Source organism: Quisquiliibacterium transsilvanicum (assembly GCF_014202215.1).
GTDB lineage: Bacteria > Pseudomonadota > Gammaproteobacteria > Burkholderiales > Burkholderiaceae_E > Quisquiliibacterium > Quisquiliibacterium transsilvanicum.
This window is the reverse complement of record NZ_JACHGB010000005.1, coordinates 274,234-498,998: the sequence shown is the minus strand read 5'-3', so window position 1 is coordinate 498,998 and position 224,765 is coordinate 274,234. Positions and strand designations below refer to the sequence as shown.

The window sequence follows — 224,765 nt, the reverse complement described above, 5'->3', positions numbered from 1 at the left end:
CAACGGCCACGACGGCATGCTCTACTCGTTGCCCTCGCGCGACCTGATCGCCGATTCGGTCGAGTACATGGTGAACGCGCACTGCGCCGACGCCATGGTCTGCATCTCCAACTGCGACAAGATCACTCCGGGGATGCTGATGGCCGCGATGCGGCTGGACATCCCGGTGGTGTTCGTCTCGGGCGGGCCGATGGAGGCCGGCAAGATCCTCAAGGGCGATGCCATCGAGAAGGTGGATGTCGTCACGATGGCGGTGGCCTGGGGCAACCCGAACTCCACCGCACAGGAAGTGGCAGAACTGGAGCGCTCCGCCTGTCCGACCTGCGGATCGTGCTCGGGGATGTTCACCGCCAACTCGATGAACTGCCTGACCGAGGCGCTCGGCCTCGCGCTGCCCGGCAACGGAACCGTGGTGGCCACGCACGCCGACCGACGCCAACTCTTCCTGGATGCTGCACGGCTGATCGTCGAGCTCTGCCAGCGCCACTACGTCGAGGGCCAGGCAGGCGTGCTGCCGCGAGCGATCGCCTCGCGGCGCGCCTTCGAGAACGCGATGCGCATGGACGTGGCGATGGGCGGCTCCACCAACACGGTGCTGCACCTGCTGGCGGCCGCCCACGAGGGCGGCGTGAACTTCACGCTGGACGACATCGACCGGATCTCGCGCAGCACGCCCAACCTGTGCAAGCTGTCCCCGTCGACCCCGCTGTGGCACGTGGAAGACGTGCACCGCGCCGGCGGCGTGATGGGCATCCTCGGCGAGCTGGCTCGGCTGGACCTGCTCGACCTGGAGGTGCCGAGCGTGCATTCGCCGAGCCTGCGCGAAGCCCTCGCGCAATGGGACGTGCGCGGCGCGCCCTCGGCGGCGGTGGTGCATTTCTTCCGGGCGGCGCCCGGCGGCGTGCCGAGCCTGTCTGCGTTCTCGCAGGCCGAGCGCTATCCTGACCTCGACCTGGACCGCGCCGAGGGCTGCATCCGCGACGGCGCGCATGCGTACTCGCAGGACGGCGGGCTGGCGGTGCTGCGCGGCAACCTCTCTCCCGACGGCTGCGTGGTCAAGACGGCCGGGGTGCACGAGAGCATCCTGAAGTTCAACGGCAAGGCCATCGTGTTCGACAGCGAGAACGACGGCGCCGAGGCCATCGTCTCCGGCGCGGTGAAGCCGGGCCACGTGATGGTGATCCGCTACGAGGGCCCTCGCGGAGGGCCGGGGATGCAGGAAATGGTGAAGCTGACCATCCTGCTCAAGGCGCACGGCCTGGACAAGGTCTGCGCGCTGATCACCGACGGCCGATTCTCGGGCGCCACCTCGGGTCTGTCCGTGGGCCACATGTCCCCCGAGGCGGCTTCTGGAGGAGCCATTGCGCTGGTGCGCGACGGCGACGCGATCGAGATCGACATCCCCGGCCGTCGCATACACCTGCGCATCGACGACACCGAACTCGACGAGCGCAGGCAGGCCGAGATGCGCCGCGGCCATGCTGCATGGAAACCGAAGCCGCGCGAGCGCAGGGTGTCGACCGCGCTGAAGGCCTACGCGCTGCTGGCCACCTCCGCCGACCGCGGCGCGGTGCGCGACCTGTCGGCCTACGAGCGCTGAGCGCACAGTCGCAAGGAATCAACTCGTGAAACTTCTCCTACGGTTTTCGAGGATCATCGATCGGCTGAACGCCGCGATCGGCGAGTCCGTGTCCTGGCTCGTCCTGGTCGTGGTGCTGGTCAGCTCCGCGAACGCAGTGCTGCGCAAGACCATGAGCATGGGCTCCAACGCGGCGCTGGAACTCCAGCTCTACCTGTTCGCAGCCATCTTCCTGCTCAACGGCGGCTACACGCTGCTGCGCAACGAGCATGTCCGCATCGACGTGCTGTTCGTGCGGCTGTCAGAGCGCAAGCGGATGTGGATCGACATCTTCGGAATCCTGGTGTTCCTGATGCCCGTCACCCTGATCACCGCATGGCTGACGCTGCCGGTGCTGATTCGCACCTACGTCGGCTCGGAGCATTCGGCGAGCGCCGGCGGGCTGCTGCTGTGGCCGGCCTGGCTGCTGGTTCCGGTGGGCTTCGCGCTGCTCTTCCTGCAGGGCCTGTCCGAGCTCGTCAAGCGCGTTGCCCGGCTCCGGGGCATCGATCTGCCCCCGCCTCCGGGCGCCGCAGCGGCCGCGCCACCCGATCCGCTGGAGGTGCTGGCAGAAGCCCGCCTGCCGGGAGAGCGCGCATGATCGCCTTCATTTCCGCCAACCTCGCACCGATCATGTTCGCGGCGATGGTCGCCTTCATGCTGATCGGCTTCCCGGTGGCCTTCGCGCTCGCGGCCTGCGGCCTGCTGTTCGGACTGATCGGCATCGAACTCGGCCTGCTGTCGCCGGCCCTGTTCCAGGCGCTCCCGGACCGCCTGTTCGGGCTGATGATGAACGACACGCTGCTGGCGATCCCGTTCTTCACCTTCATGGGGCTCATCCTGGAGCGAAGCGGGATGGCCGAGGACCTGCTCGACACGATCGGCCAGCTGTTCGGCTCGGTGCGCGGCGGCATCGCCTACGCGGTGATCCTGGTGGGCGCGCTGCTCGCGGCCACCACCGGCGTCGTGGCGGCGTCGGTGATCTCGATGGGCCTGATCTCGCTGCCGATCATGCTCCGCTATGGCTACGATCCGCGGCTGGCCACCGGCGTGATCGCGGCCTCGGGAACCCTCGCACAGATCATTCCTCCGTCGCTGGTGCTCATCGTGCTGGCCGACGCGCTGGGCCGCTCGGTCGGCGAGATGTACCGCGGCGCCTTCCTGCCCGGCCTCATCCTGGTTGGCCTGTACGCGTTCTTCGTGTTCCTGTGCACCGTGTTCCGGCCTGCGACCGCGCCAAGCGTGCCGCTGGAGGCGCGCACCCTGGTCGGTCCGAAAGGCGCGACCGGCCTGCCGTCGCTGCTCGTGCTTGGCGCGATCTTCTGCGCGGTGATCGCCATCGCCCAGGCCATGCGCCCCGCGGGGGCGCCGCCCGACGAGACCGTCGTTGTCGTCGTCGCCTGGGGCGGAGCCATCGTGTTCGCGCTGACGGCCCTGAACCGCCTGCTGGGGCTGAAGCTCCTCTCGTCGGTGGCCGAGAAGACGGTCTTCTCGCTTGTGCCGCCGCTCGCGCTGATCTTCCTCGTCCTGGGCAGCATCTTCATCGGCCTGGCCACCCCCACCGAGGGCGGCGCGATGGGCGCCACCGGAGCGATCGCCCTGGCAATCGTCAAGCGCCGGCTGAACGTCGGGCTGCTGCGCCAGGCGATGAACACGACGGCACGGCTGACGGCGTTCGTGCTGTTCATCGTGATGGGTGCGCGGATCTTCAGCCTGACCTTCTACGCGGTCGACGGCCACCTGTGGGTGGAGCACCTGTTCGACCGGATGCCCGGCGGGACACTCGGCTTCCTGCTGATCGTGAACCTGATGGTCTTCCTGCTGGCCTTCTTCCTCGACTTCTTCGAGCTGGCCTTCATCGTGGTGCCGCTGCTGGCCCCGGTCGCGGACAAGCTGGGAATCGACCTGGTCTGGTTCGGAATCCTGCTGAGCATCAACATGCAGACCTCGTTCATGCATCCGCCCTTCGGTGCGGCGCTGTTCTTCCTGCGCAGCGTCTCGCCCAAGGAAGACTACGTCGACCCGGTGACCTCGAGGCGGATCAGGGGGATCACCTGGGGCCAGCTCTATGTCGGCGCTATCCCCTTCGTGGTGATCCAGCTGGTGATGGTGGGCCTGGTGATCGCGTTTCCTGGAATCGTCTCCTCAGGGCTGGCGAAGCCAGAGACGATGGCGCCCGCGCAGGTCGAGAAGTCGCTGCGCACGCTGGACGTCCCGCTTGCGCCAACCCAGCAGGACGATCCGCTGCAGGGGCTCGGCAGCAAGTGATCTCGCGCCGGCGATTCGGTGCGGCAGCGGGCTCCCCGGATCAGCGCCCGGGACGCAGGCCCCGCTGCGCCGGTCTGTCCGGACTGCCCTCGTACACCTCCATCGCCGAGATCCGCCCGAGCCCGAGGTGATCGAGGATCCGCACGCGTCCGTAGCCGCGCGCCACCAGACCGGCTGCTTCCCAATCGTGGAGCAGCCTGCTGATGGTCTGCCGCGTCACCCCGACCATCGCGGCGAGTTCGTCCTGCGTGACGCGCGGAGCGGCGTCTGCGCCGCCGACGGCCACCTCGTGATCCGAGATCGCCAGCAGCGTCTGCGCGACCCGCGCCGGATACGGCAGAGAACGCAGCTCCGACAGCAGGCCGAGCGCGCCGCGGAACAGCACCACGACGCACCGCGCCATCGCGAAGCAGTGGCGCCAGTCGCGCGAGACGATCTCGCGGAAAGCCGCGCTGGACAGGTGCAGCAGCCGGGTGGGCTCCACCGTCACGGCATTGTGCGGACGCGGCAGCCCGTCGAATTCGGAGATCACGCCGAACCAGGCACCCGGGCTGAAAGTGGAGAAGAGGATGTGTTTTCCCGAGGCCGTGTACTGCGACAGCCGCACGCCGCCGCTGAGCACGCCGTAGATGCCCGACGGCGCATCGTTCGCGCTGTAGACGATCTCGTTGGCGCGGAACTTCCGCTCCACGGCGAGCGAGAGCATCAGTTCGGCGAGCTCCGGCTCGAGGCTGGCGAACCAGGGGTCGCGCTCGAGCACACGAATCCAGTCCCTCCTGTCCAAGTCCTCCCCCTTCCCCGATGTCGCGCTTGCGGAATCCCGACGCAGGGAATTGTACGTTCTCTTACATTCCGCGCGTTTCCCGGCGTGTAGGGTGGACCGATCTGCGCAGGAGCCGTAATGCCCACACTCGCCCCCGTCGCACTCGACGACAAGTACACGCTCGCATCCGGCCGCATCTACCTGTCGGGGATCCAGGCGCTGGTCCGCCTGCCGATCATGCAGGTCCAGCGCGACCGCGCCGCCGGGCTGAACACCGGCGGCTTCATCTCCGGCTACCGGGGCTCGCCGGTCGGCGGCTACGACGAAGCCCTGTGGGCGGCCGGCCGGCACCTCGCCGAGCATCAGGTGCGCTTCCAGCCCGGGCTGAACGAAGACCTGGCGGCCACCGCGGTCTGGGGCAGCCAGCAGGTAAACCTGTACCCGGGCGCCAAGGTCGACGGCGTCTGCGGCATCTGGTACGGCAAGGGTCCGGGCGTCGACCGCAGCATGGACGTGATCAAGCACGCCAACGCCGCGGGCAGCTCGCGCCATGGCGGCGTGCTGCTGGTGGCCGGCGACGACCATGCCGCGCAGTCCTCGACGCTGCCGCACCAGAGCGACCAGCTGCTGGCCGGCGCGATGCTCCCCATCCTGAACCCGGCCAACGTCCAGGACTACCTCGACATGGGGCTGTACGGGTTCGCGCTGTCGCGCTTCTCCGGCTGCTGGGTGGGCTTCAAGGCGATCTCCGAGACCATCGAGAGCTCCGCCTCTGTGTACGTGGACCCGGCGCGGGTGCGGATCGTCACCCCGGAGTTCGCGATGCCGCCCGGCGGTCTGAACATCCGCTGGCCGGATCCGGGCGTCGACGCCGAGCGGCGGCTGCACGGACCGAGGATGGCCGCGGTCGCAGCGTTCGCGCGGGCCAATCCGGTCGACCACACGGTGATCGATGCGCCGCAGGCGCGCTTCGGCATCTTCGCCACCGGCAAGGCCTACCTGGATGCGCGCCAGGCGCTCTCCGACCTGGGCATCGACGAGGCGCGCGCGCGCCAGCTCGGCATCCGGGTGCGCAAGGTGGGGCTGACCTGGCCGCTGGAGGAGGACGGCGCGCGCCGCTTCGCCCAGGGTCTGCAGGACGTGCTGGTGGTCGAGGAGAAGGCCGCTTTCGTCGAGGCGCAGCTGGTGCGCCTGCTCTACAACCTGCCCGCCGGCAGCCGGCCCTCGGTGGTCGGCAAGCTCGACGAAGAGCGCCGCGTGCTGCTCAAGAGCGAGGGCGACCTTGCGCCGCTGCTGGTGGCGCGCGCGATCGTCGCGCGGCTGGCGCGCCTGGGCCTGGCCGACGACGCGCTGCGCGAGCGCATGGACCGGCTGGAAGGCTTCGAGCGCCACACCCAGGCGCTGGCGCTGCCGGCGGTGCAGCGCACGCCCTTCTTCTGCTCGGGCTGCCCGCACAACACCTCGACCAAGCTGCCCGAAGGCAGCCGCGGCATGGCCGGCATCGGCTGCCACATCATGGTGATGTGGCAGCCCGCGCGGCGCACCGCCACCTACAGCGCGATGGGCGGTGAAGGCGCCGCCTGGATCGGCCAGGCGCCGTTCTCGGCGGACACCCACGTCTTCCAGAACCTGGGCGACGGCACCTACGCGCACAGCGGTCTGCTGGCGATCCGCGCCGCGGCGGCGGCCGGCGTCAACATCACCTACAAGATCCTCTACAACGACGCGGTCGCGATGACCGGCGGCCAGCCGGCCGAAGGCAGCTTCACTGTGCCGCAGATCGCGCGCCAGGTGCATGACGAGGGCGCGAAGCGGGTCACCATCGTCACCGACGAGCCCGAGAAGTACGCGCAGGTGACCGACCTGCCGCCGGGCGCCGTCGTCCACCACCGCCGCCAGCTCGACCAGGTGCAGCGCGAGCTGCGCGAGGTGCCCGGGCTCACGGTGCTGATCTACGACCAGACCTGCGCGGCCGAGAAACGCCGGCGGCGCAAGCGCGGCGAGTTCCCCGATCCGCCGCGCCGGGTGTTCATCAACGACGCGGTCTGCGAAGGCTGCGGCGACTGTTCGGTGAAGTCGAACTGCATCTCGGTCAAGCCGCTGGACACCGAGCTTGGCCGCAAGCGCTTCATCGACCAGTCCAGCTGCAACAAGGATTTCTCCTGCCTCGAGGGCTTCTGCCCCAGCTTCGTCACCGTCGAGGGCGGCAGCGTACGGCGGGCTGCGCGCGCCGGAGCGAGCGCGCAGCAGCTCGCGCAGGGCGCATTGCCCGAGCCCGCGCCGGCCGCGCTCACGCAGCCCTACAGCATCCTGGTCACGGGCATCGGCGGCACCGGTGTGCTGACCGTCGGCGCGCTGCTCGGCATGGCGGCCCACCTCGAAGGCAAGGGCTGTTCGGTGCTCGACAACACCGGCGCCGCGCAGAAGAACGGCGCGGTGACCAGCCACGTGCGGCTCGCGCCGACGCCGGAGCAGCTGGTCGGCCAGCGCATCGCCGCGGGTGGCACCGACCTGGTGCTGGGCTGCGACATGGTGGTGGCGGCCAGCGGGCCGGTGCTCGCAACGGTCGACGAAGGACGCACCCGCGCAGTGATCAACACCCGGCTCGAGCCGACCGCCGCCTCGGTGATCGACCCCGACCTGGTGGTCGGCGCAGCGTCGATGACCGAACCCCTGGTCGCGGCGGTCGGCGCCGAGCGGGTCGACTTCGTCGAGGCCACCCGGCTGGCCACCGCGCTGATGGGCGACAGCATCGCGACCAACCTGTTCATGGTCGGCTATGCGTGGCAGAAGGGGCTCATCCCCCTGGGCCTCGCCGCGATCGAACGGGCGATCGCGCTCAATGGCGTCGCGGTGGACGCGAACAAGGCCACGCTTCTCTGGGGCCGGCTCGCCGCGCATGACGCCGCGGCGGTCGCGCAGGCCGCCGGCACCGGCGCTGCATCCAGCGAGCCGGCGCCGCCGCAGACGCTCGAGGAGCTCGTCGAGCGCCGCGCCGCGCTGCTCTCCGACTACCAGGACCAGGCCTGGGCGGCGCGCTACCGCGCGCTGGTCGACGCCACCGTGCAGGCCGAGCGGCGCGTGACCCGGGGCTCGACGCAGCTCGCCGACGCGGTCGCGCGCAACTTCCACAAGCTGATGGCCTACAAGGACGAGTACGAGGTGGCGCGCCTGTACACCGACGGCCGCTTCCTGCAGAAGGTGCGCGCCAGCTTCGACGGGGACTTCCAGCTGAACTTCCATCTCGCGCCGCCGCTGCTGGCCCGCCGCGACCCTGCCAGCGGCGAGCTGGTCAAGCGCAGCTACGGGCCCTGGATGCTCGGCGCGATGCGCCTGCTCGCGCGGATGCGCCGGCTGCGCGGCACCGCGCTCGACCCCTTCGGCCGCAGCGCGGAGCGCCGCGCCGAGCGCGCGCTGATCGACGAGTACGAGCGCACGATCGGCGAACTGCTCGGCCGGCTGGACATCGGCAACCTGCCAGTCGCCGTGCAGCTGGCGCGGCTGCCGGAGAAGATCCGCGGCTTCGGCCACGTGAAGGACCGCAACCTGGAGCAGGCGCGCAGCGAGCGCGAGCTGCTGCTGCGGCGCTTTGGCGAGGCCAAGTAGACCGTGCGGGCGATTCGCATCCAACAGGAGACGGACAGATGAAATTCGTGATCGTGGGCGCGGGTGCGCTCGGCTCGATCGTTGCAGCCCACCTGGCGCGCGCCGGCTCCCCCGTGGCCCTGGTGGCCCGCGGACGCCGTGCCGACCACATCGAGGCTCATGGCGTGCGCCTGACCGGCCTGGCCGACTTCACTGCGCAGGTGCCGGTGATCCGGCCGGGGGAGCGCGAGATCGACGCCGACGTGGCGATCCTTTGCGTGAAGACCTACGACACCGAGGCGGCGCTCGCACCGCTGCGCTTCACCGGCCGGCCGGTGGCGTTGTCACTGCAGAACGGCGTGCTCAAGAACGAGGAGCTGGCGCGGCACTTCGGCGCGGACCGCGTGCTGGGCGCCGCCGCCAGCGTCTCGGGCGAGCTGCTGGCCGACGGCAGCACCAGTTTCACGATGAACCAGCGGCTGCCGGTCGGCGAGCCTTCCGGCCCTCGAAGCGCCCGCGCCGAAGAGGTTGCCGGCACGCTCAAGGGCGCCGGCATCGCCGCCGAGGCGGTCGACAACATCGCCACGGTCGAGTGGACCAAGTACTCCGGCTTCGTGCCGCTGTTCGCCGCGGCGCTGCTGACCCGGCAGGAGACCTGGCGCAACCTCTCGGATCCGCAGGGCTCGGTGGCCATTGCACAGCTGGTGCGCGAGACGGTCGCGCTGGCCACCGCCAGCGGCGTTGCCGTCGAGGACCAGGGCGGCTTCCCGGTCGCCAGCATCGCCGCCGCGCCTGCCAAACAGGCCGCGGCCACGATCCGCGGCTTCGGCGAAGGCATGCGCAAGCGCGCACCGCAGCACCGGGTCTCCGCGCTGCAGGACCTGCTGCGCGGCGGCCGGCTGGAGGTGGACGCCATCCTCGGCCACGCGGTTCGCCTCGGCGGCCGCCTCGGCGTTCCCGTTCCGACCATCGAGACCTGCCACCGCTTCTGCGCAGTGCTCGACCGCATCACCCAGGAGTGACCATGAAACCGAACACCCCGGCACGCATCGACGCGAGCCTCGACGACAAGTACACGGTCGGCGAAGGAATCGTCTTCATGACCGGCATCCAGGCACTGGTGCGCCTGGGCCTCGAACAGATCCGCCGCGACCGCGCCGCCGGCCACAACACCGGCGGCTACATTTCCGGCTACCAGGGCTCGCCGCTGGCCGCCTACGACGGCGCGCTGCGCAAGGTGCCCGGCCTGCTGGCCGAGCACGGCATCGTCTACCGCCCCGGCGTCAACGAGGAGCTCGCCGCCACTGCGGTCTGGGGCTCGCAGTATGTGGGCATGTTTCCGGGCGCCAAGGTGGACGGCGTGTTCGGCATCTGGTTCGGCAAGGGCCCCGGCGTGGACCGCTCGGTGGACGCGCTGCGCCACGCCAACTGGGCCGGCACCAGCCCGCTGGGCGGCACGCTGGCGCTGGCCGGCGACGACCACGGCGCAAAGTCCTCCACCGTGGCCTGCTACTCCGACATCCTGTTCGAGTCGATGGCGATTCCGGTGCTCTACCCGAGCAACGTCCAGGAGATCCTGGAGTTCGGCCTGCACGGTATCGCGATGAGCCGCTTCTCCGGCGCCTGGACCGGCATGAAGCTGGTCGGCGAGATCGTCGAGAGCGCGGGCACGGTGCAGCTGAGCCCCGACCGTCCGCAGATCGTGCTTCCCGAGTTCGACTTCCCGCCCGACGGCCTGTCGATCCGGCCGGCCGAGATGGTGCTGATGCCGGTCGAGGAACGCGTCTTCCACAAGCGTCTCTACGCTGCGCTGGCCTACGCGAAGGCCAACGGTCTGAACCGCATCACGATGGACCCGGAGCAGGCGACGATCGGCGTCGTCTCCGCCGGCAAGGCTTGGCAGGACGTGCGCAAGGCGCTGTTCGACCTCGGCATCGACGAGGCGGCCGCTGAGCGCCTCGGGGTGCGGGTCCTGCAACTGGGCATGGTCTGGCCGGTGGAGCCCGACATCGTTCGCCGCTTCGCGCGCGGGCTCGAGACCGTGGTGGTGGTCGAGGAGAAGCGCCCGCTGATCGAGAACCAGCTGCGCTCCATCCTCTACGGCACGCCGGACGCGCCGAAGGTGATCGGCAAGGTGCGCGATGGCTACCTCTACGACAGCACGCGCGAATGGGTGTTCCCCAACTTCGGCGAAACCAAGCCCGGCATGGTGCGCCAGGTGCTGGCGGAACTGCTCGTGCAGGTCGATCCGTCCTTCGAGAAGTTCATCGAGCGCAGCTCGCCGGTGGCGCCCGCGGCGGCGCAGGTTGCTGCCGTGGTGCGCACGCCGAGCTTCTGCTCCGGCTGTCCGCACAACCGCTCCACCAAGCTGCCCGCCGGCAGCCGGGTGCTCGCCGGCATCGGCTGCCACGGCATGCAGGTGTTCCTCGATCCCGAGAACTGCAAGACGGTCGCGCAGATGGGCGGCGAGGGCATGCACTGGCTCGGCCAGCAGCCGTTCACCGACGAGAAGCACGTCTTCGCAAACCTCGGCGACGGCACCTACGCGCATTCGGGCTCGCTGGCGATCCGCCAGGCGGTGGCCGCAGGCGTTCCGATCACCTACAAGCTGCTGGCCAACGGGTTCGTGTCGATGACCGGCGGCCAGCCGATCGCCGGCGGCCAGACCATCGCGCAGATGGTGGACGCGCTGCGCGCCGACGGCGTGCAGAAGATCGTCGTCGTCACCGACGACCTCTCCAAGTACGAGACCGTGAAGTTCCCCGACGGCGTTCCGCTCAAGCACCGCGCCGAGATGGAGGCGGTGCAGAAGGAACTGCGCGAGTATCCGGGCGTGTCGGTGATCGTCTACGAGCAGCCCTGCGCCACCGAGCGGCGCCGCCTGCGCAAGCAGGGCAAGTGGGAGGACCCGGCCAAGCGCAGCTTCATCAACAGCGCGGTCTGCGAGGGCTGCGGCGACTGCGGCAAGGTTTCCACCTGCCTGTCGATCGAGCCGCTGGACACCGAGTTCGGCCGCAAGCGGCGCATCAACCAGTCCTCGTGCAACAAGGACTTCAGCTGCGTGGATGGCTTCTGCCCAAGCTTCGTCACGGTGCATGGCGGCAAGCTGCGCAAGCCCGAGAAGAGCAGCCGCGCGCTCGAGCCTTTCGAGCTCCCCGAGCCCGCACTGCCGCAGCTCGCTGGCCGCGCCCATCCCTTCAACGTGCTGGTCGGCGGCATCGGCGGCACCGGTGTCATCACCATCGGCCAGGTGCTCGGCGTTGCGGCACACCTCGACGGCACCCACGTCGCCTCGCTCGACATGATGGGAATGGCGCAGAAGTACGGCGCGGTGTTCTCGCACCTGCACTTCGCCGCGGACCCCGGCCAGTTGACCGCGCCGCGGGTGAGCGCCGGCGAGGCCGACACGATGATCGGCTGCGACCTGATCGTGGTTTCCGGCGACGAGCCGGTCGCCACCTTGTCGCCCGGGCGCAGCCACGCAGTGGTCTGCAGCGACCTCATCGCCACCGCCGAGTTCGCGCGCAACGCGGACTGGCAGGCCGACGCGCAGGGGCTGATGCAGCGCATCCGCGCCCGCACCGGCGAGGCGCTCACGATCGTCGACGGACAGCGGCTCGCAGTGGCGCTGATGGGCGACGCGATCGCCAGCAACATGCTGATGGTGGGCGTGGCCTGGCAGCTCGGTCGCATCCCGCTGTCGCGCGCAGCGATCGAGCGGGCCATCGAGCTCAACGGCGTGTCGATCGAGATGAACCGCCAGGCCTTCGCCTGGGGCCGCTGCATCGCGGTGGATCCCGAGCGGGTCGAGCGCATGCTGTCGGGCGGCCAGGTGATCCGCTTCCAGCGCAAGGCGGCGCCGAGCACGCTGGAGGAGACCATTGCGCGGCGAGTCGAGTACCTGGAGGCCTACCAGGGCAAGGCGCTGGCGCGCCGCTACACCGCGCTGGTCGACGAGGTGGTCCGCGTCGACAGCAAGGGCGGCGGCAAGCAGGCGCTGGCCCGCGCGGTCGCGACGTACTGGTTCAAGCTGCTGGCGCCGAAGGACGAATGGGAAGTGGCCCGGCTCTACGCGAGCGAGGACTTCCACCGCGAGCTGGAGCAGACTTTCGAAGGCGACTACACGCTGCACTTCCACGTCGGCGGCGGCCCCTTCGCCAGGACGCATCCGACCACGGGCAAGCCGATCAAGCGCGAGGTGGGACCCTGGCTGATGAGCGCCTTCAAGGTCATGGCGAAACTGCGCGGGCTGCGCGGCACCCTCCTGGATCCCTTCCGCAACGGCGCCGAGCGCGCGCTGGACAAGGCGCTGGCCCGGCAGTACGAGGAGGACGTCCGCATGCTGGTGGCCGGCCTCGACGAGTCCAACTACGCCAGCGCAGTGGCGATCGCAGCGCTGCCGGAGAAGATCCGCGGCTACGGGCACGTGCGCCAGGCCAGCGCCGACGCGGCCGCGGTGGAGCGCGAGCGGCTGATGCAGCAGTACCGGAACCCGGCCAGAGAACTCAGGAGAGCCAGCTGAAATGACCATCCTCGCGGAACCGACCCGCCTGCGTCCCTTCGTCATCGACATCTTCAGGGCCGCGGGCAGCAGCGAGCAGGAGGCGGAGGAGATCGCCGACCACCTGATCGACGCCAACCTCGCCGGCCACGACAGCCACGGCATCGGGATGATCCCGGCCTACATGCACCACCTGCGTTCCGGCTGGGTGAAGCCCAACCAGACGCCGGAGCGCGTCGGCGGCACCGATCCCTTTGCCGTGTTCGACGCGCGGATGGGCTACGGCCAGCCTGCGGTCACCCGGGTCATGGAGGAAGCCGCCCGGATCGCCGCGGCGCACGGCGTGGCGATCACCACGCTGCGCAACTCGCAGCACATCGGCCGCGTCGGCGCCTACGCCGAGCAGCTGCTCGCGAAGGGACTGATGTCGGTCCACTTCGTGAACGCGGTCTACGAAGTGCCGACGGTGGCGCCGTTCCGCGGCAGCGACGCCCGCGTGATGACCAACCCGGTGTGCGTCGCGGTCCCCGGCGCGAAGCCGCTGCTGCTCGACTACGCCACCTCGACGATCGCGCTCGGCAAGGTGCGCGTCGCCTACAACAAGGGCGAACAGGTGGCGCCCGGGCGGCTGATCGATCACAAGGGCCAGCCCACCACCGACCCGAAGGTGATGTTCGAGGAGCCCAAGGGGGCGCAGACCGCCTTCGGCGACCACAAGGGCTGGGCGCTGGCCTTCATGGCCGAAGTGCTCGGCGGCGCAATGACTGGCGGCCCGCGCAGCGGCGACGGCTTCCAGGGCGGACGCGGCCTGGTCAACGGGATCATGTCGATCGTGATCGAGCCCGGCCGCCTGGTCGACGGCGGCTGGTTCGACGGTGCGGTCGCAACGCTGACCGACTACGTGAAGGCCTCACCCGCCGCCGACCCCGACGCCCCGGTGCTGGTGCCCGGCGAAACCGAGCAGGCCTCGCGCGCGCAGCGCAGCCGCGACGGCATCCCGGTGGACCCGACCACCTGGAAGCAGATCGTGAGCTGCGCGAACGCGTTCAGCCTCGAAGTGCCGGAGTTCCCGGCGGCCTGACCGGCACACGATCCGGGCAGTGGCAGGCAGGCAGGCAGGCGCAGCATCACCCAGGAGTCCGACATGAGCACCACCGCCCACACCCTCCGGCCGCAGGCCCGCGGCCTGCCCGCGCAGATGCTCACCGAGCTCGCCGCGCGTTTCGGCGCGAACTTCTCCGCGGCGATGGCGGTGCGCGAGCATCACGGCCGCGACGAGTCACCGTTCCCGGTGACCCCGCCAGAGGCCGTCGTGTTCGCCGAGTCCAACGAGGACGTGGTCGACGCAGTCAGGCTGTGCAGGCGCCACCGCGTGCCGCTGATCCCCTTCGGCGCCGGATCATCGGTCGAGGGCCAGCTGCTCGCGGTGCAGGGCGGCCTTTCGCTGGACGTCTCACGGATGAACCGCATCCTCGAGGTCCGCGTGGAGGACCTCACCGCCACCGTGCAGGCGGGCGTCACCCGCAAGCAGCTCAACGAGGCGCTGAAGGACAGCGGCCTGTTCTTCCCGATCGACCCCGGCGCGGACGCAAGCCTGGGCGGCATGTCCGCGACACGCGCCTCCGGCACCAACGCAGTCCGCTACGGCACGATGCGCGAGAACGTCGTCGGCCTGGCCGTGGTCGACGCCGACGGCGACCTGCTGCGGCCCTTCAACCGCGCCAAGAAGAGCTCTGCAGGCTACGACCTCACGCGGCTGTTCGTGGGCTCCGAGGGCACGCTGGGAGTGATCACCGAAGTCACGGTGCGGCTGTACCCGGTGCCCGAGGCGATGTCTGCCGCGGTCTGCTGCTTCGACAGCCTTCAGGACGCGGTCGACACGGTGATCCGCACCATCCAGCTGGGCGTGCCGGTGGCGCGCTGCGAGTACCTGTGCCCGCAGACCATTCGCACGATCAACGCGTACAGCAAGACCACGCTGCGCGAAGCCCACTCGCTGTTCTTCGAGTTCCACGGCACCGAGTCGGGTGCGCGCGAGCAGGCGCAGACGGTGGAGGCGATCGCCGCCGAGCACCGCGGCCAGGGCTTCGAATGGGCCAGCCGCCCCGAGGACCGCACCCGGCTGTGGAACGCGCGGCACACCGCGCTGTTCGCCGGGCTGGCCAGCCGTCCCGGCGCCCGGGCCATCATCACCGACACCTGCGTGCCGATCTCCCGGCTCGCCGAGTGCATCACCGGGGCGCGGACAATCCTCGACAAGACCTCGTCGCCGACCAGCATCGCCGGCCACGTGGGCGACGGCAACTTCCACTGCGGCATCCTGGTCGACCCCGGCGACCCCGACGAGATCGCGCTGGCTGAGCGGCTCAACGAGGAGATCGTCCGGCTCGCGCTGTCGATGGAAGGCACCTGCAGCGGCGAGCACGGCATCGGCCTGCACAAGATCGCCTTCCTGCGCGAGGAGGCCGGCGACAAGGGCGTGGAGCTGATGCGACGCGTCAAGCGGGCGCTCGACCCGGACGGGATCTTCAACCCGGGGAAGATCTTCGCGGCCTGATGGCGGGCGAGCGGCCGCGGGCGCCGCCCGGCTCGCTGCAGTCGAGGCCGAGGCGCACTGCGCGCGGTCATTCCGACACGAAGGGCATGCGCGGCAGGCGAAACGCCGTGGCAGGATGCGCCGATGACGACGCTTCACCTGAGCTCAGAACGCACCGGCGAGCCGGCCTTGACCCCGCACCACCCCTACCTGCGCGCCGACGTGCCGGTCCCCGACGACATTCCGGCCGGCTTCGTACCGATCCAGGGCGGCGGCCCGTGGGCGCAGGGGCTCGGGCAGGTCTGGTTCAGGCGCGATGACGCCGGCAATCCGGTGTTCGCGGTGCGTGTCCTCGACAACCACCTGAACTACCAGGGCATCACCCATGGCGGCATGCTGGCCACGCTCGCCGACGGCGTGCTCGGCATGTCGATGTCGATGGCGGCCGGCCACCGGGGCGCTTCGGTGACTGCGTCGATGACCGCGGACTTCCTGTCAAGCGGGCGCCTGGGCGACTGGCTCGAGGCGCACGTGACGATCACCAAGAAGGGCAGGCGACTCGCCTACGCGAACTGCGACCTTCGGATCGGCACGCGCCACGTGATGCGCGCGAGCGGCGTATTCGCGCTCCACGAACGGACAGTCAAGCCCGCTGCCGCCGGTGAGCCGCCTCGGATCGAAGACTGATCCGCGGGGCGGACCCAAGCGCCGGGCGACCGGTCCGCAGGCGACCGGTCCGCAGGCGACCGGTCCGCAGGCACCCGTCCGCGGTTCAGCCGGTCACCCGGCGGATTCCGGTCAGGTCGCGCACCGCTCCCTTGTCGGCCGAGCTGGCCAGCAACCCGTAGGCGCGCAATGCGGTCGACACCTTGCGCGGGCGCGGCTGGGCCGGCTGCCAGGCCGCCTCGCCGCGCGCGGCCATCGCCGCGCGGCGCCTGGCAAGGAGTTCCTGCGGCACCTCCAGCGTGACCGCCCGCGCCGGGATGTCGAAGGCGATCGGGTCGCCGTCCTCCACCAGGCCGATGGTCCCGCCGGCGGCGGCCTCCGGCGAGACATGGCCGACCGACAGGCCGGAGGTGGCGCCCGAGAAGCGGCCATCGGTGATCAGCGCACAGACCTTGTCCAGCTCGCGCGACTTGAGCAGGCTGGTCACCTTGAGCATCTCCTGCATGCCCGGCCCTCCGCTCGGCCCTTCGTAGCGGATCACCACGACGTGCCCTGCCCGCACCGCGCCCGCCGCGATTCCCGAGGCCGCCGCATTCTCGCTTTCGAACACGATCGCCTGGCCCCTGAATTTCAGGATGCTCTCGTGCACGCCCGCGGTCTTGACCACGCAGCCATCGGGCGAAAGGTTGCCCTTCAGGATGGCGAGCCCACCGTCCTGCGAATACGCATGCGCGCCGTCGCGGATGCAGCCATTGGCACGGTCGAGGTCGAGCGACGGGTAGAGCTCCGCCTGCGAGAACGCCGACTGGCTGGGCACGCCGCCTGGCGCGGCACGATAGAAGCGCTCGACCTCGGCGCGGCCCTCGGCCTGCGGCGCGACGATGTCGGAGCCGGCAACCGCCGATCCGGCCAGCGCCTCGGCGCCCACGTCCCATCTGATCAGCGCCTCGCGCAGGCTGTCGGCATGGACCATCGGCGCGTCGAGGTCCAGGAGGTCGAGCCGCGCGAGCTCGCCCAGGATGGCCATCACCCCGCCCGCCCGGTGCACGTCTTCGACGTGCCACAGCAGCGTCGACGGCGAGACCTTGCACAGATGGGGCGTGCTGCGCGAGATCCGGTCGATGTCGTCCAGCGAGAAATCGACGCCGCCCTCGTGGGCGGCCGCCAGCAGGTGAAGCACCGTGTTGGTCGAGCCGCCCATCGCGACGTCGAGCCGCATTGCGTTCTCGAAGGCCCGCCGATTGGCGATCGCCCGCGGCAGCACCGTCTGGTCGCCTTCGCCGTAGTGCCGCCGGCAGAGATCGACCACCAGCCGCGCCGCGCCCAGGTAGAGGCCGCGCCGATCCTCGTGCGTGGCGACCACGGTTCCGTTGCCGGGCAGCGAGAGTCCCAGCGCCTCGGTGAGGCAGTTCATCGAGTTGGCGGTGAACATCCCGGAGCAGGAGCCGCAGGTCGGGCACGCAGCGCGCTCGAGCTCGGTCATCTCCGCCTCGGGCGTGGCCGGGTTTCCGGACGCCACCAGCGCGACCACGCCATCGATCTTCTGCGCCTTCCCCTCCCGGACGACCTTGCCCGCCTCCATCGGCCCGCCGGAGACGAACACCGCCGGGATGTTCAGCCGCATCGCAGCCATCAGCATGCCGGGCGTGATCTTGTCGCAGTTGGAGATGCACACCAGCGCGTCGGCGCAGTGCGCATTGACCATGTACTCGATCGAATCCGCGATCAGGTCGCGCGAGGGCAGCGAGTAGAGCATGCCGTCATGCCCCATCGCGATGCCGTCGTCGACCGCGATGGTGTTGAACTCCTTGGCCACGCCGCCGGCCGCCTCGATCTCGCGCGCCACCAGCTGGCCCATGTCCTTCAGGTGGACGTGGCCCGGCACGAACTGAGTGAACGAGTTGGCGACCGCGACGATCGGCTTGCCGAAGTCGCCATCCTTCATCCCGGTGGCGCGCCAGAGCATGCGTGCGGTGGTGGCCTCGCGGCCCTGGGTGACCTTGCTGGAACGGTAGTCGGGCATGATTCGCCTCCTCTTCGTGTGGTCAGGTGCCCGCGGGCGCGGCCACCTGCGAAAGCACCCGTCCCGGGTTCAGGATGCAGTTCGGATCGAGCGTGCGCTTGAGCGCGCGCATCGCCTCGATCTCGGCCGCCGTCCGGGTGTGGCCGAGATACTCGAGCCGCGACACGCCGATGCCGTGCTCGGCGGATACCGACCCGCCGTAGCGCCGCACCAGGTCGTAGACGGCTGCTTCGAGTGCGCCCTTGGCCAGGCCGGAGCCCGGTGGCCGGCTGACCGCCAGATGCAGGTTGCCATCGCCGGCGTGGCCGAAAACCAGGGTTTCGCAGCCGGGATTCAGGCCGTGGGCGACGGCGTCGAGATCGCCTGCGAAGGCCTCCATCTCGGCGATCCGCAGGCTGACGTCGAAGGCGGAGTGCGGCCCCAGCGTACGCGCCACCTCGATCGCCAAGTCGCGCATGTGCCAGAGCGCGGCGGCCTCGCTGCCGGACTTCGCGATCACCGCGTCGTCGACGATGCCCTCGTCGATCGCGTCGGCAAGGGCGCGCTCGAACCGCTCCTGCAGGCCGTCGCCGCCGCTGCCGGAGGACTCGGTCAGCACGTAGAAGCGGTGGGCGTCGGGCATCGGCGCGCCCGTCGGATGCAGCCCGAGGTAACGCGTGTAATAGCCCTTCCAGAGCACCTCGAAGGCGGTTAGGTCGCCGCCGAGGCTGCGGCGCAGATGCCGCAGCATGGCTCGCACGCGGTCGAAGCCGGCCAGCCCGCAGAAGGCGACCGCGGTGTCCTCGGGCTTCGGCACCAGCCGCAGCACCGCACGAGTGACCACGCCCAGCACGCCCTCGCTGCCGATGAACAGCTGCTTGAGGTCGACGCCGGTGTTGTTCTTGATGAAGGGCTTCAGGCCGTCGAGCACCGTGCCGTCGGCGAGCACCGCCTCCAGGCCCAGCACCAGGTCGCGGGTCATCCCGTAGCGGATCACCCGGTTGCCGCCGGCATTGGTGGCGATGTTGCCGCCGATCGTGCAGCTGCCGCGGCCGCCGAGGTCGAGCGGGAAGCTCAGCCCGTCGGGCTCCAGGCGCTCCTGCAGCGTCTGCAGCACCACGCCGGCCTGCACGGTGGCGGTGCAGGCGTCGGCATCGATCGACTCGATTGCGGTCATCCGCTCGGTGGACAGCACCAGCTCGCCGGCGCGGGTGGTGCAGGACAGCACCAGGCCGCTGCGCCCGCCATGCGTCACCACCGGGATGCCCGCGGCGTTGCAGGCCGCCAGCACCTGCGAGACCTGCGCGGTGTCCCGTGGCCGCGCCACTGCGATCGGCGTCTCGCCGAGGTTGCCGTGGATGTCGCCGCGATGGCGGTCACCGATGTCGTCGCCAACCAGCAGCCCGCCGGGCCCGAGGGCGGCGCCAAGCGCCGCGAGTGTCTGCTCGATCGTCATCCCGGCTGCTCCCGTTTCAGGTGATCTGGACCTCGACGATACCCAACGGGCCGAAGTCGGCGCGAATGAGATCGCCCTGCTGCGCCATGTAGGGCTGGGTCCAGGTGCCCGTGCTGACGATTTCTCCGGCCTCGATCGCGCGCCCCGCGCGCCCGGCGTCGGCCACGTAGTCCGCGAGCGCGTCCAGCGGATTGCCGAGCACTGCCTCGCCCCTGCCTTCACGCACCGAAACGCCGTTGACGGTCAGCTGTACCGACGCGTCCGAAAGATCGTGCCGGCGCCAGTCGGCGCAGGGCGCGCCGGTGACGAGCGCCCCGGCGAAGCCGAGGTCGGCGATGATCGCCGCCGGCGGCAGCGCGGGGAAGCCGGCCAGCCGGCTGTCGGCGATCTCGATCGCGGGGCACAGCTCGGAGATCGCGCCGACCAGGGCTTCGCGCGACGGCGGGCCGCTGCGGCCGTCCACCGGTTTGCCGAAGCGAATCGCCACTTCAGCCTCGATCACGCACATCAGGAAACCGGCGCGCGGCAGCCTGGCCGGGCTGTCGAACAGGGCCGCGGAATTCACCGGCCCGACGAAGGGGCGCTCCAGGCCGAGCTTCTCCAGCGCCGCCCGGTTGGTGCCGCCGAGCTTGCTGCCCACGACCCGGCCGCCCGTGCGGGCGAGCAGTCCTCTGAGATGTCGAACGGCGAGTCTGCCGGCCGCTTCGGCATCGCATCGCTGCGCGAACTCCGGCGGCAGCGCCACTGCGACCCGCGTCTCGCGCGCCTCCACCAGCCGGCTGGCGAGATCCTCGATCTCCGCGTCAGAGAGCCTTGCGGCGTCTGCTCCGGTCGTCATGTCCGTCCCCTTGTCTCAAGAACCCGCACCCCGGGACTGCCCTGGACGCATTCAGACCACCGGGCAGCTGCCCCCGTCCACGTTGATCGCAGTCCCCGTCAGGTAGCTCGCGGCGTCGGAGCCCAGGAACAGCGCGGTGCTCGCGAACTCCTCGGCGCGCCCGATGCGCCCCATCGGAATCTTCCTCCCCATCTCCGCGGCGAACTCGTCGTAGGGCCGGTCCGCGCCGTGTGCCTGGTGGAAGCGGTGCGTCTGCTCGGACTCGATCAGGCCGACCAGCAGCGCGTTGACCAGGATGTTGTGCGGCGCGCCCTCGGTGCCAAGCACCTTGGTGAGCGCAAGGCCGGCAGCGCGCGTCACAGAGGTCGGCGCAGTGCCGGCGCCTGGCGCCTTGGAGAAGGTGTTGAGCACGTTGATGACGCGTCCCCAGCGCCGCGCCTTCATGCCGGGCCAGACCAGGCGGGTGAGCCGGATCGCTGCGAAAAGCTTGAGGTCGATGTCGGACTGCCAGACCTCGTCGGAAATTCCCTCGAAGGCGAACGCCTGCGCCTTGCCGGCGTTGTTGACCAGGATGTCGACTTCGCCGATCGCCTTCACCACCTCCGCATGGGCCCGCTCCAGGTCTGCTGCCGAAGCGACGTCGCAGGCCACGGCGGAGACCTTCCCGGACGAAACCGCCGCGATCTGCGCGCGCGCTTCCTCGAGCGGACCGGGGCGACGCGCCAGGATTGCGACGTTGGCGCCCGCTTTCGCGTACGCGACTGCGGTGGCGAGCCCGAGCCCCTGGCTGCCGCCGGTGACGATGACGTTGCGACCTTTCGCGGACAGTTCCATGCCGATCCCCTCCTTCGTTGGCCCGGCGCGCCCGGCCTCGTGCCGCGCACCGGCTGGCCGATGGCCATGTCGTTGACAGGGCGACCATACGGGCGAAGGGCGTCGGAAGAATGTAAATCCCCGTACATTTGATTCCGTGGCCGTCTCGAACCGATCGTCCTCGGCAATCGACGCACCGGGCGCCCGCCGATGGCCGGATCCACGCCCTGGTCATGAACGATCCTGCGGCCGGTGGTAACGTTCATCGTCCGTTCGCCTGGCTGACCATCGCCATCCCCTGGCCGTCCCTGGCGCCGGGCCTGCTCGTCGAAAGAGGAGGATGCGCGCATGAGCCGTTCCGGACTTCCCGACCGCCCCGACGGCGGAGCTCCCGCCGAGAGCGACCTCACGCTGCGCGCCAGGGCCGCTCGGGCGATCCCGGGCGGACTCTGGGGGCACATGCGCGCCCAGGGCCTGCCTCCCGGCTATCCGCAGTTCTTCTCGCGCGCCGACGGCTGCAAAATTTGGGACGCGGACGGCCGGGAGTACCTGGACTTCATGTGCAGCTGGGGACCGATCGTGCTCGGCCACCACGACCCGGACGTGGAAGCCGCGGCGGACGCGCAGCGGCGCGCAGGCGACGTGATGAACGGTCCCGCGCCGGTGCTGGTCGAGCTCGCCGAGCTGATGACCCGGCAGGTGGCGCACGCCGACTGGACGATGTTCGCCAAGAACGGCACCGACGCCACCACCGTCTGCGTGACCGTGGCCCGGGCGGCCGGCGGCCGGCGCAAGGTGCTCGTCGCCCGCGGCGCCTATCACGGCGCGGCGCCGTGGTGCACGCCCTCGCTGGTCGGCGTCACCGCCGAAGACCGGGCCCATCTGCTGCACTACCGCTACAACGACGTCGCAAGCCTGGAGGAGGCTGCCGCGCAGGCCGGCGAAGACCTGGCGGCGGTGCTGGTGTCACCCTTCAGGCACGACTACGGCGTGGACCAGGAACTGGCCGACCCCGGCTTCGCGCAGGCGGTGCGAAGGCTGTGCGACCGCACCGGCGCCGCGCTGATCCTCGACGAGGTGCGCGCCGGGATGCGCCTGGATCTCGCCGGCAGCTGGGAGCCGCTGGGCGTGCGCCCGGACCTGGCCGCGTGGAGCAAGGCGATCGCCAATGGCCACGCGCTCGCGGCAGTGACCGGTGCCGAGCGCCTGCGCGAGGCGGCCTCGTCGATCTACGCGACCGGTTCCTTCTGGTGCGGGGCGGCTTCGATGGCCGCCGCCGTGGCCACGCTGCGCAAGCTGCAGGCCGTCGACGGCGTCGCCCGGATGCGCGCGATGGGCGAGCGCCTGCGCGACGGCCTGGCCGGCCAGGCGCGGGCACACGGAATCGGAATCCGCCAGACCGGACCGGCGCAGATGCCGATGCTGCTGTTCGACGACGACCCGCAGGCCGAGCTCGGCGCGGCCTTCTGCGCCGAGGCGCTTCGACAGGGCGTCTACCTGCACCATCGGCACAACATGTTCCTCAGCGTGGCGCACCGGCCCGAGGACATCGACCGCGCGCTCGAGGCGACCGACCGGGCCTTCAGCGCGGTGGCTGCGCTGCGCGGCTGAGGACGGCGGCGCCGGTCGCTGGCGCGTCGCCGGCGCAGCTTCGGCCCCCGCCCGCGCTGCCCGCGCTGCCCGCGCTGCCCGCGTCACGCCGGGCGCGCCGGGCGCGGATCACGGCCTTCTCGATCTCGGCCACAGCGAAGACGAAAGCCCCCGCGAGCAGCGCGCGCCCCCACTCGGCAGCATCGAGGTGCGTCGACCCGAACACCGCCTGCAGCGGCGGCGCGTGCACGAAGCCCAGCTGCAGCGCCGCGCAGACCCCGATCGCCATCAGCACCTGCCGGTTGCCGGTGAGGCCCTCGAGCGACAGCGCGGAGCGCTCTATGTAGCGGCTGCTGACCAGGTAGAACATCTCGGCGGCCACCACCGCGGTGACCGCCATCGTGCGCGCGGTCTCCAGGCTGGCGCCGCGGCCCAGTTCCCAGAGGAAAAGACCCAGCGCGCCGGTCATCATGAGCACCGATACGAACAGCACCCGCCAGACGAAGAAGCCCGAGAGCAGCGGCTCGCGCGGGTCGCGCGGCGGGCGCAGCATCACGCCGGGCTCGGTGCGCTCGAAGGCCAGCGCGAGCCCCAGCGTGCTCGAGGTGGCGAGGTTGATCCACAGCACCTGCGCCGGCGTGAGCGGCAGAGCGATCCCCGTGAGGATCGCCGCCAGCACCACCAGGGCTTCGCCGCCGTTGGTGGGCAGCATGAACAGGATGAACTTGCGGATGTTGTCGTAGATGCCGCGGCCCTCGCGGACCGCATTGCCGATGGTCGCGAAGTTGTCGTCGGCCAGCACCACGTCGGCGGCCTCCTTCGCGGCTTCGGTGCCCTTGTGGCCCATCGCGATGCCGACGTCGGCGCGCTTGAGCGCCGGCGCGTCGTTGACACCGTCGCCGGTCATCGCCACCACCTCGCCCTGCGCCTGCAGCGCCTCCACCAGCCGCAGCTTGTGTTCCGGGCTGGCGCGGGCGAAGACGTCGATGTCGCCGACCACGCCGCGCAGCGTCGCGTCGTCCATCAGCTCGATCTCGGCGCCGGTGAGCGCCGGACGGCCGGCCCCGATCCCCAGGCTGGCGCCGATCGCGCGCGCAGTCTCGGCGTGGTCGCCGGTGATCATCTTGACCCGGATGCCAGCCGCCGCGCACTCGGCCACCGCCGCGATCGCCTCCTCGCGCGGCGGGTCCATGCTGCCCAGCATCGCGAGCATCGTGAAGCCCGAATCGGCGTCGGCGAAGTCCAGCGTCCGCTTGCCGGCATCGACCGGCCGGACCGCCACCGCCAGCACGCGCAGCGACCTGGCCGCGAAGTCGGTGGCGGCGCGCCGCCAGTAGTCCGGGTCGAGCGCGGCATCGGCGCCGCCGGCACGCTGCGCGGCGCACATGTCGAGCACCCGCTCCGGGGCGCCCTTGACGAACACGAAGGCGCGGCCCGCGTGGTCATGGTGCAGGGTGGCCATGAAGCGGTGCTCGGACTCGAAGGGGATCGCGTCGAGCCGGGGCCAGGCCGCGCGCTCGTGGGCGCCGTCCAGCCCCGCCTTCAGCCCCAGGGTCAGCAGTGCGCCCTCGGTGGGGTCGCCGTCGAGCAGCCATGCGTCGCCTTCGCGGCGCAGCGCCGCGTCGTTGCACAGGAGCGCGACCCGCGCCACCTCGGCCAGCGCCGGATGGTCTGCGGGATCCGCCGGCGCACCCTCCAGGTGGAAGCCGCCTTCGGGGGCATAGCCGGCGCCGCCGACCTCGAAGACGCGCTCGGCGGTCGCCACCCGCCGCACCGTCATCTCGTTGCAGGTGAGCGTGCCGGTCTTGTCGGAGCAGATGACGGTGACCGAGCCCAGGGTCTCCACCGCGGGCAGGTGCCGGACGATCGCGCTGCGGCGCGCCATGCGCCGCACCCCGAGCGCGAGCGTGATCGTCATGATCGCCGGCAGGCCTTCGGGGATGGCGGAGGCGGCCAGCGCCACCGCCATCATGAACATCTCGGACGGAGCCTGGCCGCGCCAGAGCACGCCTAGCGCGAAGGCGCCCGCCGAGAGCAGCACGATGGCCAGCGCCAGCCAGCGGCTGAAGCCGGCGATCTGGCGCAGCAGCGGCGTGGTGGTCTGGTGCACTTCCTCGAGCATCGTGCCGATGCGCCCCAGCTCGGTCCGCGCACCGGTCTCGACGACCAGCCCGACGGCGACCCCCGACGCCACCAGCGTGCCCGAGTACAGCATGCAGGTGCGGTCGCCCAGCTGCGCGTCCGCGGCCACCGGCGCGAGGTCCTTGCCGACCGCCACCGACTCGCCGGTGAGCGCCGCCTCCTCGGCGCGCACGCCCTTGGCACGGATCAGGCGCAGGTCGGCGGGCACCTTGTCGCCGGAGACCAGCGTGACGATGTCGCCCGGCACGAGCAGGTCCGCGTCCAACTGGAGGCGCTCGCCGCCGCGCAGCACGCTGGCGCGCAGCGAAAGCATCTGGCGGATCGCCGCCAGCGCGTCCTCGGCCTTGCCCTCCTGGATGAAGCCGATGAGCGCATTGACCACGACCGCGGCCAGCAGGACGCCGGTGTCGATCCAGTGGCCGAGCGCCGCCGTGACGGCTGCCGCGACCAGCATCACGTAGATCAGCACGTTGTGGAACTGGAGCAGCAGGCGCTTCCAGGCAGGGCGCACTGCGGCCGCCGCGAGCCGGTTCGGGCCGAAGCGCTCGAGCCGCGCCTGCGCCTCGGCGGGGTCGAGCCCGCGCCCGCCATCGACGCCAAGCTGCGCGAGGGCGGCCTCGGCGCTCGACGCATGCCACTCTCGGGTCGCGTGCGGGGAATGCTGCGCTTCAGTCATCGACGGTCTTCCTGTCATTTCTTCCCTGGCCGGCCGGCGGGAGGCCCGCAGGCTCGACGCCATGGGCGGTGGATCGCGGATGCACGGTCATTATCCCTGTCCGTGAAATGGACAATCCCTTACGCGCCGTGCCGAAAGCCGTCCCTGCGCGCCGGCGCGGGCGACGGGACGCCGATAGAATCGTCCGATGCCCAAGCCCCTGATCGCCCTCGACGCCGACGGCGTGCTGCTCGACTTCCACCTCGGCTATGCCGGGGCGTGGGAGCGCGCCTTCGGCGAGCGGCCGCGCGAGCGCGACCCCCTCGCCTACTGGCCGATGGACCGCTGGGAGGTCGATCGCCTGGACGAGGCCGGGCGGGCCCGGATGCGCGCCGTCCTGGACGAGCACTTCTGGTCGACGATGCCGCCGCTGCCCGGCGCCGTCGACGCCTGCCACCGCCTGCACGACGCGGGCTTCGAACTCGTCTGCGTATCCGCCCTCGAGTCGGCGTACGAAGCCGCCCGGCTGCGCAACCTGCGCGACCGCGGCTTCCCGATCGAGCGCGTCATCGCCACCGGCAACGCGAGCGAGACCCGCAGCCCGAAGGCCGACGCGATCGAGGCTCTGCGCCCCGTAGCCTTCGTCGACGACTACCTGCCCTACCTGCGGGGCGTTCCGGGGCAGGTGCACACCGCCCTGGTGCTGCGCGCGCCCAACGGCAGCCCCAACACCGGCGAGGAGGTGACGACGCTGGCGCGCTCGGTCCACCAGGACCTCGTCGAATTCGTCGACCACTGGCTCGCACAGGAGGTGCCATGAACCAGGCCGAGTTCGCCGCCCTGCTCGAACGCTTCACCCACGCCGCCGAAGCCGGCGATGGCGAGGCCTTCGCGGCCTGCTTCACCGAGGACGCCACCTATCACGATTACATCTACGGCCCGCACACCGGCCGGCCGGCGATCGCCCACATGATGCAGGAGGTGTTCCACCGCGACGCCGGGCCCGACTACCGCTGGGAGATGTTCGATCCGGTGTGCAACGGCGACATGGCCTATGCCTGGTCGCTGTCGAGCTTCACTTCGACGATCCCCGACTACGAGGGCCGCAAGGTGCTGATCGACGGCATGAGCCGCTTCCGCCTGCGCGACGGGCTGATCGCCGAGTACTGGGAGTCGGTCAACGGCTGCGTGGCGATGGCCCAGCTCGGCGTCGCTCCGGAGAAGATCGCCAAGGTGGCCAGGCGCTGGTCCGGCTGGCTGCACGAGACCCCCGGCGCAGTCGAATACCTTGGCCGCGCCAAGGGCACGCGCCGCGCCTGAGATCAACGACAACGGAGCACCGCATGACCGACCCCGTCCACATCCTCGTCGACACCCCCGCGCCCGGCGTGCGCCGGATCACGCTCAACCGCCCGGACAAGCGCAACGCGATGAACAATGCGCTGCGCACCGAGATCTTCGCGGCGCTGGAGGCCCATGACCTCGATCCCGAGGTCAGGGTCACGATCATCCGCGGTGCGGGCCCGGCCTTCTGCTCCGGCTACGACCTGTCGGCCAACAACCGCGAGGGCCAGCCGTACCACACCGCCGGCGGCCTGGGCCAGTGGTCGCGGCACGTGGTCGACGGCTGGTTCCGGGTCTGGGACCTGGCCAAGCCGGTGATCGCGCAGGTGCATGGCTACTGCCTGGCCGGCGGCACCGAGCTGGCCACCGCCTGCGACCTGGTCTACGTGGCCGAGGACGCGCAGATCGGCTATCCGCCGGTGCGGCTGATGAGTCCGCCGGACATGCAGTTCCACCCCTGGCTGATGGGGATGCGCCAGGCGATGGAGTCGATGCTCACCGGCGACTCCATCAGCGGCAGCGAAGCCGCGCAGCGCGGCTGGGCCAACCGCGCCCACCCCGCCGACCGGCTCGAGGCCGAGGTGCTGGCCGTGGCCGGTCGCGTGGCCAAGCTGCCCAGCGAGCTGGCAGCGATCAACAAGCGCAGCGTGCACCGGGCGATGGAGATCATGGGCATGCGCGCCGCGATCCGGGCGGGCACCGAGATCCAGGCGCTGGCCTTCCAGACCGAGGCAAGCAGCGCCTACATGAGCCGCTTCCGCCGCGACGGCGAATCCGTCGGCAAGCTGCTCAGCGAGCGCGATTCCGCCTTCGGGGACTACCGGGAGAGCGGCAAGCCGCAGTCCGATTGAGCTGTCGCAGGACTCCCCGCGCACGCGACGGCGACGCCCAGCACCGCCGTACAATCTTCGCCACCAGACCAGATCGTGCCGAAGCGGGCCTGGACCGCATCTGCCACCCATCCCCGGAGGAGACCCCGTGAACCCCCAGATCCGACGCCAGACGCTCGGCGACCTGCTGCGCCGCACCGCCGCCCGCAACCCGCACAAGACCGCGATCATCTGCGGCGACGTGTCCTGGACCTACGCCGAGTTCGACGCGATCTGCAACCGGCTGGCCAACGGAATGCTGGCCAGCGGCGTCAAGCCGGGCGACCGGGTGGCGATCCTGTCGCGCAACTCGCATGGCTTCGCCTCGGTGCGCTTCGCGCTGGCGAAAATGGGCGCGGTGCTGGTGCCGATCAACTTCATGCTCAACGCCGAGGAAGTGGCCTACATCCTGCGCCACTCCGGCGCGCAGCTGCTGTGGACCGGCCCGGACATGGTGGAACTAGGCCGTGCCGCCGCCGCGCTCGACACCTCGGTGCGGCGCCTGGCCTGGCTGCCCGGCGAGGACCCCGCGGCGCCGCCGGCAGGCATGGAGCACTTCGAGCAGCTGCTGTCGGCCGACGCCTCCGAACCGCAGGTGGCGATCGACCCGGGCTCGCTGCTGCAGATCATCTACACCAGTGGCACCGAATCGCTTCCGAAGGGCGCGATGCTGACCCACGAGGCGGTGCTCTGGGAGTACGTGAGCTGCATCGTCGAGGGCGAGGTCGCCGGCGTCGACCTGATCCTCCACGCCCTGCCGCTCTATCACTGCGCGCAGCTCGACGTCTTCCTCGGACCGGGCGTCTACACCGGCGCCACCAGCGTGATCACCGGCAAGCCGGTGCCGGACAACCTGCTCGCGCTGATCCAGAAGCACCGCATCACGTCCTTCTTCGCCCCGCCCTCGATCTGGATCGCGCTGCTGCGCTCGCCGAAGTTCGACACGACCGATCTCTCGTCGCTGGCCAAGGGCTACTACGGCGCGGCGATCATGCCGGTCGAGGTGCTCAAGGAAGTGGCAGCGCGCATCCCGCAGATCCGCCTGTGGAACTTCTACGGCCAGACCGAGATCGCACCGGTGGCCACGGTGCTGTACCCGCACGAGCAGGTGCGCAAGGCGGGCTCCGCGGGCCGGGCGGCGATCAACGTCGAGACCCGCGTGGTCGACGACCGGATGCAGGACGTGAAGCCCGGCGAGGTCGGCGAGATCGTGCACCGCTCGCCGCAACTGCTGCTGGGCTACTACAAGGACGAGGAACGCACCGCGCAGGCCTTCGAGGGCGACTGGTTCCACAGCGGCGACCTGGGCATCATCGACGAGGAGGGCTACATCACCGTCGTCGACCGCAAGAAGGACATGATCAAGACCGGCGGCGAGAACGTGGCCAGCCGCGAGGTGGAGGAAACCATTTACCGGATGCCCGGCGTCTCCGAGGTGGCCGTGATCGGCCTTGCCCACCCCTACTGGATCGAGGCCGTCACCGCGGTGATCGTGCCCAAGGACGGCCAGGCGCTCACCGAGAACGACGTGATCGCCTTCTGCAAGGAGCACATGGCCCACTTCAAGGTGCCCAAGGCCGTGGTGATCACCGACGCGCTGCCCAAGAACCCCAGCGGCAAGCTGCTCAAGCGGGAGCTGCGCACCCGCTACGAGAACATGCTCAAGGACGCGCCGAAGACCTGATGCGCGCCCGGGCGCGGGCCGGCGGCCCTCAGGCCACGGCCCGCCTGCCCAGCAGCGCCCACAGCAGGATCGCGCCGAAGGTCGCGGTGCCGATCCCGCCCACCGTGAAGCCGCCCAGGCTCAGCGTGAAGTCGCCCGCACCCAGCACCAGGGTGATCGCGGCGACGATCAGGTTGCGGTTGTCGGAGAAGTCGACCTTGTTGTCGACCCAGATCCGCGCGCCAGCCACGGCGATCAGGCCGAACACAACGATCGAAACGCCGCCCAGCACCGGGCCCGGGATGGTCTGGATCAGCGCGCCGAACTTCGGCGAGAAGCCGAGCACGATGGCGATCAGGGCCGCGATCACGAAGACCAGCGTCGAGTAGATGCGGGTCACCGCCATCACGCCGATGTTCTCAGCGTAGGTGGTGACGCCGGTGCCGCCCGCGCTGCCGGCCATCATCGTCGCCAGCCCATCGCCGACGAAGGCCCGGCCGATGTACGGATCCAGGTTGCGACCGGTCATCGCGCTCACCGCCTTGATGTGGCCGAGGTTCTCGGCGACCAGGATGATCGCCACCGGCGCGATCAGCGCCATCGCCCCCGGATCGAACACCGGCGCCGTCAACGCGGGCAGCCCGAACCAGGCGGCCGCGGCCAGGCCCGAGAAGTCGACCGGAGTGCCAAGGCCGGCGCCGTTGGCCAGCGCCAGGTAGAGCAGGTAGGCCATCACCAGGCCCACCAGGATCAGCAGGCGCTGGACCATGCCGCGCGTGAACACCGCGACGCCGCCCACGCAAAGGAAGGTGACCACGGCCATCCAGGCGTCGAAGCCCGAGGCGCCCATCGCGCCCTTGACCGCGATCGGCGCCAGGTTCAGCCCGATCACCGCCACCACGGCGCCGGTCACCACCGGCGGCATCAGGCGCTCGATCCAGCGGGTGCCGGTGGCCATCACCGCCAGGCCGATCAGCGTGTAGAGCGCGCCGCAGGCGATGATGCCGCCCAGCGCCACCGCCAGGTTAGCGTTCGGACCTGGGCCCGCGTAACCGGTGGCCGCGATCACCACGCCGATGAAGGCGAAGCTGGAGCCGAGGTAACTGGGGACCCGGCCGCCGACCACGAAGAAGAACAGCAGCGTGCCCAGGCCCGACATCAGGATCGCGACGTTGGGGTCGAAGCCCATCAAAAGCGGCGCGAGCACCGTGGCGCCGAACATCGCCACCACGTGCTGCGCGCCCATCGCGAACATCTGCGGCCAGGGCAGGCGCTCGTCGGGTGCGATCACGGTGCTCGGACCGACCTCGGCCTTCAGCCGCCAACGCGGCATTGCGGACTCGGACATGGTTTCCTCCCTGGCTGCGTTTCTCGTTGTTCGTTCTCTGGCGCGCCGCCGCGCCGCCGGATTCTATAGGCGCCCGCGCGGCGGTGATAGGCTCGCACAGTCATGGAAACCATCATCGAGCTCGACGACGTGGGCCTGCGCTACCCGAGCGGAACGGTGGCCCTGGCGGGCGCTTCCCTGCGGCTGCGCGCCGGCGAGTTCGTCACGCTGCTGGGCCCCTCGGGCTGCGGCAAGAGCACGGTGCTCAGGCTGGCCGCCGGGCTGGAGCGGGCCAGCTCCGGCACGGTGCGCGCGCCCGCGGACGGGCTCTCCTTCGTGTTCCAGGAGCCCACGCTGATGCCCTGGGCCAGCGTGTTCGACAACGTCTGGCTGCCGCTTCGGCTGGCCGGAAGCTCGCGCGAACAGGCGCGCCCGCAGGTGCTGGACATGCTCGCCACGGTGGGCCTGTCGGCCTTCGCCGACGCCTACCCCGCGGAACTCTCGGGCGGGATGCGGATGCGCGCCTCGATCGCCCGCGCGCTGCTCGCCCGGCCGCGGGTGCTGCTGATGGACGAGCCCTTCGCCGCGCTGGACGAGATCACGCGCGAGCGGCTCAACGACGACCTGCTCGGCTGGGCGCGCGACCTTGGGCTGAGCACGCTGTTCGTCACCCACAGCGTGTTCGAGGCGGCCTACCTGAGCCAGCGCGTGCTGGTGATGTCGGGGCGTCCCGGGCGGGTCTGCGCCGAGGTGATGATCGACGAGCCCTGGCCGCGCGAGGCTGGCTTGCGCGGCAGCGCGCGCTATGCCCGGCTCTGCGCGCAGCTATCGGGAGCGCTGCGCGAGGCCGCGGAGGCCGGGGCGTGAGGCAGCCTGTCTCCGGCGCTGTCCGCACCGGACTCGCCTCGCGCGCCCTGCCGCTGCGCGTACTGCTGCCGGCGGCGGTGCTCCTGGCGGCGGTGCTCGGCTGGGAAGCCGCAGTCCGGCTGGCCGGCATCCCGCACTACATCCTGCCGGCGCCCAGCCTGGTGCTGGCCACGCTGGCCGACAACTTCGACTCGCTCGCGCCGGCCTGGCTCTACACGGTCAAGATCACCTTCGGCGCGCTGCTGCTGTCCGCGGTGCTCGGCGCCGCGCTGGCGGCGCTGTTCGCGATGTCGCGCCTGGTGGAGCTGTCGCTCTTTCCCTTCGCCATCGTGCTGCAGGTGACTCCGATCGTGGCGATCGCGCCGCTGATCCTGATCTACGTCGACAGCACCACGGCCGCGCTGCTGCTGTGCGCCTGGATCGTCGCCTTCTTCCCGGTGCTGTCGAACACCGTGATCGGGCTGCGCTCGGCCGACCCTAACCTGCGCGACCTGTTCACGCTGTACGGCGCCAGCCGCTGGCAGCGGCTGCGGCTGCTGCTGGTGCCCTCGGCGCTGCCGCACTTCCTGGCCGGGCTGAAGATCGCCGGCGGACTGAGCCTGATCGGCGCGGTGGTCGCGGAGTTCACCGCGGGGGCCGCGGGCCGCGAAACCGGGCTGGCATCGCGGATCCTCGAGGCCAGCTTCCGCACCGAGATCCCGAAGATGTTCGCTGCGCTGCTGCTGGTTTCGCTGACCGGCGTGGCGATCTTCGCCGGCTTCAACCTGCTGTCGCGCCGGCTGCTCGGGCGCTGGCATGCGTCCGAGCGCGAACCCCGCGGCTGAGCCGGCGCGCGTCTTCTGTGAAACAATCGCCCGCCTCGACGCGGGCGCACCGCCCGGGCCCGGCGCCGGGCCCGGGCCTCCCGCCAGCCGGACAGACGCAATCGGAGCCTCCAACCATGAGCATCGAGACCCCATTCGCCGCGGGCACCGCCGTCGTGCGGCCCGAGTGGATCGACTACAACGGCCACATGAACGTGGGCTACTACCACGTCGCCTTCGACCAGGCCTCCGAGCCCTTCTTCGAGTGGCTGGGGCTCACGCCGGAGTTCCGCAAGCGCACCAACTGCTCCACCTTCGCGCTGGAGTCGCACCTGACCTTCGTGCGAGAGATCAAGGAAGGCGCGCCGCTGCGTTTCGAGGCCAGGCTGCTCGAGTTCGACCACAAGCGCATTCACTTCTACTCCGAGATGTTCCACGGCACCGAAGGCTGGCTGGCCGCCACCTTCGAGTCGCTGGGCGTCTACGTGGACATGAGCAAGCGGCGCACGACGACGATGCCACCCGAGCTGCTGCAGCGCCTCGAAGAGGTCTATCACGCCCACCTCTCGCTGCCCAAGCCCTGGCAGGTCGGCCACGTGATCTCGGCGCGCTCGGTGCCGCGCACCCCGGCCGCCCCGCCCGCAGCTTCGAACTGAGCACACCATCCGAACGAGGAATTTCCCGATGAGCAACGCCTATCCCCGCGACGTGGAGGCCTTCAGGGCCGTGGTCGCAGAGTTCCAGTCCTCCGGCCGCTACCAGGCGCCGGTGCTGTTCGCCGTGGGCCGCCGCGTCTACACGCGCAACGGCACGCTGGCCTCGGTGCGTTACCCGGTGGTCAACGGCCCGGGCCAGAACGCCGGCAGCGCCGCCATCCTGATGAAGGTGCTGGGCGTGGAGCCCGCCGGCGTGCAGAACGTGGCGATGAGCCGCGCGCAGGTCGAAGAGGTGCTGAAGCACTTCGCGCCTTTCGACGGCGACGGCAAGGTGCACGCCAACATCGACGTGCTCAAGGCCGCGCTCGCCGCGGGCCCCGCCGCCGGCGCGCCGGACGGCTCCACCGGCGTCGTCGCCAGCTTCACCTTCGAGGACATCGAGCCGCAGGGCGTCGAGGACAGCACGCTCAAGCTCTACGCGCTGAGCAACCGCATCTTCCGGCCGGGCGAGCAGAACCTCGCGAAGATCTTCACGAAGCTGCCCAACGTCGCCTGGGCCGGCGACACGCCGATGGACGCCGACCAGATCGACACCGCGCTGATGGACGCGGCCTTCGGCAGCGGCAGCTTCGCGCCGATCATGGTCGACAAGTTCCCGCTCTTCATCCACCGCGTGAACGCGGTGAAGCTGGGCGTGCGCATCACCGACCAGCACAAGGTGCGGCTGGGCGCCTACCTGGGCGAGGGCACGACGCTGATGCCGGGCGCGAGCTACGTCAACTTCAACGCCGGCACCGACGGCGCGATGGTCGAGGGCCGGATCAGCTCCTCGGCGTTCGTGGGCAAGGGCTCGGACGTCGGCGGCGGCGCATCCATCCTGGGCACGCTGTCCGGCGGCAACAACGTGCCGATCTCGATCGGCCGCAACTGCCTGCTCGAGGCGAACAGCGTGCTCGGCCTGCCAGTGGGCGACGCCGTGGTCATCGCGGCCGAGACCGCGGTGCTGGGCTCCTCTCGCGTGCGCGTGCTGGTCGACGGCCACCCGCTCGACGGAAAGACCGTGAAGGCCAGCGAGCTCGCCGGCATCAACGCGGTCACCTTTCGCCGCAACGACACCGACGGCGTGCTCGAAGTGGTGCGCACCCGCCGCAACGAGGAATACGCGCGCAAGCTGGAAGGCGGCGAGTCGATCCTCAACGCGGACCTGCACAAGCATTGAGCGGGGGCCGGCCGATGCGCACTCTCGTGGCGGCCTGCGCGCTGGCCGCGGCACTTCCCGCGGCCGCCCAGGACAAGGTGGTCTTCGCCACCAACTGGAAGGCGCAGGCTGCGCACGGCGGTTTCTACCAGGCGCTGGCCGACGGCAGCTACCGCAAGGCAGGCCTGGAGGTGAGCATCCGCCAGGGCGGCCCTCAGGTGAACAACCGCCCGCTGCTGCCGGCCGGCCGGATCGACTTCCTGATGACCGGCAACCTGCTGCATTCCTTCGACAACCTGAAGAACGGCCTGCCCACCGTGGTGGTCGCGGCGATCTTCCAGAAGGATCCGCAGGCGCTGGTCGCCCACCCGGGCCAGGGCTACGAGGACTTCGGCAAGCTGAGGACCGCGCCCACGGTGCTGGTGGCCAAGGACGCGCAGTTCACCTGGTGGCAGTGGCTCAAGAGCGCGCACGGCTTCCGCGACGCGCAGCTGCGTCCCTACAACTACAACCTCGGCCCCTTCCTCGCCAACCAGAAGGCGGTGCAGCAGGGCTATGCAGTGGCCGAGCCGATCTACGTCGAGAACCAGGGCAGGTTCCGGCCGGTGGTGCACCTGCTGGCCGACCATGGCTTCTCCACCTACTCGACGCTGATCGAGACCCGCACCGAGCTGGTCGAGAAGCGGCCGGAGCTGGTCCGGCGTTTCGTCGACGCGTCCATCCTCGGCTGGGTCAACTACCTGTACGGCGACCGCAAGGCCGCCAACGCGCTGATGCTGCGCGACAACCCCGAGATGAGCGAGGACGAGATCGAGCGCTCGGTGGCGCTGATGAAGTCGCTCGGCATCGTTGACTCCGGCGAGGCGCTGGCCAGAGGCATCGGCGCGATGAACCTCGAGCGGATCCGCGACTTTCATGCGCAGATGGTGAAGGCCGGGTTGTATCGGGACGGGGAGGTGAACCTTGCGAAGGTGGCGGACTTCGGGTTCGTGAATGCGGGCGTGGGGGTGGAGCTGAAACGGGCGCTGCAGGAGCGGGGCGGCAAGGAAGCGCGTTGAGCGTCGCAGCCGGAGCGTTTCGACACGGCCCCGGTGGACCGCGCTTCGGTTCCGTGGTTACCCTGCTCGGAACCGGCCCCTGGGCCGACCGGGAAGCTCGCCGACAAGCGGCGCAGCGCGGCCCTGCCCCGGCGCATCGCCCGCGCCCGACTTCGAGCTCGGCCTCATCATTCACGCCACCGGCGTCGATGCGCTGACCGGACCGGAATACCGGTCCGGGCGCGGCTCGGTGGCGGCGGGCGGCTACCGAAAGCTTGTACTGGGATGAACGCCATGGCTGAACTCCGATTCGACGCCCCCTCCACCCTGGCAGAAGCCTTGCGGCTGATGGCCGCGCAGGCTCCGGACGCGCCGGTGCATCCGCTGTCCGGCGGCAGCGACCTGATCGTGCAGATGCGCTCGGGTCGGCTGCGGTCCGCCCTCGTCGTCGACCTCAAGCGCATCCCCGAGCTCACCGGCATCCGGCGCGAGGGCGGCGGCTGGCTGATCGGCGCGGCAACGCCCTGCGCGGTGATCGGCGAGCACGCCGCGCTGCGCGCCGACTGGCCCGGCGTGGTGGAAGCCGCCTGCCTGATCGGCTCGCCGCAGGTGCAGGGGCGTGCCAGCCTGGGCGGCAACCTGTGCAATGCCTCGCCGGCGGCGGACAGCGTGCCCGCGCTGATCGCTGCCGGCGCCACTGCGATCATCGTCGGCACGGGCAGCGGCGGCGCCCCGCAGCGCCGAGAAATCCCGGTCGAGGCGCTGCCGCAGGGCCCGGGTCGCATCGCGCTCGCGCCGGGCGAGCTGCTCGAATCCATCCGCCTGCCGGCGCCCGCGGAGCGCAGCGCCGACGCCTACCTGCGGCTGATCCCGCGCAGCGAGATGGACATCGCCGTGGTCGGCTGCGGTGTTTGCCTGGTCCTGGACGCCGCGGGACGGATCGCCGGCGCCCGGGTGGCGCTGGGCGCGGTGGCGCCCACCGCGCTGCTGGCGCCGGCGGCGGCCGAGGCCATCGTCGGCAGCACGCTGGACGAGGTCGCCTGCCGCCGACTGGAGGAGGCGGTGCGCGCGGCCTGCCGCCCGATCGACGACAAGCGCGGCCCCGCGGCCTACCGCACCCGGGTGGCCGGCGTGCTGGCCCGTCGTGCCGCACTGCGGGCTTTCGAGCGCGCCGGCGCGGCGGGCCCGCGCACCCCAGAGGAGAACCAGTCATGAGCAGGCAGATGATCGAGGCCATCGTCAACGGCGAGCCGGTGAGCTTCCTGGCATCGCCCACCCAGACCCTGCTCGACGCCCTGCGCGACGAGCTCGGCCTCACCGGTACCAAGGAGGGCTGCGGCAGCGGCGACTGCGGCGCCTGCTCGGTGCAGCTCGATGGCCGGCTGGTCTGCAGCTGCCTGGTGCTGGCGCCCGAGGCCGAAGGCCGCCGCGTCGACACGATCGAGGGGCTGGCCGCCGGCGGCGTGCTCCACCCCCTGCAGCAGCAGTTCCTCGAGGAGGCTGCGCTGCAGTGCGGCTTCTGCACGCCGGGCTTCCTGGTCGCGGCCAAGGCCCTGCTCGAGCGCAACCCCGACCCCACCGAGACCGAGATCCGCTTCGCGCTGGCCGGCAACCTGTGCCGCTGCACCGGCTACGACAAGATCGTGCGCGCGGTGCAGGCGGCCGCGGCGCAGATGCGCAGCGCCGGCGCTCTCAGCGCCGCCCCTTCCAGCGGGGGAACGCGATGAACGACCGCGCGAACATTCCCGCGGCGGCGCAGGCCGCCGCCCTGCACGTCGTCGGCACCCGGCCGGTCCGCCCCGACGGCGCCGACAAGGTCACCGGGCGCGCCAACTTCGGCGCGGACCTGCGGCTGCCCGGCATGCTGACGGGCCGCGTCAAGCGCAGTCCGCACGCGCACGCGCGGATCCTCGGCATCGACATTGCCGCGGCAGCCGCACTGCCCGGCGTGAAGGCCGTGGTCACCGCGGCCGACTTCCCCGCGCTGGCTGCGGTCGCAGTGGAAGGCGGCGAGGGCGCGGCCACCTTGCGCGACGTCAGCAGCAACTGCATGGCGCGCGACAAGGTGCTCTACGTGGGCCATGCGGTGGCCGCCGTGGCCGCCACTTCGGCCGCGATCGCCGAGGCCGCGCTGGCGCTGATCGAGGTGCGCTACGAAGCCCTGCCGCACGTGATCGAGGTCGAGGCCGCGATGGCGCCGGGCGCCCCGCTGCTGCACGAGGACCTGCGCACCAAGGGCGTCACGCCGGCGCCCGAGGCCGCCTCCAACGTCGCCGAGAAGATCATGCTGGGCCGCGGCGACGTGGCCGCGGCCTTCGTCGACCCGGCGCAGGCCGAGGTGGTGGTCGAGGGCCGCTACGTCACCGCGGCGGTGCACCAGGGCTACATCGAGCCGCACGCCTGCGTGGCGTCGGCCGGTGCCGACGGACAGCATCAGGTCTGGGTGTCGACGCAGGGGCAGTTCATGGTGCGCACCTTGTGCGCGAAGCTGCTCGGCATCGCCCCCTCCGACATCCGCGTGACGCCGGCCGAGATCGGCGGCGGCTTCGGCGGCAAGACCACGGTCTACCTGGAACCGGTGGCGCTGGCTCTGTCGCGCAAGTGCGGCCGCCCGGTGCGCATGGTGATGACCCGCGCCGAAGTGTTCGAGGCCAGCGGCCCCACCTCCGGCGCAGTGGCCGAGGTGAAGCTGGCGGCGCGGCGCGACGGGCGCATCGTCGCGGCCGAGCTGGTGCTGAAATTCCAGGCCGGCGCCTTCCCCGGCTCGCCGGTGGGCCCCGCCTGCATGACGGCCTTCGCCTGCTACGACATCGAGCACGTGGCGGTCACCGGCTACGACGTGGTGAGCAACCGCCCGAAGGTGGCGGCTTACCGCGCGCCCGGCGCGCCGATCTCCGCCTTCGCCGTCGAGAGCGCGATGGACGAGCTGGCGCTCAAGCTGGGCATGGACCCGATCGACCTGCGCCTGGCCAACGCGGTGAAGCCCGGCATCAAGGCGGTGTACGGCGCCACCTTCCGCGAGATCGCCTTCATCGACACGCTGCGCGCCATCCAGTCCCATCCGCACTACCGCGCACCGCTGCCGGCGGGCCAGGGGCGCGGTGTGGCCTGCGGCTTCTGGTTCAACGCAGGCGGCGAGTCGTCCGCAGCGGTGCACGTCGACGACGACGGCGGCGCCACCGTGGTGTCGAGCAGCCCCGACATCGGCGGCTCGCGCGCGTCGCTGGCGATGATGGCGGCCGAGACCCTGGGCCTGCCCATCGAGCGGGTGCGCGCGGTGGTGGCCGACACCACCGCGATCGGCTTCTCGGGGCTCACCGGCGGCAGCCGGGTCACCTTCGCCACCGGCATGGCGGTGGTGCAGGCCGCGCAGAAGGTGGTGGACGACCTGAAGCGGCGCGCCGCGGCCACCTGGGACTGCAGCCTCGAGCACGTGGAGTGGCGCGACGGCCAGGCGCGCTGCGCCGATCCGGAGAAGCCGCAGCCGCCGCTGGGCCTGAAGGCGCTGGCCGCCCGCAGCGCCCGCACCGGCGGGCCGATCGGCGCCGAGGCGTCGATCAACGCGCAGGGCGCCGGCCCGGGCTTCGCGGTGCACCTGTGCGACGTGGCGCTCGACCCCGAGACCGGCCGCAGCACCGTGGTTCGATACACCGCCGCGCAGGACGTCGGCCGCGCCATCCACCCCTCGTACGTCGAAGGCCAGATCCAGGGCGGCGTGGCGCAGGGCATCGGGTGGGCGCTGAACGAGGAGTACGTCTACGACGCGCAGGGCGTGCAGCAGAACCCGGGCTTCCTCGACTACCGGATGCCGGTGACCAGCGACCTGCCGATGATCGACACCATCCTGGTCGAGACCGCGCCCAACTCGCGCCATCCCTACGGCGCCAAGGGCGTGGGCGAAGCGCCCATCGTGCCGCCGCTGGCCGCGGTCGCCAACGCGCTGAGCCATGCGGTGGGGCGGCGGCTCGCGGAGCTTCCGCTGTCGCCGCCGCGCGTGCTTGACGCGCTGGACGCCGCCCGAGGCTGACGGGCAATGACCGCAAGCGCCCGGAACTGGCCTGCGACGGCCGCAGTCGCCCGGAGCTGAGCTGCGATGGCCCGCGTGAGCTCGATCGCCCAGTCGGTGCGCGACCTGGCCGGCGGGCAGGACCGGTTCGAGGTGGAAGCGCGCAGCGTGCGACAGCTGCTCGCCGAGCTCGAACGCCGCCATCCGGGGCTCGGCACCCACGTGCGCGAGCACATGTCGATCGCGATCGACGGCGAGCTGCACCAGGACGCCTGGAACGAGCCGCTGGCGCCGGATGCGGAGGTGGTGCTGGTGCCGAGGATCGTCGGGGGGTAGGCGGCCGCGGAGCAGTCTGCAATGGCAGGCTTCGATCAGGATGCGGGGCTCGGGGAAAGCGCCTGCCCCGAGTCATCCGGGCAAGGCCTTGCCCGATCTCTTGCATTAGTCTAGTCTATGGACTTAGTCCGGAAAAGGAGTCAGACATGGCTCGGATTGTCAACGTCCACGAGGCGAAGACGCATTTCTCCCGCCTGCTCGAACAGGCGCATGCAGGTCAAGAGATCATCGTCGCCAAGGCAGGCAAGCCCTATGCTCGCCTGGTGCCGCTCGCCCCGGAAACAACCGGACGCCGCCCTGGTCGTCTTGCTGGCAAGAAGCTGGACGACGCGTTCTTCGACGCCCTCCCCGAGGAAGAACTCGAGGCCTGGGAGCGCTGATGCGGCTCCTGCTCGACACCCACGCGTTGCTGTGGTGGGTGCTCGACGACGTGCAGCTGTCGACAGCCGCCCGAAACGCGATCGGAAACGAAAGTTACGCCGTGTTCGTCAGCGCGGTCAGCGCGTGGGAGTTGGCAACCAAGCACCGTCTCGGGAAGCTTGGCCAGGCCGGCGAAGTGGTCGACCGCTATGACGAGCTCGTCGCCGCGGACGGGTTCTCGCACTTACCGATCACCCACGTGCACAGCCTCAAGGCCGGGCAGTACGCACTCGAGCACCGCGACCCCTTCGATCGGATGCTTGCAGCCCAGAGCGAACTGGAGGACCTGGTCCTGGTGACGCGGGATCCTGCCTTCAGGCTGTTCGGGAGCCGGACCCTCTGGTGAGGTTCAGCGCCGCATGCGCAACAGCCCCCGCGGCACCCCGCCCGACCCCCTCAGTTCACCCGCCGATCCCTACCCGCCCAGAACGGCTCGCGCAGCGTGCGGCGCAGGATCTTGCCGGACGCATTGCGCGGCAGCGCCTCGATGAACTCCACCGACTTGGGCGTCTTGAAGGCGGCGATGCGCTCGCGCGCCCAGGCGATGATCTGGTCCTCGGTCGCCTCCTGGCCCGGCTTGAGCGCCACGATCGCCTTGACCTCCTCGCCCCACTTGTCCGACGGGATGCCGATCACCGCCACTTCGGCCACCGCGGGGTGCCCGTAGATCGCGTTCTCCACCTCGGCCGGGTAGACGTTCTCGGCGCCGGTGATGATCATGTCCTTCATCCGGTCGTGGACGTACAGGTAGCCGTCCGCGTCCATGTAGCCGGCATCGCCAGACTTGAACCAGCCGCCGCCGGGCATCGCGCCCGCGGTGGCGTCGGGCAGGTTCCAGTAGCCCTTCATCACCGACGGGCCCCGGATCGCGATCTCGCCGATCTCGCCGGTGGGCACCGGCTTGCCCTCGGCGTCCAGGATGGCGATCTCGCAGCCCGGCAGCGCCTTGCCGGCGGCGCGCATGCGCGGCGAGCCGTTCGGGTCGTGGTCCTCCGGCGGCAGCGCCACCACGGTGCCGGTGGTTTCGGTGAGGCCGTACATCTGCACGAAACCGCACTTGAAGACGTCCATGCACTCGCGCAGCAGCGCCAGCGGGATGGGGCTTGCGCCGTAGGAGATGACGCGCAGGCGGCTGTAGTCGATCTCGCGGGCGCGCGGCTGGCGCACGATGAACTGCAGCGCGGCCGGCACCATGAAGAACTTGTTGACGCCCTCGCTCTGGATCATCTCCAGCACCTGCAGCGGATCGAACTCGCGGGTGACGATCGCCTTGATGCCGAAGTACAGCGCGCCGATGCCGGAGCCGGTGCCGCCGATGTGGCCGTTGGGCAGGCAGACCAGGCCGATGTCGTCCGGGAAGGTGTGCATCCAGTCGACCGGCGTCTCGTCCTGGCAGCGGCGCATCTCGATGACGTTCGAGTGCGTCAGCATCGCGCCCTTGGGCCGGCCGGTGGTGCCTGAGGTGTAGAGCTGCAGCATCACGTCGTCGGCGGCGACCTCCCGCTGCGGGTCGGTGTCCGGCTGCGCGTCGCGCCAGGCGACGAAATCGCTCAGATCGGGCGCGCCGCCTTCCATCGTGATGATCGCCTCGAGCTCCGGCGCGTCCTTGGCCACCGCGCGTCCGAGCTCGATGAACTCGGGGCCCACGAACAGCAGCTTCGACTTCGAGTCCTGGACGATATAGGCAATCTCGGGGACTGCCAGGCGCCAGACCGCGGGCACCAGCACCACGCCGGCCTTGTAGCAGCCGAACAGCAGCGCGAAGTAGTGATCGGTGTTCTTGCCGACGTGGGCGACGCGGTCGCCCTGCTGCAGGCCGGCGGCGATCAGCGCATTGGCGATGCGGCTGGTCTGGCGGTCGAATTCGGCATGCGTGGTCAGGCGGCCTTCGAAGGAGAGGGCGACCTGGTCGCCCTTCTCGCGGGCATGCACGCGGGGCGCGTCGGCCAGGGTCTTGAACTTGTCGTGATAGCGCAGATGCATCGGATGTCTCCTCTTGCGACCGGCGCCGGCTTGACGCACGGACCGGCCCGACGGGTCGCACACGCGCTGTTGCGTGGCGGCCCGCCTGTGTTTTCGAAAGCCGTCGGGATCATAGCGGCGCCAAGCAGGGGTCGGCCTGCGCAGGGGTCCGCATCCGGGAGGGCAGGCGTTCCGATTACCCGGCGGGAGCCCGCCGAGGCGCGGCTGGCCGCCCGCATGACCTCGCGAGCGGAACGCCGCAGGAATGCGGCGCCCGCGCAGCAACCGCCGCGCCTGCGATCAGGCTTTGCGGATCCGGAATCCGATCCGGGGAAAGTGCACCACCACCTCGCCCACGCGCGCGTCGCTGCGGCGCACAGAGACGGCATCGGGCTCTGCATTGGCCAGCGTGCCGAACACCGGGTCGACGCCGTAGTCGACCGCGCTGACGCTCACCGCGTCGCCCACCGCCACGCCGTCCACCTCGCGCAGGCTGCGGCCGGGCAGCATGCCGGGGGCCGCGTCGCGCGCGACATCGAGCGCCTCGGCCGCGGACATCGGCATCGACTTGCCGTGGCCGAAGGCCTCGACGCGCCCCATCCAGCCGCGCAGATGCGGGTAGGGCTCGAAGATCGAAGCCACCGCGCCGGCGCGGCGGATGAACCACAAGGGGTGGTAGCAGGAGAAGTCGGAGATCCGGGCGGCGTCGCCCGTGAGGAAGCGGCGACCGTCGGCAAGCTGGCCCTCGAGGCGCGCGAGCGTCACCAGCAGCACGCCCTGGGCCTCGGCCAGCGGCATCCGCAGCCCGCTGCCGCCCTCGCGCATCTTCTTGCGGTCTTCCCCGAAGGCCGCCATCTGCTCGGGCGTCATTCCGGCGAACATCGTCTTGAGCCCCTCGGGCTGCATCGCGTACGCCACCGCCGCCGAGAACAGCTGCTGGTCCGCGAAGTTCGCCAGCGCGAAGTCCGACAGCGCCGAGTGGTCCGAGGTCACCGGCGGCGCCGGATGCAGGCGTTCGATCACGCGCGCGATCAGCGCGGTGTCGCAGTAGACGTCGGCGCCCACCTGCAGCACCGGCGTGCGCCGGTAGCCGCCGGTCAGCGGCATCAGTTCCGGCTTGGGCATCACCACCGGGATCTCCACCGATCGCCAGGAAAGCGACTTGGCGCCCAACAGCAGGCGGATCTTCTCGGCGAAGGGGGAGGCGGGGTAGTGGTGAAGGATCAGCTCGGGCATCGGGGTCACCTCACTTCAACGGCTTGTAGCGCAGGCGCCTGGGCTTGGCACCCTCCTCGCCCAGCCGCCGCTTCTTGTCGGCCTCGTACTCCTGGTAGTTGCCGTCGAAGAAGGTCCACTGCGAGTCGCCTTCGGCGGCCAGGATGTGCGTGGCGATGCGGTCCAGGAACCAGCGGTCGTGCGAGATCACCAGCACGCTGCCGGCGAACTCCAGCAGCGCGTCCTCGAGCGCGCGCAGGGTCTCGACGTCGAGGTCGTTCGACGGCTCGTCGAGCAGCAGCACGTTGCCGCCGGCGATCAGCGTCTCGGCCAGGTGCAGGCGGCCGCGCTCGCCGCCGGACAGGTTGCCCACCTTCTTCTGCTGGTCGGCGCCCTTGAAGTTGAAGCGGCCGACGTAGGCGCGCGAGGACATCTCGAAGCGGCCCACGGTGAGGATGTCGTTGCCGCCCGAAACCGCCTCCCAGACGGTCTTGTCGTTCTGCAGGCTGTCGCGCGACTGGTCGACGTGCGCGATGTGCGCCGTCGGGCCGATGACGACTTCGCCTGCGTCGGGCTTCTCCTTGCCGGTGATCATCCGGAAGATGGTCGACTTGCCCGCGCCGTTGGGGCCGATGATGCCGACGATGGCGCCCGCCGGCACCTTGAAGCTGAGGTCGTCGATCAGCAGGCGCTCGCCGTAGGCCTTGCGCACGTTGCGGAACTCGATCACTTCGTTGCCCAGGCGCTCGGCCACCGGGATGAAGATTTCCTGGGTCTCGTTGCGCTTCTGGTAGTCGTGCGAGCTCAGTTCCTCGAAGCGCGCCAGGCGGGCCTTGCTCTTGGCCTGCCGCCCCTTGGGGTTCTGGCGCACCCACTCCAGCTCCTTCTTGATCGTCTTCTGGCGGGCGGACTCGGTGGCCTCCTCCTGCTTGAGGCGATCTTCCTTCTGCTCGAGCCAGGAGCTGTAGTTGCCCTTCCAGGGGATGCCGGAACCGCGGTCGAGCTCCAGGATCCACTCGGCGGCGTTGTCCAGGAAGTAGCGATCGTGGGTGACCGCCACCACGGTGCCGGGGAACTTCTGCAGGAACTGCTCCAGCCAGTCGACGCTCTCGGCGTCGAGGTGGTTGGTGGGCTCGTCCAGCAGCAGCATGTCGGGCTTGGACAGCAGCAGCCGGCACAGCGCCACGCGGCGCTTCTCGCCGCCGGACAGCGGACCGATCTTCGCGTCCCAGGGCGGCAGGCGCAGCGCGTCGGCGGCCACCTCGAGCTGGTGCTCGACGTTGTCGCCAGCGCCCGTGGCAATGATCGCCTCGTACTTCGCCTGCTCGGCGGCGAGCTGGTCGAAGTCGGCATCCGGCTCGGCGTAGGCGGCGTAGATCTCCTCGAGCTTCTTCTGCGCCTCCATCACCTCGCCCATGCCCTCCTCGACCGCCTCGCGCACGGTCTGCTCCGGATCGAGGCGCGGCTCCTGCGGCAGGAAGCCGACGCGGATTCCCGGCATCGGGATGGCTTCGCCTTCAATGTCCTTGTCCTCGCCGGCCATGATGCGCAGCAGGCTGGACTTGCCCGAGCCGTTCAGGCCGAGCACCCCGATCTTGGCGCCGGGGAAGAAGGACAGCGAGATGTCCTTGAGAATGGTGCGCTTCGGCGGGACGACCTTGCCGACGCGATTCATGGTGTAGACGTATTGGGCCATTGAGGAGGGAAGAGGGAAGGGAGAAGGGGGAAGGGTTGGGGGCTCCTTCGGGAGGTGAGAGCTTAACGGATGGCGGGGCGCGCCCGCAGCGCGAAACGCCAGGGGCCGTGCGGGCGCGCGCGCGGCGATCCGATCCGGGGCGGGCTTGCGTTCAGTCCAGCGTCACGCCGGCCGCCTGCACGATGCGGCCCCAGCGGGCATGGTCGTCGCGGATCGTCCGGGCGAAGGCCTCGGGCGTCGAAGCGGCGGTGTCGAGGCCCTGCCCGGCCAGGCGATCGCGCACCTCGGGCAGGAGCGCGATCCGGCCGAGCTCGTCGCTCAGGCGCCGGACGATCTCCTTCGGGGTCGCGGCCGGCACGACCAGTCCGAACCAGGAGCTCACCTCGAACCCGGCGAGTCCGGCCTCGGCGGCGGTCGGCACATCGGGCAGCAGCGGCGAGCGCTGCGGCGCCGTGATCGCAAGCGCCTTGAGACGCCCGCCTTTCACCTGCGGCGCAAGGACGGTCAGCGTGTCGAAGGCGACGTCCACCTCGCCGCCGATCAGCGCGACGATCGCCGGCGCGCTGCCCTTGTAGGCGACGTGGATCAGGTCGGTGCCGGTCTGGCTCTGGAACAGTTCTCCGCTCAGGTGGCACAGCGTGCCGATGCCGCACGACGAGTAGGTGAGCCGCCCGGGCGCGCGCTTCGCCGCCGACACCAGATCCTTGACGCTTGCGGTCGGCGCGCTCGCGCCCGCGCCGATCACGTAGGGCACGGTGGCCAGCAGCGCCACCGGAGCGAAGTCGCGCAGCGGGTCGTAGGGAATCGAGCGGTTCAGGTGCGGCAGGATCGCGAGCTGGCCGGTCGGGGCAAGCGACAGCGTGTATCCGTCGGGGGCCGCGCGCGCGGCGGCCTCGGCGGCGATCGCGGTGCCCGCTCCGGGCTTGTTCTCGACGACGATCCGCTGCTTGAGCGCCTCGGCGAGGCGGTCCGCGAACACCCGGCCGACGGCGTCGGCTGCGCCGCCCGGCGGGAACGGCACGACGATCACGTAGGGCACGGTGGCCAGCAGCGCCACCGGAGCGAAGTCGCGCAGCGGGTCGTAGGGAATCGAGCGGTTCAGGTGCGGCAGGATCGCGAGCTGGCCGGTCGGGGCAAGCGACAGCGTGTATCCGTCGGGGGCCGCGCGCGCGGCGGCCTCGGCGGCGATCGCGGTGCCCGCTCCGGGCTTGTTCTCGACGACGATCCGCTGCTTGAGCGCCTCGGCGAGGCGGTCCGCGAACACCCGGCCGACGGCGTCGGCTGCGCCGCCCGGCGGGAACGGCACGATCAGCTTCAGCGGCCGGTTCGGCCAGGGGTCGGCCGGGGCAGCGCCGGCAGCGCAGTGCAGGCCGAGGCCCGTGAACAGCGAGGCGAGGAGGAGGGAGAAGCGCATGTCGGGGTCCTGGGACGTGAATTCGCCGCCCGGGTCCTGGCCCGGGCGATCGGGAGTCGCAACGCGACCGATCGGAGGCTGACTCTAGGGACCGCTCGACCCGCGGAAAACGAAGGCTTTCGCATGTCCTCATGCGGAGCGTTCTTATGACTTTTCGTTATGTGAAAGTGAAAAGACCATCGTTCCAGCAACGATGCGACTGCCGTATGCTGCGCGTCTCATTTCCAGCCGCAGGTCGGCGGAGACGGCCGCCGCGCGGCCGCCCGACGGCCGCGGAACGCATCGTGATCCGCCTCGAAGACATCCACCAGACCTACCAGGGTTCGCAAGGCCCCGTGCACGCGCTGCGCGGCGTCGACCTCCACATCCGGCCCGGCGAGATCTTCGGCATCATCGGCCGCAGCGGCGCGGGCAAGAGCTCGCTGGTGCGCACCGTCAACCTGCTGAACCGGCCGTCCCAGGGGACGGTCACGGTCGCCGGCCGCTCGCTCACCGCGCTCGACTCGGCTGGGCTGCGCGCGGCGCGCCGCGAGATCGGCATGATCTTCCAGCACTTCAACCTGCTCTCCTCGCGCAGCGTGTTCGACAACGTGGCGCTGCCGCTGGAGCTGGCAGGGCTGTCGCGCGGCGAGATCCGCGAGCGCGTCGCGCCGCTGCTCGAGCTGGTGGGCCTGGGCACGCTCGCCGACCGCTATCCGTCGCAGATCAGCGGCGGCCAGAAGCAGCGCGTGGGCATCGCCCGCGCGCTGGCCAGCCGGCCGAAGGTGCTGCTGTCCGACGAGGCCACCTCCGCGCTCGACCCGGAGACCACGCGCGCGATCCTCGCGCTGCTGCAGCAGATCAACCGCGATCTCGGCCTCACCATCGTGCTGATCACGCACCAGATGCAGGTGATCAAGCAGGTCGCCGGCCGGCTCGCAGTGATGGAGGCCGGGCGCATCGTCGAGCAGGGCGACACGCTGCAGGTGTTCAGCGATCCGCAGCACGAAGTCACCCGCAGCCTGCTCGACGAGATCGTTCCGCAGGAGCTTCCGGTCAACGTGGTCGAGCGCGTGCGCACGCTGCTGGGGTCCGCCGGCCACGCGCCGGCCAGCCTGCTGCGGCTGACCTTCTCGGGGCCCGAGTCCGACCGGCCGCTGCTGTCGGACGTGGCGCGCCGCTTCGGGCTCGACCTGAACATCGTGCATGGCCAGATCGACGAGGTGCAGGGGCATCCCTTCGGCAATCTCGCGGTGGTGGCGACCGGCGCGCGCGCCGACCTCGATTCGGCCGTCGCGCTGCTGGCGGGCGCCGGCGTGCGGGTACAGGAGGTGGTCCATGCTTGAGCGGCTCTCCGAAATGTTCCCGCCGGCGCTGATCGACCTGTTCGTCACGTCGTTCTGGGAGACGCTGATCATGGTCGGCATTGCCGGCGCGGTGTCGGCACTGATCGGAATCCCGCTCGGCGTGCTGCTGCGGCTCACCGACCGCGGCGGCGTGCTCGAGAACCTGGCCTTCAACCGGAGCGCCGGCCTGGTGGTGAACGCGGTGCGCTCCACGCCCTTCATCATCCTGCTGGTGGCGATCATTCCGTTCACGCGCTTCATCACCGGCTCGTCGATCGGCACCGCGGCAGCGGTGGTGCCTCTGACGATCGCGGCCGCGCCCTTCATCGCGCGCCTGGTCGAGACCTCGCTGCGCGAAGTCGACGGCGGGCTGGTCGAGGCGGCGCAGGCGATGGGCGCCACCACCTCGCAGATCGTGTTCAAGGTGTTGCTGCCCGAGGCCGTGCCAGGCATCGTCGCCGGGCTGACGATCACGCTGGTGAGCCTGACCGGCTACTCGGCGATGGCCGGCGCGATCGGCGGCGGCGGCCTGGGCGACCTCGGCATCCGCTACGGCTACCAGCGCTTCCTGCCCGAGGTGATGCTGGCCGTGGTGCTGGTGCTGATCGTGTTCGTGCAGGCCGTGCAGAGCCTGGGCGACTGGCTGGTGCGCAGGCTCAGCCACAAGTGATTCCGGCGGGGGCCTCCTCGCGCTCCCGCCGCCTCCCCTCGTTGCCTCCCCTCTTTTCACAGGAAGACCGACATGCTCAAACGCAAGCTCCTCAAGTCCACCGTGGCGATCGCCCTTGGCGCCGCCTTCGCGCTGCCCGCGCTGGCCCAGGACAAGCCGTACAAGATCGGCGTCACTGCGGGCCCGCATGCGCAGATCATGGAGCAGGTCAAGAGGGTGGCCGAGAAGGACGGCGTGAAGATCCAGATCGTGGAGTTCAGCGACTACGTGCAGCCAAACGCCGCGCTGGCCGCCGGCGACCTCGACGCCAACAGCTACCAGCACAAGCCCTACCTCGACCAGCAGGTGAAGGACCGCGGCTACAAGCTCACGTCGGTCGCATTCACCGTCAACTTCCCGATCGGCCTCTACTCGAAGAAGGTCAAGAGCCTGGACGAGCTCAAGGAAGGCGCGCGCTTCGGCATCCCGAACGACCCCACCAACGGCGGCCGCGTGCTGCTGGTGCTGCAGGAAAAGGGCCTGATCAAGCTGCGCCCCGAGGCCGGCCTGAAGGCGACGCCGCTGGACGTGATCAGCAACCCGAAGAAACTGCGCTTCGTCGAGCTCGACGCCGCCCAGCTCGCGCGCGCGCTCGACGACCTCGACGCGGCGGCGATCAACACCAACTACGCGCTGTCGGCCGGCCTGCAGCCGGGCAAGGACTCGATCGCGCAGGAGGGCGCCAAGAGTCCCTACGTGAACATCCTGGTGGTGCGCGAGCAGGACAAGGACAAGCCCTGGGTGGCGAAGCTGGTGGCCGCGTATCACTCCGATGCGGTCAGGCAGTTCGTGAAGACCGAGTTCAAGGGCGCCGTGCTCACCAGCTGGTAACCTCGATACGAACCGAGCGCCCGCGTGCAGCCGGCAACGCCGCGCGCGGCCGCTCTCCTTGCCACGCCCCGGGAGGATCCACGATGAGCACCGCCAGCCCCGTCCTGAGCAACGCCAGCCCCGTCCTGAGCACCGCCAGCCCCGTCCTGAGCAACGCCAGCCCCGTCCTGAGCCGCCGTGACCGCGGCGCCGTCGCCTACGTGACGCTCGAGCGGCCGACCGCCGGCAACAGCCTGTCCGGCGAGCTGATCCGCGCGCTGCAGGCCGAATTCGACCGCCTGATGCAGGACCGCAGCAAGCGCGTGGTGGTGCTGTGCGGCAGCGGCAGCCGAATCTTCTGCGCCGGCCACGACCTCGCCGAGTTCCAGCAGCACGATGACCCGGCCTTCCACGAAGGGCTGTCGCGCGAGTGCAGCACGATGATGCAGACGATCCGCCGGCTGCCGCAGATCGTGATCGCGCGCGTCGACGGCATCGCCACCGCCGCCGGCTGCCAGCTGGTGGCGGCGGCCGACCTCGCGCTGGCCAGCGACCGCTCGCGCTTCGCCACACCGGGCGTCAACATCGGCTTCTGGTGCTGGACGCCGATGGTGCCCATTTCCCGCAGCATCGCACCCAAGCACGCGCTGCGCATGCTCGCCACCGGCGAGATGCTGAGCGCGCAGTCCGCCGTCGCCATCGGCCTGGTCAACGAGATCCACACGGCCGACACGCTCGACGCCGAGATCGACCGCCTCGCCGACCTGATCGCGTCGAAGTCCGGCCACTCGCTGGCCAGCGGCAAGGCAGGCTTCTGGACGCAGCTCGAAATGACCGAGCCGCAAGCCTACGACTATGTCTGCGACCAGGTGCGCGAGAACATCGCCCACCCGGACGCCAAGGAGGGCATCCAGGCCTTCCTCGAAAAGCGCCCCCCGGTCTGGTCGAACCCGGCATAGCCGGGACGGGCACGGGGCGCCGCGCGGCGCCCCTCGCTTCCCCCTTCCCCCTTCCCCCTTCCCTCCCCGAATGTCCCTCTCCCGCCTCTTCGACAACGCCGCCGCCCGCTTCGCCGACCGCATCGCGCTCGACGACGGCCAGCGCCAGCTCAGCTATCGCGCGCTCGCCGGGCGCACCAACCGCTTCGGGCAGGCGCTGCTCGGCCTGGGGCTCGCGCCGCAGCGCGACCACCTCGTCTCGCTGCAGAACAACGCGAGCACGCTGGTCGAGTTCGAGATCGCGAGCGCGCGCTTCGGCTTCGCGCGCTCGATGCTGAACGCTCGCGCGCCGGCCGAGGACCACGCGTACTGCACCCAGCTGGTGGATGCCGCGGTGTTCGTGTTCCAGGAGAAGTTCGCCGAGCAGGTCGAGCTGCTACGCGCGCAGCTGCCCACGGTCCGCCACTGGATCTGCATCGGCCGCGCGCCCGGCTGGGCGCTGTCCTACGAGGACCTGCTGGCCCGCGCGCAGGACCGCGCGCCGGCGGCGCATCCGCTGCCCACGGACGTGCACTCGATCTACTTCACCTCCGGCACCACCGGCCGCTCCAAGGGCGTGGTGCTGACCCAGCGCAACTGGACGCAGGTGGTGACCAACTTCATGATCGACGCGCTGCCCCGCATCGCCCGCGACGACGTGGCGCTGCTGTGCGCCCCGATATCGCACGCGACCGGCGGGCTGGTCTACCCGCACCTCGCGCGCGGCGCGCGCCTGCGCATCCTCGACCACTTCGATCCGGTCGAGGTCGCACGGCTGCTGCTCGACGGCGGCGTCACCTCGTCGTTCATGGCCCCGACCATGATCCAGCTGCTGCTGCAGGGCGACCTCGGCCTCGCCGCCGAGAAGCTGCGGCTCAAGGGCCTGGTCTATGGCGGCGCGTCGTTCCCGGTGGACCGGCTCGAGGATGCGCTGGCCGCCCTCGGTCCGGTGCTGGTGCAGGGCTACGGCCAGTGGGAGGCGCCGATCCTGTTCACCACGCTGCAGCCCGAGGAGCACCTGGCGGGGCTGGCCGGCGACGGGCGCATCCTGCACTCTGCAGGCCGCGCGGTGAGCTTCGCCCAGGTGGGCATCATGGACGACGACGGCCGCTTGCTCGCCCCGGGCGAGACCGGCGAGATCGTCACCGCCGGCGAGCACGTGATGCGCGAGTACCACCGCAACCCGGAAGCCACCGCCGAGATCCGCCACGGCCAGTGGCAGCGCACCGGTGACGTCGGCGAAATGGACGAGCAGGGCTTCGTCTACATCACCGACCGCAAGAAGGACATGATCATCACCGGCGGCAACAACGTCTACCCGCGCCAGGTGGAGGAAGTGCTCTACCGGCACGAGGGCGTGCTCGAGGCCTGCGTGGTGGGTCTCCAGAGCGAGCTGTGGGGCGAGACCATCCACGCGGTGGTGGTGCCGCGGCCGGGCTTCGAACTCGACGCGGCTTCCATCCTCGGCTGGGCGCACGAGCGCCTGCCCACCGACCGCCGTCCGCGCTCGGTGGACGTGTTGGAGGCGCTGCCGAAGAACCACTATGGCAAGATCCTGCGCCGCGAGATCCGCGACGAGGCGCGCGCGCGGCATCCGGCGCAGCGCGCGGACTGACGCCAGCATCCAGGGCGGCATCGGGTCATCGCCGCGCAGGCGAGGACAACGCTCGGGAGTCCGGTCGCACGCTGCTTACAATGGCCGAATGACCAGCGAACGAGACATCCCGACGGGCGCCGCCGCCCGCGAACCGGCACGCAGCCGCGTGCCCACCCTGATCCTCGGCGCCGCCGGCCGCGACTTCCACGACTTCAACATGCTGTTCCGCGACGACCCGGCCACCGAGGTGGTGGCCTTCACCGCGACGCAGATCCCGGACATCGCCGGCCGGCACTACCCCGCCTCGCTGGCCGGGTCGCTGTACCCGGACGGCATCCCGATCGAGCCCGAGGAGGCGCTGGAGCGTCTCGTCACCGAGCACGACGTGCGCCGCGTGCTGTTCTCCTACAGCGACCTGAGCCATGCGCAGGTGATGGCGCTGGCCTCGCGCTGCCTGGCGCTGGGCGCGGAGTTCGTGCTGCCGGGGCCGGCGCGCACGCAGCTGCGCTCGCGGCTGCCGGTGATCTCGGTGTGCGCGGTGCGCACCGGCTGCGGCAAGTCGGCGCTGGCGCGCTGGATTGGCACGCAGCTGCAGGCCCGGGGGCTGCGCGCGGGAATCCTGCGCCACCCGATGCCCTATGGCGACCTGGAGCGCCAGCGCGTGCAGCGCTTCGCGTCGCAGGAAGACCTGGATGTCGCGCGCTGCACCGTCGAGGAACGCGAGGAGTACGAGCCGCACCTGGAGGCGGGCCACGTGATCCACGCAGGCGTGGACTACGCGCAGGTGCTGGCGCAGGCCGAGCGCGAGTCGGACCTCATCCTCTGGGACGGCGGCAACAACGACTTCTCCTTCGTCGCGCCGGACCTGTCCATCGTGCTGGTGGACGCCTGGCGCCCGGAGCAGGCCAGCGGCTGGCATCCGGGCGAGGCGGTGCTGCGCAGCGCGGACCTGGTGGTGATCAGCAAGGTGGACTCGGCGCCCCCGGAGTCGGTGGCGCAGGCGGTGGCTAACGTGCGCGCGCTGAACCCGCACGCGCCCATCGTGCTGGGGCGCTCGGAGCCGAGGCTCGACGATTCCGCGCAAGTGCGCGGCAAGCGGGTGCTGGTGGTGGAGGACGGCCCGACGCTGACGCACGGCGGAATGAGCGTCGGCGCGGGTGCGATCGCGGCGCGCGCGGCGGGCGCCGCCGAACTGGTGGACCCGCGGCCCTGGGCGCCGCCAGCGCTGCGCGAGGCGCTGGCGTGCTACCCGCACCTGGGACCGGTGCTGCCGGCGCTCGGCTACTCGGAGGTGTGGCTGCACGCGCTGGCCGCCACCATCGACGCGTCGCCGGCGGAGGTCGTCGTCGCTGGCACGCCGATCGACCTCGCGCGACTGCTGGCCACCGCCCGCCCGGTGGTCCGCGCGCGCTATGCGTTCTCGGAGAACACGCCCGGCGAGCTCTCGGCGCATCTCGACGCCTTCCTGCGCCGGACGCTGTCGCGCACGCCCTGACCTCTCCTCTCCGGACGCGCTCCCGCACGACGTAGAATCGGAGCGATACCAGCAACGCGAGAACGCTGCCGCGCGGTGCATCCGAGCCCTGCCGCAGCATCGTCCTCCTTCGCCACAGGAGACTCCTTCGGATGCCGATCACGCCGCTCACGGCAGCGCAGGTGCGCCGCGCCTGCGACCCCGCGCAATTCGCGTTCGAGACCACCGCCGAGCTCGCTCCCAGCCAGGAGATCCTCGGCCAGCAGCGCGCCAGCGAGGCGGTTGAGTTCGGCGTCGGCATCCGCCAGCCCGGCTACAACCTCTTCGTGGTGGGCACGCCCGGCCTGGGCCGGCGCACCCTGGTCGAGCGCCTGCTCGACGACGCGAAGGCCGCGCACGGCCGGCCCGGCGACTGGTGCTACGTGAACAACTTCGCCGAGCCGCAGCGCCCGCTCGCGCTGGGCCTGCCGGCCGGCCGCGGCGCGAAGCTGCGCGAGGACGTGGCGCAGTGGATCAAGGAGCTGCGCGAGGCCATTCCGGCGGCGTTCGACACCGACGAGTACCGCGACCGGCTCGGCCGCATCGACACCGAGTTCAACGAGCGCCAGCAGAAGGCCTTCGAGTCGCTCGGCGAACGGTCCTCCGCGGACGGCATTGCGCTGCTGCGCACGCCCACCGGCTTTTCGTTCGCGCCGCTGTCCGAGCGCGAGATCATGAACCCGGAGCAGTTCGGCAAGCTCAGCGCCGAGGAGCAGCATGCCATCGGCGAGAAGATGCGCCGCTACGAGGCCGAGCTCGAGACCGTCGCGCGCCAGCTGATGCTGTGGCGCCGCGAGCGGGCCGAGGAGATCCGCAAGCTCAACGAAGAAGTGGTGGAGTACGCGGTGGGCCGCAGCACCACCGAGCTGCGCAGCAGCTACGAAGACCTGCCCGAAGTGGCGGCCTACCTGGATGCCGCGCGTGCCGACGTCATCGCCCACGTCGACGACTTCCGCAAGCCTGCCGAGGGCACCGCCGAGGTCGACGGAATGGTGGTCAAGACCGAGATCGACTTCAGCCGCTACAAGGTCAACGCCATCGTCGCCAACGAGCCCGACGGCGCCGCCCCGGTGGTCTTCGAGGACCACCCCACCTACGGCAACCTGGTCGGGCGGGTGGAGCACCTGTCGCAGTTCGGCGCGCTGGTCACGAACTTCGGGCTGATCCGCAACGGCGCGCTGCACCGGGCCAACGGCGGCTTCCTGCTGATCGACGCCGAGAAGCTGCTGCAGCAGCCCTATGCCTGGGACGGCCTCAAGCGCGCGCTGCGCACCCGCGAGATCCGCATCGATTCGCTCGCGCAGTTCTACAGCCTGGTCTCCACGCTCTCGCTCGAGCCGCAGCCCATCCCGCTGGACGTGAAGGTGGTGCTGTTCGGCCCGCCCTACCTGTACGCGATGCTCGAGGCCTACGACCCCGATTTCGCTGCGCTCTTCAAGGTGGCCGCCGAGTTCTCGGAAGATGTCCCATGGACCGACGAAAGCGCCGCCACGCTGGCGCGGCTGGTGAGCTGCATCGTCAAGGCCGACGGGCTACGTCCCTTCACCGCGGCCGCGGTGGCGCTGGTGATCGAGGAGACCTCGCGGCTGGCTGGCGACGCCACCAAGCTCACCGCGCACGTGCGCTCGGTGGAGGAGATGCTGCAGGAATCGGACTACTGGGCCGGCAAGGGCGGGCGCGAGCGGGTCGAGGCGGAGCACGTCGAGCATGCGGTGCACTCCCGCGTGGAGCGCAGCGCGCTGACCCGCGACCGGCTGCGCGAGGCGGTGCTGCGCAACCTGATCATGATCGACACCGAGGGCGCGGTGGCCGGGCAGGTCAACGGCCTCGCGGTCTACTCGATCGGCAAGGCCAGCTTCGGCATGCCGCAGCGGATCACCGCGACCACGCGCAACGGCCGCGGTGAGGTGGTCGACATCCACCGCGAGATCGCGCTGTCGGGAGCCATCCATTCCAAGGGCGTGCTCACGCTGGCCTCCTTCCTGGCGATGCGCTTCGGACGCCGCCGCGGGCTGTCGCTGTCGGCCACGCTGTCCTTCGAGCAGACCTACGGCATGATCGATGGCGACAGCGCCTCGGTGGCCGAGCTCTGCGCGCTGATGTCCTCGCTGTCGGGCGTGCCGCTGCGCCAGGACTGCGCGATCACCGGCTCGATCAACCAGCACGGCCAGGTGCAGGCGATCGGCGGCATCAACGAGAAGGTCGAGGGCTTCTTCGATCTATGCAGGGAGCGCGGGCTCACCGGGCGGCAGACCGTGATCATGCCCGCGGCCAACCGCGAGCACCTGATGCTGCGCCGAGACGTGGTGGATGCGGTGCGCGAAGGCCGCTTCCATGTCGTGACCGTCACCCACGTCGACGAGGCGCTCGAGCTGCTGGCGGGGATGCCAGCGGGCGCCGAGGACGCGGGCGGGAACTTCCCGCGCGACAGCGTCAACGCCCACGCCGCAGCGCGACTCGCCCAGTTCGAGGCCGATGCGGTGCCCAAGGGCGCCAGCCAACGAGGAAACCAGGGCCATGGTCGAAGAACGCACTGAGCAGCATCCGCGGTCGCCGGGCGCGCCACGCCGCGTGCGGCTGGCGATCGACACGCTGACCCCGCAGACCCGGCGTGCGATCGACACCGCGGTGCGGCTCGCGCTGGAGGCCGGCGACTCGATCGACTGCGTGTTCGTCGAGGAGCTGGAGCTCTTTCGCGCCGCCGAGCTGCCGTTCACCCGCGAGCTTGGCGTGTTCTCGCGCGCGCCGCGCCGGTTCGACACCAGCGACCTGATCCATGCGCTCAGGCGCCAGGCGGCCGAGGCCCGGCAGGCGCTGGCCCAGGCGGCGACGCGCTCGCGCCTGCAATGGTCTTTCGAGGTGGTGCGCGGCGTGCTGCTGCGCGAGGCGCTGCAGCGCGCAGGCGAAGACGACCTGATCGTGATCGGCGTGGCGGGCTTCGACGTCGACGGCGCGATCGAGCGCGCGATCGAGCGCGAGGCCCTGGCGGCGCTGGCCGCCGAGCCCGGCTGGGCGCTGCGCCGGCGCAGCGCCACCCTGGTGGCGTACCCGCGCCGGCCCCAGGTCTGAGTCGACGTGGCCGCGATGGCAGCAGACCCGCGCGAGGCGCCGGACAAGGGACGGCCCGAGGTGCGCAAGCACCCGTCGATGACGGTACGGGTGCTGCTGCTGATCGCCGGCACCCTGTGCCTGGCGCTCGCCGTGCTCGGCGTGTTCACGCCGGTGCTGCCCACCACGCCCTTCGTGCTGCTGGCTGCCGCCTGCTATGCCCGCGCATCCACCCGCTTCCACCGGATGCTGCTGGACAACCGCGTCTTCGGGCCGATCGTCCGCGAGTGGGAGCGGCATCGCAGCATTCCACGCCGGGTCAAGGCGCTTGCCATAGGGATGATGGCGACCACGCTGTCGATCTCGGTGATCTTCTTCGTCGAGCCCGCCTGGCTCAAGGGCGCGCTGGTGGCGCTGGGTTTCGTGCTGGGCTTCTGGATGTACCGGATCCCGTCGCGCGACGCGGTGGCGGGTACTTCGGCCTCGCGCGGAGGGCCCGGATGAGCCTCGCCCGGCAGCACGGCCCTGCGCCGGTCGACCGCGTCGAGGCGGCCGGTCGAATCGACGCGGTCTACCGCGTGCGTTGCGCGCCTGCGGCGATCGAGGCGCGCGCGCTGGCGATCGCCGCCGAGCAGAGCGTCGAGATGCCGATCGGGGCGATCCAGGACGACTGGATCCGCGACGAGATCGTGGCCCGGGTGGAGGACATCGAGGCCGAACCCGAAGCAAAGGCCGCCGAGGCCGTCGGGGCCGCCGGGGCTGCGCAGCAGGCCTGGCGCGTCACGCTCTCGCTCGATGCGCGCACCGTCGGCACGGAGCCCGGGCAGCTGATGAACATGCTGTTCGGCAACAGCTCGCTGCAGCCGGACGTCGAGCTGATCGACGCCCGCCTGCCGGCCGCGCTGCTGGACACGCTGCCCGGCCCGGCCTTCGGCGTCGACGGCCTTCGCGCGCTGGTCGGCGCGCCGCGCCGCGCGCTGACCTGCACCGCGCTCAAGCCCCAGGGGCTGCCCCCGGAGCGCCTGGCCGCGCTGGCCGGCAGCTTCGCGCGCGCCGGCATCGACTTCATCAAGGACGACCACGGCATCGCAGACCAGGCCTACGCGCCCTTCGCGCAGCGGGTGGCGCAGGTGCAGCGCGCAGTGACCCGCGCCAACGCCGAGACCGGCGGGCGCAGCGTCTACGCGCCCAGCCTGTCCGGCGGCGCGCGCAGCCTTGCGCAGCAACTGCGCATCGCCCGCGACGAGGGGGTGCGCTGCGTGCTGGCCTGCCCGCTGCTGATCGGCGTGGCCACTTTCGCCGAGCTGGTGCGCGAGCGCGGCGACCTGGCCATCCTGGCCCATCCAGCGCTCGCCGGCGCCGCACGCATCGCGCCGGCGCTGCTGCTCGGGCGCCTGGTGCGCCTGTTCGGCGCGGACGCCACCATCTTCCCCAACTTCGGCGGCCGCTTCAGCTACGGCGTCGACACCTGCCGCGCGATCGCGGATGCGGCGCGCGGCCCGCTTGGCCGGCACCGCGCCACGATGCCGGTGCCGGCCGGCGGCATGAGCGTGGCCCGCGTCGAGGAGATGCTCGACGAGTTCGGCGCGGACGTGATGCTGCTGATCGGCGGCAACCTGCTCGAGGCGGGCGCGGCGATGCCGGCGCGGGCGCGCGAGTTCGTCGAGCGCGTGCAGCGCGCGTCGGCCCGCTGAGCCGGACAGGAACGAGGACCCATGGACGACTACCGCAGCACCGATCCCGCAGGCGCGCCGCAGGGCGCCCCGCAGCACCCGATGCTGCGCCGCGCGCTGCCCGGCTTCCGCTGGGAAGCCGTGGACCTGCTGCGCTACAAGGACGAAGGCAGCGCGCCCTTCAGGGACGTCACCCGGCAGGTGCTGTTCGCCGACGCCGCCGGCGGAGCGGAGTGGCGCTACTTCGAAGTGGCCCCGGGCGGCTGGTCGACGCTGGAGCGGCACGAGCACACCCACGCGGTGATGATCCTGCGCGGCCGCGGCCGCTGCCTGCTCGGCGAGAGGGTGCGTGAGGTGGCCGAGCATGACCTGGTCGAGGTGCCGCCGATGACCTGGCACCAGTTCCGCGCTGCGCCCGACGCGCCGCTCGGCTTCCTTTGCCTGGTCAGCACCGTCCGCGATCGCCCGCAGCTGCCGCAGCCCGAGGATCTCGCCGCGCTGCGCGCTGTGCCGCAGGTGGCAGCCTTCCTCGACGGCGAGGCCTGAACAAGCCGTGCAGAAATCGAACGCTCCCGATCACCGGAACTCCAACGCATGACCCGACGCTTCGACCAGACCACTGCAACTCCCATCGCCGGCCATGACGGCGCCCCGCTGCTGCAGCGCGCCGACGGCTTCGCCCGCATCACGCTGAACCGCCCCGCCGAGCACAACCGGCTCGACCCGGCCGACGTGGACGCGCTGCTCGAGGTGTTCGCGCAGATGCGCGAGGCGCCGCCGCGCGCGCTGGTGATCGCCGGGCGCGGCGAGCGCACCTTCAGCTCGGGCTACACGCTGCATGCCATCGTCGACGAGCTCGACAGCCGCTTCGAGCGCATGCTGGACGCGCTGGAGACCCTGCCCTGCACCACCATCGCCGCGCTCGGCGGCAGCGTCTATGGCGGCGCCACCGACCTGGCACTGTGCTGCGACCTGCGGATCGGCGTGCCCGGCATCCGGATGTTCATGCCGGCCGCGCGCTTCGGGCTGCACTACTACCCGGGCGGGCTGCGGCGCTACGTGGCCAGGCTGGGCCTGTCCGCCGCCAGCAGGCTGATGCTGACCGCGATGACCATCGAGGCCGACGAGATGCTGCGCATCGGCTTCCTGGGCGAGCTGGTCGCCCGCGACCTGCTGGAGGAGCGGGTCGAAGCCTGCCTGGATGCGATTGCCCTGACCGAGCCGAAGGTGGTCGCGCAGATGAAGGCCCACCTGCTGGCGCTGGCGCGGCGGCGCGCCGACGAGCCAGAGGCGATCGAGCTCGAGGCGTCGATGGCCCGCGCCAGCGCCGCGAGCCTGCGCTCGCCGGAGCTGCAGGCGCGGCTCGAGGAACGGCTGCGGAAGTAGCGCTCAGCCCAGGGCCAGCCGCGTGGCCATCGCCAGCCAGGTGGCGCCCATGCACAGCGCCGCACCGGCAGTGAGCACGGTGCGCAGCATCAGGAACCAGCGCGGCACCGCGGCGCCCGCATAAAGCGCCAGGTCGGCGCCCCAGGCGACCAGCAGCGCGAAGAACAGGCCGGGCACCGCGACCCCCGGCGGATACATGCCGATCACCCACGCGAAGATCGCCGGGATCACGCTCCAGACGAGGCGCACGCCGTCACGGGAAGTGAAGGGCAGCGGCGAGGCCAGCGCGACGCCCCAGTGCAGCGCGCCCAGGAAGGAGAGGATGGCGGCGGCGTAGTGCGCCTGCGAGCGCAGCAGCCCGACCGCCTCGACACCCGGGGCCACCCAGGCGAACAGTGCGTGTCCGAAGAAGGGCAGCAGACCCGCCAGGCCAAGCACCCAGGCAAGCTGCCTGAAGGCGCTGCTGGCGGCGGGGGTTTCGTTGCTCATGTCGGCGGTCCTCGGGCTTCAGGCGCGCCTGAAGCGGTAGATGGCCTGCGTGGAGCGCTGGCTGGCCAGCCAGCGTACCGGCCGGCCGTCGGCCAGGAAGACCTTGCCGGTGATGCGCAGGCCGAGCTTGCCGAGCAGGTCCTCGAAGTCGAGCGCGGTGGCCAGGTGCAGGTTGGGCGTGTCGTACCAGTGGTAGGGCATCTCGCGCGAGACCGGCATGCGCCCGCGCAGGATGGACCAGGCGTGATACCAGTGGCCGAAATTGGGGAACGAGACGATGGCCTCGCGGCCCAGCGAGCTCATCTCGCGCAGCACGTGCTCGGTGCGGTGCGTGGCCTGGATCGCCATCGACAGCACCACCACGTCGAACTGGGTGGCGGCGAACATGTCGAGGCCCGCCTCGATGTCGCGCTGGATGACGTTGACGCCGCGCTGCACGCAGCGCAGCACCGCCGCGTCGTCGATCTCCACGCCGTAGCCGCGGCAGCGCTTGCGCGCCTGCAGGTGCGCCATCAGCGCGCCGTCGCCGCAGCCCAGGTCGAGCACCCGCGCGCCGTCCGGGATCCAGTCGGCGACCCACGCGAGGTCCGGGCGCAGCGCCGCGGGGGCTTCGGGCAGCACGCTCATCGGCGGCCTCCCAGGTCCAGCTGGCGGGCGATCCGGTCGTAGTAGGCGCGCACCAGCGAGTGGTACTGCGGGTCGGTCAGCAGGAAGGCATCGTGCCCGTGCGGCGCCTCGACCTCGGCATAGCTGACGTCACGCCCGTTCTGCAGCAGCGCAGCGACGATCTCGCGGCTGCGCTGCGGCGAGAAGCGCCAGTCGGTGCTGAACGAAGCGACGAAGAACTCCGCGCTGGCCGGCGCCAGCGCGGCAGCGAGGTCGCCGCCGTGGGCGAGCGCGGGGTCGAAGTAGTCGAGCGCGCGCGTGATCAGCAGGTAGGTATTGGCGTCGAAGTAGTCCGAGAACTTCTCGCCCTGGTAGCGCAGGTAGGACTCGATCTCGAACTCGACGTCGAAGGAGAAGCCGTAGTCGGCGTGCTTGAGCGCACGGCCGAAGCGCTCGGCCATCGCGTCGTCCGACAGGTAGGTGATGTGGCCGATCATGCGTGCCACCTGCAGCCCGCGGCGCGGCACCACGCCGTGGTCGTAGAAGCGCCCGCCGTGGAACTCGGGGTCGGTGATGATCGCGCGCCGCGCCACCTCGTTGAAGGCGATGTTCTGCGCCGACAGCTTGGGCGTCGACGCGATCACCAGGCAGTGCGCCACCCGCTGCGGATACAGGCAGGACCAGGCCATCGCCTGCATGCCGCCGAGGCTGCCGCCCATCACCGCCGCGAAGCGCTCGATGCCGAGCCCGTCGGCCAGCCGAGCCTGGGCGTGCACCCAGTCCTCGACGGTGACCACCGGGAAGTCGGGGCCGTAGCGCCGGCCGGTGGCGGGATTGATCGACATCGGCCCGGTCGAGCCGAAGCAGCTGCCGAGGTTGTTGACGCCGATGACGAAGAAGCGGTCGGTGTCCAGCGGCTTGCCGGGACCGACCATGTTGTCCCACCAGCCCACGTCCTTCGGGTCGTCGGCGCGCACGCCGGCGACATGGTGCGAGGCGTTGAGCGCATGGCACACCAGCACCGCGTTGGAGCGGTCGGCGTTCAGCTCGCCGTAGGTTTCGTAGACGAGCTCGTAGCCGGCGAGTTCCGCGCCGCTGCTCAGACGCAGGGGCGCCTCGAAACGCATGCGCTGCGTCTCGACCACCCCGACCGACTGCTGGGCAGACTGCGACACTTCCGACCGGACCCCGAAAAAGAAAAACCCGACCAGCCTGCTGCGGCTGTGTCGGGCATCACGGAGCAGGCGCTCCCGCCGCTTTAGCCGTACTTGTTACGCGCCCGCAAGCTGGGACTCAAATCGGCGCGGAGGCAAACCTTACTCAGGCGGGCAACGGGTGTCAAATCGAAAGGACCGCGCCGCCGGGGCATCGCGGTCAACACTGGCTCGACTAGAAGCTGCGCTGGAGCAACTTCCAGCGCAGCTTCTCGATCGCTCGCGAGGGCTCCAGCCCCTTCGGGCAGACCTCGGTGCAGTTCATGATGGTGCGGCAGCGGTAGAGCTTGAAGGGCCCTTCGAGGAAATCGAGGCGCGCGTCGCTGTCCTGGTCCCGGCTGTCGGCGACGAAGCGATACGCCTGCAGCAGTCCCGCGGGGCCGATGAACTTGTCGGGGTTCCACCAGTACGACGGGCAGGCAGTCGAGCAGCAGGCGCACAGGATGCATTCGTAGAGACCGTCGAGATCGGCGCGCTGCTCCGGGGTCTGCAGGCGCTCGCGCTCGGGCATCGGCCGCTCGTCGATCACCCAGGGGCGGATCGACGCGTAGTGCGCGAAGAACTGGGCCAGGTCGACGATCAGGTCGCGGATCACCGGCTGCCCGGGCAGCGGCCGCAGCACCACCGGCTCCTGGAGATCCTTCAGCGCGGTCACGCAGGCCAGCCGGTTGCGACCGTTGATGTTCATGCCGTCGGAGCCGCACACGCCTTCGCGGCAGGACCTGCGGAACGACAGCGTCTCGTCGCTCTCGTGGATCCGCATCAGCGCATCGAGCACCATGTGGTCGCCGGGACGCAGCTTGACCTCGTAGTCCTGCATGCGCGGGCTGCCGCCAGCCTCCGGATCGTAGCGGTAGATGGAAAAGCGCATCTGTGGGTTCTCCTCGCGATGCCGGCCTCAGCCGCCCACCCGGAGCAGCGCCGCGGCCAGCCGCAGCACCGTCAGGCCCAGGACGACTGCGATCGCCGCGAGCACCACCGGCCGGGCCATCGCCGGGCGGACATAGTCGAGCACCACGTCGCGCGCGCCCACCCAGGCGTGCGCCGCGAGCGCCGCCACCGCGAGCAGCGCGCCGCTGGCCATCCACGGACTGCGCCACAGCGCCACCCAGCGCGCATGGTCGTCGACCGGATCGGCGAGCAGCCGCAATGCCAGCACCAGCATGAAGCCGAGCAGGTAGAGCGCCGAGGCGCGCTGCAGCGTCCAGGCGCGCAGCCCGGTCATCAGTCGATCGGCGCCGGCGCTCATCGTGGCCACCAGGCGAAAAGCGCCGCGACTGCAGCAACGAGACCTGCGGCGGCGAGGCAGAAGGCGGCGCTGCGGCGGGCAGCCGGCAGCCGTGCGCCGACTCCAGAGTCCATCAGCAGGTGCCGGACGCCGGCGAGGACGTGATGCGCGAGCGCCCACGCGAGAAGCACAAGGGCGAAGCGTCCCGGCCAGGAGCCGAGCGCCGCGCGGGACGACTCGAAGGCCGCGGCGCTGGCCAGCGAGCGCTCGAACCAGAGCGCCGCGGGAGGCAGTGCCAGCACCAGCAGGATGCCCGACACCCGGTGCAGCAGCGAGGCAATCGCACCGATCGGCAGCCCGATCCGGCGCAGGTCGAGGAACACCGGCCGCGGCGTCATGCCGACTCCCCGGAGCCCGCGGCCCCAGAGAGGCCTGAACACCAGTCGGACAGGCAACTCTCGCCGCAGAAGTGCCGGAGATAGTCGGCGCCCTCGAAAGTCAGGGCGCTGCTTGCCGGAATTCCGCCGCCGCAGTTCCCGCAGCGCAGCGGCGTGTCGAGATCGATCGGCGCGGAGCCCGCTCCGCGTTCCAGCCTGCAATCGCTCATGGCAGGCCTCCGGTAGTCTGTGGATGCTCCGACTATGACGCGTGCGGGACGCGAGCTGCCGTACGACCATGCCCGCGCCCGGGTCATGGCGCTTCATGGCGGGGCCGGTACGCGCGCCCCGCAGCAAGCCGGTCAGCCCGCCCCCGGCTCCTCGCGCAGCCGCGCCAGCGCCGCGCGCACCCGCACCGGGTCGTCGCTGTTGAGCATGCGGCCCACCTTGATCGCAAGCTGCGAGACATCCGACAGCAGCACCTGCTGCTTGACCCGCAGCAGGCTGGCCGGGTGCATCGAGAAGGTGTCCAGCCCCATGCCCAGCAGCAGCCGGGTGGCTGTGTGGTCGCCGGCCATCTCGCCGCACACCGACACCGGCTTGCCCGCGCGACGGCCCGCGCGGATCGCCATCGAGATCAGGCGCAGCACCGCGGGATGGAAGGGGTCGTAGAGCGAGGCCACCGTGTGGTCGGCACGGTCGATCGCCAGCGTGTACTGGATCAGGTCGTTGGTGCCGATCGAGAGGAAGTCCAGGCGCCGCACGAACAGCCCTGCCGACAGCGCCGCGGCGGGCACCTCGATCATGCCGCCGACCGCCATGCGCTCGTCGAAGGCCTGGCCGCGCCCGCGAAGATGCGCGCGTGCGATGTCGAGCAGGCGCAGCGTCTGCTCGATCTCGTGGTGGTGCGCCAGCATCGGGATCAGCAGCCGGACGGTTCCGTGCGCGGAGGCGCGCAGGATGGCGCGCAACTGCACCGAGAACATCTCGGGCTCGGCCAGGCAGTAGCGGATTGCGCGCTGGCCCAGCGCCGGGTTCAGGGAAACCTGCCCTTCCGCCCCGTCCAGCGTCTTGTCGGCGCCGACGTCCAGGGTGCGGATCGTGACCGGCGCGCCGCGCATGCCCAGCACCGCGGTCCGGTAGGCCTCGTACTGCTCGTCCTCGCCGGGAAGATCGCGGCGCCCCATGAACAGGAACTCGGAGCGGAACAGCCCGACTCCCGCGGCGCCCGCAGCCAGGGCCGCCTCGGCCTCCTCGGGCAGCTCGATGTTCGCGTGCAAGGTGACCCCCACCCCGTCGAGCGTGCGCGCCGGCACGTGCAGCAGACGCTTGAGGCGCTCGCGCTCGAGCAGCGAGGCTGCCTGGCGATGCCGGTACTCGGCGAGCACCGTCTCGTCGGGCGCGACGATCATCAGCCCGGTCTCGCCGTCCAGGATCAGCCACTCATTGTCCGAAATGAGCTGGCTCGCGCAGCCCAGGCCCACCACGGCCGGGACGTTCATGCTGCGCGCGAGGATTGCGGTGTGCGAGGTGGTGCCGCCGAGGTCGATCGCAAACCCCAGCGCGCTGCGCAGCGAGATCATCTCGCCCGGCGCGATGTCGTGCGCGACGAAGATCGCGGGATCGCCGGCGCTCAGAGGCCGCGATCCCGCGCCGGTGCCGGACAGCGACTTCAGCACCCGGTCCGCCACCTGCTGCACGTCGCGGCCGCGCTCGCGCAGGTAGGCATCATCCAGCTCCTCGAACTGGCGCGCCAGCCCGTCGGCCTGCGAGGCCAGCGCCCATTCGGCATTCCAGCGCAGCGTGCGGATCTGCTCGCGGGCCGCCTCGGCGAGCATCGGGTCGTCGAGGATCATCGCGTGCACCTCGAGCAGCGCGCGCGCCTCGGCCGGCACGTCGTCGGGCAGCTGCTCGGAGAGCGTGTCGAGCTCGGTCTTGACATCAAGCAGCGCCGCGTCGAGCCTGGCGATCTCGCCCTCGCGCGCGTGCGGCGGGACCAGGTAGCGCGCAACGTCGAAACGCTGCGACTCGAGCACGCGGGCCCGGCCGATGACGATGCCGCCGCCGATCGCCGTGCCGTGGATGCTGAACATCGCCGCGCCCCGCCCCGTCAGATTTCTTCGCCGAAGCCGGAGGCGATCAGCCCGGCGAGGGCCTCGACCGCTTCCGCCTCGTCGGGTCCGTCCGCCTCGATGACCACGGCGGCCCCGCGCGCGGCCGCCAGCATCATCACGCCCATGATGCTCTTGGCGTTGATCCTGCGCGCGCCCTTGCTCATCCAGATCTCCGCGCGGAACTTCGAGGCCAGCTGGGTCAGCTTCGCCGACGGCCGGGCGTGCAGGCCCAGCTTGTTGACGATGGTGGTCTCAAGCCTTTGCATTGCCTTCCCCATCTTCCTCGCCCGTGCTTCCGTCCGCCGCGTCGCCCGGCGCCGCCTGCGGAACGATCTCCAGGATCGCATTGCGCGCGCTCTCCGAGAGCATGTCGGTCACCTCGTCCAGCGGCACCCGCCGGTTGTAGAGCGCCTTCACCAGCAGGGGGAGGTTCACGCCGGCAATCACCACCACGCGGTGCGGCTCGGCGAGCTTCGCTGCGATCCGCGAGGGCGTCGCGCCGTAGATGTCGGTAAGCACCAGCACCCCGCTGCCGTCGTTGATCCGCGACATCAGCTCGCGCGCGCCGGCCAGCGCAGCCGCGGGATCCTCGTCCGGGATCACGTCGAGCGCGGCCAGCTGCGGCGGCATCCGGCCGAAGATGTGCCTGGTGCAATGGATGAGCGCCGTGCCCAGCGGTTCGTGGGACACGACGAGGATTCCGATCATGATCCGGACGCAGCCCCGGTGGCGCGCTCGAGCGCCTCGACGAACAGCGTTGCCACGTCGAAGCCGGTCTGCTGGCGGATCTCCTGGAAGCAGGTCGGGCTGGTCACGTTGATCTCGGTGATGCACTCGCCGATCACGTCCAGGCCCACCAGCAGCAGGCCGCGCGCCGCGAGCACGGGCGCGAGCGCCTCGCCGATGGCGCGATCGCGGGCCGAGAGCTCGCGGGCCACGCCGGTGCCGCCGGCGGCCAGGTTGCCGCGCGCCTCGCCGGCCTTCGGGATGCGGGCGAGGCAGTAGGGCACGACCTGTCCGCCGATCAGCAGCACCCGCTTGTCCCCCTGAGCGATCTCCGGGAGGAAACCCTGCGCCATCACCGTTCGCTCGCCGAAGCGGTTGAGCGTCTCGATGATCACCGAGAGATTCGGGTCGTCCGAGCGCGCCCGGAAGATCGACGCGCCGCCCATGCCGTCGAGCAGCTTGAAGACCGCCTCGCCCTGCTCGACGACGAATTCGCGCAGCCGCACCGGATCGCGCGTGACGATCATCGGCGCGGTGAACTCCGGGAACTCGGAAATCGAGAACTTCTCGTTGTGGTCGCGGATCGCGCGCGGATCGTTGAACACCCGCGCGCCCTGGCGCTGCGCCAGCTCGAGCAGGTAGGTGGAGTAGACGTACTCCATGTCGAAGGGCGGATCCTTGCGCATCAGCACCGCGTCGAAGGCGGCGAGCGGCGCCACCGCCTCCGGATCGAGCCGGTACCAGTCGAGCGCACCGCCGGTGGCGTCGGTCAGGTGCAGTCTTCGCAGCCGCGCCACCACCCGGCCGCCGTCGAGCGCGATCTCGCGCTGCTCGCAGACGTGGATCTCGTGGCCACGCGCTTCGGCAGCCACCATCATCGAGTAGGTGGTGTCCTTGTAGGTCTTGATGCCGGCGAGCGGATCGAGGATGACTAGGATGCGCATCGGTGTCCCTGGGATCTGTGCGCCGCCCAGCGGCGGGCGCGTGTGGTCAACGGCGGTTCAGCCGTACAGCGACTGGTCCGGATCGGTCTTCTCGAGCTCGATCGACGCGGCGAGCAGCGCAAGCCGGCCAACCACCCCGTAGGCATAGAAGCGGTTGGCCGCCGCCTCGACGGAGGCGTTCGCGTCCGGAAGGTTGCAGCTCGCGGCGAAAGGCAGCGGCACGAACTGCATGCCGGGGGCGTTCAGGTTTTCGTCGCGACCGCGCCCGGCATGCACCCGGTAGAAGCCGCCGACGACGTGACGGTCGACCATGTACACGACCGGCTCGGCCCAGGCGTCGTCGATGCTCTCGAAGGTGGGCACGCCCTCCTGGAGAATCACCCGCGTCACCTCCAGGCCCTCCTTGGCCACCGTCAGGCCGCTGCGCTGCCTGACGCTGAGCTTGCGCACCTCGGACGCATCCTTGACCGACACGACACCCACGCCGTAGGTGCCCGCATCGGCCTTGACGATCACGAAGGGGGTCTCGGCGATGCCGTATTCGCGGTACTTGGAACGCATCTGGCGCAGCAGAGTCTCCACCCGGGCCTCGACGCACTCCTCGCCGGTGCGCTCGTTGAAGTTCACGTCGCTGCAGGACGCGAACAGCGGGTCGATCAGCCAGGGATCGATGTCGAAGGTCTTGCCGAAGCGCTTGGCGACGTCGCGGTAGGCGGCGAAGTGGTTGGACTTGCGGCGCACAGCCCAGCCGGCGTGCAGCGGCGGCAGCACCACCTGCTCGTGCAGGTCCTTCAGGATCTCCGGAAGACCGGACGAGAGGTCGTTGTTGAGCAGGATCGTGCAGGGATCGAAATCCTCGAGCCCGACCCGGCGGCCCCTGCGGACCAGCGGCTCGATCACCAGGCCCGGGTTGTCCGCCAGCACCAGCGGGGTCGGCCCGCGCACCTCGGGGTCGAGCGAGCCCAGGCGGACGTTCAGGCCGGTCTGGCGCAGGATGGCCGACAGCCGCGCCACGTTGCGCAGGTAGTTGGGGCTGAAGCCGCGGGACTCGGGGATCAGCAGCAGGTTGCGCGCATCCGGGCAGTACTTCTCGATGGCGGCCATCGCCGCCTGCACGGCAAGCGGCAGGGTGTCGGCGGCCAGGTTGTCGAAGCTGCCCGGGAACAGGTTGGTGTCGACCGGCGCGAGCTTGAAGCCCGCGTTGCGCAGGTCGGTGGAGCAGTAGAACGGCGGCGTGTGCTCCTGCCATTCGAGCCTGAACCAGCGTTCGATCTGCGGGGTGGCTTCCAGGAAGCGGCGTTCGAGCTCCAGCAGCGGGCCCTTCAGTGCGGTGACGAGGTGTGGAACCATCGACGGACGTGACCTGTACGGGAGCCTGGCGGGAGCCTGCGATTGTAGCGAAAGCGGCTGGCGCGACGGGACCCGGAAATGACGAGGCGAGCCGGATGGCTCGCCTCGGGTCGCCGTCGAGGGTCGGCGACCGGTGGGGATCCGGCCCTCGCGGAGGCTGGCGTCCCCTCGCTACCAGTGGCCGCCGCCGCCTTGGCGCGGCAGTGGCGGCCGTCGCGGACCGATCAGAGGCGGTAGGCCGACTCCCCGTGCTGGGTGATGTCCAGGCCCTCGCGCTCTTCCTCTTCGCTGACGCGCAGCCCGATCACCATGTCGACGATCTTGTAGGCGATGAACGCCACCACCGCGGACCAGACGATCGTGATGACCACGCCCTCGGCCTGCACGAAGAGCTGGTGGCCCATCGCGAAGTCCACCGCTCCGGCGCCGCCCAGGCCGGGCGCAGCGAACACGCCGGTCAGCAGCGCGCCGACGATGCCGCCGACACCGTGCACTCCGAACACGTCGAGCGAGTCGTCGGCGCCGAGCATGTGCTTGAGGCCGTTGACCCCCCACAGGCAGACGAAGCCGGAGATCGCGCCGATCACGATTCCGCCGATCGGCCCGACCACGCCGCAGGCCGGCGTGATCGCCACCAGACCCGCCACCGCGCCGGACGCCGCGCCGAGCATCGAGGCCTTGCCCTTCATGAACGCCTCGCCCAGGCACCAGGTCAGCATCGCCGCCGCGGTCGCGAAGATCGTGTTCATGAACGCGAGGGCCGCACCGGCGTTGGCCTCCAGGTTGGAGCCGGCGTTGAAGCCGAACCAGCCCACCCACAGCAGCGCCGCACCGATCATCGTCAGCGGCAGCGAGTGCGGCGGCATCGACTCCTTGCCGTATCCGATGCGCTTGCCCACCAGGTAGGAGCCCACCAGGCCAGCGACACCGGCATTGATGTGCACCACCGTGCCGCCTGCGAAGTCGAGCGCGCCCTTGTCCAGCAGGTAGCCGCCGGCGCCCCAGACCATGTGCGCGATCGGCAGGTAGCTGAAGGTGAACCAGATCACGGAGAAGAGCAGCACCGCGGAGAAGCGCATGCGCTCGGCGAAGGCGCCCACGATCAGCGCGCAGGTCAGGCCGGCGAAGGTGGCCTGGAACGCGACGAAGACGAACTCCGGCAGCTTCACGGTCTCGGTGAAGGTGTCCGCCAGGCTCGCGCCGGTGACGCCGCTCAGGAACAGCTTGTCGAATCCGCCGATGATCAGGCCCTCGCCGCCGAAGGCCAGGCTGTAGCCGTAGACGAACCACAGCACCACGATCAGCGCGAAGACCATCATCACCTGCATCAGCACCGACAGCATGTTCTTGGCGCGGACCATGCCGCCGTAGAACAGCGCCAGGCCGGGCACCATCAGGATCACGAGCATGGTCGAGGTCATCATCCAGGCGACGTCGCCCTTGTGGACGGCAGGCTCGGCCTTGGCCTCCTCGGCAGGGGCCGCGGCGGGCGCTGCCGCTGCGGGCGCTGGCGCCGCAGTTGCAGCAGCGTCGGCGGCCGGCGCAGCGGCATCCTGCGTCGCCTCGGCGGGCTTGTCCTGGGCCGCTGCCGCGCCCAGGGATGCGAGCGCAGGAGCGCTCGTCGATACGAATGCGGGTGCCAGTGCAAGTGCCAAGGCAAGTGCCAGCACCCTGAGCAGAGTCTTCATGATTGCCTCCAGTGTCAGGGGTGCGCGCTCAGAGCGCCTCGTTGCCGGTCTCGCCGGTACGGATGCGGATGACCTGCTCGATCTCGTTGACGAAGATCTTGCCGTCGCCGATCTTGCCGGTGCGGGCCGAGGCCTCGATGGCTTCGATGGCCTGCTCGACCAGGCTGTCGGCCACGGCCGCCTCGATCTTCACCTTGGGCAGGAAGTCGACGACGTACTCGGCGCCGCGATACAGCTCGGTATGGCCCTTCTGCCGCCCGAAGCCCTTGACCTCGGTGACGGTGATGCCCTGCACCCCGATGGCCGACAGGGCCTCGCGGACCTCGTCGAGCTTGAAGGGCTTGATGACTGCGGTGATCAGCTTCATCTCATGTTCTCCTTGGGACCGGCCCGGGGCCGGCCGGATCCGTGTAGTGGCGGCGCAGAACGCTCAGAACGTCTTGCCGACTGACAGGACCAGCGCTTCCTTGCCGAGGTTCTTGTTCCTGTAGTTCATGTAGCAGGCGTCCTTGGCATTGGTGTCCACGTAGGCGAGGCCCCAGTCGAGACCGACGAAGGACTTGGTCAGGCCAAGCTTCCAGTCGGTATAGGTGCAGGCGCTTGCGTTCTTGACCTTCTGGCGGCCGACGTGCGCGGCCAGGCCGAAGCCGGCGCCGACGTCGAAGGCGCCGTTCAGCTCGAGGTAGTTCGAGCCCTTGCTGTCGGGCGTGCCGAACAGGTCGCTGACCGCGTGCGAGTACTTCACCGTCAGCATCTGCCAGGAACCGGCAACGTAGGCCTCGAGGGTGTTCGGCTTCGGATTGCCGGCGCCGGTCCAGGCCGAGAAGTTGCCCGGGTAGTAGTACTGGAGCAGGCCGACGTCGTAGCCGAACTCGCCCACCTTGCCGCGGTAGCCGCCGTAGACGTCGAGCTCCAGGCTGCTGCCGCTGCCTGCGCCGGCATCAGAGAGCCAGCTGATGTTCGAGGCCCAGGTGCCCAGGTAGAAGCCGCTGGCGTGGCTGTAGTCGAAGCCGCCCTGCAGCGCGGGACGGAAGTCGGTCTGGGCCAGGCCGCGGAAGCGGTACTCGCTCACCAGGCTCATGTTGCCGGCGAAGGTATGGGGCGATTCCGCCGCCTTGTCCTGCGCGACCGCGACGGACGGCAGCGCCGCCAGGGTCGATACGGTGGCTGCGAAACCCGCGACTGCGATCAGCTTGTTCATTTCGGTCCTCTCCGGTTGAAGTCAGGTTTCTCGGGCCGGCGTCGACTCAACGCTGGCCGGTGGGAACAGCACTGCATTTCTCGTGCCAGGATGCTTTTCCGGCCTTGACGTGCCGCGGCGCACCTTGATCGATGCGCCCGACGACCCTGATGGCGCACCGATGGCGCATCCGATTGGTGCAGTCGCTTGCGATGCACCAGTCCGGTGCATGGAGGCCGGAACACGCGTGCTAGACTGCCTCGGCCTCCCGCCGGCCCCCGGCCCGGACCCCTCGGAACGGCAAGGAAGACACCCGCACCGACCGGAATCCAGCATGAGCACCGACAAGCAGAACATCCTCCAGGACCTGCAGGCCCGACTGAGCGAGCTGATGCGCACCAGCCCGGCAGGCGACGTCGAGCGCAACCTGAAGGCCGTGCTCGGCCAGGCCTTCCAGCGGCTCGAGCTGGTCACCCGCGAGGAGTTCGACGACTACGCCGCGCTGCTCGCGTCGCTGCGGGGACGCATCGCGCAACTCGAGGAAAGCGTCACCCGGCTCGAGGCGGAACGCAGCGCCCCTACCTCCGGGGTCATTGGCGCGGTGCGCGCCGACGCGCAGGATGGACGCTCCACGACACCCACCGGAGAGCAGCCATGACCAACGTCGCACTCGTCGCGATCGCCTGCGGACTGATCATCAGCCTGGGCGCGCTGGGCGCCTGCATCGGCATCGGAATGATGGGCGGCAAGTACATCGAGGCCTCGGCACGGCAGCCGGAGCTGATGGACAAGCTGCAGACCAAGATGTTCCTGCTCGCCGGCCTGATCGACGCGGCCTTTCTGATCGGCGTGGGCATCGCGATGATGTTCGCGTTCGCCAACCCCTTCCAGGGCTGAACCGGCCGCGGCGCTGCCGCGGGCGATGCGCCTGCGCCAGGCCGCCCGCGCCGCGAAGCGAAGCGAAGGCTCCGCGGCGGCGGGTTCCTCAGCCCTGCGGCTGCTCCACCTCGATCAGCTTGCGAAGTTCGGCCTTGGCGATCTTCTCCAGGGTCGAGCGCGGCAGCTCGTCGACCACCCGCACCTCCCGCGGCCGCTTGAAGTCGGCCAGCGCCGTCCGGCAGGCGTCCTCGACCGCCTTCGCCAGCGCCGCGCGCTGCGCGACCGGCACCTCGGGCGCGCGCACGAAGGCCACCGGCACCTCGTCCAGCATGCGGTCCTTGCGCGCCACCACTGCCGCCTCGAGCACGCCGGGCACGGTCAGGATGACCCGCTCGATCTCGGAGGCGGCGACGTTCTCGCCGCCGACCTTGAGCATGTCCTTCGAACGGTCGGCGAAGTAGAGCCAGCCGTCGGCGCCCACCGTGACCCGGTCGCCGGTCTGGAAGTAGCCGTCCGCGTCGAAGGCGTCGGCAGTCGCCTGCGGGTTGTTCAGGTACTCGGCGAACAGCGACAGGCCGCGCACGCCGAGGATCGACAGATCGCCGGTCTCGCCGGGCTGCGCCGGACGGCCGTCGACCGACACCCGGATGCCGTACTCCGGCGCCGCGCGGCCCATCGACAGCGAGGCATTGGGCAGGTGCACCGAGCCGATCGTGCCGTGGGTGATGGTTTCAGTCATGCCCCACCAGCCGAGGGTCTTGACCCTGAAGTGCGCATCGGTGGGGGGCTCGCAGACCCCGCTGCCCCACAGCCGGTAGTGATGCTGCGGCACCTCCTGGTCCATGATCGCGCGGGAGCAGAAGGGCACCATCGAGAACCAGGTGCAGCGATGCTCCAGCGAGATCTCCCAGAAGCGGCTCGCGGAGAAGCGCGGCAGGATCACCGCGGTGGCGCCCGCCCACAGGGTGGCCAGCACCGAGTAGGCCTGCGCATTGGTGTGGAACAGCGGCAGCGCCACCAGGTGGACGTCGTCGGCGCGCAGCGTCTGGTGATCGGCGTTGACCCGAGCGCCCCACAGCGCATTGGCGTGCGTCCACAGCACGCCCTTGGGCCGGGAGGTGGTGCCCGAGGTGTACTGGACGCTGAACGGCGCCATCGGGTCGCGCGGCCGCTCCGGCAGCGACCCGGGGTCGCCGTCGATGCGCTCGAAGGACTGCCCCGGCTCCGGACGGTTGGGGCCGGCATCGTCGCCGTTGTCGGTCTCGGTGATCGCCAGCCAGCGCAGCTCGCGGCAGGCGCCGGCGACCAGCTGCGCGAACTTCGGCTGGGTGATGCCGGCGATCGCGCCCGAATGGCCGGCGAAATAGGCGAGCTCGTCGGCGCTGGACTTGGCGTTGGTGGTCACCGCAACCGCGCCCATCCAGGCGCAGCCGAACCAGGCGATGATCGTCTCCGGGCAGTTGTCCAGGTGGACCAGGACGCGGTCGCCGGCGCGCACGCCCCTGCCGTGCAACCCCGCCGCGAAGCGCCGGACCCGCTCGAGGAACTGGCCGTAGGTCCAGCTGCGCGCCGGCCCGCTGAACGGGCGCCACACCAGGAAGGGATGGTCGCGGCGCAACTGCGCCTGGACCTCGAGCAGCGTGCGGATGTCCTGGGCCGCGAAGGGCTGGACGTGACGGTCCGCGAGGGCGGGCGGGATGTTCATGACGGGGGCTCCTGGGCTCTTGTCGTTCTGTTCCGGCTCAGACGCCGGCGATCGCGCGCTGGTCGTCGCTGAGGTCGCCCTCGAGGTGGATCGCGCAGTTCACCACGCTCGCCTCCCAGGGCGAATCGGGCGCGAAGATGGTCACCGAGGTGTTGGCCAGCCGCTCCGGGGCGGCAGTGCCCAGCGGCAGGCGCAGGTGCCGCTCCAGCAGCACCCGGATCACCAGGCCGTGCGAGACCACGACCAGCGGCCCGGCCAGCGACGCGCGCAGCGCGAGCATCCTGTCGAAGGCGGATGCGACCCGCGCGCGGAAGACCTCCATCGACTCGCCGCCCGGCGCGGCCTTCTCGTCGTGGATCGGGTCGTAGCCCAGGCTGTCGTAGGCCTTGCCGCGCAGCGCGCCGAAGTTGCGCTCATGCAGCAGCTCGGTCGGCTCCACCGGCAGGCCGGTGGCGGCGGCGATCGCGTCGGCGGTCTGCGCGGCGCGCGCCAGGTCGCTGCTCAGGATGGCGGCGGGCGCCAGGCCGGCGAGCCGGCGCGCAACCGCGTGCGCCTGGCCGAAGCCGCGTTCGCTCAGCGGGGTGTCGGGCGGCTGGATCACGCGGGACGCATTCAGCGCGGTCTCGCCGTGGCGGACAAGGATGATGGACACGGTTGGTCTGGCCTCCAAATGGATGCGCCGACTGTACCCGACCGAGGACCGGCATCGCGGTCGGCAGCGGGCGCCGGCGATGCGCCCGCGCGGATGTCGGAACGGCCCCGTCGGCGAGGCGCAAGGGGCCCGGCCAATCCGGGCGCAATGGCCACACATCCGGAACGGTGCAACCCCACCAGTCCGGACCACCGCTGACCATCGCGGGCGGCCCTGTGCTACGGTCGGCGGCGACCCGGGCGCTCTCGCGGGGCGCGCCCGCTGCGCCCCGGCGGCGCCCGCCGAACCCAGGAGGAGACCCGGATGAAATGGAAGATCGGCGACGTCACCGTGACCAAGATCGTCGAGCTGGAGGCCACCGGCGGCACGCGGTTCATCCTGCCACAGGCCACCGCCGAGGCGGTGCTCGGCATGGAGTGGATGAAGCCCCACTTCATGACCGACGAGGGCCGGCTCAAGATGAGCATCCACGCGCTGGTCATCGAGGCCGGCGGGCGGCGGATCATCGTCGACACCTGCCTGGGCAACGAGAAGCAGGGCCGCCACGTGCCCACCTGGAACGACCTGCAGGGCCCCTTCCTCGATGACCTGGCCGCGGCCGGCTTTCCGCGCGAGTCGATCGACACCGTCATGTGCACCCACCTGCACGTGGACCACGTCGGATGGAACACCATGCTGGTCGACGGCCGCTGGGTGCCCACCTTCCCGAACGCGCGCTACCTGATGGCCCGCACCGAGTTCGAGTACTGGCGCGACGAGCGTGACAACGACGAGCAGGCGGCGGTGTTCGCGGATTCGGTCCGGCCGGTGTTCGAGGCCGGCCTCGTCGACCTGGTGGAGACCGATCACCGGATCTGCGACGAAGTCCGCCTGGTGCCCACCGTGGGTCACACGCCCGGTCACGTCAGCGTGGCAATTTCGTCGAAGGGCGAAGAGGCGCTGATCACCGGCGACTTCATCCACCACCCCTGCCAGATGGCGCGGCCCGACTGGGCGGCCACCGTCGACTTCGATTCCGCGCAGTCCACCCGCACCCGCCACGAGGTGTTCGGCCGGCTGGCCGGCACCCGCACGCTGGTGATCGGCACCCACTTCGCCGGCTGCAGCGCCGGCCGGGTGGTGCGCTTTGGCGACGCGTACCGGCTGGAGACCTGAGGGACGCCGCGTCGCGCGCCTGGCCGATAGCGTCGCGAGCCGCACCCGCAGCATCGCGACGCGTCATTCGCTTCTGATGACGGGCACGAGGCCCAGGTGCTCGACGAAGAGCAGGAAGTCCTGGTCCTGAAACAGCAGCGGGCACTTGTTCTCGATGCAGTACGTGGCGATGAAGACGTCGATCGTCTTGCGGATAGTGACGCCACGTTTGCGCAAGGCCCTGAAGTTGTCGGCGCATCTGATCGCGTTGGCTTCGCCAAGCATGCCGACGACGATCAGCGAGCTCATGAGGCTCCTGGCGGTCCTGTAGTCCGCATCGCTCCGGAAGCCCTGGAGCACTTCGGCGAGGATCACGTCGCCCACGGCCAGAGGCTCGACCCCGAGCAGGGCGTCGAGCCGGTCGGTTGCGGGGCTCGCAACGCCGTTGAAGTAGTCGATCCAGACGCCGGAGTCGACCACGATCACCGGGCAGCCCTCAGCTCCGCGAGGTCACCCTGCCAGCTCAGCTTGCCCCGGAAGCCCTTGATTGCTGCCTGCTTCTTCAGCCTGATCAGGGTCTTGAGGCCAAGCTCGACGGCTTCCTTCTTGGTCTTGAGGCCCGTGGCCTTCAGGGCCTCGTCCATGAGGTCGTCGTCTGCGGCCTGAACTCGACGCTCAGGCTCGGCTCGTGCTGCGGGCCGGCCGCGCCGAAACCAGGATGCCGATCACGATCAGCAGGAAGGCCGCGCCGTGGAAGGGACGCGGCATCTCGCCGACCAGCAGCGCGGACAGGATCGCAGCGAACAGCGGCGTGAGGTTGCCGAACAGGCTGGCGACCGACGGCCCCACGGCGGCCACGCCAAGGCCCCAGCAGCGGTAGGCGATCAGCGACGGCCCGATCGCCACGTAGACCAGCGCGACCAGCACCCAGGGCGACCAGAGGATGGGCGCCGGCGCGACGGCCACCTCGATGCCCGCCCAGACGGCCGCCCAGGCGGCGCCGAACATCACCTGCACCAGCAGGAAGGCCGCCCAGTCCCAGTCCGGACGCGCGCCGATGGCCAGCGACGCCGGCGGGCGCGCCAGCAGCCAGCTGTAGCAGGCCCAGACGAAGGCGCCGGCCAGCATCAGCAGGTCGCCCGGCACGAAGCGCACCGACGCGAGCTGCGACAGGTCGCCGCGGGTGAGCACCACCGCGACGCCCGCCAGCGACAGCGCGGCACCCATCATCGCGCGCCGGCCAGGACGTTCGCGGTAGACCAGCGCGCCGATCAGCAGCATCCAGACCGGTGTGCTCGACAGGATCAGGGTGACGTTCAGCGCCGACGAGGTGGTCAGCGCCAGGTACTGCAGCGCGTTGTAGCTGCCGATTCCGAACAGCCCCAGCAGGGCCAGCGGGCGCCAGCGGGCCAGCACCTCGCGGCGCGCGCGCGGCGTGCCGACCGCGCTCCAGCCGATCGGCAGCAGGATCAGCAGCGCCAGCAGCCAGCGCAGCGCGTTGAGCGTCACTGGCGGCACCTGCCCGGCGGCCAGCCGGCCGACCACCGCGTTGCCCGCCCAGAGCAGCGGCGGCAGCACCAGCAGCAGCGCCAGCCGCGGCGTGAGCCGGGCGTTCACTGCGCGCGCTGCAAGGCGATGCGGGCCGCCGGGGCCACGGACGCCGGCGGCGGCGCAGACGTCCGCATCAGGGCGTGGGCCCCCAGGGCGCCGACATCATCAGCTTGTTCTGCTGCGCGGCGATCAGCGGGCGCAGCTTGCCGGCGAATGCCATGAACTCGGCGTCGGCGAACACGCCTGCCCAGAACGCGCGGCGGTCGGCGTCGTCGTCGAACTTCCAGAGGTGGACCAGCTGGTTGAGCGCGCCGATGTCACCGGTGAAGTAACCGACCAGCTTCTGCGGATGCTTCTGCAGCGCCGGCCAGCCTTCATTCTTGTAGAGCTGGGCCACCTCGCCCATCTTGCCGACGATGATGTCGTAGGTGCGCAGTTCGTAGATCGCCATGCGGACTCCCGTGGGGTCGATTCGACAGACGGGCGCCCGGGAGGCGTCCCGGTCCGCCGCCGCGGCGGACCGGTCGAAGATACCGCGTCGAAAGCGTCGGCGCACCCGCCGCAGCCGGACGCGCCCGACGAACCGGAACGCCGGCATGCGCCCGAGCAGCCAGACGCGTCCGACGAACCCGAACGCCCGACTGCGCCGGGGCACTCAGCGCGGCGCGGACTCCGTTTCCGGCACTTCCTCCAGCGCCGCCAGCCACGGCGCGGCAACCCCGTCGCTGGGCGCGCGCCAGTCGCTGCGCGGCGACAGCGAGCCGCCTGAGCCGACCTTGGGCCCGTTGGGCATCGCGCTGCGCTTGTACTGAGAGCGGCCGAAGAAACGCTCGAGGAAGACGCCGAGCCAGCGCCGGATCTCGCCGATCGGGTAGGCGTTGCGCGCATGCTCGGGGAAGTCGGGCCAGCTGCCGCGTGCGGCATCGCGCCAGGCGGTCCAGGCCAGGAAGGCGACCTTGGCCGGCGGAAAGCCGTAGCGCAGCGTGTAGTAGAGGTGGAAGTCCTGCAGCTCGTAGGGGCCCACGCTCGCTTCGCTGCGCTGCACCTGCCCGTCAGCGCCCTCGGGCACCAGCTCCGGGCTGATCTCGGTGGCCAGCACGTCCTCGAGCGCCCGGCTGGCCTGCGCCCCCAGTCCGCCCTCGCGCGCCTCGTGGCGGATGAGGAACTGGATCAGGGTCTTGGGAACGCTGGCGTTGACGTTGTAGTGCGACATCTGGTCGCCCACGCCGTAGGTGCACCAGCCGAGCGCAAGCTCGGAGAGGTCGCCGGTGCCGATCACCGGGGCGTCGTGCAGGTTGGCGAGCCGGAACAGGTGGCTGGTGCGCTCGCCGGCCTGCACGTTTTCGAAGGTGACGTCGTAGACCGGCTGGCCGTCGGCGAAGGGATGGCCGATGTCGCGCAGCATCTGCAGGCAGCTCGGCCGGATGTCGATTTCGCGGCCGGTGGCGCCCACCGCCTCCATCAGCCGATGGGCCTGGTCGCGGGTGCGGTCACCGGTGGCGAAGCCGGGCATCGTGTAGGCGAGGATGTTGGCGCGCGGCAGCCCCATCAGATCCATCGCCCGGGCGCAGACGATCAGCGCCTGCGTGGAGTCCAGGCCGCCGGAGACGCCGATGACGACCTTCTTCGCGCGCATCGAACGCAGCCGCGTGACCAGCCCCTGCACCTGGATGTCGTAGACCTCGCGGCAGCGCGCGTCGCGGGTCGCGGGGTCGGAGGGAACGTAGGGGAAGCGCTCGTAGCTGCGCTCGAGCAGCAGCTGCGCATCGAGCTTGAGCGCCGCGTCGAACTCCACGGTGCGGAAGCCCTCGAGCTGCGCCGCGTGCGCGCGCACCGAGGCGGCGAAGCTGTTCTGGCGCATCCGGTCCTGCGCGATCCGGTCGAGGTCGACGTCGGCGACGACCATCTGCGCGCCATCGTGGAAGCGCTCGGTCTCGGCGAGCAGCGAGCCGTTTTCGCAGACCAGCCCGTGGCCGTCCCAGGCCATGTCGGTGGTCGACTCCCCGGTGCCGGCCGCGCTGTAGGCGTAGGCCGCCAGGCAGCGCGCCGACTGGTTCGCGGCCAGCTGGCGCCGGTAGACGTCCTTGCCGACCAAAACGTTCGATGCCGACAGGTTGAGCAGTACGGTGGCGCCGGCCAGCGCCGCGTGTGACGAGGGCGGGATCGGCGTCCACAGGTCCTCGCAGATTTCCATGTGCAGCGTGAGCAGCGGCTGGCTCGCGCAACGGAACAGCAGGCGACTGCCGAAGGGCACGCCGCGCTGCCCGGCCAGGTCGATGCTGTCGCGCAGCGCGGTGTCCGCCGGCGCGAACTGCCGCAGCTCGTAGAACTCGCGGTAATTGGGCAGGTAGGTCTTGGGCGTGACGCCCAGGATGCGGCCGCGATGCAGCAGCGCAGCGCAGTTGTAGAGCAGCCCGTCGACCGCCACCGGCAGTCCCACCGCGACGACCAGCTCGAGCGCCCGGGTGTCCTCGAGCACCGTGGCGAGCGCCGCCTGCGCGGCGTCCAGCAGCGCCTGCTGGTGGAAGAGGTCGTCACAGGTGTAGGCGGTCAGGCCGAGCTCGGGGAACACCGCGACCAGCGCACCGCGCTCCGCTGCCTGGCGCGCCAGCGCCACCGTCTGGCCGGCGTTGTAGGCGGGATCGGCGACCCGGACCTGTGGGACGCAGACCGCGACCCGGACGAAGTTGTGACGGTAGAGGTTGAAGAAGGACACGGGCGCGGACGATCGGAATGTTCGGATCCGTCATTCTGCGGCATCGCGGACCCGCTCGGTTACATTGCCCGGGCAACCCGAACCGACACGGAGGAATCGAATGGACATCAAGGGCAAGGTCGCAGTCATCACCGGCGGCGCCAGCGGCATCGGCCGCGCCACGGCGCTGAAATTCGCCGCGGAAGGCGCAGCCGGCGTGGTCGTTGCCGACCTGAACGAGGCGGCGCTCAAGACTGTCGCCGACCAGGTGGGCGGGCTCGCGGTGCGCTGCGACGTCGGCCGCGAGGACGACCTCAAACGCCTGGTGGCCGAGGCCGAAAAACGCTACGGCCGGGTCGACGTGTTCTTCTCGAACGCCGGCATCCTCGGCCACGGCGGCCCCGAGGCGCCGGACGAACTCTGGGACGCGATGTGGCGGATCCACGTGATGGCCCACGTGTGGGCGGCGCGCGCGGTGGTCGAGCCGATGCTGGCGCGCGGCGAGGGTCAGTTCGTGATCACCGCCTCCGCGGCGGGCCTGCTGAACATCGTCGAATCGGCGCCCTACGGTGTCACCAAGCACGCCGCAGTGGCCTTCGCCGAGTGGCTGTCGATCGCCTATGGCCGCCGCGGACTGGACGTGTCCTGCCTGTGCCCGCAGGCGGTGCGCACCGGCATGGTCCCAGACGACGGCGGCTCGGCGGGCGTCGACGGAATCCTCAGCGCGGACACGGTCGCCGAAGAGGTGCTGAAGACGATGCGCGAGCGCCGCTTCCTGGTGCTGCCGCACCCGCAGGTGCTCGACTACATGCGCAACAAGACCGCCGACTACGACCGCTGGCTGGGCGGCATGCAGAAGCTGTACATGAAGTCGCAGGGCTGATGCCGGACGGAGGCCGGGGCGGAGCAAGGCAGTGTCCTGCCGCCCTGGAGCCTCCCGGAGCGGTGAAGCGCCGCCGTATTCCGAGCACCACGGCGACGTGAAATGAACTCCTTGGTCATTGTTTGACCATCTTGTTGTATTGGTGAACGATCCAGTGCAGAATCCGGCAGCGGCCGTCGTCAACGGCGTCGCGCCCAGCCGATTCCCCAACATCCGGAGACATCACCATGCTCAAGTGGTTCAAGGCCCTGGTCCTGGCCGGCACCGTCGGCGTTCTCGCCGCCTGCAGCAGTGGCAGCGACGACAAGGACAACATCGCCGAGATCGCCCAGAACGACCCCAGGTTCAGCATCCTCGCCGAGGCGGTCACGGCCGCCGGTCTGGCCGGCACGCTCTCGGATGACGGCCCGTTCACGGTCTTCGCGCCGACCAACGACGCCTTCGCCGCGCTGCTGGGCGAGCTCGGCGTCACCAAGGACCAGCTGCTGGCCGACAAGCCCCTGCTGACCCAGGTGCTCAGCTACCACGTGCTGCGCGGCGCAGTTCCCAAGGTGGCGGTGCCGGCCGGCAAGGCGCTCGCCACCGTTCAGGGCGGGATCTTCAAGGTGGACGCCGTGGGCGCCGACCTGGTGATCACCGACGGCCGCAACCGGACCTCGAAGATCATCGCCACCGACATCGAGGCGAGCAACGGCGTGGTCCATGCGATCGACCGGGTGCTCCTGCCGGCCGACAGGAACATCGTCGAGACCGCGCTGGGTCTGCCGGACTTCAGCATCCTGGTCGAGGCGGTGGTCGCCGCCGACCTGCAGGGCGCGCTGTCGGGCGCCGGTCCGTTCACGGTGTTCGCGCCGACCAACGCCGCCTTCGCCGCGCTGCTCGGCGAACTCGGCGTCACCAAAGATCAGTTGCTGGCCGACAAGCCTCTGCTGACCCAGGTGCTCACCTACCACGTGCTCGGCAGCCGGGTGCTGAAGGCCGAGGTGCCGGTGGGCACGCCGGTCGCAACGCTGCAGGGCCAGACCCTCACGGTGACCCCGACGCTGGCGATCCTGGACCAGCGCGGCCGCAGCGCGAACATCGTGGCCACCGACGTGCTGACCAGCAACGGCGTGATCCACGTGATCGACAGGGTGATCCTGCCGCAGTGATTGAGCGCGGCTGACCGGCGCCGGCGTGCAGTGCGTCGGCGATGCGGACGGGGACGTGCCTTGCGGCCGTCCCCGTCCGCATTCCCGGGCGGCATTCCCGGGCGGCCTTCCCGGGCGGCATGGCCCGGGGCGGCGTGGCTTCAGCTCCGGTCGACGCGCGCCGGGATCCGCACCGGCATCGACACGAACCCATGCACGAAGTTGGACCTGGTGCGCAGCGGCTGGCCGGTGATCTCGATGACCGGATAACGCTTCAGGATCTCTTCCCACAGCACGCGCAGCTGCAGCTCCGCCAGCCGGTTGCCCACGCAGTGGTGGATGCCGAAGCCGAAGGCGAGGTGATGCTTGGGGCGCGGGCGGTCGACGATGAACTCGTGCGGCCGCTCGATCGCCTGCTCGTCGCGGTTGGCCGACAGGTACCACATCACCACCTTGTCGCCGGCGCGGATCTGCTGGCCGCCGAGCAGGTAGTTCTGCGTGGCGGTGCGGCGCATGTGCGCCAGCGGCGTCTGCCAGCGGATGATCTCGGGCACCATTCCAGCCACCAGCTCCGGGTTGGCGCGCAGCTTCGCGTACTGGTCCGGGAAGCGGTTCAGCGCCAGCAGGCTGCCGCTGATCGAGTTGCGCGTGGTGTCGTTGCCGCCGACGATCAGCAGGATGACATTGCCCAGGTACTCGTCCGGATCCATGTTCCGCGTGGCCGGCGAGTGCGCGAGCATCGAGATCAGGTCGTTGCGCGGCGCGGCGTTGACCCGCTCGTTCCAGAGCTGCACGAAGCGGTCGCGGCAGGCTTTCAGCTCGCCGATGCGCATCTCCCACGAGGTGACCGCGCCGTTGCCGTCCGGGTCGCCGGTGGCCATGTCGGACCACCAGGTCAGCTTCGAGCGATCCTCGAAGGGGAAGTCGAACAGCATCGCGAGCATCCGCGTGGTGAGCTCGATCGACACCCGCTTCACCCAGTCGAACTCCTCGCCCACCGGCAGCCCGTCGAGGATCTCGGCCGCATGGCCGCGGATCGTGGACTCCATCGTGGCCAGATGCTGCGGCGTGAACATCGGGCTCACCGTGCTGCGCTGCTCGGTGTGACGCGGCGGATCCATGCCGATGAAACTCGGGAACATCTCCTCGGGCGGCCGCTCGGCCAGCGCGATGCCGCCGCGCTTCATCTCGGACGAGAACACCTGGTGATGCTGCTCCACCTCGACGATGTGCCGGTAGGACGTCACCGACCAGTAGGGGCCGTAGCGCTTGCTCTGGCACAGGTGCACCGGCGCCTCCTTGCGCAGGCGCTCGAAATACAGCTCGACGATGTCGTCCTGGAACAGGTAGCCCTTGCTGACGTCGAACCGGTCGAGCGGCATCGCCCAGACCTCGTCCCGCAGGGAACCGCTCGTCTGCGCTTCCATCCTTGTCTCCAATGTCGTTGTCCTGCGCCGGGCGGACCGGCGCGGCGCCCGCTGCAGGTGGCGGGCCTTTGCATCATAGAAGAATCGCGGCGCCGAAAGGCGCGCGGCCGGGGGTCCGGAATGAGGCCCGGGGCGCGGGGGAGAGAGGCCCCGCCTTGCTATGCTGGCCGACCCTTCAGGCCGGGGCGCTTGCGGCTGGCCCGCGCCTGCGGCGCCGGACGCGAACGGCAACGACCATGCAGCACCACGACAAGACACGACGAACAGAGGAGCACCCGATGAGCTGGCAGCCGGAACTGGACGAACTTGCAAGGCGCGAGGCGCTCGCCCACCAGATGGGCGGCGCCGACAAGGTGAAGCGCCAGCATGACGCCGGCCGGCTCACTGTGCGCGAACGCATCGGCCGGATGCTCGACGCCGGCAGCTTCCACGAGGTGGGCACGCTGTCGGGCATCGGCGATTACGACGAGCACGCGAAGCTCAAGACCGTCACCCCGGCCAACTGCGTGTTCGGCCGAGGCAAGGTGGATGGGCGTCCGGTGGTCGTGGTGGGCGACGACTTCACCGTGCGCGGCGGCTCCGCGGACGCGTCGATCAGCGCCAAGCCGCTGATGGCCGAGGAGATGGCCAGCGAGTTCCGGCTGCCGATCATCCGCATCATCGAGGGCTCGGGCGGCGGCGGATCGGTGAAGACCATCGAGACCAAGGGCGCCGCCAACCTGCCGGGCGGGGTGGGCGGTACCCGCGGCTTCTACTACATGACAGCCAACCTGGCGCAGGTTCCGGTGATCGGCCTGGGCCTGGGCTCGGTGGCCGGCCTGGGCGCGGCCCGGCTGGCCTCCAGCCACTTCTCTGTGATGACCCGCGATTCGGCGATGTTCGTCGCCGGCCCGCCGCTGGTGGCGCGGCTTGGCCAGCCGCTGAGCAAGCAGGAACTGGGCGGCGCCGACATCCAGACCCGCGCCGGCGCGATCGACCTGGCGGTCGACACCGAGGACGACGCCTTCGAGGCGGCGCGCCGCTTCCTGTCCTACCTGCCCTCGTCGGTGCACGCCCTGCCCCCAGTCACCGCCTGCGACGACGACCCCGAGCGCAGCGACGAGGCGCTGCTGTCGGTGATCCCGCGCGACCGGCGCAAGATTTACAAGATGCGCCCGCTCATCGAGTCGGTGGTCGACAAGGGCTCCTTCTTCGAGATGGGCCGCAACTTTGGCCGCTCGATCATCGCCGGGCTGGCGCGCCTGGGCGGCCACCCCGTGCTGATGCTGGCCAGCGACCCCTACCACTACGGCGGCTCCTGGAACTCCGAAACCTGCCAGAAGGTGATCCGCTACGTCGACCTCGCAGAGACCTTCCACCTGCCGGTGGTCTACCTGATGGACTGCCCCGGCTTCCTGATCGGCCTGGAGGCCGAGAAGACCGCGACCATCCGCCACGGAGTGCGCGCGATGGCCGCCATGAACCAGACCACCATCCCCTGGTGCACGATGATCGTTCGCAACGCCTTCGGCGTCGCGGGCGCCGCGCACCAGCCGGGCGGCCGGCTATCGCTGCGCTACGCCTGGCCGTCGGCCTATTGGGGCTCGCTGCCGCTGGAAGGCGGGATCGAGGCCGCCTACCGCGCCGAAATCGACGCCGCGGAAGACCCGCAGGCGAAGCTGGCCGAGATCGAGGAGCGGCTCAACGCGCTGCGCTCGCCCTACCGCACCGCCGAGAAGTTCTGGGTCGAGGAGATCGTCGACCCGCGCAAGACACGCTCGCTGCTGTGCGAATTCGCGCGGCTGGCCGAACCGGTGCGCACCCCGGGCCGGGCCAGTTTTTCGATCCGGCCCTGAGACGCGCCTTCGCGGCCGTCCGGCGCGTCAGCACGCCGGGCGCGGCCGTCCACGACCTGCACCACCGCCGGAAGAGCCGATGAACGAACCGAAACTCCACTCACTGCAGGTCAACGGCATCACGATGCGCGTGGCCGAACAGGGCAGCGGCCCGCTGGTCCTCTTCTGCCACGGCTGGCCCGAGTCCTGGTATTCCTGGAAGCACCAGATGGCCGCGGCCGCGAAGGCCGGCTGGCGCGCGGTGGCGCCGGACATGCGCGGCTACGGCGGCACCGATGCACCGGCCGACGTCGACCAGTACTCGCTGCTGCACCTGGTCGGCGACATGGTCGACCTGGTGCAGGCGCTGGGCGAGCGCGAGGCCGTGGTGGTCGGCCACGACTGGGGCGCGCCGGTCGCCTGGCACTGCGCGCTGCTGCGGCCGGACCTGTTCCGCGCGGTGGCGGGCATGAGCGTGCCCTACACGCCGCCGGCCCGCATCGACCTGCTGACAGCGATGGAGAAGATCGGCATCCACGACTTCTACATGCAGTACTTCCAGGCCCGTGGCGTGGCCGAGGCCGAGTTCGAGCGCGACATCGACGCCACGGTGCGGCGCATCCAGTTCAGCAGCTCGGGCGATGCGCCCGAGCGCGCCTCCTTCGGCCGCGTCGACTTCGACAAGGGCTTCCTGGCCGGCACCGTCGACCCCGAGGTGCTGCCGCCCTGGCTCACCGAGGCCGACCTCGCCTGGTATGCGGGCGAGTTCCGCCGCGCGGGCTTCCGCGGAGGGCTGAACTGGTACCGCAACCTGCGCCGCAACCGCGAGCTGCTGATGCCGTGGCGCGGCTGCCCGATACGCCAGCCCTCGATGTTCATCGCCGGCTCGCGCGATGGCGTGATGAAGTTCCCGGCCTCCAGGAAGCAGATCGACGCGTTCGCGACCACGCTGCCCGGGCTGCGCGGCTGCCACATCCTCGAGGGCGCCGGCCACTGGATCCAGCGCGAGCGCGCGCAGCAGGTGAACGAACTGCTGGTGGAATTCCTGAAAGGTCTTTGACGGGCCGGCTTGGCGGAACGCAGCAGGGGAAGTTACGGCGCGGGAGTTCCGGCCCGGGCGCGCGAGCCCGGGCCTTCAGGCCCGTGCATCCGCGCCTGCTTCGCCCGCGCCTGCTCGATGTCAGACACTGGCGCTCAGAGCGCGGCGGCCGCCTTGCCCGCCGCCAGCAGCACCGGATCCCAGACCGGTGAGAACGGCGGAGCATAGGACAGGTCCATGCCGCCGATTTCGTCGACGGTCATCCCGTTCCAGAGCGCCGTCGCGAGCACGTCGATGCGCTTGCCCGCCGCCTCCCCGCCCACGATCTGGGCGCCCAGCAGCCTGCCGCTGGCCCGCTCGGCAAGCACCTTGATCCGGATCGGCTGCGCGCCTGGGTAGTAATGGGCGCGCGTCAACGACTCGGTGACCACGCCCACCGCATCGAAGCCCGCTTTGGCCGCATCCCGCTCGGTGAGCCCGGTGACGCCGATCTCGAGGCTGCCGAAGCGGGTGACCGCGGTGCCGAGCACGCCGCCGAAGCTGTCGTCGCCTCCGGCGATGTTCGTTCCCGCGGCGCGCCCCTGCTTGTTGGCGTGAGTGCCCAGCGCCACGACCATCGAGGCGCCGCTGACGCGGTGTCTCGACTCGACGCAGTCGCCCGCCGCCCAGACGTGCGGGGTGCCGGTGCGCATGTGGTCGTCGACCAGGATGCCGCCGGCCTCGCCCACCGAGATGCCGGCCTCGCGGGCCAGCCCCGAGTTCGCGCGAACGCCGAGCCCGACCACCACCACGTCGGCAGCGATGGCCCCGCCGTCGGTTCGCACCGCGCTGACGCGGCCGTCCTTCGTGTCGAAGCCCTCCACCGAACTGCCCAGCCGCAGGTCCACGCCGGCCGAACGCATCGCCTCGGCAACCGCCCCGGCCATGTCCGCGTCCAGCACCGATCCCATCGGCGCGTCCAGCCGCTCGACCACGGTCACCTCGAGGCCGCGCTCGACCAGCGCCTCGGCCACCTCCAGGCCGATGTAGCCCGCGCCCACCACCACCGCGCGCCGCGCGCCGCCGTCGATCAGCCGCTGCAGTTCGGCCGCGTCGTCCAGCGTGCGCAGCTGCAGCACGCCCTTCGCGTCGGCGCCGGGCCAGGGCGGCATCACGCCCGAGGCGCCGGTCGCGATCAGCAGCTCGTCGTAGCGCTCGGCGCGCTCTGCTCCCGACTCCAGGTCGCGGACCGTGACGGTCCGCGCCTTCGGGTCGATGGCCAGCACCTCGTGGCGGATGCGCACGTCGATGCCGCGGGCGCGATGCTCCTCGGGGCTGCGCGCCACCAGCCGCTCCGGGCCCTCGACGAAGCCGCCGACCAGATAGGGCAGGCCGCAGGCGGCGTAGGAGGTGTGGCGGCCGCGCTCGAAGGCGAGGATGTCGAACTCGTCCGGCTTCGCGAGCCGGCGGACCTGCGCCGCGGCGGACATGCCAGCGGCATCGGCGCCGATGATCACCAGGCGTTTCGGCATTCAGCTCCCCTTCGGGTTCGGACCGTAAGCGTTGTCGCCGGCGTCGCCGTCACGCAAGGCGAAGACCAGCAGCACGATGGCGCCGATCAGCGGGATGAAGGACACCAGCAGCCACCAGCCCGAGCGGCCGATGTCGTGGAGGCGGCGCACGCTCACCGCCAGCGAGGGCAGGAGCATGGCCAGCACGAACAGGCCCGACAGCAGGGCGGCGAGGAACCAGGACATCCGCTTCTCCCGATGGGTGCGCGGGTCAGGCGCGGTTGGGCAGGATCAGGTACTTCTCGCCGGTGGCGCGCTTGCCATAGGCAGCGATCGCCTCCAGCGTCAGCGCCTCGGCCAGCGATACTTCCCGGGTGTACTTGCTGGCGAAGGTGGTCTTGAGCTCGGCGGCCACGCGCTCGCGCAGCCGCTGCGCTGCCTCCGGCCCCACGCGCTTGAGGAACGGAAACAGCAGCCAGCCGCCCATGCTCCAGGCCATGCCGAAGTTGCGCTCGACCACGGTGGCGGAGCGGTCCAGGCTGCCGTAGAGATAGACCTGCTTGTGGATGGACGAGCCGTAGCGGCTGTACTCGGCCGCGCTGCGGTTGATTGCCGTCTCCATGCAGCCGAGGATCTGGCCGGCAAGGCGGCCGCCGCCGATCGCGTCGAAGGCGATGGTGGCGCCGGTGGCCACGAGCGCCTCGGTGAGCGCCTCCCGGAAGTCCGGTGCGCTGGAATCGCAGACGTGCACCGCGCCCTGCGACTTCAGCAGCGCGGCCTGCGCCGGGCTGCGCACCACGTTGACCAGCCCCACTCCGTCCTTCAGACAGATGCGGTTGAGCATCTGGCCGAGGTTGGAGGCGGCAGCGGTGTGCACCAGCGCCTTGTGGCCTTCGAGCCGCATCGTCTCGACCATGCCGAGCGCGGTGAGCGGATTGACGAAGCAGGAGGCGCCCTCGACCGCAGTGGCGCCCTGCGGCAGCACCAGGCAGTCGGCGGCCTTCACGCAGCGGTATTCGCTGTACATCGCGCCGCCGATCACCGCGACGACCCTGCCCAGCAGCGCCTGCGCCGCGGGCGAGGCGCCAGCCTGCACCACCGTGCCCGCGCCCTCGTTGCCCACCGGCATCGACTCGTCGAGACGTCCGGCCATCGCGGGCATGGCCTGCGCCGCGATGGGCGCGGTGACCACCGGCCGCGCAGCCGTGCCGGACTGCACCGCCGCGGACATGTCGGCCGCGCCGAACAGCAGGCCCTGGTCGGACGGGTTGATCGGCGCGGCCTCGATGCGGATCAGGACCTCGTCGGCGTTCGGGACGGGGACGGGGATCTCGGCAAGCGAGAGCTCGAGCTCGCCGCTGCCGCGGACGAGGGAGCGGAGCTGGAGGGCGGTGGACGGCAGGGGCTGGTTCACTGGCTGTTGTCTCCGGATGGGGGTTCTGTTTCGGCCCAGTATAGAGAAGCCGCGGCGCACGGTGCGCCGGGGCGGCACGGTCGGGTGGGTCGGCCATCGCCCCGAGCCATCGGTCGGAGGCGATCGCGCCCCGGCGCGCTGGCAACGCCCCTAGACTGGCAGCACCCCATCCGCAGGCTGCACCATGTCCCTCGCCGTCGTCCGTTCCCGTGCCCTGCTCGGCCTGCACGCGCCGGAAGTGCTGGTCGAGGTGCACCTGGGCAACGGGCTGCCGGCATTCACCATCGTCGGCCTGCCGCAGGCGGCGGTGCGCGAGAGCCGCGACCGGGTGCGGGCCGCGCTGCTGCACTGCGGCTTCGAGTTCCCCAACCGGCGCCTCACGGTCAACCTGACGCCCGCAGACCTGCCCAAGGACTCCGGCCGCTTCGACCTGCCCATCGCGGTCGGCATTCTTGCCGCCAGCGGCCAGCTGCCGCCGGAGGCGCTCGCGGAGGTGGAGCTGGTCGGAGAGCTCTCTCTCACCGGCGAGGTGCGCCCCATCCGCGGCGTGCTCGCGATGGCGCTCGCGCTGCGCTGCTGCGTCCCGCGACGGCGCCTGGTGATTCCCGCGGGGTGCCGGGCGGAGGCTTCGCTGGCCCCGGAACGCTGCGCGCTCGCTGCAGCCACCCTGGTGGAGGTGTACGAGCACCTGCGCGGCGCGTCTGCGCTGGAATGCGTCGGCGGCGAAGCGCCCGAGCCCCCTGCCGGGGCACAGACGGATTTCAGCGACGTGCGCGGCCAGTGGTTCGCGCGCAGGGCGCTGGAGGTGGCGGCAGCCGGAGGCCACTCGCTGCTGATGGTCGGCTCGCCGGGAGCGGGCAAGAGCATGCTTGCGCAGCGCTTCGCCGGGCTGCTGCCCCCTATGGACGCCGAGGAGGCGCTGGAGTGCGCGCTCGTCCAGTCGGTCGCCGCCCGCTTCGACCCCGCCTGCTGGGGCCGGCGGCCTTTCCGCAGCCCGCACCACACCGCCTCACCGGTGGCGCTGGCCGGCGGCGGCAGCCCGCCGCGCCCCGGCGAGGTGAGCCTCTCCCACCGCGGCGTGCTGTTCCTGGACGAGCTCCCGGAGTTCCACTCCGCAGCGCTGGAAGCGCTGCGCGAGCCGCTGGAGTCCGGCGAAATCACCGTCTCGCGGGCCGCCCGCCAGGCCACCTTTCCGGCACGTTTCCAGCTGGTCGCTGCAATGAACCCCTGCCCCTGCGGCTACGCCGGCAGCCGGCTGCGCCCCTGCACCTGCCCGCCGGACCGCATCGCGCGCTACCAGCGCAGCGTGTCCGGCCCCTTGCTGGACCGCATCGACCTGCGCATCGAAGTGGAGCCGGTGCCGCCGGAGGAACTCGAGCGCGGGCCCTCGGGCGAGCCGACCGACGCGATTCGCGCGCGTGTGCGGGACGCAGCCGGGCGCCAGCGGGCGCGCCAGGGAATGCCCAATGCCCTGCTCGGCCCGGGCGACACCGACCGCCACTGCGTGCCCGGCGAGGCCGCGCGCGCTCTGCTGCGCGACGCGGCAGCCAGGCTGGGCTGGTCCGCCCGGTCCTGGCACCGGGTGCTTCGGGTGGCGCGCACCGTCGCCGACCTGGCCGCGGCGCCTGCCGTGGACGCCGCCCACGTCGCCGAGGCAATCCAGATGCGGCGCGCGCTGGGCGCCGGCTGAGCGTCCGCGCCAGGTCTCGTCTCGTTCGGCGGCGCCCCCGATTTGCCGATCGTCTCCCGCCCGGTCATCATTCCCGGTTCCACCCGCCGCCCTCGCCGGCGCACCCCGACAACCTCGAGCGAAGCCACCAAGATGTCCAATTCACAAGCCAATCTCCCTCTTTCCGGCGTCAAGATCGTCGAACTCCACGCGATCGGCCCGGTGCCTTTCGCCGGAATGCTGGCCCGCAACCTGGGCGCGAACGTCTACCGCGTCTCGCCGCCGGCCGACACCAAGCTGGGCGTGCCGATGGCCAACAAGGCCGATCTGCTGAACGCCGGCAAGACCGCGGTCTACACCGACCTGAAGACGGCCGCGGGCATGGCCGAGCTGGACAAGCTGCTGGCCGACGCCGACGTGCTGCTCGAGGGCTTCCGCCCCGGCGTGCTGGAGCGCCTGGGCCTGGCCCCGGACAAGCTGCTGGCGAAGTACCCGCGCCTGGTGATCGGCCGCCTGTCCGGCTGGGGAACCAAGGGCGAGCTGGCCGAGCGCGCCGGCCATGACATCAACTACCTGGCGCTGGCCGGGGCGCTGCAGTCCATCGGCCCGGCCGAAGCGCCGGTGCCCCCGCTGAATCTGGTCGCCGACTTCGGCGGCGGCGCAATGCACCTGCTGGTGGGCGTGCTCTCGAAGCTGGTGCAGCGCGCGGTCAGCGGCAAGGGCGGCGTGGTCGAGACCAGCATCCTGGCCGGCACCGTGGGCCTGACGCCGATCTTCTTCGGCATGATGTCCGCCGGCCTCTGGAAGATGGACCGCGAGACCAACATGCTCGACGGCGGCCGTCCCTACTACCGCGTCTACAAGACCAAGGACGGCAAGTTTTTCTCTGTCGGCGCGATCGAGGCCAAGTTCTACGTCCTGCTGCTCGACATGCTCGGCCTGAATGGTGAACTCGACCCCGCGAAGCAGAACGATCCGTCCACCTGGGCACACACCCAGAAGCGCTTCGGCGAGGTCTTCGCGACCAAGACCCGCGACGAGTGGGCCGTGCTGGCCGCGAAGGTCGACTGCTGCGGCGCGCCGGTGCTCACCTTCGAGGAAGCCGCGCGCGAGCCGCACAACCTGGCCAACAGCCTGTACCGCGCCGAGCCCTTCCCGCAGCCGAACCCCGTCATCAACTTCGATCCGCCCGCCAAGGGCTGATCCCGGACCACCCGCGGCGGGTATCCGCAGGCCTCGCCTGCGCACTGGCCGCGGGGCCGTCCCAAGGGGCGGTCTGCACCGCCCCTGCGCTCACGCAGCTGCCGCCGCCCTGGCGAGCGGCGCGCGCGCCTTCGAGAGCAGCAGCCAGCCGAGCGCCGCGACCTCGAACACCAGCCAGAGCCCCAGCGCCGTCCGGAAGGCCTCCGGACGCTGCCAGCCCAGCCCCTCCAGCGCATCGATCGCGACGCCGAACATCCACTGCGTGACGAAGATGCTGACGAACAGCACCATGTTCAGCGAGGTGTAGACCCGGCCGGTCAGCTCGGGCCGGAACGACAGGCTGACGTGCGTCTGCACGGCGGGGAAGCAGGTGGCCGACAGCGCCAGCGGCACCCACAGCATCCAGGCCCACGGCGCGCCGACCAGGGCGATCGACAGCTTCATCGTCATCAGCAGGACCATCCCGGTCGCCGCATAGCGGACCATCGGCCAGCCCTTGCGCTCGATGCGCGGCACCAGCCAGCTCTGCACGTAGAAGCCGATCACCGACGCCAGGCTGAACGCGAACAGCGCCTCGGCGGCGCGCGACGGCGCCATGCCCAGCACATCGACGAACCAGGGGCCCGCCCACAGGGTCTGCAGCGACACATAGGACGCCTGCGGCAGCACCGCCAGCACCCCGAAGCGCCAGAAATAGCCATCGCGGAACACTTCGCCGTAACTGCCGGGACGCGCCGACGCAGCAGCGCGCGCCGCACTGGCGGCAGTCGCATGCTCTTCGTCGCGCGGCACGAGGCGGAACAGCGCCACCGCCACCACCAGCAGCAGCAGCCCCACCAGCCAGAACACTCCGCGCCAGCCCAGCAGCGGCAGCATGCGCTGCACCGGAACCGTGGCCGACAGCGCCCCGGCGGTGCCCGCCATCAGCATCCACGCGGTGAGCTGCTGCAGGCGCCTCGGTGCGTACCAGAAGCGGTAGCCCTTGAGCGCCGCCATCAGCGCGCCCGCAACGCCCACGCCGATCAGGGCACGCCCCGCCCAGAGCGTGCCGACGTTGGGCGCCACCGCGAACAGCGCGCATCCCACCGCCGCCACGAGGAGAAGTCCCGCGTTCACGCGCCGCGACCCGTAGCGGTCGAGCCAGATGCCCAGCGGCAGCTGCAGCAGCGAGAAGCCGAGGAAATAGGCTGCAGAAAGCGAGCCGAGCTCCGCATTGGTCAGCCCGAACTCCCGGGTGAGCTCCGGCGCGATCACCGCGTTGACCGAGCGCAGCGCGAAGGACAGGAAGTAGCCCGCGGCGAAGCACGCGAAGACCACGACCGCCGGGCGGCCGCGCAGGGGATTCGGATTCGGGCTCAAGGAACGGCGGGCGTGAGCCGGAAGGAATCGAGGAAGGTGCGCGCCTGTTCCTCGTCGAGCGAAGCTCCGATCGCCACCCACTGGTAGGCCCGGTCGCCGCGGCTGGCGAAGCCTGCGCGCATCGACATCTTCTGCTCGCGCACGCGGCCTTCGGCGTCGACGCGCACACCGTGCTCGTCGCCCAGCGGCGCGCCGGCGCCGTCGACTACGGGCACACGCACCGCCACCGCCTCGCGTTCGGTTCCGCCGATGTTCTGCAACATGCCGGCGCGCATCGCCGCGACAGCGGCCGCCCGGGTGGCTGGATCGTCGCCGGGCAGCACGGCCACCGCGACCGTGAAGGAGGCCTCGCCGACCCGTGCGCCCTGCATGGTCATGGGCACCTCGAGCGCGTCCAGGCGGATGGTGCGGGTCATGGTGGCGGGCTTGCCGGGGAGCATCACCAGGTAGCCCTGTTCGGGGGAACGGACCTCGCGCCAGTTGTAGTCGGGCGAGCAGGCGGTGACCAGAAGCGCCGCGAGCGCGGCCAGCAGGAATCTCATCGGATAATGGTAGCAGCCGGCCTACACAGGAGACCCAGCCATGATCTACGAATTCAAATGCCGCGCCACCGGAACGGTGGTAATGACCCAGAAGGTGGCCGAGCGCATCCTCGCCATCATCGGCAAGGAACCCGGCTCGCAGGGAATCATCCTGCCCGACCGCATGCCGGACGCGATCCGGACGCTCGAGGCCGCAGTCGAGGCAGAGCGGGAAGCGGAGCGCCGCGCCAAGGAGAGCACGAAGGAGGCGGCCCCTGAAGACGAGGGCGAGGACGAGGGCGCCGAGAAGGACCGCACCCCGGTCGTCAGCCTTGGGCAACGCGCCTGGCCCTTCATCCAGATGCTCAAGGATGCCGCCGCCGCGGAGCGCGAGATCACCTGGGGCGTCTGAGTGAGGATTGCCACCGCGGCCGAGGCCGCGGCGCTGGTCCCCGACGGCGCCACCGTGGCGAGCGCCGGATTGGAGATCGCGCCGGGAATCGACCTCGAGCGCGAGGTGCTCGCGTACTGCCCCCGGGGCGTGGTGGTCTCGGAGGGACTTAAGACGATGGACGAGCGGACCTTCTACGAACGGGTGATGCGGGAGGTGTAGGCGGCGAGCTCGCGATGCCCCAGATCAACCTTCACGTAAGTGCGGAGTTCGAGGCCTCCCTGGAGGCGCTGATGCGCCACCGCGGCCTGCGCAGCAAGTCGGAGGCCATCCGGCTCGCCGTCCAGGAGGCCGCAGCCCCTTACCGCGCCGCCCTGCCGCGAGACTTCTCTCTGCTGGAGAACCTGTTGCCTCAAGCGGCGCCCGGCCGTCCACCCATGGCCAGCCTCGACGCCGTGCTCGACCGGGAGATGGACGGCGCCCTGGCCACCTCCCCTGCCTCCTCCGCCCCGGGCACGCCAGCTGCGCGCAAGCGGCAATGATCGTCGACACCTCGGTGGTGGTTGCGCTGGCCGCACACGAGCCCTCGTCCGCCTGGATCCGCCGGACACGGCGACTGCTTCGCCTACGCCCCCGCACGCCTGCGCGGCGAAGCCCTGATCACCCTCGACGACGATTTCCTGCGCACCGACCTGCCCCGGGTCCTGCATCCGGATGCGCCCGTGCCAGGGTGAACCCAGCGCCGAAACCCTTCGCGCATCGCTGTTGCCGCAGCGCAGCATCCAGAGTGCGCAGATAATCCCGGCTCGGGCGGCCGAGGCCGCCAGCCGGCACCAGCCGGCGGCGCGCCGCAGCACGCGCCGCCAACCGTCCCGGTTCACCCATACCGACCGATCGCGACCATGACCGAGCCCACGCCCCGCCTGTCCGTCCCCAAGGACAAGCTGAAGTTCGTCCTCCTCGAGGGAATCCACTCGACCGCCGTGCGCGCGCTCGCCGACGACGGCTACACCAACGTCGACACCTACCCCAAGGCGCTGTCCGGCGACGAACTGGTCGCCGCGATCGAGGGCGCGCACTTCATCGGCATCCGCTCGCGCACCCAGATCACCGAGGAGGTGCTGGCCCGGGCATCCAGACTCAGCGCCATCGGCTGCTTCTGCATCGGCACCAACCAGGTCGACCTTACCGCCGCCGCGCGCCGCGGCATCCCGGTGTTCAACGCCCCCTTCTCGAACACACGCAGCGTGGCGGAGCTGGTGCTGGGCGAGATCATCATGTTGATCCGGGACATCCCTGCCAAGAACGCCAAGCTGCACCGGGGCGAATGGGACAAGAGCGCCGCCGGCGCCTACGAGGTGCGGGGCAAGACGCTGGGCATCGTCGGCTATGGCCACATCGGCACCCAGGTTGGCATCCTGGCCGAGCAGCTCGGAATGACCGTGCTGTTCCACGACATCGAGAACAAGCTGCCGCTTGGAAACGCACGCCGCGCGGCCTCGCTGGGCACGCTGCTCGCGGTGTCCGACGTGGTCACCCTGCACGTTCCCGAGACCCCCGCCACCCAGGACATGATCGGCGCCGAGCAGCTGGCCGCGATGAAACCCGGCAGCCTGCTGATCAACGCCTCGCGCGGCACGGTGGTCGACATCGACGCGCTGGCCGCCGCGCTCGAGTCGGGCCACCTGCACGGCGCGGCGATCGACGTGTTCCCGGTGGAGCCGAAGGGCAACGACGCGGTGTTCAGCTCGCCGCTGACCCGCTTCGACAACGTCATCCTCACCCCGCACATCGGCGGCTCCACCGCCGAGGCCCAGGCCAACATCGGCGGCGAGGTGGCGGCCAAGCTGGTCCGCTACAGCAACAACGGATCCACGGTCTCCGCCGTCAACTTCCCCGAGGTGACGCTGCCCGCGCACACCGGCAAGTGCAGGCTGCTGCACATCCACCGCAACGTGCCCGGCATCATCGCCAACATCAACGACCGCTTCTCGAAGGCCGGCATCAACGTCGCGTCGCAGTTCCTGCAGACCGACGCCAACGTGGGCTACGTGGTGATCGACATCGACGCCAACGCCAGCCAGGTGGCGCTGGACGAGCTCAGCGCCATCGACGGCACGATCCGCTGCCGGATCCTGTACTGATACCGACGCCGCGCCCCGCACGGGCGCGTGCGGATCGCCCCGCGCGGGCGCGTTCGATTGATCGCCGGCCCGGGCCGAATGGCCCGCCCGCGCCGGGCGGGCCTTGCCCTCAGTCGTCGAAACCGCGAAACACCGCCGCCTCGTCCACCGACTTGCGGCGCGACACCACCGCGTTCGCGGGGAAGGTCTCGTCGGGCCAGCCCATCGCCACGCAAGTCTGGATGACCTGATCGTCGGGGATGCCCGCTTCCGCGCGCACGACCGGCGACTGCATGATTCCCTGGCTGTTGATGACGCAGCCCAGCCCGCGCGACCACGCCGCGTTGACCAGGCAGTTGACCACGCCGCCGCAGTCGAAGGGGGCGATGTCGCTGCCGTGGATCGAACGGTCGTAGGTGATGACGATCGACACCGGCGCGTCGAACTGGCGGAAGCCGCGCAGCACCCAGTCCTGGCGCTGTTCCTTGTTGTCGCGCTCGATGCCCATCGCGGCGAACAGCTGCTTGGCGATGTCGATCTGCCGCTCGCGGTGCACGCCCTCGTAGCCGGGCCCCATGCGGAACTCGCGCGAGTGCGGCACGCCGGCCAGGTTGCGCTCCACGTTGCCCTTGCGGATGCGATCGAGCACGTCGCCGGCCACCACGTAGAAGTTCCAGGGCTGCGTGTTGAGCGAGGTCGGCGCGCGCATCGCGAGCTCGAGGACCTCCCGGATCAGCGCCTTGGGCACCGGTTTGTCCAGGTAGCCCCGGATGCTCCGGCGCCCGCGGATGACTTCATCGAACTCCATCGTCTTCTCCCATGTCCTTGTGTGGATCGCCCGGCAGAATGCCCGATCCACGCCCTCCCGCGCGGGGCCGCCCCGGTTTCCGAAACGCGGTGGCCGTCCGCCCGCGCCCCGGCCGCCCCGCCGCCGGATCAGGCGCCCCCGCCGGCGGGCTGTGCTTCTAGAATCGACCCATGGCCGCACTCTCCCTCCCCAGCATCGAAGAGCGTCTTCGCGGACACCAGCCAGCAGTGCTCGACGCCGCCCAGTTCACACGCCGGGCCGCGGTGGCCGCCATCCTGCGCGAAGGCGAGGGCGGCACCGAAGTGCTCTTCATCAAGCGCGCCCAGCGCCCAGGCGACCTCTGGTCAGGCCACATGGCCTTCCCCGGCGGCCACTGGGAGCCCAGCGACTCCGACCTCGCCGCAACCGCGGTGCGCGAGACCCACGAGGAGATCGGCCTGGATCTGCAGCGCAACGCGCGCCTGCTAGGGCACCTCGACTTCATGCGGGTGAACCCGATCGGCGCCCGCTACGAGATGCTGATCGCGCCCTACGTGTTCGTGGTGGAGCGCGAGCTGCCCCGCCTGCAGCCCAACCACGAGGTGGCCGCAGTTCTGTGGGGCTCGGTGCCCAGCATGTTCCACGGCCGCACGCTCACTCGCCGCGAGATGCAGGTGCGCGGCGGCGCCATGCCCTTCCCCGGCTACGAGGTGGAGAACGAGCTGGTCTGGGGCCTGACCTACCGGATGCTGCACGGTTTCTTCTCGGTGCTCGACCCGGGCTGGCGCAGCACCGAGGACTGAGTACACCCGCGAACCGAACACCCCTACACGAACAGACGGCAGAAGCCGCACCCCACCGAGAACACGAGGAGACCACCGCCATGCCCCCCAACAACCGCCGCCGGATCCTGCTGGCCGGCGCAGCCGGCGCCGCCGCCGGCCTCGCCCCGCTGCGCCACGCGAGCGCCCAGGCCCCCCGCTTCCCCTCGCAGCAGATGACGCTGATCGTCGCCTCGCCGCCCGGCGGACTGATGGACAACTACGCGCGGATGCTCGCCGAGCACTTCACCGCGCGCTTCGGCCAGACCGCCGTGGTGGAGAACCGGCCCGGCGCCGGCGGCATCGTCGCCATCGAAGCGCTGGTCAAGGCGCCCGCCGACGGCCACACCATGCTGTTCGGCTCCACCGGCATGTACTTCCAGGCCCGCGTGCTCTACCGCAAGCTGCCTTACGACCTGGACCGCGACATCGCGCCGATCGCGATCTTTCCCACCGGACCGCTGGCGCTGGCGGCCACCGAGAAGAGCGGCATCCGCGACTACAAGGGAATGATCGAACGCGCCCGCCGCGAACGCACGCTGATGGGCAACTACGTCAAGGGCTCCTACCAGCAGATCCTTGCCGAGAACTGGAACCGCGAGCATGGCTGCAAGTTCGAGATGGTCAACTACAAGGGCGAGGTGCCGATGTGGATGGACATGGCCACCGGCCAGCTCGACGTCTCCATCGGCAGTTACCAGGCCTTCGCCAAGGTGCGCGACCAGGGCCTGCGTCCAATCGGCGTGACCGGCCCGGTGCGCTCGCCGCGAATGCCCGAAGTGCCGACGATGATCGAGCAGGGCTTCGGCGGGCCGATCTCGCGGCTGGAAGCCACCGTCGTGATGATCGCGCGCAGCGCGGTGCCGGCGCCGCTGCTCGATCAGCTGGGCAAGGCCGCGGTGGAGAGCAACGACACCGCCCGCAGCCGCGCGATGCGCGAAGCCATGGGCATTCCGGACGGGGTGATGGGGCGCGAGGCGGCGCTGCGGCTGTGGAGGGAGGACGGGCCGGTGTGGATCAGGGAGGTGCGGGCCTTGAATCTGCCGGTGGATTGAGGCTTCGGTGCATGCGCCGAGAGCAGCGGCGCCCGGCTTGGGAGGCGCTTTCCACGGCGGAGCGTCGCCCCTTACAATTGAGCTTTATGTAAGGAGGCGCCATGGCCGAATCCACGATCACCGCCAAAGGACAGACAACCGTCCCGGCCGACATCCGCGCGCTGATGCATGCCGAGCCGGGAACCCGGCTGGTCTGGTCTGCGATGCCCGACGGAACCGTCATCGTCCGCGCGAAATCCCGGTCCATCCTTGACATGGCTGGAATGGTCAAGGCCCAGAAGGACCGGCGGGTCGACATCGACGACATGAACCCCTGGCGCTGAGCAGCTACGGATGCCTGCCCTCGACACCAACGTCCTCGTGCGCTATGTTGTCCAGGACGACGGCCCCCAGTTCGGTGCCGCCCGGGCGCTGATCGCGCGCTCCGTCGAGCAAGGGCTCCCGCTGTTCATTCCAGTGACCGTCATGCTGGAGCTCGAGTGGGTACTCCGGTCGAGCTACGAGCTCGAAAAGGACGATGTCATGCGCGTCCTCTCGAGCCTCCTTGCGGCTGCTGAGCTCACCTTCGAGTCCGAACGCGCGCTCGAGCTTGCCCTCCAACTGTTCCGGGACGGCACGGCCGACTTCGCGGATTGCTTGCATGTCGCGCTTTCTGTACAGGCGGGCGAGCAGCCGATCTGGACGTTCGACAAGCGCGCCGCCAGGATTCCTGGCGCGAGGCTGCTGATCCGGTGATCCGGGCATGGCCCGCAGACACTTCCCGAAAGCGACTCGTTGATCCGCGAGGAGCGAGCGTCCGGCGGACCGCGATGTCAGGCGCCTGCCGTCTCCGGCCTGCCCTTCAGACTCACCCAGAACCCGGAGTTGCCCTCCTGCGCCAGGACCAGCTCCGGGTAGGTGCGCACCATCTCCGAGAGCGCCGAATGCCCGAAGACCTTCGGTGAGAACGCAGGATCGGTCCGCTTGAGGTACTGGCCGAGCGCTCCGAGACCGACGCGACCGTCAGGCGTGTCCGCGGCGAGCAGGTTCACCGCGTTGATGAGGGCCTTGGGACGGCGCTTCGGCACTGGCTTGGGCGCTGCGGCCGCAGCCCTGGATGCGCTGCAGGGCTCGGGCACGGCCTCTGCCGGCAGCCACTCGAAGAACTGGTCGCTGGCGTTCCGCAAGGCATCCGGCGTCTTGGCCTCGCCGACGATGTGCACCGTGGCGCCCCGCTCTCGCAGCTTCCGACACAGATGTGCGAAATCGGAGTCGCTGGTGACGAGGCAGAACGTGTCCGCACGGCAGTCGAACATCGCCTCCATGGCATCCAGCGCAAGCGCGATGTCCGCGGTGTTCTTGCCAGCCGCGTACTGGTACTGCAGGCATGGAGTGAACGCGAGGCGGACGAGCGCGTCCTGCCACCTGTTCGCCAGGGTGGCGTGGTTGCCATATCCGCGCCGAAGAACCACCCGGCCAAACTGCGCGACGACACGCAGCGCGTACTCGAGGGTTTCCGGCATGGTGTTGTCGCAGTCCACCAGGACTGCGACCCGCGCCTCGGTGCCTGCCGCTTCGCCAGCCAATACCTCGCCTCCTTCGCCTTGCGCGACCGGATCGAAGACCTGAGGCGGCCTGCACTTCCGGCGCAGCGTCCCGAGGATCGATCATCTGGACTCACCCGGAACAGGGCATGTGACGAACGGCGGATCACACCCGATGTGACGAGGGTAGAGCCCCTCGAGCCGCCCTGGCACGCTCGATCGGTCAGTCGGGGAGGTCGCCCGAATGCTTCCGGTTGTTCCCCCGCGAAGTTTCCACCGGATACTTCCGCGCATTCATCGCCAGCTTCTCGCGCACCGCCGCGTCCAGGTCCACACCCAGCACGTCCGAGAGCCGCACCAGGTAGATCAGCACGTCGGCGAGTTCGTGGCGCACCTGCTCGGCGCGTTCCGGGTCATCGCCGGCGCGCCGGGACTCGTCCTCGGTCAGCCACTGGAAGATCTCGACCAGCTCGCCCACCTCGCCGGTGAGCGCCATCGCCAGGTTCTTGGGCGAGTGGAACTGCGCCCAGTCACGCGCGTCGGCGAAGGCGCGGATCGCTTCGGCGAGCCGGCGGGCGTCGATCAGCCGCGCGTCGTCCTGTTCCTGCATCGTCTCGCTCCTCCGAACTGCGCTCGTCTAGCCCGCATGCCGGCGCGGGTACCGGCGCCGGTGCCCCCTTCGGAGCTGGGCCCACCCGCCGGGCTCAGGCCTCGAGCCCAGGCGCTGCTCCAAGGGAACGCCACGCAGCGACGAGCGCCCCCGCGGCCCGCTCGATCTCCGCCGACGTCGTCATCCACCCCACCGACAGCCGCACCGCCCCCATCGCCCGCGCCGCGTCGAGGCCCATCGCCGCCAGCACGCCGCTGACCGCGTCCTGCTCGGAGTGGCAGGCCGACCCTACCGAGGCCGCGACCTCGTCCTGCGCGCGGCGCAGCAGCGCGCGGCCGGCCACGCCGGGGAAGGAGACCTGCAGCGTGTTCGGCAGGCGGTGCTCGGGATGGCCGTTGAGCGCCAGCCCGGGCACCGCGGCCTGGAGCCGCGCGTGCAGGTCGTCGCGCAGCGCCCGCAGCCGCTGCGTGGCCTGCGGCAGCCGCCGCGCCGCCAGCCGCGCCGCCTCCCCGAGCCCGACGATCGCCGGGACGTTTTCGGTGCCGGGGCGCAGGCCCTGCTCCTGGTCCGCGCCGAACAGCACCGGCTCGATCGCGGTGCCCGTACGGACGTACAGCGCACCGACCCCCTTGGTCGCGTAGAACTTGTGGCCGGCAAGCGAGAGCAGGTCCACGCCCAGCGCGTCGACGTCGATCGCGATCTTGCCGGCGGACTGGGCGGCGTCGCAGTGCAGCGTGACGCCGCGCGCGCGGGTGAGCGCGGCGATCTCGGCGATCGGCTGGATCGTGCCCACCTCGTTGTTGGCGTGCATCACCGAGACCAGCGCGGTGTCCGGCGCCAGCGCCGCAGCCACCGCGTCCGGCGACACGCGGCCATCGCGGTCCACCGGAAGCACGGTCAGCCGCCAGCCCTCGCGCTCCAGCGCGCGGGCTGGCTCCAGCACCGCCGGATGCTCGACCGCGCTCACCACCAGGTGGCGACGGCCGCCGCGCCCTGCCGCCTTGGCAACGCCCAGCAGCGCGAGGTTGCTGGCCTCGGTGGCACTACCGGTGAAGGTGAGCTGCGCGGGTGCGCAGCCGATCAGCGCGGCCACGTGAGATCGCGCGTCGTCCACCGCCCGCTTCGCGCGCGCGCCGAAGCCGTGCGAGGACGACGGATTGCCGAAGGCCTCATGCAGAAAGGGCAGCATCGCCTGCGCCACCTCCGGGTCGACCGGCGTGGTGGCGTTGTAGTCGAGGTAGACCGGTGCTGCCACTACTGCAGCACTGGGAACAGCGCGCGCCGCAGCTCGTCCTCGCTGCGCCCCGAGCGCGCCGCATAGTCCTTCAGCTGGTCCTCGCCGATGGTGCCCACGTTGAAGTAGGACGAGGCCGGATGCGAGAAGTGGAAGCCGCTGACGCTGGCTGCGGGCGTCATCGCGTAGCTCTCGGTCAATGCCATTCCAATGTCCTCCGCGTGCAGCGCGTCGAACAGCGCGCGCTTGACCGTGTGCTCCGGGCACGCCGGATAACCGGGCGCGGGCCGGATGCCGACGTACTTCTCGGCGATCAGGTCGGCGTTGCCAAGCGCCTCGTCGGCGGCGTAGCCCCAGAGGTCGCGGCGCGAGCGGGCATGCAGGCACTCGGCGAAAGCCTCGGCGAGCCGGTCGGCCAGCGCCTTGAGCATGATCGACGAGTAGTCGTCCAGCGCGGCGGCGAACTCGGCCAGCTTCTTCTCGATGCCCATTCCCCCGGTCACCGCGAACATGCCGATGTAGTCGGCGATGCCGGTCGGCCTGCCGTCGATCTCGCGCGGCGCGATGAAGTCCGCCAGGCACTTGTTCTCGACCCCCTCGCGCTTGGCGGTCTGCTGGCGCAGGTTGCGCCAGGTGAAGGCCACCTCGCTGCGGGTCTCGTCGGTGTAGACCTCGATGTCGTCGTCGTTGACCGTGTTGGCGGGCAGGAAGGCGAGCACGCCGCTCGCGGTGAGCCAGCGGCCCTCGACGATGCGCTTGAGCATCGCCTGGCCGTCGGCGAACACCTTGCGCGCGGACTCGCCCACCACCGGGTCGTCCAGCAGCGCGGGATAGGCGCCGTGCAGGTCCCAGGTCTGGAAGAACGGGCCCCAGTCGATGAAGGGGACGAGTTCGGCCAGGTCGAAGTTGCGGAACTCGCGCCGGCCCAGGAACTTCGGCTTCGGCGGCTGATACGCACCGCCGCCCGCGCCGCCGTGCAGCCAGTCGATTCGGGTGCGGTTGGCGCGCGCCTGCGCCAGCGGGATCAGCTCGGGGCCCTTCTTCGAGGCGTGCTGGGTGCGCACCCGCTCGTACTCGACGCCCAGCTTCGACAGGAAGTCCGCGCGGTGGTCCTCGGAGAGCAGGCTCTGCGCCACCGGCACCGAGCGCGAGGCGTCCGGCACGTAGATCACCGGGCCCGAATAGTGCGGCGCGATCTTCACCGCGGTGTGCACCCGCGAGGTGGTGGCGCCGCCGATCAGCAGCGGAATGCGGCGCTCGCGGAACCAGGGGTCGCGCTCCATCTCGCGCGCCACGTAGGCCATCTCCTCGAGCGAGGGCGTGATCAGGCCGGACAGCCCGACGATGTCGGCGTTCTCCTCCTTGGCCTTGGCGAGGATCTCGGTGCACGGGACCATCACGCCCATGTTCACCACGTCGAAGTTGTTGCACTGGAGCACGACCGACACGATGTTCTTGCCGATGTCGTGGACGTCGCCCTTCACGGTGGCGACGACGATGCGACCGCGCGAACCGACGTCGGCGCCGGCCTGCGCGAGCAGGCGCTTCTCCTCCTCGATGAAGGGGATCAGGTGCGCCACCGCCTGCTTCATCACGCGCGCCGACTTCACCACCTGCGGCAGGAACATCTTGCCGGCGCCGAACAGGTCGCCGACGACGTTCATGCCGTCCATCAGCGGGCCCTCGATCACCTCGATCGGCCGGCCGCCGCGCGCGGCGATCGCGGCGCGCACCTCCTCGGTGTCCTCGACCACCCAGTTGGTGATGCCGTGGATCAGCGCATGCGCCAGCCGCTTCTCCACCGACCAGGCGCGCCACTCGAGGTTCTCCTCCTTCTTCGCGCCGCCGGCCTTCAGCGTGGCCGCGAACTCGATCATCCGCTCGGTGGCGCTCTTGCCCTGCTCGGCCTCCAGCGCGGCCTGCGCGGCGGCGCGCGCCGCGTCGTCGGTGGCTGCGGCCAGGCGCGCGCGCTCGGCGGTGAGCGCGGGCTTGCGGTCGAGCACGATGTCCTCGACGCGCTCGCGCAGCTCGGGCGGAATTTCGTCGTAGACGCCCATCATGCCGGCGTTGACGATGCCCATCGTCATCCCGGCGCGGATCGCGTGGTACAGGAAGACCGTGTGGATCGCCTCACGCGCGGGGTCGTTGCCGCGGAACGAGAAGCTCACGTTGGAGACCCCGCCGGACACCTTCGCGTGCGGCAGGTTCGCGCGAATCCACTGGGCGGCCTCGATGAAGTCGACCGCGTAGTGGTCATGCTCCTCGATGCCGGTGGCGATCGCGAAGATGTTGGGGTCGAAGATGATGTCCTCGGCCGGAAAGCCCACCTCCTCGGTGAGCAGCCGGTAGGCGCGCGCGCAGATCTCGGTCTTGCGCGCGAATGTGTCGGCCTGGCCCTGCTCGTCGAAGGCCATCACGATCACCGCGGCGCCATAGCGGCGGCACAGCCTCGCCTGGCGCAGGAACTCGGCCTCGCCCTCCTTCATCGAGATCGAGTTGACGATGCCCTTGCCCTGCACGCACTTCAGGCCGGCCTCGATCACCGACCACTTCGAGCTGTCGATCATGATCGGCACCCGCGCGATGTCCGGCTCGGAGGCGATCAGGTTCAGGAAGCGGCTCATCGCGGCGACGCTGTCGAGCATCGCCTCGTCCATGTTGATGTCGATGACCTGGGCGCCGTTCTCCACCTGCTGGCGGGCCACCGCGAGCGCCTCGTCGTAGTTGCCGGCGAGCACCATCCGCGCGAAGGCCTTGCTGCCGGTGACGTTGGTGCGCTCGCCGACGTTGACGAACAGCGACTCCGCATCGACGTTGAAGGCCTCAAGCCCGGACAGGCGCAGCGCGGGCGGGCGCTGCGGCAGCTTGCGCGGCGCCATTCCGTCGATCGCCTTCGCGATCGCGGCGATGTGCTCCGGCGTGGTGCCGCAGCAGCCGCCGGCGATGTTGACGAAGCCGGCCTGGGCGAACTCGGCCAGCAGCGAGGACGTGACCTCGGGCGTCTCGTCGAAGCCGGTCTCCGACATCGGGTTGGGCAGACCGGCGTTCGGATACACGCAGACGTAGGTGTCGGCCTTGAGCGCGATCTCCTCGACGTAGGGCCGCATCAGCGCCGCGCCCAGCGCGCAGTTCAGGCCGATGGTGAGCGGGCGCGCATGACGCACCGAGTTCCAGAAGGCTTCGACGGTCTGGCCCGACAGGATGCGGCCCGATGCGTCGGTGACCGTGCCGGAAATCATGATCGGCAACCTGGGCAGGCCCTGCGCCTCGCGCGCCTCGAAGACCTCGTCGATCGCGAACAGCGCCGCCTTCGCGTTGAGCGTGTCGAAGATGGTCTCGACCAGCAGCAGGTCGGCGCCGCCCTCGATCAGCGCCTCGGTCTGCTCGCGGTAGGCCGCGCGCAGCTCGTCGAAGGTGACATTGCGCGCGCCGGGGTCGTTGACGTCCGGGGAGATCGACGCGGTCTTGGGCTGCGGACCCAGCGCGCCGGCCACGAAGCGCGGGCGCTCCGGCGTGGAGTACGCGTCGCAGGCCTCGCGCGCCAGCCGCGCCGACGCCAGGTTCATCTCGCGCGCCAGGTGCGCCAGCCGGTAGTCGGACTGCGCGATGCTGGTGGCGCCGAAGGTGTTGGTCTCGACGATGTCGGCGCCGGCGGCCAGGTACTGGTCGTGGATCTCGCGGATCACCTGCGGCTGCGTGATCGACAGCAACTCGTTGTTGCCCTTGACGTCCTGGCGGAGGTCCGCGAAGCGCTCGCCCCGGAACGCGGCCTCGTCCAGCTTGTAACGCTGGATCATCGTGCCCATCGCGCCGTCCAGGATCAGGATGCGGCGCTCGAGCAGGTCGCGCAGTCGGGCTTCGGTCGGGGTCATGTTCGGGTTCCTGCGAGATAACCCGACATTTTATCGGCGCATCGCCGGCTCCGCCCGGAAGACCCCTGGCGCGGCTGCGCATGCTGCGGCACCATCGCGAGGGCACGCACGCGCCGCCGTGGCGCGGCGCTGCCGAGGAGCCCCGATGTACGTCCCCGACCACTTCGACGAGCCGCGCCCTGAAGTCCTTCATCGGCTGATCGCTGCCCATCCCTTCGGCACGCTGGTGACCGCGGGCGAAGGGGGCCTGGACGCCGAGCACCTGCCCTTCGAGCTGAGCCCCTCCGAAGGCCCGCTCGGCACCCTGCGCGCGCACGTCGCGCGCGCCAACCCGGTCTGGACCGCCGTGCGCGAGCACGCCGAGGTGCTGGTGATCTTCCGTGCCGCCGACGCCTACGTTTCGCCCAACTGGTACCCGAGCAAGCATGAGACACACCGGCAGGTGCCCACCTGGAACTACCGGGTGGTGCATGCGCACGGCCGACTGGCGGTGCGCGACGACGAGCGCTTCCTGCGCGGACTGCTGGCGCGCCTGACCCGCAGCCACGAGGCCACGCAGCCGCGGCCCTGGAAGATGGGCGATGCGCCGGCCGACCACGTCGAGGCGCTGCTGAAGGCGGTGGTGGGCATCGAGATCCCGATCGCGCGGCTGGCGGGCAAGCTCAAACTAAGCCAGAACCGCGAGGCGCGCGACCGCGTCGGCGCGGCCGAGGCGCTGAAGGCCGCGGGCCAGCACGAGCTCGGCCAGGCGATGCTCGACGCCATGACCGGAACGCCGCGCTGACCGCCGCGCGCGGGCGCATCGGCGATTGACGTAGGATTCCCGGCGGGCGGTCCCGCGCCGTCCAACCCGCAAAGCCGACCAGGAGGGAGCGCCGATGACAGCCTCGCACCGCCGACAAACCCTCCAGGCACTGGGGGCCGCGCTGCTCATGCCGGCGCTGGGCGCCGCCGGGCACGCGCGCGCAGCGCAAGCCGATTCACGCGTGAACCCGGTGCGCGTCGCCTCGGGCCTGGAGCACCCCTGGTCGCTGGCCTTCCTGCCCGACGGCTCGATGCTGGTCACCGAGCGCCAAGGACGCCTGCGCCGGGTCACGCCGGACGGGCGCGTGTCCGCGCCGATCGCTGGCGTGCCGGCGGTGCACGCGAGCGGCCAGGGCGGCCTGCTCGACGTGGCCCTGGGCCCGGGCTTCGCGCAGGACCGCAGCGTATTCCTTTCCTTCGCCCAGCCCACCCGCGGCGGCGCGCGCACCGCGGTGGCGCGCGGCACGCTCTCGCCGGACGGCGCGACGCTGCGCGACCTGACGGTGATCTTCGCGCAGAAGGACGACCCCTCCGGCGGGCACCACTTCGGCTCGCGGCTGGTCTTCGCGCGCGACGGCACGCTGTTCGTGACCCTGGGCGACCGCTTCGGCCACCGGGACCGGGCCCAGGACCTGGGCAGCCACCTGGGCAAGATCGTGCGCATCCGGGCCGACGGCAGCGTGCCGCCGGACAACCCCTTCGTCGGCCGCGCCGGCGCACTGCCGGAGATCCACTCGCTTGGGCATCGCAACGTCCAGGGCGCCGCGCTGCACCCGGAGACCGGCGCGCTCTGGACGCACGAGCATGGTCCGCAGGGCGGCGACGAGCTGAACCTGGAGAAGCCGGGCGCCAACTATGGCTGGCCGGTGATCACCCAGGGCCGCGAGTACGTGACCGGGTTCAGGATCGGCGAAGGCAGCGCGCGCGAGGGCATCGAGCCGGCGCTGCACCAGTGGACGCCTTCGATCGCACCGTCGGGCATGGCCTTCCTCACCAGCGACCGCTATCCCGGCTGGCGCGGCAGCCTGTTCGTCGGCGCCCTCAAGTTCAGGCTGCTGGTCCGCCTGGAGCTGGACGGCGCCCGGGTGATCCGCGAAGAGCGCCTGCTGGCCGGGCGCGAGCAGCGGATCCGCGACGTCCGCCAGGGCCCGGACGGCCTGTTGTACCTGATCACCGACGCCAGCGACGGCGAACTGCTGCGGCTGGACCCGCGCGGCTGAGCGCCGCCGCCGGGACCGCCGCCCCCCACCAGGAGCTCCGCTTGAAGTACGCCTTCCCACTGTTGCCGCCGGTGTCGGTCCCGGTCGCCGGAACCGACCTCTCCTTCCCGGTCCACCGCATCTACTGCGTCGGGCGCAACTATGCCGAGCACGCGAAGGAGATGGGCTTCACCGGCCGCGAGCCGCCCTTCTTCTTCATGAAGCCCGCCGACGCGCTGGTGGTCGTCGGCGCGGGCTGCGTCGGCGAGATCCCCTATCCGCCCGGCACCCGGAGCCTGCACCACGAGATCGAGCTGGTGATCGCGATCGGCCAGGGCGGCCATGACATCGCCGCAGCCGACGCGATGCGCCACGTCTACGGCTATGCCGTGGGGCTGGACATGACGCGGCGCGACCTGCAGAACGAGGCAAAGAAGCTCGGCCGGCCCTGGGAGATCGGCAAGAGCCACGACGCCTCCGCGCCGATCGGCCCGATCATCCCGCGCGAGCAGGCCGGCGACGCCACGGACGCGGCGATCTCCCTGTCGGTCAACGACGAGACACGTCAGTCCAGCAGCACCAGCCAGCTGATCTGGAGCATTGGCGAGATCGTCGAGCACCTGTCCCGCTACTGGACCCTGCTGCCCGGCGACCTGATCTTCACCGGCACCCCGGAGGGCGTCGGCGAGGTGCGCAGCGGCGACCTGATGCGCGGGCGCGTCGAAGGGGTCGGCGCCCTCGACGTACGCATCGTCTGATCCGCATCGATCGCCTGCCCCGATCGCCTGCCCCGATCGCCCGTCCCGACCCACCGGCCCACCGATCCGCCGCTGACCGCGTCCCCAGCCCGTCCCCGGAACCTCGCCCATGAACGAATCCACGATCGCCCCCCAGCCGCTGCGCCGCTGGGTTTCCGACCTGTTCCTCGCCGCGGGCTCCGACGCCCGCGAGGCCGGCCTCGCAGCGGACCACCTGGTGGACGCCAACCTCGCAGGCCACGACTCCCACGGTGTGGGCATGGTGCCGCGCTACGTGCTGTCGCTGCTGGCCGGCGAGCTGCAGCTGGGCCGGCATGCGCGCATCCTTTCCGATACCGGCTCGATGGTGTCGGTCGACGGCCAGCGCGGACTCGGACAGGCCGTCGCGCACGAGGCGATGGAGATCGCCATCGAGCGCGCGCGGCAGCACGGCGTGTGCGTGATGGGACTGAAGGACAGCCACCACATCGGCCGCGTCGGCCACTGGGCGGAGCAGGCCTGCGCCGCCGGCCTGGTGTCGATCCACTTCACCAACGTCAATGCCGCCAGCGCGCTGGTCGCTCCCTGGGGCGGCAGCCAGGCCCGCTTCCTGACCAACCCGTTCACCGTTGGAATCCCGCGCGCCGACGCCCCGCCCGTGGTGCTGGACTTCGCCACCAGCGCGATCGCCGGGGGCAAGGTGCGCGTGGCCCACAACAAGGGGGCCACGGTGCCGCCCGGCGCGCTGATCGACGCCGAAGGCCGGCCCACCGAGGATCCGGGCGTGATGTTCGCTGCCGACCCGGCGGCGCGCGGCGCGCAGCTGCCCTTCGCGGAGCACAAGGGCTACGCGCTGGCCATGGTCTGCGAGCTGCTGGGCGCGGCGCTCACCGGCGGCGAGACCATGCGCCCGGCCAACCGCAACATGAAGTACGCAGTGTGGAACAACATGCTGGCGCTGGTCTTCGACCCCGCCCGCATGGGCAGCGGCGAGCGCTTCGAGCAGGAGGCGCGCGGCTTCGTCGAGTGGGTGCAGTCGGCGCGCCTGTCCGAAGTCGGCCGCGAGCTCGGCGGCATCCTGATGCCAGGCGATCCGGAGCGCATCTCGCGCGCGCGGCGCGCGCAGGCCATCCCGATCGACGCTGGCACGATGACTCAGCTGGACGAGGCGGCCGCCTCCGTCGCCGCCCGCTTCGGCCATTCTCCCGGCCCGCTGTCCCGGCTGGCCGTGCCGCCCAGCGCATGAACCGGCGGAAGGAATCGACATGAAGATCATCATCGCGGGCGCCGGCATCGGCGGCCTCACCGCGGCGCTCTCGCTGCATGCCGCCGGCATCGACGTCGAGGTCTTCGACGGCGTCCAGGAAATCCGCCCTCTTGGGGTGGGAATCAACTGTCTGCCGCATGCGGTGCGCGAGCTCACCGAGCTCGGCCTGGGCGAGCGGCTGGCCGCCGCCGGCGTCGCCACCCGGGAGCTCCTCTACACCAACAGGCACGGGCAGCGCATCTGGCAGGAGGACCGTGGCCGGCATGCGGGCTACGGCTGGCCCCAGGTCTCGATCCACCGAGGCCGTCTGCAGACGATTCTTTTCGAAACCGCGCTCGAACGGCTGGGCCCCGAGCGCATCCACCTGGACCACGCGCTGGATCGCTTCGAGCAGGACGCGGACGGCATCACCGCCCGCTTCGTCTCGAAGCCGGTGGCGAGCGGATCGAGCCCTGCCGCCGGTGCGCCGGCGCCCCGGCGTCCGCCGCGCCGCGGCAGCGTGCGCGGCGACCTGCTGGTCGGCGCCGACGGCATCCACTCGGCGGTGCGCCGCGCGCTGTACCCGGACGAGGGCCTGCCGATCTGGAACGGCGCGATCCTCTGGCGCGGCGTCACCTTCGCGAAGCCCTTCCTGTCGGGCGCCTCGATGATCATGGCCGGCCACGAGTGGCAGAAGTTCGTCTGCTACCCGATCTCGGCGCCGCGCGCCGACGGCCTGCAGGAGATCAACTGGATCGCCGAGCTGAAGTACCGCGACCGGCCGGCGCTGCAGCGCGAGGACTGGAACCGGCAGGGCCGGCCCGAGGACTTCCTGCCGAAGTTCGAATCCTGGGACTTCGGCTGGCTGGATGCGCCCGGACTGATCCGCGGCGCGGACCGCTGCTTCGAGTTCCCGATGGTGGACCGCGACCCGCTGGCGCGCTGGACGCACGAGCGCGTCACGCTGCTGGGCGACGCCGCGCACCCGATGTACCCGATCGGCAGCAACGGCGCCTCGCAGGCGATCCTGGACGCGCGCGTGCTGAGCTGGCGGCTGGCCACCGAGGCCGACCCGCTGCGCGCGCTGCAGCTCTACGACGAGGAGCGCAGGCCGGCCACCGCGGCGATCGTGATGGCCAACCGGCGCAACGGGCCGGAGAAGGTGATGCAGATGGCCGAGGAACGCGCGCCCGACGGCTTCGCCGACGTGCACCAGGTGATTCCCCGCGAGGAACTCGAGGCGGTGGCCAGCGAGTACAAGCGGGTCGCGGGCTTCGATCGCGAACGGCTCAACGCGCGCCCCTCGTATTCGGTGATCCGGCGCTGAATCGCCTACTTCGCCGAGTGCTTCCGCACCAGCGTGCGGGCGTCCTCGAGCAGCCGCGCACCGTCGATTCCGCGGCGCTTCATCTCGGCGATCCACTCGTCGTCGACCCTCTCGGCCGCCTTGCGGAAGGCCTGGTGGTCGGCCTCGCTCAAGCGGGTCACCGTCTTGCCCTGCGCCTCGGCGGACGCACGTCCCGGCACATCCGCGGCCGCCTGGGTCCGCCCCAGCCAGGCCGAGGTCTGCAGTCCGGAATTTGCGTCGATCACCTTCTTCAGGTCGGGCGGCAGCGCGTCGTACTTCGCCCGGTTCATCGCCATCACGAAGGTGGCGGTGTAGAGCGCGGGCAGCGCCGGATCGAACTCGGCATGGTGCCTGGCGAGCTCGTCGACCTTGATCGAGGGCACCACGTCCCAGGGCAGCAACGCGCCCTCGATCACCCCCTTGGTCAGCGCATCCGGGATCTGCGGCACTGGCATGCCCACCGGCGTGGCGCCGAGTGCGGCCAGCAGGCGGGTGGTCAGGCGGCTCGGGGCGCGCATCCTGAGCCCCTCCAGATCGCCGATCGAGCGCACCGCGCGGCTGCGCGTGTGGATCGCGCCGGGTCCGTGCACATGCAGCGCGATCAGGCGCACGTCCCGGAACTCCTCCTTGGCGTGCGCCTGGACGTAGTCCCAGTAGGCGCGGGAGGTGGCCTCGGGACTGGTCATCATGAACGGCAGCTCGAACACCTCGGAGCGCGGGAAGCGGCCAGGCGTATAGCCGGGCAGCGTCCAGATCACGTCGGCCACGCCGTCGCGCACCTGGTCGTAGAGGTTGGGCGCACCGCCGCCGAGCTGCATCGCCGGGTAGCGCTCGAAGCGGATGCGTCCGCCCGATTCCTTCTCGACCTTGTCCATCCAGACGGTGTGCATCTCCCTCCACACCGCCGACTGCGGCGCCATGAACGTGTGGAACTTCAGCGTCACTTGCGCGGCCCATGCGGGCCCCGCAGTTGCCAGTGCCAGTGCCAGCGCCATGGCCAGTGCGATCCGCTGCAAGATCATCGAGGTTCCTCCGTCGTCATCGTCGTAATCGTCGTCCGTTGGCATGCCTCGCCGCACGCGCGGCGGCAGCCCGAGGGCGCGATTGTAGGGCCGGGGCGCCGGCTCGATGAATCCGATGGCACGGCTGCCCGCAGCTGCCTGGCAGGGCGTGCGCCACGTGCGGTAAAGTCGCCGCTCCAATGAAAGCCGCGCTGCGCACACGCCTCGGCGCCAGGCGGCACCAGGCGGCACCCGTGCGCGCGCACGGCCCGACCGGGGCCCGCCCCTCTCGCAAGGAGACGAACCCGATGCCCTTCGTGAACTGCGACGGCGCCCGCATCTACTGGCGGGTCGACGGCCTTCCCGAACTGCCGCCCCTGCTCCTGGTCGGGTCGCTCGGCAGCGACCATGCGGTCTGGAACCCGGTGATGGCCGGGCTGACCCGGCATTTCCGCGTGATCCGGATGGACAGCCGCGGCCACGGCGCCTCGGACGCCCCGCCCGGCGACTACAGCCTGGAGCGGCTCGGCCGCGACGTGCTCGCGGTGGCCGACGCCGCCGGCGCGCCCCGCTTCCACTACGCCGGGCTGTCGATCGGCGGAATGATCGGCATGTGGCTGGGCGCGCACGCCGCGGACCGCATCGACCGGCTGGTGCTGACCAACACCTCGGCCTGGATGGACGCGAAGGCGATGGACCAGCGCATCGCCACGGTTCGCGCCCAGGGCATGGGCGCGGTTGCCGACGCGGTGATCGCGCGCTGGTTCACGCCCGGCTACGCGGCCCGCAACACCGAGCATCGCGCGACCACGCTCGCCACGCTGCTGGCGATGGATCCGACCGGCTACGCCGGCTGCTGCGCGGCCATCCGGGACATGGCACTGGAGCCGCTGCTGCCGCGCATCGGCGCGGCCACGCTGGTGATCGCCGGCAGCCACGATCCGTCGACGCCGCCGGCGATGGGACGTCGGCTCGCTGCGGCGATCCCGCGTGCCACCTGCCTGGAGCTGCCGACGGCGCACTTCTCCCATTCGGAGCGGCCGCTTCGCTGGACCGAATGGGTGGTGCGCTTCCTGCAGGGCGAGGACGACCCGTCGGCACCGGCCGGCCGCCGCGGCAAGTAGCGGCGCCGCCACGAGGACGGGCCGGCGACGGGAGCGGCGCTGCGCCGCTGCTACCATTGCCGCGGTTTTCGGCGACCGGCCTTCGCCGCAGCACCCAGTCCAGTGAAACGGGGAACTCGGCTGTGCACGAGACATTCGAGCGAGCCGCGATCGGCCTCGCGATTCTGGGCGGGATCGTCCTGGCGGCGATCGCGCTCGTCACCACCGGCGGCGTGCTGTCGCGCTGGGCGCTCGGCAGCCCGCTGACGGGCGACACCGAGATCGTCGGCTACGGCACCGCCGTCGTGCTGGCCTGCTTCCTGCCGCTGTGCCAGTGGCGCGGCGCGAACGTGATCGTCGATTTCTTCACCGCGCGCGCATCCGCGACGCTGCGCGCCGGGCTGGACCGCGCCGGCGCGCTGCTGCTCGCGCTGATGCTCGGGCTGCTCGCCTGGCGCACCGGCGTCGGTGCGCTGGACCAGCACCGCTACGGCGCGGAAACGATGCTGCTGCAATGGCCGCTCTGGCCTGCGCTGATGCTGATGGCCGTGCCGATGGCGCTGGCCTCGCTGATGGCGCTCTACACCGCCGTGACCGGCCGCAACGGCGCACTGCCGCCTGCCCGGGAGCGCCGAGGGTGACGCCCCTGCTCTCCGCGCTGCTGCTGTTCACGCTGATGCTGGCGCTGATGGCGGTTCGCATCCCGATCGCCGCGGCGATGTTCGTCGCCGGGCTGGCGGGCTACCTCGCGCAGGCAGGCTGGCTTCCGCTGGCCAGCCACCTCAAGAGCTACGCCCACGCGCGCTTCTCGGGCTACGAGCTGTCGGTGATTCCGCTGTTCCTGCTGATGGGCCAGTTCGCCAGCCAGAGCGGACTGTCGCGCGCGCTGTTCCGCTTCGCTGCCGCGCTGCTGGGGCGCTTTCGCGGCGGGCTGGCAATGGCCTCGGTGATCGCCTGCGCCGCCTTCGGCTCGGTCTGCGGATCGTCGATCGCCACGGCAGCGACCATCGGGTCGGTGGCCCTGCCCGAAATGAAGCGCCACGGCTACTCGGGGCGGCTGGCCAGCGCCACCGTGGCCGCGGGCGGGACCCTGGGCATCCTGGTGCCGCCCTCGGTGGTACTGGTGGTGTACGCGATCCTCGCGGAACAGAACATCGCCAAGCTGTTCGCAGCTGCGCTGGTGCCGGCAGCGATCGCGGTGGCCGGCTACCTGCTCGCCATCGGCCTGTACGTGCGGCTGGTGCCCGGCCATGCGCCCGAGCATGACGAAGTCCCGACCGCGGCGCTGCGCGAGAGCGCGGCCGGCGTGCTGCCAGTGGCCGCGATCTTCCTGATCGTGTTCGGCGGGATCTACGGCGGCGTGTTCACTCCCACCGAGGGCGCGGCCGTCGGCGCCGCGGCCACCTTCCTCGCCGCGCTTGCGCGCCGGGAGATGGACTGGCCGAGGTTCCAGGCGAGCGTGCAAGCCACCGCCCAGGCATCGGCGATGATCTTCATGATCTTCCTGGGCGCCGACCTGCTCAACTCGGCGCTGGCGCTCACGCAGGCGCCCGGCCAGATCGCGCAGGCGGTCGCCGGGCTCGAATGGCCGCCGATGGCGGTCGTCGCAGCCATCCTGGCCTTCTACGTCGTGCTGGGCTGCGTGATGGACGAACTCTCGATGATCCTGCTGACCCTCCCGATCGTGTTCCCGCTGGTGATGGGTCTTGACCTGGGCCTGGCACCCGACGAGCAGGCGATCTGGTTCGGCATCCTGGTGCTGATGGTGGTCGGCATCGGGCTGATCGCGCCGCCGGTGGGGCTGAACGTCCACGTGGTCGGCGGAATCGACCGTTCCACTCCGCTCGGCGAAACCTACCGCGGCGTGCTTCCCTTCCTTGCGAGCGACCTGCTGCGCACCGCGCTGCTGATGCTGGTGCCAGGGTTGTCGCTCTTCCTCGTGCGATTCATGGACTGACCGACATGGAACATCTTCTGCCCACCCAGGCCTGGGATCTGCTGCAGCGCGAGCCCGAGGCCCTGTTCATCGACTGCAGGACCGACGCGGAGTTCTTCTTCGTCGGCCACCCGGTCGGCGCGATGCACGCCGCGCTGTACGACGGCCCCGAATGGGACACGAACCCGCATTTCGTCTCGGAAGTACGCAAGCTGTCCGGCCAGTCGCCCGAGCGGCCGGTGGTGCTGATCTGCCGCAGCGGAAGGCGCTCGGTCGAGGCCGGCAACCTGCTGGAGGACGCCGGCTTCACGCGCGTCTACAACGTGCTGCACGGCTTCGAGGGCGACCTCGACGACGAGCATCGTCGAAGCACGCGCAACGGCTGGCGCTTCGACGGGCTGCCCTGGGAGCAGACCTGAGCGAAGCCCGCCCCAGCCGCAGGCGGCGGGGCGGCAGCGGAATCAGTGCAGCATGACCGGCTGCAGCATCAGCCCGTCGAAGCGGCCCAGGAAGGCGTCGACCTCCTCGACCGAGGGCTGTCCAGCGATCAGTTCGGCGACGTTCTCGCGGAACTGCGTGGCCAGCGCGCCGCCGATGAAGATCTCGCGGCGCGTGGCCTTGTCCATGATCTCGAAGCCGCCACGGCCGGGCTCGGCCTCGTCACGGAACTCGAACACGCAATAGCTCGGGCTGTTGTAGATGATCTGCATTCGCAACCTCGTCGGGCCACTGCGGCCCACTGGACACCTGTGATGCAGATGGCGCCGTCCGGCCGGGTTTCAAGTGTCCACTGGCTGCTGCTGGGCGGTGGCAGTGCCCGCATGGCGCGCCGCGTCGCCCCGCTGCGACTGCGACTGCGACTGCGACTGCGACTCCGGCTCCGGCTCCGGCAGGGCCACGAACGGCTCGAGCAGCGCATCGAAGGGCGGCGCGGACAGCATCGCGGCGACTGCCTCCGGTCGCGCCGCCGCGCCGACCACGATCAGCATCCGGTGCAGGCCGCCCGCGCGCAGCAGCCGCGTCAGCGTCACGCGCAGCACCGTCGCTCCGGTGCAGCAGGCGCAGCCGCCCAGCGCGACTGCGACGACTCCCGGCGGGTGCGACGCCTGCGCGCCGCTGCCGGGCGCAGCGGCTCCGTCGGGCGACGTGCCCGCGCCAGGCGCGCTGGCCACGGCGGCCAGAGCGCCGAGGCCTCCTTCGACCAGCACTGCCCAGCGCTCCTGCGCCGGGCGGGAATCGAGCCACTGTGCGATCAGTGCCGAGCGCTGCGCGCTTGCCGGCGCAGCGATCAGGCCGACCGGGATGCGAGCGCGGCTCACTTGCGCCAGAACCCGGGCGTGAACAGCACGAACACCGTCAGCAGCTCCAGCCGGCCGGCCAGCATCGCGAACGCGAACAGCCAGGTCTGCAGGTCGGACAGGTGCTGGTAGTTGAAGGCGGGCCCCAGCAGGTTCAGCCCCGGCCCCGTGTTGTTCAGGCAGGCCATGACGCCCGTGACCGCGGTGATGAAGTCCAGCCCGGTGGCCATCATCACGAAGGTGAGCACCACCAGCGTCAGCCCGTACAGCAGCATGTAGCCGAGCACCGCGAGCACGATGCGGTTGTCGACCACATGGCCGCTCAGCGTGAGCGGCGTCACCGCCCGGGGATGAACGATGCGCTTGAGTTCCAGCGCCGCCTGCCGGAGCAGGATCAGCACCCGCATCATCTTGATGCCACCGCCGGTGGATCCCGCCGACGAGGCGATCGCTCCCAGGAAGAGCATCCACATCGGCGCGAAGATGGGCCACAGGTCGAAGTCCGTGCTCATGTAGCCGCTCGAGGTGGCGAGCGAGATCGTGTTGAAGCTCGCGTAGCGAAGCGCCTGGCCGAAGTCAGGGTAGATGCCCTGCCACCAGAGGTAGCCGCCGAGCATCAGGCAGCTTGACAGGATCAGCGTCCACACCGCGAACACCTCGGTGTCGCGCACGTAGACCCGCAGCGAGCGCTGGCGCAGCGCCAGGAAGTGCGTGGTGAAGTTCAGCACCGCGAGCATCATGAAGCACATCAGCACCAGCTCGACCGCCAGCGAATCGAAGGACGCGATGCTGTCATCGCGGTTCGAGAAGCCGCCCAGCGCGGTCGCCGAGAAGGCGTGGCAGAGCGCGTCGTACCAGTCCATCCCGACGGCGCGCAGCGACAGCGCGCAGGCCAGCGTCAGCAGCGCGTACAGCAGCCACAGGTACTTGGCGGTCTGGGCGATCCGGGGCGTGAGCTTGGACTCCTTCATCGGCCCGGGCGTCTCGGCCTTGTACAGTTGTCGGCCGCCGATCCCCAGCAGGGGCAGGATGGCGACCGCGAGGACGATGATGCCCATGCCGCCGAACCACTGCAGCGCATGGCGCCAGATGTTGATCGCCTGCGGCATCGAATCGAGGCCGGAGAGCACCGTGGCACCGGTGGTGGTCAGCGCCGAGATGGACTCGAAGTACGCATCGGTCAGCGAGAGATCCGGCAGCTCCATCACCAGCGGCGCCGCGCCGGCGCCGGCCATGCCGACCCAGCCGAGCACCACCAGCAGCGCGCCGTCGCGCGGCTGCAGTTCCCGGCGGAAACGCAGGGTGCCGAGCCACAGCATGAGGCCCGCCACGAGGCAGCCCAGCCCCGACACCGCGAAGCTGCGCGCGGTGCCGTCGTCCACCGCAAGCGACCAGAAGAATGGCAGCAGAAAGGTGGCCGAGAAGACCATCAGCAGGCCGCCCAGCACATGGGCGATCACCAGCAGTCGATGCATGGGGTTGGCGCCGCGGAAGAAGCCAGGATTCTATCGGAGCGCCCGCGGGCAGCGCGTTGGCGCTAGCCGTCGCCCCGCGCGGAGCGCGCGAGGGGGCTGCGTTGTCAGTTCTTCCTCGGCGCGAAGTAATGATCGTAGGCCAGGCGGAAGTCCACCTGGGTCTCGCCCTGCCAGCGCGTGGTGCGGGCCGCGAACACCCGCTGCGATTCGTAGACGTTGCGGAACATCGGATTCTCGGCCGCCTTCGCTTCGGCGATCTCGTCCCATAGCTTGAGCTGGCTGCGCAGGATCGTCTCGGGGGTGCGATGGAACTTCACCCCCTGCTTCTGCTGCAGGTCGAGGTGGTCCCTGGAGAAACGATCGATGGCCTTCCAGCTCATGTCCGCCGAACTCGCGTCGACCGCGTGGCGGACGATCGCCCGCAGGTCGGCAGGCAGCGATTCGAAGCGCCTGCGGTTGAACAGGATCTCGAAAGCCTCCGCCGGCTGGTGGAAGCTCTGCAGCATGCAGACCTTGGCAACGTCCGGGAAGCCGAGCAGCCGGTCGGAACTCGCGTTGCTGAACTCGGCGCCGTCGAGCAGCCCGCGGTCCATCGCGGGGACCACCTCGGCGCCGGGCAGCGCGTTGACCAATGCCCCCATCCGGGTGAACAGGTCGATCGACAGCCCCACGGTGCGAAAACGCATGCCCTTGAACTGCTCCGGCCGGGTCACCGGGCGCTTGAACCAGCCCAGCGGCTGGGTCGGCATCGGCCCGTAGACGAAGGACACCACCCCCAGGTTGAGATCGGAGTAGATCTGCTCGAGCAGTTCCTTGCCCCCGCCGTAGCGGTGCCAGGCCAGCAGCATGTTGGCGTCCATGCCAAATGCGGGGCCGGTGCCCCAGAGGGCGAGCGCCGAGTTCTTCGAGTACCAGTAGGCAAGCAGCCCATGGCCGCCGTCCAGCACTCCCTTGGCAACGCCATCGAGCAGATCGAAGGCCTTGACCACCGCCCCTGCTGGCAGCACCTCGATGCGCAGGCGGCCGCCGGACATCTCGTTGACCTTCTGCGCGAAATCGTTGGCGAACTCGTGGAAGATGTCCTTCTGCGGCCAGGTGCTCTGGAAGCGCAGGGTCACCGGCTGGGCGCGGGCCACCATCGGGAAGCCAAGCGTCGTCGCCCCCGCGCCCGCGGTCGCGATGAAGCGCCTTCTCGGCGGCGCGTTGCCCGTCATCCCTGCTGCCCTCCCCGTATGCGGCCTCCCGGCTCTGCGGCCGGCACGCCCTGCCATGGCCCGTGCCGGTTCATCGTAGAAGCCGCAGCGCGGGTTGTCACGGCGGCAGGCGCTAGGGATTTCCCGCTCGGTTTCGAGATCAGAAGAAGCCCACGCTGACCTGGAACAGCTTTTCGACCTTCGGGATCGTGCGCTTGTTCGTCACGAACACGATCACATGGTCCTCCGCGCGGATCTGGGTGTCGTGATGGGCCATGATGACCTCGGAACGTCCGGCCGTGGTGCGCACGATGGCGCCGATCGTCGCGCCCACCGGCAGGTCGATCTCCTCGATCCGCCGCCCCACCACCTTGGACGACTTGGCGTCGCCATGCGCGATCGCCTCCAGCGCTTCGGCCGCGCCGCGGCGCAGCGAGTGCACCGCAACCACGTCGCCGCGGCGCACGTGCGCGAGCAGCTGACCGATCGTGGTCTGTGCGGGCACCAGCGCGATGTCGATGCGGCTGCCCTGCATCAGCTCGGCATAGGCGCGGCGGTTGATCAGCGCGATCACCCTGCGCGCGCCCATCCGCTTGGCCATCATGCAGGACATGATGTTGTTCTCGTCGTCGTTGGTGAGCGCGAGAAACAGGTCCATGTCGCCGACGGCCTCGCTGGCGAGCAGATCCTCGTCGGTGGAGTCGCCGTGCAGCACCAGCGTCGACGACGGCAGCTGCGTGGCCAGGTACTCGCAGCGTCTGGCGTTGCTCTCGATCAGCTTCACCTGATAATCCGTGCCCAGCGCGCGCGCGAGCCGCAGCCCGATGTTGCCTCCGCCGGCCAGCATGATCCGGCGCACCGGCCTGTCCATCCGGCGCAGGTCAGACAGCGCGGTGCGGATGTGCTCGGAGGCCGCGAGCAGGAAGACCTCGTCGCCCGCCTCGATGCGCGTGTCGCCATCCGGGCGGATCGCATGGTCGCCGCGGAAGATCGCGACCACCCGCATGTCGATCTTGGGATGCTTGGCGCGCAGCGCACTGAGCGGGTTCTCGACCAGCGGGCCGCCGGCATAGGCGCGCACAGCGATCAGGCTGGCCCGTCCGCCGGCGAACTCGAGGACCTGCAGAGCCTCCGGGAACTCGATGAGCTTGAATATGTAATCGCACACCGTCTGCTCGGGGCAGATCAGGTGGTCGACGTAAAAGCCGCCCTCGCCGGTGATCTCCGGGTGGTCCTGGAAGTCCGGCGCGCGGATGCGCGCGATGCGCGTGGGCACGTTGAACAGCCGGGCCGCGAGCTGGCAGGCCACCAGGTTGGTTTCGTCGCGGGCCGCCGTCGCGATCAGCATGTCAGCGTCGGCCGCGCCCGCCAGCTCGAGCACCGCCGGGTGCGTGCCGTTGCCGGGTACGGTGCGCAGGTCGAGGCGGTCCTGCAGATGCGCCAGCTGGTCGACGTCGGTATCGACGACCGTGATGTCGTTCTGCTCGGAGACCAGGCTCTCCGCGACCGATTCGCCGACCCGCCCGGCGCCGAGGATGATGATCTTCACGGTGCCCGCGGCCGAGACCGCATCAGTGGCTCTGGTTCCTGCGCCAGATCCCGCGCGAGAGGTCGATGCCGAGCTGCTTCAGCTTGCGGTAGAGATGGGTGCGCTCCAGGCCGGTCTTCTCGGCGACCCTCGTCATGCTGCCCATCTCGCGCGCCAGGTGATGCTCGAAGTAGGCTCGCTCGAACGCGTCGCGCGCTTCGCGCAGGGGGAGGTCGAGAGGCAGGTCGCGCAACGCGATCGCAGCGCCCGGCTGGCCGGACACGGGCGCGCCGCCCGTAGTCGGAAGGAAGGCCGCGCCAGGTTGCGCCGCGACCGGGCGAAACTCCACAGTGGCCCCGGCCAGCGGCTCCGGCGCCGGCGGACGCGGCAGCGGAACGACCTCTGGCACGCTGGCGAGCCGTGCCTCGGTCTGGGCTTGCAGGCGCGCGGCCTTGCCCCTGGCGAGGCCCTGTTCGACCGCCTTGAGGAGCTTCTGCAGCGCAATCGGCTTCTCGAGGAAATCGAGCGCGCCGATCCGGGTCGCCTCGACCGCGGTGTCAATCGTCGCGTGTCCGGACATCATGATCACCGGCATCGTGAGCTTGCCGCCGGCGGCCCACTCCTTGAGCAGCGTGACGCCGTCGGTGTCCGGCATCCAGATGTCGAGCAGCACGAGATCGAGGGGGTTCTCGTCGCGCACCTTGCGGGCCTGCTGGGCGCAGTCCGCAAGCAACACCGAATGCCCTTCGTCGCCGAGAATCTCGGAAAGCAACTCGCGGATGCCGATCTCGTCATCCACCACCAGTATCTCAGCCATGGCCCTCGTCTTGACGCCTCTCAGCGGGGTCGAAGCGGGGATTCTCGCCGCTTTTCGCCAATTTCGTAAATAGAACCGAGACCTGCGCGCCGCCGACCGTGCCGTCGGCGGCGTTCCAGTTCGCAACTTCGATGCGTGCCTGGTGCTCCTCGATGATCTTGCGCACGATCGGCAGGCCAAGACCGGTGCCGCGCGGCTTGCTGGTGACGTAGGGCTCGAAGGCCCTGGCCAGCAGCGCCGGCGTGAAACCCGTGCCGTTGTCGCGCACCATCAGGCGGACCGCGAGGGCGTCGTCCGGCAGTGCAATAGCCTCGGTCGACACGCGGATTTCCGGGCGCTCGCGCCGCTCGGCCGCCTCCAGCGCGTTCTTGAGCAGATTGTGGATCACCTGGCGCAACTGGGTGGCGTCGCCCATCACCCGCGGCAAGGCCTCGGCCAGTTGCAGCTGGATCGCGCCGTGCGCCTCGGGCGCCGAGTACAGGCGCAGCACGTCGTCGATCAGCTCGTTCAGGGCGATCGGCGTCAGGCGGGCCGCAGGCAGCCGCGCGTAGTCCCTGAACTCGTCCACCATCATCTTGAGCGCCGCGACCTGGTTGACGATGGTCTGCGAGTTCTTCTGGAGCAGCTCCGCGTCGGCGCCCGCGAGCTTGCCGTGCAGCTTGAGCTGCATGCGCTCGGCCGCGAGCTGGATCGGCGTGAGCGGATTGGTGATCTCGTGCGCCAGCCGCCGCGCAACCTCCGACCATGCCACCGCGCGCTGCGCGGAGATCACCTCGCTGATGTCGTCGAACACGATGACGTAGCCGACCCGGCGCTCGGGCAGGATGGAGCCGCGCGCCAGCAGGGTCTGTTCGGTGCGCGCCGGCACCGCCCCCGCGGAATCCTCGGCAACCACCGGCCGCTGCAGCGCGAACTGGCGCTGCCAGCTGCCCGCACCGGTGGCTGCCTGCTCGTTAAAGGCGCTGCGCACCTCGGGCTCGAGCTCGCCAAGCCGCGGCAGCGCCGCCAGCGGCTGTCCGAAGAAGGCGGCGAGCGGAGTGCCGACGATCCGGTCCGCGCCGGGATTGGCAAGCGTGAGCCGCAACTCGGAGTCCAGCACCATCACGCCGGCGTCGATGTTGCCGAGCACGCTCTCGAGACGCGCGTTGACGCGCTCGAGTTCGCGCTGGTTGCGTTCGACCAGCAGGCGCGCCTCCTGCAGCTGGCGGGTCATCGCGTTGAACGAACCGGTGAGCACGCCGAGCTCGTCGCGGCCAGCGTAGTCCTTCACCTGCCGGAAGTCCCCCTCGGCGACTGCGCGGGTGGCCGCAGCGAGTTCGGACAGGGGCCCGGTCAGCCATCCGGCGAGCAGGAAGGCGCCGGCCACCGCGCTGAACACCGTCAGCAGGAAAATCAGCGTGAGGGTGATCCTGAAGACGCGCTTGAGCCCGGCGCGCGCCAGCGAGAGTTCCTGGAAATCGCGATAGCCCTGCTGCACCGCCTCGGCGTTCTGGCTCAGCGCCGTGGGCACCGGCTGCACCAGCTGCAGGTAGCGGCTGTCGTCCGCGAGCTGCCCCTCGGTGACGATCGCAACGATGACCCGCAGCTTGAGCGCCTCGGAAATCCCGCCCGCGCCGGCCGCGTCGGCAACCCCCTGCGGATCGCCGGGGTCGCCGCCCTCGATCCGGGCGAACTGCCGCGTGAGCCGCGCCTGGCGCAGCACGTCCGAGGGCGGCAGGTCCGGGACCAGCTGCGCGAAGCGCCCGCCGCTCGCGACCACGATGCGCCCGGACCCGGACAGCACCAGCGCCTCCTGGACCCCGGCCTGGTCGCGCAGCCCGGACAGCGTCGACGAGAGCGCCCCGGGCGGCGACTCGGCCAGTTCGGCCGCCATCACCCTGGCCTTCTGCGTGAGGTCGCTGAGCTGCGACTCCAGCGAGGCGCGTGCAAGGCTCAGCCCGGAATCGAGCGCCCGCTCCAGCGGAACGTCGAACCAGGATTCGATCGACCGTCCGACGAACTGCACCGCCACCAGGAAGACCAGCGCCACGGGCAGCACCGACATCAGCACGAACGCCCCGGCCATCCGGGCCATCAGCCGGGTGCCGAACAAGCCGCGCCGCCAGCGCACCGCCAGCCGGCGCAGCAGCTCCAGCACCAGCACCAGGAGCGTGCCGGCCACGCCCAGAGTGATCCAGAGCAGAGTCGGATAGTGCCGCTCGAAGAGCTGCGTGTTGCCGCTCGCCGTGGCCAGCAGCGCGAGCAGGATCGCCGCCAGCGCGACGGAGACGATCAGCGAGACCCTGAGCGCACGCGTGACCGCGCGCTTGCCAAGGTCTAGGGCACGAATCGGAATCGGGTCCATTCGGCCTGCAGGTTCCAGTCGCGGTTGGTGATGGCGGTGACCTGGAAGGGCTTGGGCAGCATCGACGCGTCCAGCCTCATCCGCACCCGGGCCTGGTACTCGCTGCCCGGACTCGCATCGCCGGCTTCGATCACCCGCCAGCCGCGCACCCGCGACAGCGTCTGCAGCGCCTCGCCCAGGCTGCCGAAGGCCTGCGCGAAGCCGCCGCCCTGGGTCAGGCGGTACTGCTGCGTCAGTGCGTGGTATCCCAGGCGCCAGGTCTGGCTGGCCGACGCGGCCATCTCATCCCACCAGTACCAGCGCGGACGTGCCAGCTCGAACTCGAGCACGAAATAGAGCGCGACGCCGCGGTTTACCGCCTCTTCGAGACGGTCGGGCAGGGGCAGGTGGAAATCGGCCGACAACTCCCAGCCATCACCGCCGGCTGAACGTTCGATGCGGACGCTGCGGGCCTCGATGGCATCGGCGGCCGACGCTGGCTGAAAGGCCGCGAGCGCCGCCAGGAACGTCGCCACCAGGACCAGCGCCCTGGCGAGGCGAGCGGTCAAGGGATCTTTCGGATCAGTGCGTAGAAGAAACCGTCGTGGTCGATGTGCTCGTCGGCCTGCGGCAGCAGCTGACCGACCGGGATGACCTGCGCATCGGCGGGCCAGCGCCACTGCAGGTCGACCCGCTCGGCGTCGGTGCGCCCCGCAAGGAAACGCTCGATCGGCTCCGCGCCTTCGGCGCGGAACACCGAGCACGTTGCGTAGAGCAATTTACCACCCGGTTCGAGCAGGGGCCAAAGCGCGGCCAGCATTTCCGACTGCACTGCCGAAAGTGTCGCCAGATCGCGACGGCGGCGCAGCCAGCGGATCTCCGGGTGGCGACGCACGATGCCCGACGCAGAGCAGGGCGCGTCGAGAAGGATGCGGTCGTAGCGGCGGCCGTCCCACCAGTCGTCCGGGCGGCGCGCGTCGCCGCAGACCACGTCGGCCGACAACCCCAGGCGCCCGAGGCTCTCTCGCACCCGCTCCAGGCGCGCGGCGTCGGAATCCAGCGCGGTCACCGAACAGTCGACCAGCTCGAGCAGATGGGCGGTCTTGCCGCCCGGTGCGGCACAGGCGTCGAGCACCCGCTGGCCGGGCTGCACGTCGAGCAGCGGCGCGGCCATCTGCGCGGCGAGATCCTGCACCGAGAGCCGCCCTTGGGCGAAGCCGGGCAGCTGCGCGACGTCGCAAGGTCGGTCCAGGCGCACGGCATGCGGTCCGATCTGCCGCGCGCCGTGACCGGCCGAACCGAGTTCCGCCAGGCACTCGTCAACGCTGGCGCGCCGCGCATTGACACGCAGCGTCATCGGCGGCGGTGCGTTGCCCGCCGCCAGGACGGCCTCCCAGTGCGCCGGATGGTCCGCCTGCAGTAGGTCGATCCACCAGCGGGGGTGGTTCCAGACGGCCTCCTGGTCGTGCGACACGGCCAGCATCAGCGCTGGCCGGTCGCGCAGGAAGCGGCGCAGGGTGGCGTTGAGGAAGCCGGCGCCCGGCTGGGTCTCGGGGCTCAGCCGCGCGGCCTCGACCGCCTGGTCGACGATCACCGCTTCATGGCGGCGGCCCTGGACGAGCAGTTCCGACAAGGCCACCAGCTGCAGCGCAGCGAGCGCCACGGACGGCCGACGCGCGTTCAGGCGCGCCGCGAGGGCGCCGGCGGTGCCGAGCCGGCGCACCGCGGTGTAGGCGATGTCGCGCATCGCCGCCCGGGAAACGCCCTCCAGCCGCCAGCGCGCGGCGGCCTCGTCCAGCGAAGGCGGCAGCGCCCGGCCGGCGCGCACGCGCTCGACGGCCAGCGCCGCCGCGCGCAGCTCGGCGGCCAGCGGCGCCCGCAACGACGGTTCGGCGGGCCCGGGGCCCGATGGCTCGCCTGACACGCGCGTCAACCGCGCCCTGCCATCGCCATCAGGCGGGCGATGCGCTCCTCGGTGGCGGGGTGCGTGGAGAACAGCCCGCGCAGGCCGCCGCCGGACAGCGGGTTCATGATCATCATCTGGGCGGTCTCGGGGTGGCGCTCGGTGGTCTCGAGCGGGATGCCCTGGGCGTAGCGGTGGATCTTGTCGAGCGCCGAGGCCAGCGCCTGCGGATCGCCGCTGATCTCCGCGCCGCCGCGGTCGGCCTCGAACTCCCGCGCCCGCGAGATCGCCATCTGGATCAGCGCGCCTGCCAGCGGCGCAAGGATGGCCACCAGGATGCCGGCGATCGGGTTGACCGGCCGGCCCTCGCCGTCGCGGCCGCCAAAGAACATCGCGAAGTTGGCCAGCGCCGAGATCGCGCCCGCCATCGTCGCAGAGATGGTGGAGATCAGGATGTCCCTGTTCTTCACGTGTGAAAGCTCGTGCGCCATCACCCCGCGCAGCTCGCGCTCGCTGAGCACGCGCAGGATGCCGGTGGTCGCAGCCACCGCAGCATGCTCGGGGTTGCGGCCGGTCGCGAACGCGTTCGGCGCCTGTTCGTCGATCAGGTACACCTTGGGCATCGGCAGGGCGGCGCGCTCGGCCAGCTCCCTCACCATGCGATAGAACTGCGGCGCAGTGGTCTCGTCGACCTCCTGCGCGTTGTACATGCGCAGCACCATCTTGTCGGAGAACCAGTAGGCGAAGAAGTTGGACACCACCGCGAACCCGAGCGCCAGCAGCATGCCCTGGCGACCGCCGATCGAGGCGCCCAGCACGCCGAAGAGCGCGGTGATCGCGGCCATCAGCATCGCGGTCTTGACCCAGTTGAACATCGTCCTGTCTCCTGTGGAACCACCCGGCGCTGCAGTCAGCCCCGGAATCGAAAGGTGGGGATGACCTTCGTCGCGCACAAGGCCCCGACATTGCACGCCGGCAGGCAGCGCGCAGGCCGTCCCGTTCAGGTCGTGGGCACGCCGAAGCGCGCACCCGGCGCAATGGGGAAGCCGCGCAGGAAGTCGCGCACCGGCAGGCGCCGCCCGCCCGGCTTCTGCAGCTCGAGCAGCGACAGCGCCCCATCGCCGCAGGCGACCACCAGTTCCCCGTCGCCGGCGCCGATCACGGTGCCGGGCGCCGCCTCGACGCTGCGCCCGACGGCCTGCGCACTCCAGAGCTTGAGCGATCCGCCGGCGCCCTCCAGCCTGGCGAGCGTACCCGGAAACGGGTCGAAGGCGCGTACTCGGTCGGCGAGGCTCGCCGCCGGGCGGCGCCAGTCGATCTCGGTTTCGGTCTTCTCGATCTTGGCAGCATAGGTGGCGCCCTCGGCCGGCTGCGGCACCGACGGCAGCGCACCGCGCTCCAGCGCGCCCAGCGCCTCGACGATCAGGTCGGCGCCGAGTTCGGCAAGACGGTCGTGCAGCCCGCCCCCGGTCTCCCCGGGGCCGATCGGGATGGCACGCGCCAGCAGCATCGGCCCGGTGTCCAGGCCCTCGTCCATCTGCATGATGGTGATGCCGGTCTCGCGGTCGCCCGCCTCGATCGCCCTCTGGATCGGCGCAGCCCCACGCCAGCGCGGCAACAGCGACGCATGGATGTTGATGCAGCCAAGCCGCGGCGCGTCCAGCACGTCAGGCGGAAGGATCAGCCCGTAGGCGGCCACCACCATCGCGTCGGCGCCCGCCGCGGCAATCCGCTCCCTGGCCTCGGCATCGCGCAGGCTGCGCGGCTGGAAGACCGGAAGCCCGCGCGCCAGGGCGAGCTGCTTCACCGGACTTGCCTGCAGCTGCTGCCCCCGGCCCGCCGGCCGGTCGGCCCGGGTGAGCACCAGCACGATCTCCTGGCCGGCCTCGATGAGGGCCGCGAGCGCTCGCTCGGCGAAGACAGGGGTACCGGCGAAGATCAGGCGCATGTTTTTCGGGGGGGGGGAAGGGGGAAGGGGGAAGGGGGAAGGGATGGCAACTGTGGCGCGTATCGCTGCCATCACTGCGTGCCGGCAGTCGGACTGCGGGGGATGCCGCGCAGGATGGAGCGGGAAGCACTGATGCGCCGCCGCGATCCGCAGGGGAATGCACGGGTTTTCCTCGTGCCTTCCACGCGCTATTCCCGCCCTTGTACTGGCGTTTTACCGGCGTTTTACCGGTGTTCTACCGGCCTTTTACCGGCCCAATCCAGGGGTTTTCCACCGCTTGTTCGAGCGCAGATCCACCGCTTTCCGGCGGCTTGTCCACGGGTTTTCCACGGCGCCGCAGCCCGCCGCGCTCGACTCCACTTCAGGCGGCTTCCCGGTCGCCCTTGAGCAGTCTGGTGCGGATGCGGCTCTGCTTGAGGCGCGACAGGTACTGCACGAAGACGCGGCCGTCGAGGTGGTCGATCTCATGCTGGATGCAGACCGCGAGCAGGCCGTCGGCATCGATCGCGAAGGGCTTGCCATGCTCGTCGAAGGCTTCGACGCGGACCCGGTCCGGCCGCTCGACCTCATCGTAGATGCCGGGCACCGACAGGCAGCCTTCCTCGTAGACCTTGCGCTCGTCGCTGGCCGCGACCACCTTCGGGTTCACGAAGACCTGCAGCTGGTCCTTGGTGTCGGAGACGTCGATGACGACGATGCGCTCATGCACGTCGACCTGCGTTGCCGCCAGGCCGACGCCGGGCGCCGCATACATCGTCTCGGCCATGTCGCGCACCAGCTGGCGCAGGCGCTCGTCGAAGAACTCGACCGGACGCGCCACCTGGTGAAGGCGGGGGTCTGGATAGCGCAGAATGTTCAGTACGGCCATCGGCGGAAACCTACCGTTGAGTCCTGTCAGGGTTGGTGGAGCGCCAGGCGGGGCTGCAGAATTCCATTCACTATCCGCGCCTCGGACCCGTTTTTCAAGCCCTTGATTATCAGGGGTTTTCCAGCGCCCCAAGCCCTCGGGAGCCATGAGCGTCAAATGAAAAATTTTAGCACGCGGGTCCTCGGAGCGGCCCTCACCCTGCTGCTGTCCACCGGCGTCCTCGCCCAGCCGCTCGAGCTCGCCAGGGACGCTCCCGACCAATACGTCGTCGTGCGTGGCGACACCCTTTGGGACATCTCCGCGAAGTTCCTGCAGAAGCCCTGGCGCTGGCCGGAGATCTGGCAGCTCAATCGCGAGCAGATCCGGGATCCGCACTGGATCTACCCCGGCGACGTCGTCTACCTGGACAACAGCAGCGGCACGCCGCGGCTGCGCCTGGGCAAGCCGATGGGCCGCGGCGGCGCGTACGGCGAGCGGGCGGAGCGCGCGCGTCCCGAGGTGCGCTCGGAGGCCCTGCCTGCAACGGCGGTGCCGACGATCGACGGCCAGGCGATCGCACCCTTCCTGAACCGACCGCTGATCGTCGACGAGCAGGGCCTGCAGTCGCATCCGCGCATCATCGCTACCCAGGACGGGCGCGTGTACCTGAGCCGTGGCGAGCTGGCCTACGCCCGCGGCATCCCCGACGGCGCCGGCGCCGACTGGCATGTCTACCGGCCCGCGCGCGCACTGCTCGACCCCGACACCCGCAAGCCCATCGCCTGGGAGGCGCAGTTCGTCGGCAGCGCGCGCCTGGAACGCGACGGCGACCCCGCCACGCTGCGCATGCAGGCGGTCAGCGAGGAAGTGGGGCCGGGCGACCGGCTGATGCCTGCCGAGCGCCAGGACATCCCCAACTACGTGCCCAGCCCGCCGCAGTCCGACGTGGAAGGGCGCATCGTCTCCATCCATCGGGGCGTCGCCCAGGCGGGACGCAACAGCGTGGTCGCGGTCAACGTGGGCGCCAGCCAGGGCGTCGCGGTCGGCAACGTGCTCGGGATCAAGGAGCGCGGCCGGCTTGTCCGCGATCCCGAAACCCGCAAGGAGGTACGACTTCCGGGCGAGCCGATTGGCCATCTTCTCGTCTTCCGTGTCTTCGATAAGATCGCATACGGTCTGATCACGGCTGCGTCGCGCGACATCTCGATCGGCGACGACGTCACCAACCCCTAGCGACTCCGCATGCCGCACACCCAGACCGCGCGCCCCAGGCGCGCGGTTTCGTTTCCGGACACCGAACGCGCCGCCTGGCTCCGCCTGTCGCTCACCCGCGGCATCGGGCCGGCAGCGGCGCGTACGCTGCTCGCCGCCTTCGGCCCGCCCGAGGACGTGTTCGCGGCCAACCGCAGCGCACTGGCCCAGGTGGTCGGCGCAACTGCCGCCGCGCGCCTGCTGGCGCCCGACCCGGAGCGCGAACGCGCCGTCGAACAGGCGCTGGAGTGGGCGGCGCGGCCCGGTCACCGCCTGCTGAGCCTCATCGACCCCGACTACTCCGGTCCGCTGCTCCACACCGCCGACCCGCCCGTCCTGCTGTATGCCCGTGGCGCGCCCGAGGCGCTGCGCCGCCCCTGCCTGGCGATCGTCGGCAGCCGCACGCCCACCGCGGGCGGCGCACGCACCGCCACCGCCTTCGCCCGGACCCTCGCGGACACCGGGCTCGTCATCGCCAGCGGGCTGGCCCGTGGCATCGACTCCGCCGCGCATGTGGGGGCGCTGAGCCGCGCCGGCGGCACCATCGCAGTCCTGGGCACCGGCGTGGATGCGGTGTACCCCCCGGAGAACCGGTCGCTGGCAGACGCGATCGCTGAAGGCGGCGGTGTCGTGCTGTCCGAAATGCCGCTGGGCAGCGGTCCGCGCAAGAGCGGCTTCCCGCGCCGCAACCGCGTGATCGCCGGGCTATCGCTCGGGGTTCTGGTGGTCGAGGCGGCGCTGCGCAGCGGCTCGCTGATCACCGCGCGCCTCGCCGCGGAGGCTGGCCGGGACGTCTTCGCCATTCCCGGCTCCATCCACTCACCGCTGTCGCGCGGCTGCCACCTGCTGATCAAGCAGGGCGCGCGCCTGGTGGAATGCGCCCAGGACGTGCTCTCCGAACTGCCGCAGTTCGCGCCCGGCGCGGGCCCGCTGCCGCGCTCCGGAGGCCCCCCTGGCGCAGCCGCTCCCGACCCGGACCCGCTGCTGTCCCTGATGGGATGGGATCCGCAGGGCATCGATTCCCTGGTCGCCCTGGGCGCCGGCGACGGCCGCAACATCGCCGCTCGGCTGCTCGAGCTCGAGCTCACCGGACGTGTCGACCGCCTGACCGACGGGCGCTACCAGCGGCGCGCGTGAGAAGATCGCGCCTGGACCGGCCGGAAAGTTCCCCTGCCCGGCACGCGAGTCGCAGCCCGTGAAGCCCCATAACGTGGTTGCCACGCCGGCGACCGCACTCTTATCATTCGCGCCCCTGGTGCGTTCCTGGTCGACATGAGCAAAGCACTGATCATCGCGGAAAAGCCTTCGGTGGCCGCCGACATCGCGCGGGCGCTGGGCGGTTTCACGCGAACCGCCGACTTCTTCGAGAGCGACGACTACGTCGTGTCCTCGGCAGTCGGCCACCTGCTCGAGATCGCCGCGCCCGAGCAGTACGAGGTCAAGCGGGGCAAGTGGTCGTTCGCCCACCTGCCGGTCATCCCGCCGCACTTCGACATCCAGCCGATCGTCAAGAACCAGGAGCGGCTCAAGCTGCTCACGAAGCTCATCCGGCGCAAGGACATCGATCTTCTGATCAACGCCTGCGACGCGGGGCGCGAGGGCGAGCTCATCTTCAGGCTGATCGCTCAGCACGCCAAGGCGAAGCAGCCGATCAAGCGCCTCTGGCTTCAGTCGATGACGCCGGCAGCCATCCGCGAAGCCTTCCAGCAGCTGCGCGACGACAGCCAGATGATGCCGCTGGCCGACGCAGCCCGCTGCCGCTCCGAAGCCGACTGGCTGGTGGGCATCAACGGCACGCGCGCGATGACTGCGTTCAACTCGCGCGATGGCGGCTTCTTCCTGACCACCGTCGGCCGGGTGCAGACGCCCACGCTGGCGATCGTCGTCGACCGCGAAGACAAGATCCGACGCTTCGTCTCGCGCGACTACTTCGAGGTCCGCGCCAGCTTCCAGGCCAAGGCCGGCGAATACGAAGGACGCTGGTTCGACACCGGCTTCCGCAAGGGCGAGGATCCCGAGGCGCGCGCGGAACGCCTGTGGGACCGCGCCGCGGCAGACGCGATCGTGGCCGCCTGTGCAGGCAAGCCCGGCGTGGTCACCGAGGAGGCCAAGCCGTCCACCCAGTTGTCGCCCGCGCTCTTCGACCTGACCAGCCTGCAGCGCGAGGCCAACGGCCGCTTCGGCTTCTCGGCCAAGGCCACGCTGTCGATCGCACAGGCGCTTTACGAAAAGCACAAGGTCCTCACCTACCCGCGGACCGACTCCCGCGCGCTGCCCGAGGACTACCTGGGCACGGTGAGCAGCACCCTGGGCGAGCTGGAGCAGCTGCCGCAGTTCGCGCCCTTCGCGAAGCAGATCCAGGCCAGCGGCTGGGTGCGCCCCAACAAGCGCATCTTCGACAACACCAAGGTCAGCGACCACTTCGCCATCATCCCGACGCTGCAGGTGCCGAAGAGCCTCAGCGAGGCCGAGCAGCGCATCTACGATCTCGTCGTGCGCCGCTTCCTGGCCGTGTTCTTCCCTGCCGCCGAGTACCTGATCACCACCCGGATCACCGTCGTCGAAGCCCATTCCTTCAAGACCGAGGGCCGGGTGATGACCAACCCCGGCTGGCTCGCCATCTACGGGCGCTCGCTCGAGGAAGCGACCGGGGCGCCCGCGGGCGGCAAGCCCGACCCCATGCTGGTCGCCGTCGAGGACCGCGAGCGCGTGGACACCCTGCGCGCTGCGGTGCAGGCGCTCGCCACCCGTCCGCCGCCCCGCTACAGCGAGGCCACGCTGCTCTCGGCGATGGAAGGCGCGGGCAAGCTGATCGACGACGATTCGCTGCGCGAGGCGATGGCCGGCAAAGGCCTGGGCACGCCGGCCACGCGCGCCGCGACCATCGAGGGCCTGATCGCCGAGAACTACCTCGTGCGAGAGGGGCGAGAGCTCATCCCCACCGCGAAGGCCTTCCAGCTGCTCACGCTGCTGCGCGGCCTCGGGGTGCAGGAGCTCACCATGCCCGAGCTCACCGGCGGCTGGGAGCACAAGCTCGCCCAGATGGAGCGGGGGCTGCTGGACCGCGACACCTTCATGACCGAGATCGGCGAGGTCACCCGGCGCATCGTCGAGCGCGCTAAGAACTACCAGTCCGACACGGTGCCGGGCGATTACGCCACGCTCGCAACCCCCTGCCCCAGGTGCGGCGGCGTGGTCCAGGAGAACTACAAGCGCTTCGCCTGCACCCAGTGCGACTTCTCCATCGGCAAGCACCCCGGCGGGCGCACCTTCGAGATCGCCGAGGTCGAGACGCTGCTGCGCGAGCGCACGCTCGGCCCGCTGCAGGGCTTCCGCAGCCGGCTCGGCCGGCCCTTCGCCGCCATCCTGAAGATCAGTCCCGAGTTCAAGCTGGAATTCGATTTCGGCCAGAGCCAGGGCGACGATGAAGGCGAAGGCGGCGAAGCCGTCGACTTCTCCGGCCAGGTCTCGCTGGGCGCCTGCCCGAAGTGCGGCGCTGGCGTGTACGAGCACGGCATGTCCTACGTCTGCGAGAAATCCGTCGGGCAGGCGCGCAGCTGCGACTTCCGCTCCGGCAAGATCATCCTGCAGCAGGAGGTCTCCAGGGAGGAGATGTCGAAGCTGCTCGCCGAGGGCCGCACCAGCCTGCTGCCGGGTTTCGTGTCCTCGCGCACCCGCCGCAAGTTCAAGGCCTACCTGGTCCGGGGCGCGGACGGCAAGACCGGGTTCGAGTTCGAGCCGCGTCCGGAGCGCCCGGGCAAGGCCGGCCCCGCGCGCGGCAAGGCAGCCGAAGGCGACGAGGAGGCGCCGGCAAAGGGGGCAGCGAAAGCTGCGCCGAAGGCCACGGCGAAAGCGCCGGCCAAGGCAGCTGCCACAAAGACGCCCGCGGCCAGGAAGCCTGCTGCGAAGAAGCCTGCTGCGAAGAAACCTGCCGCGAAGAAACCTGCCGCGAAGAAGCCGGCCACGCCCCGCAAGGCCGCCGCCGCGGAGGATTCCGCCGACGAGGCGCCCGGCAACGAGTCCGCCTGATCGGCGCGGGCTCCGGACACCCACCCCAGTGGACCTGCTGCTTGCCGACTGGGTCTTCGGATACGGATCGCTGATCTGGAATCCGGAGATCGATTTCGAGGGAGCCGAGCTCGGGCGAGTCCACGGCTATCACCGCGCGTTCTGCATCGCCTCGATGCACTATCGCGGCACGATCGACGCGCCGGGTGTGGTGCTCGGCCTGGATCGCGGCGGCAGCTGCATCGGGCTGGCATTCCGGCTGCATCACGCAAGCCGGCGCCGCGCAATCGAGCAGCTCTACGAGCGCGAGATGCTCGGCGACGTCTATGTGCCCACGCTGGCCGCCACCACGCTCGCGGACGGACGGCAGGTGCGCGCGCTCACCTTCGTCGCCAACCGCGCCAGCGAGGCCTACAACCTGCTGCCCGAGCCGGAACTGCTGCGCCGGCTGGCCAGCTGCGCCGGGCAGCGCGGCCCCAACCGCGAGTACGCGATCAACACGCTGCACGCGCTGCAGCATCATGGCGTGCACGACGCGCGGATGGCCCGGCTGGTGCACCGGCTGCTTGCCACGAGTCACTGCGTGGAAGGCGCCGCGACCACGGGCGCCGCCGGCGGCGCTGAAGTCTCAGGCGGAACGGAAGCCGGCCACCCGAGCGACGGAGCGCCCTGCGCGCAGGCGCCTGGGTGAAACGGCCCCGCCCTGCCAAGACGACGCGATCGCCTATGATTGCGTCCGCAAAGGCCCGAATCGCCCCAGGATCGGCGCCGAACACACCCCAAGGAGCCCCATGAGCATTCGAGGCAAAGCCTACATCGTCGGTGCGTACGAGCATCCGACGCGACTCGCGCCGGACAAATCGGTCGCGCAGCTGCACGCGGAAGCCGCGCGCGGCGCACTGGCCGACGCCGGCCTGAGCAAGGACGACGTCGACGGCTACTTCTGCGCCGGCGACGCTCCCGGTCTCGGACCGCTGTCGATGGTCGACTACATGGGCCTGAAGGTCCGCCACATCGACTCCACCGAAACCGGCGGTTCGTCCTACCTGATCCACGTCGCGCATGCAGCCGAGGCGATCGCCGCCGGCAAGTGCAACGTCGCGCTGATCACGCTGGCCGGCCGGCCGCGCTCGGAGGGCTCATCGGGCACGCAGCCGCGCAACTACGGCGCCAGCGCGCCGGACGCCGGCTACGAATTCCCGTATGGCCTGGCCACCGCGAACGGCTACGGCATGTGCGCGATGCGCCACATGCACGAATTCGGCACCACGGCCGAGCAGCTGGCCTGGATCAAGGTCGCCGCCTCCCATCACGCCCAGCACAATCCGCACGCGATGCTGCGCGACGTGGTCACCGTGGAGCAGGTGCTGGCCTCGCCGGTCATCGCCGACCCGCTGCACCGGCTCGACTGCTGCGTGGTCAGCGACGGCGGCGGCGCGCTGATCGTCGCCCGCCCCGAGATCGCCAGAACACTGAACCGACCCAAGGTGCGCCTGCTCGGCGCCGGCGAGTCCCCCCGGGGCCAGAACGGCGGCAAGGTCGACCTCACCACCACCGGAGCTCGCTGGTCGGGCGCCGCGGCCTTCGAGGAAGCCGGCGTCAAGCCCTCCGACATCCAGTACGCGTCGATCTACGACAGCTTCACCATCACGGTGCTGCTGCAGCTGGAAGACCTCGGCTTCTGCGAGAAGGGCAAGGGCGGCGCGTTCGTCGCCGACGGCAACCTGATCGCAGGCAGCGGCCGGCTGCCTTTCAACACCGACGGCGGCGGACTGTGCAACAACCACCCGGCGAACCGCGGCGGCATCACCAAGGTGATCGAAGCCGTCCGACAGCTGCGCGGCGAGGCCCATCCGGCGGTGCAGGTCAAGGACTGCAAGCTCGCGCTCGCGCAGGGCACGGGCGGACAGCTCGGCTCGCGCCACGGCAGCGCAACCCTGATCCTCGAGCGGGAGTGACCCTGACCATGACTGAACGCAAGTTTCCCGCCCCCTTCGTCAACCCCGAGAACAAGCCGTTCTGGGATGCCGCCGCCGAAGGCCGCCTGCGGATCAAGCGCTGCAAGGATTGCGGCCAGCCGCACTACTATCCGCGCGCGCTGTGCCCGTTCTGCTTCTCGGACAACACCGAGTGGTTCGACGCCAAGGGCACCGGCGAGATCTATACCTACAGCGTGATGCGCCGCGGCTCGCCGGTGCCGTACGCACTGGCCTACGTCACCCTGGACGAAGGCGTCTCGATGCTCACCAACATCGTCGACTGCGACCTCGATGCGCTGGCGATCGGCCAGCGGGTCAAGGTCACCTTCAAGGCGAGCGAGGAAGGCGCCCCGGTGCCGGTGTTCACGCCGGCCTGACGCAGCGCAGCGGGCGGGGCGGGGCGCGCCGAGCGAGCCGGCCCGTCCCGTGCCCTCGCGACGATGTCCGGAGGGCATGGGCACGGAAAAGGAGAGCCACCACGATGCAACGATTCGATCTCCGCCTGGCCAGCGCGCTGTGCACTGCGCTGGTGCTGTCCGCCTGTTCCTCCGGGGGCGGCGACACGCCGACCCGCGAGGTGGTGGGCAGGGTGTTCACGGGGACCGCGGACGCGGGACGCGTGTGCGCCGACCTGAATCGCAACGACCAGTGCGACGCCGGCGAGCCGCAGGCCGACACTGACGGCTCGGGCGCCTTCGGCCTGGAAATTCCCGAATCGTCGGACCCGCCGCTGCTGGCCCTGATGTCGTCGGGCGCGGCGCCGGAGGTCGTGTCCTACCGGATGGCCACGCCGTCCGTGAGCTACTCCACCACGATCACCCCGTTCACCGCCATCGTGCATTGGAGCGGCGAGCCATCAGTCGAGCTTGCCGAGGACCTGACCAGAGAGATGCTCGGCTTCCCGCGGGCCCACCCCTTCCGGTTCGACCCCGGCTCGGTCGCCCCGGACGCGCCTGTGGCTCGCATCGCGCGGCTGGCGGTCGAGACGCTGAAGTCCGTCCATGCCGATCCCCGCCTCTCGGGCCCGCCCGGCTTCGACGCCTTCCTGGCCCACCTGCCGAGCGCGCTCAGGGAGCTGCCCCAGCTCCGGATCACGACCCGGAACGGCGCGGCCGTCGACTCCAAGGAAACCTACGTCGACGCGAACTTCGTGCTCGACCACGAAGTCATCTCAGACCTGCCCGTGCAACTGAACGGCAGGATCCGGGGCCGGGGCAACTCGACCTGGCAGTACCCGAAGAAGCCCTACAAGGTCCAGTTCACGAACGACGCCAGCTATGCCGCGCTCGCCGATGTCGCCGGCATGCGGAAGAATCGCAACTGGGTCCTGCTGGCCGACTACCTCGACCGCTCGCTGATTCGCAACAAGCTCGCGTTCTCGCTCGCCAACAGCTCGCTGTTCGGCCGGGACGGGATGAAGTGGAACCCCTCGGGCGTCCATGTCGAGGTGGTGCTCAACGGGGACTACGTCGGCGTCTACCTGCTCGCCGAGGACATCCGGATCTCGTCGGCTCGCCTGGACATCCACGAGATGAGCGACGAGCCTGCGGACGCCGAGGCCGACGGCGGATACCTCGTCGAGGCGGACGGCAGACTCGACTGCCACGTCGACGAGCGCCTCGATCTGCGGTACGTGTCGCCCCTCGGAAAAACGCGCTTCTGCATCGACACGCCCGACGAAGAGGACATCACCGTCGCCCAGCTCGAGTACGTCAAGTCCTACCTGGACGACGTCGAACTAGAGCTGCACGGCGGCACCACGCCCGCGTCGATCCACCCCGAGAGCTTCGCCGACTGGACCCTGCTCAGCGAGCTGTTCAAGAACCTCGATGCGCCCTTCCTGAGCAGCGTCTTCCTGTGGAAGGGCTCGGAGCGCGAGGAGCGGCTCGCGGACCGGAAACTGAACCTGGGGCCGATCTGGGACTTCGACATCTCCGCCGGCAACTTTGACCTCCCTGCGGTGTACCTTCCGCAGGGATGCTGGGTATCGCGCCAGCATGACTTCTACGACGGCAGCAACTGGCTGGCGCTGCTGCTCCAGAAGCCCGAACACGGATCCTTGCTCGCGCGCCGCTGGCAGGCGATGGCGCCGGGGATCGAGCCCTTCGTCCGCAGGAGCATCGACATCCAGCACGCCAGGCTCCAGACGGCCCAGGCCAGGAACTTCGAGCGCTGGCCAATCCTGGGCCAGCCGCTCGTGAGCCACTACGTATGGAACACCTGGGACGAGGAGCTCGCGTTCCTCGGCAGCTTCCTGACCGACCGCTCCAGTTGGATGGACTCGGTCTTCAGCACCGACACCGCCTACAGGCTTAGTTGCGGCTAGCCAGCGCCGCGCAAACGTGCGGGACCCGGACCGGCCGGACGACGCCGGTCCGTCGGAGTTCAGGCGGGCATCGGCGCCGTGCGGGCCGGTTCCAGCCGGGCGCGCACCGGCGCACGCCGGGCATCGCGCGCCAGCGACAACGCGTTCGAGGCAACCGCCACGCGGGAGGCCTCGAAGGCCTGGATGACGACCAGACCGGGACCGTCGATGCGGACCTTGTCGCCGGCGCCCAGGATCAGGTCGGCGGGATCGTTGTCGCGGGTCACCCAGATGCTGCCGGCCGCGCAGCTCACGGTCGCGCCGTGGGCATCATCGAGGCGCACCGTGTCGCCGCGACGCAGTTCGAGACGGGAAAGACCGGTTTCGATGATCATGACGCACTCCTTGCGGATTCCCTGCGATGTCGCCTGCGCCTGCGAGATGCAGGTCGCCCGACCGAGGGGCATGGGACGTATGGTGCGTCGCACCACGCAGGTTTTCAAACGATGATTCGGAATCTCTCGAATTCCGCCAGCGCATGCCAGACGCCCGCAGACTGCCGCCACTCGACCTGCTGCTGACCTTCGAGTCGGCGGCCCGGCACCTCAGCTTCACGCGTGCGGCCGAGGAACGCTTCGTCACGCAGTCGGCGGTGAGCCGCCAGATCCGGGCGCTGGAGGAGGACCTGGGGGCCCCGCTGTTCCGCCGCGCCCACCGCAGCCTCGCGCTCACCGACGAGGGCAAGGCGCTGGCCGTCGCCTGCAGCGAGATGCTGATCCGGCTGCGCGAGGCGGTCGAGCGGGTGCGCGCACCGCGCACCCGCCGCGTGCTCACGCTGTCGACCACGCCGGGGATGGCCTCGCTCTGGCTGATCCCGCGCCTCGCACGCTTCGTGCAGCGCCAGCCCGGGGTGGACGTCAGGCTGGACGTCTCCTTCAGCCTGCGCGACCTGGTCCAGGACGCGATCGACGTCGCCATCCGCCTGGGCAGGGTCGATGCCCCCGAGGGGGTCAAGCTGTTCGACGAAGAGGTGCTGCCGGTGTGCAGTCCCTCGCTGCTCGGCCCCTACGCGCTGCCGCTGGCGGCACCCGCGGACCTCGCCCGGCACACGCTGCTGCGCCTGCACGACGTGGGGCGGGGCCCGCTCCAGGACTGGGAGCCATGGCTGACCGCGATGGGCCTGCCCGACCTGGAGCCGCGCGCCACCCTGACCTTCTCCAACTACGACGAGGTGATCGCCGCCGCCATGCTCGGCCAGGGTGTGGCGCTCGGCCGCAGGCCGCTGGTCGATGCACTGCTGGAGGACGGCCGCCTGGTCGCGCCCTTCAAGGACACGCTGGCGTCGCCGCGCGCCTACTTCGTGGTGGTGAACCCGGCCAGCGAAGGCAGGCCGGAGACCCGGGCGCTGGTCGAGTGGCTGCTCGACGAGGCCAGCGAAACGCGGGCAGGCTGAACACCTGCTGCACGCCGTCGACCTCAAGCACCCCGAGCCCTCGCTGACCACGACCCCCCCCTGACCCATGCGGGCGAAGCGCTGTTCCAGCGCTGCCGGCGCGTACTGGACGAGCTCGAGTCGATCGAACGCAGCTCCGCTCAGGCCGGGGCGAGCGCGTCCTTCCCGAGATCGCCTCGCGCCCATGCGTCGCATTCCGCATGCCGCACACCGGCCGCCTGCGCGGGGCTCGGACTCGTTCAGGTTCCGGAATACATGGCGACCGACGCGGTACGATCCGGGAATCTCGAGGAGGTCCTGGGCGCGCTCCGGCCGGAGCCGACGCCGATCTCCGTCGTGTTTCCGAGCAACCGGCAGGTGCCGCTGCGGCTGCGCCTGCTCATCGACCGGCTGGCACAGCCGGCCACCGACGGAGGACACAGATGAACGCCCCAATGACCGCCGCGGAACGCATCGCCGCGCTGCACCCCGAGATGACCGAGTGGCGGCGCGATCTCCACGCCCATCCGGAGCTCGGCTTCGAGGAGACGCGCACTGCGGACTTCGTCGCCCGCCAGCTCGAGGCCTTCGGCTTCGACGAGGTGCACCGGGGCGTCGGACGCACCGGCGTGGTCGGCGTGCTTCGCAGCGGCGCGTCGCCGCGCACCGTCGGCCTGCGCGCCGACATGGACGCGCTGCCGATCGAGGAGGCCAACACCTTCGAGCACCGCTCGCGCAACGCGCGGCGCATGCACGCCTGCGGTCACGACGGCCACACCGCGATGCTGCTCGGCGCAGCCCGCTACCTGGCCGAGACGCGGCAGTTCGACGGCGCCGCGCACTTCGTGTTCCAGCCCGCCGAGGAGGGGCGCGGCGGCGCAAAGGCGATGATCGCCGACGGCCTGTTCCGGCGCTTCCCCTGCGACAGCATCTTCGGCATGCACAACCGGCCGCACCTGGCGGTGGGCGGCTTCGCGGTGCGCGCAGGACCCATGATGGCCGGCGGCGCCTTCTTCGACATCGACATCGTCGGCGTCGGGGCGCACGGCGCGCGCCCGGAGGCCGGAGTGGACCCGGTGATGGTGGCGGTGCAGATCGCCTCCACGCTGCAGACCATCGTTTCGCGCAACGTGCCGCCGGTGGAGACCGCGGTGCTGTCGATCACGCAGATCCACGCGGGCGACGCATACAACGTCATTCCGCAGACCGCGCGGCTGTCCGGCACGGTGCGCGCGTTCTCGGGCGCGGTGATGCAACTGATCGAGAACAACCTGCGCCGCATCGCCGAGAGCGTCGCGCAGGGCATGGGCGCGAAGGCCTCGGTGGACTTCCGGCTGGAATTCGCCCCGCTGGTCAACGACGCGGCGCAGGCCGAGTTCGCCGCCGCCGTCTGTACCGAGCTCGTCGGTGCCGGGAACGTCGAGCGCAACCCTGCGCCCATCATGGGTTCCGAGGACTTCTCCTTCATGCTCGAGCAGGTGCCGGGCTGCTTCATCAACATCGGCAACGGCGACACGCCCGGCGGCTGCGAGCTGCACAACCCGCACTACGACTTCAACGACGCTGCGCTGCCGCTGGGCGCCGCGTTCTTCGCGCGGGTCGTCGAACGCAAGCTCGGCGCCGGCTGAGCCGGCACCTGCCGGCGGGTTCGCCCGGCCCCAGGCAACCGGGCATGAGCGTGGCCGCACGCCTGCGCGGCCACGCCTGTCCGATCAGGGCACGATGACGATCTTGCCGGTGACCTTGCGCGAGGACATGTCCTGCAGCGCCTGGACCGTGTCCTCGAGCTTGTAGCGGGCCGACACCAGCGGCTTGATCTTCCCGGTGCGCACCCAGTCCATCAGCTCGTCGATGACCTTCTGCCCCTCGACCGGCTCGCGCTGCGCGAAGCTGCCGTAGAACACGCCGACGATCGACGCGCCCTTGAGCAGCGCCAGGTTCAGCGGCAGCTTGGGGATCTCGCCGTTGGCGAAGCCGATCACCAGGTAGCGGCCGCGCCAGGCGATCGAGCGGAACGCGGGCTCGGCGAAGGAGCCGCCCACCGGGTCGTAGATCACGTCCGGGCCCTTGCCGTCGGTGAGCTCTGCGAGCTTCTTGCGCAGGTCCTCGGTGCTGTAGTTGATGGTCGCGTCAGCGCCATGCTCGCGGCACACCGCGAGCTTCTCGTCGGTCGATGCGGCGGCGATCACCTTCGCGCCCAGCAGCTTGCCCAGCTCGACCGCGGCCATGCCCACGCCGCCGGCAGCGCCCAGCACCAGCAGCGTCTCGCCCGGCTTGAGCTGCGCGCGATCGATCAGCGCATGGTGGGTGGTGCCGTAGGTGACCATGAAGGTGGCTGCGGTGTCGAAGTCCACGCCCTCGGGGATCTTGGTCAGCTGCGAAACCTTCGCCTTCGCCTTCTCGCCGAAGGCGCCGGTGCCGCTGCGCGCGATCACGCGCTCGCCCACCGCGTAGCCGGTCACGCCTTCGCCCACAGCGGAGATCACGCCGGCCAGTTCCGACCCCGGCACGAACGGCGGTTCAGCCGAGAACTGGTACTTGCCCTGGATCATCAGCACGTCCGGGAAGTTCACCGAACCGGACTTCACGTCGACGACCACTTCGCCCTTGCCCGGGACCGGGTCCGGCCAGTTCGGCTCGAAGACCAGGTTTTCGACGGGGCCGAGCTCCTTGCATACGACTGCGCGCATCCTGTTCGTTCCTTAGTTTGTACGGATGGAAAGGCGCGATGATGGGGGAAATCGGCGCGCGCCGCTCGCACGGACCCCAGCGCCTGGAACGCTGTCGTCAGGATCGATCTTCGGCTGGACCCGCGCCAACTCCGGCGAGCGGCGGCGCCCGTCCGGCCCAGGGCCGGGCCCGCTCCAGCTGCCCGGCCAGCCGCAGCAGCAGTGCCTCGTCGCCGAAGCGGCCGGCGATCTGCACGCCCACCGGCAGGCCTTCCGCGTTCCAGTGCAGCGGCACCGACATCGCCGGCTGCCCGGTGACGTTGAACAGCGGCGTGTAGGGCATGTACGCAAAGGTCTCGCGCGCCAACTGCTCCACCATGCCGCCGGCCCGGTAGGCCCAGCCCGCGCCCAGCGGATTGAGCAGCGCCATCAGCCGGCGATCCGGGGCACGCGGCTGCAGCGCGCCAATCGGCGCGGGCGGCCGGGCCAGCGTGGGCGTCAGCAGCGCGTGGTGCTCCACGAAGAAATTCCCCACCGCGCGGGCGGCCGCCTGCAACAGGTTCGAGGCCGAGGCGTACTCGGAGGCGGGCGTGGCGCGCCCGAGCAGGCCGAGCGCCCAGGTGGCGGGCTCGAAGTCCCGCCGGTGGGCAGGGACCCCGGTGGCCTGGGCGACCTGCTCGATCGTCGCGCGGGTCTCGGCGGCCAGCACCACGACGAAGGCCCGGGCGCAGGCCTCCGGGTCGACACTCGGCGCGGCCTCGACGAGTTCGTGGCCGAGCTCCGCCAGCAGCGACGCCGCGTCGGCCAACGCCCGCCTGCAGTCCTCGTGCACCGGCACGTCCGGGGCACCGAACATCGGTCTGGCAGTGAAGGCGATCCGCAGCCGCGGCGGGTCGAGGCGAGATTCGTCCAGGAAGGAAGGCGGCGCAGCGGGCGACGCGTAGGGGGCACCCACGTCCGCGCCGGCCAGCACATCCAGCATCGCGGCGCTGTCGCGTACCGAGCGCGTCAGCACGTGCTCGCTGGCAAAGCCGTGCCAGAACTCGCCGAACAGCGGGCCGGTCGGCGTGCGTCCGCGCGACACCTTCAGCCCGAACAGCCCGCAGCACGAGGCCGGGATCCGGATCGAGCCGCCGCCGTCGCCGCCGCTGGCCAGCGGCACCATCCGAGCCGCCACTGCCGCGGCCGAGCCGCCGCTGGAGCCCCCGGGCGAATGGGCCAGGCTCCACGGATTGCGCGTGGCGCCGAAGGCCTCGGGCTCCGTGTAAGGAACCAGGCCGAACTCAGGGGTGTTGGTCTTGCCGAGCAGCACTACACCCGCGACGCGCAGGCGCCTGACCAGCTCGCTGTCGACGGGGGCCGGCAGGACGCGCAGCGCGCGGCAGCCGCAGGCCGTCGGCACGCCTTGCACGGTGGCGATCAGGTCCTTGAGCAGCATCGGCACGCCGCGGAAGGGCCCGTCGGGCAGCGGCGCAGCAGCAGCCGCACGCGCCTGCTCGAACATCGGGAGGATCACCGCATTCAGCGCTGGATCGCGCAGCCGGACCCGAAGGATCGCCGCCTCCGCCAGCTCCGCGGGCAGCACCTCGCCGCGGCGCACCAGTTCGGCCAGGCCGAGGCCGTCGAAGCGGTCGTACTCGTCGATCGCCGCCATGACACGCCTCCCGTCAGCGCCCGCGCCAGGCTCCGTTCCATCTGCAGCATACGCCGGCTTGCGCGCTCCGCGTAAGCCGTGCAACCCTGCGCGGCGCGGGCCGATCCCGCGTCGATCTCGACAGACCCCACCGCGCAGAACCCACCCGCGAGGCCCGATGACCCGATTCGACGTATTCAACGGCGATGCCGACGGCCTGTGCGCGCTGCAGCAGCTGCGCCTGGACGACCCGCAGGAGGCCGTTCTGGTGACCGGCGCCAAGCGGGACAACGCACTGCTCGAGCGCGTTCCCGCCCAGGCCGGGGATCTCGTCACCGCGCTGGACATCGCGATGCCTGGCAACCGCGCCGCGCTTGTCGCGCTGCTGGGCCGCGGCGTTCGCGTGAGATATGTCGATCACCACGAGCCCGGCGAGGTCCCCGACAGCCCGCTGCTCGAGCTCACGATCGACACGTCCCCGGACGTCTGCACCAGCGCGCTCGCCGACCGCCTGGTCGAAGGCAGGCAGCGCCCGTGGGCCATCGTCGGCTGCTTCGGCGACAACATGAACGGCACCGCGCAAGGGCTCGCGGCTGCGCTCGGGCTCGACGATGCACGCCGCGCGCGCTGGCAGGAGCTCGGCGAGTGCCTGAACTACAACGCCTACGGCCTGAGCGAGGAGGATCTCGTCTACCGGCCGGCGCAGCTGTACGGCGCGCTGTCGCCCTACGCCGATCCGGACCGCTTCATCGAGCAGGAACCGCATTTCGAGCGCCTTCGGCAGGCGCGCAGCGCCGACCTGGAACGTGCGCTCGAGTGTCCCGCCGAGCTGCTGGGACGGAACGCCGTCCTGCACCTGCTGCCCGATGCCGCCTGGGCGCGCCGGGTGTCGGGCAGCTTCGCCAACCACGCGCTGAACGCCGACCCGGAGCGCGCGCACGCGATCGCCACGCCCCGGCCCGGCACCGGCCTGCTGCAGGTCAGCCTGCGCCTGCCGCGCAGCAGCGCGGCCAGCGCGCACGAACTGGTGCGGCCCTTCGGCGGCGGTGGCCGGCGCGGCGCCGCCGGCATCGACGCGCTCGACCCCTCGGAGCTGCCGCGCCTGGCGGAGCGCCTGGCAGCCCTCGACTGAAGCCGCGCCGGTCCTCGACTGAAGCCGCGCGGCCCTCTGCAGCAGCCGGGACCTGCTTCGCCCGCGCCGGTCAGGCGCTGCGCAACCGCACCATCCGCACCAGCAGGATCGCCGCCAGCGGCGCGAGCAAGGCCAGCGTGGTCGTCGTGATCAGCAGCGGCCCCAACGCCGAGTAGTCGGCAGGCACGGTCACCGTGCCGGTGGCCGCATCCTTCACCTCGCGCGTCACCACGAAGATTTCGTTCAGGTACCTGGCGCCCAGCTGCGAGGCCGACAGCGCCAGGTTCGTGAACGAGGCCATCACGGCGAAGTAGGTGGCCTTCAGGCGCTCCGGGGCCGAATTGGCGATCCACGCCAGCATCGGCACCATCGCCACCTGCCCGAGCGGCGACTCGAGCGCCGTGTCCACCAGCGCGATGAAGCGCGCGTCGACCACGCCGCCGGTCACCGACGCGGTCCAGTGGTGAAGGCCGTAGAACATGCCCACGATCGGCAGCGCCAGCACAGTGCCCGCCACCGTGAGCACCGCCACCACCTGGTAGATGGATCGCTCGGCCATGAAGCGCCTGAACGCGAACAGCCCCACCAGCGTGAGCGCCGCGGCGATCAGCGAGAGCTCCGAGAGGAACTGCTGGTCGAAGCCCAGCTCGTCGATCATCCACCAGGTGGAGCCCGCGCCCGGCCCCGGCAGGGCGCGGAACACGAAGATCACCACGGCGGTGCCCAGCAGCGTCGCGCGGGCCTGCGGCTCCAGTTCGCGCACCAGCCGCCACATCAGCACGACGATCACGGTCATCGAGGCGCCGAACACCAGCTCCTGCCCATGGGCGACGCCGCCCAGTCCGACGGCCATCGACACCGCGGCGAAGACCAGGCCACCGCCCAGCACCCACCAGTTGACCGGCGGACGCTCCACCTGCGGCTGCAGCCGCTCGCTCGCGGCGCGCGCGTCGAGCCCGGCAGCGACCAGCCGGCGCAGCGCACGCCGCGCGATGACGCCCGCCAGCACCACGCCCAGCACCGAGATCGCGGGGATCGCCAGCGCCAGCTCGTGGATGCGCACGTAAACCGCGACCCGCTCGGCCTCCGGCAGCGACTGCACGCCGCGCAGCATGAACACGTTGACCAGCGCCACCAGCAGGCCGCCGCCGATGATCGCCACGCGGCCCAGCGTCTGCATCGTGGTGTGCATCGCGCGGCGCCGCTCCTTGGCCAGCGGCTCGCCGCGCTCGTCCACGCGGGGCACCGCCTCGACGGTCATCGCGTCGGCGACCACGTCCTGCATCACGTAGCCGACCGGTGAGAGCAGCGCCGCAGCCACGTACCAGGCCTCCACGCCCGCATAGGCGCGCATCGCGTCAGGATTCGACAGCAGGCCGATCATGATCAGCAGGCTCAGCGCGATCAGGCTGGCGCCCAGGTACACCAGCAGCGACTTCCAGCGCCACAGCAGGTCCACGAGGTGGCCCAGCGGCATCTTCAGCGCCCAGGGCAACCCGGCCCAGAAGCCCAGCGCCGCCAGGAAGGCCGCGGAGAGCCCGAGGTAGTCCTTGACGAAGAAGGTGCCGACGATCGCGGTCAGGCCCGAGATGCCGGCGGCCATGTAGACCATCAGCGGCGGCAGGTAGGACCAGCGCAATTCGCGCGCGAGAGCGCGCAATGGGTGCCAGGCGCGGTGGATCATCGCTCGGCTTCGCGGCCCGCGCACGCGGGCTCCAGGGCTGTTCGCATCGTCTTCGGGTCTCGTCGATCGTCCGCAGGCGCCGGCCGGGGCCGGAATCGCCGGCCCTGCACGCCATGACGCATGCGCCACGGGGCGCTGCCGATCATGCCGGAATCGCCGCCCACGGTCGAACCGGCCTCGCAATCCCCGATTCGCCGCGTCGCGCGCCGGCCTTACCATGCCCCGACGACCACGCCGACCATGGAGCCCCGGATGACCGACCCCGCACTCGCAAGCCGAATCCTGGATGCCGTCGACGCCGGCTTCGACCGGCAGCTCGCCTTCCTCGCCGACCTGGTCCGGATGCCATCGCTGCGCTGCGCCGAGGCCCCGGCCCAGGACTTCATGGCCACCGCGATGCGCACGCGCGGACTGGCGGTCGACCGCTGGAAGATCGAGGTGGCTGACCTGCGCCACCTGCCGGGCTTCTCGCCGGTGGCCGTCTCCTACGACAACGCGTACAACGTGGTCGGCACCCACCGCCCGCGCACGCAGTCGGGCCGCTCGCTGATCCTCAACGGCCACATCGACGTGGTGCCCACCGGACCCGCCGACATGTGGACGCACCCGCCCTTTGAACCGGCGCTCAAGGACGGCTGGATGTACGGCCGCGGCGCCGGCGACATGAAGGCCGGGCTGGTCGCGAACCTGTTCGCGCTCGATGCGCTGGCCGCCGCGGGCGTGGCGCCAGCCGCCGACGTCCACCTGCAGTCGGTGATCGAGGAGGAGTGCACCGGAAACGGAGCGCTCGCCTGCCTGCAGCGCGGCTACCGCGCGCAGGCCGCGATCATTCCCGAGCCGATGGGCGAGTCGCTGCTCACCGCCCAGGTGGGCGTCATGTGGTTCCAGGTGAGGGTGCGCGGTCGGCCGGCCCACGTCGCCTACGCAGGCACCGGATCCAACGCGATCGAAGCGAGCTGGCCGCTGGTGCAGGCGCTGCACGCGCTGGAGCACGAGTGGAACATGTGCGGCCATCCCGCCTTCGAAGGGCATGCGCACCCGATCAACTTCGTGCTCAGCCGCATCGAAGGCGGAGACTGGACTTCCAGCGTGCCCGCCTGGTGCACCTTCGACATACGCATCGGGATGTTCCCCGGCATGGAGCTCGAAGGGGTGCGCGGCGAGATCGAGGCGACCATCGCGCGCGCATCCAGGGGCGACCCCTTCCTGGCCGCGAACCCGCCCGAGGTGGTCTATCACGGCTTCCAGGCGGTCGGCTACGAGCTGCCCGCCGGCACCGAGGCCCAGGCCACGCTTGCACGCTGCCACGAGCGGGTGGCCGGCGCGCCGCTGCAGGTCACGAGCTCGACGGCCACCACGGATGCCCGCGTGCTCGGCATCTACGGCGGCATCACGACGATGGTGTACGGGCCGCGCTCCGAGAGCATCCACGGCTTCGACGAGCGCGTGGACATCGAGTCGATCCGGCGCGTGACGAAGACGATCGCGCTGTTCGTGGCCGAGTGGTGCGGCACCGAGATGCGCGGCTGACGAGCTCGCCGGATAACGGAACCCGGGCCTTCCCTGCCCGCCGCCCGGTCCGCGGCGAAGCGTCCGCACCGCCGGTGCCGCCGCTATGATCCCCCCACCGAACCCTGCGGCCCCCCGGCTGCGTCGACGACGAGGCTAGCCCGATGATGTGGTCGCTGTCCCCCGAAGACCAGGCCTTCCGCGACGAGGTGCGCAGCTTCCTCGACGCCGAACTCACCGACGAACTGCGCACCGAAGGGCGCCGCAGTTCAGGCATCTACGCCGACTACGGCCCCGGAATCGCCTGGCACCGCATCCTCGCCAGGCGCGGCTGGAGCGTGCCGCACTGGCCCGTCGAGCACGGCGGCACCGGCTGGACGCCGATGCAGCACTACATCTTCGCCGCCGAACTCGCCGGCGCCGACGCGCCGCCGCTGGCGCCGAACGCGGTGAAAATGGTCGCTCCGGTGATCATCGCCTTCGGCACCGACGAGCAGAAGCAGCGCTGGCTGCCCGGCATCCGTGACGGCATCGACTACTGGGCGCAGGGCTATTCCGAGCCGGGCTCCGGTTCCGACCTGGCCTCGCTGCAGACCCGCGCGGTGCGCGACGGCGACCACTACGTGATCAACGGCACCAAGATCTGGACCACGCATGCCCACTGGTCCAACAGGATGTTCTGCCTGGTGCGCACCGATCCTTCGGCCAAGCCGCAGCGCGGCATCAGCTTCCTGTGCTTCGACCTCGACACACCGGGCATCACCATCCGACCCATCGTCAGCATCTCCGGCGATCACGAGCTGAACCAGGTCTTCTTCGACGACGTGCGCGTGCCGCTTTCCTCGCTGGTGGGCCAGGAGAACGACGGCTGGACGGTGGCCAAGTACCTGCTGCAGCATGAGCGCGGCGGCGCCTGGGCACCGCGGCTGCGCGCCCGCCTGCGCCGGCTGCGACGCGCTGCCGAGACCGCCTTCGCCGGCCTGCCCGGCGACATCCTCGAGCGCAGCGACATGAACCTCAAGCTTGCGGATGCCGAGTGCCGGATCGACGCGATGCAGGCCATGGAGATGGAGGCCCTGGCCGCGCAGGCGCGCGGCGCGCCCCCGGGCGGCATCGGCCCCTCGATGAACAAGATTCTGGGCACCGAGATGAAGCAGCGCATCACCGAGCTGGGCATCGAGATCTCGGGACGCTACGCGGTCGCGCGGGTGGCCATGCCGGACTGCGCGGCGCACGAGCTCACGCTGGACGAGGAGCCGGTCTTCAACATGTCCGCCTACCTGAACGACCGCGCCGCGTCGATCTACGCGGGCTCCAACGAAGTCCAGCGCAACATCATCGCGCAGCAGCTGCTCGCCGGCCGCTGACCCGCCCGACCCGACGGACCCGAACCCGATGACCGACCAAGCTGACACCACCGAAGCCGCCGACACCCGCGCAATGCTGCGCGACAGCCTGGCGCGCTACCTCGCAGACCACTACGGCTTCGACCAGCGCCGCCGCCTGCTCGACGAGGCACGGCTGGAAGCCCCGCTATGGCGCGGCCTGGGCGGCGGCCTCGGCATCGCCGGCGCGACGCTGCCCGAGGCGGCCGGCGGCATGGGCGGATCCTTCCTCGATGCCTTGGCGATCATGGAGACGCTCGGCGACGCGCTGGCCGCCGAACCCTACCTGTCGAGCGTGGTGATCGGCGCCGGCGTGCTGGCCCGCGCCGGCGGCGACGGCGCGCTGCCCCTGCTCGCGCGGATCGCCGCGGGCGAGGCCGTGATCGCCTTCGCACATGACGAACCCCACGGCCGCTTCGACGCCACCGCGCTGCACACGACGATCGAGCGCGGAGTCGACGGCGGCTGGGTGCTCTCCGGGCGCAAGGCGGTGGTGCAGTGCAGTCCCTGGGCGGATCACCTGCTGGTCAGTGCGCGCAACGCCGGCACTTCGTCCACCAGCCTGCTGCTGGCGGACGCGCGGGCGCCGGGCATCGTGCGCCGCGACTACCGGACGCTGGACGGGGGCTGGGCCTCCGAGCTGCGCTTCGACGGGGTGGCGCTGCCCGCCGGAGCAGTGGTCGGCGAAGCCGGCGCTGCCCAGCCACTGCTGGAGCGCGTCCTCGACGAGGCCACGCTGGCGGTCTGCGCCGAGGCGGTCGGCGTGCTACGCAGGCTGATGACCGACACCGCCGACTACATCCGCCAGCGCCGGCAGTTCGGCGTGCCGATCTCGAGCTTCCAGGTGCTGCAGCATCGCCTGGTCGACATGCACATCGCGCTGGAGCAGGCCCGCGCCCTGACCTGGGCCGCGGCCGCAAGGATCGATGCCGCGCCGGCGCAGCGCGCCGCGGCAGTTTCATCGGCCAAGGTGATGACCGGGCGCGCCTGCCGCGCGGTCGGCCAGGGCGCGGTGCAGCTGCACGGCGGCATGGGAATGACCGACGAGCTCGCCATCGGCCACTACTTCAAGCGCGCAACGCAGATCGAGCTGAGCTTCGGCTCCACCGACCAGCACCTGCGCCGGGTGGACCGGCTGGCCGGCGCAGCCTGAAGCGCGCCAGGGTCCGACTGCCGCCACGCATGCCACCAAGCCGCCCGAGGCCCGCAGCGGCTGCACAAAAACCAAAGGAACTGCGATGCCCTCCTGGATCGAACTCACCGCCGACGACGGACACCGCTTCTCTGCCTGGGTTGCCGAACCCCTCGGCAAGGCCCGCGGAGCGGTCGTCGTCGCGCAGGAGATCTTCGGCGTCAACGCCCACATCCGCGCCGTCACCGAGAGCTACGCCGCGGACGGCTACCTTGCCGTGGCCCCTGCGCTGTTCGACCGCGCCCAGCGCGGCTTCGAGACCGGCTACACGCCCGAGGACATCGCCACCGCGCGCAAGGTGATGCAGGGCCTGACGATCGACGACGCGATGAAGGACCTGGCCGCCACGCTGTCCTGGGCCGCGCGCGCCGGCCGGGTCGGCGTCACCGGCTTCTGCTGGGGCGGCACGGTCGCCTGGGTCGCGGCCGCACGGCTGGACGGCCTGGCCTGCGCGGTGCCCTACTACGGCGGCGGAATGCCAGGCTACATCGGCGAAGCGCCACGCTGCCCGGTGATGATGCATTTCGGCGAGCACGACACCATGCCCAGCGCCGAGCAGGCACGCTTGATCGCGGCAGCCCACCCGTCGGCGATCGCCCACTTCTACGACGCCGGGCACGGCTTCAACTGCGACCAACGCGCGTCCTTCGACGCAGCCGCCTCAGCGCTGGCGCGCAGCCGCACGCTGGAATTCTTCGCAAAGCACCTCGGCTGACGCCGGGGCGGCAGGGCTAGCCCGCGCCGCGGGTCCAAGCCCGATCTCCCAGTCCACACCGGCGGCCCGGTCCACACCAGCCCGGTCCACACCAGCCCGGTCCACACCAGCCCGGTCCGCGCCGGTGCCGGCGCTACGGCACCACCACCACCGGCGCGAAGCCGCCGCCGGGCGTGCGGAAGTTCGTTGTCTGGCCCTGGTACATACGCGCGGCCAGCATCTGCACCCGGCCCCGGTACGCGTAGGCGCGCACGTCGAACTTCAGGTCCGAGGGCTCGCCGTCGCGCGCCACCGCCCGCTGCGACGGCGGCACCAGTTCCTGCGCGACGAAGGCTCCGGCCAGGATCTCTTCCCAGACGCGCCGCGTCAGCTTGTCGCCCCGCCAGGCCGCCCTGGCGCCGTAGCCGGCCACCGGCTTGAAGAACAGCTTGCGCCGCTGCGCCCAGAGCTCATCGGCGGCCTCCGGAGTCACCAGCCGCGTGCGCGGCACCGTCGCCGAGAGCGTGCGGCGGTCCGCGTCCGCCGCACCCCAGCCGGCAAGCAGGGTTTCGTCGCCGAGCAGCACGAGGTTGCGCTTGTCGGCCATCAGCGCGTGGGCGCGCGGGCCGGGCGTCAGCACCACCGCGCCGGCCTCGTAGGCGCTGCGCAGCGCCGCGTGGCGCGGCTCCGAAAGGTCGAAATCGGTGAGGCGGTTGTAGACGAGGTCGATCGGCGTGCCTGCGCCGCTGCCCGCCGGTCCGGTCTGGCCAGCGAAGCCCGGCGCGCCCTCCGTCCCGGTATCGTCCGTTGCCACGAGCCGGCCGTCCCGCCAGCCGAGCGCGCACGCATCGACCACTCGTGCCGCGATGCCGTTGCGCTCGAACAGCTGGCGGTAGAGCTCGAATTCGGGCGCCAGGTACTGCCCGGCCGGCTCGTCGTCGACGATCGCCACGCTGCGCAGCGGAGCGTCGCCGCGCTGGCTGCGCCACTCATCGATGAACACCTGCAGGAACACCCGCTCGAGCACGTCGGGGCCGGGGAGCCCCGGGCCCGGGGCCTCGGGAGCATCGCCGCAGCAGGCCCGCTGCGCACGCATCAGAGCCAGGTTCAGCAGCGCGCCGCCAGCGTTGGTGTTGATCTCGATCAGGCGCGGCCCGTCGCCGCCGACGTGGAAGTCGAACCCCATGAAGGCGCCCGACGGTCCGAAGTCGTGCCGCGCGATCGCAGGAGCCTGCCCGAGCGCCCGCGCCCGATAGCCAGGCAGCGCGCTCACGCGCTCGACCGCTGCCGCCGTGTCCGCGATCGTCCGCGCCACCGCCTGCGACACGAACACCGTGGTCGCCGAGAACAGGTGCGGGCGGGCATCGAGCACCTGCCGCGCCGCGTCCCCGAGCCCCGCGTCGCGCTCCAGGCGCTCGTGCAGCACGGCCTCGTCGAGCGTGCGGCAGTAGCAGGCCTCGTTCAGGGTTTCGGCGAGATCGGGTGCAGCGTGCGACGTGGTCGGCTCCATGCGGCGATGGTACGCCGCCGGCAGGAAGCGGCCTGCCGGACGATGACACCGGGACGAGGCGGTCTTCGGGCAATGGCGTCGGGACGCGGCGGCCTTCTGGCCGATGGCGCCGCGCGCTAGACTGGCGCAGTCTCTTCCAGTCGTCGCCCGGAGCCCCCGATGAACGCAGTCGTCGAGCCCAGCCGCCACAAGCTCACCATCGACGATTTCGTTCGCATGGGCGAGGCCGGCATCTTCGCCGAGGACGCCCGCATCGAGCTGATCGAAGGAGACCTGTTCGACATGCCGCCGATCGGCACCCGCCACAGCTCGGTCTCCAACCGGCTCACTCGCCTGCTGGTCCGCCTGGCCGGTGACGCGGCCATCGTCTCGGTGGGCAACCCGGTGCTGCTGCCGCCGTGGTCGATGCCGCAACCCGACTTCCTGCTGCTGCGCCCCTGCGCAGACTTCTACGAGGCCGCCCACCCCGGCGCCGGCGACGTCCTCCTGGCAATCGAGCTTGGCGACGCCACGCTGCGCTTCGACCGCATCACCAAGGCCCGCGTCTACGCGGCCAACGGCATCAACGAGTACTGGGTCGTCGACCTCCCCGGCCGGCGCCTGCACGTGCATCGCGGGCCCACGCCCGGCGGCAGCTGGGCCTCGGTCGAAAAGTACGACGCACCCTTCCGCGTGTCGCCGGCTGCGCTGCCCGCGCTGACGCTGTCGTCCGACGATCTCTGGCCGACAAGGCCCTGAGCGAGACGCCTCAGCGGACCGGGCAGCCGAAGGCGCGGCCGACGGGACAGCGGCACCGCGCGGAGGGTGCGCAAGGCCTGCGTCCAACATTACATACGTTGACTTGCAAAGCACCAACTTGTAACGTCCACGGTCCGATGGCCCCCAATCCGCGCAATCTCATCCTGAACCTCCTGCTGGGCGCCGGCAGCGAGCCGCTCTCGGCCCGCTCGGCCGTGGCCTCCTGCGCGCTGTTCGGCATCCGCGAGAACAGCGTGCGGGTGGCGCTGGTGCGGCTGGCGGCCTCCGGGCTCGTCGAGGCCGCCGGGCGCGGCGCCTACCGGCTGGGTCCGAATGCCGCGCAGCTCGCCGCGGACCTTGCCACCTGGCGGGGGGCCGAGGCGCGCCTGAGCGGATGGAACGGCGGCTGGATCGCGGTGCATGCCGGCCCGCTGGGCCGCAGCGATCGCGCCGCGCTGCGGATGCGCGACCGCGCGCTCGGCCTGCTCGGCATGCGCGAGCTGGACCGCGGCCTGCACCTGCGTCCCGACAACCTGGCGGGCGGCGTCGCCGCGGCGCGTGAACGCCTGTTCAAGCTCGGCCTCGAGCCCGCCACGGCAGTGTTCGTGGCGCGCGGCCTCGACGACGCGCGGGAGCTGCGCGCGCGCGCGCTCTGGGACGGCGCCGCGCTGGACCGCGGCTACCGCGAAGCCCGCCGACGACTGGAAGACTGGCTCGCCCGCGCAGACGCGCTCGAACCCGAGGTCGCGGCGCGGGAGTCCTTCCTGCTGGGCAACGACGCCATCCGCCAGCTGGTGTTCGACCCCCTGCTGCCCTCACCGCTGGTGGACGCCGACGCGCGCCACCGTTTCATCGACGCCGTCGTGCGCTTCGACGCCGCCGGCCAGTCCATCTGGAAACGATTCCGAGAGGAGCCCACGCCATGAACGCCCCAGAACGCCTGCCCAAGGACGCCCTGTTCCTCGCCGACACCCATGAAGTGATCAACGTGTCGAGCGAGCTGGTCGACTACAACGCCTACCTGCAGGACCAGGCCCTTCAGGAGGCCGTCACGCGCGAAGGCGCCGACTGGGCGCAGGAAGCGCTCGCTGCCTTCGGCAAGCTCACCGGCTCGGCCGAATACATCGAGCAGGGCGTGCTCGCCAACCGCAATCCGCCGGAGCTCGACACCCACGACCGCTTCGGAAACCGCGTCGACCTGGTCCGCTTCCATCCCGCGTATCACACGCTCATGAAGACCTCGATCGAACACGGCATCCATTCATCGCCGTGGGCCGACCCGAAGCCCGGTGCGCACGTCGCCCGCGCCGCGCACGAATATCTGCACACCCAGGTCGAGGCCGGTCACGGCTGCCCGATCACGATGACCTTCGCCGCGGTGCCGGCGCTGCGCGCGACGCCTGAGCTGGCCAGCCTCTGGGAGCCGAAGATCACCGCCCGCATCTACGATCCGCGCAACGTGCCGGATGCGCAGAAGCAGGGCCTGACCATCGGCATGGCGATGACCGAGAAGCAGGGCGGCTCCGACGTGCGCGCCAACACCACGCGCGCCTACCCGACAGGGGCCGAGGGCCCGGGGCAGGCCTATGAGCTGGTCGGCCACAAGTACTTCGTGTCGGCGCCGATGTGCGACGCCTTCCTGGTGCTGGCGCAGACGGCGGGCGGGCTGTCCTGCTTCCTGCTGCCGCGCTGGCGCCCCGACGGCACCAAGAACCCGCTGCAGGTGCTGCGCCTGAAGCGCAAGATGGGCAACGTCTCCAACGCCTCCAGCGAAACCGAGCTGCGCGGCGCGCTGGCCTGGATGGTGGGCGACGAGGGCCGCGGCGTGCGGACCATCATCGAGATGGTGGCGATGACCCGCTTCGACTGCATGGTGGGCTCGAGCGCCGGCCAGCGCGCAGCGGTGTCGCAGGCGCTCCACCACTGCTCGATCCGATCCGCCTTCGGCAGCGTGCTCAACCAGCAGCCGCTGATGCAGAACGTGCTCGCTGACCTGGTCCTGGAGAACGAGGGCTCGCTCGCGCTCACGATGCGCATTGCCCGCGCGATGGACCATCGCGACGACGAGCACGAGGACCTGCTGGTGCGCCTCGTCACCGCGGTGGGGAAGTACTGGATCTGCAAGCGCACCCCCAACCACGCCTACGAGTCGATGGAGTGCATCGGCGGCAGCGGCGTGATGGAGGACAGCCCTTTCCCGCGGCTGTTCCGCGAATCTCCGGTCAACGCGATCTGGGAAGGCAGCGGCAACGTCCAGTGCCTGGACGTGCTGCGCGCGATGCAGAAGACGCCCCCGGTGGTCACGGCCTTCTTCCGGGAGGTGGGCAAGGCGAAGGGAGGCAACGCCGCGCTCGACCGCCACGTGGCAGCGCTGCAGCAGGAATTCGCGGACCTGGCCGACCTCGAATACCGCGCCCGCGACGTCGTCGACCGCATGGCGCTGGCGATCCAGGCCGCGCTACTGGTGCAGCACGCCCCCGCCTTCGTCGCGGATGCCTTCTGCGCGTCGCGCCTCGACGCGCAGGGCCACCACAACTACGGCACGCTGCCGCGCGGCGTCGACTGCGCGAGGATCATCGAGCGCGCCACGCCGCGGGCCTGAGCACGGGCCTGAGCACGGGCCTCAGCGCGGGCCTCAGCGCGGTGCTCATCTCGGGTCCGGGCCGGGCCCGTGCGCAGGCCGGGGAGCGGGTCAGGCGGGCCGTGCGCCGGCCGGTCCAAGCTGCGCCTCCGGCTCGCCCTCGAGCCCGAGCTGCTCGGCGTCGATGCGCTGCATGTTGCCCAGCATCTTCAGCAGGTAATGCAGCGTGTGTGTCATGTCGTCGATGGAGAAGTCGGACAGCGCCTCTCCGTAGTACGCGCGGATCTTCGGCTGCGCCAGAACCTCCCAGACGCGGCGGCCCGACGGCGTGATCGTCACGATGCGCGACCGCCGGTCCCGGCCGTCCATCCGCACGGCCACGTGACCGTCGCGCTCCATACGGCCCAGCAGGCCCGACAGGCCCTGCCGCGTGACCATCAGGTAGCGCGCGAGGTCGCCGATGCTCATCCCCGCCTTCGCCTTCTCCCGCGACAGCGCGCCCAGCACCGCCCACTGCTGAGTCGTGAGGCCCTCCGCCTCCACCGCGCGCGTGCCGGTTTTATGCAGCATATTTGCACACTGGTAGAGACGGAAGAACAGCCGGTTGGCGAGCTCGATCTTCAAGGGATATTCATTCACTGGCTGCTTTTTCATATGAACTCCGGGCTCTTCAAGGCACTTGCACCCACCGCAGGTCACGGGTAGGCTATGTAAACATACTTCCTATTTTGAGGCACGCCAAGACCGGCGTCCATCGTGCCTCCAACCCACGGAGCGGGAGACCGAGGATGCAGCGATTCACCGGCAGGACAGTGGCAATCACCGGCGGCGGCGGCGGCATCGGCGGGGCCACCTGCCGCCGCTTCGGCAAGGAAGGCGCGCGCGTCGCCGTCCTGGACCTCGACCTGGCGGCAGCCGAGAAGGTCGCAGCGGGCATCCGCGCCGACGGCGGTGTCGCGCAGGCCATCGGCTGCGACATCACCGACCGCGCGAGCGTCGACGCCGCGATCGCGGCGATCGAGGCGAAGCTTGGCCCGCTCGACGTGCTGGTGAACAACGCGGGCTGGGACGTGTTCAAGCCCTTCGTCAAGACCGAACCCGCGCAATGGGACCGCCTGATCGCGGTCAATCTGGTCGGCGCGCTGCACATGCACCATGCGGTGCTGCCCGGCATGGCGAGCCGCGGCCGCGGCCGCATCGTCAACATCGCCTCCGACGCAGCCCGGGTCGGCTCCTCCGGCGAGGCGGTCTACGCGGCCTGCAAGGGCGGCCTGGTGTCCTTCTCCAAGACGCTGGCGCGCGAGCACGCGCGCCACGGCATCACCATCAACGTGGTGTGCCCCGGACCCACCGACACCGCGCTGCTGGCCACCGTCACCGACGCGGCGGCCAACCCGGAGAAGCTGCGCGACGCCTTCGCGCGCGCGATCCCGCTCGGCCGCCTGGGCCAGCCGGACGACCTGCCCGGCGCCATCCTCTTCTTTGCCAGCGATGACGCGGGCTTCGTGACCGGCCAGGTGCTCAGCGTGTCCGGCGGCCTGACGATGAACGGCTGAACCTCCCCACCACCAAGGAGACCCACATGAACTTCGAAGACGTCCTGTACGAGGTCCGCAACGGCGTGGCCTGGATCACGATCAACCGCCCTGACAAGATGAACGCCTTCCGCGGCCAGACCTGCGACGAGCTGATCCGTGCACTCAACAAGGCTGGCTACGACCGCAGCGTCGGCGCGATCGTGCTGGCCGGCGCCGGCGACCGCGCCTTCTGCACCGGCGGCGACCAGTCCGCGCACGACGGCAACTACGACGGCCGCGGCACCATCGGGCTGCCGATGGAAGAGCTGCACACCGCGATCCGCGACGTTCCCAAGCCGGTCATCGCCCGGGTGCAGGGCTTTGCGATCGGCGGCGGCAACGTGCTGGCCACCATCTGCGATCTCACCATCTGCTCGGAGAAGGCCGTCTTCGGCCAGGTCGGCCCGAAAATGGGCTCGGTCGATCCCGGCTACGGCACCGCCTTCCTCGCCCGCGTGGTCGGCGAGAAGAAGGCCCGCGAGATCTGGTACATGTGCCGCCGCTACACCGGCCAGGAGGCGGTTGCGATGGGGCTGGCCAACGTGTGCGTGCCGCACGACCAGCTCGACGCCGAGGTGCAGAAGTGGGGCGAGGAGCTGTGCGAGCGCAGCCCCACCGCAATCGCCATCGCCAAGCGCAGCTTCAACATGGACACCTCGCACCAGGCGGGCATCGCCGGCATGGGCATGTATGCGCTCAAGCTCTACTACGACACCGACGAGTCGCGCGAGGGCGTCAACGCCCTGAAGGAAAAGCGCAAGCCCGAGTTCCGCAAGTACGCGAAGTAGGCCCGGCGCCCAAGTTCGCGATCCGCCCGGGCCCGGGAGCACCCGTCCCCGGGCCCGCTTCCATCGGGGAGACACATCGATGAATCCGTATCTCGACGACGACCTCGTCGCGCTCGGCGACCATGCGCGCCGCTTCGCCACCGAGCGCATCGCGCCGGGCTTCCAGGAGCGCGACCGCACCCGCGTGCTCGACCGGACCCTGATGCGCGAGATGGGCTCGATGGGCTTCATCGCCCCGGAGCTGCCGGAGGCCTTCGGTGGCCAGGGCATGGGCTGCCTCGCAACCGGCGTGATCCACGAGGAAATCGCCCGCGCGGACCTCAGCCTCTCCTACATCAACCTGCTCGCCTCGCTGAACGGCCAGATCCTGTCGGAACACGGCCGCCCGGACGTGGCCAGGCCCTGGCTCGACCGCCTCACCAAGGGCGAGGCGCTGCTGGCGATCGCGCTGACCGAGCCGCGCGGCGGCTCGGACGCGGCCAACCTGCAGCTGCGCATCGAGCACGTCGGCGACGAGTACGTGATCAACGGCGAAAAGACCTCGATCTCGGCCGCCGACCAGGCCGACGCGGTGGTCGTGTTCGGTCGCACCGGCACCCCGGAGTCCGGGGCGCACGGGGTCACCGCGCTGCTGGTGCCCGCCGAGGTGCCCGGCCTCACCCGCAGCCGCTTCGACTGCCACGGCCAGCGCGCGATCGGCCGCGGCTCGCTGTTCTTCGAGAACGTTCGCGTCCCCGCCAGCCACCGCCTGGGCGACGAGAACAAGGGCTTCGTCCAGGTGATGCAGGGCTTCGACTTCTCCCGGGCGCTGATCGGGCTGCAGGTGCTGGCCGTGGCCAGGGTGGCGCTCGAGGAAACCTGGAAGTGGGTGACCGAGCGGCAGGCCTTCGGACAGCCGCTGTCCGCGTTCCAGGGCGTCTCGCACCCGCTGGCCGACCTGGACACGCAGGTCGAGGCGGCACGGCTGCTGTGCCTGCAGGCGCTGTGGCTGAAGGACAAGGGCGCGCCGCACAGCGCCGAGGCCGCGATGTGCAAGTGGTGGGCGCCCAAGCTCGCCTACGACGTCGTCCACCAGTGCCTGCTGCTGCACGGCCACGGCGGCTACGACCGCGGCGTGATGGAGCAGCGCCTGCGCGACGTGCTGGGCTTCCAGATCGGCGACGGCACCGCGCAGATCATGAAGACCATCATCGCGCGCACGCGCGCCGGCAGGCGGGCGGTGCCTGCCTGAGGCGGTCGGCGCGGCGCCGCTCAGGCGTGCGCCAGCCGCTGCCCGTGCTCGCGCGTGGCGTGGAAGCCCACCTCCGGCCAGCGCTCCCGCGTCACCATCAGGTTGTACGAAGAGCTCGCCAGGAACACCGGGTTCCCGTCGACGTCCTGCGACATCCGCAGCGCCTGCTCCTTCTCGAAGCGTTTGCGCGTGTTGTCGTCGGGGAAGGTGACCCAGCGCGCCGTATGGATGTCGGCGGCGTCGTAGACCGCATCCACCTGGTACTCGGTCTGCAGACGGTGCGCCACGATCTCGAACTGCAGCGGCCCCACCGCGCCCAGCAGCGTCTGTCCAGTGGCGCTCTCGAAGACCTGGATCGCCCCCTCTTCGCCGAGCTCCTGCAGCCCCTTGGCCAGCTGCTTGGCCTTGAACGGGTCGCGCGCGCGCGCCATCCGGAACAGCTCCGCAGAGAAGTACGGGATGCCCTTGTAGCTCAGCGCCTCGCCCTCGGTCAGCGTGTCACCGATGTGCAGCTGGCCGTGGTTGTGGATGCCGATGATGTCGCCCGCCACCGCGCCCTCGCTGGCCACGCGCTCGTTGGCCATGAAGGTCAGCGCATTGGCGATCTTCATCTCGCGCCCGAGCCGCGTGTGCTGCACCTTCATTCCCGGTGAATATCGTCCCGAGCAAACGCGCAGGAAGGCGATGCGGTCCCGGTGTCGAGGATCCATGTTGGCCTGGATCTTGAACACGAAACCGGTGAAGGCCGGCTCGGCCGGTTCCACCATCCGAACGCCGGCGTCGCGCGGCTGCGGAGGCGGCGCCCAGTCGACCAGCGCCTGCAGGATCTCCTGCACGCCGAAGTTGTTGATGCCGGATCCGAAGAACACCGGCGTCTGCGTGCCGGCGTGGAACTGCTCCAGCGTGAACGGGTCGCTCGCCCCGCGCAGCAGGTCGACGTCGGCGCGCAGCGAAACGGTCTCGTCCGGAAACAGCGCGTCCAGCCTGGGATTGTCGACGCCCTCGATGCGCTCGGTGTCGGTGCCCACCCGCTCCTGGCCGGCCGCGAAGCGCATCAGCCGGTTCTCGAGCAGGTGGTAGACGCCGCGGAAGCGCTTGCCCATGCCGATCGGCCAGGTCACCGGCGCGCACTGGATCTTCAGCACCGACTCGATCTCCTCGAGCAGCAGCAGCGGCTCCTGCACCTCGCGGTCGAGCTTGTTCACGAAGGTGATGATCGGCGTGTTGCGCATCCGGCAGACCTCGAGCAGCTTGATGGTCTGCGCCTCCACGCCCTTTGCCGCATCGATCACCATCACCGCGGCGTCCACCGCGGTCAGCACCCGGTAGGTGTCCTCCGAGAAGTCCTCGTGGCCGGGGGTGTCCAGCAGGTTGATCGTGTGGCCGGCGTAGTCGAACTGCATCACCGAGCTGGTCACCGAGATGCCGCGCTGCTTCTCCACCTCCATCCAGTCGGAGGTGGCGTGGCGCGCGCTCTTGCGCGCCTTCACCGTGCCGGCGAGCTGGATCGCGCCGCCGAACAGCAGCAGCTTCTCGGTGAGCGTGGTCTTGCCCGCGTCGGGGTGGGAAATGATGGCGAAGGTGCGCCTGAGCGCGACCTCACGCCCGAGCTCTGCTTCGATCGGGGAGGCGGTCATGGTTCAACTCTTGGGAAGCCGCGAGGATACACCCGAGCCCGCCGGATCCGCCGATTCTGCGGCGCCCGCCCGGGCCATCCGCTGCTGCGTGCCGATCGGCGCACCGCCGGCTTGCGTTCGCGGTGCCCGCAGTTCAGCATCCGCGGCATGGACCTCGCAAAACCCCACATGGACGTCGGCCTGTTCACCAACAGGCGCGACGAGCAGCTGCACTTCTGGCAGCAGACGATCGGCCTCGAGTACGACCACATGGGCAAGCTGGGCGGCGGAATGCAGCAGCTGCGCCACCACATGAACGGCTCGATCCTCAAGGTCAATCACGCCCGCGACCCGCTGCCGCCCGCGCCGCCCAGCGGCATCGCTCGGGTGCGCATCGCCCGACCCGGCCTGGCGGAGCCGCGCGAACTGGCGGATCCCGACGGCAATCGCGTGCTGCTGGCGCCGCCCGGCCACGAAGGCGTGGTCGGCATCGCGATCGAGCTCGCCGTGAACAACCGCGACGCCCATGACCGCTTCTGGCGTCACGCGATGCAGTTCGACTCGCCCGCCCCCGGCGTCTACGTCTGCGGCGACACCCGCGTGATGATCGTCGAAGAACGCAAGGTCGAGCGCTGCGACGACTGGCGGGCCCGCGGCTGGCGCTACACCACGGTGCAGATCCGCGACTGCGTCGCCGAGCATGCGGGGGTGCTGGCGCGCGGCGGCGAGGAAGGCCGCCCGCCGATGCTGCTCGGCGACACGGTGCGCTACTCCTTCGTGCGCGACCCGGACGGGAACTTCATCGAGCTGTCGCAGCGGGCTTCTCTGGTGGGGCACCTGTAGCCGCAGCTGACGGCCAACGGTCGCGCCCGCGCCCGCGAGCCTGCCCGGGCGAGCCCGCGCGCCTGCCGCGCGGCTCAGCGCCTGTCTGCAGTCCGCGCCGCGGCCCCGCCCGCCTCGAGGCGATCCTCGATCCGCCGCTTTAGCGCATCGATCCGGTCGCCGCCCCAGAACAGCTCGCCGTTCAGCACGATCATCGGCACGCCGAACACCCCGGCAGCCTCCGCGGCCTCGACGATCGCCCGGTGCTCGGCGTCGCCCGGGCCATCTGCGTACGCTGCATAGTCCGCCGCGGACCCGCCGAGCAGCGCCACATGCGCCTTCATCTCGTCCATGGAGTCGATGTCGAGATCGTGCCGCCAGAAGCGCTCGAAGGTGAGGTCGTTGTAGGCCTCGAAGAACCCGGCCTTCTGCGCGAACAGCATCCCGATGCTGGAGAGCCGCCCTTCGTAGATCCGCTTCGGACCCTTGAGCACCAGGCCCTGGCGGTTGGCGAGCCGGCGCGCGTCCATGTACGCGTACTTCACCTTGCGCCAGTTGTGCGCGCTGCGCGAGTCCACCGCGTCCAGGTACTCGGCAATGCGCAGGGTGTAGGGCAGCCAGGTCAGGTCGACCGGGTACTCCACCGCGAGCGCCTTCGCCGCGTTCTTCGCGACGTACGCATAGGGGCTCTTGTAGTCGGTGTAGACGGTGAGCTGAAGTCTGTTCGCAGTCATCGCGGTGCCGTTTCGTCGGGCGCCGGCGGAGCGACTTCTCGCGTCGATCCGCGGCCTTCGGGTCCGACGACGCTTGCGATCGCCGCGCGCAGTCCGGCCGCGTCGCGGGGTCGAACCACGCGGGCGTGCTCGACGCCGTCGGCGAGGAAGACCAGCGTCGGCCAGAGCTTCACGCGGAACGAGCGCCCCAGCGGACGCCCCGGTCCGTCGGCGACCTTCAGGTGGCGAAGCCCCGGGTGCGCGGCCAGCGCCTCGGCGATCAGCGGCTGCGCGGCCTGGCAGTGGCCGCACCAGTCGTTGCCGAACTCGATCACCGCCGGGCCGCGCAACGCGTCGATGGCATCCCGGCCGGGTTCGTCTTCGGAGTAGGGTCGGAGCGTCATAGGGACCTGCCGGTTGGCGCGGGCACCGCGCGCCACGGGGACGCGCACCGCGCCTGCGCCCGCGCCTGCGCCCGGGTCACTCGACCACCGCCACCGCCTCGACCTCGAGCATCATGTTCTCGTGAACGAGCGCGGGCGTGCCAACCAGTGTGCTGGCAGGCAGGTGTCCGCCGAACCGGCGCGCGCGGATCTCGCGCAGCAGCGCCACCTTCGCCGAGGTGAGATCGCGAACGTAGGTGTTGAGCTTGACCACGTGGCGGAACTCGGCGCCGCCCGCGGCGAGCGCCGCCTGCAGGTTGTCGAAGACCTTTTCGGCCTGCTCGGCGAAGGTGGCGCCGACGACCTTGCCGGAGGCGTCGACTGCGACCTGGCCGGACACATAGAGAGTGCGCCCGCCGGCAACGACGGCGACGTGCGAGTAGCTGCCGCGGGCCAGGCCCTCGGGCGTGGGAAACTGAACGGTCATCGGCGACTCCGCAGGGCAGGTGGTGCGGATGATTGTCGGCGCAAGCACGGGGCCGCGCAACGGTGCGCTTCGTCGGCGCCCAATGTCGGCCCCGCGGTCACCCCGCGGCGGATCGTCGCCGCCTGAGCTTCTCTGGCCCGCCCCTCCCGGACGGATGCGCGTGCAGCAGGCGGAAGCCGTCGACCTTCTCGCCGCGCAGCCGCCCGAGCACCCGGATCGCATGGTCGCGGTCATCCTCGAGGAAGCTGCGCAGCTCCCGCTCCGCGCTCGTCCCGTCGCCCGCCTCGATCGCCTCGAGCACGAGGGCCAGCCGCCGCACCGACTCGCGGCGCGAGCTTGCTGTCAGGTAATCGAGCGGGGTCTTCCAGATCGTCGTCCAGACGGTCTGGTCGGCGAGATTGGCCATCACGTCGACCACCAGCGCGTTGTCCGACCCCCGCGCGATGGTCCTCACCGCGCGCGTCACCACGTAGGCGAAGTCGAGCGGATCCACGTCGCGGCGCGAGGCCATCGCGCGGAGCTCGTCGATCCGCCGCCGAAGCGTCTCGAGCCAGCCGGCGGGACGAAGCTGCGCCATCAGCTGCGCCGCGAGCCCTGAGAGCGCCATCCGCGCGTTGAAGAGGTCGGCGATCGAGTTCAGCGACACGGACCGCACGTAGGCGCCGCGACGCGGCTGGATCTCGATCAGGTGCCGCCGCTCCAGGATGCGCAGTGCCTCGCGGATCGGCCCGCGGCTCACCCCGAAACCCGCCGCCAGTTCGGTCTCGATCAGGCGCTCCCCGGGGCGATGCCTGCCGTCGATGATGGCCGCCCCGATCTGCTCGGCGACCTGTTCGGGGATGCTGCGCGGGGGTGCAGGCTGGCTTGGGTTCACTGGCTGGGGTTCCCGGTGCGGATGCGCGTTCCCCGATCATCGCTCCGCCGCATGCGCGCAGGGAGCCGGTCGGTGCCGTTTTCAGCATACCGCGTCTTGTCGATTGTCGACAGTTTCATGCTAGGCTTGTTTCGAACGATCCCGTACGCCGGCGTCCGTCCAAGGACGCCGGTCCCGCCAGAGGCGCAAGGAACACGGGCACCCTCTACGAGGAGACAAGCTTGCTTCAGGTCGAAGACCTGTCGATCGCCTTTCAGACGGCTGCCGGGCCGCTGTCGGTCACGCGCGGAGTCGGTTTCTCGATCGCCCCCGGCGAGCGGCTGGGCGTGGTCGGCGAGAGCGGCTGCGGCAAGACCGTCACCGGGCTTTCGATCCTGCGGCTGCTGCCCAGGCGCGGCACCGAGATCCGCGGCCGCATCCTGTTCGAGGGGCGCGATCTCGCCACGCTTTCCGAGCCGCAGATGCGCGAGATTCGCGGCCGGGACATCGCGATGATCTTCCAGGAGCCGATGACCGCGCTCGACCCGGTGTTCACCGTCGGCGAGCAGATCGGCGAGGCCTGGAGCACCCACTTCCCCGGCTCGCGGGCGGAAGTGCGCGAGCGCGTGATCGACGCCCTCGCCAAGGTGGGCATCCCCTTGCCGGCCCGCCGGCACGACGAGTACCCGCACCAGCTCTCCGGCGGCATGCGCCAGCGCGTCATGATCGCGATGGCGCTGATCTGCGAGCCCAAGCTGCTGATCGCCGACGAGCCCACCACTGCGCTCGACGTCACGGTGCAGGCCCAGATCACCGATCTGCTGCTCGAGATCAGCGAACGCGCCGGCACCGCGCTGATGTTCATCACCCACGACCTCGGCGTGGTCGCCGAAGTCTGCACGCGGATGATCACAATGTACGCTGGCGAGGTCGTCGAGGACGCGCCGGTGGACGACGCGCTGATCCGCCCGCGCCATCCCTACACCTCGGGCCTGCTCCGGTCGCTGCCCCGGCTGGCCGAGCGCCGCAAGCAGCTGCCGTCGATTCCCGGACGCGTTCCCACGCCCGCGATGATGCCGCCCGGGTGCCGCTTCCGCGAGCGCTGCGCCCACGCCGCGCCCGGCTGCGAGCTCGAGCAGGCGCTCGCGCCGATCGAGACCGGCCGGCGCGTACGCTGCGCCCGCGCCACCGAGCTTCATCTGCCTGGGGCGATCGCATGAGCGCCGCTGCCACGCCGCTGCTGAGCGTGCGCGACCTGCGCATCCGCTTCAGCACCCGCGACCAGGGCGGCACCGTCAAGGCGGTGGACGGCGTCAGCTTCGACGTCCTGCCCGGCGAGACCTTCGGCGTGATCGGCGAGTCCGGCTCCGGCAAGACCACGCTCGGCCGCGCGCTGGTGTCGCTGCTGCCACCGACCGAGGGAAGCATCCTGCATGACGGCGTCGAGCTGGCCAGCCTGTCGCGCAAGGAACTTCGGGAGCAGCGACGGCACTACCAGATCGTGTTCCAGGATCCGAATGCGGCGCTCAACCCCCGCCAGCGCATCCTCGACAGCGTCTGCGAGCCGCTGGAGATCGCCGGCGGGCTCGGCCGCGACGAGATCCGCCGCCGTGCGCTCGATGCGCTGTCGCGGGTCGGCATCCCGGCCGAGTACGCCTCGCGCTATCCGCACATGCTGTCCGGCGGGCAGAAGCAGCGGATCAACATCGCACGCGTGCTGACGGTGCGCCCGAAGCTGATCGTCTGCGACGAGGTGGTCGCGGCGCTCGACGTCTCGATCCGCGGCGACGTGCTGAACCTGTTCGCGGACCTCCAGCGCGAGTTCGGCCTGACCTACGTCTTCATCACCCACGACCTGTCGGTGGTTTCCCACGTCAGCGACCGGGTGGCGGTGACCTACCTCGGGCGTTTCATGGAGCTGGGCCCCACCGAGGACGTCTGCGAGCGCCCGCTGCATCCGTACACGGAAGCGCTGATGTCGGCGGAGCCGATTCCGCTGCCCTCGACGATGCGCACCGCACGGCGGATCGTGCTCGAGGGCGAGATCCCGAGCCCGATCGACCCGCCCTCCGGCTGCCGCTTCCGCACCCGCTGCCCGCAGGCGCAGCCGGAGTGCGCGCAGCGCGTGCCCGACTGGCGCGAACTGCGACCCGGCCATTGGGTGGCCTGTCACTTCTCGACTCCGGACGGCCCGCCCGGCCGCCCCGCTTCCTGAGCCCGGCCGCCCGGGCCCCTGATCCGCAGTACCTGCAGCACCCCGACACCGCAACCGAACCACCAGAGCCCGGACCACCGGAAGAGGAGACGACGATGAGCGACCGCAAGCACCGCACCCCGGCCCAGGATGGCTGGGTTCCCGTGACCCGACGCGAGCTGCTGGGAATGCTCGGCGCAGGCGCATTCGCGATGAGCGCAGGCAGCGCGGCCTGGGCGCAGGGAGCCGCAAAGCGCGGCGGCATCCTGCGCGTTTCCGGCCCCGCGAACCCCTCCAGCCTGGACCCGGCGACCGGCGGCGCCGGCTCCGACCACGCCTACCTGTGGACCATGTACGACACCCTGGTCGAGTGGGACTACGCCACGCTGAGGCCGAAGCCCGGCATGGCCGCCTGGCGCTATCCGGACGCGAACACCGTCGTGCTCGACATCAAGCCGGGAATCGTCTTCCACGACGGCACCCCCTGCGACGCCGCGGCGATCAAGTACAACCTCGACCGCGGCCGCAGCCACCAGCGCTCCAACATCAAGGCCGACCTGTCGAGCATCGCCTCCGTCGAGGTCACCGGCCCGCTGCAGGTCACCGTCAAGCTGGCCAAGCCCGACGCCGCCCTGCCCGCCATCCTCTCGGACCGTGCCGGGATGATGGTGTCGCCCAAGGCCGCCGAAGCGCTGGGCAACGACCACGACCGCAACCCGGTCGGCGCCGGCCCCTGGAAGTTCGTCAGCTGGGCCGACAACCAGAAGATCGTGGTCACGCGCAACGACAAGTACTGGCGCAATGACCGGGGCTTCGTCGACGGCATCGAATTCGCGATCATCCCCGAGCTCTCGACCGGCCTGCGCTCCGTGTCGGCCGGCCAGAACGACATGGCCTACGCGCTGCCCGCGCGCCTGAAGCCGGTGGTCGAGCGCTCGAAGAACCTCTCGCTGGTCACCGGGCCCACGCTCTACTGCCTGCAGATCTACCTGAACCTCGCGAAGAAGCCGCTGGACAACGTCAAGGTGCGCCAGGCGATCAACTACGCGCTGGACCGCGAGTCCTTCGTCAAGGCGGCGCTGTCGGGAGTTGGCGAGCCTGCCCACATGAACATGCCCAGCACGCACTGGGCCTATGACGCCGAGGTCGCAAAGCTGTATCCGCACGACCCGGCCAAGGCCCGCGCGCTGCTCGCGGAAGCGGGCCTGAAGGACGGCTTCGAGATGACGATCGGCGGCTACACCGACCAGGACTCGGTGCGCCGCGGCGAGATCGTCATGGACCAGCTCGGCAAGGTCGGCATCCGGCTCAAGTTCACCAACGGGACCATCCCGGAGATCAGCGGCCAGTACTTCGGCGCCGAGAAGAAGTTCGACGCACTGTTGTCGGCCTGGACCGGCCGCCCCGATCCCAGCATGACCTACGGCCTCATGTACGCGAAGGACGCCTACTTCAACGCCGGCCGCGTGGAGGTCTCGCCCGAGCTCAGCGCACTGCTGGTCGAGAGCCGCGCCAGCGAGGACATCGAGGTGCGCAGGAAGGTGTTCTCGAAGGTCCAGCGCATCGTCATGGAGCAGGCGCTGGTGGCGCCGATCGCCTTCCAGTTCGAGATGACGGCGGTCTCCGGGAAGGTCAAGGGCTATCGCTCGAACCTGCTCGGCAAGCCGAAGTACGAGTTCGTCTCGCTGGGCTGATCCGCAGATGCTCACGCCCAGCAGACGCCGCGTGATCCGGCAGCGCCTGATGCAGGCGCTGCCGGTGCTCGTGCTCGCCACCTTCGTCGTGTTCGGGCTGCTCAAGCTGATGCCCGGCGACATCGCCATCACGCTGGCCGGCGAGAACGCCACCGAGGAGCGCATCCACGAGATTCGCGAGCTCTACGGCCTGAACCAGCCCTTCCTGGTCCAGTACGGACAGTGGCTGTTCAACGCCGTGCAGGGCGACCTCGGGCGCTCGCTCGCCTCCGGCGAGGCAGTCGTCACCTCGATCGCCCGCAGCTTCCCGAACACGCTGCTGATCGTGACGATGGCGATCTCGATCGCGCTGGTCGTCGGGGTACCGCTGGGCATCCTGGCAGCCAGCCGCCCCGACAGCCTGGTCGACCGGGCGGTGACCGCGATCGCATCGCTGGGCATCGCGGTGCCCAACTTCTGGCTGGCGATGATCCTGGTGTCCTGGCTCGCGCTGGAGTTCTGGTGGTTCCCGGCCACCGGCTCCCACCCGTTCGGCGACGATCCGCTCAAGGCGATCCACCACGCGACGCTGCCGGCGATCGCGCTGGCCTCCGGCGGCATCTCCGAGGTGTCGCGGCAGCTGCGCAGCTCGCTGGTCGAGATCCTGTCCTCGCAGCAGGTGCGCACGCTGCACGCCAAGGGGCTCACCCCCGCAGCGATCCTCTGGAAGCACGGGCTCAAGAACGTCGGCGTGAACCTGCTCACCGTCGCCACGCTGCTCTTCAACCGGATGCTGGCCGCCACCGTGGTGGTCGAAGCGGTGTTCGCGATTCCCGGCATGGGCAACCTGATCGTCAACGGCGCGCTGACGCGCGACCTGCCGGTGGTCCAGGGCGTGGTCTTCGTGATGGTGCTGGTGGTGATCGCCGTGAACCTGGCCGCCGACATCCTTTACACGGTGCTCGACCCGAGGATCGACTGATGCTCGCGACCTTCTTCAAGTGGCTACGCGGCGACCTGCGCGCGGCCCTCAGCCTGGGCTTCCTGCTGCTGCTGCTCGTGCTGTCGATCGCCGCGCCGCTGATCGCCCCGCATTCGCCGATCGCGCAGAACCTCGACAACACGCTGGGCGTGGCGTCGGCCCTGCATCCGCTGGGCACCGACGACCTCGGCCGCGACGTGCTCAGCCGCCTGATCCACGGCGCGCCGGTGACGCTCTACGCCAGCTTCCTCGCCGTCGGGATCGCGATCGTGCTCGGAGTGCCGGTGGGCCTGCTCGCCGGCTTCCTGGGCGGATGGGTCGACGACGCGATCAGCCGCTTCATCGACGCGCTGCTGTCCTTCCCCGCGATCGTCCTGGCGATCGCGGTCACCGGCGCGCTGGGCATCGGCCTGACCAACGGGATGATCTCGGTGGGCATCGTCTTCGCGCCGCAGCTGGCGCGGCTGGTACGCGCCCGCACGCTGGTCGTCCGCAAGGAGCTATACGTCGACGCGTCCCGCTGCTTCGGCGCTTCCACCGGCCGCATCCTCTGGAGGCACGTGCTGCCCAACACCGTGCAGCCGGTGATCGTGCAGGTCACGCTGCTGCTGGCCGCGGCGCTGCTGGCCGAGGCCAGCCTGAGCTTCCTCGGCCTGGGCGTGCAGCCCCCCGATCCCAGCTGGGGCGCGATGCTCGCCCGCGCCTACCTGAACATGGAGATCGCACCGGAGCAGATGTACCCGCCCGGACTCGCGATCCTCCTGACCGCACTTGCCTTCAACACCCTCGGGGAGTCGATGCGCGCCGCCCTCGACCCTACGATGAAGCGATGAACATGAACACGAAACGATTCCACAAGCTGCTCATCGCCAACCGCGGCGAAATCGCCATCCGCATCGCCCGCGCCGCAGGCGAGCTCGGCCTGCCCACGGTGGCGGTGCATTCGAAGGACGATGCCGCGTCGCTGCACCTGCGGCACGCGGACGAGGTGGTCGCGCTCGACGGTGTCGGCGCGCGCGCCTACCTCGACATCGACGCGATCGTCGGTGCGGCGAAGGCCGCCGGCTGCGATGCGCTGCACCCGGGCTACGGCTTTCTCAGTGAGAACCCGGCGCTGGCGCGGCGCTGCGCGGCAGAGGGCATCCGTTTCGTGGGGCCCCGCGTGGAGGCGCTGGAGCTGTTCGGCGACAAGGTGCGCGCGAAGCAGCTCGCGAACGAGTGCGGCGTGCCGCTGATCGCTGGAAGCGGCGGTCCGGTGGGCCTCGAGGAGGCGCGCGCCTTCCTTGCCGGGCTGGGCGAGGGCGGCGCGATGATGATCAAGGCAGTGGCCGGCGGCGGCGGGCGCGGCATGCGCGCTGTGCGCAGCGCGGCCGATCTGGACGAGGCCTACGCGCGCTGCCGCTCCGAGGCGCTCGCCGCGTTCGGCAGCGGCGAGGTCTACGTCGAGCGCCTGGTGCTCGACGCGCGCCACATCGAGATCCAGATCGTCGGCGATGCGCACGGCGGCGCGATGCACCTCTGGGAGCGCGAGTGCACCATCCAGCGCCGGCACCAGAAGCTCATCGAGATTGCGCCCAGCCCCACGCTGGGCCCGGCGCTGCGCGAGCGCATCACCAGCGCCGCGCTGGCGCTCGCATGGGCCGCCCGCTACGACAACCTGGGCACCTTCGAGTTCCTGGTCGACGCCAGCGCCGACCCCGCGTCGCCGGAGGCCTTCGCGTTCATCGAAGCCAATCCCCGGCTGCAAGTGGAGCACACGGTCACCGAGCAGGTCTTTGGCGTGGACCTGGTGCAGGCGCAGATCCGGATTGCCGCCGGCGCCACGCTTGCCTCGCTGGGCCTGGACCAGGCGACGCTGCCGCGCCCGCGCGGCCACGCGATCCAGCTGCGCGTGAACATGGAGACGATGGACGAGACCGGCGCCACGCATCCGTCGGCCGGCACCCTGCAGGCCTTCCAGCCGCCGTCCGGCCCGGGCATCCGCGTCGACAGCTTCGGCTATCCCGGCTATCGGGTGAGCTCGTCCTTCGACTCGCTGCTGGCCAAGGTGATCGCGCATTCGCCGTCGCCGCGGTTCGAGGACGCGGTCGCCAAGGCGCGGCGCGCGCTGCGCGAATTCCGCATCGACGGGGTCGCCACCAACATCGGCTTCCTGGAGGCGCTGCTCGCGCATCCGGTGGTCGCCGCCAACGGCGCCAACACGCGCTTCATCGACGAGCACGCGGCGCAGCTGGTCGCCTCCGCCGCGCGGGGCCAGCGGCTGTATGCCGAGTCCCCGGACGATCCGGCGCGGCACGACGCTGCCCAGTCCGCTGCCAGCCCCGCGGCACGCGCGCTGCATGCGCCGGTGGGAACGGTGGCGGTGACCGCGCCGCTGCAGGGCACCGTGGTCAGCATCGACATCGAACCCGGGCGCACGGTGCGAGCTGGCGAGCAGATCGCGGTGCTCGAGGCCATGAAGATGGAGCACGTGGTCTGCGCCGAAGTCGCCGGCATGGTCCGGGTGCTGGCCACCGAGCCGGGCATCACGCTGATGCCGGGCGAGGCGATCGCCTTCATCGAGCCGGCCGAGGTGCACGCCGGCGAGGCGGTGCAGGCTGCGGCCGCCGACCCGGACCACGTCCGCGCCGACCTCGCCGAATCGATCGAGCGCCACGCGCTGACCCGCGACGAGCGCCGGCCCAAGGCGGTCGCCAGGCGCCGCGCCACCGGCCAGCGCAGCGCGCGCGAGAACCTCGACCAGCTCTTCGACGAGGACAGCTTCGCCGAGTACGGAGCGCTGGCGATCGCCGCGCAGCGCAAGCGCCGCAGCATCGAGGACCTGATCGAGAACACGCCGGCCGACGGAGTGATCGCGGGCACCGGCACGGTCAACGCCGAGCACTTCGGCGAGGAGCGCGCGCGCTGCATGGGCGTCATCTACGACTACTCGGTGCTGGCCGGCACCCAGGGCCAGATGAACCACAAGAAGCAGGACCGGATGTTCAGGCTCGCCGAGAAATGGCGGATGCCGGTGGTGCTGTACGCAGAGGGCGGCGGCGGCCGTCCGGGCGACACCGAGCGGCTGGGCCTCACCGGCCTGGACAACCACACCTTCTCCGGCTTCGCGCGCCTGTCTGGCCTGGTGCCGCTGGTGGGCGTCGTGTCCGGTTACTGCTTCGCCGGCAACGCCGCGCTGCTGGGCTGCTGCGACGTCATCATCGCCACCCGCAACGCGTCGATCGGCATGGGCGGACCGGCGATGATCGAGGGCGGCGGACTGGGCGTCTACCGTCCGGAGGAGGTCGGCCCGACGCGCTTCCAGTCGCCCAACGGCGTCATCGACGTGCTGGTGGAGGACGAGGTCGAAGCCACCGATGCCGCCCGCAAGTACCTGTCCTACTTCCAGGGGACCCGCAGCGACTGGAGCTGTCCTGACCAGCGGATGCTGCGCCACGCGATCCCGGAGAACCGGCTGCGCGTCTACGACGTGCGCGCGGTGATCGACCTCCTCGCGGACAGCGGCTCGGTGCTGGAGCTGCGCCGCGAGTTCGGCATCGGCATCGTCACGGCCTTCATCCGGATCGAGGGCCGGCCGATGGGGCTGATCGCCAACAACCCGCACCACCTGGGCGGCGCGATCGACGCCGAGGCGGGCGACAAGGCGGCGCGTTTCATGCAGCTGTGCGACGCCTTCGATCTGCCGATCCTTTCGCTGTGCGATACCCCGGGCTTCATGGTGGGGCCCGAAGCCGAGAAGAGCGGCGTGGTGCGCCACGTGTCGCGGATGTTCGTCAATGGCGCAAGCCTCACCGTGCCCTGGTTCACCGTGGTGCTGCGCAAGGGCTACGGCCTGGGTGCGCAGGCGATGGCCGCCGGCGGCTTCCACGACTCGGTGTTCACGATCGCGTGGCCCACCGGGGAATTCGGCGGCATGGGGCTCGAGGGCTTCGTGCGGCTGGGCTACCGGAAGGAAATGGAAGCGATCGCCGATCCCGCCGAGCGCCAGGCCTGGTACGAGGCGATGGTCGCGAAGAAGTACGAGGAGGGGAAGGCGCTGTCGATCGCCTCGGTGCTCGAGATCGACGAGGTCATCGACCCCGCCGAGACCCGGCGCTGGGTGATGGCCGGGCTGCGCTCGGTGCCGCGCCCGGCGCCGCGCGAGGGCCGCAAACGTCCCTGCATCGATGCCTGGTGAGGGCTCCGCGCTGCGATAATCCTGGCCATCCCCACCATCAGCGCATCCGCCCTCCAGACGCCACCGCGGCGGAGGGCCGCGCCGGCGCACCATGAGATCGCTGAAGCAGCTGTTCGAAAACAACCGGGCCTGGGCGGAGCGCATCCTGGCCCAGGATCCCGAATTCTTCGAGAACCTCTCCCGGCAGCAGTCGCCCAAGTACCTCTGGATCGGCTGCTCCGACAGCCGCGTTCCGGCCAACGAGATCATCGGCCTGCCGCCGGGCGCGGTCTTCGTCCACCGCAACGTGGCCAACGTGGTCGTGCACACCGACCTGAACTGCCTGTCGGTGATGCAGTTCGCCATCGACGTGCTCAAGGTCGAGCACATCATGGTGGTCGGCCACTACGGCTGCGGCGGCGTGCGCGCTGCACTGCGGCAGGACCGGGTCGGGCTCTCCGACAACTGGATCCGGCACGTGCAGGACGTGCATGAGCGCCACCCGCAGCGGATCCGGCCGCTGTACCACGAGCATCATCAGGTGGACCGGCTCTGCGAGCTCAACGTCATCGAGCAGGTGCGCAACGTCAGCCGGACCACCATCGTTCGCGACGCCTGGGAACGCGGGCAGGACGTGACGGTGCACGGCTGGATCTACGCGCTCAAGGACGGGCTGCTGCGCGACCTGGGCGTGACCGCCAGCGATCCGAAGCAGGCGGTGGAAACCTATGAGGCGGCGCTCAACGCCCTGGGCTGACCGGAAAACCCGGTATGCAGCCGGTCAGGCCGCCGGCCGGGGCTCCCGCAGACGCGCCGCTTGCTGCGCTGCGGCACCGGATACTGGAAACCCTCCGGTATCGCTCGTCGGAGAGCGCATGCTAGATTGACCCCGCACATCCATGATGTCCTGGCGATACGCACACGCGGAGCGACCGGGACCGGGGGAGACAATGCTTCGATTTCGCGCACTTCCGGAAAACCCGGTATGCCCGCTCCACGGGCAGTGCCCTGATTCTGTCCGGCCCGGCCCGCGCGCCGGCGCCGCATCGCGCAGGGCGTTCCGCTGATGCGCGCCTACACGCTGCGCAGGCTGCTCGCGCTGCTGCCCACGCTGTTCATCGCGAGCCTCATCGTGTTCATCACGGTGCGGATGATCCCCGGCGATGTCATCGACATGATGCTCAGCCAGAACGACATCAGCGCCGACAAGCTCAGCCGCGACCAGCTCACCGCCGCGCTCGGGCTCGATCGGCCGATGCTCGAGCAGTACCTGATCTGGGTCTCTTCGATGCTGCGCGGTGACCTCGGCGCTTCCCTCTGGCAGGGCACCCCGGTGACCGAGATGCTGCTGGCGCGGCTGCCGGTCACCTTCGAGCTCGGCCTGCTCGCGCTGCTGGTGGCACTTGCGCTGGCGCTGCCCATCGGCATCTATTCGGCGATCCGCCAGGACAGCGCGGGCGACTTCTTCGCCAGGTCCTTCGCCATCCTGCTGCTGGCGGTGCCCAGCTTCTGGCTGGGCACCATGGTGATGGTCTTCCCGTCGATCTGGTGGGGCTGGTCGCCTGAGGTTGCCCACGTGAAGTTCTTCGACGATCCGGTGCAGAACATCAAGCAGATGATGGTGCCGGCAGCGGTGCTGGGCGCGGCGCTCGCCGCGGTCACCATGCGGATGACGCGCACGATGATGCTCGAGGTGCTGCGCCAGGACTACATCCGCACCGCCTGGGCCAAGGGACTGAACGAGCCGCTGGTGGTGACGCGGCACGCGCTGCGCAACGCGCTGATCCCGGTGGTCACGCTGATCGGCCTGCAGGCGCCGCTGCTGATCGGCGGCGCGGTCATCATCGAGCAGATCTTCGTCATTCCCGGGATGGGGCTGCTGCTGCTCGAGGCCGTCACCCAGCGCGACTACCCGGTCATCGCAGGCGTGTTCCTGGTGGTGGGAGTGGCGGTGATGCTGATCAACCTGGTCGTGGATCTCAGCTACGGCCTGCTCGACCCCCGCGTGAGGCATCGCTGATGAGCGCCAACCCCGTCATCGCCGCCGCGCCGCCGCTCGCCGCCGCACCGGCGCGCCCCGCAGGCCTGATCCGCCGGCTGCTGCGCGACAAGCCCATGGGCGCGGTCGCCGGCGCCGTCTTCCTGCTTTTCCTGTTCTGCGGCGTGTTCGCCGACTTCATCGCGCCCTACGGCTACAACGAGATCAACCCGCTGAACCGGATGAAGCCGCCGTCCTGGGACTATCCCTTCGGCACCGACCACCTCGGCCGCGACGTGCTGTCGCGCTGCCTGTATGGCGCGCAGCTGTCGGTGATCATCGGGCTGTCCGCCGCGGCGCTGGCCACCATCATCTCGGTGGTGATCGGCATCTTCACCGGCTTCCTGGGCGGACGCTTCGACATGGTCACCCAGCGCTTCGTCGACGGCTGGATGAGCTTCCCGGACCTGGTGATCCTGATCGTCGTGGTGTCCGTGATCGGGCCGGGAATGCCGCAGATCATCGGCACCCTCGGCCTGCTGCTGGGCATCGCCGGTTCGCGGATCATCCGCAGCGCAGTGGTGTCGGTGCGCGAGAACATGTACGTGCACGCGGCGCAGTCGATCGGCGCGTCCACCGGCCGCATCCTGTGGAAGCACATCCTGCCCAACGTCATCCCGCCGATCATCGTGCTGTTCACCACCCGGGTGGGCGCGGTGATCCTCGCCGAATCCGGACTGTCCTTCCTGGGCCTGGGCGTTCCGCCGCCCGCGCCCACCTGGGGCGGAATGCTGTCCGGCAGCGGCCGCACCTACATGTTCCAGGGCCCATGGCTCGCGCTTGCCCCAGGGCTGTGCCTGACCGTGGTCGTCTACGCAACCAACATGTTCGGCGACGCGCTGCGCGATCTCCTGGATCCGCGGATGCGCGGTTCGCGCTGAACGCCGCACACCACTGCTGTTGGCAACACGAGCCGGCTCCCGTCCGGCCGCAAGGAGGAGACACATGAAGACGACGAGCAGGTTCAAGCGCGGACTTTCCGCCCTCGCAGTCGGCGCCGCGCTTGCGGCCGGGTCCGCCCCGGCGGCAGCGCAGCCGGCCAAGCCGCAGTACGGCGGCACGCTGAACATCGGCATGGTCTATCTGACGCTCGCGCCGCTCACCTGGGATCCCACCGACTGGGCCTGGAAGTTCCAGCAGGACACCGGCACTTTCTATGAGCAGCTGTTCGCAGCCGACCTCTCCAAGGCCCAGCGCAACGGCGGCCCGCACGCCTTCCGTGCCGACGCCTGGCTGCCCTCGGACGCCATCCGCGGCGAGCTGGCGCAGAGCTGGGAGATGAAGGAGAACCCGCTGCGCGTCGAGGTGAAGCTGCGCAAGGGCGTGATGTTCCCCGACAAGCCGGGCGTGATGAAGTCGCGCGAGCTGGTCGCCCAGGACGTCGTCGACACCTTCGAGCGCCTGGACAAGAGCCCGAAGAAGGTGCCCACCTACTTCGACCACATCGAGAAGGTGGAAGCCCCCGACAGCCACACCGTGGTGTTCAGGATGAAGGAGTTCAACGCCGAATGGGACTACCGCTTCGGCTGGGGCTACTTCTCCGGCATCGTGCCGCGCGAGGTGGTGGCGGCCGGCGCGAAGGACTGGAAGAACGCCAACGGCACCGGCCCCTTCATGCTCACCGACTACGTGCAGGGCAACGCGGTGACGCTGACCAAGAACCCGATCTACTGGGACAAGGAGAAGATCGGCGGCCAGGAGCACAAGCTTCCCTTCGTCGACAAGATCGTCTACCGCACGATCAAGGACGAGGCCACCTACCTGACCGCGCTGCGCACCGGCAAGCTCGACGTGCTCGAGGGAATCCGCTGGAGCGCGGTCGAGGAACTGAAGAAGAACGCGCCTGCGCTCAAGTGGGTTCGCAGCCTGGACAACGGCGGCACCTTCATCGCGCTGCGGGTCGACACCAAGCCCTTCGACGACATCCGCGTGCGCCGCGCGCTGAACATGGCGGTCAACAAGCAGGAGATCGTCAAGGCCTACTACAACGGCAACGCCGAACTGTTCGCGTACCCGATGCACCCGGACTACAAGGGCTACTTCGAGCCGCTCGACAAGATGCCCAAGGCCGCGCAGGAGCTCTTCGAGTACAACCCGGAGAAGGCCAAGCAGCTGCTTGCCGAGGCCGGCTTTCCGAAGGGCTTCAGCTTCAAGGTCCAAGTCAATGCCAACTCTCCCGACCACATGGACCTGCTGCCGCTGGTGGCGGCCTACCTCGAGCGGGTCGGCGTGAAGATGGAGATCCAGACCATGGAGTACGGCGCCTTCCTGTCGGCGATGACCACCAAGACGCATGCTGCCGGCTACATGATGCGCAACGGCCACACCAACCCGACCACCTCGGTGCGCAAGAGCTTCGTCAGCAAGCAGACCTGGAATCCGTCGATGTGGGCCGACCCGGAGTTCGACAAGCGGATGCACGCCGCCTACCTCGAGCGTGACGAGAGCAAGCGCCAGCTGCTGATCAAGCTGATGACCCGCGACATCGTCGAGAAGGCGCCCTACATCTGGCTGCCCACTCCCTACGTGAGCACCGCGTGGTGGCCCTGGGTTCAGAACTACGGCGGAGAGCTGCGCGCCGGCGCCGAGCGCCCGGGTCCGATCCACGCGAGGATGTGGATCGACCAGGCGATGAAGAAGAAGATGGGCTTCTGAGCGACGGCCGGCGCGCGATGTCCGATCCCCTGCTCAGCGTCCGCGACCTGACCACCCGCTTCCGAACGGAACGCGGGACGGTCACGGCCGTGGATCGTGTGTCCTTCGACGTGGAGGCCGGCGAGACGCTCGCGATCGTCGGCGAGTCCGGCTCCGGCAAGAGCGTCACCGCGATGTCGATCCTGCGGCTCATCCCGACGCCGCCGGGCCGGATCGAGAGCGGCGAGATCATGTTCGACGGGCAGGATCTGCTGAAGCTGTCCGACGCCGGCATCCGTGCGGTGCGGGGCGACCGGATCGCGATGATCTTCCAGGAGCCGATGTCCTCGCTGAACCCGGCAATCACCATCGGCAGGCAGGTCGCCGAGCCGATCAACCTGCACCGGGGCACGCCCTGGGGCAAGGCGATCGGCATGGCACGCGACCTGCTCGCCAAGGTGCACATCCCGGATGCTGAATCGCGGGTGTCGGCCTACCCGCACCAGTTCTCGGGCGGGATGCGGCAGCGGGCGATGATCGCCATGGCGCTGGCCTGCAACCCGCAGCTGATCATCGCCGACGAGCCGACCACCGCGCTGGACGTCACCGTCCAGGCCCAGATCCTCGACCTGCTCAAGGAGCTGGCCGGCGGCACCCGTTCGGCGCTGATCCTGATCACGCACGACCTCGGCGTGGTCGCGCGCTATGCCGACCGGGTCGTCGTGATGTACGGCGGCCGAGTGGTGGAATCCGCTCCGGCCACCGAGCTCTACGCGCGGCCGCGCCATCCATACACACGCGGGCTGATGGCCTCGGTGCCCAAGGTGGACGGCGACACCAACCAGCGCCTGGTGCCGATCGAGGGCCAGCCGCCCGACCTCGCGGCCCTGCCGCCCGGCTGCGCGTTTGCGCCGCGCTGCCGCCATGCCACCGAGCGCTGCGCCAGCGAACGGCCCGAGTTGCGCGACATCGGCGCGCGCCATCGGGTCGCCTGCCTGTTCGATCTCTGAAGCCGCCAACCCGATGACCACCACCTCACAAGCCGCCGCCTCCGACGACCTGCTGCGGGTCGACGACCTCAAGGTGCACTTCCCGGTGACCAGCGGCGTCCTCTTCAAGAAGCAGGTGGCCAGCGTGCGCGCGGTCGACGGCGTGTCCTTCACGCTCAAGCGCGGCGAGACGCTCGGCCTGGTCGGCGAGAGCGGCTGCGGCAAGTCGACCACCGGCCTGGCCGTGCTGCGGATGCTGGAGCCCACCGCGGGCCGCATCGAGTTCGAGGGCACCGACATCACGCACTTCAGCAAGGAGCAGATGCGTCCGCTGCGACGGCGGATGCAGATGGTCTATCAGGATCCCTACGGCTCGCTGAATCCGAGGATGCGGGTGCGCGACATCGTCGGCGAACCGCTCGAAGTCCATGGCCTCGACAAGGATCGCGCTGCCTACCGGGATCAGGTTGCGGAACTGCTGCGCACAGTCGGCCTGCTGCCTGACATGGCAGAACGCTATCCGCACGAGTTCTCCGGCGGCCAGCGCCAGCGCATCGGCATCGCCCGCGCGCTCGCGCTCGAGCCTTCGCTGATCGTCTGCGACGAGCCGGTATCCGCGCTCGACGTCTCGATCCAGGCGCAGGTGGTCAACGTCTTCGTCGAGCTGCAGGAGCGCCTCGGGCTGTCCTACCTGTTCGTCGCACACGACCTGGCCGTGGTGCGGCACGTCAGCGACCGCATCGCAGTGATGTACCTGGGACGGATCGCCGAGATCGCGCCGCGCGACGAGATCTACCGCGAGCCGCTGCATCCGTACACGCGGGCGCTGATGGCCGCAGTGCCGGTCGCCGATCCTGTGGTCGAAGCCCGGCGCGAGCGGATCACGCTGCAGGGCGAGGTGCCCAGTCCGCTCAATCCGCCGGCCGGCTGCCGATTCAATCCGCGCTGCACTCAGGCGATGGACATCTGCCGCAGCGTGGAGCCGGTGCTCACCGACCTCGGTGGCGGCCGCTCCGTGGCCTGCCACCTGTATCCCGCCACGACCCCATGAACGCCCGGCGGGAGGCCGCTGCGGCAGCCTCCCTGATCACGCCTGCGCCGCCAGCGAAGTCCGGCGCGGGGCGCGGGGTGCGGCGCCGCGCGGTGCTCGACGCCGCCGCCCGGCTCTTCAACCGGCGCGGACTGCGCGGCGCCACGCTGGCTGAAGTCGCCGCCGACGTCGGCCTGGCGACGAACAGCATCACCTACTATTTCCGGCGCAAGGAGGACCTGGCGGTCGCCTGCCTGCTCGAGGCGATCGAGGCGGTGGTCGCGATCGCCGACGAAGCGGCGATACACCCCACCGGGCTGCAGCGCGCCCAGGCCTTCATCGACGGCTACCTGCGGCTGCTCGCCGACATCGACTCGGGCCGTCGCGGGGAACTTGTCCGCTTCCACGACATCCGGGCGCTCGAGCCCGGTCACCGCGCCCAGGTGGTCGCCGCCTACGTTCCGATGTTCCGCCGCGTGCGGGTGCTGCTGGGCAGACCGGACGGGTCGCCGCGGACGCTGCGTGCGTTGAACGCACGCACTCTGCTGCTGCTGACGATGGCCTTCTGGTCGCGCGTCTGGATCCGCCGCTACGCGCTCGCCGACTACCCGCTGGTGGCCGCCCGCATCGGCGACATCCTGTCGGGCGGGCTCGCCAGGCCCGGCACGACATGGTCGCCGCCGCGCTGGACCGGTGCGTCGCCGCTGGAGGATCCGGCAGAGGACGCAATGCGCGCCGCATTCCTTAAGGCTGCCACGCTGCTGCTCAACGAGCAGGGTTACCGCGGCGCCTCGATCGACCGGATCTCCGCGCGGATCAACCTGACCAAGGGCGCCTTCTACCATCACCATGCCGACAAGGACGAGCTGATCTCGGCCTGCTTCGAGCGCAGCTTCGCCGCGATCCGCCGCGCACAGCGTTCAGCGGCGGATGGAGGCAGCGGCTGGGACCGGCTGTTGCGGGTGGCCGGCACCCTCGCCTGCCATCAGCTCTCGGATTCCGGCCCGCTGCTGCGCTTTACCTCGCGCAGCGCGCTGCCGGAAGAGATGCGCGCCAAGGCGCGCCGCACCATGGACCGGCTGACCCAGCGCTACGGGCACATCATCGTCGACGGCATCGCCGATGGCTCGATGCGGCCGGTGGACCCGTCGATCGCGGCAGACATGGTCACCGGCGCGATCAACGCGGTGGTCGAACTTGGCCACTGGCTGCCGGGCTTCGACGTGGACGAGGCGCTGGACTTGTTCCTTCGGCCGCTGATGCTCGGGCTCGAAAGCGATACGCTTGCGGGTTGATCACTGCGAGAGGTTCCAATTGAAATTCAGGATAGCCGAGAATTCCCTGTTTGCGATCCTGCTGCGCTCGAACTGGTGGGTGAGCTTCCTCGTGGCCGGCGGCATCGTGCTGCTTTCCAGCCTGCTGCTTCCCGCGCAGTTCATCGTCTACGGGGCGATCGTCGCTGCGCCCTTCCTGGTCATCGGCTTCATCGCTGCGTGGCGGCAGCTCCAGGCGCCTGGCGCGGCCAGCATCGCCGCGACAGTGGAGCGGGTGGCGGCCATGAGCCGGGAGGAACTGACTGCCGCGCTGGAGGAGGGCTTCCGCAGGGAGGGGCACACGGTGTCGCGAATCGATTCCCCCGGCGCCGACCTCGAGCTGACCCGGGGCGGCCGCACGGTGCTGGTGTCCTGCCGCCGCTGGAAGGCCGGCCGCACCGGGGTGGAGCCGCTGCGCGAGCTGCAGGCGCTGCGCGAGGCCCGCAACGCGCAGGGTGCAAGCTGCGTGGCGATCGGCGAAGTCACCGACACCGCCCTCGCCTTCGCAGCCAGGCACGGCATTGCGCTGATGCAGGGGCCGGAGCTGACGGCGCTGCTGCGGGGCAAGGCCCTCAGCCGCCGCGCCTGACGCCCGGGTTCGCCGCGGACGGCGCGGCGGGCGCCGGCCCGCCCGAAAGCGCCGAGCCCGGCGCCGCTCCGCCCGTCAGCGCCGCGCCCGGCCCTGTCCCGCCAGCGGGCTGCCAGGACGTGAACCGCACCGCCGCCGCCATCGACAGGCCGTAGGTGATCATCGCCACCGCCGCCAGCACGAAGTACTGCCAGGCGGGGGCGCCGCGCGAGGCCAGCCAGAGCCCCGCGAGGCCAGCCACCGCCAGCCGCATCGTTCCCGCCATCACCGGCCCGAGCATCCGGCCCGCGCCCTGCGACGAGAAGTAGAGCGTGAGGCCGGCGCACATCACCGCGAAGGCCGGTCCACCGATGCGCAGGTACTGCCGCGCAACGTCCAGCACCGCCTCGTCGCGGCTGAACATCCGCGCCCACAGGTCAGGGAACACCGCCACCAGCAGGCCGATCGCCGCAGTCACCGCCCCGGCCACCAGCGCCGCGGTCCAGGCCACCCGCCGTGCGCGCGCGACGTCGCCCGCGCCGATCGCCATCCCGACCATCGGCACCGAAGCCACGCCCACGCCGAAGGAGATGGTGGTCACCAGGAACTCCAGGCGCTGGCCGATCGAATAGCCCGCCAGTGCCACCTCGCCCAGGCGCGCCACCAGCGCGGTGAACACCAGCATGGTCAGCACCGTCTGCACCGGGGACAGGCAGGCCAGCGCACCCACTCTCAGAATGTCGGAAAGCAGCTCCCGACGCACCTGGAAACGCTCGAAGGCCAGCGTCAGCCGGGCCCGGCCGCCGGTCAGGCACCAGGCGAAGAAGGCCACGCCGGCTACGTGAGCAAGCACGTGACCCAGCGCGACACCCACCATTCCCAGCCCGGGAATCGGGCCCGCTCCGAACGCGAACAGCCCGCCCAGCAGGGTCTGCAGCACGCCAATGCCGACGATTCCGGTCGAGGGCACCCGCATGTTTCCGGTGCCGCGCAGCACCGACGCGAGCGTGTTGCTGGTCCAGACCAGCAGCGCCCCGCTGAACAGCACCGTGGAGTAGTGGACCGCTTCGTCGAGAACCGCGCCGTGCCCGCCCAGCGCACGGTAGAGCAGCGGACCGAAACCCAGGAACAGCAGCGAATACACCACCCCCATCGACACGCCGATCAGGATCGAGTGCAGCGCCAGCGTGCGCGCCCGTGCGGCGTCCGATGCGCCGAAGGCGCGCGCGATCGCCGACGACACGCCGCCGCCCATCGCCCCTGCCGACATCGTGCTGGTGAGGATCGCAAACGGAAAGACCAGGCCCAGCGCTGCCAGCGGCGTGGTGCCAAGGCGCCCCACGTAGAAGGTCTCGGCGATGCCGACCATCACCGTGACCACCATTGCGATCACGTTGGGGACCGACAGTCGCAGCAGGGTCGACAGGATCGGGCCGTTGCGCAGCCGGTCGATATCCAGTCCACCCGCCATCAGCGGAGGTCCGTCGGGAGGTGGTCGGGCAGCAGCGGCATGGCTCGGCGCAAGGGTGGGGATCCGTCAAGAGTGCCACGCCCGCATGCCCCGGCCCATCCGCAGCGGTCCGTTCGGTGCAGGACGAGGAGCGGACCTGCCTCAGGGACGCAGGCTCGTCCCGCGAGGGCGTCGGACGGAAGACGCAGGCGCGATCCCCGCCAGGATCAGCGCAGCTCGGCCAGCGTTGCGTCGATCAGTTCGCGCGCAATGCTCAACTGCGGCGGCAGCTGGGGCAGCGCCTCGGGCGCGAACCACTGCGCATCCGCAAGCTCGGCAGGGTCCGGGTTCAGCTCGCCCCCGGCGTACTCGGCACGAAAGGCGATCATCAGCGAGTTCGGGAAGGGCCAGCTCTGGCTGCCGAAGTAGCGCAGGTCGCGCACCTCGATGCCCACCTCCTCGTAGACCTCGCGCGCCACGGACTCCTCGACCGACTCCCCTGCCTCGACGAAGCCGGCCAGCGCGCTGTAGCGACCAGGCGGAAAAGTGACCCCGCGCCCCAGCAGCAGCTCCCGACCGCGCGTCACCAGCACCATCATCGCCGGCGAAATCCTCGGATAGGACACCAGCCCGCAGGCAGGACAGCGCCTGGCCCGCTCATGACCCAGCTGCTCGGTCGGGGTGCCGCAGGCGCCGCAGAACCGATGCGTCCGGTCCCACTCGAGCACCTGCACCGCGCGCATCGCAATCGAAAGGGTGGCGTCGTCCAGCACACCGAACCAGTTGCGCAAGCCAGAGGCCCGCAGCCCCTGCGGCAGGTGGGCCGGCGCATAGCCGTCGTCCAGTGCCACCGCGACGTGCGCCCGGCCCTCGTGACGTCCGATCGGATGCACCCGCGCCGCCGTGAGCCCGATGCTTCGGTACATCCGCCAGGGCAGCGCACCGGGCGTGTCGCCAAACAGCACCAGCGAATCGCGAACGAAGACATGGGCGATCGCGTCGTCGTCCAGCACGGCGTCGAGGACGGCTCGGAATCCGGCAGGGGTTCTGATCATGGGATGGCTAGGTTCATCGAAGACGCTGGAGCCGGATCTTACGCCGAAGACACGGGGTTTTGCATGGGTTTTTGAAGGGCGACACCAGTCGAACTGTGGATAACAACCCTACATCAGCTGCTTCTATTGTGGATAACTCGAGCATCCACCCATGTTTTCCACAATCTCAAAAGAAGTGAACATTTGGACAGTGCAGTTATACACATACCAAGGTCGGCTGAAGACCCGCACCATTGCAGGCGTCGTACAGGTTCTCCACTGAAACCGGCCTCCTACAACAACAACATCATCTTTAAAGATAAACAACCATACTGAAGATCATCAGGACAGCGGATGCGTGAAGCTGAGCTCATGTCCGTCGGGGTCGGTGATGTGGAAGTAGCGTTCGCGCCACACTGCGTCGCGCGGGGAGAAGTCGGGCTGGAGACCGCGTGCGCAGATGTGCCGGTGGAACACATCGACATCGGCCACCTGGAAGATGAGACGACCCCACCAGGACCATTCGCGGCCCTCAGTGCCTTCGGCAATCAGGTTGAGGTGGACATCGCCGGCGCGCAGGCTGCAGAAGCTCGCGTCAGGACCGCCCCTGTGCAGAGAAAAGCCCAGTTCGAGGTAAAAAGCGAGGGCGCGCGCCATGTCGTGCGTGGCCAGGGTGACTGCGCTGAGGGTCTGGATCCCGGCGGCGGCTTCCATCCCGGGGAGGTCCTGCCGGTCGCGATGCGGAAGCGGTTCGCTGCCCATGATGCGTTCCTCCCAAGAAGGCTCCAAAATAGTCCCGACCGGCCCTTGAGAGAACGCAAAACCGTGACAGCACCGCACCACCAGCTCTGCGAGCAGCGCTGGTTCGAAGATTTCCAGCTCGGCGAGCGCTTCCTGCTGCCCTCGCGGACGCTGACGGAGGCGCTGTTCGCGGCCTTCCAGCTGGCCAGCGGCGACAACCATCCTTCGCACTACGACGTCGAGTACTGCCGCGCGCATGGCGGACCGGGACTGCTCGCGCACGGCTTCCAGGTGCTGGTGCAGACCGCCGCCGGAGCAGGGCTCTTTCCGCACATGGTCGAGGATTCGATGAAGGGTTTCATCGAGCAGAGCAGTCGCTTCCTAAAGCCTGTTTTCGCAGGAGATACGCTCTATTGCACGCTTGAAGTATGCGAATTGTCACCAGGTCGGACGACCGGAGTGATCGCGTTGGGGTCCAGCGTGCGCAACCAGCGCGACGAGCTGGTGATGGACGGCGTGCAGAAATATCTGCTGAGGAAGCGGCCCGCGTGAGCGGCGATCGCCCCAGCGACACACGATAGGCGACGCGGCGACGCGGTCCTATCCAGGGAATCGCGCCGGATTCTTACTGGTCGCTCCCATCCTGCCGGGAGACGACAATGGCCGTTCGCTTTGCAACGCCAGGTCCGCTCTCGGCCCCAGTTCGCCGCCTCTCCGAACTGCACGGTCTGCCAGGCATTCCGCTCGTCCCGACGTGATCACCTCACTGCTGCGCGACCGTCCGGATGGCTGGCGTCGAATGCGCTCGATGGCCGAAGTGATCCGGGTCACCGAGCGCCTGCACAAGCGGCTGGACCAGGCGGCCCGGCTCGACGAACGGCTGGACCTGCAGGACCTGATGACCAGCTATACCGTGGATGTGACGGCTGGCCTGGCTTTCGGAATCGACGTGAACACGCTCGAGGTTCCGGAGGACGTGCTGCGCGGGCACATGAACCACATCTTTCCGATGCTCATGAAGCGGATGAACGCCCCGTTTCCCTAGTGGCGATACCTCAGGCTTCCATCCGACCGCGCCGGTTGCGGGAGCGACGGGTGGCCAGCATCGCCCGCGATTTCAGGCTCGTCGAGGTGGGAACCGCCGATGGGGCCAGCCCGCAGGAGCGGCTCGCCTTCACGATGGCTGCCGAGAGCCTGGGAATGCGGGCTGCGACCCGCCTGGCAGGCTGATTGCCCGGTCGCTCAGTCTTTCGGCGCGAACCAGAGCTGGCGGCTGAACGCGACCGGACGTCCCTGCGCGTCGAACAGCGCAGTGCCGGCGTGCAGCTTGCGGCCGTCGCGCTCCAGCGGCCAGGCCGCCACCACGTAGGGCTCGCCGGGCCGCACCTCGCCGACGATTGCCAGGGTGATTCGGCCGGTCAGCAGGCCGGTGTTGTCGCCGCCCAGTCGACGGCCCCAGGCGAACCCGGCGGGACAGTCCAGCGCGGTCCAGACGATCTCGGCGGGAATGCCGCCGTCCGGGTCCGCGAAGACCCCGTGAGGAGTCCAGTCGCTTGCGACGAGGTCGTCGTCGCCGATCGCGCTCGGCACGATGCGCAGGCCTTCGTGGGGCTCGCGTTCCATGCCGCAGCCGAAGCAGTGCAGATAGGCGTTGCCGCTGCCGCGCGCCGAGCGCATCCGCCCGATGGCGCCTGCGGCCCGCGCCTGCTCGAGCGTGGGCGCAGCAGGCAGTTCGAGTTCCAGCGCAACGCCGGCCGCCCGGGCGAGCAGTTGATCGCCGTCCATGAGGGTGACGGCGCCGTCCGCTTCGTCTTTCACCTGCAGCGGGCGGTCCAGCGGCAGGGCGGCACGCAGCGTGACCTCGACCGCGGCCGCGCCGGGGCGGCGTCGAAGCAGTTCACGGGCGAGCAGACCGGCCACGTAGCCGCCATTGCCGGAGGTGGGCGGGCCGTTGAAATGGCGGGATACGATGAAACGGTCGGTCATTGCCCTGGGTTTCGTTGGGTTCCGGGAAGGCGCTGGCGGCGCCTCAGCTTCCCTTGAATGCCGGCGTGCGCTTCTCGACGAAGGCCTTGAACGCCTCGATTCGGTCCTCTGTCTTGAAGAGCCGGCCATGCTTCTCGGACTCGAGCGCGATGTAGTCGGAGAAGCCCATCTTTTCGGCGGCGACGAAGTTTTCCTTCATTGCGCTCAAAGCCAGCGGAGCTGCGCGGCCGAGCCGGTCCGTCAGCGCCTGGAGGTCGGCGTCGAACTCGCCGGCCTTGCTGACGCGGGAGACGAGACCGATGCGCAGCGCCTCGGCCGCATCGAACTTGCCGGGCATGAAGTAAAGCTCGCGCGCCTTGGCTGCGCCGACCAGCCGGGGCAGGGTCCAGGGCCCGCCCATGTCGCCGGCCACCCCGACGTCCAGGAAGGCGGTGTTGAAACGCGCCGTCTCTGAGGCGATCCGCAGATCGCAGGCGCAGGCCCAGCCGAAGCCCGCGCCGGCGCAGGCGCCGGAGATCGCGGCCACCGTGACCGCCTGCATCTCGTGCAGCAGAACGGCCACCTCGAACTGGCGCACCGGGGTCGAGGCCGGGCGTTCGCCGGGGGCGGTGTAGTGCTTCAGGTCCGCGCCCGGGCAGAAGTCGGCGCCCTCGCCGCGCAGCACAAGCACGCGCGCCTGCGGATCCCTGGAGATCTCGACCAGCGCCTCGTGCAGATCGGCCATCATCTGCGGGGTGATGGCGTTTCGATTTGCCGGCCGGTTCAGCCAGAGGGTCCGCACGCCGCCTTCGCGCGCGACACGGATGGTTTCGTACGCCTTGCTCACTGTCCTTCTCCCTTCCACGCGGCGAACCGGGGCGGCCGCCGTTCGATGAACGATTTCGCGCCTTCGGCGGCATCCGGATGGCGCAGCGCATCGGTCATCAGCGCGTCCGACTCGAGTGCCGCCTGGTCGAAGCCGCATTCGAGGTGCCGGTGGACCTGCGCCTTGATGGTCGCAATCGCGCGCGGCGACACCGTCGCCGCCATCTGCTCTACGTAGTCCTGGACTTCGTCGAGCAGGCGCTTGGCGGGCACCACGCGGTCCGCGAGGCCGATGCGCAGGGCCTCCTCGGCTTCCAGCTTGCGCGAGCTCCACAGCAGGTCCAGCGCGCGGCCCAGCCCCACCATCCGCGGCAGCAGCCAGCTGGTGCCGTGCTCGGCGATCAGTCCCCGCTTGGAGAACACCGTGATCAGGCTGGCGTCCTCGGCCATGAAGCGCAGGTCGCACATCATCGCCAGCACGAAGCCGCCGCCGGCGCCGACGCCATTGATCGCGGCGATCACGGGCTTGGAGATGTCGAGCAGGAAACTGAACAGCGCCGGCCGGGCGCGCGCGCCTTCGCTTCGTGCGCGCTGCGGAGAATTGCCCTGCGTGTGCGCCGACAGCACGCTCATGTCGATGCCGGCGCAGAAGCCCCTGCCCTCGCCGGTGATGCAGATCGCGAACACCTCCGGGTCGGCCTCGGCTTCTCGCGCGCGGCGCTCGATCCCGGCGATCATCGGATAGGTGATTGCGTTGAGCGCATCGGGCCGTTCTAGCCGGATGATCGCCAGCGGTCCGCGGCGTTCGTAGCCGACGTGTTCTTGTTCTTCCATCGAGCGTCCCTCCCCCGTCCATCGGGTGCCGGACCATGCTAGTGGAAAGCCCTCTTGCGTCGCTTGCGCGTTGACGTGAAAGCGGACTGTGCCGGTCCGTGGGATGCCGCTATGCTCTCTCGGATCATCCGAACCAGGGAGGCAAGCGCGTGTCCGAGAAGCCGTACAAGGGTCTCAAGGTGGTCGACCTGACGACCACGATCGCCGGGCCTTACTGCACCCGCCTGCTCGCCGACCTCGGCGCGGAAGTGATCAAGGTGGAGGCGCCCGAAGGCGACATGATGCGCAGCCGTCCGCCGATGCGTGACGGGCACAGCAATCCGTTCGGGCAGCTCAACGCGGGCAAGCACAGCGTGGTGCTGGACCTCAAGTCGGTCGAGGGCGTGGAGGCGGTGCGCAAGCTTGCCGCGCAGGCGGACCTGCTGGTCGAAAACTTCCGCCCCGGCGTGACGGCACGCCTGGGGATCGATTATCCGAAGCTCGCCGCGTCGAACCCGCGGCTGATCTACTGCTCGATCTCGGGCTACGGCCAGACCGGACCGTCGGCAGGCGCGCCGGCCTACGCGCCGGTCGTGCACGCGGCCTCCGGCTACGACCGGGCCCACCTGAGCTACCAGGAAGAAGGGCGCGATCGTCCAGACTGGTGCGGCATCTTCACTGCCGATGTGCTCTCCGGGCTGTATGCGTTCGCCGCGATCGGCCCCGCGCTGCACCTGCGCGAGCGCACCGGCCGCGGACAGTTGATCGACGTGTCGATGCTCGAATCGATGCTGTCGCTGTGCCTGAACGAGGTGCAGTTCGCGCAGGCGGGCGGCTCGCCTGTGCGCATGTTCGGCCCTACGAAGACCGCGGACGGCTACGTGATGGCAGCGGTGGCCAGCGAGAAGAGCTTCGTCACGCTGTGCGAGGCCGCCGGCCGGCCCGAACTCGCCAGAGATCCGCGCTTCGAGGACTACATGGAGCGACGTCGCAACTGGCCGAAGTTCGTCGAAGAACTGGAGAAGTGGTCGACCACGCTGAGCACTGCCGAGTGCATGGCGGTGTTCGACCGTTTCGGCGTGCCGGCGTCACCGTATCGCACCGTCGCCGAGGTGCTGCACGACCCGCAACTGGAGCATCGCCACGCGCTGGCCACGGTGAGCGACCCCGGCGGCGAGTACAAGGTGATGAACGCGCCGTTCCGGATCTCGGGCGCCGACGTCACGGTGGGGCGGCACGTGCCGGGGCTGGGGGAGCACACGCGGGAGGTGCTGGCGTCGCTGGGGCTGAGGCCGCTGGATGAGGATCTCAGCGGGGGGTGACGGTGCGATCGTCATTGCAGGTGGATCGCTGCCGGTCGACCTCGCGCAGATGGGTTTTCCGTCGGCGATGGCAGAGGGTCGAAAGCTTATGATCGAAGAGTTCGATGCATCGTTCCAAGCTTGACCCCTCCCTGACAAGCGGCGGGATGCGGCTCGTGGCCGCAAAGCTGACACCGCGGCTGGGTACGGCCAGGTTCCTGGCTCGCCCAAGGCTCATCGAGATGCTCGATCGCGCAGTAGGCGCGAAGCTGGTGGTGGTACGAGCGCCGGCCGGATTCGGAAAGACGACCTTCCTGGTCGAGTATCACCGACGGCTCCAACAGCGAGGAGTCGCCACGGCCTGGCTGACGCTCGATGAGGCAGACAACGATGTATCCCGATTCCTGTCCCATGTCCTGGCGGCGTTTCAGGCGATCGATCCCACGCTGGCGCTGATCACCCCTTCGGCCGGTGAGCGCGACGTGACTGGTGCAGCGCTCGACCTGATCCACCACCTGTCGATGCAGACCCGTCCGTTCGCGCTCTTTCTCGACAACCTCGAGGCGGTTCAGGCGGCGGCCGTCATGGGCGTGATCCGATCAATCCTGGATGCACTGCCCGTCGGTGGGCAGGTGATCGTCGGCAGCCGCGAGTCCCCGAAGCTCGGCCTCGGGCGCTTGAGGGCGCACGGGCATCTGGTCGAGGTCACCCAGGAAGCGCTGCGCTTCTCTCTCGACGAGTCGGCCGCCCTGCTGCGCGGCGAATGCAGGCTCGACCTGGACGACCGGCAGATCAGGGGCCTCCATGGACGTACGCAGGGCTGGGCGGCGGCATTGTGGCTGGCGGCGCTGGCACTTAGGGAGCATGACGATCCGGAGGGCTTCATAAGATCGTTCAGCGGCTCGCACGCTGCGGTCGCGGACTACCTGCTCGACGATGTGCTCTCCAGGCTCCCGGAGGAATCACGAGATTTCCTCCTCGACGTCAGCGTCCTGGATGATTTGAACCCTTCACTCTGCGACGCGATCACCGGTCATCGTGACAGTCTTGTCCGGCTGGCGTCGTTCGAGAAGGCCGGCCTGTTCGTCATACCGCAAGGCCCGGAGGGTGGCTCCTACCGGTTTCACCCGCTGTTTCGAGACTTCCTCTGCGGCGAGCTCGCCAGATCTGATCCGGGCAAGACGGCGAGACTCACCCGCACGGCCGCCGATTGGTATCTTGAGCGTGGCCAGCCCGTCAGTGCGCTCGAGCACATGATCCGCTCCGGTGACGTCGCCGCGTCGATCGAACTGCTCCGTGAACATGCGGAGCCGCTGCTCTGGCAGGGACGAGTGTTCCTTCTGGCGAAGTTTTTCGATCGGATGCCGGGCGTCGTCGGCTTCGGTGGGGACGCTCGCCTGAAATGCGGCTACGGCTGGGCGCTTGTCTTCACCCATCGCTACGCCGAGGCCCTTTCCCAACTCGACCAGGTCGAGGCCCATGGATCCTGCGACGAGGGAATCCGGGCCGAACTGGCCGTTCAGCGCGCGTTCATCCTGGCGATGACCGATCAGGTATGGGAGGCGCTGGCCGCTTGGGAAGCGTGCGCAGGGCAGGTGTCTGCTGAGGAGAATCCTTTCGCGCATAGTCTCCAGCAGAACTCGCACGCCTTCTGTCTCATCGCAGCCAATCGATTCGAGGATGCGCGGGCGGTGATCGCCCAGGGTATGCCTTCTCATCGGCAGATCGGAAGTTCGTTCAACCTTGCCGTGGGCGCGTGCCTGGATGCGGCGATCGACCTGGCGCGGGGCGCGGTGCGTCCGGCGATCGCGCGTTGCCGCGCTGCGCTGGCCTCGGCCACGACTCATCCCGGCCAGCACGCATCCGGGAGCACCATCGCCGCCGCCTTCCTCGCGGAGGCATGCTATGCGGGCGGTCAGCTTGACGAGGCGGAGCGCCTGCTCGACGCATATCTTGCGATGATCGACGATGTTGCCGCTCCGGACCAGTTGATCACCAGCCGCGTCACCCTTGCCCGCATCGCGTACCGTCGCGGAGAGCGCGGGCAGGCTGCCGATCAGCTCGATCTTCTGGAGAGGAAGGGGCGTCTGGAGCGCCTGCCGCGCCTTTGCGGAAGCGCCAGCCTGGAACGGGCGCGGATGGCGCTCCTCGACGGGGACCTGGAGGCGGCAAAGGATCATCTTCTGGAAGACACAGTTCCGGACGTTCCGGATCCCGGCGGCGAGCTTTCCCTGCACGCGAACGACATCGAGGGGCCGGTACATGCTTCGGCCCGGATTGCCATCCACGATGGTCGAGCGGCCGAAGCGATCGGGAGTCTGGAACGCGCGATCGCTCAGTCCTGCAGTCAGGGTCGACTGCGGCGCGCGCATCATCTTCGGGTGCTGCTCGCGATGGCCTTAGACTGCTGCGGATTCACCGAGGACGCGCTCCAACTTGCGCGCGAGTTGTCGTCGGTGGCGTTGACCGACGGTCTGTCCAGCATGATCGAGGACGAGGGACCGAAGGCACTGGAGCTCTTCGAGCGGGCTCGGACCGGCGAAGTTCCGGGCCAAGGGAGCGAACCGGCCATGCCGCGCCGGGACCTCGTGTCCGGGAAGATGCGCACCGGAAGTGGGGACCCGGACGATTCGAACGCGGTCCGGGTCGGCCGGGAGGCTCTGACGCCCAAGGAGGTTCGCGTCCTTCTCCTGTTGGCGGAGGGACATTCGAACCGTGTCATCGCGGAGCGCATGTTCGTCTCCGAGTCGACGGTCAAGACGCATCTGCGCAGCATCAACGCCAAGCTCTGCGCCGAGAACCGCACTCACGCGGTAGCGATCGCGCGTCGACTTGGAATACTGGAGCCGAACTGAGTCACGCGCCCTGATCCGATCGAATGGCGGCTCAGAGGCTGCGGGAGATCAGCTCCTTCATGACCTCGTTGGTGCCTCCGTAGATCCGCTGGATGCGTGCGTCGGTGTACATGCGGGCGATCGGGTATTCGTTCATGTAGCCGTAGCCTCCGAAGCACTGCAGGCAGTCGTCCAGGACCCGGCACTGCACGTCGGACGTCCACCACTTGGCCATGTAGGCGGCCTCCGGATCGAGCGTTCCGTCGACCAGCCGCTGGATGCAGTCGTTGACGAAGCTGCGAACCACGTGCGCCATGGTCGCGCACTCGGCGAGCTTGAAGCGCGTGTTCTGGAAGTCGAACACCGTCTGCCCGAAGGCCTTGCGCTGGCGCGTGTACTCGACGGTCAGTTCGACCGCGCGCTCGATGACCGCGGCCGCGGCCACCGAGACGATCAGCCGTTCCCAGGGGAGGTGGCTCATCAGCTGCCGGAAGCCCTGGCCTTCGACTCCGCCGAGCAGGTTCTCCGCCGGAACCATGACATCGTCGAAGAACAGCTCGCAGGTGTCCACCGAGTGCTGTCCCATCTTGTCGAGCACGCGTCCGACGCGGAACCCGGGCGGCGGATCGTCGACCTCCACAGCGAGGAGCGACACGCCCCTGGAGCCCAGGGCGGGATCCGTCTTGCAAGCGACGAGCACGAGCTGCGAGGTGGCGCCATTGGTGATGAAGGTCTTGGCGCCGTTGAGCACGTAGTGATCGCCCCGGCGCTGCGCGTGCGTGCGCATGGACTTGAGGTCGGACCCGCTGGCGGGCTCGGTCATGGCGACGCTGGTCAGCCACTCGCCTCGCGCCATCTTCGGAAGCCAGCGTTCGCGCTGCGACGCCGTGCCGAACTCCAGGATGTAGTGGGCGACGATCGAGTGCACCGAGTGCTTCATCGGCATCTCGATGCGCGAGAGCTCATCGAGCACGACCAGCTGGTAGGCGGCGTTCGTGCCCGAGCCGCCGTACTCCTCTGGAAGCTCCGGCAGCATCATGCCGAGCTCGCCCATCTTGTGCCAGACCTCGGGGTCGATCCGACCCTGCTTGCGCCATTCCGGAAGCCGGGGCGCCATCTCGGTCTCGGCGAAGCGTCGCACCTGGGCGCGGAACAGAGCGACGTCCTCGGTCATCCAGGGATGCTGATGCAATCGGGGGAACATGGATCCTTCCTGTCGGCGTTGAACGTGCGCCGGGTCGATGGTGTCGGGATGCTGCTGCGGGACGGAATTCAGGCGATGCAGCGCTGGCGCCCCTCCCAGAAGGGCTTGCGCAGCTCGACCTTGAGGATCTTCCCGGCACCGGAGAGCGGAAGCGCATCGCGGAACTCCACGCTGCGCGGGCACTTGTAGCCCGCGATCCGCTCCTTGCAGTGCGACTGGATCCGGGCAGCGTCCGCGCTGGCGCCCGGCTTCAGGACGATCACGGCGTGGACGGACTCTCCCCAGCGGTCGTCCGGGATGCCGATCACCGCGACGGACGCGACCGCCGGATGCTGCGCGATCGCGTTCTCGACCTCGGCGGAGTAGACGTTCTCGCCCCCGCTGATGATCATGTCCTTCATCCGGTCGACAACGAAGATGTAGCCGTCCTCGTCCATGTACGCGCCATCCCCGGTGTGCATCCACCCGTCGCGGAGCGCCGCGGCGGTCTCGGCCGGCTTTTTCCAGTAGCCCATCATCACGTTCGGGCCACGCACGACCACCTCGCCGACCGTGCCGCGCGGCACCTCGCGGCCTTCTGCGTCGACGATCCTGAGCGCCACCGAGAAGGTCGGCCGGCCCGCGGCCCGCAGCTTTCCGGCCTTGCGTCCTTCCTCGCTGTGGTTGTGGAAGGAATTGAAGGTGGCCAGCGGCGACAGCTCGGTCATTCCATAGGCCTGGCCGAATTGCACGCCGGGCATCGCGTCCATGGCTCGCAGCAGAACCGCCTCGGAGATCGGCGACGCCCCGTAAAGAAGCCTCTCGACCATCAGCTGGTCGCGTGCACCTCCGATCGCCGGATGGTCGACCAGCATCTGGACCATCGTCGGGACCAGCAGCATGTCGGTGACCTGGTCGGAAACCATGCTTTCGATCACCGACTTCGGCTCGAAGGCAGGAACGACGGCATGCGTTCCGCCGTTGAGGAAGTGCGCGAAGGAAAGTCCCATGTCGGCCAGGTGGAACATCGGTGCCGCATGCAGGTAGGTTGATCCCGGGCGCGAGAACCCCTCCATCAGGTAGCAAATGGCCGATGCCCAGAGATTGCCGTGGCTGAGCATCACGCCCTTCGGGAAGCCCGTGGTCCCGCCTGTGTAGAAGATGCCGGCGAGATCCTGCGGCCCACGCGCCGCGTCCTCGATCGGCGCGTGGTCGCGCAGCAGTGCCTCGTAGGAAAGCATGCCGGCGCGGGGCTCGCCGTCCGTGGCATGGATCACCGCCTTCAGCGCTGGGCAGCGGGCTGCGATCTCCGCGCCCATCGCGGCGAAGGCGTCGTCGACGATCAGGGCGACCGATTCGGCATCCTCCAGGGAGTAGATGATCTCCTCGGCGCTCCAGCGGATGTTGCAGGGGTTGAGGACCGCGCCTGCCCAGGGCACCGCCATGCAGTACTCGAGATAGCGGTCCGAGTTCAGTGCGAGCATGGCCACCGTCTGGCCGGTACCCACGCCCACGGTGCGAAGCGCGCCGGCGAGCCGTGCGACCCGGTCGCCGTATTCACGGAAGGTCCGCGCACGGCCCTGGAAGCGTACGGCGATGCGGTCGGGATGAAGCTGGAGCGACCTGATCAGGGATTGGGTGGTGGTCATGTCCGTGTCCGCAGGTGATCAGGCGGTTGCCGAGGCGGTCGCGTCGCCGCCATGTCGCTCGACGAGGATGAATTTCTGCACCTTTCCGGTGGGTGTCCGGGGCAAGGGCTCCGACTGCAGGAGGATCTCCTTCGGCGTCTTGAAGCTGGCGAGTCGTTCACGGCAGTGCCGGACCAGCTGCTCGGTGGTCAAGTCGGATCCAGGCTCGACCACCACGACGGCGCTCACGCGTTCGCCCCACAACGGATCCGGCAGCCCGACGACGGCGCACTCGATGACGCCGGGGCAGTCGAGGATGGCCTCCTCGATCTCTGCTGCAAATACGTTCTGCCCGCCCGAGATGATCATGTCCTTCTTGCGGCCACGGATGAACAGGTAGCCTTCCTTGTCCATGCTGCCCAGGTCCCCGGTGTGGATCCATCCGTTTCGGAAGGTCTCAGCGGTCTTCTCGGGATTCCGGAAGTAGGCGGTGGTGCCGGTGGGAGAACGGCCGATGATCTCGCCGATCTCTCCGGGGGGCATACGCCTGCCCTTATCGTCGACGATGCGTACTTCGGCGTGCGGAATCACCCGACCGACGGAATCGGGGCTGACCTTCCGGTCCTCCGGCGTGCTCACGACCAGCGCGCCGGTCTCCTGCATGCCGTAGTACTCGTAGATGTCCGGGCAGATGCGTTCTGTGACGCCACGGCGGATCGGCTCCGGCAGCATCGAACCGGCGAATACGGTGGCTCGAAGGGAGCCCAGATCGCGTTTCGGGAGATCTGGGTGCTGCAGGAGCATCGCCCCCATCGTCGCAACCAGGTTCGTGATCGTCACTCGCTCCTCCTCGATCAGCTGGAGCGCGCGGCCGGGATCGAAATTGCCCAGGACGTTGCGCGCGCCGAAGTAGAGACCGGCGGCGATCCAGGCGTAGCCGACGCGCCCGAACATCGGGAAGACCGTCAGGAAGGTGTCGTGCCGGCTCACGTCCATCGACGTGAACATCGGCGTCACCGTGGCGTTGTTGTAGTGCGTGAGCGTGTAGCACTTCGGCAGGCCGCTGGTGCCCGAGGTGAGGTTGAAGTAGAAGGGATCCGCCTCCTCCACCTCGATCTCGGGTTCGGCAGGCGAGGACGAGGCGAGAAGGCCCTCGTAGTCCAGGACGCCCGGCCCCGCGAGCGCACCGAACAGGGCCCGGTGCCGCAGCGTCGGAACCTCGGCCGGCGCCCTGTCGAGCACCTCCTGGAAGCGGGCTTCGCAGAACAGCGCCTGCGCGCCGACCGTGTTCATCAGGCCGAACAGCTCTGCGGGCGAGAGCCGGTAGTTCAGCGGCATGCCGACGATCCCGGTCTTCGCCAGCGCGAAGAGGATCTCCACGATCTCGACCCGGTTGCTGGTCAGCAGCGCGACAACGTCGCCCTTCTTCAGGCCCATGCCGATCATGGCGTTGGCGAGCCGATTGCAGCGTTCGTCTACCTGCCGGAACGTGGGGCGGCGTCCGGTCTCGCTGCAGAAGAATGCCTCGCGATCGCCGAACCGCACGCCGGCGGTCGTCAGGATGTTTCCGGCCACCAGTTTGCCGATGCCCCGTTCGAGTCTGCCTTCCATGTGCTCCTCCGCATCTCTATTGTTATGTTCAGTTGCCGGTGAACTTCGGTTCGCGGCGCTCGGCGAAGGCGGCGATCGCCTCCCGGTGGTCGGCATCGAAGAAGTTCGCCTTCTCGAGGGCGAGCGAGGTGTCCAGCACCAGGTTCACGGCGTCGCGTACGAGCTTGTTCACCGAGGCCTTGGTGGCTTCGACGGCGCGGCGGGGGCCCTCGGCAAGGCGCTTCGCCATGGCAGTCGCGGCGGCCAGGACCTCGGCCTGCGGAAGCACGGCGTTGACCAGTCCGATCCGCTCGGCCTCGGCAGCGCTGAGGGCGTCTCCGGTCATCAGGTACTGCTTGGCGCGTGCGGGGCCGACGAGCAGCGGCCAGATCACCGCCCCGCCGTCGCCGGCCGCCACGCCCACGCGGACGTGCGGGTCGGAGATCCGCGCGGTGTCGGCGACGAAGACCATGTCGCAGAACAGCGCGAGCGTCGCGCCCAATCCGGCCGCGTGTCCGTTGACTGCGGCGACGATCGGCTGCGGCACCTCGAGCAGATCGACGATGATCTTGCGCGCCTCGATGAACAGCGTGTCGACCTGCGCAGGCGTGATGTCCCTGAACCAGGCGAGGTCGCCGCCCCCGCAGAATCCGCGGCCTTCGCCGGTCAGCACTACCGCGTGCACGCTGCGGTCCGAGGCGATCTGGGCGAACACGGTCGAGAGCTCCGTGTGCAGGCCGGCGTTGATCGCGTTCATCGCCTCGGGGCGGTTCAGGGAAACGGTCAGAAGACCGCCGTCCTGCGCGAATTTCAGGAATCGGTAGCTTGATTGGTTCATCTGTTCATCCTGTTCGGGAGTGCGGATCACGCTTTGTGTCGACGCGTGAAAGGGGTTCCGGGACTCAGCAGCTTGCCGTGACGCCGCCATCGACGATGTGCTGGCCACCGGTCACGTAGGAGGAGCGGTCCGAGCAGAGCCAGAGCACCATCTCGGCGATCTCCTGCGGACGCCCGAGCCGCCGCATGGGCGCGGCCGACACGGCGCGGTCGAGGTGCGGGCCGGTGAAGATGCTGCGGTCACCCACGGTCATCGGCGTCTCGATATATCCCGGGCATACTGCGTTGATCCGGATGCCGTGCTTCGCGTACTCCAGCGCGGCGGTGCGCGTCAGGCCGATCACGCCGTGCTTCGAGGCCGAGTAGGCCGCCGCCCCGGCCGCGCCGCCGGTGCCCGCGATGGACGCGGTGTTGACGATCGCCCCCTTGCCTGCCGCGCGCATCGCGCGCAGCTGCGGCACCAGGCAGTGGAAGACCCCGGTCAGGTTCACGTCGAGCACGCGCTGCCAGAGCTCGAGCCCCTGGTCCTCGGTCAGCGACGTGCTGCCGGAGATCCCCGCATTGTTGAAGGCAACGTCAAGGTGACCGAAGCGCTCGACCACGGACTCGACGAGCGCGCTGCAGGCCTGAGCATCACGTACGTCGAGCCTGTGGAAGACGGCCCGACCTCCGGAGCGTTCCACCGAGGCGGCTGCATTGTTCCCCGCCTCCTGGTCCAGGTCGGCCATGACGACGGTCGCGCCGGCCGCCGCCATCAGCTCGGACGTCGCGAGGCCGATCCCGGATGCTGCGCCCGTGATCAGTGCGATCTTTCCCGCGAGTTCGCTCATGACTCGTCTCCAGTCGAATCCGATGCGCCGATGGGGACGAAACTCGGGGCGCGTCGATCGGCGAAGGCGCGCACGCCCTCGCCGAACTCGCTGCCGCATGCCGCCGTGACGATTTCACGTCGCTCCGCGTCCAGCTGCTCGGCAAGCGTGTTGCCATGCGATTGCCGGACCAGCCGCTTGATCGCTGCAAACGATCCGGTGGCGCCGGTGCGCAGGCGCTCCACCAGTTTCTCGGTCTCGGCGTCGAACGCGGCATCCGGGAAGACGAGGTTCACCAGTCCGAGCGCCTGTGCACGGTCCGCATCGAATCCGTCGGACAGGATCAGGAGTTCGAGCGCCCGCCGTTCACCGAGCAGCCGCGGCAGGTACCAGGTCGCGCCGAGGTCCGGCGTGGCGCCGATCCGGCTGTAGGCGAGGCTGAACTTCGTTCCCTGGGCCGCGACGACGATGTCGGCCATGTTGAGGTAGCCGAGACCGCCGCCGGCGACCGCGCCGTGGACCGCGGTCACGACGACGACGTCGAGCGTGCGCAGCTTCGCCAGCGCTGGATTCAGGGCCGTCAGCAGAGCATCGATGCGAGCCGCCATGCCGGACAGGTCGGGCGCCAGGAAGGCCATCGATGCGCCCGGGCAGAACATCGGTCCGTTCGCCCGGATCAGGACAACGCGCACCGATGGATCGTCGGCGATGCGATCGATGGCGTCGATCAGCGCGTTGCTGCTGCGCTGGTCTATCGCATTGCGCGCCGCCGCGTTGTCGAGGGTGACGGTCGCGATTCCGCGCTCGACGACCAAGGTGAGCGGGGCGCCGGGCCCCGGCTGCGTCTCGTCTGCCTTGTGCATCGCGTCACTTGCCGATCACGTCGCCGAACAGCACCCACTGCTTGCCGTCGAAGCGGTTCAGGCGAAGCTGCTCGATCGGGTAGTAGTCGGTGGGTCCGGTGTTGATGCGGATGCCGGGCAGGAGGCTCGGCAGCTCGAGGTCCTTCAGGTTCGCCGCCTGGCGCATCACGTTCTCGCGGCTGAGATCATCGCCAGCCTGCTTCAGCGTCTGCACCATCGCCTGGGCCATCCCCTGGGAATAGACGTTGATCCAGTCGTCGAGGCTTCCATCCGGGTAGTATTTCTTCATGAACGCGCGCCACTCGTTCATCGCGGGGTCGTTCGCCCAGGCGGCGTCCGTCGGGTCCTTCGTGTAGGCGCTGCTGATGATTCCCACCGCCTTTTCGAGCCCGGCAGGCTTCAGCACGGAACCCACGGACGCGCTCACGTTCGCCAGGATGTGGAGCGGTTTCCAGCCCATCTCGTAGACCTTGCGGATCGACATGGCGGCGAATTTCGGCGTCGTCAGGTTGAGCAGGACGTCTGCGCCGGAGGCCTGCAGGCTGATCAGCTGGGTGTCGATCATCGGATCGGTCAGCTCGTAGGAGCGCTCGGCCACGATCAGTGCCTTCGCCTTTTCGCCCAGGCCCATCTTGAAGCCGGCCAGCACGTCCTTGCCGAAGTCGTCGTTCTGGTAAAGAACGGCGACCTTCGCGTCGGGCTTCTCCTTCAGCAGGTAGCGCGCGTAGACGATGCCTTCGGTCTGGTAGGTGGCATTGAAGCCGATGGTCCAGGGAAAGTTCTTGTGGTCGCCCCACTTGGTTGCGCCTGTGCTGACGAAGAGCTGGGGAACCTTGTTCTGATTGAGGTAACGCTGCACCGCTGCCGTGGTCGAACTGCCGATGGTGTGCACGAAGAGGACGTTCTCGCTCTCGACGAGCCTGCGCACCACCTCGACGGTCTTGGGCGGGCTGAAGGAGTCGTCGAGGCTGATCAGGTTGATCTTGCGTCCATTGATGCCGCCTTCGTCGTTGACCTTGCGGAAATGCGCCGCGATGGTCTTCCCGATCGCCCCGTATGCGGAGGCCGGACCGCTGTAGGGCGCCGCCTGTCCGATCTTGATCTCGGTGTCCGTGACCCCGGGCCCGTAGTTCTTCGTCTGCGCCGCTGCTGCACCGGCAAGCATGGAGCTGGCGCCCAGGACCAGCAGTGTGCGCCGCAAGGCGTCGAGGTTTCTCTTCGTCATGTCTGTCTCCCTTGTGTGTCCGGGGCGATCGCCTTGACGGCGGTCCGCGGATCGTTGCTGTATCGGAGACAGTCTGACGACCGGCGAGGTCCTCTTCATCGAACGAAAGGATGGAAATCGATCTTCGCCCTCGTTCAAAAGGATGATTCGATGATCTCCCGACGCGTCCGGATCGACGGGCGGCCGGGAGCCATCGGCGGCATAACCGGGACAGTTGAGAGCCGAGGATTTCTACCCGTTCGGACGATGCGTTGATCCGCCGCGCTGCCGAGAATCGAATGCGATTTCCACGGACAACGGCGAGGGTCGCCGATCGGGAACGGAGCATGCGAATGAGCGGCATGGGATTCGTGCTTTGGCACGTCGAGGACGGCGTCGGTCACATCCGCCTGAACAGGCCGGAAGCGGCCAATGCACTGAACACGACCGCGGCACGGCAGCTGAACTCGGTCGTCGAGCAGGCCGCGCAGGCCGAGGTCGGCGTGATCGTGATCTCGTCGAATGGCCGGCAGTTCTGTGCGGGCGGCGACATCGACGAGTTCGTCGAGCGGCGCGATCACCTTGACGCGCTCATCGAGGAGATCCTCTCCAGCGTGCATCCGACGATCCACCGTCTGGCGACCCTTCCGGTTCCAGTGATCAGCGCGGTGCAGGGACCCGTGGGCGGTGCTGGCATCGCGATCGCCCTCTGCGCCGACCTGGTGTTTGCGTCTCCGGAGATGAAGCTCAGGGGCGGCTATTCGGCCATCGGCCTGAGCCCCGATCTCGGCGCTTCCTGGTACCTGGCGCGCCGGGCTGGCGCCGCGCGCGCAAAGCAGATCCTGATGACCAACCGGGCGATCAGCGCGGAGCAGTGTCTTCGCTGGGGCATCGTCGACGAGCTGCACGATTCGCAAGACCTGATGGCAGCTGCCTGCACCCTTGCCGCCCAACTCGCGCGCGGTGCCAGGAAGTCGCTCGGCGGAATCAAGCGTCTGTGCGACGCGGCGCACGAGCATGACCTGAGAATGCATCTCGACCTCGAGCGGGACGCGCTCCTCGAGTGTGCCCGCTCCGCCGACGGCCGCGAGGGAGTGACGGCCTTCGTCGAGAAGCGTGCGCCCCGCTTCTCGGGCAGCGCACCGGACTGAATACACCCGATCGGACAACCAGGAGAGCACTCGGATGACACAGAAGGTCCACGTCGCCGGCGTCGGCATGATTCCGTTCACGAAGCCTGGCGCCAGCGCTTCCTACATCGAGATGGGGGCCGAGGCCGTCCGGCTCGCGCTGGCGGACGCGGGGGCGGGCTACGAGCTGATCCGGCAGGCCTATGTCGGCTACGTCTACGGTGATTCGACCGCTGGACAGTCGGCGCTGTACGAAGTCGGCCTGAGCGGCATCCCCATCGTCAACGTCAACAACAACTGCTCCACCGGCTCCACCGCGCTCTACCTGGCTCGCCAGGCGGTGGAAAGCGGGGTGGTCGACTGTGCGCTCGCGTTGGGCTTCGAGCAGATGAAGCCCGGGGCGCTCGGAACGGTGTGGCAGGACCGTCCGCCGATCATGGGCAAGGGCCAGGCGGTGGCCGACGAGCTCTGCGGTGACGTCCGGATCCCGATGGCCTTGTGCCACTTCGGCGGGGCAGGTCGCGAGCACATGCAGCGCTATGGAACGAAGGTGGAGACCTTCGCCGCGATTCGCGCGAAGGCCAGCCGGCATGCGGCGAACAACCCGCTGGCGATTTTCAGGAAGGTGGTGAGCACGGAGGACGTCATGGCCGACCAGCAGATCTGGCCCGGCGTGATGACCCGGCTGATGGCCTGTCCGCCCACTTGCGGAGCGGCCGCCGCGCTGCTGGTCTCGGAGCGCTTCGCGAAGAAGCACGGCCTTCGCACCGACGTGGCGATCCTCGCGCAGTCGATGACCACCGACACCGTCAGCTCCTTCGAGCCGCCTTCGATGATCCGGATGGTGGGCTTCGACATGGCCCGCGCTGCCGCGCGCGAAGTCTACGAGCAGGCAGGCGTCGGTCCGGAGGACATCCGCGTTGCCGAACTGCACGACTGTTTCGCGCACAACGAGCTGCTCACCTACGAAGCGCTCGACTTCTGTTCCGAGGGCGGCGCGGAGAAGTTCGTGAGCGACGGCGACAACACCTACGGGGGGGCGGTGGTCACCAACCCGTCGGGCGGGCTGCTGTCCAAGGGACATCCGCTGGGCGCCACCGGGCTGGCGCAGTGCTACGAGCTGACCCACCAGCTTCGTGGCACCGCGGACAGGCGTCAGGTGGAGGGCGCGACGCTCGCGCTGCAACACAACCTCGGACTCGGCGGCGCCTGCGTGGTGACGCTGTACGGCCGCAACGGCTGAGGAATCGCCGTGGGCGCAAGGAATGCGCTCACGGGACATCGCAGAGGAGTGAAACAGGAATGGCAGACAAGAGCCTGATCGGCCGTTCGCTCGGCGTGACGGTCGCGGAAGTGGAGAAGGGGAGGCTGCGCTTCTTCGCGAAGGCGATCGGGGAGAGCGATCCGGTCTACGTCGACGAGGCCGCCGCGAAGGCCGCCGGGCATCGGTCGCTTCCGGTTCCCCCCACTTTCCTGATGTGCCTGGAGGGCGAGGGGCGGAACCTGGTCGAGACGCTGAAGGTGCTCGGCTTCGACCTAGGGCGGATCCTGCATGCGGAGCAGGAGTTCGTCTATCACCGGATGGCTTACGCGGGGGATACGCTGAGCTTCGACACCCGCGTCGGCGACGTCTACGACAAGAAGAACGGCGCCCTGGAGTTCGTCGTGCAGGAGACCAGAATCACCAACCAGGCGGGGGAGCACGTCGCTGACATGCGCTCCTCGGTCGTCCAGCGCAACGCCTGAGGACCGCAAGCATGAAGACGCCGAAGTTCGAAGACGTGAATGTGGGCGACGCGCTGCCGGTCCTGAGCCTGCCGCCGATCAGCCGCACGACGCTGGCGCTCTACGCCGGCGCCTCTGGCGACCACAACCCGATCCATATCGACCTCGATTTCGCGCGCCGGTGCGGGATGCCGGACGTGTTCGCCCACGGGATGCTGTCGGCCGCCTACCTGGGACGCCTGCTCACGGGCTGGGTGCCGCAGCAGAGATTGCGGAGGGTATCGATGCGTTTCACCGGGATCACGCAGCTCGGGCATGCGCCCGCCTGCGCCGGACGCGTCGTCGAGAAGTACGAGGAGGCTGGCGAGAAGCGCGTCAGGGTGGAGCTGCGCTGCGCGAACCAGTACGGCGAGGACAAGATCCTCGGCGAGGCGGTCGTGGCCCTGGATTGAACGAACCCATCGGAACGGAGGAACGGAGATGAAGCAGCTCGAAGGGAAGGTGGCGCTGGTCACGGGATCGGGGCGCGGCATCGGCCGCAGCCTGGCGCTGAAACTCGCGGCCAACGGCGCGCGGGTGGTGGTCAACGACCTCGACGCCGAGCCGGCGCACGCGGTCGTCGAGGAGATCCGCGGCAAGGGCGGCGACGCGGTGGCCTGCGCCGGCAGCGTGACGGCTCCGGACTTCGCCGACCGGTTCATCAAGGCGGCGGTGGACAACTACAAGGCGATCGACATCATCGTCAACAACGCCGGATACACCTGGGACAGCGTCATCCACAAGATGACGGACGAGCAGTGGTACGCGATCCTCGACTGCCACCTGACGGCGCCGTTCCGCATCCTGCGCGCCGCCTACCCGGTGATCAGTGCCGCTGCCAAGGCCGATGCCGCCGCGGGGGTGGAGGTCTTCCGCAAGGTGGTCAACATCTCCTCGGTCGCCGCCGGCGGCAACGCTGGACAGGTCAACTATTCGTCGGCCAAGGCCGGGATCATCGGCCTGACCAAGACGATGGCCAAGGAGTGGGGCCGGCTGAAGGTCAACGTGAACTGCGTGGCCTTCGGGCTGATCAATACGCGCCTGACCGAGGTCACCGCCGACGGCAACGCCACGGTGAACATCGAGGGCCGCAACATTAAGGTCGGGGTGAACCCGGACCTGATGGCCATGGCCAAGGCCACCATTCCGCTTGGGCGAGCCGGAACCCCGGACGACGGCGCGGGCGCGGTGTACATGCTCTGCACGCCAGAGTCCGACTACGTGTCCGGTCAGGTGGTCATCTGCGGTGGTGGCTTCGGGTCGATCTGAACACCTGCATGCCGAAGGACCCCCAGGCCATGAAGAGCGGCGACCTCGCGCGCTCCGGGGGCGCTGCCTGGAAGCGCCCGGACGCAGTCAGCCCCCGAGCGCAACGACGAGCACCCGCCCCGCCATGTAGACCAGAAGCAGCGAACCGATGGTCCACAGCGTGGCGCGGGTGTCGTGGGTGCGCGCGCTCAGGTAGGCCCCGAAGTGCAGCAGCCGCGACACCACGTAGCCATAGAGCACCCAGCGCGCCTCGACGAGCGATGGCTCGCTGAGCACGTACAGGAAGCCCGCCGCCAGGAAGAAGGGCAGGTTCTCCAGGTCGTTCATCTGGATGCGGCGGATGCGCTCGACGCGCTCGTCGGGCTGTAGCTGCGCGGGGTTGGGTGCCGGGTTGAGCGGCGTCCTGCGCAGGTCCTCGGGCGAGCGATAGCCGCCCTTCACCTGCATCATCCGCAGCACCGTCAGCCAGGACATGCCGACGGCCTTGAGGATCATGATCGACGCGGCGATCGCGTAGGTGGCGAACAGCGGGTTCGCCAGGCTGATCTCGTTCATGGGGCCTCCGGGAAGGCGGGGCATTCGGCGGCCCCGTCCAGGTTTCAGCTTGCGCGCGACGCGAGCGTCAGCGCAAGGTCCGGAAGAACCCCCGCACCTCCTCCACGTAAAGCACCGGCTGCTCGAAGGCCGCGAAGTGCCCGCCCCTGGGCATCTCGTTCCAGTGCACGATGTTGCGGAAGCGCGGCTCCATCCACTTGCGCACCGGCGTGATGATCTCTTTCGGGAAGACAGCCACGCCGGTGGGCACGTCGATCGGCGGGCGCTCGCCGCCCTTGCCGAAGCTCTCCCAGTACAGGCGCGCGGACGACGCGGCGCTCGCGGTCACCCAGTAGAGCATCACGTTGTCGAGCAGCTCGTCGCGGCCGAGCACATTCTCCGGGTGGCCGTCGCAGTCGGTCCAGGCCCAGAACTTCTCCAGGATCCAGGCGGCCTGCCCGGACGGGGAGTCGGTGAGGCCGTAGCCGAGGGTCTGCGGACGCGTGCCCTGCTGCTTCGAGTAGCCCGAATCCCACTTGCGGTAATGGCGCTGACCGCGCATCGCGCGCTTCTCTTCCTCGGTCGGTTCGTCGCCGACGTCGGGCCGCGTCTCCGAGGCCAGCGTGACGTGGATTCCCCCGCAATGCGCCGGGTCCAGCGCGCCCAGCGCCGAGGTGACCGCCGAACCCCAGTCTCCGCCCTGCGCGAAGTAGCGCGCGTAGCCCAGCCGCGCCATCAGCGCGGCCCAGGCCTGGGCGATGCGGTCCACGCCCCAGCCGGTGCCGGAGGGCTTGCCCGAGAACGCGTAGCCGGGCAGCGAAGGGCAGATCACGTGGAAGGCGTCGGCAGCGTCGCCGCCGAAGCGCACCGGATCCACCAGCGGCTCGATCACCTTGTGGAACTCGACGATGGACCCAGGCCAGCCATGGGTGATCAGCAGCGGCGTTGCCTGCGGATGCGGCGAACGCACGTGGACGAAATGAATGTCCAGCCCGTCGATCTGCGTGACGAACTGGTCGAAGCGATTGAGCAGCGCCTCGCGCGCGCGCCAGTCGTAGTCCTCGGCCCAGTAGGCGCACACCTCGCGCATCCAGGCCAGCGGCACGCCCTGGCTCCAGTCGTCCACGGTCTCGGCCTCAGGCCAGCGGGTGTTGCGCAGGCGGGCGCGCAGGTCGTCGAGGACCGTGTCGGGGACTGCGATGCGGAAGGGGCGGATGGCGTCGGTCATTCGGTGCTCCTGGCCTCGCGCCGTGCCCGCAGCTCATGGCTCTCCAGGTGGCACCATGCCGCGCGCAGCGGTCCGGGGTCGACGCCGGCGGCGCGGGCCCGGTGCAGCATGTCGGCGACCACGTGGCGGCCTTCGGTGCGGTGGCCGCCTTCCAGGTCGCGCAGCATGGAGGCCATGCCGGCCGAGGCCGGATCGAAGAGCATCCGCCGGAAGCCGCCCATCGCCGCCTCGCGCGGCGGGTGGCCGTTGGCAGTGGCGGTGCCTGCGCAGGCGTCCAAGGCCTCGGTCATCAGCGCAGTGCCCTCCTCGCTGGAGACGATGTCGCCGACCGCGGCGCGCATCAGGCAGGTCATCGCGGCGAGCGTGCACAGGCCGACGAACTTCTCCCACATCTCCTGCCGCATGTCGTCGACGAGCACCGAATCGACCGGCGTCTTCGACAGGAATCCATGCAACTGTTCGAGCTTGGCGCGTGCATCCGGGCTGGTGCCCGGCAGCGGGCCGAAGGCGATCCGGTGCATCTTCGCCAGGTGCAGAACCTCGCCTTTCGGGCCGAGCGTGACCGGGATCGAGCAGCATCCCCCCACCACGCGTTCGGCGCCGAAGACCTGCGCCAGCCGGTCGAGATGCGACAGGCCGTTGAGCAGCGGCAGCACATGGGTCGAAGGCCCCATCGCCGGGGCGATCGCCTCGAGCGCGCCGTCGAGGTCATAGGCCTTGCAGGTGAGCAGCACGAGGTCGTAGGGCTCGCGCACCGCCGTGGCTTCAACCCAGCGCGGCTGCACGTCGAAGTCTCCGAACGGGCTCCGAACGGCGAGGCCGTGCTCGGCGAGCTGCGCGGCGCGCCGGCTTCGCACCAGGAAGGTGACGTCGGCGCCTGCCTGCTGCAGCCGTGCGCCGAAATAGCCGCCGATCGCGCCGGCGCCCAGTATCAGGATCTTCATGTCGTCTCCTCCATCGCCGGGCCGCCGGTTCGATGTCCGCGGCCTCGGTCGGTCAGGCCAGGTTCAGGTGGCGATCGTTTCGGTGCTCAGGTCGAGGCGGGCGAGCAGCGCGCGGTCCCGGTCGGCCTCGGGGTTGGCGGTGGTCAGCAGCTGCTCGCCGTAGAAGATCGAGCTTGCGCCCGCCATCAGGCAGAGCGCCTGCAGAGCCTCGTCCATCTGCTGGCGTCCGGCGGAGAGCCGCACCACGGTCCGGGGCATCGTGATGCGCGCCACCGCGATCGTGCGGACGAACTCGAAGGGGTCGATCGGGGCCACGTCGCCCAGCGGCGTGCCGGGAATCGGGACCAGGTTGTTGATGGGCACCGTGTCCGGGTACGGCTCCATGTTGGCCAGCTGGGCGATCAGCCCGGCCCGGTGCGCGCGGGTTTCGCCCATGCCGACGATGCCGCCGCAGCACACGCTGATGCCGGCGGAGCGGACCTGGTCCAGGGTGTCCAGGCGGTCCTGGTAGGTGCGCGTGCCGATCACCTTGCCGTAATACTCCGGCGCGGTGTCCAGGTTGTGGTTGTAGTAGTCGAGGCCGGCGTCCTTCAGCGCCCTCGCCTGCTGGCCGTCGAGCATGCCCAGCGTCATGCAGGTTTCCATGCCCAGCGACTTCACCTCGCGCACCATCTCGGTCACGCGTTCCATGTCGCGGGCTTTCGGCGATCGCCATGCCGCACCCATGCAGAAGCGGGTGGCTCCCTTGGCCTTCGCGGCGCGCGCGGCTTCGAGCACCTCGTCCAGCGGCATCAGCTTCGCGGCCTCCACTCCGGTCTCGAAGTGCGCCGACTGCGCGCAGTAGCCGCAGTCTTCGGCGCAGCCGCCGGTCTTGATCGACAACAGCGTCGACAGCTGCACGGTGTTCGGGTCGAAGTGCTCGCGATGCACCTGCTGGGCGCGATAGACCAGGTCCATGAAGGGCGTCTCGAACAGCGCCTCGACGTCCTCGACGCGCCAGCGCTGCGGAGCGGCAGCGGCCCTCGACGGGGCGGCGGTGCGGCGGAGGGATTCGGGTGAAACGGTGGCGACGACGGTCATGGGATCTCCTGCAGGGGGAGGCCGATTGAAACAGACGGCGGCGCCCGCAGGCAAATCGCCGGGCCGGGTTCCGGATCGTGCGGCGGGCGTCGCGGCACGGGGCCGGAAGCGGTACGCTGACCGTTCGTCATCGCCGCAAGGGAGAACGCCATGTCAGGTCCCCACCGGAATTCTCGACGCTCGGCACTTGCTGCCGTGATCTTCACGCTCGGGTTCGCGTGCGCCCTGCCCGCCGGTGCGCAGCAGCCTGCCGCCGGCAGCCCCGGGGACCTGCTTAAGGACGCGGGCTTTCGCGCCGCCTGGGCCAAGGCCGCGGCACCACTCTCCGGCGGCGAGCGCTGGGTGGCACGCCTGGAGGGGCCGGCGCCTCAGCTGCGAAGCGTCACCCTGTCGGGCACGGCCTACACGCTGGCCGCGGTGTGCAAGCCGCACGATTGCGGCGACAACAACCTGGTGCTGCTGCACGATCCGTCGTCGGGACGGGTGCATGCCCTGGTGCACCGGGCAGGCCGCAGCAGGCTGCTTGGCGCGCCCCCGCCGGAGATGGCAGGCGAGCTCGAGAAGCTGTGGCGCCAGGAGTGGCGGCAGGGACGGTGATGCGGAGTTTGAGCGTGCCCGTCAGTCGTGCCCTGGCCGGAAGCCGCCGTGTCCGCTCGACCGACCCGGCGGACTGACGCGCCGACGCGAGGCGCGTGATCAGCCTCGCCGGCGCGAAGCTCCGGTCCGGCGCCTGGGCCCGGATGAGGAATCCGCGGCGAGCTGCGCGCAGCGTTCCGCGTCTATGGGCTGTCCGGCAGCGCGAAAGCCCAGTGCGGCCGCTGCGAAGCGTGTCGCTGCCTCGCCGGCGTTCGCGCCGGCAGCCGCCGCGATATGGCCGCGCACCTCCTCGTGCGCCGCGTGCCAGGCGGGCAGGCGCATCACCACGTCGGCCAGGTAGGCGCACTGCTTCTCGTGCTGCTGGGCAAGTTCCAGTTCGCCTGCGCGCGCAGCGGCGATCGCGGCGGGAACGGCGAAGGTGATCCTGCACCCGGGGCAGGTTTCGAGCGGACCGCGCACCGATGCCGCGGCATCCTCCATCACGTGCAGCGCTGCCTGCGGATCGCCGGCGTGCAGCGCGATCCGCGTGCCGTAGATCCGGTCCAGCAGGTGGAAGCCGATGTCGGTCTGGCGTGCCACGTCCAGCGCCTCGTCGATCATTGCGCGCGCCTCGTCGCGTCGGCCTTCATGCAGGCAGATCTCGGAGAGACGCTGCAGGGACAGGGCTTCACCGACCGCGCCACCGATCGCGCGGTGCAGCCGCGCGCCTGCTCGCAGGTGCTCGCGCGCGGACTGCAGGTCGCCGGACAGCCATTCGGCCTCGCCGCGCAGGGTCGTGGCGAACGCGTGGCCGCGCGCGGCCCCCAGGCGCAGCGCTTCGCATCCCAGCGCATCGGCGAAGGCGATCACCTCCGGATAGGGCCGTGCGCCATAGAGAAAGCGCTGCGTGATGCACAGGTGGCCGTCGAAGACGCGCACTGCAAGATGCGGCAGGTGGCTGGTCTCCTGCAGATCCGCCCAGACGCTGTGGTGGAGCTCGCCGCGGGCATGTGCGGCTGCTGCCTGCGCCCAGGACGCGATCACCAGCGAGGTCGTGTCGCCCGATTCCAGCGCCAGGCGCCGCGCGGCCGCCGCCTTCGCGGTGCCCATCGCGGGGTCCGCCGCGCCCAGGGCTGCTGCGCCCGCGTAGGCGAGCGCCTCGCACAGCCGGCCCTCGACGCTGCCCGGCCGCAGGCCCTCGAGGGCCACCAGCGCGCCCTTCGGATCGCCGAGCTTCACCTGAGCCAGCGCGGCCTTGGCGAGGAGATCGTCGCGTGCATCCAGCTCGGCGGCCTGCGCTGCCTGCCGGTAGGCAGCGAGTGCTGCAGGCTCGCCCATCGCGTCCAGGGCCTCGGCGCGCAGGCGCAGCGCCTCGGCGTGTTCCGGCTGGAAGCCGAGCACCGGTGCCAGGTGCCGCAGCGCGTCGCTGAAGGCGGCCAGCCGAACCGCCTCGCGTGCGGCGGCAAGAAGCCAGGGCTGCGCCTCCTGCGGGCTGCCTGCGTCCAGCCACTGCCTGGCCACGGACGCGGGCGGCGCGTCCAACTCTGCGAGCCTCATTGCGATGCGCCGGTGCATCCGCAGGCGCCGATGCGGCGGAACCCGCTCGACCAGCGCCTGCCGCACCAGTTCGTGCCGGAAGCGGTAGCGGCCCTCCACCGGCACAAGCACGCCGGCCTCGAGGGCCTGGTCCAGTGCTTCGAAGGTGGCCACCCCTGCCTCGGCGCCCAGTGCCTCGGCAGTGGGGGCATCCGGCGCGTCGCCCGCCAGGGCCAGCCATTCCAGCAACAGCAGCGCTGGAGCGGGCACGTCGCACAAACGCTCGGTGATCGCCCCGGCGGCACTGAAGGGAAGCTTCTGGGGCGCTCCGGACGAGGCGCACCGCGCCAGCTCGATCGCGGCGAACGGATTGCCCTCGGCTGCCCGGGCCAGTTGCTCGACGATTGCCTCGGAAAGCGCCGCCGGTGCCGCGCGTGCGATCAGCTGCCGGGAATCGTCATCGGCCAGCGGATCGAGCTCGATCACCTGGAGCACGCCCGCGCGCTGCAGGCGCGCCACGCCTCGCGCCAGGGCACTTCCCTGCGCCGGGGCTCTCGTTGCGATCAACAGGAAGACCGGCGGACCCGCCATCGCCAGCTGCATGATCACGTCGACGTCGGCATCGTCGATCAGGTGCGCATCGTCGACCTGCAGCAGCACGCCGGCCTCCGGGGCTCCGGCCACCAGCAGGCGGCGGATGGCCCCGACCACCTGATGACGGCCCAGCGGACCCGGCAGCCGCTCGGAGGGCGCGGCGATCGACGTGAGCTGCGCGAGCACCGTCCGCGCCTGCGTGCCGATCCGGTCGAGCAGGCTGCGATCTTCGACGACCATGCGCTCTGCCAGGGTGGCCGCGACCGCGTAGGCGCGACCGGTTCCCGTCGCGTCCACGCGCAGCACCCGCCAGCCGCGGGCTCGCGCCCGTGCTGCAATCTCGCGGCAGAGCGTGCTCTTGCCGATGCCTGCGGGTCCGCGCAGCCCCAGGCCGCCGGTGCGCTCGGCGGCCGCGGTGCCGAGCAGCGCCATCGCCTGGGCGATCTCCGGCTCGCGTCCGACCAGGGCCGGGCCCGTCGTCTGGAGCCCCTCGACGCAGCGTTCGTAGAGCGCTTCGGTCCGGGCGTCCGGCGGCACGCCAAGCGTCTGCTGAAGCGCCTCGCGCAGGCGCGCATACCAGCGCACGGCCTCGGCGCGATTGCCGCTCTCGAGCGCCCGCTGCATCAGCTCGCGGTGCGCCGGCTCGTCGGCAGGCTCCAGCTGAGCCAGCCGCTCCCACTGTGCGCTCGCGCGCAGAAGGTCGAGGTGCAGCGCATGCATGCGTTCGCGAGGAGCCTCGGTCCAGGGCTCATACCGGGCACCGGGCAGCAGGTCGCCGGCGCAGGCCGACGCGGCGTCGGCGCAGGCCTGCGGATCGCGCGTCGCCAACGCTGCCGCTGCACCGATTTCGAAGGCGTTGGCATCCACGACCAGCGTGCCGTCCGGCCAGAGCAGCAGTTCGCCGGCCTGCTGGACGATGGCGTCATGGCGGCCCAGCGCCTGCCGCGCATGGTGCAGCGCCTTGCGCAGGTTGGCGGCGCCGGCATCTGGCTCGAGCCGGGGCCATAGCGCGTCGATGACCAGGTCGCGGCTCATCCGGTGACGCGGCTGCAGCGCGAGCAACTGAACCAGATGCGCTGCACGCAGGCTGGGCCAGCGCTCGGCCGGCAACTCGCTGCCGCCGATGCACACCGAAAACGCCCCGAGCAGCAGGACGTCGAGGCGGGAGTCCGGGCGGGAAGAACGATGCCTGGCGTTCGCTTCCATGAGGCAGTGTGCGCCCCGGAACGCCCGAGCGTAAAGCACCCCGCCGGCCTTCCCTGTCCGCGGTTTTCGTCACAGCCGCTGCCAGGAACGATCCAGGAACACCATGCGGCGATGCTGCGTGCAGGCGGTCCGGGATTCGGTCCGCCGAACACCAAAGGAGCACGCCATGAACGACCTCGAATTCACCGTCCCCCTGCCCGGCAACTGCAGCGCGGTGCTGACCGTGCCGGGTCCTCTCACCGCCGAGACGCTGCATCGGGTCGAACAGGAACTCGACCGGCGCCTGGGCAGCCTGCGCCGGGACCTGACCGGTGGAGGGGCCGACGAAGGAGCGCGCGAGTACGAGTCCTGGATGCAGCAGTTGCGTCGCGGGAAGCAGTGACCGCCTGGCCGCGAGCCGTCCGCCGACCATCCAAGAGAGGAGATCACCATGACTCAATCCGTCCCGTCGCTGTACGAACGCCTCGGAGGCCACGCAGGCATCACCCGGATCACCCGCGACCTGCTGCGCAACCATCTGGCGAATCCGCTGGTGAGCGCCCGCTATGCGCGCAGCGAGGACCTGGCCAGGGTCGAGCGCCGTGCGGTCGAGTTCTTCTGTGCGGGGTCCGGCGGGCCAGAAACCTATTCGGGCCAGGACATGCTCGCGACCCACAAGGGCATGAACATCAGCGAGCAGGAGTTCGTCGCGGTCCTGGACGACGCGATGGCTGCGCTCGAGACGAACGGGATCGACGCGCCGACCCGCACCGAGGTGCTCGGGATCCTGTGGTCGCTCAAGGGCGAGGTCGTCCGCGTGTAGGTGGTGCCCGCACGCTGCCGCCGCGCGCCCTGCCTCGTCAGCCTGCGGCGGCGTCTTCCCGCGACATCGGCGGAAAATCGATGTAGCCCTTCTCCCCGCCGCTGTAGTAGGTCCGGCGGTCCGCCTCCACCAGGGGCGCGCCGGCCTGCAGCCGCTCCACCAGGTCCGGGTTGCCGATGAACGGGCGCCCGAAGGCGATCAGGTCGGCGGCATCGGTGCGCCGGGCCTGCACTGCGAGCTCCAGGTCGTAGAGGTTGTTGGCGATCAGGGCGCCCTTGAACAGCCGGCGCAGCTTGCCCAGGTCGAAGGACGGCTCGGCATCGCGTGACACGCCGGTGTCGCCTTCGACCAGGTCCAGCCATCCGATCCGCAGCGCGTTGAGCTGCTCGACGACGTGGGTGAACAGCGACTCCGGGTCGCTGTCCCAGGCGTCGTAGGCATGGCCGATCGGCGACAGCCGCACCGCGGTGCGCTCCGGGTCCCACACCTGCGCGACCGCAGCCATCACCTCCAGCAGCAGGCGGGCGCGGTTCTCGATCGTGCCGCCGTAGGCGTCGGTGCGCCTGTTGGTCATGTCGCGCAGGAAGCTGTCCAGCAGGTAGCTGTGCGCGCCGTGCACCTCGACGCCGTCGAAGCCCGCTTCCCTGGCGCGGCGGGCCGCCTGGCGGAACGCATCGACCACGCCCGGCAGCTCGTCCAGGCGCAGTTCGCGCGCCTCCTCGTAGTCGGCCAGGCCGTTGGCCCCCACCACCTTTCCCTTCTGGCGGTAGGGCGAGGGCGCCACCGGCGGCTGGCCCTTCGGATGCAGCGAGGAGTGGCTCAGCCTGCCGGCATGCCAGAGCTGGCAGAAGATCCTGCCGCCCTTCGCATGCACCGCCTCGGTGGTGAGCCGCCAGGCGGCGACGTGCCGCTCGTCCCAGAGGCCGGGGAGGAAGGGGCCGCCGCGCCCCTCGGGCAGCACCGCGGTCGCTTCGGTGATCAGCAGGCCAGCGGACGCGCGCTGCGCGTAGTACTCCGCCTGCAGCGCCCCGGCATTGCCTTCCATGTCCGCGCGCGCGCGGGTCAGGGGCGACATGACGATGCGGTTCTTCAGCGGCAGGCCGTTGAACGTGCAGGGTGCGAACAGGTCGGTATTGGTCATTCGGGGCTCCGGACGAAAAGTGCGCCGGACCATACACCGGCGTTCCCGCCCCGGCCCGGCGGCGCATTCCGCTTCGGCCCGGCGGCGCATTCCGCTTCGGCGCCGATGGCAGCTTCGGCGTTCCGGGGGCGGGTCCCGCCCGATGGCAGGTCCGCCGCCGACGGGTAGGATCGGTCCGAGGAGACAAGAGTACGAGGCGGCATCCGGGCCGGACCGGAAGTCCGTCACGAGCCGAACCCCGGAGGAGACACATGAGCGACGAGACGAGCGGCGGGATCTGGAACTACGGCGACATCTTCGACGGCCTGGCCAGGGTGGTGCCGCCCGACCGGCCTGCGCTGGTGCATGGCGACCGGGTCACCACCTGGGGCCGGCTGGGCGCGCGCACCAACAACCTGGCGCGCGCGCTGCTCGAGGACGGCGCGCAGCCGGACGAGAAGCTGGCGCTGTACCTGCGCAACCACCCCGCCTACCTGGAGGGCAGCGTCGCCGCGTTCAAGGCGCGCCAGGTGCACGTCAACGTCAACTACCGCTATGCCGCCGAAGAGGTGCGCTACATCCTGGAGAACTCGGACGCGACCACGGTGGTGTTCGGGCGCGAGTTCTCGCCGATCGTGCGGGCGATCCAGCCGCGGCTGCCCGGCGTGCGGCGCTGGCTGGTGGTGGACGACGGCTCGGCCGAGCCGCTGCCCGGGTTCGCAACGGTCTTCGACGTGCTTGCCGAGACGGGTTCCGGCGAGCCTCTGAGCCTCCGGCGCTCGCCCGATGACCTCTTCTTCATCTACACGGGCGGCACCACCGGCATGCCCAAGGGCGTGATGTGGCGGCAGGATGCGCTGCGCCGCGCGCTGATCAACCCGGCCCTGGTGGAGCGGGTGCCGCAGGATCTCGCCGATCACCTGCAGATCGTCCAGGAGGCCGGCCAGGGGCCGACCTGCCTGCCGGCCTGCCCGCTGATGCACGGCACCGGCCTGCTCTCGGGGATCACCGCCCTGGTCAATGCAGGGACGGTGGTCACCTTGCCCTCGGCACATTTCGACGCGGACGAGCTCTGGGACGCGGTGCACCGGCACCGCGTGGACCAGCTCATCATCGTGGGCGACGCCTTCGCCAAGCCGATGCTGCGCTCGCTCGACGAGGCGGGCGGCCGCTACGACGTCTCCTGCGTGCTGTCGATCATCTCGTCGGGAACGATGTGGAGCATGGAGGTCAAGCAGGGGCTGCTGCGGCACATGCCCCAGGTCACGCTGCTGGATTCCTTCGGTTCGTCGGAGGCGGTCGGGTTCGGGCTGTCGGCGATGACTGCGGACGGGGTCGTGGAGACCGCGAAGTTCCAGCTCGGCGACGACGTCAAGGTCTTCGCCCACGATGGCCGCGAGGTGGGCCGGGGAACGGGAGAGGTCGGCATCATCGGCCGCTGCGGCGCGATCCCCGAGGGCTACTACAAGGACCCGGTCAAGACCGGCACCACTTTCCCGGTCATCGGCGGCGTTCGCTACTCGATGCCCGGCGACCACTGCACGGTGGAGGAGGACGGCACCATCACCCTGCTCGGCCGGGGCAGCGGATGCATCAACACTGCCGGAGAGAAGGTCTTCCCGGAGGAAGTCGAGGAGGTGCTCAAGCAGCACCCGGACGTCGAGGATGCGCTGGTGATCGGGGTGGCCGACGACAAGTGGGGCCAGGCGGTCACCGCCGTGGTAGAGCTGCGGGCCGGCGCGGAGTTCGACGAGGACGCCCTGCGACGGCACGTGCGCGGCCAGCTGGCAGGCTACAAGTCGCCAAAGCGCGTGTTCGCGGTCGACAGGATGTTCCGCGCGCCGAACGGCAAGGCGGACTACAAGGGCGCGCGCGATTATGCGCAGAAGGCGCTGGAGCCCGCCGGCTGAGGCCCGGCGGGCCGCTTCTCCCGTTGCGTTCCGGAATGCGCCGTAGGGGTGTCCGGGACGCGCTGCCCCCTTCCCAGTATCAGACAATGAGACGCGGGGCCGTTGCACACGGTCGCGTGAACGATCGACCATGGGGTCGATCGGTCCACGGCCGCGCCACCGGCGCGACGACGCGGGCCGGCGCACTGCAACGCATCCCACACGACATTGGTACGGAGACAAAGACGGATGAAGTCCCTGATTCTTTCGACATTCACGGCCGCAGCCATGCTGATCGGCAGCCCGGCGCTCGCGCAGAAGAAATACGATCCGGGTGCGAGCGACACCGAGGTGAAGGTCGGCAACTTCGTGCCCTACAGCGGCCCGGCCTCCGCCTATGGGATCGTCGGCCAGACGCTCGCGGCCTACACGAAGATGGTCAATGAGAAGGGCGGCATCAACGGCCGCAAGATCAACCTCGTCTCCTATGACGATGCGTACAGCCCGCCCAAGGCGGTCGAGCAGACTCGCAAGCTCGTTGAAAGCGACGAGGTGCTGTTCATGTACCAGACGCTGGGCACGCCGTCGAACTCGGCCATCCTGAAGTACATGAACAGCCGCAAGGTGCCGCAGCTGATGGTCTCCAGCGGCGGAACCAAGTTCGGCGACCACAAGGAATACCCCTGGACGATGCCGTTCAACTCGCCCTACCAGGCCGAGGGACGCATCTACGCGGCGTACATCCTGAAGAACCACCCGAACGCCAAGATCGCCGTGCTGTATCCGAACGACGACTACGGCAAGGACATCTACAAGGGCATCCGCGACGGCCTGGCCGCCAGGACCTCGATGATCGTCAAGGAGCTCACCTACGAGACCTCCGACCCGACCATCGATTCGCAGATGGTGGCGCTGAAGGGCTCGGGCGCCGACATGTTCCTGAACCTCACCACGCCGAAGTTCGCCGCGATGGCGATCCGCAAGCTGGGCGAGCTGAAGTGGAAGCCGGTGCACATCCTGAACAACGTGTCGGCCTCGACCGGCGCGGTGATCAAGCCGGCCGGTTACGACAACGCGCAGGACGCGATCACCGCCACCTACGTCAAGGACCCGACCGACCCGCAGTTCAAGAACGATCCGGCGATCAAGGAGTGGGAGGCCTTCGTCGACAAGTACATGGCCGGCGGCGACAAGACCAACTCGCTGATCCTGTACGCGTACGCCGCTGCCCAGGTGATGGAGCAGATCGTCAAGCAGGCCGGCGACAACCTCACGCGCGCCAACATCATGAAGCAGGCCGAGAACCTCAAGGACCTGAAGATCGGCGCGCTGATGAACGGCATCGTGATGAACACCAGCCCGACCGACCACTACCCCATCGAGCAGATGCAGCTGATGCGGTTCAAGGGCGAGCGCTGGGAGATGTTCGGCGAACTGCTCGAAGGCAAGCTGACCGACTGATCGGTCGGAGCCCGTCCGCTGCGGCGCACCGGCCCCGAGGGGGACGCGGTGCGCCGCGAAGTGCTGGCGGACGGCTCCTTCGATTGGCCCGAGCCCTTCTTTCCCGCGGTGAGCGGGACGACCCGGGAAGACCAGCTCAGGAAGTGAGCCCGGCCGATCCCGGGCGCATCCGATAGGGATCCAGCAGCGCGCGCGCCTCGTCGGTGATCTTCGCGCTGCGGCGTGTCTCCCGGTCGATGGCCACCATCACCGATTCGCAGGTCGCCACGCACTGCCCTGCCTCGAACATCGCACCGCGCACCGCCAGCGAGCGCTCTCCCATGTGCGCGACGCCGCAGCCAAGCTCCCACTCCGTTCCCGGCATGGTCCGTCGCTGCCAGTGCAGCGACACGTGCGCCACCATCATCCCGCCGCGCACATGCCGCTGCGGCCCGTACACATGGTTCAGGAAGGCCACCCGCATCTGCTCGGCGCAGCGCGCCAGCCAGGTGTCGCTGGCCAGGCGCCGCGCGTCGCTGTCGCCGAAGCGCACCCCCACCGTTCGGTGCCAGGGGAAGTGTCCGAGGTCCGGCGCAGTGGCGACGCCTTCAGGGGCGAAGGCCGGCTCCAGGGCCTCCGTCCCGGCTATGCCGGCCGCACGCAGCTCCGACAGCTGCGCCTCGCCAAGCCCCACGGCATGCCCTTCGGCCCAGCCGAGGAAGCTGGCCTCGTGCAGTCCGACGCACTGTTCGTGCTGGAACAGCGCCGTGGCGATGCGCACACCTCTTGCATCGGCGCCGACCACGCGTGCTCCCCATGCCAGCGGCTCAGGGTAGTAGGCCTCGGCGAGGAAATCGGTGGCGTTGGCCACGCAGCCCAGCACCGGCTGGCTGTCGCGCCAGGCGTTGGGGCCGAACGCGCTGCGCAGCCCGTGCTGGACGGCCTCGCCCTGCAGCGAGATCAGCGCGGTGTTGTTCAGGTGCTGCCAGACATCGACGTCGCTGTAGCGCGGCATCAGCTCGCCGCGCAGCGGATAGGACGCGGCCTCGCGCCGCCAGGCGTCGTGCCTCATGGCTGGAGGGGGCGGCGCAGGGACGGCGCCGGGGTCGGATGGGGCATGGATTCCTCTCGTTTCAGGCAGTGCGCTGCCGGATGAACTCGCCGATCTCGCGGCAGCCGTCGCCGCCCTCGGAGAGCGCCGGCGCGAAGAAGGGGAAGACGTGCGGCATGTTCGGCCACACGGACAGTCGTGCATCGTTGCCGGCGGCGTGCAGCTTCTCGGAGATGCGCAGCGCGTCGTCGAGCAGCGTCTCGGCCGAGCCCACCTGCACCAGCACCGGCGGGAGCCCGTGCAGGTCGGCGTGCAGCGGCGCGGCCAGCGGCGTCTGCGGGTGCGCATCGCCCAGGTACATCTTCGCGTAAGCGTGCAGACCGGGCTCCGCCACCATCGGGTCGACGTCGGCGCGCGAGCGGATGCTGCCGCCGCGCATCTCCAGGTCCACCCAGGGGGAGATCGCCACCGCGCAACCCGGCAGGGCCAGGCCCTGGTCGCGCAGGTTCACCAGCGTCGACAGCACCAGCCCGCCGCCGGCGGAGTCGCCGACGATGGACAGGCGCGCAGGCTTCAGTCCCTGGGACAGCATCCAGCGCCAGGCGGCAGTGGCGTCGTCCAGTGCTGCGGGGAAGGGACGCTCCGGCGCGAGCCGGTAGTCGATCAGCAGCACGCGCGCCCCGCTCGCAGCCGAGACGTCGTAGGCGAGCCGGCGGTGCGTGTCGATGGAGCCGATCGCGAAGCCGCCGCCGTGCAGCATCAGCACCGCGCGGGAGTCGTCCGCGCCGGGCGCTGACACCCACTCGGCAGGCACGCCGCCGGCGTCCACCTGCTCGCAGCGCGCATCGGGGGCGCCGCCGAGGGTCTCGGCGAGCTTCAGGTAGCGCTCGCGCATCTGCGCGATCGTCAGGCCTGCCGGAGCGGGGCGCGAGCGCAGCAGCGAGACGAGGGCGTCGAGTTGGGCGATGGTCATCGGGGACTCCAGGCTTCGATTTCGCAATTCTTGTCGTGGTGGCGCCATGCTGCGTGCGGCGGTGGTCCGGTTTCCGCGTTCGAGGCGAGGTGGCGCCGAGGGTAGGGGCCCCACAATTGCGCGATCCATGGACGAACAACACGAGGTGACGACATCATGACTCGCCGCTGGAACCGCAGTCTTTCGAAGCAGCAATCGAACCTTGGGCCCAACGGCCGACGCCACTTCCTCGGCGCCGCCGTCGGGGCCGCGGTGGTCGGGTCGACGTTTGGCCGCGGCGCCTTCGCCCAGGCCTACCCGAGCCGGCCGATCAAGCTGGTCGTGCCGTTCCCGCCCGGTAGCACGACCGACATCCCGGTGCGCGCGATGGCCGCCGAGGCCGGCAAGCTTCTCGGGGTGTCGATCGTCGTGGAGAACCGTCCGGGCGCCACCGCCACGCTCGGTCCAGTCTCCGTCGCCCAGGGTTCCGCGGCTGACGGCTACACGGTCGCGATCGCGCCGGCCAGCCTCTGGCGGATTCCGCACATGCAGAAGGTCAGCTTCGATCCTATGAAGGACTTCACCTACATCGCCGGACTGGCCGCCTACACCTACGGCGTCGCGGTGATGGTCGACCGGCCGTGGAAGACGCTGGCCGAACTGGTCGCACATGCGAAGGCAAACCCGGGCAAGGTGACCATGGGTGGCGTCGGCGTCGGGGGATCTGCCCACATCGCCTGCTTCAAGCTCTCCAAGGCGACCGGGGTCGACTTCCTCTACGTGCCGTTCAAGGGCGGCGCCGAAGTCTCCGGCGCCATGCAGGGTGGACACATCGACGGCACTACCGATGGTGCCTGGTCGCAGTTGGTCCAGGGTGGCAAGGCTCGCCTGCTGACCGCCTTCACCGAACAGCGCCTGGCCAGGTATCCGGACGTGCCGACTGCCCGCGACCTCGGCTTCGACGTGGTTGCCGATTCGCCCTGGGGGCTGTGCGGTCCCAAGGGCATGGACCCTGCCATCGTCCGCACACTCGAGCAGGCCTTCCTCGCCGCGCGCGACACGCCGAAGGTCCGCGAGCTGATGCTTTCCTGGGACCTGCAGCCGTTGAGCCTGGGCAGTGAGGCGTTCACGGCCCTGGCAGCACGGATGTACGCGCAGGAGAAGCGCAACCTCGAGGCGATCGACTTCAAGCCGACCTGATCCGGATCCTGCGCCGGTCCGGACAAGCCTACGCACCGGCGCACCGGCGAGCGTCATGGACACGGCATGGGCGGTGCGGTGGGATAGCGGAGAGCTATGGGGATCCGGATGAACGACAAGGACAGGCCCTGGGTGCTGATCGGCGACGAGCGGCGCAGCACTGCGGACATCGAGGCGCGGGCGGCGCGCGCAGCGCGCGGATTCGAGGAGCTGGGCGTGCGAGCCGGCGACGTCGTCGCCATCGTGCTGCGCAACGACTTCCCCATGGTCGAGGCGACGCTTGGCGCGGGAATGGCGGGTGCCTACGTGGTGCCGGTGAACTGGCACAACACCGCCGACGAGGCGCGCTACGTGCTGGAGAACTCCGGCGCCAAGGTGCTGGTCATCCACGCCGACCTGCTTGCGTCGATGGGCGACATTGCGCCCGCGGGCACGCCGGTGATCGTGGTGGAGACTCCGCCCGGGCTCGTCGAGGCCTACCCGTCTGCGCGCTCGGCCGCGGCCGGTCCCGTCGACATGATCGCGTGGGATTCCTGGCTCGACTCGTACGCGCCCAAGGCGCCGCCCTTCGCGGTCGCGCCCGGCTCGATGATCTACACCTCGGGCACCACCGGCCGGCCCAAGGGCGTGCGGCGCACTCCGCCGACGCCGGCGCAGGCCGAATCGAGCCTGGCGGTGATGCGGCAGGTCGGCGGGCTGCTGCCCTACGTAGGCAGGATGCAGGACGTGGTGCTGCTGATCCCGGGCCCGGCCTACCATTCGAGCCCGAACGGCTGGCTGTTCGCGCTGCTGAGGATGGGCGCCAATGTCTGCATCGAGCCGCGCTTCGACGCGCGGCGGATGCTGGAACGGATCGAGCGCGAGCGCGTCACCCACGTGCTCGCGGTGCCGACCATGTTCATCCGGCTGCTCGCGCTCGGCGAGGAGGTCAAGGCGCGCCACGATCTGTCCAGCGTCGTGCACGTGATGCACGTCGGAGCGCCCTGCCCGCCCCACGTGAAGCGGGCGATGATCGACTGGTGGGGGCCGGTGATCAGCGAGCACTACGGCAGCACCGAGGTGGGCGCGGTGACCTGGTGCACCGCGCAGGAGTGGCTCGATCATCCGGGCACGGTGGGCCGCGTGGTCGACGGGACCGAAGTGGTGGTGATGGACGCGGAAGGCAAGGTGCTGCCGCCCGGACAGTCCGGAGAGATCGTGTGCGGCCGGGCCACCTACCCGGACTTCACCTACCACGGCGACGACGACAAGCGCCGCCGCTCCGCGCGCGGCCGGCTGGTCGCCACCGGCGACGTGGGCTGGTTCGACGAGGCCGGCTTCCTGTACCTGAGCGGGCGCGCCAGCGACATGATCATCTTCGGCGGCACCAACGTGTATCCCGCCGAGATCGAGTCCGAGCTGACGAAGCTTCCAGGCGTGGCGGACTGCGCGGTCTTCGGCATTCCGGATGCGGAGTACGGCGAGCAGGTCTGCGCCTTCATCCAGCCCAAGCCCGGGGTGGAGCTCGACGCCGAGCAGGTGCGCAATGGCCTGGCGGCGCACCTGGCGAGCTACAAGCTGCCGCGGCACATCGAGTTCGTCGACAGTCTGCCGCGCGAGGACACCGGCAAGATCTTCAAGCGCAAGCTGCGCGATCCCTTCTGGGAGGGGATGGAGCGGAAGATCTGAGCGCGTCGGCTTGAACGCATTGTTAGGCCTGCCTTGCGCCGAACATGATGATGCCCATGCCGAGCAGACAAACGCTAACGCCAATCCAATCTGTGATGGTGGGTCGCACCGAATCAACGGCCCAAAGCCACATCAAGGCCACGCTAATGTAGACGCCACCATAGGCTGCGTATACGCGGCCAGCTGCTTGGGGATGGAGGGTAAGCAGCCAGGCGAACGCAGCCAAGCTAAGCGCCGCCGGCACCAGGAGCCAGGCCGAGCGACCCTGCTTGAGCCACAGGTACGGCAAATAGCAGCCGATGATCTCGGCGAGCGCCGTAACAATGAAGAGCCCGAGGACTTTCAGCATTTCCAATCCAGCGGCGTCCTTTCAGCAGGCCTAACGCGAACTTTCCTTCCACTTGTCGGCGAGGGCGTCGAGCTCCTGGCGCGATGCGAAGTCGTCCGCGTCCGCTTCCTTGAGAGCGGCCTGGGCTTCGCGGACCTGCCACTCGTTCAGCTCCACGAACTCTCGGATCGCCTCCGCGGCGAGGAAGGACTTGCTTCGTTTCGTCGATGCTGCGAGGCGTTCGAGGCGCTCCTTCAGCTCATCTTCGATACGAACGGTCATCGTCGTGGACATGGTCGGCTCCCGTACGAAGTTGTACACAACCCAGCACATGCGCTGGATCGGCGCCATCGGCCTCCGGGCTCTGGCGATCGATCGTGCAGGCCAGCGATCACAGCCCCCGCAGCCATTCGAGCAGCAGCCGGTTCACCGCTTCCGGCGCCTCCTGCTGCGTCCAGTGGCCGATGCCGGGCAGCACGTGCGCGCCGCGCAGCCCCGGCAGGTGCGGCGTCATCAGCGCCACCGGGTCCACCCCGGGCAGCATCCGCACCGCCAGGTCGCGGTCGCCGCCGATGAACAGCGAGGGCTGCTCGATCTTCCGGTCTCGGAACTGCTGCTGCCAGGCGAAGTCGCGCGCGTGGTTGCGGTAGCGGTTCAGCGGGCCGCGAAAGCCCGAGGCCTGGAACTCGGCGACGAAGTGGTCCTCGTCGGCCTTCGTCAGCCAGGCCGGGAAGGGATCGG

At 70.1% G+C, this 224,765-nt stretch carries 207 protein-coding genes and 1 pseudogene (2 of these 208 only partly in view); 116 read left to right on the top strand and 92 right to left on the bottom strand.

Features of this window, described 5'->3' with window-relative positions; all coding sequences use genetic code 11:
• The 3 genes in view from ilvD (HNQ70_RS14765) to HNQ70_RS14755 are tightly spaced (at most 25 nt apart) and all read left to right on the top strand, a layout consistent with a single transcriptional unit that may run on beyond the window.
• A protein-coding gene (ilvD, locus tag HNQ70_RS14765) for a dihydroxy-acid dehydratase (RefSeq protein WP_183968986.1) crosses the window boundary here: on the top strand, positions 1-1,600 show its 3' portion. Its footprint begins 251 nt before the window's first position; only the last 1,600 of its 1,851 coding nucleotides appear in the window; the start codon falls outside the window, past its left edge; it ends in the stop codon at positions 1,598-1,600.
• A 25-nt stretch (positions 1,601-1,625) separates the two neighbouring features.
• On the top strand, positions 1,626-2,219 hold the full coding sequence (locus tag HNQ70_RS14760; protein WP_183968984.1) for a TRAP transporter small permease subunit: 594 nt from the start codon (positions 1,626-1,628) through the stop codon (positions 2,217-2,219).
• Complete coding sequence (locus HNQ70_RS14755) at positions 2,216-3,886, top strand: TRAP transporter large permease (protein WP_183968982.1); 1,671 nt, start codon at positions 2,216-2,218, stop codon at positions 3,884-3,886. Before HNQ70_RS14760 ends, HNQ70_RS14755 begins: the two co-directional genes overlap by 4 nt.
• Positions 3,887-3,926: 40 nt before the next feature.
• On the opposite strand, the gene HNQ70_RS14750 is transcribed toward HNQ70_RS14755, so the two are convergent.
• Positions 3,927-4,670: a Crp/Fnr family transcriptional regulator gene (locus HNQ70_RS14750; RefSeq protein WP_183968980.1), complete on the bottom strand. Its 744-nt coding sequence runs from the start codon at positions 4,668-4,670 to the stop codon at positions 3,927-3,929.
• A gap of 117 nt (positions 4,671-4,787) precedes the next feature.
• Between HNQ70_RS14750 and HNQ70_RS14745 the strand changes: the two genes are divergently transcribed.
• From HNQ70_RS14745 to HNQ70_RS14720, 6 genes are all read left to right on the top strand, one after another.
• Positions 4,788-8,255 carry an indolepyruvate ferredoxin oxidoreductase family protein gene (locus HNQ70_RS14745; protein WP_183968978.1) on the top strand — a complete coding sequence of 1,156 codons (3,468 nt, stop codon included), beginning with the start codon at positions 4,788-4,790 and terminating at the stop codon, positions 8,253-8,255.
• Positions 8,256-8,293: 38 nt separating this feature from the next.
• Positions 8,294-9,256 (top strand): ketopantoate reductase family protein, encoded by a 963-nt coding sequence (locus HNQ70_RS14740; RefSeq protein ID WP_183968976.1) that lies wholly within the window; start codon positions 8,294-8,296, stop codon positions 9,254-9,256.
• A gap of 2 nt (positions 9,257-9,258) precedes the next feature.
• Positions 9,259-12,756 (top strand): indolepyruvate ferredoxin oxidoreductase family protein, encoded by a 3,498-nt coding sequence (locus HNQ70_RS14735; RefSeq protein WP_183968974.1) that lies wholly within the window; start codon positions 9,259-9,261, stop codon positions 12,754-12,756.
• A gap of 1 nt (position 12,757) precedes the next feature.
• On the top strand, positions 12,758-13,816 hold the full coding sequence (locus tag HNQ70_RS14730) for a malate/lactate/ureidoglycolate dehydrogenase (RefSeq protein ID WP_183968972.1): 1,059 nt from the start codon (positions 12,758-12,760) through the stop codon (positions 13,814-13,816).
• A 63-nt stretch (positions 13,817-13,879) separates the two neighbouring features.
• The gene (locus HNQ70_RS14725; RefSeq protein WP_183968970.1) at positions 13,880-15,292 is read left to right on the top strand and encodes an FAD-binding oxidoreductase; all 1,413 of its coding nucleotides are present in this window, start codon (positions 13,880-13,882) and stop codon (positions 15,290-15,292) included.
• A 123-nt stretch (positions 15,293-15,415) separates the two neighbouring features.
• Complete coding sequence (locus HNQ70_RS14720) at positions 15,416-15,958, top strand: PaaI family thioesterase (protein ID WP_183968968.1); 543 nt, start codon at positions 15,416-15,418, stop codon at positions 15,956-15,958.
• 85 nt (positions 15,959-16,043) lie between these two features.
• Here the strand turns inward: HNQ70_RS14720 and ilvD (HNQ70_RS14715) are convergent, their stop codons facing one another.
• Genes ilvD (HNQ70_RS14715) through HNQ70_RS14700 form a run of 4 tightly spaced genes read right to left on the bottom strand, consistent with a single transcriptional unit; the run spans position 16,044 to position 21,067 of the window.
• Positions 16,044-17,960, bottom strand: a complete 1,917-nt coding sequence (gene ilvD / locus HNQ70_RS14715; RefSeq protein ID WP_183968966.1) for a dihydroxy-acid dehydratase — start codon at positions 17,958-17,960, stop codon at positions 16,044-16,046.
• Between the two features lie 22 nt (positions 17,961-17,982).
• Positions 17,983-19,395 carry an FAD-binding oxidoreductase gene (locus tag HNQ70_RS14710; RefSeq protein WP_183968964.1) on the bottom strand — a complete coding sequence of 471 codons (1,413 nt, stop codon included), beginning with the start codon at positions 19,393-19,395 and terminating at the stop codon, positions 17,983-17,985.
• Between the two features lie 16 nt (positions 19,396-19,411).
• Positions 19,412-20,233, bottom strand: a complete 822-nt coding sequence (locus tag HNQ70_RS14705) for a 2-keto-4-pentenoate hydratase (protein WP_183968962.1) — start codon at positions 20,231-20,233, stop codon at positions 19,412-19,414.
• A gap of 51 nt (positions 20,234-20,284) precedes the next feature.
• Positions 20,285-21,067 (bottom strand): SDR family oxidoreductase, encoded by a 783-nt coding sequence (locus HNQ70_RS14700; RefSeq protein ID WP_183968954.1) that lies wholly within the window; start codon positions 21,065-21,067, stop codon positions 20,285-20,287.
• A gap of 327 nt (positions 21,068-21,394) precedes the next feature.
• On the opposite strand from HNQ70_RS14700, the gene HNQ70_RS14695 reads away from it, so the two are divergent.
• A complete protein-coding gene (locus tag HNQ70_RS14695; protein ID WP_183968952.1) occupies positions 21,395-22,657 on the top strand; it encodes an aminotransferase class III-fold pyridoxal phosphate-dependent enzyme in 1,263 nt (420 codons plus the stop codon).
• On the opposite strand, the gene HNQ70_RS14690 is transcribed toward HNQ70_RS14695, so the two are convergent.
• The gene (locus tag HNQ70_RS14690) at positions 22,629-25,454 is read right to left on the bottom strand and encodes a cation-transporting P-type ATPase (RefSeq protein ID WP_183968950.1); all 2,826 of its coding nucleotides are present in this window, start codon (positions 25,452-25,454) and stop codon (positions 22,629-22,631) included. The genes HNQ70_RS14695 and HNQ70_RS14690 overlap by 29 nt on opposite strands.
• A 187-nt stretch (positions 25,455-25,641) precedes the next feature.
• Between HNQ70_RS14690 and HNQ70_RS14685 the strand changes: the two genes are divergently transcribed.
• The 4 genes from HNQ70_RS14685 to HNQ70_RS14670 all read left to right on the top strand — a co-directional run bounded on the left by HNQ70_RS14685 (position 25,642) and on the right by HNQ70_RS14670 (position 29,330).
• Positions 25,642-26,253 carry an HAD family hydrolase gene (locus HNQ70_RS14685; RefSeq protein WP_183968948.1) on the top strand — a complete coding sequence of 204 codons (612 nt, stop codon included), beginning with the start codon at positions 25,642-25,644 and terminating at the stop codon, positions 26,251-26,253.
• Positions 26,250-26,753 carry an ester cyclase gene (locus tag HNQ70_RS14680; protein ID WP_183968946.1) on the top strand — a complete coding sequence of 168 codons (504 nt, stop codon included), beginning with the start codon at positions 26,250-26,252 and terminating at the stop codon, positions 26,751-26,753. Before HNQ70_RS14685 ends, HNQ70_RS14680 begins: the two co-directional genes overlap by 4 nt.
• 23 nt (positions 26,754-26,776) lie before the next feature.
• Complete coding sequence (locus HNQ70_RS14675; RefSeq protein WP_183968944.1) at positions 26,777-27,628, top strand: enoyl-CoA hydratase-related protein; 852 nt, start codon at positions 26,777-26,779, stop codon at positions 27,626-27,628.
• A 127-nt stretch (positions 27,629-27,755) separates the two neighbouring features.
• Entirely contained in the window at positions 27,756-29,330 is a 1,575-nt protein-coding gene (locus HNQ70_RS14670) for a fatty acyl-CoA synthetase (RefSeq protein ID WP_183968942.1), read from the top strand.
• Between the two features lie 28 nt (positions 29,331-29,358).
• Here the strand turns inward: HNQ70_RS14670 and HNQ70_RS14665 are convergent, their stop codons facing one another.
• On the bottom strand, positions 29,359-30,657 hold the full coding sequence (locus tag HNQ70_RS14665) for a solute carrier family 23 protein (protein WP_183968940.1): 1,299 nt from the start codon (positions 30,655-30,657) through the stop codon (positions 29,359-29,361).
• A 102-nt stretch (positions 30,658-30,759) separates the two neighbouring features.
• Here HNQ70_RS14665 and HNQ70_RS14660 point away from each other — a divergent pair, with 102 nt between their 5' ends.
• From HNQ70_RS14660 to HNQ70_RS14610, 11 genes are all read left to right on the top strand, one after another.
• On the top strand, positions 30,760-31,503 hold the full coding sequence (locus tag HNQ70_RS14660) for an ABC transporter ATP-binding protein (RefSeq protein ID WP_183968938.1): 744 nt from the start codon (positions 30,760-30,762) through the stop codon (positions 31,501-31,503).
• Positions 31,500-32,327, top strand: coding sequence for an ABC transporter permease subunit (locus tag HNQ70_RS14655; protein WP_183968937.1), 828 nt, complete (start codon positions 31,500-31,502; stop codon positions 32,325-32,327). The genes HNQ70_RS14660 and HNQ70_RS14655 overlap by 4 nt, the downstream gene beginning before the upstream one ends.
• Positions 32,328-32,443: 116 nt before the next feature.
• Entirely contained in the window at positions 32,444-32,962 is a 519-nt protein-coding gene (locus tag HNQ70_RS14650; RefSeq protein WP_183968935.1) for a thioesterase family protein, read from the top strand.
• 28 nt (positions 32,963-32,990) lie between these two features.
• A complete protein-coding gene (locus tag HNQ70_RS14645) occupies positions 32,991-34,181 on the top strand; it encodes a tetrahydrodipicolinate N-succinyltransferase N-terminal domain-containing protein (RefSeq protein ID WP_183968933.1) in 1,191 nt (396 codons plus the stop codon).
• Positions 34,182-34,195: 14 nt separating this feature from the next.
• Positions 34,196-35,218 carry an ABC transporter substrate-binding protein gene (locus HNQ70_RS14640; RefSeq protein ID WP_183968931.1) on the top strand — a complete coding sequence of 341 codons (1,023 nt, stop codon included), beginning with the start codon at positions 34,196-34,198 and terminating at the stop codon, positions 35,216-35,218.
• Between the two features lie 273 nt (positions 35,219-35,491).
• Positions 35,492-36,412, top strand: a complete 921-nt coding sequence (locus tag HNQ70_RS14635) for an FAD binding domain-containing protein (RefSeq protein ID WP_183968929.1) — start codon at positions 35,492-35,494, stop codon at positions 36,410-36,412.
• Positions 36,409-36,924, top strand: a complete 516-nt coding sequence (locus HNQ70_RS14630; RefSeq protein ID WP_183968927.1) for a (2Fe-2S)-binding protein — start codon at positions 36,409-36,411, stop codon at positions 36,922-36,924. Before HNQ70_RS14635 ends, HNQ70_RS14630 begins: the two co-directional genes overlap by 4 nt.
• A complete protein-coding gene (locus tag HNQ70_RS14625) occupies positions 36,921-39,224 on the top strand; it encodes a xanthine dehydrogenase family protein molybdopterin-binding subunit (RefSeq protein WP_183968925.1) in 2,304 nt (767 codons plus the stop codon). The genes HNQ70_RS14630 and HNQ70_RS14625 overlap by 4 nt, the downstream gene beginning before the upstream one ends.
• A gap of 66 nt (positions 39,225-39,290) precedes the next feature.
• Complete coding sequence (locus HNQ70_RS14620; protein WP_183968923.1) at positions 39,291-39,539, top strand: MoaD/ThiS family protein; 249 nt, start codon at positions 39,291-39,293, stop codon at positions 39,537-39,539.
• Between the two features lie 146 nt (positions 39,540-39,685).
• A complete protein-coding gene (locus tag HNQ70_RS14615; protein ID WP_183968921.1) occupies positions 39,686-39,919 on the top strand; it encodes a type II toxin-antitoxin system Phd/YefM family antitoxin in 234 nt (77 codons plus the stop codon).
• Positions 39,919-40,305, top strand: a complete 387-nt coding sequence (locus tag HNQ70_RS14610; RefSeq protein WP_183968919.1) for a type II toxin-antitoxin system VapC family toxin — start codon at positions 39,919-39,921, stop codon at positions 40,303-40,305. The genes HNQ70_RS14615 and HNQ70_RS14610 overlap by 1 nt, the downstream gene beginning before the upstream one ends.
• 50 nt (positions 40,306-40,355) lie before the next feature.
• Here HNQ70_RS14610 and HNQ70_RS14605 read toward each other — a convergent pair whose 3' ends face one another.
• The 4 genes from HNQ70_RS14605 to HNQ70_RS14590 form a co-directional block, all read right to left on the bottom strand.
• Positions 40,356-41,942: a fatty acid--CoA ligase gene (locus HNQ70_RS14605; RefSeq protein ID WP_183968917.1), complete on the bottom strand. Its 1,587-nt coding sequence runs from the start codon at positions 41,940-41,942 to the stop codon at positions 40,356-40,358.
• Between the two features lie 279 nt (positions 41,943-42,221).
• On the bottom strand, positions 42,222-43,157 hold the full coding sequence (locus tag HNQ70_RS14600) for a glutathione S-transferase family protein (protein ID WP_183968915.1): 936 nt from the start codon (positions 43,155-43,157) through the stop codon (positions 42,222-42,224).
• Between the two features lie 10 nt (positions 43,158-43,167).
• On the bottom strand, positions 43,168-44,832 hold the full coding sequence (ettA, locus tag HNQ70_RS14595) for an energy-dependent translational throttle protein EttA (RefSeq protein WP_183968913.1): 1,665 nt from the start codon (positions 44,830-44,832) through the stop codon (positions 43,168-43,170).
• 151 nt (positions 44,833-44,983) lie between these two features.
• Positions 44,984-46,246 carry a Bug family tripartite tricarboxylate transporter substrate binding protein gene (locus tag HNQ70_RS14590; protein ID WP_183968910.1) on the bottom strand — a complete coding sequence of 421 codons (1,263 nt, stop codon included), beginning with the start codon at positions 46,244-46,246 and terminating at the stop codon, positions 44,984-44,986.
• Positions 46,247-46,530: 284 nt separating this feature from the next.
• On the opposite strand from HNQ70_RS14590, the gene HNQ70_RS14585 reads away from it, so the two are divergent.
• The 12 genes from HNQ70_RS14585 (at position 46,531) to HNQ70_RS14530 (ending at position 59,284) form a co-directional block, all read left to right on the top strand.
• Entirely contained in the window at positions 46,531-47,571 is a 1,041-nt protein-coding gene (locus HNQ70_RS14585) for an ATP-binding cassette domain-containing protein (protein WP_183968908.1), read from the top strand.
• Positions 47,564-48,241: a methionine ABC transporter permease gene (locus HNQ70_RS14580; RefSeq protein ID WP_183968906.1), complete on the top strand. Its 678-nt coding sequence runs from the start codon at positions 47,564-47,566 to the stop codon at positions 48,239-48,241. The genes HNQ70_RS14585 and HNQ70_RS14580 overlap by 8 nt, the downstream gene beginning before the upstream one ends.
• Positions 48,242-48,313: 72 nt before the next feature.
• Entirely contained in the window at positions 48,314-49,111 is a 798-nt protein-coding gene (locus tag HNQ70_RS14575) for a MetQ/NlpA family ABC transporter substrate-binding protein (protein ID WP_183968904.1), read from the top strand.
• A gap of 83 nt (positions 49,112-49,194) precedes the next feature.
• The gene (locus tag HNQ70_RS14570; protein WP_183968902.1) at positions 49,195-50,049 is read left to right on the top strand and encodes an enoyl-CoA hydratase; all 855 of its coding nucleotides are present in this window, start codon (positions 49,195-49,197) and stop codon (positions 50,047-50,049) included.
• A gap of 70 nt (positions 50,050-50,119) precedes the next feature.
• Positions 50,120-51,682: a class I adenylate-forming enzyme family protein gene (locus HNQ70_RS14565; RefSeq protein ID WP_183968900.1), complete on the top strand. Its 1,563-nt coding sequence runs from the start codon at positions 50,120-50,122 to the stop codon at positions 51,680-51,682.
• A gap of 88 nt (positions 51,683-51,770) precedes the next feature.
• Positions 51,771-53,159, top strand: a complete 1,389-nt coding sequence (locus tag HNQ70_RS14560) for a GTPase (protein ID WP_183968898.1) — start codon at positions 51,771-51,773, stop codon at positions 53,157-53,159.
• A 131-nt stretch (positions 53,160-53,290) separates the two neighbouring features.
• Complete coding sequence (locus tag HNQ70_RS14555; RefSeq protein WP_183968896.1) at positions 53,291-55,714, top strand: Lon protease family protein; 2,424 nt, start codon at positions 53,291-53,293, stop codon at positions 55,712-55,714.
• Positions 55,695-56,246 (top strand): universal stress protein, encoded by a 552-nt coding sequence (locus HNQ70_RS14550; RefSeq protein WP_183968894.1) that lies wholly within the window; start codon positions 55,695-55,697, stop codon positions 56,244-56,246. Before HNQ70_RS14555 ends, HNQ70_RS14550 begins: the two co-directional genes overlap by 20 nt.
• 15 nt (positions 56,247-56,261) lie before the next feature.
• Positions 56,262-56,729, top strand: a complete 468-nt coding sequence (locus HNQ70_RS14545) for a YbaN family protein (RefSeq protein WP_183968892.1) — start codon at positions 56,262-56,264, stop codon at positions 56,727-56,729.
• On the top strand, positions 56,726-57,919 hold the full coding sequence (locus HNQ70_RS14540; protein ID WP_183968890.1) for a RuBisCO large subunit C-terminal-like domain-containing protein: 1,194 nt from the start codon (positions 56,726-56,728) through the stop codon (positions 57,917-57,919). The genes HNQ70_RS14545 and HNQ70_RS14540 overlap by 4 nt, the downstream gene beginning before the upstream one ends.
• Positions 57,920-57,940: 21 nt before the next feature.
• Positions 57,941-58,444, top strand: coding sequence for a cupin domain-containing protein (locus HNQ70_RS14535; RefSeq protein WP_281381637.1), 504 nt, complete (start codon positions 57,941-57,943; stop codon positions 58,442-58,444).
• A gap of 48 nt (positions 58,445-58,492) precedes the next feature.
• The gene (locus tag HNQ70_RS14530) at positions 58,493-59,284 is read left to right on the top strand and encodes an enoyl-CoA hydratase/isomerase family protein (protein WP_183968887.1); all 792 of its coding nucleotides are present in this window, start codon (positions 58,493-58,495) and stop codon (positions 59,282-59,284) included.
• 3 nt (positions 59,285-59,287) lie between these two features.
• Here HNQ70_RS14530 and HNQ70_RS14525 read toward each other — a convergent pair whose 3' ends face one another.
• From HNQ70_RS14525 to HNQ70_RS14455, 15 genes are all read right to left on the bottom strand, one after another.
• Entirely contained in the window at positions 59,288-59,773 is a 486-nt protein-coding gene (locus tag HNQ70_RS14525; protein WP_183968885.1) for a DUF3429 domain-containing protein, read from the bottom strand.
• A gap of 18 nt (positions 59,774-59,791) precedes the next feature.
• The gene (gene metW, locus HNQ70_RS14520; protein ID WP_183968883.1) at positions 59,792-60,400 is read right to left on the bottom strand and encodes a methionine biosynthesis protein MetW; all 609 of its coding nucleotides are present in this window, start codon (positions 60,398-60,400) and stop codon (positions 59,792-59,794) included.
• Positions 60,397-61,554, bottom strand: a complete 1,158-nt coding sequence (gene metX / locus HNQ70_RS14515; RefSeq protein ID WP_343060796.1) for a homoserine O-succinyltransferase MetX — start codon at positions 61,552-61,554, stop codon at positions 60,397-60,399. Before metX ends, metW begins: the two co-directional genes overlap by 4 nt.
• Positions 61,555-61,768: 214 nt before the next feature.
• Positions 61,769-62,464 carry a succinate dehydrogenase iron-sulfur subunit gene (locus tag HNQ70_RS14510; protein ID WP_183968881.1) on the bottom strand — a complete coding sequence of 232 codons (696 nt, stop codon included), beginning with the start codon at positions 62,462-62,464 and terminating at the stop codon, positions 61,769-61,771.
• Positions 62,465-62,491: 27 nt separating this feature from the next.
• Entirely contained in the window at positions 62,492-62,842 is a 351-nt protein-coding gene (sdhD, locus tag HNQ70_RS14505; RefSeq protein ID WP_183968880.1) for a succinate dehydrogenase, hydrophobic membrane anchor protein, read from the bottom strand.
• Positions 62,839-63,219, bottom strand: coding sequence for a succinate dehydrogenase, cytochrome b556 subunit (gene sdhC, locus HNQ70_RS14500; protein WP_183968878.1), 381 nt, complete (start codon positions 63,217-63,219; stop codon positions 62,839-62,841). Before sdhC ends, sdhD begins: the two co-directional genes overlap by 4 nt.
• Entirely contained in the window at positions 63,216-63,428 is a 213-nt protein-coding gene (locus HNQ70_RS20665; RefSeq protein ID WP_183968876.1) for a DUF3330 domain-containing protein, read from the bottom strand. Before HNQ70_RS20665 ends, sdhC begins: the two co-directional genes overlap by 4 nt.
• Before the next feature lie 132 nt (positions 63,429-63,560).
• Positions 63,561-65,291, bottom strand: a complete 1,731-nt coding sequence (gene ptsP / locus HNQ70_RS14490) for a phosphoenolpyruvate--protein phosphotransferase (RefSeq protein ID WP_183968874.1) — start codon at positions 65,289-65,291, stop codon at positions 63,561-63,563.
• 17 nt (positions 65,292-65,308) lie between these two features.
• A complete protein-coding gene (locus tag HNQ70_RS14485; RefSeq protein WP_183968872.1) occupies positions 65,309-65,578 on the bottom strand; it encodes an HPr family phosphocarrier protein in 270 nt (89 codons plus the stop codon).
• Entirely contained in the window at positions 65,565-66,002 is a 438-nt protein-coding gene (locus HNQ70_RS14480; protein ID WP_221302817.1) for a PTS sugar transporter subunit IIA domain-containing protein, read from the bottom strand. Before HNQ70_RS14480 ends, HNQ70_RS14485 begins: the two co-directional genes overlap by 14 nt.
• Positions 66,003-66,016: 14 nt before the next feature.
• Positions 66,017-66,982: a glutathione synthase gene (gshB, locus tag HNQ70_RS14475; protein WP_183968867.1), complete on the bottom strand. Its 966-nt coding sequence runs from the start codon at positions 66,980-66,982 to the stop codon at positions 66,017-66,019.
• Positions 66,983-67,039: 57 nt separating this feature from the next.
• Positions 67,040-68,332, bottom strand: a complete 1,293-nt coding sequence (gene gshA / locus HNQ70_RS14470) for a glutamate--cysteine ligase (protein ID WP_183968865.1) — start codon at positions 68,330-68,332, stop codon at positions 67,040-67,042.
• 224 nt (positions 68,333-68,556) lie between these two features.
• Positions 68,557-70,020, bottom strand: a complete 1,464-nt coding sequence (locus tag HNQ70_RS14465; protein WP_183968862.1) for an ammonium transporter — start codon at positions 70,018-70,020, stop codon at positions 68,557-68,559.
• Positions 70,021-70,048: 28 nt separating this feature from the next.
• Entirely contained in the window at positions 70,049-70,387 is a 339-nt protein-coding gene (gene glnK, locus HNQ70_RS14460; RefSeq protein WP_183968860.1) for a P-II family nitrogen regulator, read from the bottom strand.
• A gap of 63 nt (positions 70,388-70,450) precedes the next feature.
• On the bottom strand, positions 70,451-71,221 hold the full coding sequence (locus tag HNQ70_RS14455; RefSeq protein ID WP_183968853.1) for a TorF family putative porin: 771 nt from the start codon (positions 71,219-71,221) through the stop codon (positions 70,451-70,453).
• A gap of 313 nt (positions 71,222-71,534) precedes the next feature.
• Here HNQ70_RS14455 and HNQ70_RS14450 point away from each other — a divergent pair, with 313 nt between their 5' ends.
• Together HNQ70_RS14450 and atpE are read left to right on the top strand one after the other, a co-directional pair.
• Positions 71,535-71,858, top strand: coding sequence for an accessory factor UbiK family protein (locus tag HNQ70_RS14450; protein ID WP_183968851.1), 324 nt, complete (start codon positions 71,535-71,537; stop codon positions 71,856-71,858).
• Positions 71,855-72,097, top strand: coding sequence for a F0F1 ATP synthase subunit C (atpE, locus tag HNQ70_RS14445; protein WP_183968849.1), 243 nt, complete (start codon positions 71,855-71,857; stop codon positions 72,095-72,097). Before HNQ70_RS14450 ends, atpE begins: the two co-directional genes overlap by 4 nt.
• Positions 72,098-72,185: 88 nt before the next feature.
• Here the strand turns inward: atpE and HNQ70_RS14440 are convergent, their stop codons facing one another.
• Together HNQ70_RS14440 and HNQ70_RS14435 are read right to left on the bottom strand one after the other, a co-directional pair.
• Positions 72,186-73,784: an AMP-binding protein gene (locus HNQ70_RS14440; RefSeq protein ID WP_183968847.1), complete on the bottom strand. Its 1,599-nt coding sequence runs from the start codon at positions 73,782-73,784 to the stop codon at positions 72,186-72,188.
• Between the two features lie 37 nt (positions 73,785-73,821).
• Positions 73,822-74,436, bottom strand: coding sequence for a histidine phosphatase family protein (locus HNQ70_RS14435; RefSeq protein WP_183968845.1), 615 nt, complete (start codon positions 74,434-74,436; stop codon positions 73,822-73,824).
• Positions 74,437-74,739: 303 nt separating this feature from the next.
• On the opposite strand from HNQ70_RS14435, the gene HNQ70_RS14430 reads away from it, so the two are divergent.
• Complete coding sequence (locus HNQ70_RS14430) at positions 74,740-75,591, top strand: MBL fold metallo-hydrolase (RefSeq protein WP_183968842.1); 852 nt, start codon at positions 74,740-74,742, stop codon at positions 75,589-75,591.
• 63 nt (positions 75,592-75,654) lie between these two features.
• On the opposite strand, the gene vapC is transcribed toward HNQ70_RS14430, so the two are convergent.
• The 5 genes from vapC to HNQ70_RS14405 form a co-directional block, all read right to left on the bottom strand.
• Entirely contained in the window at positions 75,655-76,056 is a 402-nt protein-coding gene (gene vapC / locus HNQ70_RS14425) for a type II toxin-antitoxin system VapC family toxin (RefSeq protein WP_183968840.1), read from the bottom strand.
• A complete protein-coding gene (locus HNQ70_RS14420; RefSeq protein ID WP_183968838.1) occupies positions 76,053-76,214 on the bottom strand; it encodes a type II toxin-antitoxin system VapB family antitoxin in 162 nt (53 codons plus the stop codon). Before HNQ70_RS14420 ends, vapC begins: the two co-directional genes overlap by 4 nt.
• A 31-nt stretch (positions 76,215-76,245) precedes the next feature.
• Positions 76,246-77,187, bottom strand: a complete 942-nt coding sequence (locus HNQ70_RS14415) for an EamA family transporter (protein ID WP_183968836.1) — start codon at positions 77,185-77,187, stop codon at positions 76,246-76,248.
• Between the two features lie 67 nt (positions 77,188-77,254).
• Entirely contained in the window at positions 77,255-77,572 is a 318-nt protein-coding gene (locus HNQ70_RS14410; RefSeq protein WP_183968834.1) for an NIPSNAP family protein, read from the bottom strand.
• 204 nt (positions 77,573-77,776) lie between these two features.
• Positions 77,777-79,837: an NAD(+) synthase gene (locus tag HNQ70_RS14405; protein ID WP_343060795.1), complete on the bottom strand. Its 2,061-nt coding sequence runs from the start codon at positions 79,835-79,837 to the stop codon at positions 77,777-77,779.
• A 100-nt stretch (positions 79,838-79,937) separates the two neighbouring features.
• Between HNQ70_RS14405 and HNQ70_RS14400 the strand changes: the two genes are divergently transcribed.
• Both HNQ70_RS14400 and HNQ70_RS14395 read left to right on the top strand, forming a co-directional pair.
• A complete protein-coding gene (locus tag HNQ70_RS14400) occupies positions 79,938-80,699 on the top strand; it encodes an SDR family oxidoreductase (protein WP_183968832.1) in 762 nt (253 codons plus the stop codon).
• A 227-nt stretch (positions 80,700-80,926) separates the two neighbouring features.
• On the top strand, positions 80,927-81,850 hold the full coding sequence (locus HNQ70_RS14395; protein WP_183968830.1) for a fasciclin domain-containing protein: 924 nt from the start codon (positions 80,927-80,929) through the stop codon (positions 81,848-81,850).
• A gap of 140 nt (positions 81,851-81,990) precedes the next feature.
• Here HNQ70_RS14395 and HNQ70_RS14390 read toward each other — a convergent pair whose 3' ends face one another.
• A complete protein-coding gene (locus HNQ70_RS14390) occupies positions 81,991-83,256 on the bottom strand; it encodes a cytochrome P450 (RefSeq protein ID WP_183968828.1) in 1,266 nt (421 codons plus the stop codon).
• A gap of 278 nt (positions 83,257-83,534) precedes the next feature.
• Between HNQ70_RS14390 and HNQ70_RS14385 the strand changes: the two genes are divergently transcribed.
• Positions 83,535-85,091, top strand: coding sequence for an acyl-CoA carboxylase subunit beta (locus HNQ70_RS14385; RefSeq protein ID WP_183968827.1), 1,557 nt, complete (start codon positions 83,535-83,537; stop codon positions 85,089-85,091).
• Between the two features lie 79 nt (positions 85,092-85,170).
• Positions 85,171-86,130 (top strand): alpha/beta fold hydrolase, encoded by a 960-nt coding sequence (locus tag HNQ70_RS14380; RefSeq protein WP_183968825.1) that lies wholly within the window; start codon positions 85,171-85,173, stop codon positions 86,128-86,130.
• Between the two features lie 134 nt (positions 86,131-86,264).
• On the opposite strand, the gene HNQ70_RS14375 is transcribed toward HNQ70_RS14380, so the two are convergent.
• From HNQ70_RS14375 to HNQ70_RS14365, 3 genes are read right to left on the bottom strand one after another with little or no spacing between them, the layout of a single operon-like run.
• Positions 86,265-87,620 (bottom strand): FAD-dependent oxidoreductase, encoded by a 1,356-nt coding sequence (locus HNQ70_RS14375; RefSeq protein WP_183968823.1) that lies wholly within the window; start codon positions 87,618-87,620, stop codon positions 86,265-86,267.
• Complete coding sequence (locus HNQ70_RS14370; RefSeq protein WP_183968821.1) at positions 87,621-87,845, bottom strand: DUF805 domain-containing protein; 225 nt, start codon at positions 87,843-87,845, stop codon at positions 87,621-87,623.
• A gap of 25 nt (positions 87,846-87,870) precedes the next feature.
• Complete coding sequence (locus HNQ70_RS14365) at positions 87,871-89,013, bottom strand: MDR/zinc-dependent alcohol dehydrogenase-like family protein (protein WP_183968819.1); 1,143 nt, start codon at positions 89,011-89,013, stop codon at positions 87,871-87,873.
• Between the two features lie 184 nt (positions 89,014-89,197).
• Between HNQ70_RS14365 and HNQ70_RS14360 the strand changes: the two genes are divergently transcribed.
• Entirely contained in the window at positions 89,198-90,703 is a 1,506-nt protein-coding gene (locus HNQ70_RS14360) for a YifB family Mg chelatase-like AAA ATPase (protein ID WP_183968817.1), read from the top strand.
• A 132-nt stretch (positions 90,704-90,835) separates the two neighbouring features.
• Positions 90,836-91,885 carry a CaiB/BaiF CoA transferase family protein gene (locus HNQ70_RS14355; RefSeq protein ID WP_183968815.1) on the top strand — a complete coding sequence of 350 codons (1,050 nt, stop codon included), beginning with the start codon at positions 90,836-90,838 and terminating at the stop codon, positions 91,883-91,885.
• Between the two features lie 90 nt (positions 91,886-91,975).
• Here HNQ70_RS14355 and HNQ70_RS14350 read toward each other — a convergent pair whose 3' ends face one another.
• Together HNQ70_RS14350 and HNQ70_RS14345 are read right to left on the bottom strand one after the other, a co-directional pair.
• On the bottom strand, positions 91,976-93,244 hold the full coding sequence (locus HNQ70_RS14350) for an MFS transporter (protein ID WP_183968813.1): 1,269 nt from the start codon (positions 93,242-93,244) through the stop codon (positions 91,976-91,978).
• Positions 93,241-93,786, bottom strand: coding sequence for a hypothetical protein (locus HNQ70_RS14345; protein WP_183968811.1), 546 nt, complete (start codon positions 93,784-93,786; stop codon positions 93,241-93,243). Before HNQ70_RS14345 ends, HNQ70_RS14350 begins: the two co-directional genes overlap by 4 nt.
• 40 nt (positions 93,787-93,826) lie before the next feature.
• Here HNQ70_RS14345 and HNQ70_RS14340 point away from each other — a divergent pair, with 40 nt between their 5' ends.
• The 4 genes from HNQ70_RS14340 to serA all read left to right on the top strand — a co-directional run bounded on the left by HNQ70_RS14340 (position 93,827) and on the right by serA (position 96,300).
• A complete protein-coding gene (locus HNQ70_RS14340; protein ID WP_183968809.1) occupies positions 93,827-94,177 on the top strand; it encodes a DUF1840 domain-containing protein in 351 nt (116 codons plus the stop codon).
• Positions 94,178-94,378, top strand: a complete 201-nt coding sequence (locus HNQ70_RS14335) for a hypothetical protein (RefSeq protein ID WP_183968807.1) — start codon at positions 94,178-94,180, stop codon at positions 94,376-94,378.
• Positions 94,379-94,392: 14 nt separating this feature from the next.
• On the top strand, positions 94,393-94,698 hold the full coding sequence (locus HNQ70_RS14330) for a ribbon-helix-helix protein, CopG family (protein WP_183968805.1): 306 nt from the start codon (positions 94,393-94,395) through the stop codon (positions 94,696-94,698).
• A gap of 360 nt (positions 94,699-95,058) precedes the next feature.
• A complete protein-coding gene (gene serA, locus HNQ70_RS14325; protein WP_183968803.1) occupies positions 95,059-96,300 on the top strand; it encodes a phosphoglycerate dehydrogenase in 1,242 nt (413 codons plus the stop codon).
• Positions 96,301-96,409: 109 nt separating this feature from the next.
• Here the strand turns inward: serA and HNQ70_RS14320 are convergent, their stop codons facing one another.
• Positions 96,410-97,087, bottom strand: a complete 678-nt coding sequence (locus tag HNQ70_RS14320; RefSeq protein WP_183968802.1) for a nitroreductase — start codon at positions 97,085-97,087, stop codon at positions 96,410-96,412.
• Between the two features lie 170 nt (positions 97,088-97,257).
• Between HNQ70_RS14320 and HNQ70_RS14315 the strand changes: the two genes are divergently transcribed.
• From HNQ70_RS14315 to HNQ70_RS14300, 4 genes are all read left to right on the top strand, one after another.
• Entirely contained in the window at positions 97,258-97,869 is a 612-nt protein-coding gene (locus HNQ70_RS14315; RefSeq protein ID WP_183968800.1) for an NUDIX hydrolase, read from the top strand.
• 80 nt (positions 97,870-97,949) lie between these two features.
• The gene (locus HNQ70_RS14310) at positions 97,950-98,942 is read left to right on the top strand and encodes a Bug family tripartite tricarboxylate transporter substrate binding protein (protein ID WP_183968798.1); all 993 of its coding nucleotides are present in this window, start codon (positions 97,950-97,952) and stop codon (positions 98,940-98,942) included.
• 101 nt (positions 98,943-99,043) lie between these two features.
• Positions 99,044-99,265, top strand: coding sequence for an AbrB/MazE/SpoVT family DNA-binding domain-containing protein (locus HNQ70_RS14305; RefSeq protein ID WP_183968796.1), 222 nt, complete (start codon positions 99,044-99,046; stop codon positions 99,263-99,265).
• A gap of 10 nt (positions 99,266-99,275) precedes the next feature.
• The gene (locus HNQ70_RS14300) at positions 99,276-99,677 is read left to right on the top strand and encodes a type II toxin-antitoxin system VapC family toxin (protein ID WP_183968794.1); all 402 of its coding nucleotides are present in this window, start codon (positions 99,276-99,278) and stop codon (positions 99,675-99,677) included.
• Positions 99,678-99,754: 77 nt separating this feature from the next.
• Here HNQ70_RS14300 and HNQ70_RS14295 read toward each other — a convergent pair whose 3' ends face one another.
• The 4 genes from HNQ70_RS14295 to metH all read right to left on the bottom strand — a co-directional run bounded on the left by HNQ70_RS14295 (position 99,755) and on the right by metH (position 106,181).
• On the bottom strand, positions 99,755-100,507 hold the full coding sequence (locus HNQ70_RS14295) for an NYN domain-containing protein (RefSeq protein ID WP_183968792.1): 753 nt from the start codon (positions 100,505-100,507) through the stop codon (positions 99,755-99,757).
• Positions 100,508-100,688: 181 nt separating this feature from the next.
• Entirely contained in the window at positions 100,689-101,075 is a 387-nt protein-coding gene (locus HNQ70_RS14290) for a nucleotide pyrophosphohydrolase (RefSeq protein WP_183968790.1), read from the bottom strand.
• Positions 101,076-101,169: 94 nt separating this feature from the next.
• The gene (locus HNQ70_RS14285) at positions 101,170-102,330 is read right to left on the bottom strand and encodes an aminotransferase class V-fold PLP-dependent enzyme (RefSeq protein WP_183968788.1); all 1,161 of its coding nucleotides are present in this window, start codon (positions 102,328-102,330) and stop codon (positions 101,170-101,172) included.
• Positions 102,330-106,181 (bottom strand): methionine synthase, encoded by a 3,852-nt coding sequence (gene metH, locus HNQ70_RS14280; protein WP_183968786.1) that lies wholly within the window; start codon positions 106,179-106,181, stop codon positions 102,330-102,332. The genes HNQ70_RS14285 and metH overlap by 1 nt, the downstream gene beginning before the upstream one ends.
• A 145-nt stretch (positions 106,182-106,326) precedes the next feature.
• On the opposite strand from metH, the gene HNQ70_RS14275 reads away from it, so the two are divergent.
• The 5 genes from HNQ70_RS14275 to HNQ70_RS14255 all read left to right on the top strand — a co-directional run bounded on the left by HNQ70_RS14275 (position 106,327) and on the right by HNQ70_RS14255 (position 111,494).
• Positions 106,327-106,965: an FMN-binding negative transcriptional regulator gene (locus HNQ70_RS14275; protein ID WP_183968778.1), complete on the top strand. Its 639-nt coding sequence runs from the start codon at positions 106,327-106,329 to the stop codon at positions 106,963-106,965.
• 94 nt (positions 106,966-107,059) lie between these two features.
• Positions 107,060-108,205, top strand: coding sequence for a PQQ-dependent sugar dehydrogenase (locus tag HNQ70_RS14270; protein ID WP_183968776.1), 1,146 nt, complete (start codon positions 107,060-107,062; stop codon positions 108,203-108,205).
• Between the two features lie 41 nt (positions 108,206-108,246).
• A complete protein-coding gene (locus tag HNQ70_RS14265) occupies positions 108,247-108,942 on the top strand; it encodes a fumarylacetoacetate hydrolase family protein (protein WP_183968774.1) in 696 nt (231 codons plus the stop codon).
• A gap of 109 nt (positions 108,943-109,051) precedes the next feature.
• Positions 109,052-110,167, top strand: a complete 1,116-nt coding sequence (locus HNQ70_RS14260) for a malate/lactate/ureidoglycolate dehydrogenase (RefSeq protein WP_183968772.1) — start codon at positions 109,052-109,054, stop codon at positions 110,165-110,167.
• A gap of 19 nt (positions 110,168-110,186) precedes the next feature.
• Positions 110,187-111,494 (top strand): flavin-dependent oxidoreductase, encoded by a 1,308-nt coding sequence (locus tag HNQ70_RS14255; protein ID WP_183968770.1) that lies wholly within the window; start codon positions 110,187-110,189, stop codon positions 111,492-111,494.
• 5 nt (positions 111,495-111,499) lie between these two features.
• Here the strand turns inward: HNQ70_RS14255 and HNQ70_RS14250 are convergent, their stop codons facing one another.
• Positions 111,500-112,537 carry a TRAP transporter substrate-binding protein gene (locus HNQ70_RS14250; RefSeq protein ID WP_183968768.1) on the bottom strand — a complete coding sequence of 346 codons (1,038 nt, stop codon included), beginning with the start codon at positions 112,535-112,537 and terminating at the stop codon, positions 111,500-111,502.
• 287 nt (positions 112,538-112,824) lie between these two features.
• Here HNQ70_RS14250 and pcaD point away from each other — a divergent pair, with 287 nt between their 5' ends.
• The 4 genes from pcaD to HNQ70_RS14230 all read left to right on the top strand — a co-directional run bounded on the left by pcaD (position 112,825) and on the right by HNQ70_RS14230 (position 115,974).
• Positions 112,825-113,640, top strand: a complete 816-nt coding sequence (gene pcaD / locus HNQ70_RS14245) for a 3-oxoadipate enol-lactonase (protein WP_183968766.1) — start codon at positions 112,825-112,827, stop codon at positions 113,638-113,640.
• Positions 113,641-113,762: 122 nt separating this feature from the next.
• Complete coding sequence (locus HNQ70_RS14240) at positions 113,763-114,260, top strand: TRAP transporter small permease (protein WP_343060793.1); 498 nt, start codon at positions 113,763-113,765, stop codon at positions 114,258-114,260.
• Positions 114,257-115,576 carry a TRAP transporter large permease subunit gene (locus tag HNQ70_RS14235; protein WP_183968763.1) on the top strand — a complete coding sequence of 440 codons (1,320 nt, stop codon included), beginning with the start codon at positions 114,257-114,259 and terminating at the stop codon, positions 115,574-115,576. The genes HNQ70_RS14240 and HNQ70_RS14235 overlap by 4 nt, the downstream gene beginning before the upstream one ends.
• 5 nt (positions 115,577-115,581) lie before the next feature.
• On the top strand, positions 115,582-115,974 hold the full coding sequence (locus HNQ70_RS14230) for a rhodanese-like domain-containing protein (RefSeq protein ID WP_183968761.1): 393 nt from the start codon (positions 115,582-115,584) through the stop codon (positions 115,972-115,974).
• A 42-nt stretch (positions 115,975-116,016) separates the two neighbouring features.
• On the opposite strand, the gene HNQ70_RS14225 is transcribed toward HNQ70_RS14230, so the two are convergent.
• The 12 genes from HNQ70_RS14225 to def all read right to left on the bottom strand — a co-directional run bounded on the left by HNQ70_RS14225 (position 116,017) and on the right by def (position 128,908).
• Positions 116,017-116,265, bottom strand: a complete 249-nt coding sequence (locus HNQ70_RS14225; protein WP_183968759.1) for a BTH_I0359 family protein — start codon at positions 116,263-116,265, stop codon at positions 116,017-116,019.
• Between the two features lie 69 nt (positions 116,266-116,334).
• A complete protein-coding gene (locus tag HNQ70_RS14220) occupies positions 116,335-116,874 on the bottom strand; it encodes a hypothetical protein (protein ID WP_183968757.1) in 540 nt (179 codons plus the stop codon).
• Positions 116,871-118,328 (bottom strand): TrkH family potassium uptake protein, encoded by a 1,458-nt coding sequence (locus HNQ70_RS14215; RefSeq protein ID WP_183968755.1) that lies wholly within the window; start codon positions 118,326-118,328, stop codon positions 116,871-116,873. Before HNQ70_RS14215 ends, HNQ70_RS14220 begins: the two co-directional genes overlap by 4 nt.
• A 104-nt stretch (positions 118,329-118,432) precedes the next feature.
• Entirely contained in the window at positions 118,433-119,542 is a 1,110-nt protein-coding gene (locus tag HNQ70_RS14210; RefSeq protein ID WP_183968753.1) for a TRAP transporter substrate-binding protein, read from the bottom strand.
• Between the two features lie 139 nt (positions 119,543-119,681).
• Entirely contained in the window at positions 119,682-121,070 is a 1,389-nt protein-coding gene (gene trkA / locus HNQ70_RS14205) for a Trk system potassium transporter TrkA (RefSeq protein ID WP_183968751.1), read from the bottom strand.
• A 22-nt stretch (positions 121,071-121,092) separates the two neighbouring features.
• On the bottom strand, positions 121,093-121,866 hold the full coding sequence (locus tag HNQ70_RS14200) for a response regulator (protein WP_183968749.1): 774 nt from the start codon (positions 121,864-121,866) through the stop codon (positions 121,093-121,095).
• On the bottom strand, positions 121,859-124,210 hold the full coding sequence (locus tag HNQ70_RS14195; protein ID WP_183968747.1) for a sensor histidine kinase: 2,352 nt from the start codon (positions 124,208-124,210) through the stop codon (positions 121,859-121,861). Before HNQ70_RS14195 ends, HNQ70_RS14200 begins: the two co-directional genes overlap by 8 nt.
• Positions 124,183-124,758, bottom strand: a complete 576-nt coding sequence (locus HNQ70_RS14190) for a DUF4390 domain-containing protein (RefSeq protein ID WP_183968745.1) — start codon at positions 124,756-124,758, stop codon at positions 124,183-124,185. Before HNQ70_RS14190 ends, HNQ70_RS14195 begins: the two co-directional genes overlap by 28 nt.
• Positions 124,755-126,071 carry a 16S rRNA (cytosine(967)-C(5))-methyltransferase RsmB gene (gene rsmB, locus HNQ70_RS14185; RefSeq protein ID WP_183968743.1) on the bottom strand — a complete coding sequence of 439 codons (1,317 nt, stop codon included), beginning with the start codon at positions 126,069-126,071 and terminating at the stop codon, positions 124,755-124,757. Before rsmB ends, HNQ70_RS14190 begins: the two co-directional genes overlap by 4 nt.
• Before the next feature lie 47 nt (positions 126,072-126,118).
• Complete coding sequence (gene htpX, locus HNQ70_RS14180; protein WP_183968741.1) at positions 126,119-126,967, bottom strand: zinc metalloprotease HtpX; 849 nt, start codon at positions 126,965-126,967, stop codon at positions 126,119-126,121.
• Between the two features lie 125 nt (positions 126,968-127,092).
• Positions 127,093-128,040 (bottom strand): methionyl-tRNA formyltransferase, encoded by a 948-nt coding sequence (gene fmt / locus HNQ70_RS14175; protein WP_183968739.1) that lies wholly within the window; start codon positions 128,038-128,040, stop codon positions 127,093-127,095.
• A 361-nt stretch (positions 128,041-128,401) separates the two neighbouring features.
• Positions 128,402-128,908, bottom strand: a complete 507-nt coding sequence (gene def, locus HNQ70_RS14170; RefSeq protein WP_183968737.1) for a peptide deformylase — start codon at positions 128,906-128,908, stop codon at positions 128,402-128,404.
• A gap of 156 nt (positions 128,909-129,064) precedes the next feature.
• Between def and HNQ70_RS14165 the strand changes: the two genes are divergently transcribed.
• The 7 genes from HNQ70_RS14165 to HNQ70_RS14135 all read left to right on the top strand — a co-directional run bounded on the left by HNQ70_RS14165 (position 129,065) and on the right by HNQ70_RS14135 (position 138,451).
• Positions 129,065-130,120 carry a LysM peptidoglycan-binding domain-containing protein gene (locus HNQ70_RS14165; RefSeq protein ID WP_183968735.1) on the top strand — a complete coding sequence of 352 codons (1,056 nt, stop codon included), beginning with the start codon at positions 129,065-129,067 and terminating at the stop codon, positions 130,118-130,120.
• A gap of 9 nt (positions 130,121-130,129) precedes the next feature.
• Complete coding sequence (gene dprA / locus HNQ70_RS14160; RefSeq protein ID WP_183968733.1) at positions 130,130-131,275, top strand: DNA-processing protein DprA; 1,146 nt, start codon at positions 130,130-130,132, stop codon at positions 131,273-131,275.
• Between the two features lie 135 nt (positions 131,276-131,410).
• Entirely contained in the window at positions 131,411-134,167 is a 2,757-nt protein-coding gene (locus HNQ70_RS14155) for a DNA topoisomerase III (protein WP_183968725.1), read from the top strand.
• A gap of 28 nt (positions 134,168-134,195) precedes the next feature.
• The gene (locus HNQ70_RS14150; RefSeq protein WP_183968723.1) at positions 134,196-134,837 is read left to right on the top strand and encodes a gamma-glutamylcyclotransferase; all 642 of its coding nucleotides are present in this window, start codon (positions 134,196-134,198) and stop codon (positions 134,835-134,837) included.
• Between the two features lie 100 nt (positions 134,838-134,937).
• On the top strand, positions 134,938-136,104 hold the full coding sequence (locus tag HNQ70_RS14145) for a thiolase domain-containing protein (protein ID WP_183968721.1): 1,167 nt from the start codon (positions 134,938-134,940) through the stop codon (positions 136,102-136,104).
• An 8-nt stretch (positions 136,105-136,112) separates the two neighbouring features.
• Complete coding sequence (locus tag HNQ70_RS14140; RefSeq protein WP_183968719.1) at positions 136,113-136,502, top strand: Zn-ribbon domain-containing OB-fold protein; 390 nt, start codon at positions 136,113-136,115, stop codon at positions 136,500-136,502.
• Between the two features lie 104 nt (positions 136,503-136,606).
• Positions 136,607-138,451 carry a CotH kinase family protein gene (locus tag HNQ70_RS14135; RefSeq protein ID WP_183968717.1) on the top strand — a complete coding sequence of 615 codons (1,845 nt, stop codon included), beginning with the start codon at positions 136,607-136,609 and terminating at the stop codon, positions 138,449-138,451.
• 59 nt (positions 138,452-138,510) lie between these two features.
• On the opposite strand, the gene HNQ70_RS14130 is transcribed toward HNQ70_RS14135, so the two are convergent.
• Positions 138,511-138,825 carry a DUF2917 domain-containing protein gene (locus tag HNQ70_RS14130; RefSeq protein WP_183968710.1) on the bottom strand — a complete coding sequence of 105 codons (315 nt, stop codon included), beginning with the start codon at positions 138,823-138,825 and terminating at the stop codon, positions 138,511-138,513.
• Positions 138,826-138,968: 143 nt separating this feature from the next.
• On the opposite strand from HNQ70_RS14130, the gene gcvA reads away from it, so the two are divergent.
• The 3 genes from gcvA to HNQ70_RS14115 all read left to right on the top strand — a co-directional run bounded on the left by gcvA (position 138,969) and on the right by HNQ70_RS14115 (position 141,490).
• Positions 138,969-139,883 carry a transcriptional regulator GcvA gene (gene gcvA, locus HNQ70_RS14125; RefSeq protein WP_183968708.1) on the top strand — a complete coding sequence of 305 codons (915 nt, stop codon included), beginning with the start codon at positions 138,969-138,971 and terminating at the stop codon, positions 139,881-139,883.
• Between the two features lie 255 nt (positions 139,884-140,138).
• On the top strand, positions 140,139-140,309 hold the full coding sequence (locus HNQ70_RS20660; RefSeq protein ID WP_425504373.1) for a hypothetical protein: 171 nt from the start codon (positions 140,139-140,141) through the stop codon (positions 140,307-140,309).
• A gap of 8 nt (positions 140,310-140,317) precedes the next feature.
• Positions 140,318-141,490, top strand: coding sequence for a M20 aminoacylase family protein (locus tag HNQ70_RS14115; protein WP_183969140.1), 1,173 nt, complete (start codon positions 140,318-140,320; stop codon positions 141,488-141,490).
• A gap of 84 nt (positions 141,491-141,574) precedes the next feature.
• Here the strand turns inward: HNQ70_RS14115 and HNQ70_RS14110 are convergent, their stop codons facing one another.
• Together HNQ70_RS14110 and HNQ70_RS14105 are read right to left on the bottom strand one after the other, a co-directional pair.
• Positions 141,575-142,552, bottom strand: coding sequence for an NADPH:quinone oxidoreductase family protein (locus tag HNQ70_RS14110; protein WP_183968706.1), 978 nt, complete (start codon positions 142,550-142,552; stop codon positions 141,575-141,577).
• A gap of 97 nt (positions 142,553-142,649) precedes the next feature.
• Complete coding sequence (locus HNQ70_RS14105; RefSeq protein WP_183968704.1) at positions 142,650-144,185, bottom strand: amidase; 1,536 nt, start codon at positions 144,183-144,185, stop codon at positions 142,650-142,652.
• Positions 144,186-144,342: 157 nt separating this feature from the next.
• On the opposite strand from HNQ70_RS14105, the gene HNQ70_RS14100 reads away from it, so the two are divergent.
• Positions 144,343-145,296 carry an acetyltransferase gene (locus HNQ70_RS14100; RefSeq protein ID WP_183968702.1) on the top strand — a complete coding sequence of 318 codons (954 nt, stop codon included), beginning with the start codon at positions 144,343-144,345 and terminating at the stop codon, positions 145,294-145,296.
• A 70-nt stretch (positions 145,297-145,366) separates the two neighbouring features.
• Here HNQ70_RS14100 and HNQ70_RS14095 read toward each other — a convergent pair whose 3' ends face one another.
• Positions 145,367-146,980, bottom strand: a complete 1,614-nt coding sequence (locus HNQ70_RS14095; RefSeq protein WP_183968700.1) for an MFS transporter — start codon at positions 146,978-146,980, stop codon at positions 145,367-145,369.
• A 252-nt stretch (positions 146,981-147,232) separates the two neighbouring features.
• Here HNQ70_RS14095 and HNQ70_RS14090 point away from each other — a divergent pair, with 252 nt between their 5' ends.
• The 4 genes from HNQ70_RS14090 (at position 147,233) to HNQ70_RS14075 (ending at position 151,781) form a co-directional block, all read left to right on the top strand.
• Positions 147,233-148,510: an ArgE/DapE family deacylase gene (locus tag HNQ70_RS14090; protein WP_183968698.1), complete on the top strand. Its 1,278-nt coding sequence runs from the start codon at positions 147,233-147,235 to the stop codon at positions 148,508-148,510.
• Between the two features lie 143 nt (positions 148,511-148,653).
• Positions 148,654-149,856 carry an acyl-CoA dehydrogenase family protein gene (locus tag HNQ70_RS14085; protein WP_183968696.1) on the top strand — a complete coding sequence of 401 codons (1,203 nt, stop codon included), beginning with the start codon at positions 148,654-148,656 and terminating at the stop codon, positions 149,854-149,856.
• Between the two features lie 28 nt (positions 149,857-149,884).
• Entirely contained in the window at positions 149,885-151,027 is a 1,143-nt protein-coding gene (locus HNQ70_RS14080; RefSeq protein WP_183968694.1) for an acyl-CoA dehydrogenase family protein, read from the top strand.
• An 85-nt stretch (positions 151,028-151,112) separates the two neighbouring features.
• Positions 151,113-151,781 carry a dienelactone hydrolase family protein gene (locus tag HNQ70_RS14075; protein WP_183968692.1) on the top strand — a complete coding sequence of 223 codons (669 nt, stop codon included), beginning with the start codon at positions 151,113-151,115 and terminating at the stop codon, positions 151,779-151,781.
• 133 nt (positions 151,782-151,914) lie between these two features.
• Here the strand turns inward: HNQ70_RS14075 and HNQ70_RS14070 are convergent, their stop codons facing one another.
• Positions 151,915-153,270 carry a hypothetical protein gene (locus HNQ70_RS14070; RefSeq protein WP_183968690.1) on the bottom strand — a complete coding sequence of 452 codons (1,356 nt, stop codon included), beginning with the start codon at positions 153,268-153,270 and terminating at the stop codon, positions 151,915-151,917.
• 159 nt (positions 153,271-153,429) lie between these two features.
• Here HNQ70_RS14070 and HNQ70_RS14065 point away from each other — a divergent pair, with 159 nt between their 5' ends.
• The 3 genes from HNQ70_RS14065 (at position 153,430) to HNQ70_RS14055 (ending at position 156,610) form a co-directional block, all read left to right on the top strand.
• Positions 153,430-154,008: a Uma2 family endonuclease gene (locus HNQ70_RS14065; RefSeq protein ID WP_183968688.1), complete on the top strand. Its 579-nt coding sequence runs from the start codon at positions 153,430-153,432 to the stop codon at positions 154,006-154,008.
• A gap of 137 nt (positions 154,009-154,145) precedes the next feature.
• Positions 154,146-154,934 carry a PaaX family transcriptional regulator C-terminal domain-containing protein gene (locus tag HNQ70_RS14060; RefSeq protein ID WP_183968686.1) on the top strand — a complete coding sequence of 263 codons (789 nt, stop codon included), beginning with the start codon at positions 154,146-154,148 and terminating at the stop codon, positions 154,932-154,934.
• Entirely contained in the window at positions 154,931-156,610 is a 1,680-nt protein-coding gene (locus tag HNQ70_RS14055; protein ID WP_183968684.1) for an isovaleryl-CoA dehydrogenase, read from the top strand. Before HNQ70_RS14060 ends, HNQ70_RS14055 begins: the two co-directional genes overlap by 4 nt.
• 90 nt (positions 156,611-156,700) lie before the next feature.
• On the opposite strand, the gene HNQ70_RS14050 is transcribed toward HNQ70_RS14055, so the two are convergent.
• Positions 156,701-157,243 (bottom strand): MarR family winged helix-turn-helix transcriptional regulator, encoded by a 543-nt coding sequence (locus HNQ70_RS14050; protein WP_183968682.1) that lies wholly within the window; start codon positions 157,241-157,243, stop codon positions 156,701-156,703.
• Between the two features lie 134 nt (positions 157,244-157,377).
• Here HNQ70_RS14050 and badH point away from each other — a divergent pair, with 134 nt between their 5' ends.
• From badH to aliB, 3 genes are all read left to right on the top strand, one after another.
• Positions 157,378-158,145 carry a 2-hydroxycyclohexanecarboxyl-CoA dehydrogenase gene (badH, locus tag HNQ70_RS14045; RefSeq protein ID WP_183968680.1) on the top strand — a complete coding sequence of 256 codons (768 nt, stop codon included), beginning with the start codon at positions 157,378-157,380 and terminating at the stop codon, positions 158,143-158,145.
• Between the two features lie 26 nt (positions 158,146-158,171).
• On the top strand, positions 158,172-158,954 hold the full coding sequence (gene badI / locus HNQ70_RS14040; protein WP_183968678.1) for a 2-ketocyclohexanecarboxyl-CoA hydrolase: 783 nt from the start codon (positions 158,172-158,174) through the stop codon (positions 158,952-158,954).
• Positions 158,955-159,033: 79 nt separating this feature from the next.
• The gene (aliB, locus tag HNQ70_RS14035; RefSeq protein WP_183968676.1) at positions 159,034-160,185 is read left to right on the top strand and encodes a cyclohexanecarboxyl-CoA dehydrogenase; all 1,152 of its coding nucleotides are present in this window, start codon (positions 159,034-159,036) and stop codon (positions 160,183-160,185) included.
• 20 nt (positions 160,186-160,205) lie between these two features.
• Here the strand turns inward: aliB and HNQ70_RS14030 are convergent, their stop codons facing one another.
• Positions 160,206-161,822: a peptide chain release factor 3 gene (locus HNQ70_RS14030; protein WP_183968674.1), complete on the bottom strand. Its 1,617-nt coding sequence runs from the start codon at positions 161,820-161,822 to the stop codon at positions 160,206-160,208.
• Positions 161,823-161,969: 147 nt separating this feature from the next.
• On the opposite strand from HNQ70_RS14030, the gene HNQ70_RS14025 reads away from it, so the two are divergent.
• Positions 161,970-162,644 carry a VOC family protein gene (locus HNQ70_RS14025; RefSeq protein WP_183968672.1) on the top strand — a complete coding sequence of 225 codons (675 nt, stop codon included), beginning with the start codon at positions 161,970-161,972 and terminating at the stop codon, positions 162,642-162,644.
• A gap of 74 nt (positions 162,645-162,718) precedes the next feature.
• Here the strand turns inward: HNQ70_RS14025 and HNQ70_RS14020 are convergent, their stop codons facing one another.
• The 4 genes from HNQ70_RS14020 to HNQ70_RS20250 form a co-directional block, all read right to left on the bottom strand.
• A complete protein-coding gene (locus HNQ70_RS14020; RefSeq protein WP_183968670.1) occupies positions 162,719-163,357 on the bottom strand; it encodes a DsbA family protein in 639 nt (212 codons plus the stop codon).
• Entirely contained in the window at positions 163,354-163,740 is a 387-nt protein-coding gene (locus HNQ70_RS14015; RefSeq protein ID WP_183968662.1) for a thioredoxin family protein, read from the bottom strand. The genes HNQ70_RS14020 and HNQ70_RS14015 overlap by 4 nt, the downstream gene beginning before the upstream one ends.
• 76 nt (positions 163,741-163,816) lie before the next feature.
• Positions 163,817-164,206 (bottom strand): RidA family protein, encoded by a 390-nt coding sequence (locus HNQ70_RS14010; RefSeq protein WP_183968661.1) that lies wholly within the window; start codon positions 164,204-164,206, stop codon positions 163,817-163,819.
• A gap of 97 nt (positions 164,207-164,303) precedes the next feature.
• The gene (locus tag HNQ70_RS20250) at positions 164,304-165,080 is read right to left on the bottom strand and encodes a GntR family transcriptional regulator (RefSeq protein ID WP_183968659.1); all 777 of its coding nucleotides are present in this window, start codon (positions 165,078-165,080) and stop codon (positions 164,304-164,306) included.
• Between the two features lie 221 nt (positions 165,081-165,301).
• Between HNQ70_RS20250 and HNQ70_RS14000 the strand changes: the two genes are divergently transcribed.
• The 14 genes from HNQ70_RS14000 to HNQ70_RS13935 all read left to right on the top strand — a co-directional run bounded on the left by HNQ70_RS14000 (position 165,302) and on the right by HNQ70_RS13935 (position 182,657).
• Complete coding sequence (locus HNQ70_RS14000; RefSeq protein ID WP_183968657.1) at positions 165,302-166,279, top strand: ABC transporter ATP-binding protein; 978 nt, start codon at positions 165,302-165,304, stop codon at positions 166,277-166,279.
• Positions 166,276-167,274 (top strand): ABC transporter ATP-binding protein, encoded by a 999-nt coding sequence (locus HNQ70_RS13995; RefSeq protein WP_183968655.1) that lies wholly within the window; start codon positions 166,276-166,278, stop codon positions 167,272-167,274. The genes HNQ70_RS14000 and HNQ70_RS13995 overlap by 4 nt, the downstream gene beginning before the upstream one ends.
• A 95-nt stretch (positions 167,275-167,369) precedes the next feature.
• Entirely contained in the window at positions 167,370-168,947 is a 1,578-nt protein-coding gene (locus HNQ70_RS13990) for an ABC transporter substrate-binding protein (RefSeq protein ID WP_183968646.1), read from the top strand.
• Positions 168,948-168,954: 7 nt separating this feature from the next.
• Complete coding sequence (locus HNQ70_RS13985) at positions 168,955-169,908, top strand: ABC transporter permease (protein ID WP_183968644.1); 954 nt, start codon at positions 168,955-168,957, stop codon at positions 169,906-169,908.
• Positions 169,908-170,741, top strand: a complete 834-nt coding sequence (locus HNQ70_RS13980; protein ID WP_183968642.1) for an ABC transporter permease — start codon at positions 169,908-169,910, stop codon at positions 170,739-170,741. The genes HNQ70_RS13985 and HNQ70_RS13980 overlap by 1 nt, the downstream gene beginning before the upstream one ends.
• A gap of 2 nt (positions 170,742-170,743) precedes the next feature.
• On the top strand, positions 170,744-174,085 hold the full coding sequence (locus HNQ70_RS13975) for a carboxyl transferase domain-containing protein (protein WP_183968640.1): 3,342 nt from the start codon (positions 170,744-170,746) through the stop codon (positions 174,083-174,085).
• Between the two features lie 91 nt (positions 174,086-174,176).
• Positions 174,177-174,821, top strand: coding sequence for a carbonate dehydratase (gene can / locus HNQ70_RS13970; protein ID WP_183968638.1), 645 nt, complete (start codon positions 174,177-174,179; stop codon positions 174,819-174,821).
• Between the two features lie 309 nt (positions 174,822-175,130).
• A complete protein-coding gene (locus HNQ70_RS13965; RefSeq protein ID WP_183968636.1) occupies positions 175,131-176,084 on the top strand; it encodes an ABC transporter permease in 954 nt (317 codons plus the stop codon).
• Positions 176,084-176,983 (top strand): ABC transporter permease, encoded by a 900-nt coding sequence (locus tag HNQ70_RS13960; RefSeq protein ID WP_183968634.1) that lies wholly within the window; start codon positions 176,084-176,086, stop codon positions 176,981-176,983. The genes HNQ70_RS13965 and HNQ70_RS13960 overlap by 1 nt, the downstream gene beginning before the upstream one ends.
• A gap of 64 nt (positions 176,984-177,047) precedes the next feature.
• A complete protein-coding gene (locus tag HNQ70_RS13955) occupies positions 177,048-178,757 on the top strand; it encodes an ABC transporter substrate-binding protein (RefSeq protein WP_183968632.1) in 1,710 nt (569 codons plus the stop codon).
• Between the two features lie 17 nt (positions 178,758-178,774).
• Positions 178,775-179,746, top strand: a complete 972-nt coding sequence (locus HNQ70_RS13950; RefSeq protein ID WP_183968630.1) for an ABC transporter ATP-binding protein — start codon at positions 178,775-178,777, stop codon at positions 179,744-179,746.
• A 13-nt stretch (positions 179,747-179,759) separates the two neighbouring features.
• Complete coding sequence (locus HNQ70_RS13945; protein WP_183968628.1) at positions 179,760-180,776, top strand: ABC transporter ATP-binding protein; 1,017 nt, start codon at positions 179,760-179,762, stop codon at positions 180,774-180,776.
• Complete coding sequence (locus HNQ70_RS13940; protein WP_183968626.1) at positions 180,773-182,050, top strand: TetR/AcrR family transcriptional regulator; 1,278 nt, start codon at positions 180,773-180,775, stop codon at positions 182,048-182,050. Before HNQ70_RS13945 ends, HNQ70_RS13940 begins: the two co-directional genes overlap by 4 nt.
• Before the next feature lie 19 nt (positions 182,051-182,069).
• Complete coding sequence (locus tag HNQ70_RS13935) at positions 182,070-182,657, top strand: restriction endonuclease (RefSeq protein WP_183968624.1); 588 nt, start codon at positions 182,070-182,072, stop codon at positions 182,655-182,657.
• Here HNQ70_RS13935 and HNQ70_RS13930 read toward each other — a convergent pair.
• The 3 genes from HNQ70_RS13930 to HNQ70_RS13920 form a co-directional block, all read right to left on the bottom strand.
• Positions 182,641-184,107 (bottom strand): MATE family efflux transporter, encoded by a 1,467-nt coding sequence (locus HNQ70_RS13930; RefSeq protein WP_183968622.1) that lies wholly within the window; start codon positions 184,105-184,107, stop codon positions 182,641-182,643. The genes HNQ70_RS13935 and HNQ70_RS13930 overlap by 17 nt on opposite strands.
• Before the next feature lie 206 nt (positions 184,108-184,313).
• Positions 184,314-185,141 (bottom strand): NAD(+) diphosphatase, encoded by an 828-nt coding sequence (gene nudC, locus HNQ70_RS13925; protein WP_183968620.1) that lies wholly within the window; start codon positions 185,139-185,141, stop codon positions 184,314-184,316.
• Between the two features lie 321 nt (positions 185,142-185,462).
• The gene (locus HNQ70_RS13920; protein ID WP_246434962.1) at positions 185,463-185,882 is read right to left on the bottom strand and encodes a VOC family protein; all 420 of its coding nucleotides are present in this window, start codon (positions 185,880-185,882) and stop codon (positions 185,463-185,465) included.
• A gap of 63 nt (positions 185,883-185,945) precedes the next feature.
• Here HNQ70_RS13920 and HNQ70_RS13915 point away from each other — a divergent pair, with 63 nt between their 5' ends.
• From HNQ70_RS13915 to HNQ70_RS20430, 3 genes are all read left to right on the top strand, one after another.
• Entirely contained in the window at positions 185,946-186,413 is a 468-nt protein-coding gene (locus HNQ70_RS13915) for a MaoC family dehydratase (protein ID WP_343060789.1), read from the top strand.
• Between the two features lie 256 nt (positions 186,414-186,669).
• Entirely contained in the window at positions 186,670-186,906 is a 237-nt protein-coding gene (locus HNQ70_RS13910) for a hypothetical protein (RefSeq protein ID WP_221302815.1), read from the top strand.
• 50 nt (positions 186,907-186,956) lie between these two features.
• Positions 186,957-187,091 carry a hypothetical protein gene (locus tag HNQ70_RS20430; protein WP_281381629.1) on the top strand — a complete coding sequence of 45 codons (135 nt, stop codon included), beginning with the start codon at positions 186,957-186,959 and terminating at the stop codon, positions 187,089-187,091.
• Positions 187,092-187,103: 12 nt separating this feature from the next.
• Here the strand turns inward: HNQ70_RS20430 and HNQ70_RS13905 are convergent, their stop codons facing one another.
• From HNQ70_RS13905 to HNQ70_RS13895, 3 genes are read right to left on the bottom strand one after another with little or no spacing between them, the layout of a single operon-like run.
• Complete coding sequence (locus tag HNQ70_RS13905) at positions 187,104-187,847, bottom strand: hotdog family protein (protein WP_183968614.1); 744 nt, start codon at positions 187,845-187,847, stop codon at positions 187,104-187,106.
• A 43-nt stretch (positions 187,848-187,890) separates the two neighbouring features.
• On the bottom strand, positions 187,891-188,673 hold the full coding sequence (locus tag HNQ70_RS13900; RefSeq protein ID WP_183968612.1) for an enoyl-CoA hydratase-related protein: 783 nt from the start codon (positions 188,671-188,673) through the stop codon (positions 187,891-187,893).
• A complete protein-coding gene (locus HNQ70_RS13895; protein ID WP_183968610.1) occupies positions 188,670-189,485 on the bottom strand; it encodes an enoyl-CoA hydratase-related protein in 816 nt (271 codons plus the stop codon). Before HNQ70_RS13895 ends, HNQ70_RS13900 begins: the two co-directional genes overlap by 4 nt.
• Before the next feature lie 149 nt (positions 189,486-189,634).
• Between HNQ70_RS13895 and HNQ70_RS13890 the strand changes: the two genes are divergently transcribed.
• Entirely contained in the window at positions 189,635-190,786 is a 1,152-nt protein-coding gene (locus HNQ70_RS13890) for a CoA transferase (protein WP_221302814.1), read from the top strand.
• 104 nt (positions 190,787-190,890) lie between these two features.
• Positions 190,891-193,620: a winged helix-turn-helix domain-containing protein gene (locus HNQ70_RS13885; RefSeq protein ID WP_183968606.1), complete on the top strand. Its 2,730-nt coding sequence runs from the start codon at positions 190,891-190,893 to the stop codon at positions 193,618-193,620.
• A 31-nt stretch (positions 193,621-193,651) separates the two neighbouring features.
• On the opposite strand, the gene HNQ70_RS13880 is transcribed toward HNQ70_RS13885, so the two are convergent.
• The 7 genes from HNQ70_RS13880 to HNQ70_RS13850 all read right to left on the bottom strand — a co-directional run bounded on the left by HNQ70_RS13880 (position 193,652) and on the right by HNQ70_RS13850 (position 201,734).
• Positions 193,652-194,803: an acyl-CoA dehydrogenase family protein gene (locus HNQ70_RS13880; protein ID WP_183968604.1), complete on the bottom strand. Its 1,152-nt coding sequence runs from the start codon at positions 194,801-194,803 to the stop codon at positions 193,652-193,654.
• A 68-nt stretch (positions 194,804-194,871) separates the two neighbouring features.
• Positions 194,872-196,431 (bottom strand): long-chain-fatty-acid--CoA ligase, encoded by a 1,560-nt coding sequence (locus tag HNQ70_RS13875; protein WP_183968602.1) that lies wholly within the window; start codon positions 196,429-196,431, stop codon positions 194,872-194,874.
• Between the two features lie 18 nt (positions 196,432-196,449).
• Positions 196,450-198,021: a class I adenylate-forming enzyme family protein gene (locus HNQ70_RS13870; protein ID WP_183968600.1), complete on the bottom strand. Its 1,572-nt coding sequence runs from the start codon at positions 198,019-198,021 to the stop codon at positions 196,450-196,452.
• 28 nt (positions 198,022-198,049) lie between these two features.
• On the bottom strand, positions 198,050-198,838 hold the full coding sequence (locus tag HNQ70_RS13865; RefSeq protein WP_183968598.1) for an enoyl-CoA hydratase/isomerase family protein: 789 nt from the start codon (positions 198,836-198,838) through the stop codon (positions 198,050-198,052).
• A 64-nt stretch (positions 198,839-198,902) separates the two neighbouring features.
• Positions 198,903-199,667 carry an SDR family NAD(P)-dependent oxidoreductase gene (locus tag HNQ70_RS13860; RefSeq protein ID WP_183968596.1) on the bottom strand — a complete coding sequence of 255 codons (765 nt, stop codon included), beginning with the start codon at positions 199,665-199,667 and terminating at the stop codon, positions 198,903-198,905.
• A complete protein-coding gene (locus HNQ70_RS13855) occupies positions 199,664-200,509 on the bottom strand; it encodes an enoyl-CoA hydratase/isomerase family protein (RefSeq protein WP_183968594.1) in 846 nt (281 codons plus the stop codon). Before HNQ70_RS13855 ends, HNQ70_RS13860 begins: the two co-directional genes overlap by 4 nt.
• A gap of 4 nt (positions 200,510-200,513) precedes the next feature.
• Positions 200,514-201,734, bottom strand: a complete 1,221-nt coding sequence (locus tag HNQ70_RS13850; RefSeq protein ID WP_221302813.1) for an ABC transporter substrate-binding protein — start codon at positions 201,732-201,734, stop codon at positions 200,514-200,516.
• Between the two features lie 332 nt (positions 201,735-202,066).
• Between HNQ70_RS13850 and HNQ70_RS13845 the strand changes: the two genes are divergently transcribed.
• Genes HNQ70_RS13845 through HNQ70_RS13825 form a run of 5 tightly spaced genes read left to right on the top strand, consistent with a single transcriptional unit; the run spans position 202,067 to position 205,876 of the window.
• Complete coding sequence (locus tag HNQ70_RS13845) at positions 202,067-202,864, top strand: enoyl-CoA hydratase/isomerase family protein (RefSeq protein ID WP_183968592.1); 798 nt, start codon at positions 202,067-202,069, stop codon at positions 202,862-202,864.
• Between the two features lie 34 nt (positions 202,865-202,898).
• Positions 202,899-204,086, top strand: a complete 1,188-nt coding sequence (locus tag HNQ70_RS13840) for a lipid-transfer protein (RefSeq protein ID WP_183968590.1) — start codon at positions 202,899-202,901, stop codon at positions 204,084-204,086.
• 59 nt (positions 204,087-204,145) lie between these two features.
• Entirely contained in the window at positions 204,146-204,589 is a 444-nt protein-coding gene (locus HNQ70_RS13835) for a MaoC family dehydratase N-terminal domain-containing protein (protein ID WP_183968588.1), read from the top strand.
• A gap of 11 nt (positions 204,590-204,600) precedes the next feature.
• Entirely contained in the window at positions 204,601-205,020 is a 420-nt protein-coding gene (locus HNQ70_RS13830; RefSeq protein WP_183968586.1) for a MaoC family dehydratase, read from the top strand.
• A 28-nt stretch (positions 205,021-205,048) separates the two neighbouring features.
• Positions 205,049-205,876, top strand: a complete 828-nt coding sequence (locus tag HNQ70_RS13825; protein WP_183968584.1) for an SDR family NAD(P)-dependent oxidoreductase — start codon at positions 205,049-205,051, stop codon at positions 205,874-205,876.
• An 87-nt stretch (positions 205,877-205,963) separates the two neighbouring features.
• Here the strand turns inward: HNQ70_RS13825 and HNQ70_RS13820 are convergent, their stop codons facing one another.
• From HNQ70_RS13820 to bioB, 4 genes are all read right to left on the bottom strand, one after another.
• Positions 205,964-206,431: an MAPEG family protein gene (locus tag HNQ70_RS13820; protein WP_183968582.1), complete on the bottom strand. Its 468-nt coding sequence runs from the start codon at positions 206,429-206,431 to the stop codon at positions 205,964-205,966.
• Between the two features lie 67 nt (positions 206,432-206,498).
• On the bottom strand, positions 206,499-207,638 hold the full coding sequence (locus HNQ70_RS13815) for an epoxide hydrolase family protein (RefSeq protein ID WP_183968580.1): 1,140 nt from the start codon (positions 207,636-207,638) through the stop codon (positions 206,499-206,501).
• A complete protein-coding gene (locus HNQ70_RS13810) occupies positions 207,635-208,582 on the bottom strand; it encodes a ketopantoate reductase family protein (protein WP_183968578.1) in 948 nt (315 codons plus the stop codon). The genes HNQ70_RS13815 and HNQ70_RS13810 overlap by 4 nt, the downstream gene beginning before the upstream one ends.
• A 63-nt stretch (positions 208,583-208,645) precedes the next feature.
• Positions 208,646-209,662, bottom strand: a complete 1,017-nt coding sequence (bioB, locus tag HNQ70_RS13805; protein WP_183968576.1) for a biotin synthase BioB — start codon at positions 209,660-209,662, stop codon at positions 208,646-208,648.
• Between the two features lie 150 nt (positions 209,663-209,812).
• Between bioB and HNQ70_RS13800 the strand changes: the two genes are divergently transcribed.
• Entirely contained in the window at positions 209,813-210,259 is a 447-nt protein-coding gene (locus HNQ70_RS13800) for an Ivy family c-type lysozyme inhibitor (RefSeq protein ID WP_183968573.1), read from the top strand.
• 99 nt (positions 210,260-210,358) lie between these two features.
• On the opposite strand, the gene HNQ70_RS13795 is transcribed toward HNQ70_RS13800, so the two are convergent.
• Complete coding sequence (locus HNQ70_RS13795) at positions 210,359-213,574, bottom strand: ATP-binding protein (protein WP_183968571.1); 3,216 nt, start codon at positions 213,572-213,574, stop codon at positions 210,359-210,361.
• Between the two features lie 166 nt (positions 213,575-213,740).
• On the opposite strand from HNQ70_RS13795, the gene HNQ70_RS13790 reads away from it, so the two are divergent.
• Both HNQ70_RS13790 and HNQ70_RS13785 read left to right on the top strand, forming a co-directional pair.
• Positions 213,741-213,956, top strand: a complete 216-nt coding sequence (locus HNQ70_RS13790; RefSeq protein ID WP_183968569.1) for a hypothetical protein — start codon at positions 213,741-213,743, stop codon at positions 213,954-213,956.
• A 48-nt stretch (positions 213,957-214,004) separates the two neighbouring features.
• Positions 214,005-214,376, top strand: a complete 372-nt coding sequence (locus tag HNQ70_RS13785; RefSeq protein WP_183968567.1) for a group I truncated hemoglobin — start codon at positions 214,005-214,007, stop codon at positions 214,374-214,376.
• A 37-nt stretch (positions 214,377-214,413) separates the two neighbouring features.
• Here HNQ70_RS13785 and HNQ70_RS13780 read toward each other — a convergent pair whose 3' ends face one another.
• Complete coding sequence (locus HNQ70_RS13780) at positions 214,414-215,517, bottom strand: alkene reductase (RefSeq protein WP_183968565.1); 1,104 nt, start codon at positions 215,515-215,517, stop codon at positions 214,414-214,416.
• Between the two features lie 251 nt (positions 215,518-215,768).
• Between HNQ70_RS13780 and HNQ70_RS13775 the strand changes: the two genes are divergently transcribed.
• Both HNQ70_RS13775 and HNQ70_RS13770 read left to right on the top strand, forming a co-directional pair.
• Positions 215,769-217,406: an acyl-CoA synthetase gene (locus tag HNQ70_RS13775; RefSeq protein ID WP_183968563.1), complete on the top strand. Its 1,638-nt coding sequence runs from the start codon at positions 215,769-215,771 to the stop codon at positions 217,404-217,406.
• Positions 217,407-217,634: 228 nt separating this feature from the next.
• Positions 217,635-218,846: an ABC transporter substrate-binding protein gene (locus HNQ70_RS13770; protein ID WP_183968561.1), complete on the top strand. Its 1,212-nt coding sequence runs from the start codon at positions 217,635-217,637 to the stop codon at positions 218,844-218,846.
• Positions 218,847-218,982: 136 nt separating this feature from the next.
• On the opposite strand, the gene HNQ70_RS13765 is transcribed toward HNQ70_RS13770, so the two are convergent.
• Complete coding sequence (locus HNQ70_RS13765; RefSeq protein ID WP_183968559.1) at positions 218,983-219,897, bottom strand: thioesterase family protein; 915 nt, start codon at positions 219,895-219,897, stop codon at positions 218,983-218,985.
• A 61-nt stretch (positions 219,898-219,958) separates the two neighbouring features.
• Positions 219,959-220,849, bottom strand: a complete 891-nt coding sequence (locus HNQ70_RS13760) for an alpha/beta hydrolase (protein WP_183968557.1) — start codon at positions 220,847-220,849, stop codon at positions 219,959-219,961.
• 156 nt (positions 220,850-221,005) lie between these two features.
• Here HNQ70_RS13760 and HNQ70_RS13755 point away from each other — a divergent pair, with 156 nt between their 5' ends.
• Positions 221,006-222,028 carry a tripartite tricarboxylate transporter substrate binding protein gene (locus HNQ70_RS13755; RefSeq protein WP_183968555.1) on the top strand — a complete coding sequence of 341 codons (1,023 nt, stop codon included), beginning with the start codon at positions 221,006-221,008 and terminating at the stop codon, positions 222,026-222,028.
• Between the two features lie 108 nt (positions 222,029-222,136).
• Complete coding sequence (locus HNQ70_RS13750) at positions 222,137-223,696, top strand: AMP-binding protein (protein WP_183968553.1); 1,560 nt, start codon at positions 222,137-222,139, stop codon at positions 223,694-223,696.
• Positions 223,697-223,718: 22 nt separating this feature from the next.
• Here HNQ70_RS13750 and HNQ70_RS13745 read toward each other — a convergent pair whose 3' ends face one another.
• The 3 genes and pseudogenes from HNQ70_RS13745 to HNQ70_RS13735 all read right to left on the bottom strand — a co-directional run.
• Positions 223,719-224,045 carry a YnfA family protein gene (locus tag HNQ70_RS13745; RefSeq protein WP_425504372.1) on the bottom strand — a complete coding sequence of 109 codons (327 nt, stop codon included), beginning with the start codon at positions 224,043-224,045 and terminating at the stop codon, positions 223,719-223,721.
• Positions 224,046-224,075: 30 nt separating this feature from the next.
• The gene (locus tag HNQ70_RS13740; protein ID WP_183968549.1) at positions 224,076-224,318 is read right to left on the bottom strand and encodes a CopG family ribbon-helix-helix protein; all 243 of its coding nucleotides are present in this window, start codon (positions 224,316-224,318) and stop codon (positions 224,076-224,078) included.
• A 97-nt stretch (positions 224,319-224,415) separates the two neighbouring features.
• A pseudogene (locus HNQ70_RS13735) lies at positions 224,416-224,765 on the bottom strand (alpha/beta fold hydrolase) (its annotated part continues 514 nt past the right edge of the window); the annotation flags it as partial.

Excerpts from the sequence above, each read along its gene's own strand:
- pcaD (WP_183968766.1), top strand. The coding sequence starts at position 112,825 with ATGCCCTTCGTGAACTGCGACGGCGCCCGCATCTACTGGCGGGTCGAC.
- HNQ70_RS20660 (WP_425504373.1), top strand. The coding sequence starts at position 140,139 with ATGGCGACCGACGCGGTACGATCCGGGAATCTCGAGGAGGTCCTGGGC.
- HNQ70_RS14370 (WP_183968821.1), bottom strand. The coding sequence starts at position 87,845 with ATGTCCTGGTTCCTCGCCGCCCTGCTGTCGGGCCTGTTCGTGCTGGCC.
- HNQ70_RS14250 (WP_183968768.1), bottom strand. The coding sequence starts at position 112,537 with ATGATCTTGCAGCGGATCGCACTGGCCATGGCGCTGGCACTGGCACTG.
- HNQ70_RS14085 (WP_183968696.1), top strand. The coding sequence starts at position 148,654 with ATGATGTGGTCGCTGTCCCCCGAAGACCAGGCCTTCCGCGACGAGGTG.
- HNQ70_RS13885 (WP_183968606.1), top strand. The coding sequence starts at position 190,891 with ATGCATCGTTCCAAGCTTGACCCCTCCCTGACAAGCGGCGGGATGCGG.
- HNQ70_RS14625 (WP_183968925.1), top strand. The coding sequence starts at position 36,921 with ATGAACGACCGCGCGAACATTCCCGCGGCGGCGCAGGCCGCCGCCCTG.
- HNQ70_RS14260 (WP_183968772.1), top strand. The coding sequence starts at position 109,052 with ATGAACGAATCCACGATCGCCCCCCAGCCGCTGCGCCGCTGGGTTTCC.
- HNQ70_RS14545 (WP_183968892.1), top strand. The coding sequence starts at position 56,262 with ATGGCAGCAGACCCGCGCGAGGCGCCGGACAAGGGACGGCCCGAGGTG.
- HNQ70_RS14100 (WP_183968702.1), top strand. The coding sequence starts at position 144,343 with ATGACCCGATTCGACGTATTCAACGGCGATGCCGACGGCCTGTGCGCG.
- sdhD (WP_183968880.1), bottom strand. The coding sequence starts at position 62,842 with ATGAGCGCCGGCGCCGATCGACTGATGACCGGGCTGCGCGCCTGGACG.
- HNQ70_RS14095 (WP_183968700.1), bottom strand. The coding sequence starts at position 146,980 with ATGATCCACCGCGCCTGGCACCCATTGCGCGCTCTCGCGCGCGAATTG.
- HNQ70_RS13895 (WP_183968610.1), bottom strand. The coding sequence starts at position 189,485 with ATGGAAGAACAAGAACACGTCGGCTACGAACGCCGCGGACCGCTGGCG.
- HNQ70_RS14535 (WP_281381637.1), top strand. The coding sequence starts at position 57,941 with ATGGACGACTACCGCAGCACCGATCCCGCAGGCGCGCCGCAGGGCGCC.
- bioB (WP_183968576.1), bottom strand. The coding sequence starts at position 209,662 with ATGACCGTCGTCGCCACCGTTTCACCCGAATCCCTCCGCCGCACCGCC.
- HNQ70_RS14130 (WP_183968710.1), bottom strand. The coding sequence starts at position 138,825 with ATGATCATCGAAACCGGTCTTTCCCGTCTCGAACTGCGTCGCGGCGAC.
- ettA (WP_183968913.1), bottom strand. The coding sequence starts at position 44,832 with ATGGCCCAATACGTCTACACCATGAATCGCGTCGGCAAGGTCGTCCCG.
- HNQ70_RS14010 (WP_183968661.1), bottom strand. The coding sequence starts at position 164,206 with ATGACCGTTCAGTTTCCCACGCCCGAGGGCCTGGCCCGCGGCAGCTAC.
- HNQ70_RS13810 (WP_183968578.1), bottom strand. The coding sequence starts at position 208,582 with ATGAAGATCCTGATACTGGGCGCCGGCGCGATCGGCGGCTATTTCGGC.
- HNQ70_RS13765 (WP_183968559.1), bottom strand. The coding sequence starts at position 219,897 with ATGAGGCACGACGCCTGGCGGCGCGAGGCCGCGTCCTATCCGCTGCGC.
- HNQ70_RS13850 (WP_221302813.1), bottom strand. The coding sequence starts at position 201,734 with ATGACGAAGAGAAACCTCGACGCCTTGCGGCGCACACTGCTGGTCCTG.
- HNQ70_RS14450 (WP_183968851.1), top strand. The coding sequence starts at position 71,535 with ATGAGCACCGACAAGCAGAACATCCTCCAGGACCTGCAGGCCCGACTG.
- glnK (WP_183968860.1), bottom strand. The coding sequence starts at position 70,387 with ATGAAGCTGATCACCGCAGTCATCAAGCCCTTCAAGCTCGACGAGGTC.
- HNQ70_RS14300 (WP_183968794.1), top strand. The coding sequence starts at position 99,276 with ATGCCTGCCCTCGACACCAACGTCCTCGTGCGCTATGTTGTCCAGGAC.
- HNQ70_RS14155 (WP_183968725.1), top strand. The coding sequence starts at position 131,411 with ATGAGCAAAGCACTGATCATCGCGGAAAAGCCTTCGGTGGCCGCCGAC.
- HNQ70_RS14105 (WP_183968704.1), bottom strand. The coding sequence starts at position 144,185 with ATGGCGGCGATCGACGAGTACGACCGCTTCGACGGCCTCGGCCTGGCC.
- HNQ70_RS14200 (WP_183968749.1), bottom strand. The coding sequence starts at position 121,866 with ATGGCTGAGATACTGGTGGTGGATGACGAGATCGGCATCCGCGAGTTG.
- HNQ70_RS14720 (WP_183968968.1), top strand. The coding sequence starts at position 15,416 with ATGACGACGCTTCACCTGAGCTCAGAACGCACCGGCGAGCCGGCCTTG.
- HNQ70_RS14580 (WP_183968906.1), top strand. The coding sequence starts at position 47,564 with ATGCTTGAGCGGCTCTCCGAAATGTTCCCGCCGGCGCTGATCGACCTG.
- HNQ70_RS14615 (WP_183968921.1), top strand. The coding sequence starts at position 39,686 with ATGGCTCGGATTGTCAACGTCCACGAGGCGAAGACGCATTTCTCCCGC.
- HNQ70_RS14375 (WP_183968823.1), bottom strand. The coding sequence starts at position 87,620 with ATGCCGAAACGCCTGGTGATCATCGGCGCCGATGCCGCTGGCATGTCC.
- HNQ70_RS14710 (WP_183968964.1), bottom strand. The coding sequence starts at position 19,395 with ATGACGATCGAGCAGACACTCGCGGCGCTTGGCGCCGCCCTCGGGCCC.
- HNQ70_RS14660 (WP_183968938.1), top strand. The coding sequence starts at position 30,760 with ATGGAAACCATCATCGAGCTCGACGACGTGGGCCTGCGCTACCCGAGC.
- HNQ70_RS14275 (WP_183968778.1), top strand. The coding sequence starts at position 106,327 with ATGTACGTCCCCGACCACTTCGACGAGCCGCGCCCTGAAGTCCTTCAT.
- HNQ70_RS14650 (WP_183968935.1), top strand. The coding sequence starts at position 32,444 with ATGAGCATCGAGACCCCATTCGCCGCGGGCACCGCCGTCGTGCGGCCC.
- HNQ70_RS14745 (WP_183968978.1), top strand. The coding sequence starts at position 4,788 with ATGCCCACACTCGCCCCCGTCGCACTCGACGACAAGTACACGCTCGCA.
- HNQ70_RS14455 (WP_183968853.1), bottom strand. The coding sequence starts at position 71,221 with ATGAACAAGCTGATCGCAGTCGCGGGTTTCGCAGCCACCGTATCGACC.
- gshB (WP_183968867.1), bottom strand. The coding sequence starts at position 66,982 with ATGCGCATCCTAGTCATCCTCGATCCGCTCGCCGGCATCAAGACCTAC.
- HNQ70_RS14255 (WP_183968770.1), top strand. The coding sequence starts at position 110,187 with ATGAAGATCATCATCGCGGGCGCCGGCATCGGCGGCCTCACCGCGGCG.
- HNQ70_RS14290 (WP_183968790.1), bottom strand. The coding sequence starts at position 101,075 with ATGCAGGAACAGGACGACGCGCGGCTGATCGACGCCCGCCGGCTCGCC.
- HNQ70_RS14675 (WP_183968944.1), top strand. The coding sequence starts at position 26,777 with ATGACCGACCCCGTCCACATCCTCGTCGACACCCCCGCGCCCGGCGTG.
- HNQ70_RS14730 (WP_183968972.1), top strand. The coding sequence starts at position 12,758 with ATGACCATCCTCGCGGAACCGACCCGCCTGCGTCCCTTCGTCATCGAC.
- HNQ70_RS14140 (WP_183968719.1), top strand. The coding sequence starts at position 136,113 with ATGACTGAACGCAAGTTTCCCGCCCCCTTCGTCAACCCCGAGAACAAG.
- badH (WP_183968680.1), top strand. The coding sequence starts at position 157,378 with ATGCAGCGATTCACCGGCAGGACAGTGGCAATCACCGGCGGCGGCGGC.
- HNQ70_RS14305 (WP_183968796.1), top strand. The coding sequence starts at position 99,044 with ATGGCCGAATCCACGATCACCGCCAAAGGACAGACAACCGTCCCGGCC.
- HNQ70_RS13745 (WP_425504372.1), bottom strand. The coding sequence starts at position 224,045 with ATGCTGAAAGTCCTCGGGCTCTTCATTGTTACGGCGCTCGCCGAGATC.
- HNQ70_RS14610 (WP_183968919.1), top strand. The coding sequence starts at position 39,919 with ATGCGGCTCCTGCTCGACACCCACGCGTTGCTGTGGTGGGTGCTCGAC.
- HNQ70_RS14740 (WP_183968976.1), top strand. The coding sequence starts at position 8,294 with ATGAAATTCGTGATCGTGGGCGCGGGTGCGCTCGGCTCGATCGTTGCA.
- HNQ70_RS14195 (WP_183968747.1), bottom strand. The coding sequence starts at position 124,210 with ATGGACCCGATTCCGATTCGTGCCCTAGACCTTGGCAAGCGCGCGGTC.
- HNQ70_RS13820 (WP_183968582.1), bottom strand. The coding sequence starts at position 206,431 with ATGAACGAGATCAGCCTGGCGAACCCGCTGTTCGCCACCTACGCGATC.
- fmt (WP_183968739.1), bottom strand. The coding sequence starts at position 128,040 with ATGCGCCTGATCTTCGCCGGTACCCCTGTCTTCGCCGAGCGAGCGCTC.
- HNQ70_RS14360 (WP_183968817.1), top strand. The coding sequence starts at position 89,198 with ATGTCCCTCGCCGTCGTCCGTTCCCGTGCCCTGCTCGGCCTGCACGCG.
- HNQ70_RS13910 (WP_221302815.1), top strand. The coding sequence starts at position 186,670 with ATGGCCGAAGTGATCCGGGTCACCGAGCGCCTGCACAAGCGGCTGGAC.
- HNQ70_RS14645 (WP_183968933.1), top strand. The coding sequence starts at position 32,991 with ATGAGCAACGCCTATCCCCGCGACGTGGAGGCCTTCAGGGCCGTGGTC.
- ptsP (WP_183968874.1), bottom strand. The coding sequence starts at position 65,291 with ATGTTCAGCATCCACGGCACGGCGATCGGCGGCGGCATCGTCATCGGC.
- HNQ70_RS14320 (WP_183968802.1), bottom strand. The coding sequence starts at position 97,087 with ATGGAGTTCGATGAAGTCATCCGCGGGCGCCGGAGCATCCGGGGCTAC.
- HNQ70_RS14755 (WP_183968982.1), top strand. The coding sequence starts at position 2,216 with ATGATCGCCTTCATTTCCGCCAACCTCGCACCGATCATGTTCGCGGCG.
- HNQ70_RS14630 (WP_183968927.1), top strand. The coding sequence starts at position 36,409 with ATGAGCAGGCAGATGATCGAGGCCATCGTCAACGGCGAGCCGGTGAGC.
- HNQ70_RS14560 (WP_183968898.1), top strand. The coding sequence starts at position 51,771 with ATGACCAGCGAACGAGACATCCCGACGGGCGCCGCCGCCCGCGAACCG.
- HNQ70_RS13875 (WP_183968602.1), bottom strand. The coding sequence starts at position 196,431 with ATGACCACCACCCAATCCCTGATCAGGTCGCTCCAGCTTCATCCCGAC.
- HNQ70_RS14685 (WP_183968948.1), top strand. The coding sequence starts at position 25,642 with ATGCCCAAGCCCCTGATCGCCCTCGACGCCGACGGCGTGCTGCTCGAC.
- HNQ70_RS13965 (WP_183968636.1), top strand. The coding sequence starts at position 175,131 with ATGCGCGCCTACACGCTGCGCAGGCTGCTCGCGCTGCTGCCCACGCTG.
- HNQ70_RS13990 (WP_183968646.1), top strand. The coding sequence starts at position 167,370 with ATGAGCGACCGCAAGCACCGCACCCCGGCCCAGGATGGCTGGGTTCCC.
- HNQ70_RS13855 (WP_183968594.1), bottom strand. The coding sequence starts at position 200,509 with ATGCACAAGGCAGACGAGACGCAGCCGGGGCCCGGCGCCCCGCTCACC.
- HNQ70_RS14430 (WP_183968842.1), top strand. The coding sequence starts at position 74,740 with ATGAAATGGAAGATCGGCGACGTCACCGTGACCAAGATCGTCGAGCTG.
- HNQ70_RS13790 (WP_183968569.1), top strand. The coding sequence starts at position 213,741 with ATGAACGACCTCGAATTCACCGTCCCCCTGCCCGGCAACTGCAGCGCG.
- HNQ70_RS14400 (WP_183968832.1), top strand. The coding sequence starts at position 79,938 with ATGGACATCAAGGGCAAGGTCGCAGTCATCACCGGCGGCGCCAGCGGC.
- HNQ70_RS14550 (WP_183968894.1), top strand. The coding sequence starts at position 55,695 with ATGGTCGAAGAACGCACTGAGCAGCATCCGCGGTCGCCGGGCGCGCCA.
- HNQ70_RS13960 (WP_183968634.1), top strand. The coding sequence starts at position 176,084 with ATGAGCGCCAACCCCGTCATCGCCGCCGCGCCGCCGCTCGCCGCCGCA.
- HNQ70_RS14530 (WP_183968887.1), top strand. The coding sequence starts at position 58,493 with ATGACCCGACGCTTCGACCAGACCACTGCAACTCCCATCGCCGGCCAT.
- aliB (WP_183968676.1), top strand. The coding sequence starts at position 159,034 with ATGAATCCGTATCTCGACGACGACCTCGTCGCGCTCGGCGACCATGCG.
- HNQ70_RS14355 (WP_183968815.1), top strand. The coding sequence starts at position 90,836 with ATGTCCAATTCACAAGCCAATCTCCCTCTTTCCGGCGTCAAGATCGTC.
- gcvA (WP_183968708.1), top strand. The coding sequence starts at position 138,969 with ATGCCAGACGCCCGCAGACTGCCGCCACTCGACCTGCTGCTGACCTTC.
- ilvD (WP_183968966.1), bottom strand. The coding sequence starts at position 17,960 with ATGCCCGACTACCGTTCCAGCAAGGTCACCCAGGGCCGCGAGGCCACC.
- HNQ70_RS14015 (WP_183968662.1), bottom strand. The coding sequence starts at position 163,740 with ATGACGCTCCGACCCTACTCCGAAGACGAACCCGGCCGGGATGCCATC.
- HNQ70_RS14640 (WP_183968931.1), top strand. The coding sequence starts at position 34,196 with ATGCGCACTCTCGTGGCGGCCTGCGCGCTGGCCGCGGCACTTCCCGCG.
- HNQ70_RS14055 (WP_183968684.1), top strand. The coding sequence starts at position 154,931 with ATGAACGCCCCAGAACGCCTGCCCAAGGACGCCCTGTTCCTCGCCGAC.
- HNQ70_RS14735 (WP_183968974.1), top strand. The coding sequence starts at position 9,259 with ATGAAACCGAACACCCCGGCACGCATCGACGCGAGCCTCGACGACAAG.
- HNQ70_RS13750 (WP_183968553.1), top strand. The coding sequence starts at position 222,137 with ATGAACGACAAGGACAGGCCCTGGGTGCTGATCGGCGACGAGCGGCGC.
- HNQ70_RS14210 (WP_183968753.1), bottom strand. The coding sequence starts at position 119,542 with ATGACGGGCAACGCGCCGCCGAGAAGGCGCTTCATCGCGACCGCGGGC.
- HNQ70_RS13955 (WP_183968632.1), top strand. The coding sequence starts at position 177,048 with ATGAAGACGACGAGCAGGTTCAAGCGCGGACTTTCCGCCCTCGCAGTC.
- HNQ70_RS13995 (WP_183968655.1), top strand. The coding sequence starts at position 166,276 with ATGAGCGCCGCTGCCACGCCGCTGCTGAGCGTGCGCGACCTGCGCATC.
- HNQ70_RS13785 (WP_183968567.1), top strand. The coding sequence starts at position 214,005 with ATGACTCAATCCGTCCCGTCGCTGTACGAACGCCTCGGAGGCCACGCA.
- HNQ70_RS14725 (WP_183968970.1), top strand. The coding sequence starts at position 13,880 with ATGAGCACCACCGCCCACACCCTCCGGCCGCAGGCCCGCGGCCTGCCC.
- HNQ70_RS13940 (WP_183968626.1), top strand. The coding sequence starts at position 180,773 with ATGAACGCCCGGCGGGAGGCCGCTGCGGCAGCCTCCCTGATCACGCCT.
- HNQ70_RS14070 (WP_183968690.1), bottom strand. The coding sequence starts at position 153,270 with ATGGAGCCGACCACGTCGCACGCTGCACCCGATCTCGCCGAAACCCTG.
- HNQ70_RS14145 (WP_183968721.1), top strand. The coding sequence starts at position 134,938 with ATGAGCATTCGAGGCAAAGCCTACATCGTCGGTGCGTACGAGCATCCG.
- HNQ70_RS14665 (WP_183968940.1), bottom strand. The coding sequence starts at position 30,657 with ATGTCCGAGTCCGCAATGCCGCGTTGGCGGCTGAAGGCCGAGGTCGGT.
- can (WP_183968638.1), top strand. The coding sequence starts at position 174,177 with ATGAGATCGCTGAAGCAGCTGTTCGAAAACAACCGGGCCTGGGCGGAG.
- HNQ70_RS14310 (WP_183968798.1), top strand. The coding sequence starts at position 97,950 with ATGCCCCCCAACAACCGCCGCCGGATCCTGCTGGCCGGCGCAGCCGGC.
- HNQ70_RS14690 (WP_183968950.1), bottom strand. The coding sequence starts at position 25,454 with ATGACTGAAGCGCAGCATTCCCCGCACGCGACCCGAGAGTGGCATGCG.
- HNQ70_RS14315 (WP_183968800.1), top strand. The coding sequence starts at position 97,258 with ATGGCCGCACTCTCCCTCCCCAGCATCGAAGAGCGTCTTCGCGGACAC.
- HNQ70_RS13920 (WP_246434962.1), bottom strand. The coding sequence starts at position 185,882 with ATGGGCAGCGAACCGCTTCCGCATCGCGACCGGCAGGACCTCCCCGGG.
- HNQ70_RS13800 (WP_183968573.1), top strand. The coding sequence starts at position 209,813 with ATGTCAGGTCCCCACCGGAATTCTCGACGCTCGGCACTTGCTGCCGTG.
- HNQ70_RS13845 (WP_183968592.1), top strand. The coding sequence starts at position 202,067 with ATGAGCGGCATGGGATTCGTGCTTTGGCACGTCGAGGACGGCGTCGGT.
- badI (WP_183968678.1), top strand. The coding sequence starts at position 158,172 with ATGAACTTCGAAGACGTCCTGTACGAGGTCCGCAACGGCGTGGCCTGG.
- HNQ70_RS14410 (WP_183968834.1), bottom strand. The coding sequence starts at position 77,572 with ATGGCGATCTACGAACTGCGCACCTACGACATCATCGTCGGCAAGATG.
- HNQ70_RS13945 (WP_183968628.1), top strand. The coding sequence starts at position 179,760 with ATGACCACCACCTCACAAGCCGCCGCCTCCGACGACCTGCTGCGGGTC.
- HNQ70_RS14340 (WP_183968809.1), top strand. The coding sequence starts at position 93,827 with ATGATCTACGAATTCAAATGCCGCGCCACCGGAACGGTGGTAATGACC.
- HNQ70_RS14110 (WP_183968706.1), bottom strand. The coding sequence starts at position 142,552 with ATGCGCGCAGTCGTATGCAAGGAGCTCGGCCCCGTCGAAAACCTGGTC.
- sdhC (WP_183968878.1), bottom strand. The coding sequence starts at position 63,219 with ATGACGCCGCGGCCGGTGTTCCTCGACCTGCGCCGGATCGGGCTGCCG.
- HNQ70_RS13770 (WP_183968561.1), top strand. The coding sequence starts at position 217,635 with ATGAAGTCCCTGATTCTTTCGACATTCACGGCCGCAGCCATGCTGATC.
- HNQ70_RS14465 (WP_183968862.1), bottom strand. The coding sequence starts at position 70,020 with ATGAAGACTCTGCTCAGGGTGCTGGCACTTGCCTTGGCACTTGCACTG.
- HNQ70_RS13985 (WP_183968644.1), top strand. The coding sequence starts at position 168,955 with ATGCTCACGCCCAGCAGACGCCGCGTGATCCGGCAGCGCCTGATGCAG.
- HNQ70_RS14225 (WP_183968759.1), bottom strand. The coding sequence starts at position 116,265 with ATGCAGATCATCTACAACAGCCCGAGCTATTGCGTGTTCGAGTTCCGT.
- serA (WP_183968803.1), top strand. The coding sequence starts at position 95,059 with ATGACCGAGCCCACGCCCCGCCTGTCCGTCCCCAAGGACAAGCTGAAG.
- HNQ70_RS14680 (WP_183968946.1), top strand. The coding sequence starts at position 26,250 with ATGAACCAGGCCGAGTTCGCCGCCCTGCTCGAACGCTTCACCCACGCC.
- HNQ70_RS14590 (WP_183968910.1), bottom strand. The coding sequence starts at position 46,246 with ATGCGCTTCTCCCTCCTCCTCGCCTCGCTGTTCACGGGCCTCGGCCTG.
- HNQ70_RS13860 (WP_183968596.1), bottom strand. The coding sequence starts at position 199,667 with ATGAGCGAACTCGCGGGAAAGATCGCACTGATCACGGGCGCAGCATCC.
- HNQ70_RS13795 (WP_183968571.1), bottom strand. The coding sequence starts at position 213,574 with ATGGAAGCGAACGCCAGGCATCGTTCTTCCCGCCCGGACTCCCGCCTC.
- HNQ70_RS13870 (WP_183968600.1), bottom strand. The coding sequence starts at position 198,021 with ATGGAAGGCAGACTCGAACGGGGCATCGGCAAACTGGTGGCCGGAAAC.
- HNQ70_RS13840 (WP_183968590.1), top strand. The coding sequence starts at position 202,899 with ATGACACAGAAGGTCCACGTCGCCGGCGTCGGCATGATTCCGTTCACG.
- HNQ70_RS13780 (WP_183968565.1), bottom strand. The coding sequence starts at position 215,517 with ATGACCAATACCGACCTGTTCGCACCCTGCACGTTCAACGGCCTGCCG.
- HNQ70_RS14525 (WP_183968885.1), bottom strand. The coding sequence starts at position 59,773 with ATGAGCAACGAAACCCCCGCCGCCAGCAGCGCCTTCAGGCAGCTTGCC.
- HNQ70_RS14575 (WP_183968904.1), top strand. The coding sequence starts at position 48,314 with ATGCTCAAACGCAAGCTCCTCAAGTCCACCGTGGCGATCGCCCTTGGC.
- HNQ70_RS14215 (WP_183968755.1), bottom strand. The coding sequence starts at position 118,328 with ATGCATCGACTGCTGGTGATCGCCCATGTGCTGGGCGGCCTGCTGATG.
- HNQ70_RS14115 (WP_183969140.1), top strand. The coding sequence starts at position 140,318 with ATGACCGCCGCGGAACGCATCGCCGCGCTGCACCCCGAGATGACCGAG.
- HNQ70_RS14065 (WP_183968688.1), top strand. The coding sequence starts at position 153,430 with ATGAACGCAGTCGTCGAGCCCAGCCGCCACAAGCTCACCATCGACGAT.
- HNQ70_RS14330 (WP_183968805.1), top strand. The coding sequence starts at position 94,393 with ATGCCCCAGATCAACCTTCACGTAAGTGCGGAGTTCGAGGCCTCCCTG.
- HNQ70_RS13755 (WP_183968555.1), top strand. The coding sequence starts at position 221,006 with ATGACTCGCCGCTGGAACCGCAGTCTTTCGAAGCAGCAATCGAACCTT.
- HNQ70_RS13905 (WP_183968614.1), bottom strand. The coding sequence starts at position 187,847 with ATGACCGACCGTTTCATCGTATCCCGCCATTTCAACGGCCCGCCCACC.
- HNQ70_RS14080 (WP_183968694.1), top strand. The coding sequence starts at position 149,885 with ATGACCGACCAAGCTGACACCACCGAAGCCGCCGACACCCGCGCAATG.
- HNQ70_RS14090 (WP_183968698.1), top strand. The coding sequence starts at position 147,233 with ATGACCGACCCCGCACTCGCAAGCCGAATCCTGGATGCCGTCGACGCC.
- HNQ70_RS13740 (WP_183968549.1), bottom strand. The coding sequence starts at position 224,318 with ATGTCCACGACGATGACCGTTCGTATCGAAGATGAGCTGAAGGAGCGC.
- HNQ70_RS13880 (WP_183968604.1), bottom strand. The coding sequence starts at position 194,803 with ATGTTCCCCCGATTGCATCAGCATCCCTGGATGACCGAGGACGTCGCT.
- HNQ70_RS14270 (WP_183968776.1), top strand. The coding sequence starts at position 107,060 with ATGACAGCCTCGCACCGCCGACAAACCCTCCAGGCACTGGGGGCCGCG.
- nudC (WP_183968620.1), bottom strand. The coding sequence starts at position 185,141 with ATGATCAGAACCCCTGCCGGATTCCGAGCCGTCCTCGACGCCGTGCTG.
- HNQ70_RS13980 (WP_183968642.1), top strand. The coding sequence starts at position 169,908 with ATGCTCGCGACCTTCTTCAAGTGGCTACGCGGCGACCTGCGCGCGGCC.
- gshA (WP_183968865.1), bottom strand. The coding sequence starts at position 68,332 with ATGGTTCCACACCTCGTCACCGCACTGAAGGGCCCGCTGCTGGAGCTC.
- HNQ70_RS14020 (WP_183968670.1), bottom strand. The coding sequence starts at position 163,357 with ATGACTGCGAACAGACTTCAGCTCACCGTCTACACCGACTACAAGAGC.
- HNQ70_RS20665 (WP_183968876.1), bottom strand. The coding sequence starts at position 63,428 with ATGAGCGATTGCAGGCTGGAACGCGGAGCGGGCTCCGCGCCGATCGAT.
- HNQ70_RS14165 (WP_183968735.1), top strand. The coding sequence starts at position 129,065 with ATGAAAAATTTTAGCACGCGGGTCCTCGGAGCGGCCCTCACCCTGCTG.
- HNQ70_RS14060 (WP_183968686.1), top strand. The coding sequence starts at position 154,146 with ATGGCCCCCAATCCGCGCAATCTCATCCTGAACCTCCTGCTGGGCGCC.
- metW (WP_183968883.1), bottom strand. The coding sequence starts at position 60,400 with ATGAGCGTGCTGCCCGAAGCCCCCGCGGCGCTGCGCCCGGACCTCGCG.
- HNQ70_RS13825 (WP_183968584.1), top strand. The coding sequence starts at position 205,049 with ATGAAGCAGCTCGAAGGGAAGGTGGCGCTGGTCACGGGATCGGGGCGC.
- HNQ70_RS13930 (WP_183968622.1), bottom strand. The coding sequence starts at position 184,107 with ATGGCGGGTGGACTGGATATCGACCGGCTGCGCAACGGCCCGATCCTG.
- HNQ70_RS14135 (WP_183968717.1), top strand. The coding sequence starts at position 136,607 with ATGCAACGATTCGATCTCCGCCTGGCCAGCGCGCTGTGCACTGCGCTG.
- HNQ70_RS13950 (WP_183968630.1), top strand. The coding sequence starts at position 178,775 with ATGTCCGATCCCCTGCTCAGCGTCCGCGACCTGACCACCCGCTTCCGA.
- HNQ70_RS14440 (WP_183968847.1), bottom strand. The coding sequence starts at position 73,784 with ATGAACATCCCGCCCGCCCTCGCGGACCGTCACGTCCAGCCCTTCGCG.
- HNQ70_RS14075 (WP_183968692.1), top strand. The coding sequence starts at position 151,113 with ATGCCCTCCTGGATCGAACTCACCGCCGACGACGGACACCGCTTCTCT.
- HNQ70_RS14030 (WP_183968674.1), bottom strand. The coding sequence starts at position 161,822 with ATGACCGCCTCCCCGATCGAAGCAGAGCTCGGGCGTGAGGTCGCGCTC.
- HNQ70_RS13760 (WP_183968557.1), bottom strand. The coding sequence starts at position 220,849 with ATGACCATCGCCCAACTCGACGCCCTCGTCTCGCTGCTGCGCTCGCGC.
- HNQ70_RS14540 (WP_183968890.1), top strand. The coding sequence starts at position 56,726 with ATGAGCCTCGCCCGGCAGCACGGCCCTGCGCCGGTCGACCGCGTCGAG.
- HNQ70_RS13975 (WP_183968640.1), top strand. The coding sequence starts at position 170,744 with ATGAACACGAAACGATTCCACAAGCTGCTCATCGCCAACCGCGGCGAA.
- HNQ70_RS14570 (WP_183968902.1), top strand. The coding sequence starts at position 49,195 with ATGAGCACCGCCAGCCCCGTCCTGAGCAACGCCAGCCCCGTCCTGAGC.
- HNQ70_RS14695 (WP_183968952.1), top strand. The coding sequence starts at position 21,395 with ATGAGCCGTTCCGGACTTCCCGACCGCCCCGACGGCGGAGCTCCCGCC.
- atpE (WP_183968849.1), top strand. The coding sequence starts at position 71,855 with ATGACCAACGTCGCACTCGTCGCGATCGCCTGCGGACTGATCATCAGC.
- htpX (WP_183968741.1), bottom strand. The coding sequence starts at position 126,967 with ATGTTCAACTGGGTCAAGACCGCGATGCTGATGGCCGCGATCACCGCG.
- HNQ70_RS14700 (WP_183968954.1), bottom strand. The coding sequence starts at position 21,067 with ATGGAACTGTCCGCGAAAGGTCGCAACGTCATCGTCACCGGCGGCAGC.
- HNQ70_RS14510 (WP_183968881.1), bottom strand. The coding sequence starts at position 62,464 with ATGCGCTTTTCCATCTACCGCTACGATCCGGAGGCTGGCGGCAGCCCG.
- HNQ70_RS14485 (WP_183968872.1), bottom strand. The coding sequence starts at position 65,578 with ATGCAAAGGCTTGAGACCACCATCGTCAACAAGCTGGGCCTGCACGCC.
- HNQ70_RS13815 (WP_183968580.1), bottom strand. The coding sequence starts at position 207,638 with ATGACCGACGCCATCCGCCCCTTCCGCATCGCAGTCCCCGACACGGTC.
- HNQ70_RS14385 (WP_183968827.1), top strand. The coding sequence starts at position 83,535 with ATGAGCTGGCAGCCGGAACTGGACGAACTTGCAAGGCGCGAGGCGCTC.
- HNQ70_RS14605 (WP_183968917.1), bottom strand. The coding sequence starts at position 41,942 with ATGCATCTGCGCTATCACGACAAGTTCAAGACCCTGGCCGACGCGCCC.
- HNQ70_RS13865 (WP_183968598.1), bottom strand. The coding sequence starts at position 198,838 with ATGAACCAATCAAGCTACCGATTCCTGAAATTCGCGCAGGACGGCGGT.
- HNQ70_RS13830 (WP_183968586.1), top strand. The coding sequence starts at position 204,601 with ATGAAGACGCCGAAGTTCGAAGACGTGAATGTGGGCGACGCGCTGCCG.
- HNQ70_RS14050 (WP_183968682.1), bottom strand. The coding sequence starts at position 157,243 with ATGAAAAAGCAGCCAGTGAATGAATATCCCTTGAAGATCGAGCTCGCC.
- HNQ70_RS14555 (WP_183968896.1), top strand. The coding sequence starts at position 53,291 with ATGCCGATCACGCCGCTCACGGCAGCGCAGGTGCGCCGCGCCTGCGAC.
- HNQ70_RS14620 (WP_183968923.1), top strand. The coding sequence starts at position 39,291 with ATGGCCCGCGTGAGCTCGATCGCCCAGTCGGTGCGCGACCTGGCCGGC.
- HNQ70_RS14705 (WP_183968962.1), bottom strand. The coding sequence starts at position 20,233 with ATGACGACCGGAGCAGACGCCGCAAGGCTCTCTGACGCGGAGATCGAG.
- HNQ70_RS14635 (WP_183968929.1), top strand. The coding sequence starts at position 35,492 with ATGGCTGAACTCCGATTCGACGCCCCCTCCACCCTGGCAGAAGCCTTG.
- HNQ70_RS14345 (WP_183968811.1), bottom strand. The coding sequence starts at position 93,786 with ATGAGATTCCTGCTGGCCGCGCTCGCGGCGCTTCTGGTCACCGCCTGC.
- HNQ70_RS14390 (WP_183968828.1), bottom strand. The coding sequence starts at position 83,256 with ATGGAAGCGCAGACGAGCGGTTCCCTGCGGGACGAGGTCTGGGCGATG.
- HNQ70_RS14565 (WP_183968900.1), top strand. The coding sequence starts at position 50,120 with ATGTCCCTCTCCCGCCTCTTCGACAACGCCGCCGCCCGCTTCGCCGAC.
- HNQ70_RS14395 (WP_183968830.1), top strand. The coding sequence starts at position 80,927 with ATGCTCAAGTGGTTCAAGGCCCTGGTCCTGGCCGGCACCGTCGGCGTT.
- HNQ70_RS14230 (WP_183968761.1), top strand. The coding sequence starts at position 115,582 with ATGGAACATCTTCTGCCCACCCAGGCCTGGGATCTGCTGCAGCGCGAG.
- def (WP_183968737.1), bottom strand. The coding sequence starts at position 128,908 with ATGGCCGTACTGAACATTCTGCGCTATCCAGACCCCCGCCTTCACCAG.
- HNQ70_RS13835 (WP_183968588.1), top strand. The coding sequence starts at position 204,146 with ATGGCAGACAAGAGCCTGATCGGCCGTTCGCTCGGCGTGACGGTCGCG.
- HNQ70_RS13775 (WP_183968563.1), top strand. The coding sequence starts at position 215,769 with ATGAGCGACGAGACGAGCGGCGGGATCTGGAACTACGGCGACATCTTC.
- HNQ70_RS14025 (WP_183968672.1), top strand. The coding sequence starts at position 161,970 with ATGGACCTCGCAAAACCCCACATGGACGTCGGCCTGTTCACCAACAGG.
- HNQ70_RS14600 (WP_183968915.1), bottom strand. The coding sequence starts at position 43,157 with ATGCCCGAGCTGATCCTTCACCACTACCCCGCCTCCCCCTTCGCCGAG.
- HNQ70_RS14380 (WP_183968825.1), top strand. The coding sequence starts at position 85,171 with ATGAACGAACCGAAACTCCACTCACTGCAGGTCAACGGCATCACGATG.
- metH (WP_183968786.1), bottom strand. The coding sequence starts at position 106,181 with ATGACCCCGACCGAAGCCCGACTGCGCGACCTGCTCGAGCGCCGCATC.
- dprA (WP_183968733.1), top strand. The coding sequence starts at position 130,130 with ATGCCGCACACCCAGACCGCGCGCCCCAGGCGCGCGGTTTCGTTTCCG.
- HNQ70_RS14420 (WP_183968838.1), bottom strand. The coding sequence starts at position 76,214 with ATGGACGAGGCCCTGAAGGCCACGGGCCTCAAGACCAAGAAGGAAGCC.